Source organism: Pedobacter sp. HDW13 (assembly GCF_011303555.1).
Lineage (GTDB): Bacteria > Bacteroidota > Bacteroidia > Sphingobacteriales > Sphingobacteriaceae > Pedobacter.
On sequence record NZ_CP049868.1, the window covers coordinates 5,246,816 to 5,477,501 of the forward strand.

Here is a 230,686-nt window from a genome sequence, read left to right on the forward strand (position 1 = left end):
TCCCGATTCACCTTTTAGGGTTATATTTAAAGGAGCGTTTTCGCTTGCTTTTACCTGCACTTTACCCAAAGTAACCGTGGTGTACGAGATAAAACTGATTTGGATGGTATAAGTGCCCGTTGGAACGATTAATTTAAAGCTTCCATCCGGATTGCTTTGCGCAACTTTGTTTAACTCTTTTACGAGGATACTGGCGCCGGGAAGGGGATCTCCCTTCTCATCAACTACCTTTCCACTAATTGTTCCTTGTTCCTGGTTTTTTAAAGCAGCAGGAAGATTGGGTAGATTCGCCATGGCTATGGCAGGTGCGCCAGGTACTGCGGTAAGCAATGCAGTTGCCGAAGCAAACAGCACCGACCTCAGCATGGCTGTTAAGTTTTTTTTCATTAGCTTAATAATTAGTTTTGAAACTAAAGCGTTTTAGCTAGTTTCTATGGTTCCTTTAATGGCGCAAAGCTAGAGGGCTTATATAAACCCAATATTAATTTACTTTAACTATTGAGGAATGTTTTTGATGGGATTTGCCTTGTTTTTGCAAGGAAGGTGTGGTTTTGATGTAGAAGGCAATAGGTTTTATGTTCGCGGGCTGGAAAGCGCGAAAATAAAATAACTTGTAAGGTGTTTTTTAGGTATTGGATAGAATATAGGGCGTTATTATGATGAATCTGGCAGGAAAAAATAAGCTTATTTAATTTTGCAAACAAATACCAGATCGGTAATGATTACCCCATCCATATCCGGAGAATCGTAGCGTTTTAAACTTAGGGTATTAAAGCCACTTTGTCCAAGGGCTTTGGTTAAATAATCTTCACGATGATAGTGTACGTACACGTGGTCGCCGGTACTGGATATTTGGTATTTCGACTTGTTATTTTCATCTTCCTCCATGGTGCTTAAATAGAAAACACCATCTGGCTTTAATAAAGCAGATACATTTACAATTAAATCAATAGCTTCTTCGGGTGTTAAATAGGGCAGGCAAAAGCCACAGGTAATCGCGTCAAATTTTTGATTAAGAGTAGCGACTTCACGGCAGTCCATGAGCTGAAATTGCGCTGTTGGATTGTTGATTTGGGCAAGTTCGAGCATGTTTGGGGAAAGATCAATTCCCAAAATCCGGTATGCAGGTTTCAGATCAAGCAAATATTTGCTAATGTTTCCGGGACCGCAGGCAATATCCAATACACTAGCATCTTCGGGCGTAATGTTGTCGCAAAACACTTTAAATGGCTCAGCATACAAGCTAACATTCATGAACTTTTGGGCATATATTTTAGCCGATTTATCAAAAGCCTCTTCAGGTTTTACTGTTTTCATCATCATCTTTATTTAGTATACCATATTTGCACCCATTAATATAAAGTTATGAAAAATAGCAGGATAACTACCTTAGCTGGAACGTTAACCCCAAATGAATGATAGCAAGCTAATCTGCTGTGTTAACCTAAACTTAGCTCTTTACAAATCAATGGTCAGAAAAATAATTATGGAAAGTGATATTGAAATTCGTTTCCTGTCCGGGTGTTGAGGTAACTGCAATGCTCAGGTTTAAATAACTGGCAATGCTTTTTACAATGGCAAGCCCAAGGCCGTAGCCCGTATTTTCTGCATGACCTGTTTTTTTGAAACGGTCAAAAATATAGGGGATTTCTGCAGCTTGCATGCCTTGTCCGCTGTTGTTTACCTGTAAAATGTATTTACCTTTTTCAAAATGATCGTCAATGCGGATGTGCCCGTTTTCCTGGTTAAATTTAATTGCATTATTAATTAAATTGTAAAACAGTTGAAATAGCAGGTCGTGGTTCATTTGATTAAGCATTTTGTTGTGTTTGAGATCAATGTCCATGCGAATATTTTTTTCTTCTAAACGATGGCCTATTTCCTCCACAATTTCGTTAATCAGTTCGAGTGGTTCTATTTGTTCCTGCTTCGAAAACTGTTCATTCTCTATTCGCGAAATCAGCAGGAGCGAGCGCGAAATCTTTTTTAACCTTTCCAGCGTTCTCATCATGTCAACAATATGCTCCTGTATCGCTTCTGGTTCAACTTCCTCTGTCAGCAGGTTTTCCATCTTGTTTTGTAAGATACTGATAGGCGTCATAAACTCATGCGAAGCATTGGCGGTAAACTCACGTTCTTTTTCAAAAGCCTCGTTAATCTGGTTCATTAACGAAATGAGCGATTGATCGAGGTATTTGAAATCGTGTGTATTGGTTTTAATGACTTGTGGGTTTCGTTTAAAAGGGAAGCGGGTATTGGCTAGCCTCAGCTTAATAATTTGCCCCAATGGCTTAATCAGCCGGCGGGTAAATATCAGGTCGATGATGATACTGAGTGCAATCAGAATAATCAGTACATAAAGGGCAAAACGTTGCAATGCATCGTTGTAGAGGTTAATGCTGGCAGTGGTTTTGCCAATTTCAAGCAGATAATTCTTCTGGTTTTTGGTAAAGGTAAAGCTTAATACCCGGTAAGCCAGCGTATCCTGTTCTACAATACGTCTGGTATCCCTGATGGTGTCCAGTTTAAGGTTTGGTGCTGCAATTTCGAGTGCAATATACTCATCTTTAAGCATGGTATAACTGCCGTAGCTATCCTGGCCTTCGAGATAATAATCCAAACCTTTGTTGTTGATGTTCTGGATCACTTTCTTTCGCTGGTTTTTGAGCGAAAAATTGGTGTAATTGGAAGCAACCTGCCCAATCAAAAAGGGAAGCAATAGAATAAACAGTCCTACAATGGCGAGTTTAGAACCGGTAATAAATAAAGTAAGTTTTGTAGAAAGTTTCAATTACTTTTTAATTCTATAGCCAACACCTCTTACCGTTTCTAACCATTCGGTTGGGGCGTAAATGTTTAATTTTTTCCTGATGTTTTTAATGTGGGCATCGATATAATTGGAATCGTAATCCCCGTCTGTAAAGTTTCCCCAAATGTGTTCGCTCAATTGTATACGGGTGAGCACCCTGTTTTTATGAAGTAACAAATAACTTAATAAATCAAATTCTTTGCGCGAGAGTTCTATCTGTTCCTCTTCAAAGAAAACAAAGCGTTTCTGGAGATCGATATTGAAATTCCCCAGCGGGAGCAGCTCTTCTGAAACTTTAAATTTTCGGCGGGCAATGGCCTGCATGCGCGATTGGAGCTCCGGCAGGAAAAATGGTTTGGCCAGGTAATCATCTGCTCCCATATCCAGTCCGGCAACCCGGTCTTCGAGCTTGCCCCGGGCAGTAAGGATGATATAAGCCGCATCTGGATTGCTTTTCTTTGCCTTTTGCAGCAAATCGAAACCATCTCCGTCTGGCAGCCCCAAATCGATCAGCACATAATCATATTGGTTAGTCTCCAGCTTTTCTACCCCTTGATTAAAACTATGGGCAAGATCGCACAGAAAAAACGCCTTTTTGAGGAACTTCTCCATCTCAAAAGCAAGTGTTTTTTCATCTTCTACGATTAATACCTTCATATTTTAAAACTGATAATAAACTGCAAGGCCAAAGAACGATTGCTGATGTTTTACATCTTCTTCTTTGCTGTTCCCTAATATAGAAAACTGATAGCTGGCTTCGGCCAGGAAATTCCCGCGGCTGAAGTTTAGGGGGAATTTAAAGCTATAGGCCAATAATTTGAATTGATTGACCGAATTTTCGACAATCTCGGTAGTATTACCCTTGGTAATGCCTGGTGCCGAACCGCTTTTTCCATTGCCATTTGAATTTTGCCTTTTGCTTTTTTCTATAATGTAACTTTCGTAAAAGCGCGTGGTACCAGCAGTAATTTCTATGGCCGGGCTTATTGAAATTACATTTTTTTCGTTGAAAATGGTGCCAAGCTCAATTTCTTTTGAGTTTCCAAAGCTGAGAAATATATCACGCTGCTTCCCAAATGCAAAATCGAGACTAAGGTCGGTTTTAAACCATGGCCATGTATAGGCTCCATAAGCGTTGATATTATTGCTGTTGGAGGCTTGCAGCAAAGGCGAGCTGGCTGGAAAAAAGGAATGAGAGTAAGCTAAACTTGCGCTAAGCTTATCATTAAAATCGTGGTCGTAACCAATACCCAAATCTGTTTCCGATATGCCCGAACCATAATTTAAAAGTTTATAACCACCACCCGTAAAGTATAAACCACTAGGAAACCTCAATGTGGCATTAAATAGAGCATAAGGATATTTTTCGGCTGTTACCTGTCCGTAATAATTAATGTTGCTGTTGTACATGGAAGCAAGGGTAAGTGTAGCTTTTGTCGAATCTTGCTGGGCCTGAACTTTAGCGGTAACCAAAAACGAGCAGAAAATTAAGAGACGGATGTTCATATATTTATCCTTTAAGGTCTTTTAATTTTTGGTTTAATAATTTTAATTGGTTTAACTTTTACGTTAGGCTTAACGGCCATCGGTTTTAGTTGCCTTCTGGCTTTTGGTACTTCTTTAATTTTAGGCTGTTCTGGCTGCTGTTGTTTTTGGGATGGTTTGTTATTCTGCTTTATATTTTCCTGCTGTTGATCTTGTTTAGCATCGCTGATTGTTAGCAGGCTTGCCGATAGTGTTTCTTTTTGAAACGCAAACGAGTGCTTGCAAATAAGAAAAGCCAGGCAGAAAAAGAAGGTAAGTCGCTTCATTTTATAAATATAAAAAAGTTTACCCTACAAGAGGGTAAACTCTTACCAAAAACCATCATTACAATGGCACTTATTGCTTCAAATTTAAATGGCCAACATGAAAATAAGATGAAAAAAATAATTTAAAAATTTCATGTTGGTTTCATCTTCGGCTTTCAACTTTGATTAAAAATCTATACATTATGAAAACAAAATTTGTCAATAGCATTTGGATAGGCCTGGCAATAGCAGGCATGATTGCTTTTAATGGCTGTAAGAAAAATGGATCGGGAGAGGGAACTACTAAAGTTCAGATTAAAATGACCGATGCTCCGGGTAATTTCGATAAGATTAATTTAAGTGTGAAAGAAATTGTGCTGGTATCGGGAGATAAACCTTATGTTTTTGCAGCTAGTGCCGGAATATTCGATATCCTCGATTTTCGCATTGGTACAAGCAATCCGGATATTTTAGTAGCCTCGGGGGAAATGCCAAGTGGCGAAATAACAGAAATCAGACTGGTGCTGAATGAAACCGGAAATACTATTGTGGTAAATGGCATTCAGCAGGAGCTTAAAACACCAAGTGCCCAAACATCGGGTTGGAAGGTGAAACTAACTGCAAACCCTAATTTGGTTGAGGGTTCGAACTATACCTTGCTTTTAGACTTTGATGCCGCAAAATCAATTGTGAGTACGGGAAATGGTAAGTATTTATTAAAACCGGTAGTGCGAGGGTAGCTGCTGCAACTACAGGCTTAATTTCGGGAACGGTTTTACCTTTAGCCAGTCATCCTGAGGTATTGGTTATTGCCGGCACTGATACTGTAGGTACTGTTGCTGATCCTTTAAGCGGTAAATTTACAGTTGGCGGTTTAGCCGCCGGTACATACTCGGTTAAGTTTGCACCAGTTGCAGGTTATAAAGATAGTACGGTTACAGCTGTAAAGGTTGCCCTCGGACAAAATACTGCATTGGGTACAATTACCTTAAAACAGTAAAACTTAATAATTACCATCTAAACATAAGCACATGAAAAAGTTAATACTGCTGTTGTTACTTGTAACAGGTACCAGCATCTCTTTCCAAACAAAGGCACAGGTAAGTGTAAATATTAATATTGGGGCTCAGCCACAATGGGGACCAACCGGGTATGATTATGTTGATTACTATTACTTGCCTGATATAGAGAGCTATTACTATGTGCCGAAAAAACAGTTTATTTATTTAGGAAGCGACGGCTGGGTTTTCTCGCTGTCATTACCACCCAGGTATCGTGGCTATGATTTATATGGCGGGTACAAAGTGGTAATTAATTCGCGCGAACCTTATCGCTATTTTACTACACACAAGGTAAAGTACGCTAAGTTTAAAGGTAACCATGGTCAATCGTTCATTGCAAAAAGCAAAGGCAGGAAATATAGTGGTGGCTATTCAAATGGGAACCCGCAGTTTCGTGGGTATTCCTCCGGACAAAAAGATAAGCAGATAAAGATGAAGCATAATGGTAATGGCAAAGGAAATGGCCACGGTAATGGGAAAGGAAAACATTAGTTGTTTGTGTTATCTAAAAAGAAACCCTCCAATTTTGGAGGGTTTCTTTTTTTAATTCTTTTTTTGTTGCCCTGGAGCAAATGGCTTTGCCGATTTAGAACCCGTTCCTTTCTTTGCCTGACCGGGAGGAACTTTTCCACTGTTTCCGGCAGTTCTGGTAGTGTAACAGGCGCTGGTTAACAGCATGGCAGATAGTGCCAGTATAAAGTATATCTGTTTCATAGATTTATGGAAGCCATAATTATGCCATTTTCAGGGAGGATTATAAAAAAGGCTTTAGTGATTCCCAAGAAGTAAAACCTGGGCGCACAAAAAGATGTGCACCCGGTTTTTGATAAGCAATATCATTATAGTCTGTTAAAAGAATACCTGCGTTACATACCGTCTGAGCGCATGGCGTAAACTAGTTTTACGTGCCTGAAAGCGTTTGTTTCGCTCCATTCATTATCGTAGTTTAAACCGTATGGCCAAAAATGACCACCTCCTGTATGTATGGCGCCACTGGTACCGTCAAAAATTTTAACCAGTGCCACGGTATTGGTGCCCAGAAAATCGCCGGTTGAGGTATTGGTTGTCCATCCGCCACTAAGGCCTACGCCATAGGTATGCGCAATTTCGTGCATAGCAGTACGAACGTTTTGGTAGCTGGTATTTGCACCAAAGCGGATGTTGCCGTTTGTGCTGCCATCGGCAGTAGCTACACCAGTATTATATTGTACAGTAAGGGTGCGCGAAGGCCAGTTGCCACCTGCGTTGTACCTGGCGCAGGCATCGTTCATGGCATTGGTAATGCGAGTTACCACATCTGCTGGTACGCCTGTGCTGTTTAGCGTCCAGTTTAACTGACCACCAGCATTAACCGTTAATAACGACCATTGCTGGTTTTCGCCTCCCCAGTAAGTCCATTGGTCTACATTTGCGCCATTATCAATAGATTGGCCGGCTACATCAAGGTCTTTGCCACTGTTCCGATTAATAATGCGGTAGTAACCATTGCCAATGGAGGTAAATTGCCATTGCTGATTATTGGCGCCTGTATTGGTAGAAATGTTTACATTATCACCATCTGCAGTGCCAGCTAGGTCTACCTGAAGCGCTTTTGTGCTATGTACACCAATAATCGAATAATAGCCACCCGAAAGCGAGGTTAAAGTCCATTTTTGGTTGGTGCCGCCAGTACCTGCATATTGAGAAACATTAGAACCATCTGCGGTTTGAAATGCACCTACATCGAGTACCTTTCCGCTTTTGCGGTTTACAATATAGAAAGTACCATTAGCCACGGTAAGTTGTGGTTCGTTAGGTGGTATTGCTGCCAGTTTGCCCTTTAAAGAAAGGGATGATGTAGTTGCATCCGGAAGATTGTCTTTTCTACAGCTGCCCGAAAAGAGGACGATGCCAAGCATAAATACACTGAGTAAGCGTAGGATAGAAGGTTTAGTTTTCATAATGTTGAGTAGGGTTGAGTGAACATGCATATGGAATGTTCGTTTGGTTAATTTAAAGAAGGCATATGCCTCCGGTTAAACGGAGTCCTTCTATGCTTATCAATAAGACTATAATGACAGTTTAGGGGATTTTATAGTAGCCAAATGTTCAAGCTGAATAATTGAGGCTATTAATAACAGGTTTAAAGTTCAGTCGGTTGTTTGCAAGAGATTTTTGCGCATCATTTAGGTTTTTCATAGGTGCTTTTGAGTAGTTATTTAGCTAATGTTAAATGCGATACCATAGTTAAGCGCTGCAAGTGCTTAATGCCGGATTGCATTCTTTATTATACTTGGTTCGAACAAATTAACTACAAAAAAGATGCGGAGTAGAGGGGGAATATGATCAAAATGAGGGGGCAAACTCTTATTTTTTGCGGTTTATTATCCGGAAGGCAAGTAAAACGCTTGAGGTAGAATAGATTGTTATTCCCAGTTGATTGGAAATAACAATGAATAGGCTTTGAAGTTAGCCTGGTTGTGAACTTTGAGGTTTCTGCTGGCAGGAATGCTCCATTGTATAAGTGAAATTGTTTAAGGGAATGATATCAATCTGCAGTCTTGATTTGGAATACAAATGTTGATCCTTTTCCGATTTCGCTTTCTACCCTAATACAAGTGCCATGAAGTTCGAGTATGGCATATACGAGGTAAAGTCCGATTCCAAAACCACTGATGGTTCTGGTTTGTTCTGACTGGATTCTGTAGAATTTTCTGAAAAGGAATTTTTGCTCTTCTTTCGAGATGCCAATTCCGTTGTCTTTCACGCTCACGGTGAACGCTTTATCCTGTTTTTGGCAAGTTATGCTTATTTCCCCGCCTTCAGGCGAGTACTTTACAGCGTTGCTAATCAGGTTAATCAGCACCAGTGAAATCTTTTCAGCATCGCCAATGGCCATTGCATGCGCTTCGCCAATATAGTTGAAATGGTGCTTAGAGGTAGTAATTGTTACATCACTTAAACAATTGTTAATCAGTGCTGGTAAATCAAATGGGTTTAAGTTCAACCTGAGCTGACCATCTTCCATTTTAGAGATGTTTAGAAAATCTCTGATCATGGCTTCCATTTTTTTGGTTTGTATCTCAGCTTTGGAAAGCGCTTTATCGATAAATTCGTTTTTTTCATTCCTTGCCTTAAACAGTGCAACCTGCACATAAGAACGCAAAGAGGTTAGGGGCGTTTTTAACTCGTGACTTACCAGACCGATAAATTCTTCCTTTTTCTTGTCGGCTTGCTTTTTTTCGGTAATATCTCTCGCAATTTTTGAAAGACCAATCACCCGGCCAGTACTATCTTTAATGGGCGAAATGGTTAACGATACATCTATTAGCCTGCCGTCTTTGCGGCGCCTGATGGTTTCAAAATGATCAACCCTGATTCCCTGACTAAGCTGGGAGAGGATTTTGGGTTCTTCATCAAGCCGATCCTGAGGAATGATTTTGAGAATCGATTGCCCAATCATTTCTTCGGCATTGTAACCAAATATCCTTACTGCCGATTCGTTCCAGCTGGTTACTATACTATTGAGGTCTTTGCTAATAATGGCATCGTCTGATGATTCGATTATAGCGCTCAGTCGTTTGCTGTTTACTTCGGCAGAAAGGCGGTCGGTAATATCGCGCGCAATTTTCGATACGCCAATAATTACTCCTTTGTAATTTAGAATGGGCGATATGGTGAGTGATACAGCTACCAGACTGCCGTCTTTGCGCATTCTTCTGGTTTCAAAGTGATTTATTTTGATCCCCCGGTGTAGTTTGGAAATGATTTCGGTTTCTTCATACTGGAGATGGGCAGGAATAAGCCTGAGTATAGAAACGCCAATCATTTCTTCGGCAGTATAGCCAAAAATGCGTGATGCTGAACTATTCCAACTGGTAATAATCCCTTCCAGGTTTTTACTGATGATGGCATCATCGGAAGATTCGTTGATGGATTGGAGTATGGCGTTCTTTTCTTCCGCTGTTTTTAATACGGCATTTAAACGCAACAACTTTTCATTGTCGAGATTGAGATCTAATGCAAGTTTTTCCAGTTCATTTATTACTGCGGCAATATCATTAGATTCTATCATGTTGTGTTATGAGTAAACAATATAGGTAATATTTATATTGCCGGTTTATCTGTTGCCATAATGACCGTAAAAAACCGGGTGGTTTTACCCCTTTGTAACAAGAATACTATATGCGTTTTGCCCTGAACCGAAATTTTAGGTCAGACGGCTGATTTTTCGGATAAAAATGAATGCGGTTTTAATGCTTTCGCTTATCATTTGCAGATCAGTTTTTCTGGTTATCAGCTGCTACAGTTTGCTGAAGGAAGGGAGTATCAAGAATACTGATCCGTTTGCCCTGCGCCGAAATTTTACCGCCTTTACTAAATTCTGTAAAAATCTTGAAAAGCGTTTCGTATGTAGTGCCAGAGTAGGAAGCTACATCCTGACGGGAAATATCAATATCTATAGCGCCCGAAGTATCGGTGCCAAACTGAGATTGTAAGGATAAGATGGCGTTAGCAATTCTACCTTTTACTGACATGTGGGCCAGGTTGCGCATCCGCTCGTGCGATTCCTGAAGTTCGGCCGCAAAGAAATGCATAAGCTCGTAGGTAAAATCCGGATTAACCCGTAGGCTCGATCTAAAGAACTGGAGGTCGATAAAACAAACCATTGCCTCTTCTAACGCAGTAGCCGAAACCGGATAAACGGGGTTTTTGCCTAATCCAAGGTGGCCAATTACATCGCCCGATCTGGCGAAGCGTATAATCAGTTCCTTTTCGTTATCCCACTTCTTATGCACTTTAATTGTTCCTGAGTAAACAAAAAAGATACCGTTTACTGCATCTCCTTCTGAAAAAAGCTGTTCGCCTTTTTTGATCTGGAAGTTTTTCTTCTGCTGGGAAACCGCAGGCAGCCAGTCCGCTATTACACGACTGCACAGGTAACAGCGTTTTAGGTCACAGGCATTGTTGCATTCTTTCATCTTCAGGGTCTTGCTAAGGGCAAAAATACAATTATTAATTTACCAGTGTTTAATATTTTAAAATATATTTAATAATATATAAAATTGTATTAATTTATTTATTAATTCTTTATTAATATTGTTTAAAATATATTTTATGCTTTGTTCTTAGTTTTTTATTTCTACTTTTGTCTCATTCTCAAATAATGAAATGAATAAGATAAAAAATATCATACCAATATCGCCGGCGCTTGGCATTTTCGGTAAGTTTAAAATGGGTAAGCACAAAGAGAAAAGCTCAAAAAAGCGCCTTTTATTTATATCCATGCTCTCGGTTGGTGTAGCCATCGGAATCTCTTTCATCGCAAAAGTGCTGGTATCGCTAATTAACCTGGTAACCAATATTTCTTTTTACCAGCAGTTTGATTTCAGTTTTCATAGTCCTGCCGATAACCACCTTGGTTTACTGGTGATCATTGTTCCGGTTATAGGCGGGGTAATAGTAGGCTTTATGGCCTTCTACGGATCGAAAGCGATTAGGGGGCACGGTATTCCGGAAGCCATGGAGCAGGTACTTACTAATCAAAGTAAAATAAAACCTTCAATAGCCATATTAAAACCTGTATCTTCTGCAATTGCAATTGGTACTGGCGGGCCATTTGGGGCCGAAGGACCAATTATCGCTACCGGTGGCGCATTGGGCTCTACGCTGGGGCAGTTATTTACTGTAAGCCCTGTTGAACGTAAAATTATCCTGGCTGCAGGGGCAACTGCGGGCATGTCGGCCATTTTTGGTACACCGCTTGCCGCGGTATTTCTTGCCATCGAACTGTTATTGTTCGAATTTTCTCCGAGGGCAATTATACCAGTGGCACTTGCCTGTATTACAGGAGCGGCAGGACACCATCTGCTTTTCGAAGCAGGGCCTGTGTTTCCCATGCCTGTGCTTTCGGCACCGTCAAATGCAGCGTTGGGTATTTACAGTCTCATCGGGATTCTGGTAGGGCTCGCATCACTGGGGCTTACTAAGGTGGTTTATTTTGTCGAAGATGCCTTTGAGCATTTGCCCTTACACTGGACCTGGTGGCCGGCAATAGGTGGGCTTGCAGTTGGTGTTGTGGGCTATTTCGCACCGCGTACATTGGGTGTAGGTTACGATAATATCATTTCGCTCTTAAGCGGGCAACTCTCCATCTCGGTTATTCTTTCGTTATGCCTGTTTAAATTTATTTCGTGGGCTATTGCTTTGGGTAGCGGAACTTCGGGCGGAACACTTGCACCTTTAATGACTATTGGTGGTGCAACCGGCGCAGCTTTGGGTTACCTGCTGCATGCTGCTTTTCCAGCTTTAGCTATCAGTATTCCGATGTCGGCGTTGGTAGGCATGTCGGCCATGTTTGCCGGTGCTTCGAGGGCTTATTTAACCAGTATTCTTTTTGCACTCGAATCTACCCAGCAAATACAAGGGCTGTTACCATTGCTTGGTGCCTGCTCTGGTGCTTATCTCGTTTCTGTGTTTTTAATGAAGAATACCATCATGACCGAGAAAATTGCCCGCAGGGGAATTCATACACCAGATAGCTATGAGCCCGATCTGCTGTTAAAATTACGCGTTACAGAGGTGATGGATCGTAGTCCGGTTTTTATCAGTTCATATAATACCATTGCCGAGGTGCGGAAATATTTTGTGGCAAATCCGCCTAAAGAAAACCAATATGCGGTGCGGGATACAGCAGGAGCTTATATGGGCACGATTTCAGTGTTGGATATTTTTCAATGGGTAAAAGAGGATATGGCCAGTATCACAGCTATTATCAAATCAGAAGATGAGCAGATTAAAGGAAACGAACCCGTTAGGAAAGCTTTAGAATTAATGCACAGCACAGGGAATGATTTTGTGGCAGTGGTTAGTGGTAGAGACGGCACATCATTCGAGGGATTGTTAAGCTATAAAGATATTGTTAGGGCCTACAGCACAAATCAGGAGAAGGAGAGCAGGATTGGCAGAAACCTTTCGATGGATAGGCAAGCCAAAAAGATGATTGTGAAGGGCAAAAAAATGATGGCCGACCGGAGAGTTTAATGGTATAATGTTATTTAATTAAAGAATATGAAAAAGACAAGTTATTACCTGATGATTGGCGGCTCAGTGTTGCTGGTCGTTACCTTATTAACAGGAGGGCAGCTAAATGCAATCAATCCGGTCGATTCTCACCCCTGGACCATCAACATCAATGGAATCCGTTCGTTTCCCTGGCCAGAATTTACTGGAGGCCTGCTGATTGCACTGGGGCTTATTTTTAATATTGCTACCTGGCACCAGAAAAAATCGAGGATAGCCTAATCGTAATGGGGCTATTTGCAACTTTCAATTAACAGGTTTACAAAGTATTAATCAGCCCAAATGATATGATAGCGGACAATAATGCGCTTGAAGAAGCCATAGCGCAACTCAAAGCCAAAGGATATACTTTAACCTTTAGCCCCGATGATGCCCATACCGCCGCCTGGGGTGTGGCTGGTCCGTGGCCAACAGATATTGAATATCATATTGATGAAGAGATATCCTGCAGGGTTTATAACGATGGCGACGAAACCCATATCAGGGTATTGGCAGTAACCACTAAGCCCTTTGGTTTAAAAGGAATTCAGTTGGTAAACGCAGAACAGCAACGCTACTGGACAGTTGATGAGATTTTGGTTGGTTTTTCGAAAATGCTGAAAGCTACTAAAACGTTTCTTTTTCGTTCAAAGAGTAGCTAGTTTAAAGCATAGATTCACTTCGATCAATTATCCTACCGAACCAGAGTGTATACTGCTCAGGTATTTTTCGGTTTTAACCTGTATGTGCCTCCAATTTTGCAGCTATTTCAGTAATGATCGTCATGCTGAAGGTATGTCTGCCTGTAAGCCATCTTTTAATTTCATCAGGGTTAACATCCAATGCAATGGCCAGATCTTGTTCTGATAACTCATTATTGGCAATTGCGGCTGCAGTTTTTGCAGCAACAGCAAGGTTTAGCTGCGATAAGCGCTCGATAGCAGGGTTTCCGGTTTCTTCCAGCCAGATAGCAACAAAATCGTTTTCTTCCATTTTATAATGCGTAATAATTGGTATCCCAGCCAATAACAGGTTGGTTCTTTCAGGCGGCAAATTTAACAATCCTGAAACAATCATTACTATCCATTTTTATTTTTTGAGCGATAAGCCTTAAGATATCTAAATGATTTAACCAATTTTAGGTTTTTAACAATTTGCAGCCACAGGAGTGTAGCGGTTAACGATTGTTATAAGTCGAGCTATATCAAAAGGTTTACGCAAATAAGTATCAAAGCCCATTTTTCGGTAAGTAAGGTCTATATCTGTATTACAGCTAGAGGCAATGAGTGCGGTTTGAGGGCACAAAGTACGTATAACTCTGCATAACCGGGCAGGCCGCAGAAGGTCCTGAAAACAATCCATAATAATCAGATCGGGACCATAACTCACCACAGCGGTAGCTAGGTCACCATCCCAGTATGGAAGCGTTTTTACCTGGCAACCCTCATCGGCTAATATAAGGCTAATAATTTCGAAACTAGCCAGGTCGGGTTCGTGAAGAAATATCTTTTTCATGGCAGTCCTCCGAAAAAGATAGATCCCATATGTCCGTCGGGAATATTTTAAGGATATTACAATATAGTCAAAGAAAGCTTACAAAACGAATTTTTTGAGTAGTATAATTGTTGCACACTAATATAATATCCTTTTATTTACGCCCTTTATTGATCGAAGTTAGTTCTAGCCAGGCATCCGGAAGCCCTGGCGAACTTACCTGCAGTTTAATGTTTCCTGCTTTATCCGAGCTTTTCACAATCACCATTGCACGTCCGTTCCAGGGCTTTCTAGTATTAGAAGTATAAGGTGTAATGTCTTTAAGATCTGCGTTATCTGTTGCGGCGATAGTTGCTGCTCCCGATAATTTAAAAGTTAGGCTATGGTTTGCATCAGGCCTGATATTACCCTGCTTGTCTACTATTTCTACTGTAACAAAAGAAAGGTCCTGCCCATTTGCGTAAAGCCTTTTTCTATCAGCCTTTAACCTTATCTGTGCAGCTTGACCGCTGGTACTTAAAATAACAGCTTCTTTTTCCTGGCCATTTAGTATTCCAACAGCTTTTAATTGGCCTTGCTGATAGGCCAGGGGAAAGGTTGCTTTAAATTGTTGTTTTACGGTTGTTGTTTTTTCTCCAATCAGCTTGTTATTCAGATACAGCCGTACAGCAGGGTATTTACTGTAAACTTCTACCTGTATTTCCTTGCCCTCGCAGCCTGGCCAGGTCCAGCTTTCCCACGATGGCCAAACCGACCACATGGTTTCTTTAATTACACCATTAGCCGGATTCGGCTCTTTTACTGCCATATAAATTTTCTCGTTGTCATTGTATAACATACTTCGGTAGTGCGAAATTGGCTTCCTCCAGCCGGTTAGGTCAATGTCGCCGCAATAGGCACCATGCCATGGAAATAAATCACGTTCCCAATGTTGTCCTTCCAGTTCGCCGGGATAATAATAACGCCCAATTCCGGATTCGCCAAGGTAGTCCATTGCAGTCCAGACAAAGTCGCCGATGATATAATTGTTTTGCTGTACCAGCTCCCAGTTGGTAAAAGCATCTCTCGAATAGGATTCCGTTTGTACAATTATACGTGAGGGTATCCGCGTATGGTCTGCAGCTGCATGGTGCAACTGGTAGTTATATCCGGCCACATCGTGGGCTGCCATTAGCGGATCGAACATTTCCCAGTCTTTATCCCAGGTGGTCATCGCCGAAGTTACTGGCCTGGTCTGATCATGTTTCTTTATATAGGACGATAGTAGTTTAGCTGTTTCAACTGCTTTGGCTTCCTTTCGCTCAATAATCTCGTTGCCAATGCTCCACATAATGATGGCGGGGTGGTTGCGATCGCGTTTAACCATTGCCGCAATATCGCGTTCAGACCAATCGTTAAAATATAAAGCATAGTCATATTTGTTTTTTCCGGTGCGCCATCCGTCAAACGCTTCATCAATAACCAATAGACCAAGCTTATCGCAGGCATCTAAAAAAGCCGGCGAGGGTGGATTATGGGAAGTACGTACAGCGTTAAAACCTGCTGCTTTCAACAGCTCAGCCTTTCTTTCCTCAGCGCGGTCAAAGGCTGCCGCACCCAGACTTCCATTGTCGTGGTGCACACAGCCACCATTTAGCTTTATTGTTTTGCCGTTCAGCTCAAATCCTTTCGTTGGACTGAATTTTATAGATCGGATACCAAAATTTTGTATTTCTTTGTCTAATAGCTTTTTATTATCCTTAATCTCAACTATTGCGTAATACAGGTTTGGTGCTTTTATATCCCACAAAAGCGGATTATTCAGTGCTAAATTTTCGGTTATGCTGTTGGAACTGCGGGGCTGCAATTTAACCTGTATGGTTTTGGTTGCGGCTTTGCGGTGGCTTTTATCAAAAACTGAGATGGATACTGCCACGTTTTTAGGTTGGTCGGTATCGTTATTTAGCTTAGCCTCAACCCGAACAATAGCTTTACTGGCACTTACCGTTGGCGTAGTTACAAAAATACCCCATTGATCGAAATGTACAGGATCTTTGCTCATGAGCCATACGTGGCGGTAAATCCCCGATCCGCTATACCAGCGCGAATTTTTTTGTTGCGCGTTATCTACGCGAACCGCTATGGTATTTTTAGTGCCGTATTTCAAATATGGGCTCAGATCGTAGGTAAATGAAGAATATCCGTAAGGGTAAACACCAAGCGATTTGCCATTTATAAAAACCTCAGCATTCATGTAAACTCCTTCAAAATAAATAGATACCTTTTTATTTTTCCAGTTCGCTGGTATAGAGAAGGCTTTTCTGTACCAACCTATGCCTGCCGGAAAGTATCCACCATCATTACCCATTGGGTTTTTTGCATCTATTCTGCCCTCAATGCTCCAGTCGTGAGGCAAATCGCGCGCGCGCCAGTTTCGGTCATCAAATTCAGGTGTACTGAAGTTATCTGATTTATCTGCCAAATTAAATTTCCATCCATAATCAAACAGCTCCTTATTGCCATTAAATGCTTGTTGTGCACTTGATTTTAGTGCAATAAGCATCAACAAGACGGTTACAGCTGAATAATAAAAACCTGGATAAGCATATTTTTTCATTGTAGAATGGATTTAGACCTGGTTAAAGCATGAAGATATAAATAATAAACGTTATATGAACGTTTAAAATTTAAAATACAATTTTACTGTTTAAAGCAAGTGATCTGATGGTTAATGAATTATAGTTGATTTATCTGTAAAAGGGTAATAATACCTCGAAAAGGGTATTTGTATTGGATAGATTACAGCCTATAGCGTGTTGATGTTTTTAAGAGAGAGAGGAGAAGTTCTGAACCAGTGATGAGTAGATCGGTGTTTAAAATTTAGTGTTTTTTGAGCCGAATAAAAAAATCTATTCGGCCCTTTAAACTTAAAACCGCCTTTCTCGGCCTTTGTTACGAAGTAATTCGATCAAAATACCGAAACCAGAAAGTAGTGAGAATACGCCGATGATTAGGTTGGTTCTGTCATCCATGAAGTTTTTAGTTTAGGTTTTCAAGATATAAACTTCAAATGACATTAAGAAGACATTTGATGAAAAAAAGTAAAAAAATAATTTGAAATCAATTTTGACTTTAGCTATGTAGATTATTAGGCGCTAACCTGGGCTCGAATTATCAGATTTTAAAAACCATTATTTGATCGAAAAGGTTTCTTTGATAAGCCGTTTCGGTTTAATGGCAATTTAATATTTGGTTTAAGCAAAAGAGTATGAGTTTACAGGCGTACAATCAAAAACGGGATTTTAAAAAGACTACTGAACCTAAGGCGGGGATAAGTAAAGACAGTAAAAGGTTGATGTTTGTGGTGCAAAAGCACGATGCTTCCAGGCTCCATTACGATTTCCGTTTGGAGATGGGCGGTGTTTTGAAAAGCTGGGCAGTACCTAAAGGCCCCTCGCTGGATCCTAAGATTAAACACCTGGCCATGATGGTAGAAGATCATCCTTTCGATTACCGCAATTTTGAAGGGATTATACCGAAAGGAGAATATGGTGGCGGAACTGTGATTGTTTGGGATCAGGGCTGGTACGAAACCATAACCGATATTAAAGGGAAGAAAGCACAGGAGAATAATTTGCTTAAAGAGCTGGCTAAAGGTTCGGTTAAAGTGCGTTTGCACGGCCAGAAATTAAACGGGGAGTTTGCGCTGGTAAAAACCAAAGGCATGGGCGAGCATGCCTGGCTGCTGATTAAGCATGATGACGAATATGCTTCTAAAAAGGATATTACTAAGCTGGATGAATCTGTACTGTCGGGGAAAACCCTGGCAGTAATGGAAGAAACGAGTGAAAAAGTATGGAAATCGGGGAAGGAGCAAAAGCTGAGTACTGATAAATTAGCTAAAGTTGTTAAGAATAAAAAAGATAAGGATTTGGATGAAGGGCAGGATGTGGCACTTGATGTTGCCAAGCTGCTTCGAAATGCACCTAAATTGGCTATGCTGAAAAACGTAAAACCCATGCTGGCCACTTTGGTTGATAGCGCTTTTGATGATGAAGACTGGCAATACGAAGTGAAGTGGGATGGTTACCGGGCGCTTGCTTTTTTGAACAAACATGATGTAGAGCTGCTTTCGAGAAATAAAAAATCATTTAACGAAAAATTCTATCCCATATACGAGACGCTGAAATCGTTGAAGCTCAATGCAGTTTTAGATGGAGAGGTACTGGTATTGAATGATAAGGGCGTTTCGAACTTTGGCCAGCTTCAAAACTGGAGGAACGAAACCGATGGAACGCTGATTTATTGTGTTTTTGATATTTTGTGGTACAAAGGCAAAGACCTTACCGCACTTACTTTAGTAGAACGGCAGGCCATATTGAAGGAGATATTGCCTAAAACTAATGATCGTATCCGTCTTTCTAAAGTATTTGATACCAGTGGAATTGAGTTTTTTAAGGCTGCCGAAAAGATAGGGCTGGAGGGAATTATGGCCAAACGTAAATCTTCTGTTTACAGCCTAAACAACCGGTCTAAAGACTGGCTCAAAATAAAAATCAACAAAAGACAGGAGGTGATTATTGCAGGTTTTACCAAAAACAAAGATACTTCCAAATCTTTCAGCTCGCTTATACTGGCCGTGTACAAAAAAGGAAAACTAAGCTTTGCCGGCAAGGTAGGTACAGGATTTTCAGATCAGCAACAAAAACAGATGATGAAAATGTTCGAGCCCTACATTAGCAAAAAGAGTCCGTTCGAAGTTGTTCCGGATGTAAATAAGCGTTCGAGATTTCAACGCATGCAGCCTGATGCAGAAATTACCTGGATGAAAGCTGAACTGGTTGCTGAGGTTGAATTTATCGAAATCACCAGTGAAGGTGTGTTCAGGCATCCCTCATTCAAGGGCATGCGCGAAGATAAAAAGGCTAGAGAAGTAATAAGAGAAAAAGCAGGACCTACTGAAGAGATTATTGAGCTAGATGATAATAAAAAATTAGTGAATAAAGAGGTATCAAAAATGGATTCAAGCGAATTGTTGAATGCTAAAGGAGATAGACAGGAAATTAAAATAAAAGGGAAAACCCTCGAGTTTAATCACCTTTCTAAAGTTTACTGGCCTGGTGAGGGGATAACCAAGCGCGATTTGCTGAATTATTATGCCGATGTTGCCGAATACATGTTGCCATATTTAAAAGATAGGCCACAATCGTTAAACCGTTTTCCGGGCGGCATAAAAGGCAAGCCATTTTACCAGAAAGATGTTAAAGACAAGGCACCCGATTGGGCTAAAACTTTTCCTTACTCAACCGGCGATGGAGAAAAAAAGGAATATCTGCTAGGTAACGATCTGGCAACGCTTTTATGGATGGTATCGTTAGGTTGTATTGAAATCAATCCCTGGTTTTCGCGGGCTAAAAAGCCCGATTATCCTGATTATTGTGTGATTGATCTCGATCCCGATCAACAGGATTTTGATCAGGTAATTGTTGCAGCGTTGCAGGTAAAGGAAGTGCTTGATGCTATTGACGTTCCCAGTTTTCCTAAAACCTCCGGATCGACAGGCATTCACATCTATATTCCGATGGGAGCGAAGTACACCTATGAGCAAACCCAGCTTTTTGCCCGCATTGTTGTAGAGGCTGTTCATGCTGCTTTGCCCGAATTTACGACACTTGAGCGTAGTATTGCCGCCAGGAAAGGGAAAATGTATCTCGATTTTTTGCAAAACCGCCCAGGCGCGACTATTGCTGGCCCGTATTCGGTAAGGCCAAAGCCTGGTGCAACTGTTTCTACGCCATTAGCATGGGATGAGGTAAAGCCAGGCTTGAAGATGAAAGATTTTAGCATTTTTAATACCATGGCTAGATTAAAGGAAAAAGGCGATCTTTTTAAAGGTGTGCTCGGCAAAGGGATCGATCTGAAAAAAGCCATTCAAAAAGCTAAGCAGCAATTTCAGTAGTTTTTCCTATCGGTCTTCTGCACCTCCTAACGCTATCGGTTGGTGTCCACACCGACCGACACAGATGGCCCTGGTGCGTCATGCTGAACTTGTTTCAGCATCTCTTCATCCTTAAATAGAGCCATTAAAACGGGAGGTCCTGAAACAAGTTCAGGAGGACGATCGTTAATCTGTAGCTAATCCACAACTCAAAACAATCGGCTTCGCCTGTGCGTCATGCTGAATTTCTGCCGGGTCGGATGTTTTAGCAACCGAAACCGATGCAGATAATCTGTAGCTAATCCACAACTCAAAACAATCGGCTTTGCCTGACTGTTAGTATTGAAGCTTAAAATATAATTATGAGATCGATCTGGAAAGGTTCAATTGGATTTGGGCTGGTTAATATCCCCGTTAAGTTATTTTCTGGTGTGCAAAACAGTCATTTAGATTTAGATATGCTGGATGAGCGCGACCATGAAAAAATCAGGTTTTTACGCGTTAACGAAAAAACAAATAAAGAGGTGCCCTTTGATAAAATTGTGAAAGGTTACTTCTTGAAAGACCGCTACATTGTTTTAGATAAACATGATTTGGAAGAAGCAGCCCCGAGAAAACGAAGATTATTGAACTCGAGAATTTCGTCGATATCCAGGATATTAATCCTATATATTACGAAACTTCTTATTATACAGAACCTGAAAAGCAGGGTAAAAAAGCATACGCCTTACTTTTAAAAGCATTGGTGAAATCGAAAAAAGCAGGAGTAGCCCGTTTTGTATTGCGCAATACCGAAAATCTCTGCGTTATACACCCAATGGAAAATGTTATCGTGGTTACCAAAATCCGGTTTCAGCAAGAAATCAGAAGCTTATCTGAAATTAATAAGGTAGAGGACATCAATATCACTAAGAAAGAGATGGATGTTGGACTGGCCTTAATTAAACAGTACAGTTCGGCATTTGATTTAGGTGCATTTAAAGACGAGTATAGCGACGAACTGCTTAAAATTATTAAAGCCAAGGCCAAAGGTAAGCGGGCTACAGTAAAGAAAATGAAACCACAAAAGGCAGTTAGCGATGATCTTTACGAGCAGTTAATGGAAAGCTTAGGAGCAAAAAAAGGAGCTTAAGACTAAATGCATGGAGATGCAATTTGGTGAGACCAGCTCCCTGTAAACATTTGTAGCCTACCATAAAGGCAGGCTACAATATATTAAGATTGCTATCAGGTTTCAGGCTGGCTAATTAACCAAACTTGCGTACCCGGTAAATTAACGATAACATAAAATAGCGACCAAGGCGGTTTACCTGCCTGTCGACAATTACGTTATCAAATACATCTCTCGAAATGCCCGAATTCTGATCAAAAAGATCAAATCCTTCTACACGGATAGCTGCCATATCGTTTTTCATAAATTTGTACTCCATCGACAGACGTAACAGGGTAGGATTGCGAACGGCTCCGTTATCGAATCCATTATTAATCTGCTTGCTGAAATCGTAACCCAGGGTAAGATCTTTAAAGAAATAGTTACGGCCTTCAATGCCATACTCAAAGCGGTTCGATTGTCGGTTGCTCAAAGTTGTGTTGGTGTAGCTGGTTAGGTTTTGAGAATAAGAGGTTTCTATCTCGAAATTGGTAATGTCCTTCAGGTCTACCCTGAACTCCAGTTCTTGTCGCCACGAAATGTTTTTCGCTTCAATCCTGCTATTGTCGGTAAAAGAAATGTTGTTGTTCAATTGTCCCGAACCCGAATACCCGATGGTAAACTTCCGTTCAGCCGATAGCGGTTTACTGATGTTGTAATCACCTTGTATAGTGTAGTAGCCATCGGTATTGGTGTAGCTTGTTAACTGATTTACTGTACCGGGTACACGCGCTTTGGTGGTTACAATTTTGTCGTCAGTTCGTTCATATCTGAAATTAGCCAGAATCACTTTACCTGCACTCCAGTCGGCCAGTTTGTAGTGGGCGTTAACGCTGTGTACAAATTCCGGTTTCAAATCGGGGTTTCCGGTAATTTCATTCTGCAGGTTCGAGTTATCGGTAATTGGTTGTAACTGCAGAAAACCTGGTTGGTTATTTCTGCCCCAATAATTTACATCAAGCGACTGCTGATTTGAGAATTTATAAGAAAATCTACCCGATGGGATCAGGTTAAAAGTGCGGTTCTCGGTTTTAACATTATGGCTCAGGTTCTGTCCGGTTAAAACAGCCGGCTGGGCATTAATCCCAACGGTATAATTCAACTTTTCGCCAATGTAACGGTAGTTCATACCTACTTTGTTGGTTACAAACTGATAATCATAAATATTGCTTAGCTGTGGGTTGAAAACCTGACTACCAGCCATTACATCGTATGTTTCTTTTGCATTGTTGGTCGAAGTACGGTTCCAGCTGTAGTTAAGCTCGATAAAAGTTTTATGCCATAAAGGCTCCATGTACGATGCGCCAACATTTAAACCGAAGTTATTGTTATCCTGATTGTTTAATTGGTTTTGGATTAACGAATCGGTTTTACTGCCATGCATATTAATGTACTGGTTGTACCCATTTCTGTTATTGCCCCCGTTAGAGTAGTTAATGTTACTCCAGCTGCTCAGGTTACGCCCTTTTTTCGCAAACTTGTGGTTATAAAAAATATTTGCCTTGGCACTAAAACTATTCGAACTGTTTGCATTGGTCGATTCGCGGCGCGTAAATAATGTATCCTGTGTAACCAACGATCCACCCGTACTGTTACCTATGCCTGTATTATAGTTAAAGTTTGGCGAAATCTTCAGGTAGTTCATCGTATCGATTTTATACTCGAGGTTACCGCCCATCCAGTGACTATAGTTATCGCTCTTATTGTTGTTTTGTGCATCTTCGAGGCGATTGATGTTTTGCCCGGCATCTTGTAAAATGTTCTGCGTGTAAGTGGTGCTGATGGTATTATTGCGGTCGTTGTTAAAGTTATAACCGGCATCAAGCGAAAGTTTAGGGCTAAACTCATTTTTGAAGTTTAAGCCAACTGCGTTTCTGGTCGTTACTCCATCGCCACCCCCGCCACGCATATTGGCATTGGCCGAGGTCGCATCAAACGAAAGTTGTCTTTCGCCTTTCATACTGTTACCTCTAATGCTGGTGTTGTAGCGATCGGCATTACCCACACCTGCTGAAGCACGGGCAAAATAGCCCTTCTTTTTATCTTCCTGGATGGTTAGGTTCAGGATTTTCTCGGGTTCGCCGGTTTTAATGCCGGTTAATTTAGCCTGATCACCATAGTCATCAATAAATTGCAGGTTTTTAATAATATCAGCCGGCAGGTTTTTAATCGCAGTTGCCACATCCGTGCCGAAGAAATCCTTTCCATTAACCCGTATTTTGGTTATGGGCGCACCCTGACTCGTTACATTACCATCTTTATCTACTTTTACGCCGGGCAGCTTTTTAAGTACTTCGTCTACAGCATCACCTTCTCTCACCGGAAAGGCTTTGGCATTAAAACTCACCGTATCTTCTGTTACTTTTACTGGGGGAACACCCGATATCACTACGGCATCGAGCGTATTGGAAGATGGCTTTAGTTTAATGTTTTCGATAGTAAGGCTATTTCCCTTTTCAATCAGATACTGTTTGGTAAAAGTATCATAACCAATAAAGGCAGCCGATAAGGTAAACTGTTTGGATTTAATTTTGGCAATGATAAAGGTGCCATCCGGATTGGCTGAGATGCCAACACTATCGGTTTTCGATTTAATTCTAACTACAGCTCCGGGTAAAGGCTGGCCGGCGGTATCGAGCACGATGCCCTTAACAGAATAATTTTGGGCAAAGCTGTTTAAGCAAAATCCTGCAAGCAGGAGCAGCAGCCAGGCCGACTTAATAAAAAACTTCATAATACATTTGTGTGCTATAAAGGTACACTACAGGCTTTTAAAAGCTGTGGCGCGTAATCAACATGTTACCGATTGTTCTGTAAAGGATATGTGATAAAGTAAGATGTGATGCACAGGAGTAGAGGATCGTCATTGCGAGGTGCCTTTTTCAGCCGTTCCTCCTCGCAATGACGATTTTCTTTTTTTAGGCTTTTCGAATAAGCTACACGCCCTTTATTTATTGGTTATAACGGTCATTTTAACATTGGCGCTATTTTCGCTTCTGTCGCCGGTTGCAATAATGGTGTAAATCTTTCCGTTTTCGATTTTTACCTTTTCAAGGCTATTGATCACCTGGTTATTTCCGGTTTCGCGTAAGTCGAAGTCAACTTCGGCAGCTACCGCCATGTTTTCGAAATTGGTAGCGCTTTTATAAGCCAGATTACTAAATACAGGCTGTTTTCCACGCACGTTTAAATCAAGCCCCTTTGCGCCCTGACTTAAGTTAACAAAACGGATTTTTCCACTGTCTTTTATGGGCACGTTAAGGTTATCTTCGGTTAAAACCAGCGTGGGCGCGCTTGCTGTACCGCAAATAAATACCGAATAATTGCGACCTGCGGTAAGGGTAAAATCGGCACTGGCAAGCGTAGCCGACGAAACTGTGTTGCTTACCTTAACTGTTAATTTTCCTTCAGGTACTTCGCTGTAGTCGCTGTGGAGCAAGGCATCCAGGCTCGCTTTTTTAATCCCATTAACGTAGAAGTCGAATTTGCCAGTAAGATCGAGACCGTTGTTGAACGATAGGGTAGCGGTTGTAGCTACAGGTTGATCAGTTTTGCTGTCCTTTTTGCAGGCAACAAGACTAAGGGCTAGTAGGCTTATAGCCATGACGTACTTCAAATAATTTACTGTTTTTTTCATAATAGAGATAGGGATTTTGTTTCGCCATAGAAACGGGCCCTGGGATCTTTTTGCGACAAGGAATCAGATTGGATTGGTTTCTGGGTGCTTTAGTTGCTGATAATCTTTGGTTTAAATTTTATCTGCTAAAGGCTTAAATGGAGTTATTAGCAGAGTTGAGGGTTTATCATCTATTTTTCTTCAAACTTTTACCAAAGGGTTTATGCGAATGTGTACAGGCAGAGGCACTTCCATAAGGTAATAGATTTTAACTATTTGCACATAGAATTATGTGATTGTGATTATTGACAGGAATCCCTTAATTTTATATCAGTTCATAAATTTAAACTAACAAATCATAATATTAAAGATGGAAAAAGACCCGAACGATATCAGCAAATGCCCGTTCCATAACGGCAGCATGAAAAACAATGTAGGTGGTGGCGGTACCAGAAATAACGATTGGTGGCCAAAGCAGTTAAAACTTAATATTCTCCGTCAGAATTCAGCTTTATCAAATCCCTCTGATCCTGATTTTAATTACGCCGAGGCTTTTAAAAGCTTAGATCTGGAAGCTGTGAAAAGTGATCTGCATACTTTGATGACTGATTCGCAGGATTGGTGGCCTGCAGATTTCGGTCACTATGGTGGTTTATTTATCCGTATGGCCTGGCATAGCGCAGGTACTTACCGTGTGGGTGATGGTAGAGGTGGTGCAGGAGCCGGATTACAGCGTTTTGCACCTTTAAACAGCTGGCCTGATAATGTGAGCTTAGATAAGGCGCGTCGGTTACTTTGGCCAATTAAACAAAAGTATGGTAATAAAATTTCATGGGCCGATTTAATGATTCTCGCCGGCAATATTGCTTTAGAATCAATGGGCTTTAAAACCTTTGGCTTTGCCGGAGGTCGCGAAGATGCCTGGGAAGCTGACGAATCGGTTTACTGGGGTGCAGAAACAACCTGGTTAGGCGGCGATTTACGCTATGCACATGGCTCTGATGGTGCCGATAAAGCACATGGCGTAGTGGTAACCGACGATGATGCCGATGGTGATATCCATTCGCGTAATTTAGAAAAACCACTGGCTGCAGTACAAATGGGCTTGATTTATGTAAATCCCGAAGGACCAGATGGCAATCCTGATCCAATCGCAGCAGCCAAAGATATTCGCGATACTTTTGGTCGCATGGCCATGAACGACGAAGAAACTGTTGCTTTAATTGCAGGTGGACATACTTTTGGTAAAACCCATGGTGCAGCCTCTGCCGATCATGTGGGTAAAGAACCTGAAGCAGCTGATATTGCCAGTCAGGGTTTTGGCTGGAGCAGTAGTTTCGGATCGGGTAAAGGTGCAGATGCCATTACCAGCGGATTGGAAGTAACCTGGACAACCACGCCAACCAAATGGAGCAATAATTTCTTCGAAAACTTATTTAGATACGAGTGGGAATTAACCAAGAGCCCGGCAGGTGCACACCAGTGGGTAGCTAAAAATGCAGAAGCCATTATACCTGATGCTTATGATAGTGCAAAGAAACATTTGCCAACCATGTTAACCACCGATCTTTCTTTAAGGTTCGATCCGGCTTACGAAAAAATATCAAGAGGCTTCTTAGAAAATCCTGATGCTTTTGCTGATGCTTTTGCACGAGCATGGTATAAGCTTACACACCGCGATATGGGACCGCGCGAGCGCTATCTTGGTGCCGATGTGCCACAGGAAGAATTGCTTTGGCAAGATCCGATACCGGCAGTAAATCACACTTTGGTTAACGAAAGTGACGTTACCGCACTAAAATCTAAAATTTTGGCTTCAGGCCTTACTACCTCGGAATTGGTTGGTACTGCCTGGGCTTCAGCAGCCACTTTCAGGGGTTCCGATAAACGCGGTGGCGCTAATGGCGCTCGCATAAGATTGGCACCACAAAAAGATTGGAAGGTAAATAATCCGGTCCAGTTACAAAAAGTATTGGGCGTTTTGGAGAACATTCAGCAAGATTTTAATGCTGGTCAAACAGATAATAAAAAGGTTTCTCTGGCCGATTTAATTGTACTGGCTGGCAATGCAGGAGTAGAGCGTGCCACAAACGGCGTAATTGTTCCGTTCGTTGCAGGCCGTATGGATGCCTCACAAGAGCAAACAGACATAGAATCGTTTGGCTATTTAGAACCGGCTGCCGATGGTTTCCGTAACTACCGCAATCCAAGAGTACCTGTGGCTACAGAAGAGCTGTTGATTGATAAAGCGCATTTGTTAACTTTAACTTCGCCCGAATTAACCGTGCTAGTTGGTGGTTTGCGTGTGCTCGATATCAACTTTGATGGTTCTAAGCATGGTGTATTTACTCAAAATCCTGGTCAGCTAAGCAACGATTTCTTTGTGAACCTGTTGGATATGAATACGGCCTGGAAAGCCACTTCTGAGGATAGAGAACTATATATTGGTAGCAGCCGCAAAAGCGGACAACCCAAATGGACAGCTACCCGTGCCGACTTGGTATTTGGCTCAAATGCAGAACTAAGGGCAATTGCCGAAGTTTATGCCAGCACTGATGGGCAACAGAAATTAGTTAAAGACTTTGTAGCCGCCTGGACCAAAGTGATGAATTTAGATCGTTTTGATCTGGCTTAACAGTTTTTAATTAGTCGTAAATACCGAAGGATTGCTGCATGCGGCAATCCTTTTTTTATGTATACGATTAGGTACTACTTACTTCATTGTCATCCTGAGCCTGTCGAAGGACTTTTTAAGCAGTATTAGTTTATTTTTCTTCACCATATAAGGCAGGTAAGTTTCATATAAGCCTAAATGCCCTTAAATGTCTTAGGTGGTAAAAAGTATATTTTTATGTGCCATTGTCATCCGGAGTGTTAATTTATTGTATAAAAATCAATTTGAGTGACAGCCCCTCAGGGGTCGTCATTTCGAGAGTAGTGCAACGTAGCCGAGAAATCTGTCTCTATAGATTTCTCCATTCCGCTGCCAGTGAAAAACTGGCTTGCTCCAGTCGAAATGACGATTCTTCTATTCTGGCGTCAATGGTAGGTAAGTGGAATAACTTCGTTAAACAATGCTAGCTCACTTTTCTTAACCATAAAAGCAGATAGGCGTCCTGTAAATCTAAATGCTCTTAAATGCCTTACATGGTAAAAAACAACGTAATAATTAGCATTAAGATTCCCGCTTTCGCAAATGACGATCCCGAAAAAACTTAAGCCAACAAATACAGCACAGCAAGCAAGGCCGGTACCGAAATCAATACCCATAAAACCAGTCCTTGCAAAATGGGTTTAAAACCAACTGAAATAAATACCTCTTTTGATAGCCCCGAGCCAATCAGAAACAAAGTAAGCGTTAAACCAACTTTAGAAAGTTGTAAGATTTGGCTTCCAATAATTTTTACAAAAGGCAAATAGGTATTCAGCACTATAGCCAGTACAAACAAAGCAATAAAGTAAGGGATTTTGATTTTAGCCCCTTGTTCCTGAATAACAACGAACTAAGTATAGCAATCGGAATAATCCATAAGGCCCTGGTTAACTTAACCGTGGTGGCAATTTGCAATGCCTCTGCGCCGTATTTACTGGCTGCACCTACTACCGAGCTGGTATCCTGAATAGCAATGGCGCTCCAAATCCCAAACTGCTGTTGCGAGAGTTGCAGGCTTTGACCAATAAGCGGGAAAATAAATAAAGCAACGGCATTGAGGATAAAAATGGTGCCTAATGCAACACTAATTTGTTTTTCCTGCGCTTTAATTACCGGAGAAATGGCAGCAATGGCGCTGCCGCCACAAATGGCTGTACCAACTGTAATCAGAAATGACGATTTGCGGTCTACCTTTAAAAGCCTGCCCAATAGATAGCCCATAACCAGTGTGGTTAAGATAGATAAGATGGTAAAGGTAAAACCACTTTTGCCGGCCTGCAATGCCGAATCTACATTCATGCCAAAACCAAGTCCAACTACTGAAAATTGCAGCAGGATATGTGTAGCCTTGTGGTTAAGGTGTAAAAAAGGGTGGCCGATAGATTGCGCCACAACAATTCCCATTAAAAGTGCAACAGGAGGAGAGATAAATGGCATCAGACACAATAAAAGAAAAGCAAAAAAGATGATTTCCCTAACTGTGACCGATTTATTCAATATTTTATTATCCATGATTTTGTTGTTTTTACACGACAAAGATGGGTAAGCCAGTGAGAGTTTAGAAATGAATAATTGCTATCTGTTATAACTTAAGGTTATGAGAGGCGAGGTGTTTGATAAAGATTTCCTGCAAGTCGGGCGTATCGCCCTGCTGCGTAATGAAATAGAATACACGAGTAATATCGAGCCCTTTAACATCAACAACCTTTAGCTCGCCACTTTTAAGCTCTTTGAGTATGGCATGGATAGACAGGAAAGCGAAAGCATTCGTATTAAGGAGATAAGCCTTTATACTTTCGGCACTTTCCAGTTCCAGATCCCTGTTGAGTTGCGATAAACTTAAACCTACATTTTTCAGTGCAGCAGCCACTACTTCAAGCGAACCAGAACCCGGCTCGCGCAAAACCAGGGGTAGTTTCTGGAGATCACCTAGACTAATAGTGGTTTTTTTGACCATCGGATTAGTATTGCTGGTACAGAGTACAATTTCATCCTGAACAAATGGCGTATATTTAATGTGCGGGCGTTTAGATTGCCCTTCAACCAATCCAAGGTCAATTTTATTTTCAATTAACAGGTTTTCTATCGCTTCGGTGTTGTTCGATTTAAGCGATACGGTGATATCAGGGAATTGCTGTCGGAAAGAAGCCAGATATTTAGGTAAAAAATATTGGGCAATGGTTGTACTTGCTCCCATGCGAAGCGTTCCCTTGATATTTTTAGCGAGAGTAGAAAGCTCAAAATCAATATTACGGTGGATGTTTATTAGCGCTTCGGCGTGTTTCAAAAGGATATTGCCAGCCTGGGTAATTTTAATTTTCGTTCCATTACGGTCGAAAAGCCTGGTTTTATAAAAAGCCTCTATCTCCTGTATATGCTTGGTAACTGCGGGTTGTGTAATAAATAATTCTTCAGCAGCCCTGGTAAAATTAAGCCGCTTGGCCACGATATAAAAAACCTTCAGTCTAAAGTCAAACATCTAAAATACGGATTATGCTTTTGCAGTCTGCTAAATTAACGAAATATGTGATTTAGTCATGTAAATTAACCCAAAGGCTGGCTGATATGCTAAAGATATGTAAATACTTAGCCTGTTTATTGCAGTTTACGATTAAATCCGTGCTTATTTTTATTTTTGCAGCACAATAACACCTAAAAGGGATGATGAACATAACCGACCTGATTATAAGCGATAAAGAACAGATCCAGTTAAACGATTTGTTTTTAGACGAATATAATCGAACCATGCTTAACCAGCTGATCAGAGAGCATAGTTACATAGAACAGCTGCGCCAGTACGAATTGCCGGTTAATAATAAAGTGATGTTGCATGGTAGCTCGGGTTGTGGTAAAACTACTACAGCTAAAGCCATTGCGGCTGCACTGGGTAAGAACCTGCTTGTGCTTAATCTCAGTAATGTAATCAGCGCCCGCTTAGGCGAAACCGCCCAGCATGTTAAAATGGTTTTCGATAAGGCCAAAAGGGAGAAAGCGGTTCTTTTTCTGGATGAGTTTGATCAGATAGGTAAGGCAAGGAGCGAGGGCGACAAAGATGTTGGCGAAATGCACAGGCTGGTTAATACCATGATCCAGATGATTGACTATTTCCCTGAAAATGCGCTGTTAATCTGTGCCACCAATTACGAATCATTCATCGATCCGGCTTTGTTAAGGCGTTTTCAACTTAGGTTAAGCTTTACCATGCCTGGCAACGCAGTGCTGGATGCTTACTACGATAAACTGCTTTCGCGTTTTCCTGAGCATATCCGGATCATTGAGCGCAAATATGGTATATCCTTTGCCGAAGCCAAAGATCATGCTTATCGACTGGTTAAAGGTGTGCTAATCAGTGAATTTGAGCTGCAAACAACTTTAAGCGAAGTAGAAGAAACCCAAATACTGGCCAATTAGCATTCAAACACAGGTATGTTGCAAAACCGGGTAAATCCATTTGGTGAGATTATTAAAACCAGGCATAGAGGCAGCTGGCTGGGCAACCGTGGGGTAATCCACAACAATACTCAAGAAATCGTACGCCAGTTTAAGGTTAAAGCATGGATAACCTGTGTGCTCGAATTTAGGGCAGGCACCGCGAGGTAATGCAACCCAATCGCTGGACTGAGCTTTTCTTTTTAGACGAGGCCACTGCTTTTGCAGCCGGACACAGGCCTTGCTTTCAATGCCGCTATGCAGATCACCAGCGTTTTAAATTGTTTTGGCTAAAAGGCAATCCCGGGTATCAGTTCAACATAAAAACTGCGGTAACGGAAATTGATAATATCCTCCATCAGGAAAGAATCACAGCCGATAAAACTAAAGTTTATTACCACGAAAGTTTGGATGCGTTGCCTGACGGAACTTTTGTGTCCTATCAAAATAATCCTTACCTCGTTAAAGAAAAACAACTGCACCTGTGGACACCAGCAGGTTACGAGAAGGCTGTTACTTTTCCCGTTTTGGATAAAATAGCTGTATTAACGCCTAAATCCTTTGTAAATATGTTTGCTGTTGGCTATGCGCCGCAGATGATGGCTTAGCTTTTTTACTGAATGCGGAGATTAGCTAAAGAATCTCAATCTTTCTTGGTTTTGTCTCTATTTGGAACGTTGCCGTTAAATTCATTCGATAAAATATTATCATTGTGGTTCAACACAACACAATGAACTTAAGTACTACACCAAATGGCCTGTTAAAAACCAAACAGCATTTCGAAATTTTAGATGGTCTCAGAGGACTGGCTGCGGTAGCAGTCGTCGTTTTTCATTTTATGGAGTTTGCTACTCCCGATTACAAAGACAACTTTATTGCACATGCTTACCTGGCAGTCGATTTCTTTTTCTGCCTTTCTGGTTTCGTTATTGCCTATGCTTACGATCACAAAATAGCAGATCTGGGTATTATTCCTTTCTTAAAACTCAGGTTCATCCGCCTGCATCCGCTCGTAATTATCGGTTCCGTTATTGGGGTGTTTGCCTTCATTTTCGATCCATTTAGTAATCTTCAGGCGGTTTATGGTTTTGGGCAAACCTTTATTATGTTTCTTTCTTCATGCTTTATGGTGCCTTATCCGCTGGTGCAGGAGCGTTATTTTAATCTCTTTCACCTCAATCCGCCAACCTGGTCGTTATTTTGGGAGTATATTGCCAACATTGCTTATGCGGTGCTGCTCATTAAATTGCCCAATAAGGTACTGTGGTTCCTAACCGCAATTGCTGCGGTAATGCTAGGGTTTGAGGCGCAAAAGGCAGGTTACCTCGGCGTAGGGTGGGGTGGCGATAATTTTTTAGGCGGGGGCATCAGGGTTTTGTATGCTTTCCTTGCCGGAATTTTAGTGTACCGTTCTAAATGGATTATTCGTTCAAAACTGGGTTTCGTTTCAATGGGGATTTTACTTCTGGCGGTTTTTCTTGTCCCTTTTTCCAAAGCAAATTCCATTATCGATCCGCTTCTGATAATAATTTATTTTCCTTTTCTAGTGGCCCTGGGGCAGGCGCTACACTGCAACCAAAGCTGGCCAAAATCTGCAAATCCTCAGGCGATATTTCTTATCCGCTTTATGTAATCCATTACCCTTTTCTTTGGCTCTTTTTAAGTTATATCGAAGTGAATAAGCCCACTATGGCAACTATGCAATGGCTCATTCCTACAGGCACATTTGCACTGGTTTTGCTGGCTTATGGTATACTTGTTTTTGTCGATCTTCCTATACGGAAATACCTTAAAAGTATCATGTTTAAGAAAGCTTAAATCACCAAATATTCACCTTTTTTTAATCATCATATCGATTTCTGACTGGTAATTATTCTCTTGTTTGTATTCATCTGGTATTTTAATTAAACTTTATAATATTTTGATTATAAGAATTATAAATTGAATAGTTTTAAGCTTTTGTAATTTTAATAACGCGTTGATGCAATTAAGATAGTGACCAGTTAGATTCATTTTCTCAAACTAACGATATTAGTATTTTTAGTGGTTTAAAATTCATGAATTGGATTTGAAAGGTGGTCGTTTTCGGGAGAAAAGATTCTGATAGAAATACTATTATTTTTAGTATTTATTTTGTAGGTTTGTTTGTCCCTACAAAATAATTATGATCGAGTTAGATTATTTCTTTACGCAAAATGATGAAAAATCAGGCCATTATCAGCTTATTCAGTTTGCGCAGAACGAGCCATGGCGTTTGGTACAAGATGGAGAACTATTGGGGAGTTTAGAAAAGTGGAATGGTAAATGGCAGCAATTGAGTGGTAATCCATTATCTGATGCCTTGTTGCAGGGTATCAGTAAAATGATCGAATCGCAGCACTATCATCAGCTGCCTGCAAAGCTCTTGTCGCGCTGGGGAAATGTAATTGCCGAAGTGGTTACTAAATCAGATCATGAGTACCTGATCATTTGTAAAGAGGCGGTGAGTTTCAGAAGTTTTGTAACCATATTCTCAAAGTTTGTTTCTACTATGCTTAATGATGAATGGCCGGTAAGTTTTAAGCTTTTTAACGCTGATTTTAGCGAAGATTTCGAACTTACCGCCCATCCTGTTAAAGCTAGTTATAGCTTCGGCTGGAAAGATTGAAGCTACCAGCCAATGCCATAATCTTCGCCATGGTTACTCGAGCCACCCCATAAACTTCCGTGTTCACGGTCAAAATAAATGGCATTAATTGGTCCACTGGTGCGATCGCCAAAACTGAGTATATACCCCATATTTTTTAAGGCCGTGCGTACTTCCTCTTTCGTATTGCTGTTGAGTAAAATTTGTCCTGCTTTTGGTGCCCTGTCTGCGGTTTTGCTTCCACCAAGCGAAAGCCACAATTGGTTAGTGTTAAAGTTAGCGGCTTCGGTCGCCTTTTGCACCGTCATGCCAAACTCTGCCATATTTAAAAAGAACTGCAACAGGTTTTGGTCTTGCGTATCGCCACCCTGTACAGCTGCCGAAACATAGGGCTTGCCGTCTTTTAAAAATAATGATGGCGATAGGGTTACCCTTGGTCGTTTGCCCGGCGCTACTACATTAAAAGGGTTTAGGGTAGAGTCTAGGACAAAGCTTTGCATACGCTGACTCATGCCAATGCCCGTATTGCCGGCAATGCAGGCAGGTAACCAGCCACCACTTGGTGTAACCGAAACCACCCAACCTTCTTTATCAGCAGCCTCAATAGAAGTAGTTCCCCTCCATAAGCGGTCTTCATATACTTCCTTTGGCGTATAGTTCCCTAAATCATGTTTCGGGGCAAAGTTGCGTTTGGTTGTATCAATTTCAAAACCACGGCTTTTTAACAGATTAAGGTAGGGGTTCTTTTGTCCCTGAAAAGGATAGGGATCTCCAGGACCAATTTTATCGTCGTTCTTTTCAAATTGAATTAACGACGCGCGCTGTTTGGCATAATCTTTACTCAATAAGCCTTTCATGGGTTCTGTAGGTGCCTGATTGGGATCACCATAGTAAAAATCACGGTCGGCAAAGGCCATATTCATCGCCTGGTAAACCGTATGGATATATTTCGGACTGTTGTAACCCATTTCTTTCAGGTTAAAATTTTCGAGGATATTTAAGGCCTGCAAAAGCATGGGTCCTTGAGTCCATTGTTGTAATTTGTACACCTCAATACCTTTGTAATTGGTAGTTAAGGGCGCTTCTTCAACGGGTTTCCATTTGGCCAGGTCTTCCATGGTAATTAAGCCGCCTTGTTCTTTGCTGCCTCTTACAAACTCACGGGCAATATCGCCTTTGTAAAAACGATCATACGCGGCCATTAAAGCTTCTTTACGGCTTTTTCCTTTTTTTAGGGCTTCTTTTTCGGCTTCAACCATTTTGGTTAAGGTGCTAAGCAGGTCTTTTTGAACAAAAATTTCTCCTCCTGCGGGTGCTTCACGTTTTTCGTCAGGATGGGTTAGAAATACTTTTTTGCTGTATGGCCAGGTTTTAATGCGTTCTTTATCGCGCTCAATGCTGTTGACTGCCTGTGCTTCAATAGCATAACCTGCCGCCATCTGCATGGATGGAGCCAATACCTGCCCTAGGCTCATGGTACCATATTGGCTCAGCATGTAAATTAATCCACCAGGTGTACCAGGTGTTGTAGCTGCCAGCGGACCATATTCAGGCGGGAAATTGTAACCTTTACTTTTGAAAAAATCGACTGTTGCACCTGTTGGCGCAATCCCCATAGCGTTAATGGCAATTACTTTACCCGTTTTAGGATTGTAGATGAGTGCTTGTGTTTCGCCTCCCCAGCTTAGCGTATCCCACATGGTGCAGGTAGCGGCCAGCATGGCGCAGGCTGCATCTACAGCATTGCCCCCTTGCTGGAAAATCATCGATCCGGCAGTTGCCGCCATCGGTTTTCCGGTAATGGCCATCCAGTTACTGCCATACAACATGGGTTTTTGGGTTTGCTGGGCTATGGTGCGTGCAGTTACCATGCCGCATAAAAGAAACAGAACAAGCTTTTTCATAAAACTAAGGTAAAAAAAGACCGATTCAAGCCTGCAAGATAATGCAAACATGTTTGTTACAATATGTGGTCAGCAGGCTGTATATCACAGACCTAAGCCGTTTAGCCCAATCCCAACGCCAAAAGAGACTATAATTTTACAAATCTAGGTTTAAAAAACAGTGAGTTTAAATAACTTTGTCCTTTCAGTTGTATTAAAAAAACGATTTAACTAGATTTAAATTTTTAAAAATCAAATGCTTTTAATAATTCTCAACAGTATCTTTTGTTTATCTTTTATAGGTTTTGCCTATGTTAACCTCAACGATGAAGATCCTTACCTGTGGGTATCTATTTACTTAAGCGCTGCAATTTGTTGTGGCTTAGCTGTTTTTGGTCTGTACTATCCATTGGTTTACTTGTTCTTAATGGCTTTTTATCTTGTTTATGCAGCTATCCTGTTTTTTGCAAAAGATGGCGTGCGCGATTGGGTGATGAAATATAAAAGGCCTAGTTTGGTAGAGAGCATGCAGGCTACAAAACCTTATATCGAACAAACCAGAGAGTTTTTTGGCTTATTGATTATTACCGGGGCACTGCTGATTGATTATCTGGTAGCCACAGGCACCATCTAAAAAGCATTGATCCTAAATTTCGTGAAGATGAAAGCATGTGATGTGGTAACAGCCAATAAACTGTTACTTGATATTATTAAAACCAACCTAACAGGCGAAGGACTGAACTGGCTTGAAGCATGGGAAACAACGCCTGATCAGATAAACGGTATTGGAAAGGCCTTTGTAATGGCCCCGCGCAAAACCGGGAAAGCTATTGTTCAGCTTTCAGCATTGCAGTTAGTGGCACTGGAAGATGCAGGATTAGCTTACTTAGCCCAATGGAGTATCGACAGGGTTTGCAGGGTTTGGTTATTGGGAAATTTACCAGCTACCGATCGGGATAAGTTATATGCTGCGATCGATCAGTTATTCTTATCTGCAGAAATGAACGAAGCTGTAGCTTTGTATTCGGCGCTTCCGTTTTTACCTTTTCCTGCAATTTGGGCAAAGCGTTGTGCCGAAGGCATCCGGAGTAATATCGGTTCGGTATTGGAGGCTATTATGGAAAACAATCCTTATCCTGCGCAATATCTCGATGAAGCAGCCTGGAACCAGCTGGTATTAAAAGCATTCTTTACCGAGAAAAATATTAACCTCATTGTTGGCTTAGATGAGAGATCCAATCTCGAACTTGCTTTAACTTTAACCGATTATGCTAAAGAACGTTGGGCTGCCAGACGTAAAGTAAATCCGCAGTTGTGGCGCCTGGTAGGTAAGTTTACCAATGAGGAGATTTTTGAAGTATTAAAAACCGGTTTACAACATTACGATCAGGTAGAACAACGCGCTATTGCACTGGCAGTTGCTGCTTCTGATTATGAACCGGCAAAAGATTATATTGATACTTTTCCCGAGCTTAAAGCCGTTTTAGCAGAAGGCAGTTTAAACTGGGATAAATTTTAACATTAGAAAGAAAAATATAGATTACATATGTGTTGCAGTAATTCAATTGAAAGAGATAAAGCGATGATGGGAGAGCCGGAAGCGTTTGATATTAGTGTGGTAAGTGGCATGAAATTCTTCGATCCACATGTTCACATGACTTCCAGAACAACCGACGATTACCAGGCGATGGCCGATGCAGGAGTAGTTGCATTAATAGAACCCGCATTTTGGCTGGGGCAGCCGCGTACGGGTCTGGATAGTTTCAGGGATTATTACAGCAGTTTAATCGGTTGGGAAAGATTTCGTTCATCGCAGTTTGGTATTAAACATTATTGCACCATTGGTTTAAACTCGAGAGAGGCCAACAACGAAAGTCTGTCGGAGCAGGTAATGGAAATTTTGCCACTGTTTATTTATAAGGAAGGTGTGGTAGGTATTGGCGAAATAGGCTTTGATGACCAAACTGCTGCAGAAGAAAAATATTACCGATTACAGTTGGAACTGGCAAAAGAAGCCGGCCTTCCGGTGCAAATCCACACGCCTCACCGCGATAAGAAAAAAGGTACGCAACGCAGCATGGATATTGCTATTGAGCACGGATTAGATCCTTACAGCATCATTATCGATCATAATAATGAAGAAACCGTAAAAGAAGTATTAGACAGAGGTTTTTTTGCTGCTTTTACAATTTATCCTTTTACCAAAATGGGTAACGAACGCATGGTCGAGATTGTAAAACAATATGGTCCTGAACGCATTATGGTTAACTCAGCTGCCGATTGGGGCATTAGCGATCCGCTGGCTGTGCCTAAAACTGCAGCTTTAATGAAAATGCGTGGTTTAAGCAACGAAGCTATCGAAATGGTAACGTACCGCAATGCGATTACAGCCTTTGCCCAAAGCGGACAGATTGATGAAGCTGATTTTAATGCGCCACAAAGTATCGATCAATCTGTAAAATTTGAAGGCAATACCATTTTACGTGGCGGACAACAACCGCGTACAGATAAATCGTCAATAATCATTAGTTAGTATCTTGGAAAAAATAATCGTTTACCTGCGCATCATGCGCCCGGCAAATGTGGTTACTTCTGTAGCCGATATTTTAGCTGGTATTGCTATTTCTGGTATTTTAACTGCGGGTTTTGCCGTTCCATGGTTATCTGTTTTTTATTTATGCGCATCTACTGCCTGCCTTTACGCAGGAGGTATTGTTTTTAACGATGTTTTTGATGCCGAACTCGATAAAATAGAACGTCCGGAAAGGGCTATTCCAAGCGGAATCATTAGCCTGCAAAATGCCACGCTTTTAGGCAGCCTGTTATTATTGGCAGCTATTGGTCTGGCTTTTTTGAACAGTGTAGATTCAGGTACGTTAGCGATTTTAGTGGCTATATTTGCTTTGCTTTACAATAAATTTGGCAAGCATCATTCGTTTTTTGGCCCTTTAAACATGGGGCTATGCCGTGGTTTTAACCTCTTGTTAGGCTTAAGTATTGTACCCGAAATGCTTTACAGTCACTATTACCTGGCCATTATTCCGGTAATTTATATTTTCTCGATCACGATGACCAGTCGTGGAGAGGTGCATGGCGGTACGGCTAAGAATTTATACCTGGCTGCTTTGTTATATGGCATCGTAATCTGTGCCATTGCTTACTTTGCTTTTATTAACGACAGGTTATGGTGGTCGCTGCTGTTTTTATTGCCTTTTGCCTTTATGATTTTTAAACCATTGTTTAAAGCCATTAAGCAACCAATTGGTAAAAACATTGGTGCAGCGGTTAAAGCTGGGGTAATATCCTTAATTTTGATGGATGCCGCCTGGGCGGTAACTTTCGATGCATTGATCCTCGCTTTTGTAATTGCGGCATTGCTACCCGTTTCGATGTGGCTCTCTAAATTATTTGCCGTAACCTGATCCGATTTAACCTGATTATCCAATTATTATGGAACATTTACAACAATCCTTTACTGTACAATACAATTATAATATTTTCTTTACCTCAGCACTTTTTGCTGTCGAAAATAAGTTATTCAGTGATTTTCTAAGCCAGCTTAATCCGGCTGTAACCATAAAAAAGATCCTTTTTGTAATTGATGAAGGGGTAGCTGAAGCGCATACAGCTTTAACTGCTGAAATAAAGCAATACTTTAATAAGTACAATCAAACGCAACTTGTTCAGGATATTATCGTAATTCCCGGTGGCGAACTGGTTAAAAATGATACCCAATATCTCGAACGGATTTTAGAAGCCATCAATACCCATGGTATCGACAGGCATTCTTTTGTAGCAGCTATTGGTGGTGGTGCCGTGCTGGATATGGTGGGTTATGCGGCAACCATTGCGCACAGGGGTATTAAACATATCCGCATTCCGAGTACAGTACTTTCTCAGAACGATTCGGGAGTTGGAGTTAAGAATGGTATCAATTATTTCAATAAGAAAAACTTTCTGGGTACTTTCTCTCCGCCTGTTGCAGTGTTTAACGACGAATTGTTTTTGAATACACTGTCTGATCGCGATTGGCGTTCGGGCATTGCCGAGGCGATTAAAGTGGCCCTGATAAAAGATTTGGAATTTTTTGAGTGGTTGGAAGCCAATGCCACAGCGCTGGCGCATCGCGATAGGGAAGCCATGAATTATCAGATCTGGAAATGTGCCAAACTACACCTGGAACACATCCGTAGTGCCGATCCTTTCGAAAACGGATCAGCTCGTCCGCTTGATTTTGGTCATTGGAGTGCACATAAACTCGAGTATTTAACCAATTTCGAAATCAGGCATGGCGAAGCAGTGGCGATGGGTATTGCATTAGATGCGGTATATTCAAACTTATCGGGTAGAATAAGTGCTGCAGATTCCCAAAGAGTTATTGCGGTAATTCAGGCTTTAGGCTTTGAATTAACGCATCCATTACTTCAGGTAGAAGGCGATAATAGCCCTATTTTACAAGGTTTAGAAGAGTTTAGAGAACACCTGGGTGGACAACTTACCATCACCTTGCTTACTGCGCTAGGTAAAGGAGAAGAAGTTCACGAAATAGATGCTGTAATCTTAAAACAAGCGGCCGAATCGTTGCAAAATCAGGCTGCTGCACATTCAACTGCTACTGCGTTATGAAACTAAGTTCAGGTCATTTAACCTTTTGTACCAATATATATGCCGGCGAAAGCTGGTCAGCACATTTTGCAGTACTGAAAGATAGCTTTCCAAAGCTAAAGGCAGCTTTATCACCCGATGAACCCATGGGCATAGGCTTGCGTCTTTCTAATCTGGCCAGCATAGAATTACTTGAAGCAGCACAGCTAACAGCATTTAAACAATGGCTGGATGCTGAGGGTGCTTATGTTTTTACCATGAACGGCTTCCCTTATGGAGGCTTTCACTATACCCGCGTTAAAGATCAGGTACATGCACCCGACTGGACTACAACAGAACGATTGGATTATACCTTACGTTTAGCTGAAATACTGGCACAACTGGTTCCGGATAATATGGATGCGGGTATTTCTACCTCGCCATTGAGTTACAAACCCTGGTTTAAAGCGGATTCGGAAAGACAGGTAGCAACAGTTAAAGCAACAAGTCATGTTTTGGCTGTAGCCCAGGCGCTGAATAAAATATACCAAAATACCGGAAAACTAATTCACCTGGATATTGAACCAGAACCAGATGGTTTTCTTGAATCTGGTCCTGAATTTATCGACTGGTATGAAAACGAACTTTTACCAGCCGGAAAAACTGCATTTGCAGCACAGGCTGGTTTAACTGCCGAAAAGGCTGTAGAAATAATTAAAACGCACATTTGCCTGTGTTACGATGTTTGTCACTTTGCCATCGGCTACGAACCGCATGCTGCAATTGTACAGGAGCTACAGGAAAAAGGTATTCAAGTTGGTAAGATTCAGATCAGTGCCGCTTTAAAGGCAAAATTGCCTGAAGCTGGTGCCGACAGAACAGCAGTATTAAATGCACTTGCTGGTTTTGATGAACCGGTTTACCTGCATCAGGTAATTGCACAAAAGAATGATGGAAGTTTAATTCGCTATCCTGATTTGTCAAATGCATTGGCCGATGCTGGCAGGCAAGAGGTACAAGAGTGGCGCGCGCATTTCCATGTGCCAATCTTTGTGGAGGAGATGGGGTTAATTCAATCTACCCAGGCCGATATCAGTGCAGTGTTAACATTACAAAAGAACAATCCTTTTACCAATCATCTCGAGGTAGAAACTTATACCTGGGAGGTACTGCCTGCACAATTGAAGGCACCTTTAAACGAATCTATTATCCGCGAACTCGATTGGGTAAAAAATACATTAGCACAGTAAAAACATGCATAAAACAGTTGTAATCGATATTGTAGGCTTATCTAAGTCAGTTATTGGCGCAAATACACCTTTCTTACAGAAATATATTGCTGAAAAACATTTAACCACAATAGCGCCTTTGCTGCCTGCGGTTACTACTGCTGCACAATCGGCTTATTTGACAGGGAAATACCCTGCAGATAATGGTATTGTTGGCAATGGTTGGTACGACCATGCAGAAAGTGAAGTAAAGTTCTGGAAACAATCGAACAAACTTGTTCAGGGCGAAAAGATTTGGGATAAAGCCAAACAGGAAGATCCTAATTTTACCTGTGCCAATATGTTCTGGTGGTACAATATGTATTCGACTGTTGATTATTCGGTAACCCCGCGACCAAATTACCTGGCCGATGGACGTAAACTTCCCGATTGTTATTCGCAACCTGCTGAACTACGCGATCACTTGCAAACGAAATTAGGGCAATTCCCCTTATTCCAGTTTTGGGGGCCAGGGGCTAATATTAAATCGACCCGATGGATTGCCGATGCAGCTATGGAAACCGAAAACCTGCACACCCCAACACTAACGCTGATCTATTTGCCGCATCTGGATTACTGCTTACAGAAGTTTGGTCCGGATGAAGCTAAAATCGGTACTGAATTGAAGGAGATAGATCAGGTGGTTGCCGATTTGGTTGCTTTTTACGAAAATAAAGGTGCACGCGTAATTTTACTTTCCGAGTATGGTATTGCACCGGTAAATAACCCCATTCACCTTAACCGTTTGTTCAGGGAGAATGGTTTGATTCAAATCCGTGAAGAACGTGGTTTGGAATTGCTCGATGCTGGTGCTTCAAAAGCATTTGTAGTAGCCGATCATCAGATTGCGCACGTATACATTAATGATAAATCGGTTACCGAACAGGTAAAAGCTTTGCTTAAAAACGTTCCGGGTATAGAACTGGTTCTTGATAAAGCAGCACAACAAACGCACCACATTAACCACGAACGCTCCGGCGACCTGGTACTCATGGCCGATGAAAACAGCTGGTTTACCTATTATTTCTGGTTAGATGATGCCAAAGCTCCTGACTATGCCAGGGTGGTTGATATTCATAAAAAACCAGGTTACGATCCGGTTGAAATGTTTATGACCTCAAAATTACGTGCAGGTTATAAATTACTGAGAAAAAAGGCAGGCTTCAGGTACGTGATGGATGTGATTCCGCTGGATGCTACCTTAATTAAAGGATCGCACGGAAGGATAAACACCAAAGAAGAATTCAAGCCCGTATTGGTTACGCCTAACAAGATCGATAAAGCTTTAACGCCGGTAGATGTTTACCAGGTGATATGGGATAGTTTGACTTTATAGGGGAGTTATTAGTATCAGGTAGTAAGTATCAAGTATTGAAGATCGATTAGACTTGCTTGAAACTCAATACTTGATACTTTTTTCCTAATTAACCGTAATCCATTTGTTCAGGCTATTATTCGCGCCCTCTACAACAATTTTATAAAAGGTAGACGAATAATCTTTCAAATCGGCAAAATAGTGCTGTTGGTTGAGATCCACAGTCGCCAGTAAATGGTAATTGTCTTTCCCACCTGTTTTAAATTCGTTCGTGGTAGCCAGCCATATTTTTACCTTTCCATTCTTTTCGAGCGCCTTCCAGCTAATATCGAGGTGTTTCTGCATAGGATTGACTTTAAGGTTAGCCAAAGAAACAGGACCGATAAATGGTATTCCATCAATTTCCTGTAAAACACTTTCGGGTAGCTGTACATGGAGGTAACGGGCTATCGAAGGCATAATATCTACCACACCCAGATCAAAATACTGCGCATAGGTATTCAGGTTTTTGTAATTGCTAACCATCCAGGTAGATCTTTGCCTGTCTGATTGCCCACCATGACCACGCCCGGTTTTCTCATCGCGTCCATGGTCGGTAGTGATGATAATTAACCAGTCTTCTTTAAATTTCTGCTGGCGATAGTTAATTGCATCCCAAATTTTTCCTATCTGTGCATCAAGCAGTGTAATGGCATTAGAAAACTCCGGACTATCTCCATAGCGGTGCCCCATATCGTCGGTATATTCCAGATAAATCCATGAAAGATCCGGAGCATTTTGTTGTAGGGTATGGGCAGCCTGTTTGATAACTTCTTCATCAATCTGATGCATATAAGCCGATTTTTTGTCGTGCTTAAAGCGTACAGTATCCAGTTCAAAGCCATCAAAAGCATAATCGGGCTTAAAGTTGCCGGTAGCAGCCAGTCCATCGCCAAGCAATTTCGTTCTGTTATCGGTCCAGCTCGAAAATATAGCTGTTTTTTTATTGGGATACTGGTTTTTGAACACCCTGAAAATATGCTGATAGTTGTAATTAGGTGCCTTAATGTCGTTATCAGGCACATTGTGTTTATTTACCCAGGTACCGGTAAGTAAACTGTTATAGCCTACAGCAGAGATGGTTGGCGTTTCGTTATAGGTGCCTTTGTCGCCTCCCACATGCATGCGTGAGTAGGCACCTGCCGTGATGATCTTCTTAAAATTAGGCAGGTTTTCTCGTTCTATCACATCTGCAGGAATGCCATCAGCGATAATGTAAACCACTTTCTGCTGACGCTGTTGTGCATTTACAATGGTTGATAAACCCAAGCAGGTAGTAAAAATAACAATCTTCAAGCGCTTCATTTTTTTTAGCTTAAATGTTAAAAGGAGTGAGGATAATAGGTGTTTTCTACAGTGCCATCAGTATATAGTTTTAACATGGCATATCCTGGAGGCGTTTCTAGATAATAACCCGGGCCAGCTGATTCGGCATCGCCTTTACCCCACCAAAAGCCACTCATGGCACCATTACAACAATAAAGCACACCATTATATGCGGTATGATCAGAAAGGTGGTTGTGACCACTTAAACAGATTTTAACTTTATCGCGGTGTTTATAGAAAAGATCCTTTAGCTTTTTGGCATCCGAATGACCACCGCCTACCAATACCTGTGTGGTACCCAAAATAGGATAATGCGACATGATTACCGTAGGTGTAGCCGCTGGTAATTTTTCCAGCTCCTGCTGCAACCAGTTGTACTGTTCATCATCAAGTGATATTTTGCTGTTGTTACCATCCAGAATAATAAAATGCCAGTTCTTTTTCGAAAAGCTATAATAACGGTGTGGGATTTTTAAGCGTTTAACAACATAGTCTTTACCGTACATTTCATCAGTCTTTGCCGGTGCTTTCCACCAGGGATCGTGATTGCCAATACAGCTGTAAACCTCATGTTTTTCCATACCTTTAAGGCAGTCATCCCATATCGCCCATTGTTCGGTAACCTGATCGCGTACTACATTATCATATGAGGCATCGTTTATTGAATCGCCTCCGTTTAAGAAAAAATCTGGCTTATGCTTGCCAATAATCTGTTTTAGGCAGCTCTTAAAACGCTCAGGTGCATTATCACCCGGACGGATGTGTACATCGGTAATATGTGCCACGCTAAGTGCCAGTTTTTTATCCTTTCTGTTTTCGCTTTCATTAGCTGTAGCGAAGGCAGGAAGGCTGCCGGTTGCTAATGCACCGGCAGCCAAGCCTACTGTTTTTAATAGTGTTCTTCTTTTTATTTCCATGGTTTACCAGCCAAAAATCTGTTTAAGTTTAGGGTTAAGGGTAACTTGTTGTTGCGGAATAGGGCGGTAGTAGAATTTAGGCTCTTCAAAATTCCTAATCACACTTTCGGTTACAATGTTGCCTCCGCTGTTGCCAGCTTTCAGGTACACAGTAGCATCAGTTCCAATGGTTCCGGCACGGTAATATACCAGTTTTACACCTAACGAGTTTTTCTCTTTTTGTTCTTCTGCCGGAACGGTGGCCGTTCTGTCAATTAAGATAATGTCATCAACACCATCGCCGGTAAGGTCGTATTTACCTAAGCCTGCAAAGTACATACCTTCTGGACCTTTGGTCAGTAATTTGCCCGCTTTCCAACGCATCAGATCATCATATCTTAAGTTTTCGAAGGCAAATTCTACCCTGCGCTCGCGTCTGATTTCGAAGATTACACCCGCGTTTGCGACTACATTCGGATATTGCTGTTGCAACATCGCATCGGGATTGGCATTTGCAGAACCCAGATTAAGATCGGGCATGCCTGCTCTTTTCCTTAGTAAATTTACCGATTGGTCTAAGTCTGATTGTGTTAAAGTACCCAGTTCGGCAAGTGCCTCAGCATAGTTAAGCAAAATTTCTGCATAACGGTAAACCGGGAAATCGACACCATTTAAGATGTTATTATCGGTACTGTTTACATAACCTTTTAGCTGGTGGTAACCGGTAAAGTTTTTGTTTAAACGTTGGATGTAAGGCGTTGCATCAGGTACCCTGGTCCAACCCGGATATACCATGGTTTGCGACATGCGGGGATCGCGGTTTTTAAACTCATCAACAAAACTCTTTTGCGCATAACCCGCTATATCAGTAAAACGCGTACCATCTTTCATCAGGTAGGTAAGCAGCAGGTCTTTGGCCGGAGCCTGTTCGTAATCGCCAAATACTACACCGTTAACGTTTTGTCCTTTACTTTTGCTCAGGTCGAAAATGTTGGCTAAAATCACTTCACTGTTACCGGTTAAATCCTGGCTCGCGAATAAAGTTGCATAATCCTGGTCAGGGCGGTTAGTGTTGTAAATGGTGAATTTTTTGGCTGTTATAATTTCGCCTGCAACCCTTGCTGCAGTTTGTAAGAAAGTATTTGCAGAACCGCTTAGGTTTAATTCACTGTGGTATTTGCGATAAGTACCTTCGTATAAAGCCGCACGGGTGTATAAGGTAGCCACAGCCCATTTGCCTGGGGTACCAACGGGTACACTTTCCCTAACATTTTTATAGGCAAAATCTAAATCAGCCATAATGCTGTCGGCTATTAGCGCACGCGGATCACGAGGCTTGTAGAGTGCTTCATCCCCAGGCTCTAAAGTCCCCGAGTACCAGGGTACATCCGAAAAGCGCTTTATTTTATCGAGATAGAACTCTGCACGATAATAACGGGCAAGACCGGCATAATGATTTTTAATCGCACCAGTAACCTGTGCTTTCTTAAAATTCTCTAAAAAGTAATTTATGTTACGCAATCTGCCCCAGCTCCAGCCGGTTGTAATGTTTTGGGCATTCGCACTTCCTAACATGATGTTTTTAACCTCAACAGCGGCTGTAGTGGCTACGTTATCGGTACTCTGATCGTTCAGGTAACTGTTGCGATCGGGTTGCGATAACAGACCGTTTACATACAAGGCCAAATCCTCTTCTGTATTGAAGAAAAGATTGGGTGAAATAGAGGTTTGCGGATAGCGGTCTAAGTCACCTTTTTTACAGGCGGTAAATGTACCGGCAAGACCAATAAACAATATATATATGTACTTTTTCATTTAATTGTTTTTGAAATGTGATAAATCTTTGTTGGATTAGAAATCAAGGTTTAAACCTATTGCATACCTACGTTGGTAAGGGTAAGCCCAGGCTGATGGGCCCTGGTTAACTGCTTCAGGATCGATAAATTTCTTGATTGTAGAAAACTCATAAAGATTATCGGCGGTTACAAATAAGCGCAAACGGTTAATGCTCACTTTTTTAGTCCATTTAGCAGGGAAGGTGTAACCTAATGATACGTTTTTGATACGCAGGTAAGCACCGTTTAACAGGTATTTGGTTTGCGGGATATCCAATCCGGCACCGTAGTTGGCATCAGCAAGCCACGATTGTAATACAGGGTATTGCGAATCGGTATTGGCATCGGCCAGACCAGCTGCCAGATAAGCAGCCGAATGTTTTGCACGTTGCTCGGGAGAATCTGCTGCGCCGCGGTAAAAATCAAGATTCCATGGGTATACGTTTGCGTAAGGCTGTTGGTACGGACCCCAGAAAAGATAATGGTGCGGATAAAAATCTCTTTTCAATACCCCTTGTAAGAATACCGAAATATCAAAACCGTTCCAGTCCATATTCAGGTTTGCGCCAATGGTATAGCGGTCGGCACTATTACCAATTATTTTTAAATCTTTCGGATCGTTTGCACTTAAGCCGCGTTCTATTTTCTTATTGCCATCCTGATCAACATATTTTGGCCAGCCTTCTACAATAGATAATGCACCCCATGGAATAATGGCCGATTCATCTAAAGCAGCAATTTCTGCTTTACTGCGGAAAACACCATCGTTTTCCAATCCCCATATTTCGCCAAGAGTTTGTCCTTCACGGAAAGCACTTGAAAACAAGTTCTGGTCGTTCTTATATTTAGTAATTTTGGCCTTAGAATCGGCAAGGAATATTTTGGTTTCGAAATTGAAAGGTTTATCAGCTACTATAAACTTATCTCTGTACGATACCGAAAGTTCCCACCCTTTAGTACGCAGATCTGCAACATTTTGACGTGGTGGTGCGGTTCCCATTACACCCGGTAGCTCCTGTCCATTAGCTAACATTCCTTTTGTATCACGGATGTAGTAATCGAAAGTGAAGGAAAGTTTATCGTTTAGCAGCCCGATATCAGTACCCAGATTTAGAGTCGATACCCTCTCCCAGGTATAAGTTTTTGGATCTATTTTTAAACCCGGTGCACCGTTAATGATCTGGTTTTGGCCGGCACCACCAATCAGGTAACCCGATGTACTTGTTTCCAACGATTGGATATAGCTAAAGTCACCTACATTTTGGTTACCCAAATCGCCATAAGAGGCACGCAGTTTAAATGTATTGAAAGCTGGGGCCAATGGCTTAAAGAATTCTTCGTTACTGGCTATCCAGGCCACAGAAGCTGATGGGAAAAATCCCCACCGTCTCAGAACTGGAAAACGTGATGAACCATCGTACCGACCGGTAGCTTCTAATATATATCTGTTTTTATAAGTGTAGTTTAAACGGCTGAAGGCACTGTTGGTGGCATAAGCAGTATAGCCTGCAGTTGCTGTAGCCGCACCACTGGTAAGCGAAAGATAAGGTGTTGATGAAGAAATAAGCACCTGTCTCGACGCATTTACTGCAGAATAATTGTAGTCTTCACTGTTAAAACCTGCCATGGCGCTAAAAAAATGATCGCCAATTGTTTTTTTATAGGTGGCGTATAAGTTAAAGGCATTATTGTACAGGTAACCATTGTTCTCGCTTACTGAGCCGGTTCCGCCTTCTTCACGAATATCGTTAGGGCCATAACCGATTTTATATTTTTTGGCATCCGCATGGCTTTTCCAAAGCTCGCGCTTAAAAGAGGCATCACCATTTACCTGTAAGTCGCCATTTAAAAAGAGGGCAGTGGCGCTTGTAATGTTCTGAAAGCCAAACATGTTTTGTAAGCTTTTTCCGCCATCTACCAATCTTGCAGCCAATCTCCCGGCTGATGTATTGGCCCAGGTACCATCGGGGTTTGTAGCCACATCGGTTGGCATCAGGTAATAAAGGTCAGTAATGCTTGAGTTTGGCAGCGCCCGCTTGGTTTCATAAATGTTCAGGTTATTATCAACCTTAAGCCACGAAATTGGCGAGAAACCTACTTTTGATCTTAAGCCATAACGGTCCCAGTAATCGGCCGTTAATTTGTTTAAACCATTATCTTTAGCATAATCAGCCGATAGATAATAGGTTAGAGGCTTGTTATTTACAGTAGCACCGCCCGAAAAAGTAAGGGTATGGCTTTTAGATAAACTCTGATTGTTAAAAAAATAGTTGTACCAATCGTTACTACCCATATAAGCCCATTTTGTAGGGTCTTTCGGATCGAGGCGCGTATCAGCGATGGATGGGTTGTCTGATCTTTCTTTAGCCCACTTGTAGTATTCGTCAGAATAATTAACATAATCCCATGGGGTGTTATCTGTTGCTGTTTCCAGTACCCTCGAGAAAATGTAAGGGTCGGTTACAGGCTTAGGCAATAAAGTTGGTTTGGCCCATGACAGGTAAGTATTGTAGCTAATTACATTACGACCAGCAGCGCCTTGTTTGGTGGTGATTAAAATTACACCGAAAGCTGCCCTGGCACCATAAATAGCAGACGAAGCTGCATCGCGCAATACGGTAAACGACGTAATATCAGAAGGGGTTAAGCGTAACATATCGTCGTTGCTTGTAGCCGGAATACCATCAATTACAATTAATGGAGAACCACCGTTAATTGAAGTATATCCCCTGATATTGATATTGGGTAGCGAGCCTGGCGCACCACCGGCATAGGTAATGTTTAAACCCGGGCTAATTCCCTGCAAACCTTGCAGTACGTTAGTTACCGGCCTTGACTCGAGTTGCTTGCCCGAAATCTGATCGATTGCACCGGCAATGTTGATTTTTTTCTTTGTGCCAAAACCAACTACTACAACTTCATCCAGGTTAGCGTAATCGGGCATTAGGGCTACATCTATTTTTGTTTGTCCGTTTAATGCAATTTCTTGCTGTTTATAGCCAATGTAAGTGAAAACCAGAATAGCATTTGCCTTCAGGTCGTTAATTGTATAAGCACCATTGCCATTAGTAGCGAGGTGCTGATTTGTTCCTCTTACCGAAATGTTTACGGCAGGGAGGGTTTCTTTAGTCTTTGCATCAGAGACTACCCCTTTTACGGTAATACCCTGGGCAAAGGCGCTGGCCGATAAAATCAGCAGCGCAAAAATCCATAATAGTTTTTTTTTCATTTTGCTTGATAATTGTTTGGTTTAAATGTGATAGTTGTTTTTTGGCGGCCGCTAAATTGAACATATCATATTAAGGTTAAGTTAAAACTAAATTAATATATTGATTGAACATTCATTTAATTTATTTGAAAAAATAAATTTGTGGAATTCTACTACTTTGGTTAGTTTGCCCCATTAAATTAACAGCAGTATGGGAAGGAAAAGCCTAAAAGAGACAAGGCAACTGGAAATCATCAAAGTATTTTATCAAGTTGCCAAAAAGGAAGGCTACGAAAATAGCTCTATAGCCAAAATTGCCAAAGTAATGGATATTAACCCAAGTTTAATTATTCATTATTTTAAAACTAAAGAAGACCTCAGTTATGCGCTGATCGACTATATTTTGGAACGATATTTACTTATTTACACCATTAAAGATAAAGGCGAACCGAAACTGGAAGACCTCCAGAAAACGGTAGAAATGTTGTTTTCTAAAAAATGGAACCTGCTTTTTGATGATGGGTTGTTTTATACTTTTTACGCGCTGGCTTTTAGGGAGAAAAAGATCAAAGCGAAATATAAATTAATACTGGACTCGTTGCGCAAAGGATTGGCAGATATGATTGAGGTTTGTAATGCAAAAGGATTAACCTCAATTAAAAATCCGCAAACTACGGCAGATCTGATTTTCGTACTGGTAGATGGGGCATACTTTTACCTCTCGTTGGAAAGCGATAAGAAAGCCTATACCGAAAGGCTTGGCTATTATAAACATAAGGCTTATCAGATTTTGGGGATAGAACAGTTAAGCCTCGTTGGTGCGCTTTCTGCTGGTTAACTGTCGGCCAAGCGCATAAACGCCAATGGTCATCCACAACAGGTTGGCCGCTGCATTAGGCAGGTCGCTCGTATCAAGTGCAGTTAGTGCCAGGCACAGGCCGCCCACAACATTAAGTAACTGAAAGGTCCACGATTCTGCTTTTATTACTTTTAAACTTAATAAGAGGTAGCCTAAAGTACAAAATAGTACACCCAGCCAGCCTATACAGGTCATGATTAATTTTGTCATATCGCTAAAAATTGCGGCCAATATAACAAATTACCCTTAGCAGTGCAGGCTATTTAAATACATTATTGGAGAATAATGATTGTATGTTAAAATGCAGTATTCTTAAAAAACTCATCCAACTCTTTTTGCCCGATATGAAACAAAATGTTCGATATCGGGCATTTTTTGTTTTTGAATAATTTTCAAATAATTGTTTTTCAGTATTTTAACTTTGGTATTGTGCTTGTAATGGATGTGCTAAAAATATTTAGATGGACACACTCATTGCCGAAGAAGTTTTAGCGAAAAAGAAGCAGAAAAAATACCTGATTGCCGGTATCATCCTGCTGGTAATTATAGCTTGCATTTGGTGGGTTAGGTTTTATTTTAAACCTGCTTTAACCCTTGCCGATATTACTACAGCAAAGGTAGAAGTTGGTATCATCGAAAATACCATTAACGCTACCGGTGAGGTACTGCCCGAATTTGAAGAAGTTTTAACCAGTCCGATTAATGCATCGATTAAAAAAGTTTTAATGGATGCCGGTAATAAGGTTACCAAAGGCCAGTCGATTTTAACCCTCGATAAATCTGTGAGTCAGACAGATTATGATAAACTTCAGTTCCAGATGGAATCGAAACAAAACGAGATCCGCAAGCTGAAACTCGATCTCGAGAAAAGTTTTTACGATATCAAATCCAATAATAGCATCAAGCGATTGCGGATCAGCAATCTTACCGATGGAGTTTCTTCGGCCAAAAGATTGCTTAAAGCAGGAGGTGGTACAAAAGAAGATGTAGAACGTGCCGAACTGGAACTTAAAGTTGCCGAACTCGAAAAGTTACAGCTCGAAAATGAAATCAGGAGCAAACAGCAAACGATGAAAATTGAGATCAGGGAGGCAGAAATCGCTTTGGCTATTCAACGAAATGACCTCGATGCGTTGAAACGCAGGCTCGATCTGGCCGATTTAATTGCCACAAGACCGGGTGTAATTACCTGGGTAAATAAAAATATTGGATCAGCAGTGCACGAAGGCGATGCATTGGTTCGCATTGCCGATTTAAGTGGTTTTAAGGTTGCTGGTAGTATGTCTGATAATTTATTGGATAAAATCCACAACAACATGACGGCTATTATTCGCATAGGCGATACGCAGTTAAGGGGCTCAATTGTCAATATTTCACCTGCAGTAAACAATGCAATTGTTTCGTTCGATATCCAGCTGAACCAAAAAGATAGCAAGGTGTTAAGACCAAACCAAAAAGTAGATGTTTTTTTGGTTACAGCTACACGTAATGGTGTTTTGAGGATGGCCAATGGTCCGGCATTTAACGGCACCGACCTGCAGGAAATTTTTGTGCTCAAAAATGGTATTGCCGAACGCAGAACCGTTAAAACAGGACTGAGTAACTTCGATTATGTAGAAATTTTAAGTGGTTTAAAAGCTGGTGACGAAGTAATTACTTCAGATATGGGCGAGTACAAAAATGTTAAAACAGTAACCATTAGCAATTAAGTTATGACAAAGAAGTTTTTAATGATGCCTTTGTTGTGGTGGATCGGTTTCGGGGTTTTTGCCTTCCCTAAAAACGATACGCTAAGGTTAACCTTGCCCCAGGTGGTAGCGATGGCTAAAGCCAATTCCATTGCTGCCAAGCAGGCCATTACGGTTAAAGAAACCAAATATTGGGAGTGGCGCACATTTAAATCCAATTACCAGCCTCAGCTAGCCTTAGAAGGTGTATTGCCTGGCTATACCAAAACCTATACCCAGGTGCAGCAGCCCAACGGAAGCATTCTTTTTCAGCCTGTACACTACGATAATTCATCGCTTACTTTAAATTTTAGCCAAAGTATTGCAGCAACCGGTGGTACCATTTACGGCACTACACAATTGCAGCGTTTCGATGATTTCGACCGTAAAAACGTGCTTTACAATGGTATTCCGTACGGTTTGGGCTATACGCAACCCTTGTTGCAGTTTAATGCTTTAAGGTGGGACAAAAAAATTGAACCCCTGAAGTTTAACGAAAGCAAGCAGGCTTTTATAGAAACCCAGGAGAAAATATCGGTTACCGTAACCGAATACTTTTTCGATTTGCTTTTGGGGCAGGTTAACCTCGATATTGCCGAACTGAATTACGCCAATACCCAGAGAATTTTAACCATTGCAGATACCAAATTTGAACTGGGTAAAATTTCTAAAAATGAAATCTTACAGCTGCAATTAGAAGTTTTGAATGCCCAAAAGGCGGTAGGTACAGCCAAGCGCGATGTAGAAATTGCAACATTGAACCTAAGAAGTTACACCGGCATTGAGGGCGATGACCGGATCAAACTGAATATGCCGGCCGTGGTTGCGCAAATGAGTGTAGCTTCAGAAAAGGTACTGAGCGAGGCTTACGAAAACCGCTCGGATGCCATTGCATTTGTACGCAGGTTGGCCGAAGCCAGGAGGGATGTAGCTAGGGCCAAAGGCGAAAATGGCTTGAAAGCCACTTTGAGAGCTAATTTGGGTTATTCAAATGCGGCAACAAATGCCTTTGATGTGTATCGTTCGCCCAAAAACCAGCAATCTGTAGAGTTGCAGCTTTCTATTCCGGTAATGGATTGGGGCAGGTCTAAATCGCGCACCAAAACTGCACAGGCCAATGAGCAATTTACCATTTATGCCGTTGAGCAGGATAAGCAAACCTTTAAGCAGCAGATTGTTACACAGGTTACCCTTTTTAATATGATGAAAGAGCAAATACAACTGACGGATAAAGCCGAAAAAATTGCTGCAGAAAAATACAAAATAGCCGGTGAGCGCTACGTATTGGGAAATTTGAGTATTACCGATCTCAGCATTGCTTTCCAGGAAAACGACCGTGCCAAACGCGATTACGTTTCTTCTCTGCGCGATTTCTGGGCCGCATATTACCAACTGCGCTATTTATCCCTTTACGATTTTGAGCAAAATAAAAAAATCACCTATTAAATAAATATTTAAAACCTTACATTTTACATCATCCATTTTATATCAAACATTATGATACGCTTAAAGAACATCGAAAAAGTTTACCGCACTGATACGGTAGAAACGCTGGCCATAAATGGCATTAACCTCGACATTGCCAGGGGCGAGTTTCTATCCATTATGGGGCCTTCTGGTTGTGGTAAAAGTACTTTGCTCAATATTATGGGCTTGCTTGATGAACCTTCAAAAGGCAATATACAGATCGATAGTCAGGATATCAGCAGTTATTCAGATCAGAAACTGGCCCGGTTCCGTAACGAAAAACTGGGTTTCATTTTTCAAAGCTACCACCTCATTAACGATTTACAAGTGCTTGATAATGTAGAATTACCCTTGTTGTACCGCAACTCATCAGCTAAAGAGCGGAAAAAACTGGCTACTGCAGCTTTAGAAAAGGTAGGGTTGAGCAATCGTTTAAAACATTTTCCTACGCAGCTTTCCGGTGGTCAGCGGCAGCGTGTTGCCATTGCCAGAGCAATTGTAGGTAATCCGCAAATTATTTTGGCCGATGAGCCTACAGGTAACTTAGATAGTGCTATGGGGAATGAGATTATGGATATCCTGATTAACCTCAATCAGAACGAGGGTACTACCATTGTGATGGTTACGCATGATGAAAATATGGCACACAAAACACATCGTTTGGTTCGCCTTTTCGATGGTTCTCAGGTTCAATAAAATACCGCTATGTTAAAAAACTACTTTAAAATCGCCATAGCTGTACTCAAAAGGAGGAAATTTTTCACCTTCATCAGCTTATTCGGAATCAGTTTTACGCTAACTATTTTAATGGTTACTACTGCATTTATGGATAAAGTTTTAAGTCCCGATTATCCCGATTTGAAACGCGAACGCTCGCTCTATGTGGGTAGCATGGAATATAAAAATACCAAAGAAGGCTGGATGAACCGTAGCGACGTATCTTTTTACTTTTTCAAACATTATGTTTCAACCTTGAAAACAGTAGATAAAATGGCGATTTCATCTAATCCCAAAGCATCAAACGCTTACGTAAACAATAAAAAGATAGTTATTGCCTATAAATACACCAATGCCGATTACTGGAATGTACTCGAATATCGCTTTTTGGAAGGTAAACCCTTTTCACAAAAGGAAATCGATAATGCTGATAAGGTAGCCGTTATTTCGGAAGAAACCCGAAAGGACTATTTTGGCGATGTAACCCATGTGGTGGGACAGTATATATCGGCTGATAACATTAATTATCGAGTAATTGGCGTAGTGGCCAATGTATCTAAAACGGTGAACAGCTTAAGCGGCGATATGTATCTGCCATACACCGTATCGACTGAAAATTACAATAAACCCGATTTAATGGGACCATATAACGCGGTATTGCTCGCCAAAAGCAAAGCTGATGTGCCTAAAATGCAAAAGGAATTTCAACAAATGATGCGCAGGGTACCAGTACCCAAAGATTTTGATAAGGTGTACAGCAACGCAGATCCCTTTTTTGCTTCAATGACCCGGAGGATAGCAGGCGATGGTGCAAATAACGGTACGACCAGGGTGGTTTCCATCATGAGTATTTTTGTATTGCTCTTTTTGTTGTTGCCAACCATTAACCTGGTAAACATTAACGTTACCCGCATTATGGAACGTTCATCAGAAATTGGTGTGCGTAAGGCTTTTGGGGCTTCTTCTAAAACCCTTGTTTACCAGTTTATCGTCGAAAATATGATCCTGACTTTTTTAGGTGGCCTGATTGGTTTTGTACTTTCATTGCTGGCTATTTACCTCATCAACGGTGCAAATATCATTTCAAACATGCGCCTCAGCATGAATTTTACCGTATTGTTTTACAGTTTTATTGCCTGCATATTTTTTGGTTTAATTTCTGGCGTTTACCCTGCCTGGAGAATGTCGAAACTTAATGTAGTTAAAGCACTTAAAGCGCAATAATCCCAAATAGAAGCTATTATGATGTTCAGACATTTATTTAAATTAATATGGAACAAACGGAAACAGAATTTCCTGTTCCTCTCCGAAATACTCGTTTCCTTTATTGTGATATTCGCGGTATTTTCTTTCCTTACCTATTATTACCAGAATTACAGCAAACCACTGGGCTTTGCCTATAAAAAAGTATGGTCAATCAGTTACGATAACGGCTTGTTAACTAAAGACCGCGATTCGCTCAGCATCTTTTACGATAATTTGTATAACTCGCTAAAGGCTATGCCCCAGATTGAAGAGGTAAGCTATTCTGGTTCAAATTTTCCATACGCTAACAGTACCATGACTACTGGATTGCATTTAAACGGGAAGCGTTTCGGTTATGTAAACAATTATGTAATAGGAGCAGATTATAAAAAGGTATGGAACATTACCCTGATTGCAGGCAGATGGTTTTTACCAGAAGATGCCGTAACCAAAAACAAAAACCTCATCATTAACGAAACACTGAAGAAGCAGATGTTTGGCGAGGGGAATGCCATAGGTAAACTCATTGGCGATTACGAAGATAAAGAGAAAATGAAAGTGATTGGTGTGGTACAGGATATCAAAGCAAACGGCGATTTCTGGCCAGCTGGCAATGCTATGTTTAGCCGCTTAGATACCGGATACTTACGAAATAACCACAACATCCTCGTTAAAGTGCGCGATGGTGCCGATGCTACTTTCGAAAGCCAACTGTATAAAATCATGACCAACACCATGAAAAATTCGGTTGAAATACAGCACCTGAGCGAAATGCGCGATGCTAAAAATGAAGTTACCATTATTCCGATGGTCATTTTTATCATCATTGCTGGTTTTCTCATTATCAATGTGGCATTGGGCTTATTCGGTGTGCTATGGTACAATATCAATAAGCGAAAAAGCGAAATCGGCCTGAGACGTGCCATAGGGGCTAGTGGCAGTTCCGTATCGTATCAATTGGTGATGGAGGCCATGATTTTGGCTACCATGTCGTTGATAATAGGCTGCTTTTTTGCCATTCAGTTTCCTTTGCTCAGCGTTTTCAATATTCCGGCAAGTGTGTATATCGTGGCCATGCTGCTGTCCATTTTGTTTATTTATCTGCTGGTTTTTGCCTGCTCATTGTATCCCGGCAAACAAGCTGCAGGTATTCATCCTGCTATTGCATTGCATGAAGAATAATACTTATCTTAACTTCGTATATGATATTAATTGTTGATGATGATATTGCGGTAAGAACTTCGCTTTCGTTGCTGTTAAAAAGTGCAGGAAATGAAGTGCTTATCGCAGATGAAGTGGTTAAGGCTTTTGAAATTATTAGAACGCAAAGTCCCGAACTCATTATCCTTGACCTGAACTTTTCGATCGATACCTCTGGAAAAGAAGGGATGGAACTGCTTAAAAAAATCAGAAATTTTGATGCAGCGGTTCCAATCATCCTGATTACGGGCTGGGCAAGCATCGAACTGGCAGTACAGGGAATGAAGCTTGGCGCAAACGATTTTATCAATAAGCCCTGGGATAACGATTATGTGCTCCAGTCGGTAAAAACCCTGCTTCAGCTCAACCAGCAACAGCCACTATCGCGTACACGCAAGGAGCTGGATAAAAAATACAATTTTAAACAAATTATTGGCGAAGATACAGGCCTGCTGAATATTTTAGAAACCATTGGTCGTGTAGCCGGAACCAACGCTTCGGTTTTGATTACCGGCGAGAGCGGTACCGGAAAGGAATTGATTGCAGAGGCCATACACGAAAATAGTATGCGTGCTGCAAAGCCTTTTGTTAAGGTAAATCTGGGTGGTATTTCTGCCTCATTATTCGAAAGTGAAATGTTTGGTCATGTGCGAGGAGCTTTTACTGATGCCCGCTTTGATAGGGTAGGCCGCTTTGAAATGGCCAATAAAGGAACCATTTTCTTAGATGAAATCGGCGATCTGGAAACGGCAAGTCAGGTAAAGTTATTACGCGTACTGCAAGATAGAACTTACGAGGTTTTAGGTAGCAGCCGTACCAAAACCGTTGATGCCCGTGTAGTTTGCGCCACCAATAAAAACCTGAACGAAATGGTGAACGCAGGCTTTTTCAGGGAAGACCTTTTGTACCGTATTAATTTAATTACCATTCATTTGCCTGCGCTTAGGGAACGCGCTACAGATATCCCCTTGCTGGTAAATTTCTTTATCAATAACATGAAAGAAATTTATAACCGCCCCGATTTAACGGTTTCAGGGGCGGCCATGCGCTGGCTGCAGCGGTTGCCTTTGCCTGGCAATATCCGCCAGTTAAAAAACCTGGTCGAAAGAACGGTTTTAATTAGCAGAAACGAAGAATTGGGCCCAGAGGATTTCAAAGCCCAGTTAAATTTATCGCCATTAAAAAACGAACAGGTAAAACTTCCGGGGGTGGGCACCATGACTCTCGACCAAATGGAGGCAGAAATGGTTAAACAAGCCATGAATTTCCATAAAAACAGGATTACCAAAGCCGCTGCATCGCTGGGCATTACCCGAAATGCACTTTATCGTCGCCTGGAAAAATATCAAATTCCGTTTAATGAAACTGAAGACTAAATACATCCTGTTTCTGGTTATCCTGCACCTAATTTGCCTGGTCATGAGCTTTTTTATCTTTCAGGATAATAAGGTTGTTTTCATGCTTACAGAGGTTTTTATCATCATTTCGGTATTAATTTCGCTCAATCTCTACAAGCAGCTTATCCTGCCGCTTACTTATTTAAGACAGGGTATTTCAGCCATAAAAGACCAGGATTTTAACGTCAAATTTTTATTTACAGGCAAAAAAGAGGTAGATGAACTGGTGGATGTGTATAACCGCATGATAGATGAATTGCGGAAAGAACGCACTAGACAACAGGAACAGCATTTTTTTCTTGAAAAACTTATCCAGACTTCACCAACAGGCATTATTGTGCTTGATTTTGATGGACAGATTAAGCAGATTAACCCCAAAGCCACAGCGGTGTTGCAGGTTAATCCAGGCTTGTTATCGAATCATATTCAGGATATGGACACCGGAACTGCCAGAACGATCCGTATGGATGGTTTACATACCTTTAAGATTCAAAAATCGAGGTTTATGGACCGGGGTTTTGAGCGTATTTTTGTAATGATGGAGGAAGTTACCGCTGAAATTTTTGAGGCCGAAAAAAATGTTTACAGTAAGGTTATCCGCATGATGGCGCACGAAGTAAACAACACCGTTGGTCCGGTAAATTCCATCATGAACACTGCTTTGGCTCAACAGCATTTATGGCTAAACGAAGCCGACGACCAGTTGAAGAGCGCACTTAAAATTGCAGTCGACAGGAACCAGAACCTGAATATGTTTATGCGCAATTTTGCCGATCTGGTTAAAATACCCATGGCCAAAAAAGCACAGATTGATATCGTAGGCCTACTTAAATCGGTTTCCGAACTCATGTTTTTTCAGGCAAATGAAAAACAGGTCAGCTTTAAATTCAACCTCCCTGATCAACCATACCTGATCATGGCCGATGTAGAACAAATGGAGCAAGCGTTGATTAACATTATAAAAAATGCAATTGAAGCAATTGAAAACGGTGGATTTATTTTGTTTACTATCGATGTAAATAAGAAGACACTTGAAATTACGGATTCGGGCAAGGGCGTAGCCAAGGAAAATATCGGACAATTGTTTAGCCCGTTTTTTAGCACCAAAAAAGACGGACAGGGCATAGGTTTAACCCTCGTAAGGGAAATTCTGCTAAACCACGGCTTCGAATTCTCATTAAAAACCTTCGGCGAAAAAGATACCCGCTTTACCATCAGGTTGATGTAGTAGTGGTTTAAAAAAATAAGAAAATCAAAGTTTTTCCTCGCTATATTTGATTCAATTTCTAACCCTGAAAAATGAAGAATAAGAGCGCTGAAGTAACTACGATACCGGCATCAAGTATCGAATTTCTTACTCAATTAAAGGCAAATAATACCAGAGAATGGTTTAACGACCATAAAGAAGAGTTTATAGCACAACAAACTTATATTGAAGAATTTGCATCTGCACTTTTGGGTGTACTGAATTTAACTGATGTAATTGAAACCCAAAGCGGCAAAAAGAGCTTGTACCGGATTTACCGCGATACCCGTTTCTCTAAAGACAAAACCCCCTACAAATCGCATTGGAGTGGCAGTTTTAAACGTGCATCGAAACAGAGGAGAGGTGGCTATTATTTTCATATCGAGGCAGGCAACAGTTTTGTGGCAGGCGGATTCTGGGCACCCTCGCCGGCAGATATCAAGCTGATTAGAGAAGATATTGCCTTTGACGGGACGCCTTTGAGGAAAATTATAGGCAGCAAAGAATTTGTAGCTAATTTTGGTACACTAAAAGGCGAGCAATTGGCTACAGCGCCAAAAGGTTTTGCTAAAAATGATCCCGAAATTGATTTGTTACGCTACAAACAGTTTTTGCTGGTCCGGAAATTTGATGATGAGGAAGTGCTTGATCCAGGTTTTTTGCAGCATGCAGGACAAACCTTCGCAGCCATGCGACCGTTTTTTGATTACATGAGCGCAGTACTAACGGGCGATGCCAATGGCGAAACGGAATAAAAAGCATAAGTAATTTAAAAGTCTTTTTTTGAAATGCATTCTTTAAAATATACCAAATGGTTTAATTTTAAGCCTTGAATCTACGATCATGAATAAAGCAGAGCGCACCAGAAGATTTATTATAGAAAAATCAGCCACCATTATCAACAAGAAGGGAATGGCTGCAACTTCGCTAAGCGATATTATGGAGGCGACTAAATTAACTAAAGGTGGCATTTACGGAAACTTCGAAAACAAGGACGAGATTTGTAAAGAATCTTTCTTTTATTTAACCACCACGCTGGCCAATTCGCTGGATAGGGCCGTGGCGCAGGGAAGAACGGCAAAAGAGAAACTTTTTAACCTGATTGAAGCCTATAAAAGTATTAAAAGTGATGAGGGAGGATGTCCCTTGCTAAATTTTGGCACCGAAGCCGATGACACCAACGACAGCATTAAAGAATACGTAAAAAAAGGAATCCGTTCAGCGCAAAAAAGGATTTTCAATATTGTGAGCGATGGTGTAGAAGATGGAGAACTAAGTACAGATATGAACGCCAAAAACTTTAGTATCAAAACATTCGCCATGATTGAAGGTGCCATTTTATGTAGTAAAGTACTGGAAACCAATGAGCAAATGAACATCATTATGGATAGCATCAAAGCTGATTTTGAATCATACCTAGTTTAATTTTTTTTGATCTAAAATAAACCGATAGGTATATTTTGTGTAATAACCAATAACCAAAATACAAATAACCAACAGTTCATGGATAGGACAGTGTTAAGTGCTTGGCTATAGACTATTAACCAATGAACTATTGAACTAACAAATAAATAAAATGTCAAAAGTAATCTTAATCACAGGAGCTTCACGCGGGTTTGGAAAAATCTGGACTGAAGCATTTTTAAAACGTGGCGATAAAGTAGCCGCAACAGTAAGAAATTTAGAATCGCTTACGGAGTTGAAAGCGCAATATGGCGACCAGTTATTGCCCGTGCAGCTTGATGTAAACAACAGGGATGCAAGTTTTGGAGCAGTAAAGGCCGTTGCCGATCATTTTGGACGGATCGACGTGCTGATTAATAACGCAGGTTATGGCTTGTTTGGTGCAGTAGAAGAAACGAGCGAAGCAGAAGCCCGCAACCAAATGGAGACGAATTTCTTTGGCGTACTTTGGTTATCGCAGGCTGTATTGCCAGTAATGCGTGCGCAACAGAGCGGTCATATCATTCAGGTATCGAGCTTTTTAGGCTTGGTTACCTTGCCGGTATTGGGTATATACAACGCTTCGAAATTTGCAGTTGAAGGGTTGAGTGAAACACTCGCCTCTGAGGTAAAAGATTTCGGGATACACGTTACCCTGATTGAACCAAATGGTTATACTACTGATTGGGCAGGAGCTTCAGCAGTGCAAACTACAGCTATTGAAGCTTATCATCCGGTAAAACAAGGCTTTCAGGAAGCTGCCTCAGCTCCGGGTATTTTTGGCGATCCGCAGGCAACTGCTGCACCTATACTCGATTTGGTTGATGACAGCAATCCACCTTTGCGTGTACTGTTCGGTAAATTTGCCTATGCTGCTGTAACAGAAATTTATCGAGAGCGTTTAAACACTTTCGAAGCCTGGAAATCCGTATCTGAGGCTGCTCACGGAAACTAATCCCTTTTTTTTGCCCCACAAAAGACCGATCGGTCTTTTGTGGGGCATTTATTGTAATTAATGTTTTTACGCATTAATATCTGCCAGCTTAATTTTATAGGTATTTTCGATCCTGTTAACGCTTTGCTGGTTTTCTGCAGCGTACTGCTTTAAGTGGTTTAGTTGTGCTTTCAGATAGCCTGAGGCCAGGTAAACAGAAACCTTTTTCCGGATTTTATCGGCTAAAAATATTTCAATCAAAATTAAAACGATTAGAAAAATAAAGTGCCCTGTTATAAGCGAATGTGTAGACTGAGTACTTAACAATCCAAAATTCTTAGTCAGGTAATCGAACAACAAGGGAATGCCTAGAATAGGCAAGAGGGCAATTAAGTTTGCCTTAAGTTTTGTTTTTTGCTCTGCCGTACGCAGCTCTTCCAGTTTTTCGGTAATATTGGTTAAGCTTTCCGTTTTAGGCTGTAAACGTTGCTGGTTCAGTTTTTCCTGTTGCTTTCCATATTCGATATCGATCTCGCGCACATGACTGATTAATGCTGCTTCGGCTTGGTTTAGTTTTTCCTGGTCGGCTACAATGAGTTCCTGTTCGGCAATCATTTTTTCCATAATCAGCAGGTCGTCTGGTATACCCCGCGACATTTTTTGCTCTGCAGCGGTAATCCGGTTATCAAGTAATTTGAATTGCTTTTTTAATTCAACCAATTCGCCGTCCCAATGTGTTTTCTTTAACTCATAATCGCTTTTAATCCGCGTAGCCGAAGCCATATGCTCAAACTTATTCAGCGATTGCTCATTTAATTCAAAGCGCTGGTATAGCTGAATCAGTTTTGTGAAATTTTCGTGAACTGACTTTTCCTGGTCAGTAAGTTGATCTTCAAACTGCAACAAATCTGCTTCGGAAAGCGGGGTTAAAGACATCGGCATATTGCCGTTAAAATTATAAAAATTATGCCATTTGTAGACACCCAAATCACGATAGTGTAAGTTTTAGATACGAATACCTGAAAGTGTCTGTATGCTAGTGAGTTTGGTTTTAAGGATTATTGTTTCGCTGTAATTGTCTATAGAAATTATACCGATTTAACAGTCCAAAAATGTCAGTTAATTGCCGGCTGGTTGGCTAACTACCACATTTTTTCCAAGGGTTTTAAAACGTACCGTATTTTCCTGCACCACAGTAATGGTAATGTGACCAGTTTTGCTGGTATTAATATCACGTACCGTACCCGATTTCCCTTTATGTGTACCGGCAACTACCAGGCACTGGTCGCCATCTTTTAATAGCGCTGGGTTTTGATTGTCCATATTCTATATGTTGATTTCTAGTTTTCTGGGATAAGCTTAATTGGAATAAATCCCTCACTAAGATATATATAATAAAGATTAAGCAGCAAAAAAAATAGGATTATAAATAATATCTAAATATTTTATTTGATAAGTATAAATTTAAATTTAGATTTGTCTAAAATTATATTTAGACAAATAAAGATTGATGAAAGCTTTTATACTCCTTAGTACTTTTCTTTTTATTGGCCTCGTTTCCAGGGGGCAGCAAACCGTATTGCAAGGTCTGGTTACTTCTCAAAATAGTCCGACAGAAAATATTACCGTTAAAATTCTTAGTTTAAATAAAGCTACCAAATCAAATCAATCTGGTGCATATCACTTTAATGATATCCCTTCGGGTAGCTACGATGTTTTATTCTCTGGTGTTGGGCATCAGAACAAAAAAATTAAAATCACAGTAAATAACGATACTACTTTCCTTAATGTCGATCTGATTTCGATGGAAGCTAATTTAAAGGATGTGGTTATTACCGGCGTAAATCGGGCTACTGAGTTACGTAAAAGCCCTGTACCTATTGCTGTACTTGCTAAAAAAGCGATGGATCAGAACGTTAATACCAACCTGATTGAAGCTATTGTAAAAGGAGTACCAGGGGTTACAGCGGTAACTACAGGCCCGAATGTTTCAAAGCCGTTTATTCGGGGATTGGGCTATAACCGGGTTTTAACGCTTTACGATGGATTGAGGCAGGAAGGGCAGCAATGGGGCGATGAGCATGGTATTGAGGTAGATGAGTATGGAATTGCAAGAGCTGAAGTGGTAAAAGGACCAGCCAGTTTAACTTACGGCTCTGATGCATTGGCTGGTGTTATCAATATGATTCCCTATAGTCCGAATTTCGCAAATGGAAAGTTGAAAGGCGATTTTACAACCAATTACCAAACCAATAACGGTATGATCGGTTCCTCGCTGGGATTAGCCTTCATTAAAAACGATTGGAAATTTACCGTCAGGGGAACTGGAAAAACAGCACACAACTATGAAAATAAAATAGATGGTTTGGTTTATGGAACAGCTTTCAGAGAATATAATTTCTCGGCATCAGCCCGTGTAGATAAACACTGGGGTTTTTCGAAAACTGCTGTAACCTATTACGATAATTTAATGGAAATACCCGATGGGAGCAGGGATTCACTTTCGAGGAAATTTACGCGCCAGATACTGGATGATGGCGATGATATCAAAAAAAGGCCCATTGTGCCCGATAATGAACTGAATACCTATGGCATAAACCCTTTACATCAGCACATTCAGCATTATAGGTTTTACAATACCAGCCAGTTTAAATTTGGCAACAGCGACCTGAACATCCTTTTAGGCGGTCAACAAAGCGTGCGCCGTGAATATAATCACCCAACTGTACCTCAGCAAGCCGGACTTTATGTAGTATTAAATACTTTTAATTACGACCTTAAATACAACTTGCCTGATTTCTCGGGATTGAAAGTACAATTGGTGTGAATGGTATGTACCAGGCCAACAGGAGCAAGGCAGCTACCGATTTTCCTATCCCGGATTACGATCTCTTTGATATTGGTGCTTTCTATTTTGCCAAGAAAACCTTTGGTAAGGTTGATATTTCGGGCGGAATCAGACTGGACAGGAGAAACATTAACTGGGCCGATTTTTACGTAGGTACTGATGCACAAACCGGTTTCGGTAAGCAGGTAAATGCAGCTGTTTCAGGTGCAAACTTGCAATTCCCATCGTTTAGCAAAAACTATTACGGTGTATCAGGGAGTTTAGGCTTAACCTATAATATTTCTGAGCAGTTATTAATTAAAGCCAATATTGCCCGGGGCTACCGTGCACCAAATATTACCGAAATTGGCTCAAACGGTTTAGATCCGGGTGCGCACATTGTTTATTTGGGTAACAGGACTTTTAAACCGGAATTTAACCTGCAGGAAGATATTGGTTTAATTGCTTACTTAAAGGATGCTGATATCAGTCTGGAGCTTTTTAACAACAATATTCAGAATTACATTTATCAATCGCGCTTAACCGATGCAAATGGCAATCCGGTGGTTATTGTACCGGGTAATTTAACCTACCAGTATCAGCAATCAAAAGCGCGATTGTATGGTGCTGAAGTAGCTGCTAACCTTCATCCGGCAGCAATTAAATGGTTAACTTTTAACAATAGCATGGCTTATGTAGTTGGCTTAAACCAAAATAAAGAACTTTTGGCTAAGCAGGGCAATAAAGCAAAATACCTGCCGTTTATCCCGCCATTGCAAATCAGGTCAGAGCTTAAAGCAACGGCACAGCATGCCATTGGCTTTTTAAGCAAACCTTATGTTAAAATTGATGCGGCTATTTTTGCCGATCAAAATAAGTTTTATGGTTTAGATGATACCGAAACCTTTACCAAAGGCTATACTTTAATTAATGGTGGCATCGGATCAACGATTGTAAACCGGAAAGACAAAACTTTATTCGATGTTTTTATCCAGGTTGATAATATTTTTAACAAAGCTTATCAATCCAATTTAAATCGTTTAAAGTATTTCGAGTATTATACTGCTTCACCAAATGGCCGCTCCGGGATTTACAATATGGGCAGAAATATGAGCTTTAAAGTGATTATCCCGATTTAATAGTAGTAAAATTAGGTGGGCAATAGAGATTATGGTTAATTGCTGTGACAATTACTTCTGAACGGCTTACAGCTACGTGCTGAGGTTTAATGTTTCGTTTAGTAAGCGGGAGGTATCAAATATCTTCCGCTTGCTTTTTATCAAACCCTTCTGTTTTTCATCTCATTGCCTATTTTCATATATTTAAATCCGTATTACATTAAATTATACCTCATGGAAGAATCTTTAAGCGAAAAAAGACTAAATTTCTTAAGGCAATCAATAGGCAAAGTCATTACTTCGTCGCCTTCTAATTTTATGAATTGGCTCGCCCCGGTTTTGGTAAAGGCCGAGTTTGGTATTTTAGTTTGCCAGTATACGGTGCGCAAAGAAATGACCAATCCATACCAGATTTTACATGGAGGCGTAACGGCAGGTATTATCGACGATCTGATTGGTGCCACCGTTTATACCATGGGTTTGAATGACAGATATACCACGGTGAACAACTACATTGATTATTTTGCTACTGCAAGTGAAGGAGATGAAATTATAGCCGAAACAGCGATTGTAAAAAGAGGCAGGACCATTTTAAATTTGCAATGCGAGATATTTTTACCTTCGAAAAAGCGTTTAATAGCTAAAGGCTATTCCAACATGTTAAACATAGGTTAAGTCTTTTTTAACGATAACGAAAAAAATTATTAATTCCTTAAAATTAACAAAACATTCTCGTTAACAAAGTGTTATAAATTAACCAAAAATATAATGAGCCATGTTAGAAAATTATTCAACCTTGCAATTCATTGTTAGAGGCAAAATTTTTAAAGGATTTTGCATGCGTATTCAAGATGATTTTCATGAAACTTACGCTGTTGTTTTAGATGGTTACCATTCTTTTTGTATCTGGTTAGATAACAAGAGCGAAAAATGGTGTGCTTCTAAAAACGCAGCCATAGATCCTGATGCCATTGATGAAATTATCAGCAGAATTTGTTTGCCGGCTTCGGTTTCTTAAAAGATTTTTATAAAAATAAAGCTCATAAGGAAAAATCCTTGTTTGGTTTAATCAAACAAGGATTTTTTATGCTTTTATTTTAACGTTGGCCAGAACAGGTAGGCCATGGTAATGGCTGTAATTACACCTATTAAATCGGCCAGGAGCATTGAACCAATGGCGTAACGTGTATTTCTGATGCTCACTGAACCAAAATAAACAGCTACTACGTAAAAAGTAGTGTCAGAGGCACCTTGAAATACGCCTGATAATCGGCTTGCAAACGAATCCGGGCCATTGGTGATCATGGTACTCACCATCATACCGCGTGCAGCGCCACCGCTCAAAGGTCTGATTAAGGCAGTTGGCAGGGCATCAACAAAGCGGGTATCGGCGCCAAAAAATAGAAATATGTGTTTAATGCCGTTCATCACTACGTCGAAAGTTCCGCTGGTTCTAAGCATACAAACGGCAACCAGAATACCAACAAGGTACGGGATAATTTTTATAGCCGTTTCGAAGCCGCCTTTTGCACCGGCCACAAAAGAATCGAATATATCTATCTTTTTATAGAGTGCACCCAGTACAATAAGCAGGAAAATTAATAAGATCAATCCACCGCTAAGCAGGCCCGAAAAAGAGGTTACTCCTGCGGCGTTTAAGCTGCTTACATACCATACTATAGCCGCAATTACTATAGAAATACCTAAAACCCAGGTTAATATTACCGGCTGTAGTAGATTGATTTTCTGTTTGAAGGAAACAATCAGCATAGCTGCCATTGTACCAACAAAGGTAACAATCATGCAGGGAATAAATATATCGGTAGGATCGGAGGCATTTTGGGTAGAACGGATGGCGATTACACTCACCGGAATTAAACATAATCCTGCAGCATGCAAACACAAAAACATAATTTGTGGGTTGCTGGCTACGTCTTTATTGGGGTTTAACTCCTGAAGGCTTTCCATAGCCTTTATACCAAATGGGGTGGCAGCATTATCTAAACCCAATAAATTGGCAGAGAAATTCATAATCATGTGCCCCATAGATGGATGTCCTTTTGGTACTTCAGGGAAAAGTTTTGAGAAAAACGGACTAATAATTTTAGATAATAAACGGATACCGCCAGCTTTTTCGGCAATACTCATAAAACCCATAAATAAGGCCAGGGTACCAACCAGTTCAATACATAATTTTACGGCGATTGAACAGGTTTCAATTATACCATCAAGCTTTAAAGGGTTTAACGGATCGGATGATTTACCAATCACCATCCAGTTAAAAATATCGCTTTGCCCAAAGAAAATACATTTAATACCCGCTACAACGATAGCTACAATAATAAATGCCGACCAGATTCTGCTTAATGCCATTGAATGTGTTTAGTTTTTTGTTGCGTGAAAATAGCTTTTTTAACCCATAGTGCCAAGTTAGGGGTAAAGTTGGTTCGTGATGGTTAATGGCCGATAACTGATAGTTGTTTTGACGATAAGCCATTAACTATACACTATTAACCTAAAAAGCCCATAGCCAATAGTGCGTTACTATTGAATATGGGCTTTAGACTAAGGACTTAAGACCCCTGATTAGTTATGGCTTATCGTCGGTTAACTCAAAGCCCCATGTTTTTCCTTTCTCAGTTGCCGGAATTCCGGTAGTCATCCAAATTGGTGCTTTCGTTCCTTTTAAATAATAATCGAAAAATTGTTGCTCGCGGATTTGAATATCCTTACGGTTTTGACGTTGAACCAGGTTGTGCGCTTCACCGTTGTAGTTTAACATCCAAACTGGCTTACCTAAACGACGCAGACCCGTAAACATTTCAATCCCCTGATACCAGGGCACAGCTCCGTCAGCGTCGTTTGCCATAATTACTACAGGTGTATTTACTTTAGGGAACATAAATAAAGGTGAGTTTTCGATGTATAACTCAGGTTTTTCCCAAAGGGTAGCACCAATGCGGCTCTGTGTTTTTTCGTATTGGAACTGACGGTTCATACCGGTTTCCCAACGAATACCACCGTAAGCTGAAGTCATATTGGCTACTGGTGCACCAGCCCAGGCAGCTGCATACATATTGTTTTGCGTAATTAAATAAGCAACCTGATAACCGCCCCAGCTTTGACCTTGGATACCAATTTTGCTGCCATCAACCCAGCTGTTTTTTTTTAAGCTTTCTACACCTGAATTGATGTATTCAACAGCTGATTTACCCGGATGACCAGTTTCATAATTAATATCGGGAGCAAAAACCAGGTAACCGTTACTTACAAAATATGAAATGTTTAAACGCGATGGAGTAGGTGCAGGCGCCTGGTAACCATACAAACCATCTGTAAGTTTCTCGTAGAAATAAGCAATCATTGGGTATTTTTTGTTCGGATCGAAATTTTCGGGTTTGTACAAAATACCTTCTGCTTTGTAACCTTTAGGCGTAGTCCATTTTACAAGCTCAGCTGTTCCCCAGTTATAGTTTTGTTGTTGTGGATTGGTGTTGCTTAATTTAGTTTCCGTTTTAAAATCTGCGGTTAGGTAAACATTTGGCGATTCTACATAGCTGGCTTTATCATAAATATATAAATCGGCATCTTTGGCTTTAGTCAGGGTCGAATATTTTGCTTTAGCCATTATCATCAGTTCGGGGGCTTTAGCTGAACCTACATTGGTGCGATAGAAACCGTTTTCTTTGGTAGTATTGTTAAAAGCATCTAGCCAAACCAGTTCATTTGCTTTAACAAATTTATCGGCGTTTCTTTCTGATCTATCTTGCTGTACTTTTTGGTAACGGAAAGTCAGATTGTTTGCTCTTCCAAAACCTGCGGTGATATTTTTTGCAGCCGATTTACCATCCGGAGAGAATGACCAGATATCGTATTTGTCGTAAATTAAAATAGCTTTATCGCCCTCAGTCCAGGTGGCTAAACCATATGCCGAAGGAAGATCAGGCACATCATTCTCTTCATCTACAAACTTTACATTTAAGCCTGTGGTTAATGTAGTTACCTTTCCGGTAGCTACAGCATAGGTGTTCCAGCTGCCTGCTTTTCTATCAAAGTATAACACGTAATTTCCACCAGGAGAAGCTATGGCGTAACCATTTAAACCTTCTATAATCTTTTTGCGCTGACCATTTTTGGCATTTACCAGATAATAATCTTTGCTGGTTGAACCGCTCCATTGCGATTCAATTCTGCGGCCGTAATCAGTTGATGCTAAAACCAGATCAGCATCGCCATCAGCCATTATACTGGCGTCTGGCAGGGTTAAATCGGTTAAAGGAATTACCTTAGGATCGCTGCTGTAGACATCAATTACTGATAAATAGCTTTTCTTACTGTCTCTATCTACATTTTTTAGTTGCATAGGCTGCAGATAATCATCCTTATAATTCCAAACATCTACTTTGGCAACTTCAAAATCTACAATGGTGGTATCTTTTGCTTTTTTAATAGGAGAGATGCCGAAAAACAATTTCTTGCCATCTTTGCTAAAAGTAATTTTACCATCGCCATTAACTGTCCATTTTGCAGGTAGGCCTGGCATATCAAAGTCAACCAGTATTTGGGCCGTATCTAATGTTAAAGAGTTATAGTAAACATTATAATCTTTAATTTCTTTCTTTTCCGGACTTTGTTCTCCAACAAAGGCTACGTGTTCATTTTCCTCATCAAAAGTGAAGTTTTTGAAGCTTCCTTTGCCTTTTATAAGCGTTTTAAGCATGCCTTTTTCAGTATTTAGTAAAAATACACCCTGAGGGGCAGTCTTGTCCTTTTTAGATCCGCTACAGGTAAACACCAATTGCTTACCATCTTTGCTGAAATAATAATCAGTAACGAATTTATAGGTTTTATCTGTTCCGGTAATAAGGTTTTTTACCACTAAATCAGTTCCTTCATCAGTTTTACCTTTTCCGGCAGGTTCATCATCTGCAAAATCGGTTTCACCATCTTTTTTCTCAACAGGTTTAACTGTTTTTTTTGCAGTATCTGGTTTTTCGCTTAAATAAGCTAAAATACCTGCGCCCTCTTCAGGGAATTTGAACGATTTTACCCTTGCGACCTTTGTAATGGCATTGGTTGTTAAGTTGGCTATACCCAATGAATCTTTTGGCAGCTCATCTGCTTTCGTTTTTTTGATTTTAGCCTGGCGCAGATCTTTATTGAAAGGACGGATATTGAACACCGCAAATTTCGAATCGTTGCTAAACTGAGCATTAAGACCGCGGGCAATATTTAATTTAGAATTGGTTTTAAGGTTATTGAGGTAAAGTTGTGTATCGCCTTCTTGTTGCAAAATACTATACATAGCCCAATTACCATTGTTAGATAACTGCTTTGAACCTACCGATTCCCAGGTATCATAAACGCTATGGTTTAATGGCTTCTTTTGCGCGTAGGTTAAGCTGACAACGAAAGACAGAATAAGTGTTAGTCTCTTATGCATTTTAATAAGTTAATTAATTTGTTGGTTGAGATTTAATCTTCTAAAATTGGAAAATTTTAGCTTAATAGGAAACTTGTATGCCAAATATTACAATTGTAAGGGTTTTATTGTGATTGTCTGAAAAACATATAACCCTCTCAACATACCATCATTTCGAGCGGAGTGCAACCAAGTCAGAAATCTATTAAACGGATCTCTCCCCGCCTGTCCGGGCAGGCATTCCGCTGAGCTTTAGTCGAGATGACGATTTTCTATTTTAATGCTATGCTCTACGCACATTGCTCCATGCTCCTTTAAACTAAAAACCCTCAATTACTTAAAGCAATTGAGGGTTTTCGTATAGAGACGAGAAACTATTTTTTAGTTTGTTGTTGCTGTTGTTGTTGACGCATGTAATCGTCTAAACGCTGCTGGAATTTAGATTTTTTCTTTTTCTCATCAGCTGGTCTCGCTTTGTTCTGTTGAATTAAAGCGTGGATTTTATCATCATCAACCATTTTACGGATTAGGAACTGCTGACCGAAAGTCATTAAGTTGGCTAAGAAGTAGTAATAGTTTAATCCAGCAGGATAGCTATTTAATACCCCTAAGAAAATGATTGGCATAATGTAACCGATATATTTCATCTGACCGGTAGCACCCGAAACCTGGTTGTTGAAATAAGTCATAATCAATGTAGAGATGGTCATCAATACACACATTAAACTTAAGTGATCGCCAATGAAAGGTAGCTTAACACCGAAACGGATAAACTCATCATAAGTTGATAAATCTTTCATCCACAAGAAACTCTCGCCACGTAACTCGAACAAGTTAGGGAAGAAGAAGAAGAAAGCCATAACCAGTGGTAACTGTAGTACCATTGGTAAACAACCACCTAATGGATTTACACCAGCCTTTTTGTAAAGCTTTAAATATTCCTGCTGAACCAATGTTGGGTTATCTTCACCTACTTTAGCTTTAATCTCATCCATTTCTGGTTTCAATACACGCATTTTAGCCATTGATAGGTATGACTTGTAGGTAAGTGGCGATAAAGCTACTTTTAACAAAATGGTTAGTACCAGGATGATTAAACCGTAGTTCCAGCCAAAGCTGTTTAAGAAATTAAATACAGGTAATACAATGAAACGGTTAATATATTTCAATGGCCAGTAGCCCATATCAACTTGTTGTTCTAAATCGTATCCCTGTGCTTTTAAAGCAGAGAATTTGTTGGTACCAAAGTAGAACTCCATTTCGTAAGCCTGATTTGCAGTATGCGCATAAGGCAATTGCATGTTGGCATCGTAAAACTTAACCTGACCAGGTGCTGTTGGGATTTTAACTTCTAAACTTCCTTTTTCGAAAGCTTGTTTAGCAATTAAAGAAGCCGAGAAAAAGTGTTGTTTGAAAGAGAACCACTGGATTTTTCCTTTAGCAAGTTCTTCTTTTTCATCTTTTGAAACACTTAAATGGTTTACATCGCCATCTAAATATTTGTAGTAAGGTGCAGAATAACGGTGCTCGCTCTCAATTGATTTTTCTTGTTGCAATAGGGTTGTTTGCCAATTTAAACCAATATTGTTACCCGCAATTACCTGCTGTAAACCAACCAGATTAATATTGAACGCAACTTTGTTACTTGATGCTTTTAAGTCGTAAACATACTCTACATAAGCATTGGCGCCATAGTTTGCACGCATGGTAACCGTATTACCCGTTTTAGTTGGTGTAAAGTATAAATCGTTGGTGTTAATTACTTTACCAGCTGCATTTAAGCTTAAACCAAATTTATTCTGGTTGCCAGAAAATAAAACCAAAGGTTCACCTGCAAATGTTTTTTGTCCTTTAATTTCAACTGATGAAATTTTACCACCTTTATTGCTTAGGGTGATCAACAAATTCTCATTTTCTAAAACAGTGCTCGATTCAGTTCCGGTTATCGCAGTACCAAAAGGGCCTTTTAAAGCTAAAGAATCTACAGCTGGGTTAATAACTGCAGTTTTTGTTGTATCTTTTTGTATAGGCGAAACGCCAGCTTTTTTCAAAGAATCTAAACGTTCTGTTTCTTTGGCTTTTTTCATTTCAGCCTCATTCGGCTTCAAAAAGTAGAATGATCCTGCCAAAATGATCATAATCAGGAACAATCCTGTAAAGGTATTTCTATCCATTATTTGTGTCTGTACTGCTTTTAATTCGTTTTCTTTTTCGCAAACTCCATCGCAGCGGCGACAAATTTAACAAAAAGTGGGTGAGGATTAGCAACTGTTGATTTTAATTCGGGGTGAAACTGTCCGCCAACGAAAAATGGATGGTTTTTAAGCTCCACAATTTCAACCAAATTGGTTTGTGGGTTAATACCCGAAGCAATCATTCCTGCCTCTTCGTATTGCTTTAAATATTCATTGTTAAATTCGTAACGGTGACGGTGACGCTCGTTAATGTGTGCTTTGCCGTAAATGCCATAAGCCTTTGTACCTTTTTTAATGTCGCAAGGGTATGAGCCTAAACGCATAGTTCCACCTTTATTGGTTATTTTTTTCTGCTCTTCCATCATATTGATTACCGGATTTGCAGTGTTTTCTTCAATTTCAGTAGTATGCGCATCTTTTAAGCCCAAAACGTTACGTCCAAACTCAATTACTGCACATTGCATACCTAAACAAATACCAAAGAAAGGAACATTGTTCTCACGAACATATTTAATGGTATCAATTTTACCTTCAATACCACGGCTACCAAAACCAGGCGCTACTAAAACGCCTTGTAAGTGACCTAGTTTTTCTTTTACATTATCAGCAAAAATACCTTCAGAGTGAATATACTCTACTTTTACCTTGCATTCATTTTTCGAACCGGCGTGTACAAAAGATTCGATAATTGATTTATAGGCATCAGGTAATTCTACATATTTACCCACCAAACCAATTCTTACCTCGGCAGTTGGGTTTTTTAAACGGCCTAAGAAATCTTTCCAGCTTTCCATATCCGGATCGTTTTTGGTAGGCAGTTTTAATTTTGATAAAACAGTTTTATCCAATTGTTCTTTTAACATCAACAATGGCACATCATAAATAGTAGATGCATCCATCGATTCGACTACCGCATTGATGTTAACGTTACAGAATAAGGCGATTTTTTTTCTCAGATCTGAACTTAAGTGGTGCTCTGTTCTGCAAACCAGGATATCAGGTTGAATACCGTACTCCAATAATGCTTTAACAGAGTGTTGCGTAGGCTTGGTTTTTAACTCACCAGCAGCAGCTAAGTAAGGCACCAGCGTTAAGTGAATTACAATAGCGTTCGTATTGCCTTCTTCCCATTTAAACTGACGTACAGCTTCAATAAATGGTAAAGATTCGATATCGCCAACGGTACCACCTAACTCGGTAATTACAATGTCGTACTCACCGCTTTCGCCCAGGATGCGCATATTGCGTTTAATCTCATCGGTAATGTGGGGTACCACCTGCACAGTTTTACCTAAATATTCGCCTTTACGTTCTTTGTTAATTACATTCTGGTAAATACGGCCGGTAGTAATATTATTAGCCTGCGAGGTTGGAACATTAAGGAAACGCTCATAATGACCAAGGTCCAAATCAGTTTCAGCACCATCTTCGGTTACAAAACATTCACCATGCTCGTAAGGGTTTAAAGTTCCCGGATCGATATTGATGTATGGATCGAATTTCTGAATGGTTACACGGTAGCCACGTGCCTGTAAAAGTTTAGCTAAAGATGCGGAAATGATGCCCTTACCTAAAGAGGAAGTAACACCGCCCGTAACAAAAATATACTTAGTCATGTTTGATAATTTGTGAAATCAACCAGTTTTTAATCACTGGTTAATTGCTTTTGTACGGGATACAAAGGTACGAAAAATTATCGCCGGTTTTAAGTTGTAACCAGAATATTTTTTGAGGGTTTTATATGGTTGATATTGACTGATTTATCGGATGAATAAAATTACAATAGCAGATTATAGATCTCTTTTTTGATGTCTTCTGTTTTTCTGGGCTTCTTTTTATCGTCGTAACGGGTGTAAAGATCGATCAGTTTTTTAAAATCTTTTTCGTTGTCGGTCTTTTTCCCTTTGGTTGGCGCAGCAATGGCTAATATCTGTACATTTTTTGCCTCTATTTTGGTGGCAAACCAGGTAGTATTGTATCTTGGTATGGCAAGGCCTAAAATCATGCCCGGTAAACCGGTAAAACCTTCGGGACCGCCGTGTAGCAGTATTTCGTCTGTGTAAAAAGCAACCACCGAAACGGTATCATTTATAATGGCAATAGCTTTACGACATTCATAACCTGCAATTTTGCGCACATCGTGCATAATTTTCCATTTTAAATGGGGGATGGTATCTTTAAGTATGAAATCTTCGCCATTTATAGGTTTTCTCAGTACCCGGCTTTTCTTACTGAAATCAGTAAAGATCTCGCTGGTATTTTCACCCGAAAAGAAAAAGAATTGACTATCGTTTAACGTTTCTTTAGGTTTCGAACGGTAAATAGAGGTGCTGTCGTTAAAATGATATTCCCAGTTCGACGTGCGGTATTTGCTCATTTTATCCTTTGCATCATCCGATATCCAGTCGTTGTCTGCAAGTTGTTGTTTCTGGTTTATTTTCTTTTCAAAAGTTATTTTTGCGCTTTGTATAAAAACCGTCTGAGCTTTAACCAGCACAACAGTTAAAATCATTATAAGCGTTAAGAATGCGTTTTTCATGCCTGATTATTTTTTATCTTCTTTAATGAAATTACCAGTTAAGTTGTAGGTTACACCAATTAATACATATCGTGGAATAAAGCTGTAGGTATTTTCGCTGATGTTGTTACCGCCAACATTACGGCTATAACCTATTTTTTCGGCTAAAATATCCGATACAGATATTTTAAATTCCAGCTCTTCCGCCTTCATCATTTTTTTTGATAAGTAGGCATTCCAGATCGCAACATTTACCGGAGTACTAAACGAACTGTTTGCTGGTTGATATGACAGGTTGATGCTAGTACTAAATTCAGTACTGTAGGGTAAGTTTATGGTACCCTGTATATCGTGATTATGGCTATAGCTTTTACCATTGTTTATGGCGCCGATAGATGAACTGCTGTTTGAAAAAGTAATTGAAGGACCGTATTCAAGCTGTACAATCTGGCTATGATAACCAATACGCGGACGGATGCTGATGTTGTTACTCACATTTTTGTTAAGCTTGTTGTTAAGGATGGAAAGTGAGCTGTTACGACTATAACTCACATTTAAATTGGTGTTTAAATGCAATTTGCTAAAGCCCTTATGCAAACTGGCACTGCCATACAAGCTATTTACACCATTTAAGTTGGTATAGCTGGTAACTGTTTTGTTAAACTCATCGACTGTGCTGGTACTTACAATTGCATTTTTGGTAAAATTGTAACTTACATACGCATACATGTACATCTGCGATTTTTGCTGAAAACTGTTAATGTTAAAGCTTACCCCATTGTTAAACGATGGTTTTAAATTAGGATTACCCAGCACCTGGTAAAGCGGGTTGTTTACCTGCCTGATAGGCTGAAGTTGCTCCAGATCAGGTTGATCTGTGTTGCCATAATAACTTACTGAGAAATTGGCGTTTTTACCCAGCCTGTAATCGAAACTAGTATGAGGTGCCCAGTTAATATAGTTACGGTTGAATTGATTTTTTCTGTCGAGGTCGTTTAACTTAAATGTGGTTTCTGTTGCTTCCATGCCGCCAGAAATTGAAAACTTTTTAGCGCGGTATTGCAACAGGGCCTTACCAATATTAGAAAAGTTATTGAAATTGAAATTATTACTCAAAGAATCGATACGGGTATTGTTCAGGTCTTTATCTAAAACCATTTTATGACTGTTAGAAGCTATCGTTTTAAAACTATAGGCAGTTTGTAGCGATAATCTTTTACTTAATGGTTCGGTGTACGATATCCGGGTAGCAAAAGAATGCTGTTTGCCTGAATTATCGTTCAGATAATTTCGGTTGTCGGGTCTTACTACTCCGGCTTCATAATAGTTTGTGGTGCTCAGGTTTTCGCCTGTGTCGCTGTTTCTTTTGGTTTCCGGCTGTACATCAACAGAAAGGGTACGACCTTTCTTTGCAAATTTTTTAGCGTAGTTAATATTGCCGTTAAACTGGTTGTTATTGCCTTCGCTTGTGTTTTGCTGCTTGCTGTTGTTTACTAAATCACCTGCATCATTTCTGGTTTCGTTTGTATTAATATCTTCGCTGCTATTTCTCGACTTGCTACCTGAAAACGATATTTTGAGGGTAGCAGATGAGTCTAATTTAACCTCTACATTTCCTCTTAAGCTTTGGCCACTGCTTTTATTATCGCTATTTGAGGCGCTCTCGCTAAAGAAATTTGTTCCATTGGGCAATAGCGATTGGTTTTTAGAGGTGTTCCGGTCTAAAACATTGCGGTTATTACCTTTATAGTTTAATTTAAGACTCAGTTTGTTTTCATTCCATTTATCAGAAAAATGAGCACCATAGCTTGTTACGTCAGGTAGGCCATTTGTGGGCGAAAAATAATCATCGTCGTCACTACCGCCGTAACTAATCATCACTGAACTGCCATCATCACCAACTTCAATCACATCATAATCGTTACCTTTTATTTTGCTCATGGCCTGACTCGCCTTCGAATCCTGGTTCAGGTTTGTTGTCGAACCAAATACTGCCGTTTTTAACTTGCCTTTATAAATGCCGGCCATACCGCCCAGGTTTTTAAAATGACTGAGGTCGCTATTGGCATCGAGGGTACTGAGGTAACCATTTTTTGCATTTTCTTTCAGCTTAATATTCATCACTTTTTCTTTCGCATCGCCTTCTTTAATGCCGGTAAGTTCTTCGTCTTTTGTTTTTTTATCGTAAACCTGTACTTCGCTAACGGCGTTGGCTTTTAGGTATTTAGCGGCAAGTAGCGGATCATCGCCAAAAAATTCTTCCCCATCAACCAAAAGGGTATTTACATCTTTACCGCCAGCTTTTATGGCTCCGTTTCTATCTACCTCAATTCCGGGCAGGCGCCTCAACAGTTCCTGTACATTGGCATGGGGTTTAACTGCGAAACTATCGGCCTGGTAGGTAATGGTGTCGCCTTTCATACTAATGGCTTGTTTTTGCGCTTTAATTACTACCTCGTTTAAGAGCGTGGCTTTGCTGTCCATTGCAATTTTACCCAGGTTAAATTTCGCCGTATCGGATAGCTGGATATCGCGGATATAATCTGCCATTTTAGGGTAGGTGATAACCAAGGTGTAATTGCCTTTTTTTAAGTTGGTCAGTTCAAATTCGCCATTGGCTTTAGCCCTGACATCTTTAACCAGGATAGAATCTTTGCTGCTAATAAGCAGTATTGAGCTGTTTGAAAGATTTTTTTTCTCGACGGTATCAACCACAATACCTTTAATAGTGGCCTTTTGGGCGAACACAGGAAGAAACAATACCGAAAAAATAAAAACGGCGAGGAGATTTTTGAGCATGTACAGAGAAAACGTTGGTAAATAGTTGTTTGGCTATAAGGCGTGAAAATACAACTATTCGATTAGTTTAGCTAAAATACTTGCAATATTTTTTTGAATAGGAAAGAGGCTTATTTTGTGCTAATTTTTTTGCATCTGGTTAGCAACAATTATAATAAATCTTAACTTTCCGTTCTTTCTCACTCCAGGCTATATAAATGTTGTTTTCTTTACCTAAACGATATTTGAAACCATTTAAACCTGTTTTTTTCAATTCTTCGTACAGCGGTTTGTCCGGAACATAATTATCGGCTTTATCTTCGGGCATTACTGCTGGTTCAAGAAAGTTTTCATCGCTAAAAAAATCATCGGCAATGGTTTTGATGAAAACAATCTGATCTTTCTCTTTTGTTAAATCAATATTCGGGTCGGTACTACCCAATAACTCTGTCCCTTTTATTTTGGTGTTATAAATCTCTTTTCCATCGGCTCTTTTAATGGTAAAAGTCAATACCATATCCTCGGGTTTTCTGCCCGTAAGCTCAATTTTAAAAGTATCGAGTGTTTTTAAATCTGAGAAAGATTTGGCCATACTTTGGTTAACGTTTTTGAATTCAACAGATCCGGCTTTCTTCTCCTGTTTCGATTGGCAGGCAGAAAATACAATTAAACAGCTGATAATGAAGATTGATAGTTTTCTCATGTTCCGAAATTACAAATTTTAGGTTTATTAAGGTCCTGGCTATTAAAAATAATATCCGGCAGATAGCCACAATTGAAAATCGAGATATCCTTTTGGAGCAGGCTTGGAGATGTAATTTTTTACATTAAAATATTTACCATAACCGAGGGCAGTAGTTCCTTCGAGGATAAAACGTTTTTGGGGAATGAATAAAAAACCAATATTTATACCGCTCCGGAAAGAATTGGCTTCGAAATTTCTATTTCTACCTATAGAAACAAAACCAGTATTATCTACTGATGCACTAGAAAAAATCCGCTTTTCTAAATTTCCAACGTATAAACCATAAAAGGGAATTAAGGTATTAGCTTCGATCTTGTCAGCATAGATTTTTGCACGCAGCACGAAACCATTAAACTTATAATTTCTGCCCCAGTTTAATTCTCCGCTTGTATAAGAAAGCTCTAAACCATATTTATCATCGAAAGTTTTCTCAACCGATATTGCCGGACGTTTAGCTAAAACATTAAGTGCATTGGTTTTAATTAATAATCCGATCCGTTCCTGAGACTTGACAACGAGTGTGAAAGTGCCAAATATCATCATGAGGATAACTTTTTTCATAGTGTAATGAGTTGAGGTAGCGCATTAATTTTTTGAATATAGCAATATTTAGTTATATTTGCGTAACTGATTACGTAATTAATTATTTATGGATTTTTTCGAACAAACAGGAAAAGTGGCAATAGGCAGCAGGTTGCGCATGCTAACAGATAAGGTAACAGAAGATGCTGCTAATATTTATCAGCTTTATAATATAGATATGCAACCCAAGTGGTTCCCGGTTTTTTATTCCTTATCGCAGGGAGAGGAGAAAACCATAACCGAACTGGCTAAAGCAATTGGCCACTCGCATCCCTCGGTGAGTAAAATTATAGGCGAAATGCTAAAAAAGGGGTACGTAAAAGAGAGCAAGGATAAAGAGGATGGTAGAAGAAATGTAATCAGCTTGTCTGAAATCGGTATGCAGGTTGCTTATAAAATTAAAGACCAGCTGATTGATGTGGATGCGGCAATTGAAGAGCTTTCTGCACAAACACAAAATAAACTATGGGAAGCAATAGGCGAGTGGGAGTTTTTGTTGGAATCGAAAACATTATTAAGACGGGTGATGGAAAAGAAAAAGGAACGCGACAGTTCGAAAGTTGAAATTGTAGCCTATACACCGCAATATCAAGAAGTATTCAGGACTTTAAATGTGGAGTGGATTTCTACTTATTTTGAAATGGAAGAATCTGATTATAAGGCACTGGATAATCCGCAGAGTTATATTTTAGATCAGGGAGGTTATATTTTGGTTGCTTTATTTGATGGTGAACCGCTGGGTGTTTGCGCTTTAATTAAAATGAACGATGGCGAATATGATTTCGAACTGGCTAAAATGGCTGTTTCGCCAAAAGCTCAAGGTAAGAATATTGGGTTTTTACTGGCCTCGGCTATTGTAGAAAAAGCCCGGTCATTTGGTGCAGCTAAAATCTATTTAGAAAGCAATACCATATTAAAACCAGCCATTAACCTGTATCATAAACTTGGTTTTAAAAAAGTGGCCGGAAAACCAACTCCTTATACGAGGTGCAATATTCAGATGGAATTAGTTATAAAATAGTTTGGAGTCTGGAGTAGTAAGTTTGGAGCCGATTAACCGATTTAAACAGTTAACCGTTTAAACCAAATATTACTCCAGCTTCAGTGCCTTCAGCAACTTATTCAACTTCAATAAATCCTCTGGTGTATCAATGGCAACAGTTTCTAGATCAGTAACTTTTGTCTGAATGTAAAAGCCGTTTTCAATCCAGCGCAGCTGCTCTAAACTTTCGGCAATTTCTAATGAAGATGGAGCCAGTTTAGTAATGGCTTTTAGTGCTTCTGTTCTATAGCCATAAATGCCAATGTGTTTGTAAAACTGATGCTTTTCTGCCCAAACACCCGGCTCGCCATTTCTGATAAAAGGAATAGGGCTACGGCTAAAGTACATCGCCCTGCCATTTACATCAATTACCACTTTGGGGCTGTTTGGGTTGTAAATACTTTCCTGACTTTGTATTGGTTTAATTAAGGTTGCCAACTCTACTTTTTCTTCGGTAAAGCAGCTGGCCAGTAAATCAATTTGTGCAGGTTCTATAAAAGGTTCATCGCCCTGAATGTTGATTACAATATCAAACCCGGGTAATTGCTCACTTACTTCTGCGCATCTATCGGTTCCGCTTTGATGGTGCGCTGCTGTGAATACAAATTCACCACCAAATCTTTTTACTTCATCGGCAATCCGTTCATCATCGGTAGCAATAACCACTTTCGATAAACTTTCAGCTTTTGAAGCCTGTTCATACACCCGTTGTATCATCGTTTTTCCGGCAATATCAACCAAAGGTTTTCCCGGAAAGCGGGTAGAGGCGTAACGTGCAGGAATAATTCCGATAATTTTAGACATACTATTTATTTAAGGTTCTTAATAAGATAACTGCACCGAAAATAAGTAACAAAACTACATAAGAAACAGGATGGGCAAAGTTGAGTGTCCAGCCCAGTATTTTATGGCGCTTCGGAACAATTATGCGTGAATCTGATTTATTGAAATAAATGATTCCCCACTTCCAGTTAACTGGGTTTTCGTGTTGAAAATCTTTGCCCATCTTATGTGTTAATTATTTTTAAGCAAAATATTTATTCAGGCTAAAATAAACCGTTAATTTCGGCCTCGATAGATTGAATTACCGTTCCTAAATCTTCAGGGTTATTGGTGAAATCCAATTTGTCCTTATCTAAAATCAATAATTTACCCAGGTTATAACCTTTTATCCAGGCTTCGTATTTTTCGTTCAGTTTAGACAAGTAATCAATTCTGATTCCTGCTTCATATTCGCGACCACGGCGTTGGATATTGTTAACCAAAGTAGGCACCGACGCACGCAGGTAAACCAATAAATCAGGTGGTTTAATAAACGAGGTAATGTTATCAAAAATTGCACGGTAATTGTCGTGATCGCGAGTAGTCATTAGAGCCATATCGTGCAGGTTTTCTGCAAAAATATGGGCATCTTCGTAAATAGTCCGGTCTTGTATTACGTTGCGTTTGTTAACTTCAATATCTGTAATCTGCTGAAAACGGCTGTTCAGGAAATAAATCTGAAGGTTAAAACTCCAGCGCTTCATGTCGCTATAAAAATCTTCCAGATAAGGATTATTGTCTACAGCTTCATACAAAGCTTCCCATCCGTAATTTTTTGCCAAAAGGCCAGTTAAAGTAGTTTTACCAGCACCAATATTCCCTACAATTGCTATATGCATATGTTCTTGCGTTTTGCGTTCGGCGTTTTGCGGGAGGCGTTGTTTCGCCAAACGCTAAGCGCTTATCGCAATATTAATTAAAAACTTTTAAACCCAATTAAACTACGAACTTCCCTAATGGTTTTTTGTGCGCTTTCGCGAGCTTTTAATGCTCCGTGTTTGGCTACCTGACGTAAATAAGAATCGTCTTTGGCAATGTCCTGTATACGCTCACGCATCGGGGCAGTGGCAATAATCATATCTTCGGCCAGTTGTTTTTTAAAATCACCGTAGCGGATTTGCATTTTGTTGTATAACTCATCGAAATGCTGGTGCGTGTCTGCACTCGAAACCACTTTCATTAAATCGAACAGATTTTGAATAGGTTCTGGCTTTGGCTGGTTTTCTTCAGTCGGGCCGCCATCGCTAACCGCACGCATTACTTTTTTACGGATGGTTTCAGGATCGTCAGATAGGTAAACCGCATTGGCTTCACCTTCCGATTTGCCCATTTTACCCTTGCCATCTAAACCTGGTACTTTAACCAGTTTATCCGAATAGCTAAACGCATAAGGCTCAGGGAAATATTCGGTATTGTACAAGCGGTTAAAACGGTTACCAAATGTACGGGCCATTTCTAAATGTTGCTCCTGGTCTTTACCAACAGGTACTTTGGTGGCTTTATGGATCAAAATATCGGCTGCCATTAAAACCGGGTAGGTTAATAGGCCTGCATTTACGTTATCAGGGTTGGCACGCACTTTATCTTTAAATGAAGTACTGCGCTCCAGTTCGCCCATATAAGCATTCATATTCAGATATAAATAAAGCTCTGCAATTTCAGGTACATCGCTCTGTATATAAATGGTGCTGTTTTCCGGATCTATACCGCTGGCTAAATATTCAACCAGCACATGTTTAATGTTGCCATGCAAATCGGCCGGGGTAGGATGTGTTGTTAAAGAGTGTAAATCGGCAATAAAAAAGTAGCAATTGTAATCATTTTGCATTTGCACAAAGTTTTTTACTGCACCATAATAATTACCTAAATGTAATTTTCCTGTTGAGCGGATGCCACTCACCACTGTTTCTTTCATAATGCCACGAAATTAAAAATAAAATACAAGCATTGTATAACATGTGATCAATTTTATATCAATTTAGGTTCAACAATATAGTGTCTATGTTTTCCACTCCTTATAGTATTGAAAAAATACCGTAAACTAAACTTAAATATGTCAACCTATTTTATATTTTTGGTGCATCTATGATTAAATTTCTTCGTCAGCTGCACCGCGTATGGTTTCTGTTCTGCATCATATTCTTTTTTGCGCTTTTTTATCCTTTTTACTATTTAACTTCCCGCAACGAAAAGTATTATGGCGTATTAAACTTTTTCAGAAAAGCCAACAGTTTTCTATGCAGTTTCTTTGCAGGCGTATTTTTCTCTTATCATTATGAAGAGAAATTAGATAGGAATCAAACTTATATTTATTGTGCCAACCATAGCTCTAATCTCGATATCATGATTTTTTGCATCATGGGGCATGGCAGGTATCATTTTATGGGAAAAGATGAGCTCTTGAATAATCCGGTGCTGGGCATTTTTTTTAAAACAATTGATATAGCTGTAAAGCGCGATAGTAAAATTTCTGCTTTCAGGGCTTTTAAAAAGGCAGGCGAGAATTTAGAAAAAGGAATGAGTCTGATCATTTTTCCCGAAGGAAAGATCGATGATCATTATCCGCCAAAACTTGGTGAATTTAAAAACGGTCCTTTTCGTTTAGCCATCGATAAAAATATCCCACTGGTACCAGTAAGTTTAGCCAATATTTGGCAAATTAACTGGGATGATGGAGCAAAGTATGGAAGTAAGCCGGGAATTTGCGATATTTACGTCCACAAACCCATAAATACTGCTGCAATGAGTGCCGACGATTCGGACGCATTAAAAGAGCAGGTTTACCAATTGATTGATAGTAAATTAGTATAATATGAATTTAGACGCAAAAACCATCCATAAAATAGCCGACCTGGCCAGAATTCATATTGATGAAAAACAAGTGAATGTACTCATTCCGGAAATGAATAAAGTTTTATCATTCATGGAAAAATTAAACGAGTTAGATACCGCTAATGTAAAACCTTTGGTTTATATGAACGAATCTGTTAATGTTTGGCGCGAAGATGTGGTGAAACAGGAAATTACTACTGAAGAGGGTTTAAAAAACGCAGCTAAACATAGCGACGAATTTTTTATGGTACCTAAAATAATCGAGAAATAGCCGTTATTGATATAACCATAGGTATGAATTTAAGCAATGTTTATAATGAAATTTTTAAACTCTTGTAACATACCTGCCATTGCCCTTGTCTAAAAAAGAAAAAACATGGAGAAACCACTCATTACTATAAAGGAAATTGGCCGTAAATATGTTATTGGATCTGAAGTGATTCACGCTTTAAAATCAGTTTCTTTAGATATCAATAAAGGCGAATTTGTAGCACTGATGGGACCATCTGGTTCGGGTAAATCAACCTTGATGAATATTTTAGGCTGTTTAGATACTCCTACAAGCGGCACTTACGTACTAAACGGTACAAACGTGAGCCACATGAGTGATGATGCGCTTGCCGAAGTACGCAACAAGGAGATTGGTTTCGTGTTTCAAACCTTTAACTTATTGCCGCGTTCAACTTCACTTGATAATGTGGCTTTACCTTTAATTTATGCAGGAAGCAGTAAAAAAGATCGTCAGGCTAGGGCTGCCAAAGCTTTAGAAAATGTTGGTTTGGGTAACCGTATGGATCATAAACCTAACGAACTTTCGGGTGGTCAGCGCCAGCGTGTAGCTGTTGCAAGAGCACTCATTAACGATCCCTCTATCATTCTTGCCGATGAGCCAACCGGTAACTTAGATACCAAAACCTCAATCGAAATTATGGGTTTGTTAGAAGAGATTCACAGCAAAGGCAACACCATTATTCTGGTAACGCACGAAGAAGATATTGCCCAACATGCCCATCGGATTGTGCGTATGCGTGACGGATTGATCGAAAACGATTATTTAAACACCGAAGTGAAGAACGTTTCGCCGCGCTTACAGGCTTTAAAAGAGAGTGGCAGCGACTGGGAGAAAATTAACTAAGGTTGATGCTGTAAGGCATAGGGGATAAGGCTTTAAAACCTTAAATCTCCCGCCTTTAACCTTTTCATATGAAAATCTACACTAAAACCGGCGACAAGGGGCAAACATCACTTATTGGTGGTACCCGTGTGCCTAAATTTCATCACCGTATCGAAACCTACGGAACCGTTGATGAACTCAATTCTTACATCGGTTTAATTATGTGCCAGGATATTAATTCGCATTATAAACAGTTGTTAAAAGAGATTCAGGATCGTTTATTTACAGTAGGTGCATCATTAGCGGCCGACCCTGAGAAATCGAAAATGAAAATCCCTGATTTACATGATACAGATATTGTACTGCTCGAAAATGAGATGGATGAGATGAATGAAGCCTTGCCAGCTTTAAAACACTTTGTATTACCTGGAGGAAATACTGTCGTTTCTTACTGCCATCTGGCCAGATGTGTATGCAGAAGGGCAGAACGGCTTGCAGTGGAGCTTGCAGAAAATAGCTTTGTAGATGAGCACGTAACGATTTATCTGAACCGTTTAAGTGATTATTTGTTTGTTTTGGCACGAAAACTGACGATGGATTTCAAGGCGGAAGAAAATATTTGGATCCCGCGGGTTTAATAGTTGAAAAATAAGTTTGTTTTGCTCAAAAATTTTAATATACTTTGCGCATAATAAAGGAATACGAATTTAATTGAATTGATGATATGTATTGGACATTAGAATTAGCATCGCACCTGGAAGACGCACCATGGCCTGCAACTAAAGATGAATTAATTGATTACGGTATCCGCTCTGGTGCCCCGGTAGAAGTTATTGAAAACTTACAGGCATTAGAAGATGATGGCGAGCCTTATGAAACTATTGAGGAGATCTGGCCAGATTATCCAACTAAAGAAGATTTCTTCTTTAACGAGGACGAATACTAAGAATAAGATAAGGAACCTTCCGGTATAAACGGGAGGTTTTTTTATGCCCTTCTCATACTTAAGAACAGCTTCTTTCTTCTCCCTCTAATTTCATGGAATACGCTGATTAAACTGTTTATTGTATCTGCGTTTATCACCTTAAATCTGCGGGAGAATAATTAAGGTTTGTTTCCCACTGACTTCGCGATGTGTGCAGGTAAAAGCCATTAATTTAATTTGTCTTGATTCTATTAAATTTGCGGGTAAATATCTACCATACTAATAAATATTTACAATTTTTAAACAAAAGCGAAAAATCAGGTGTTAATACTGCAATAATTTACATTACTAAAAAATTAACACTATGGGAAATTTATTGTATTTAGTCGCAGTAGTATTGGTAATACTTTGGGTCATCGGATTTATATTTCACGGCTTCGGCGATGTTGGTGGTATAATCCACGTTTTATTGGTTATCGCAGTTATTGCAATCCTGCTTAAAATTATTGGTAGGGCCGCGTAAAATATATCAGTTGGATATACTCTGTTTTTAAGCCTGACCTAAAAATAGAAAGATAAGAGGAGTTTCATTTTTATGAAGCTCCTTTTTTATTGTTATGGTTTTAACAATAGTTCCGCTAGTTCGAGATCGATCGGGTAGGTGATTTTAATATTACTTCGTTCTCCTTCAATAATATTAATGTTGTGGCCAATGGATTCTACCACACTGGCATCATCGGTAAAATTACTATCGAATTCTTGATTATAAGCCTCTTTAAGTACTTTAAGGTTAAATGTTTGAGGTGTTTGTACCAGATAGATTTCATCGCGCTTTAGTGCCGATGTTTTTTCGTTTCTGAACAAACGTACACTATCACTCGATTGTACTGCAGCAATAATATTGCCTTGTTGTGCGGCTGCCCGGTAGCAATTGTCAATCAGTGTTTTCGAAACCAATGGACGTACGGCATCGTGTATGGCTACAACACTTTCTTCTTCTTGAATGGTGTATACTGCGTTTTTAACCGAATGGAAACGCTCTGTGCCACCATCAATAACCTGATGTGGAATGCGAAAATTAAATTCATCGCATAACCTGCGCCAGTAACCTTGCTGATCTTTATTTAAAACCAATAAAATTTTAGGTTGGGACTCGCTTTGGGCAAAAGCTTTTATGGTATGCATTAAAACCGGGAGGTCTTTGAGCAATAAAAATTGTTTTGGGGTTTCTGTCTGCATCCGATTGCCAGAACCGCCTGCTACAATTATAGCGTAATTTTTCATGGGAGGAGATATGAGATGATAGATTTGAGATATGAGATCTGATTTAACTCAAATCTCATATCTCATTACTCAAATCTATATGATCAGCATGGCATCGCCGTAGCTATAGAATTTGTATTTTTCTTTAACTGCAACCTCATATGCATTCATTACATTTTCGTAGCCACCAAAAGCACTTACCATCATCAATAAAGTAGATTCTGGTGTGTGGAAATTGGTAATCATCGAGTTTGCAATGCTGAAATCATACGGAGGGAAGATAAACTTACTGGTCCAATCGTTAGCAGCCTTTAAAGTTCTGTTAGCAGAAACAGCCGATTCGATAGCACGCATAGAAGTAGTACCTACAGCACAGATTTTTCTTTTGTTTTCTAAAGCCTTATTTACAATGTTAGCATCTTTTTGCTCGATAATAAACTGCTCAGAATCCATTTTGTGTTTGGTCAGATCTTCAACCTCAACCGTTCTGAAAGTTCCTAAACCAACATGTAAAGTTACTTCAGCAAAATCAACACCTTTAAGTTCAAGGCGTTTCATTAACTCGCGGCTAAAGTGTAAACCTGCGGTAGGAGCTGCAACAGCACCTTCGTGCTTAGCAAAAATAGTTTGGTAACGCTCTTTATCTTCAGCGGTAGCTTTACGTTTAATGTATTTAGGAAGTGGTGTTTCGCCTAAAATTTCAACGTTTTTTCTAAACTCTTCGTCGCTGCCTTCAAATAAAAAACGAATGGTACGGCCACGTGAAGTAGTGTTATCTACCACCTCAGCAACTAACAAATCGTCATCACCAAAGTATAATTTATTGCCTACACGGATTTTACGGGCCGGATCAACCAAAACATCCCATAAACGCAGTTCTTTATTTAATTCACGTAATAAGAAAACTTCGATAGTAGCACCGGTTTTCTCCTTGTTACCGTATAAACGGGCAGGAAAAACTTTGGTGTTATTTAATATCATTACGTCTTTGTCGTCGAAATAACCTAAAACGTCTTTGAAAATTTTATGTTCAATTTTACCGCTGTCTTTGTGTAAAACCATTAGGCGAGCTTCGTCGCGTTCTTCAGCCGGATTATTGGCTACCAATGATTCAGGTAAGTTAAATTTGAATTGTGATAATTTCATTCCTGATGAATTTTTTGAGGTGCAAAAATACGAATTTAATTTTTCTTTTCGGTATTTTATCAAACGCATTTGATTATATTATGTTTTACTTCATTTTAAGTTAAATTATACGGCTTGTAATTGCCTTGTAGCCATAAAAATTAATTAGTTTTGAAGATATGCTGTAACCTTTTAACAGGCTTTGCATCTAACCTCTAATTATGATAATTTTTAGGCTAATAGGCGAGAGTTTCCGTTTTGCATTTGATGCGTTGCGCCAGAATAAATTGCGTACCATGTTATCGCTTTTGGCTATAACCATTGGTATTTTTACCATTATAGCGGTGTTTTCTGCTGTGGATACCTTCAGAGGTAAACTCCAGTCGAGCGTTGATAAACTGGGCTCGAACACTATTTATGTGCAAAAATGGCCCTGGAGCTTTGGCGATAATTATCCCTGGTGGAAATACATGAACCGCCCACAGCCTTCTATGCGTGATTTTGAAGCGTTACGCGAAAGAATTGAAAATGCACAAGGCGTAACCTTCGAAATATCGACTAACGACCGGACCATTAAATACCGGAGCAGTTCTGTTGAAGGAATTTCTGTTTGGGCGGCCTCACATGATTTTAATAAAACGTGGAATTTTGAACTGCAGGATGGCCGTTACTTTACCGAAAATGAGAGTAAAAATGGTTCACCGGTTTGTATTTTAGGTTCTGATATTTCAGACGGCCTTTTTGATGGCGATAGAGCTGTAGGAAAACAGGTTCAGATTTTAGGTAGAAGGTTAACCGTTGTAGGTGTTTTTAAAAAAGAGGGCGAAGATATGCTTGGCACTTCACTTGATAAAAACGTAAATATTCCCATTAATTTTGCCAAGGGTGTACTGGATATTCAGAGCGAACGTTACGGACCGCAAATCACTGTACGTGGCAACGATAATGTAAGTTTAGAAGAAGTAGAAAGCGAGCTTAAAGGCTTAATGCGCTCTATTCACCGCATAAGGCCTGGACAGGAAGAAGATTTTGCGCTGAATAAAACCACCATTTTATCGAACCAGCTAGACTCGATGTTTAAAATGGTAAATATTGCCGGATGGGTTATTGGTGGCTTCTCTATTTTGGTAGGTGGTTTCAGTATTGCCAATATTATGTTCGTTTCGGTTAAGGAACGGACCAATATTATCGGGATTCAAAAATCGTTGGGCGCTAAAAATTATTTCATATTGCTACAGTTTATATTTGAATCTATTTCCCTTTGTATTTTGGGTGGGTTGCTCGGGCTGTTACTCGTGTATCTGTTTGCGCTTGGGATTGGGGCTGCAACAGATTTCCATATCATATTGGGCTTGAATAATATTGCTTTAGGAATCGGGATCTCGATTATTATCGGTACAATTTCCGGATTCTGGCCAGCATATTCGGCTTCGAGATTAGACCCGGTAGAAGCGATTAGAAGTTAGTTTAGTCGCCAGTTTGCAGGGTGGAGTGCTATGTAGCTGCCTCAGTTAATAAACCTTATTGAAGTGGATAGCCCGCAAAGCCGGTTTTTCACCGGGTGCGGACTAGTAACGGAAAGAAGGACCAATGTTACCATGAAATACTGGCTTTCATTTTCAAAATATAAAAGATACAGTTTGGTTGTCGGTGTGATACCAAGTACCGGATAAAAATATAAACCCCTCGTTAAACTGAATTAACGAGGGGTTTGTTGTTATATAGTTAACTGGAAATTGCTAACTGTTAATTGATTAGGATAGTTTGCCTAAAGCTTCTTTAATTCTTCTTAATGCTTCAACCAGGCTCTCATCTGATGCTGCATAAGATAAGCGGATATAGTTGTTGTTACCAAACGAATCGCCGCCTACAGTTGCTACGTGACCTACATTTAGTAAATATAAAGCTAAGTCAGCCGAATCTTTAATTACATTCCCGTCAGCGTCTTTTTTGCCGAAGAACGAGCTGATTTCAGGGAAGAAATAAAAAGCACCATCAGGAAGGTTTGTTTTTACACCAGGAATTTCGTTTAACAAGTTATAAACCAGTTCTCTTCTGCGTAAAAAGGCTTCTTTCATTACTAAAACGCTTTCTAAGCCTTGTTCGTAAGCCACAATACCTGCGCGTTGTGCAATAGAGCAAGTACCCGATGTGGTTTGTCCTTGTAATTTATCGTTTGCAGCAGCAATTTCTTTGTTTGCAGCAATGTACCCTAATCTCCAGCCAGTCATTGCAAATGCTTTAGAGAAACCGTTTACAATAATTACACGGTCTTTAATGCTATCGAACTGAGCAATTGATTCGTGTTTATCTACAAAATTGATGTGCTCGTAAATCTCATCAGAAAGGATGTAAATATTAGGGTGTTTTTCGAAAACCGCCACTAAAGCTGCCAATTCTTCTTTGCTGTAAACCGAACCAGTTGGGTTACATGGCGAAGAGAACATAAACAGTTTACTTTTTGGGGTAATTGCCGCTTCTAACTGTGCAGGTGTAATTTTGAAATTGCTTTCAATGTCCGTATCAATAAAAACTGATTTACCCTCGGCAAGCGTAACCATTTCTGAGTAAGAAACCCAATAAGGAGTAGGGATAATTACTTCATCATCAGGATCAATTAAGGTTAAAATTACGTTCGATAACGATTGTTTGGCACCTGTTGAAACCACGATCTGAGAAATATCGTAATCTAGATTATTTTCTGTTTTAAGTTTATTTACGATCGCCTGGCGCAACTCAGGATATCCCGGAACCGGCGAGTAGCGTGTATAATTTTCATCTAATGCTTTTTTTGCAGCATTTTTTACATGGTCTGGCGTGTTAAAATCGGGTTCGCCAACACTTAAACTGATTATATTAATGCCCTTTGACGCTAGTTCGCGGCCAAGTTTGGTCATTTTAAGGGTTGCAGATTCTGACAGGCTGTTGATTCTTTTCGATAAGGTGCTCATGGTTAATTACTTTGAGCGCAAATATATAAACCAAATATTATTCTGCACTAAAAAACAGATATTTTTCTCATTTAATTTATTCGATAAGCGTATTTTTGTACAAAAAAGCACTGTGTCGGTAAAGAAAAAAGCAATTATACTATCGTTGGTGGTGAGCATTTTATTGATGCTGGCCAAGTTTGCAGCTTATTTTATTACAGGTTCTAACTCGATTTTAACTGATGCAGCCGAGAGTATTGTAAACGTAATTGCCGGAAGCTTTGCTTTTTACAGTATTTATCTCAGTACACAGCCTCGCGATGAAAACCATCCCTATGGACATGGTAAAGTAGAGTTTTTCTCTGCATTTGTAGAGGGAATCCTGATCCTGATTGCCGGCGTTATCATTATCTTTAAATCGTCTTACAACCTTATTTACCCTCATTCAGTAGGACAGTTATTAGAAGGAACGCTGATTATCGGTATTACCGGCCTGGTTAATATGATTGTTGGTTTATACCTCATTAATGTGGGTAAAGATCAGCATTCTATTACACTACAGGCTGATGGTAGACATTTGTTAACCGATACTTACACCAGTGCGGCTATTGTAGTAGGATTGATTCTGATCCAGCTAACAAATATTATTTGGCTGGATAGTTTGCTTTCTGTTTTGGTAGGTTTTTATATTGTTTACTCGGGTTATAAACTTACGCGTGGTTCGGTTGGTGGTTTAATGGATGAAAGTGATTTTACCTTGGTAGAAGAAGTGGTAGAAGTATTGCAGAAAAATCGTCATAATCCCTGGATAGATGTGCACAACCTGCGTACGCAACAGTATGGCCCTGAATTTCATATCGATTGCCATGTAACTTTACCTTATTATTTCGATTTAAATAAAGTACACCGCGAAATTTCGCAGATTGATGAACTCATCAATTCAAACGGTGTACGCAAGGCCGAGCTTTTTATTCATGCCGACCCTTGTTTGCCCGAATGTTGCCACTACTGCCACATGAGCGAGTGCCCGGTACGATCGGAAGCATTTAGAAAAGAAATTGTTTGGACACCTGAAATTGTAATTAAAAATAAAAAGCATTTCGAAAATGAGCTACTTTAATGTCCGCGTATACGGGCTCTTAATTAACCACAATAACGAGGTTTTGGTAAGTGATGAAGAAGAATATGGCTTCCGTTTCAGTAAATTCCCGGGTGGTGGCTTAGAATTAGGCGAAGGTTTGATAGATGGATTGAAGCGTGAATTTGTAGAAGAATGCGAAGCTGAAATTGATGTGCTATCTCATTTTTACACTACTGATTTTTATGAAAAATCATCGTTTAACGATAGTCAGGTAATTAGTGTATATTATCTGGTTAAGGAAAAAGCTCCCTTAAAATTAGCTTTTAAAGCTGAAATTTACGATTTCGACGGGGAAGGTGAAATTCTTCAGGCTTTTAGGTGGGTTAAGATTGAGAATTTAGCCATCGATGAAATTACCTTTAAAACAGATAAAACCGTGGCACAGCTTTTAAAAGATCAATATTCTGTAAATCATTAATTATTATGTCAGATACTTCTCCAGATACTAACTTAAATTTAGCCGAACGCGATAAAAAAGTAATCTGGCATCCTTATACCCAAATGAAAAATGCTTTACCCCACATTCCGATTGTGAAGGGAGAGGGTGTTTATGTTTTCGACGAAAACGGTAAAAAGTATATCGATGCAGTTTCTTCGTGGTGGGTAAATATCCATGGCCATGCGCACCCTTACATTGCACAAAAGGTGGCTGAGCAACTCAATGTACTCGAACATGTAATTTTTGCGGGCTTTACCCACGAACCGGCTGTTTTGCTGGCTGAGAGGCTTTTGCCTATTTTGCCGGGTAAGCAAGATAAGGTCTTTTATACCGATAATGGTTCTACAGCAGTAGAAGTAGCGCTTAAAATGTGCCTGCAATACTGGGATAATAAAGGTAAACCTAAAACCAGGATTCTGGCCTTTAAAAATGCTTACCACGGCGATACCTTTGGTGCCATGTCTGTTAGTGGACGCAGCATTTTTACGGATGCTTTTAACAGTTTGTTGTTTGATGTCGATTTTATCGACTTACCCAACGAAGACAATATCTCAGATCTCACAGCTTACATTTCTAATCTTACAGATACCGCTTGTTTTATTTTTGAACCACTAATTTTAGGTTCGGGTGGTATGTTGATGTATGAAGCAAAATACCTTGATGAACTGGTTACAGCTTGTAGAAAGGCCGGTATTTTAATTATCGCCGACGAGGTAATGACTGGATTTGGCCGGACAGGCACGTATTTTGCCTGCGAAAAACTGAACCAGAAACCTGATATTATTTGTTTAAGTAAAGGTTTAACCGGAGGTACTATGCCTTTAGGAATCACTACCTGTACCGATGAAATATTTGATGCCTTTTTAAGCGAGGATAAATTAAAGACACTTTACCACGGACATTCATTTACAGCAAACCCAATAGCTTGCGTAGCTTCGCTGGCCAGTTTAGATATTTTACTGAAGGAAGAAACCCTGGCTAATATTAAGCGGGTAGAGGCTAAACATGCTGTGTTTTTACAGGAAATAAAAGCACATGCTAAGGTAAAAGCGGTAAGGCAAACAGGTACTATTATTGCCATAGAATGGGAAACAGGTGACGAAACTTCTTATTTAAGTAACCTGCGCAACTTACTGTACGCTTACTTTTTAGACAAAGGAATTATTTTAAGGCCTCTGGGCAATATCATTTACATTTTGCCGCCTTATGTGATCAGCGATGTTGACCTAGATTATATTTATGACGCTATAAAGCAAGCTTTAGCAGAAATTTAACGATTATACCGAGCGTATTAATTATGCCCGGTATAATTTGAGGATTAGCTAAGCCGCTGGCTCAAGGTAATTTTTAAGCGCGTCGTTAACAAAGTAGTTCCAGCCACCATTGAAGCTTGTTTTTGCGAAATCAGATCCTGCTGAAGCAAAACTTTCAATGCCAGTGTGGGTTAGTTTTAGCAAGGTTTTGTCGCCTTTTTCAAATAACTCCCAGCTTACCAGCGAGTTTCCCGGGTAGCCATCATAATGCCAGCTGTAAACAAGTTTTTTGCCTTCAATAATTTCGGTTATTTCGCACAGATGCAGGTATTGAGGTCCATCATCCGGTCCGCCTGTAAACTCGAATTTAAAACCAACTTCGGGTTTAAAATCTGCTAACTGGAAGTACCATTGTTTAATTTCATTGTTATCCGTTAAAGCTTTCCATACTTTGCTGATAGGGGCATTGTATACCCGTTCTACAATAACTGGTTCGTTTTTCATTTTTATAGGGTTTTAGTTTCTAATTTTTATTCCTGTTCAGGTTGTTGGTCTTTTGATAGGTGTACCGCTAATGCATCTAATTTATTGGTCCAGAAGGTGCGGTACTGCTCTAACCATTGTGCTACCTCTGCCAGTTTTTGAAACTGGATATAACAATATCTATCCCGGCCTTGCTGTTTCATTTCAATTAAACCACATTCCGTAAGCACTTTTATATGCTGCGAAATAGCAGGTCTGCTCATCTCGAAATTTTCGGCAATGGCATTCAGGTTTAGTGTTTTATGGGCAATGAGGTTAATAATTTCTCTTCGTGTTGGATCGGCAATGGCTTGAAATACATCTCTTCTCATATTTATGTAAGTAATTGCTTACGAATATAAGTGTAAGTAATCACTTACGCAAATTTTTATACTACTTTTTAGTATTAATCTGTTTCTGTATGTCGAAAATTAGTCTCTTTTGTACTTCACCGCTAGTTTTGGCGGTGCCACGTTGCAATAGGAAAGGGTAAGTGCATCAGTAACCATTTCATCAGGAAGATCAGTTATTTCGAAAATGGTCCAACCTTGCTTGCCCCAAGCTCCGGTTGCGGGCCTTATTTTATCGGGCTTGTAATCGCAGAAAATGGATTGGTCAATTGCTGACAGCTTAAATGTAGCCCGGTTATACTGAAGATCTAAGGTGGCAAATATTTTTTTGTTTACCCGGAAAGAAGTTTTCTCAAAATGGGGCATTTCAACAACTTCTTCGAATGAAAGGCAATGCACGCAAAAAGTTGAAGTGTTCATAAAGGTAGGTTTACATCAACTACAATTTATACATTTTTTGCGGGTATTGTGCTGCGTGTGTTAAAATCAGGTTCAAAATATAACTGTTGGATGGATAGATGGACAAGTCATTTTTAATTGGTGCTAATCCATCCGAGAGGTATTTGGTATCGGTAAAATAGCCCATGCCGTAAAACTGGCCTTTCTCTACTACCAGGCAGCTAAATTCGTTGACATCCCGGCCTTCATCAACCAGTGCAAAACTAGGCTGTTGTTTTTGTATATCTGCCAGTGCCGCGTTTAATTTTTTGTTGTAAACCGTAACGGTTTCTATGCCACTGCAGGCCCCAAAACATTGTCCGTTTTCGTGTGCATAACATTTGGTTGCTGTTTTTTGTAGGTAACAGAGCCTGGCGCAAAGCTGGTATTTATCAACCATCTGGTTTAAAAAGCTATAACCTTCCAGCAGATTATTAAAGCTCTGAAATGCACGGTTGTTTTTTTTATGTTTATCGATCGCCAGGCGCAGGTAACCGTTTTGATCTTCGAATACGTACAGGTCGTACTTATGTTCGTAGCGTTTCATGGCGCGGTTATTCTCGGGCCAAAGGCGTTTAATTTCATTAGCCTCTAAAATTAAGGCCATTAACTCGGTACCACATACCACAAAATCGACATGGTGTATGGTGCGCAGAAAATCCTGGCGCTGGCGATTTGCGTTATTGCCGGTAAAATGGCTGGTGACCCTTTTTTTAAGGTTTTTCGCCTTACCAACGTAAACAATTTTTCCCTTACTATCTTTAAAATAATAAACACCGGGTTGATTAGGTAACCTTAAAATCGAAGCTTTATCTAAATGGGGCGGTAGCGCCTGTTCTTTCGAGGTCTTTTTAAGCATTTCTGCAATAATTCCCTTGTCATCATTCGCCAACAGCAGATTAAAAAGAATACTGGTTGCATCGGCATCGCCGGCAGCCCTGTGCCTGTTGTATATGGGAATTTCAAGTGCTGTACAAAGCTTGCCTAAGCTGTAAGAGCCCTTGCCCGGAATTAATTTTCTACTGAGCCTAACTGTGCACAGTTTAGTACATTGTAAATCATAGCCCGCTGTCGCTAAATGGTGTTTTAAGAACGAATAGTCGAAATTGACATTGTGTGCTACGAAAATCTTATCGTGTAACAACTGGTAAATTTGTAAGGCCACATCTTCAAAAACAGGGGCATCTTTCAGCATGGCATCATCAATGCCTGTAAGCGCAGTAATGTGAGCCGGAATAGCTATGCCGGGGTTAATCAATGTGGTATAAGATTCTACCATTTCATTACCATCGTGAATGTTAATGGCAACTTCGGTAATGCCATTTGCTGAGGCATGACCACCAGTGGTTTCTATATCTACAACTGCGTACAACATGAAATGTATTTTGATTACAAATCTATACTAAAATAATTAGTATAAAAATAATTTTGATTATTTCTTTAGCATAAAAAAAGCGGTTACCTATTTAATGTAACCGCTGCTGTATTTTGTATGTGGGGGCAACTATAGTTTGTTAAGTAATTTGCTCAAATTAGGTTTAATACCCACAGTAATTGGGAGGGTGTTAAAAGTTCGGTTCTGTATTTTACCAAAACCGTACATATAGCTGGTTTCTACAAATAAATTGGCGCCGCCCAGATTGTACTCAATGCCGGCACCAGCTTCGGCAATGCCTAAACCATTTGATTTATTAGATTGTGTAACTTGCAGTGTGGTTGTGTTAACGCCAGCCTGAGGGGTAAGGATAATTCCTCCTCCGGCACCTGCAAAGCCATAAAACGCCCATTTATCTACGATTTTACGGTACCCCAATGCCACATTTAAAAGGTAAGTAGTAGATCTCCCTTTTTGCAAAGTGTAGGTATAGCCAGCATCTGGGGTAATCTGATTGAAAGTAAAAGCGTGCAAACTCACTTTAGGGTAGAGGAATAAACCACCATCGCCCAGGCCTAAATTTAGTCCTAACGAAGTAGAAAATTTAGGTTTAAAATAATCAGAAGTTTCACCCATTGGGAAAGCCATTCCGATGCCACTCATCGAATATAGTTTATCGGGTCTGTTTTGTGCTTTTACTTGCGTAGAGACTGTAGCGGATAGTAAAAAGCCTGCAATTAATAATCTTAAATTCATATGTGGTTTTTTAGTTTTCGGTCAGTGTGCCTACTTTTTGTAATAAACTACTTATTGTGAAAGGCTTGCGTAAATAATCGTCGGGATGGTAGCTTTGCGATACCACATAACTTTCATCGAACCTGGCTGAGGTAAGCATAACCGGTATGTTATTGCTTTCGGCGTTTAATCTTAACTCTTTGAATACGGCACGCCCATCCATTCCGTTCAACATAATGTCCAGAATAATCAGGTCAGGGTTGAAATCCCTAACGGCCTTAAATATAAACCGTGGAGATAAGAGCGGATAAACTTTATAATTTTCGGTTTCTAATACCTCTTGCACAACCTCTAATACATCTGGATCATCATCCACAACCAATACTTTTTTCAAAACAGATAATCAATAAATTATTAAATAGACTATCCTAATACAAAATTCGTAAGGTAATGTTTTAAAGAAAATAAAAAGTGGGAAAGAGAGGCGTACAGAAATTTAGATAATTATGGGGTGTCTTGCTTCGGAGTTTCTCCAGGGTGATTGCTTTTTACAAAGCCTGCAAACTGCTCTTTATAAGCATCAAAAATGGTATATGCAGTTTCGTTAGATAACAATACGCTATTACCTAATACGCTTTTAATGTGTTGTTTGGCAATAATAACTGTTGGGCTGATCTGAATAAATGCCGAATGCTTTTTGAGCATGTTAAGCATTTTGGTGAAGTTTGATCTTGAACTTAAAAAGGTATTAATTGTGGTTTTAAACTGAACATCGTGATCAAAATCTTCTACTGCAATCAATTCATTGAGGTCAATTCTAACAAGGTTGCCGTCATCACCCTGTAATGGGAGGTAAAAAAAATTCTCTTCAAAAATAGAGAAGGAGTTAACTGCTTTTTTGCCCGTTGGATATAAATTATTGATGGTTTTGGTGAAATGTAAAATAGAGTAAGGTTTTAGCAGGTAAGCATCTGCTTCTACTTTAAAGGCATCAATCGCATAACGGGCATGGGCTGTGGTAAAAACAAGGTGTTTCGTTTTTTGCCTAAGCAAACCAGCCAGTTCAATACCGGATAGGGAAGGCATTTCTACATCGAGGAAAATAATATCAACAGGGTTTGATGCAGAAATCTCTGCCAAAGCCTGGATGGGTTCTGTAAAAGTTTGGATAAGTTTCAAATCAGGAAGCTTATCCATATAAGCTATCAGATTCTCCAACGAATGGGGGTCATCATCGATAGCGATACAACTTATTGACATTTTTAATAGGTTTAGATGCTGCAAATTACAATTTCAGTCATTAAAATGGAAAAAATTAACAATCCTATCTTATTTTTATGTATTCAGCAAGGAAAATTAACTTTTCTTTTAAAATTGTACCGAAATCCACAATTTTCAAGTAAAAATACTAAAGCTGGTTATCTTTTCGGATTATGATCGATAATGTTACTCTAAAATAGTGATCAGCTCCTGTGGCATATTCAAAGGCTGCATCGTTACCGTAGGTGTAATTAAGGCGCTTTTTAATGTTTTCCAAACCTGAATGTAGGCCCGAGTTATCTTTAACTTCTTTAATGAGGTTGGCAGTTTCAATAATTAGCTTTCCCTGGCCTAATTTTATACTTATTTCAGCTGGCGATGCTTCCTTTAACAGGTCGCCATGTTTAAACATGTTTTCAGCCAGGGTAATCACTACCATGGGAATAATTTTAATCCCCTTATTTCATCATCGTACCAAAAACGTAAACCAATCCCATGGTTTTGGCGCAACTGGTGTAGGTTGATCAGGTTTTCTACCTGGTTAATTTCTTCGGTAAGCAGTACAAAATCCTTGTCCTTGTTGTTGTCAACCGAATAACGCATCATTTCGGAAAGCGACAGAATAGTTTCGGCAGCAACGGGCGATGATTCGCGGGCATTCTGATAAATAAAATCTAAAGTATTAAACAACAGATGCGGCTGTATTTGGGCCTTTAAAAAAGCATTTTCTGATTTTGCCAGCTGAATGAGATTATTTAGTCGCTGTTTTTCTAACTCCTCCGTCTTTTTGCGCTCTTTAATATAACGGATTAAAAAATAATAACCGGTAGAAAAGCACATGAAATAAACACATCGGTATAACGGTGCAGAGAAATATACCAGGTCGAGCGTAATTCTTCTCGATCCGGTGTAGTTGGTATAGTGGATAATAATATAATCAAGACAGATTGAAATACTGAAATAGGCAATAATTTCAGCTACCAGTAATAAAGGTAACTTCCAGGCAGTTTGCTTGGGCTTGCTAAGGCCCAGGGCTAATATCAGATGTGCATGTACATAAAACGTGGTAATATTGAGCGTATAGTATAAAACATAGGGAGCTAAACGGCCAAATTTTCCATTAATTAAGCCCACAATTATGGCTTCGTAAAAGATAAAGACAAGCCAGATAATAATATGGAGTTTTTTACTGATGATCCAGCTTAAAACAGGCCACTTTTTTTCGTTTTGTTTTGTTAGTCTCATTTGGTAAACGACTTGTAAATTGGGGAACGGCAAATATATCACCATCCAAAAAAAGCCCGAAGCTTATTGGTTAGTGATACGAAAATAACAAAAATTTAACGTTAAGAGCGGTTAGTTTTAATGGTTTTTTCCTTAATGTAGTCTTGGATACTGTCGCGGTAGTTGCTGCCAATGTTAATTGTCAGGTTATTAATCATCTTCAGCGTATGGCCTTCAACCTTTTCAATGTAGTTTTTTGCAATAATAAACGAACGGTGTGCCTGTGCAAAGTTGGCATAATTAAGGAGGATCACTTTAATTTCGGACAAGGCAATATATGCGACTATGGTTTCATTTAATGTAAAAATTCTGACATAATTCTGAAGACTTTCGACTGCAACTATATCCAGATATCTCACTTTTATGAGGTTATTGTTGTCATTTTTGTTTCTTACAAAGAAATAATCATCGTCTTGCTTAAGGCTTACGTGTGGGGCAGTTGGCCTTTTTGGAAAAAGCATATTGATGGTTTCGGCAAAGCGCGCAAAGGTATAAGGCTTTAAGAGGTAGGCACTGGCGTACATTTCAAAAGCCTCGTATGCGTATTTAGAATGCGACGTGGTGAAAATCAGTTTGTCGGTTTTGTGCCTGATCACCTTGGAAAGTTCCAGTCCCGAAATAAGTGGCATATCAACATCCATAAAGATAATGTCGACTGCTTCACCAGCTGTAATTTCATTTAAAGCCAGCAATGGGTCTGTGTACGATTTGATTAACTGGATATTAGCCAGTGCATCGATATACGAAATTATACCGTTAACGGCATAAATATCGTCATCGATTACGATACATGTTAGTTTCATTAAGTGCGTGTGTGTTAGTAGAGCTAAATTAAGCATGCTTTTTAATTATAGAAATTAATTTTGGGAGCGTAACCTTTTTTAACACTTTTTGTAATAAATATGATACACTTTGTTATGTGAATCAAAATTGCGGATTTATGCTGCGTAGTCTTCACGTTTTTGGTATTGTAAAACACACAGGAGTGTGATTTAATTCGTTGTAAAACAATATATTATATTTTGAATCGTAATAATTAATAGATATATTTAATTAGCGAATTTTCATCCCCGGAATTACCTAAATACAAAATCTCATGAAAAACAAAATCCGTACAACCAACAGGTTGAATGTATCAATTACCAAAAAGGTTATTGAATTGCAAGAAAGAGGTTACGATTGTGATTTCTTGTTATTGGCAAATAATAACCTGCTTTGCATGCAAACTAATTTTAAGTATCCTTTAAGTGCTGTATCTATTAAACAAATGGAACATGGATACGACTTGTTTAGCCATTCGTATAAACACGTACACACAATAGAAACTGGTAATGGCGAAAAAGGAGTTTTGCTTACCGAAGAAGCCTTTAAATAAGCGCCTGCTTAATATTTATTGTTTAGGTTTCAATTAACTTTCCGCTCTTTTTTCCTGGTTTAAATTTTAATGGATATTGATTTATCCTATAGCTTCAGCCTGTGCTAAAAAAATAAATAAGGATCTGACTTTTGTTTAAGTTTTAAGCGATATATTTGAACAAAATAATGACTTATTCTATTTCAGATCTGGAACAACTTTCGGGTATCTATGCGCACACCATAAGAATTTGGGAGCGGCGCTATGGTGCTTTAAGCCCTGCGCGTTCGCAGGGGAATACCCGGTTGTACGACGATAATGAGTTAAGGAGGCTGCTGAATATTGTAAGTTTAATTAAAAGTGGACTAAAGATTTCAAAAATCTGCTTGCTTTCTGATAGGGAAATGAACCGGCTGCTCGATCAGGAATTTAATCCGGTGTCTGATGATGCCCACAGCGAATATTGTATTTCTCAGTTGGTGAAACATGGTATTGCTTTCGATGAATATTCTTTTCATCGCCTGTTAGATGAAAGTATTGATTGCTTAGGATTATCAACCTGCTACCGTAAGGTTATTTATCCCTTGCTGGTACGTCTCGGTTTAATGTGGCGTAAAGACGATATTTGTCCCGCACATGAACATTTTTTAGCAAACATTATCCGTCAGAAAATATTTACCCATATTAATAATTTAGCTGTTCAGAAAATGACGGGCCAAAAGTGGCTGCTTTTTTTACCAGAGTATGAAGATCACGATATCGGTCTGCTTTTTGCTAGCTACATATTGCGGATTTACCAGCAACAAGTTATTTTCTTAGGCAGTAAAGTACCCTTAAATGCTATTGCTAAGGTTTACCATACTTTAAATGTTGATCATGTATTGCTTTTTATGGTGAAAACGCAGCCAACTGTAAAAGCCCAGCAATACATCAATCAGTTATCGGCTATATGTACTTCAGCCCAGATTCACCTGGCTGGAAATAATCAGGTAATTGATGAATTAAAAAATATTGACCACATCAACCGCTTTAGAACGCTTGATGAATTTGAACTATCTATCCAATCCCCAGTATTAAATGAAAGAAATTTTTGATCAGCTATCTGCCGATTGCAGCCGGCTAACTACCAAAAGATATAGTACGAGTTTTTCTTTCGGCATTTATATGCTTGGTAGGGATCTGCGTTTGCCTGTTTATGCCATTTACGGTTTTGTACGTTTGGCTGACGAAATAGTAGACAGTTTTCATCATTACGACAAAAAAAAACTGCTCGAGAAATTTAAACATGATACTTTTGAAGCAATTAACCTGGGAATTAGCTTAAATCCAATTTTAAATTCATTTCAAAAAATTGTTAATCAATATACCATAGATCACGAACTGATCGTTCTCTTTCTGAAGAGCATGGAGATGGATCTTTCGGAAACCAAATATACTGCGGCATTGTATAACGAATATATTTTAGGCTCTGCCGAAGTGGTGGGTTTAATGTGCCTCAAAGTATTTACCAATGGCCATAGTGCCGATTATGAAAGATTAAAGCCTTATGCAATGAAACTAGGTTCAGCATTTCAGAAAGTGAATTTTCTGCGTGATGTAAAGGCTGATCATCAGGGTTTAAAGCGTAATTATTTTCCGAATGTGAACCTGGCCGCATTTTGCGATACCCAGAAACAACAGATAGAAACTGAAATAGAAAAAGAATTTGACGCAGCACTTGCAGGTATTAAGCTTTTGCCTCCAAGTTCGCGGAATGGGGTGTATTTAACCTATATCTATTATAAAAAACTTTTTACAAAAATAAAGCGGCTAAGTGCCGAAAAAATCATGACCGAAAGGATTAGGATTTCAAACACGCGAAAAATTGGTTTGATGTTTGATTCAATCATCAGGAATAAGTTAAATGTAATATAAATGGAAGAACATGTTATACTGGTAGATAGTGAGGATGTGCCGAGGGGGCAGATGGAAAAGATGAAGGCGCATGAAGAGGGGGCATTACACCGTGCCTTTTCTGTGTTTATTTTCAATTTTAAACGCGAATTGCTACTACAGCAAAGGGCCAAAAGCAAATATCACTCAGGAGGTTTATGGACCAATACCTGTTGTAGTCACCCGAAAATTGGCGAAAGCAATGTGCATGCGGCCAAAAGAAGACTTAAAGAAGAAATGGGAATGGAATGTGAGATTAGTTATCTTTTTAAATTTACTTACAAGGCTGAATTTGACAACGGCTTAACGGAACACGAGGTAGATCATGTTTTTTTCGGAATGACAGATGAGCAGCCGGTTATCAATCGGGAAGAAGTAGAAGATTTTAAGTATATGGATTTAGTGTCGTTAAAAGAAGATATTAATCTCAATCCTCAGGCTTATAGTCCCTGGTTAAGGATTTGTTTAGATAAAGTTGTAAGGCATGCCTCAACCGCAAGAACAAAAAACGGGCATACAGCCTAAGCCATATACCCGTATCTAAATTAACGCTCTCGAGGACAAATATAGGAGTAGTTTAGAAAATTGCAATAGTTTTAACATTTCTTTTACTTTAAGATTATACTTGAATGCTCAATTGGAGCCTTTTCTTAAAAATAAGCGCTTAACGTTGAGGAGTTTATGTTTTAAGCTGACTAAACTATTTTTTTTAAGATAGTTTTACCTATATATTTAGTTTTTAGTGACTTAACCTAATCGCCGTTTTTTGTTATTCAGTACAGGTTGGTGATTTTTGAAAAAATAAATTATTTTTCCGGGTTGCATTTTGGTTGAGCAGGAAACATTTTTATTATATTTATGTTAATCAAAATGTATTTAATCGCTAACTGTTATGGAAAGATCAGAAATCATATCTCTACTAGAGGTAATCAATCAACAGGTGAGTTCCTCTATTCTGGGCGGCATGGAAGAAGATTATGAAGAACTGGAAAGCCTGGGCCTAATCAAAATTAACCGCGAATCGGTACAATGGTCGGCGGCGATGACCCCAACAGGGAATGAATACCTTGGTCACGATTAACCTTATCTGGCCTGAAGCACATCTTCTCTCAAAAATAGATCAATAAAATACTCGCCGGAAAGTTTTAAGCATTTCTGGCTGACTAAACTTTGACCAAATAATTGCTTTAATTCTGTTAAATTTGCCGCAAGTTTAGAATGCTACATTCCATAAATAAAATGTCGTTCTATCCGTATTTATGAACGATTTACAACTAAGAACAGTAAATGTAACCAGGTACGTTACGCCATTGCGCGAGGGAGGTTCTATGCCTGCCATTGCCGAGGCCGACGATAACTTTTTATATGTACTGAAATTCCGTGGGGCCGGACAAGGGCCAAGAGCGCTCATTGCTGAATTAATTGGCGGTGAAATTGCTAGGATTTTAGGGCTGCGCGTACCAGAACTTGTATTTGCCAATCTGGACGAAGCTTTTGGCCGTACAGAACCTGATGAAGAAATACAGGATTTGTTAAAAGCGAGCGTTGGGCTAAACCTGGCCTTGCATTACTTATCTGGTGCCATTACCTTCGATCCGACGGTAACCACTGTTGATGCAACCTTAGCCTCGCAAATTGTGTGGCTTGATTGCTTTTTAACCAACATGGATCGCACTTGTAGAAACACCAATATGTTGGTGTGGCATAAAGAACTCTGGTTAATCGATCACGGTGCCTCGCTATATTTTCACCATTCCTGGCAAAATTGGGAAGAACAGGCCATTAAGCCATTCTATTTGGTTAAAGATCATGTACTATTGCCATGGGCAACTGAATTAGAAACCGTAAATGAAACTTTTAAAGCCATACTAACGCCCGAAAAAATTGAAGCAGTGATTGCTTTAATCCCGGATACCTGGCTTGAAGGCGAAACTAATTTTAGCAATACCACCGATCACCGTAAAGCTTACGAGCATTTTTTAACCACCAGGTTATTACATGCCGATACCATTATAAAGGAAGCACAACATGCAAGAGAAGTTCTTATTTGAGTATGCTGTGATCCGCGTGATGCCAAGGGTAGAACGCGAAGAATTTATTAATGTGGGCATTATCCTGTTTTGCGCGAAGCAGAAATTTTTAAAGAGTATTTTTGCTGTAGATGAAGCCCGAATGCTTGCCTTTTCGCCTAAAATTGATTTAGACGAACTGAAAGCCAACCTTTGTGCTTTCGAAAGGATAAGCATTGCCGCAAAAGGATCGGGGCCGATTGGCCAGTACGATCAGGCTTCACGTTTCAGGTGGCTTACCGCTACACGGAGCACGGTTGTGCAATGTTCTAAAGTACACCCCGGACTTTGTACCGATGCGGAAGAAACACTATTGAGGTTACACCAGGAGCTGGTGCTGTAGGCGGAGCGTATAGCGCCTGGCGTTATGCGTATTGGGATCAGTTAACCAATTCAAACAATTAACCGATTAACCAAACATATAGCAATCCAACAATTAATCAATTCATACAATTAATTCAACCCCCTTTGCCAAAAGAATATTTTAAACAACTTCAGCATTTGCTTGATATAGAGCGCGAAGAAGATTTACAATCTTATTTAAAACTTACCGAAAATACTTCTGCGGCCGATAGGAGGGCATTGGGCTTAACCTGGTATCCAATAGCCCTCAGAAATACGGAGATAGGTAGGGGCGATTATCTTACGGTTGAACTTGAACGCACTACACATCAGGATTTTTCTCACCAGTTCAGGTTTGGATCATCTGTGGTGTTGTTTTCTAATCACGATGCTAAAGCGGATCGTATAGAGGGCGTAATTACACATCAGAGCGGTAGCAGGATGAAAATCAGTTTCAGGGAAGACGAACTGCCCGACTGGACGAGAGACGGAAAACTAGGTGTTGATTTGTTGTTTGATAACAACAGTTATGATGAAATGCAGGCTGCACTGAAACAGGCTACCCATTTAGCCGAAAATGAAGCTGAAAATAAACTAATCCGCATTTTAACGCAGGGAGATAAGCCTTCCTTTCGGGGCGAGGAGAAATTTATTATTCCTAACACTTTAAACGAATCGCAGCAGCTAGCGGTTAATAAAATTATTTCGGCCGATCATTTGGCAATAGTACATGGCCCACCGGGTACCGGAAAAACAACCACGCTGGTGCATGCCATCAAATCGCTGGCTAAGCACAGCGATCAAAAGATTTTAGTTGTAGCGCCCAGCAATACCGCAGTAGATTTGCTGACCGAAAAATTAGCTGCCGAAGGATTAAAAGTAATTCGGGTAGGCAATCCGGCAAGGGTATCAGAAAGGTTGCTTGCAGCCACTCTTGATCATCAAATGGCTGGTCACCCGGATATGAAAACCATTAAAGCGCTTAAAAAACAGGCCAGCGAGTACAAAAATATGGCCCATAAATATAAGCGCAGTTTTGGTAAAGCAGAACGCGACCAAAGGAAAGCCTTATTTGATGAAGCCCATAAAATCGGTCGGGAGGTAGAAAAAACAGAACAGTATATTATGGATAATCTGTTTACCAAAGCACAGATTATTACAGCAACTTTGGTGGGCGCAAACCATTATACCGTACGTAACTTAACGTATCAAACCATTGTAATTGACGAAGCCGGACAAGCGCTTGAGCCTGCCTGCTGGATCCCGATTTTAAAGGCACAGAAGGTAATTTTGGCCGGCGACCATTTTCAGCTTTCGCCTACTATAAAATCAAACGAGGCATCGAAGAACGGTTTAGGCAATACCTTGCTCGAAAAAACTGCTGGTCTTCATCCTGAATCGGTTGTGCTCTTAAGCGAGCAATACCGCATGCATAAGGATATTATGGGTTATTCATCGAAAGTGTTTTATAAAGATGCTTTAAAGGCACATCATTCGGTAGCCGACAGGTTGCTTTTTGCCCATGATGCCCCGATTAACTTTATTGATACGGCAGGCTGTAGTTTTGAAGAAAAATTAAACGGAACAAGCACCACGAACCCTGATGAGGCTGCCTTTTTGGTTAAACATTTAACGGATTTGGTTGGTAATTTACAGGCTGGTCATAATGCCGATTCTTTTCCTTCAATCGCTATTGTTTCGCCATATAAACAGCAGGTTCAGATTTTAAAAAACCTGATCGAAGATCACGATGTTTTGGCACCTTATCGTAATCACATTGCCGTAAATACCATAGATAGTTTTCAGGGACAGGAACGCGATGTGGTGTACATTAGTTTAACCAGAAGCAATGCGGATGGGACTATTGGCTTTTTGGCCGATACGCGGCGAATGAATGTGGCGATGACCAGGGCGCGGAAAAAACTGGTGGTAATTGGTGATAGCGCAACCTTATCAAAATCGACGTTTTATGCCGGTTTTATTGAATATGCTGAAAAACTGGATGCTTACCACAGCGCATGGGAATATATGGATCTGTAGGATGAAATAATGATTGAATGTATTTGGTAGTATGTGTATGTTTTCATTCAAAAGCACTTATTCCAGTACGCTGATTTTAAGTTTTACAATTGTTACAATGAAATAATTAAGAACTCAGACTGAAATTATTATTTTTACTAAAACCATCTTAATTCCCTATAAATATATGATCAGCATAACAGGGTTTGCAGTATTAAGCTAATTACTGCAGGGATGAGCTACATGTAAAATACATTTCCTGGAATGGTAGAAAATATAAAAATTCTAATTGCAGATGATAGTGAGCTGATGCGGCTCTTAATGAAACGAATTTTTTCTAAATGGCTAAACTCGCCAATCGTTATAGAAAGGGGTAATTTGCCCGATACACTCGAGCTGCTCAGACAGGAAGCCTTTAATTTTGTATTGTTGGATATCAATATGCCCAAAGGAGACAGTTCTCCAATACGGTAAGGGAAATTTTAGATATTCAACCTGATATTAAAGTGTGCATGTTTAGCGGCAATGACAAAACGGTTCTCCAACAAAGTTACATAGAAGCAGGAGCCATTGGTTTTATCCAAAAAGATGAAAACATGGGGTTTGCAGTAGAACAGGTAATTAAAAAGGTTTTTAATTAGGCTTTTTCCAGGTTTTTTTCTTCGTTAATTTTGCCCGATATAGATGCACCAGCAATCAGCAGTTCGTTGGTAATCATTTTGGTATATTCGGTAATTTCCGATTTAAAATCTTTTACTGATGAGCCCGAACGGATTTCCTCGAGCCTTTTTTCCCATTGCCCGGTAAGCTCGGCCTGTGCAATTTGCTTATCCTTCACCACCTCATATACTGCCAGACCCTTATTGGTTGGTACCAGATTTCGTTTTTCGCGGGTAATGTATTCGCGTGTAATTAAGGTTTCTATAATCGATGCACGCGTTGCAGGAGTGCCTAAGCCACTATCTTTCATGGCATAGCGCAGCTCTTCGTCTTCAATCTCTTTACCGCAGGTTTCGAGGGCTTTCAGCAGTGAAGCTTCATTGTACATCGATTTGGGTTTGGTTTGCTTTTCTAAAAGCGTTTTTTCGTTAATCGGTAAAAGTTCACCAACTGCTACTTTGGGCAGTGCTGCGTTATCTTCGTCCTTTTTATCATCTTCAGGGTCGTTAAATACTGCACGCCATCCAGCCGAACGGATTACTGTTCCGCTGGCAACGAAAGTAACACCCGATTGAATGGTGATTTTGGTTAAATCTTTCAGGCATTCCTGGTGAAAAGCCTCAATCATCCGGCCAACTACCATATCGTACACTGCCTGTTTATCGGGACTAAGTCCGTAAGCTTGCTCGCCTGTAGGTAAAACCGCATGGTGATCGGTTACTTTTTTGGCATTAACACTCCGTTTGTTCAACGCTACGGTTTGTAAAAACTGTGCCTGTTTTCCAAAATCAGGGTGATCGGTAAATTTAGCAATCAAATCTGGCACTCCCGCATATACATCGTCGCCAATATAGCGCGAGCCTGTACGTGGGTAAGAAACGAGCTTGCTCTCGTATAAATTCTGTAAAATGTTAAGGGTTTGATCGGCTGTATAGCCTTTTTTCTTATTGGCTTCCTGTTGCAAACTACTTAAATCATGCAATAGCGGTGGTGGTTCTTTTCGGGGTTTGGCCTCCACTGCAGTAATATTACCTCCGGTAGGGAAACCCGATGCCACATCTTCTACCAGTGCAAATAGTTTTTCAACTTCTTCTTTATCCTTGTAGTTAGTGGTAGATATGGCTTTAAAAACCTGTTCTTCTTTGCTTAACAGGATAGCGATTTGATAATAGGTTTGCGGTACAAAGTTCTTAATCTCCAGATAACGTGCACAAATCATGGCTAGGGTAGGCGTTTGTACCCGGCCCAGCGAAAGTACTGTGCGGTTGCCCGCCGAAATACTTAAGGCCTGCGTGGCATTCATACCAACCAGCCAATCCGATTCAGAGCGGCAGTGGGCTGAATTAAATAAAGTATCGTAGTCGGTTCCGGGTTTTAAATTCCTGAAACCATCTTTTATGGCCTCATCAGTTTGAGAAGAAATCCACAGGCGTTTAAAAGGCTTTTTACACTTTAAAAAATAATAAATGTACCTGAAGATGAGTTCACCTTCACGCCCGGCATCCGTTGCTACAATAATTTCTGTAGCCTCATCAAAAAGTTTTTTAATGGTATCGAGCTGCTTTTTTACGGCAGGATCATCAACAAAGCCATCTTTGGTTTTAATTTTACGGATAGCCAGTTTAAATTTTTGTGGTAGCATGGGCAAATGTTGCTTGCGCCAACCAATAAAACCATAATCTTGCGGAGGTGCTAATTGTAGCAAATGCCCGAACGCCCAGGTAAAAGAATAGCCTTTACCCTCAATATATCCGTCTTTTCTGGTGGTTGCTCCGAAAACTTTGGCAAGCTCACGGCCAACAGATGGCTTTTCTGCAATTACAATCTTCATTAAATAGTCTTATCTTTTCAAACCTCAAATATGCTTAAAATAATGGCAAAGGGCTCAATAAAATTACTCACAATACGCCGCAGGTTGCTGTTAATGTAATGGCCTGGTATGGATTTGGTTAAATGTCAAAGGTTTACAGCCGTTTTTTGGGTGTCAGTTATCTCTATCAAAAAAAAGCGCGTTACAGCTTATAGATTTAATTGAGCAATAATGCTGAAATGATCATTTTACTTTGATTTGTCGCTGCACACTGCAGGGAGGTTTCAAAGTAAAATGGACAATTTAAGCTTATTAAGGCTTTACGCATTGTAAGCAAACAAAAGAGGGGGTATTTGTCAATGTTGTAGATTTAATATGAATGGGATTAACAAATTGCCAGTATTTTACTCTAATTATAAAAACAGATTAAGCCTGAATGGATAAAACTTACGAACTTGAAGGAGAACTGATTAAAGTAGGCCTCGAACCGAAAATTATCAGGGTGTATAGTAATGCTGCTTTATGGCAATACTTAAGTGTTAGGCCAGATATTCGTTTTAACCAACTTGTAGATACTATTAAAGCTGATTATGAAACTGAGTTTGGGCAAATGCTTGCCATTAGTAACCGCTCGTTAATTGTAGAGATTTTGGTACACGTGTATTGCGATTACCTTGGTTTGTCTTTTAACCGTTTGGTAAAGGTAAAGTGGATTCAAAGCCTGGTTAAGAAGCTGTTGAAACGAGCCGAAGTGGTAGATTGCGGCGAGAAGGAGGCGGATAGTAACAGATGGGTATGGGATTTACTCGCTCCATGCACACCTGTTTTCATCAAACTCCTGCCCAAAAATATGAATGCAAAAAATATTAAGCACCATTAATCAACCTGTGCAGCTAAAACGCCTTCCTGGTTTAAGGCTACGCTAGCGGCCAATGTTTCGTTTAAAAAGGAAGAATGGTATAACTGATCGGAGTTATTGATGAACAATACCGTGCGATCGGAGATGTTGTTAATTACCTCATCGGCTAGTTTAGCTGAAACCGCAGGGCAACCCTGACTTCTACCTAAGCGACCAAGTTCATTTATGGTTCGCTGCGAAACATAGTCTGCACCATGTACCACAATTGATCTTTCTCGTGCTTTGTTGTTAAAACCCTGGTCCATGCCATCTAATTTAAGCGAACGACCGTGTTTGCCGTAATAGATTTCGCCGGTAACATAAAACCCCAAACTGCTCTGGTTGGAGCTTACGCTGTTAGAGAAATGTGCTGGCTTATCGCCACCACTGTTTTGTCCATGTGCCACCCAGGTATTCATAATCAGTTTTTTCTGCGCTAAATCGATAATATACAGTCGCTTTTTGGTGCTTTCCTGATCAAAATCGGCTATGGTTAAAATGGATTTGGCACTTAACAAACCCGAATATTTCATGTTATAGAAACCGGTTAGTGCCTTTTCGAAAACCTGTTCGTTTAATCCGGCAGAATCGAGATGAACGGTATGGTACAGATTGGTAATAAATTGATTGTAGAGGCTATCGGCAGCAATGTTTTTTACCGCCTGTTGTTGTGTTTGTGGAAGCTCCACGGCTTTCCAACTTGTTCCGACAATGCTCATCCCCACTAAAAAAATCGCAGCAATGCCAAGGATTTGTTTCTTCATTCAGTATTGTTTGATAATGAGTTATTTATACGGCTGTTTAGCTAGAATGTTGCCCGGATAGGAGATATGCGGTTTGAAATGGCGGTTGTTTTACACTCTTGTGACTTAAACTGACGTGATATAGCTTTGAGGAATAGGGGGTTGATTGGTTTTAATGTGGTGTTTATGCTTTATGGTTTCCACAGATTTCGCTGAAGGCGCTGATGTATTGGGTTCTATTATTCTGCACTAATCATCTTAAATCCGAGGGAAAATAATTGAATATATAGCGCTTTGTTATTCCAGCAGATTTCGCAGAAAAAGACGCAGATTATATTTATATCTATTCCGTAAGCAAAAGCAATAAACAAATCTTTAAATCTAATTCCCTATTTTTGCCGCATAATTATAACTCATGCCAAACCAAGAAAACGATTATTCTTTCTGGACCAAATACAAAAGATTTGCTTCTACCGAAATCTTAATGTACCTGATCATGATTATCGGTATTGCACTTGGGATTATTTTTTTAAGCTAAGTGCCAGTTTGAGGTAATCGGCTCCATTTACATCATTAATAAACTTCGAAAATTCTTCGTACTGCGCTGCCGGAAAAGTGCCATCGTTTAACACAAATTTACGGTAGTAAGTAAGTTTATTGCCGCTAATACTGGTTTTACTGGTGTATTGACCAAAAACACTCTTAAAGCTTTTATCATGCGCTGCTATTAAGCTTGTATTAATGCCATCGGGTAGTGTATAAATAATTGTGTCTTCATCAGTATAACCACGGTTAATATAAACAGGCAGGGTTCTGTTCCTGATTTCGGGTGCCGATTTTTTAATGTTAAAGGCATTGAGCTGCAAAAACATCTTATCCCCGTTTATTGGTGCATAATTTCTGATGTTAAGGCTCACTTCTTCTGTTAATTTTGGATCGGCATCTTTCTTTTGTGCCAAAACAACGGCATCAAAATCTATGTTATCGATATTGTAGGCTTCTTTTAGTAGTTTATGTTGCTCTGTTACCGATTTGCCAATCAGCGATTCCTGGTTATCATATTGCGCGCCTGAATAAATGGTATTCATTTTACCGGAAACACTTCCGTTGCTTTCTATAGTAAGGTTAGCTGTTCTGATTTGCTGGTTTTCGGCTGTGGTTAACTTTGGGGTATGCAATAATTTGCCACCATCTGCGGTACAGGCAAGCACCAACCTGTCATCAGTAAAATCGCTTAAAAAGCCAAATGGTATTTTCTGACTGGTGCATTCGAGCCAGGTGGTATCGCCTTTTAGGGGCATACATAAAATGATGTGATTGCCCTGAGCCATACTCGCATAATTCGGATTAAGGCTTTTCTTTTCCGATCCGGCTTCTACTACGCAATAATACGAATCAATGTTGGCGGCTTTTAACAAACTTTGCATATAATTAACCAGTGCTTTACAATCGCCATAACCCAAACGGTCTACTTCGCTGGCTGCAATAGGTTGAAAACCTCCAATACCAATCTGTACGCTAATATACCTTGTCTTTTCCTGCAGGTACTGGTAAATTTTACGGGCTTTATCTTTATCTGTTTTTTCAGCTCTTACCAGGTCTTTTATCATTTGTAGGGTAGCTGGCGGTAATGCTGTGCGGGTATTTAACAAATCATCATAAATCCACTTGCCAAGGTCTTGCCAGCTGGTATAATTGCCTTTGTGGCCATAATAGTAAAACTCTTGTGGTGCAATTTGAATGCTGGTGCGGTAAGTTTCGGGATCAGGACTATAAGGTTCGGTTCTTACTGCTAAAACATTGCTTATTTTCCAGGTGGTTTTCTTTTGCTTTTCATCTGTTATCACCTCAGGTGAGCCACTATAGTTTTGTGTTTTTATCCTTATTTGATCGGTAGGTTTGCTAATAAAAGTGTAGCTGCTTTTTTCTACCGAAACATCGTTGGCAGGCTTGGGTGTCCAGTCGGGGATAAGCAGGTTTTGTTTATTCCTGATTTCATAATTGTAAACCACAGTGTAAGGGTACTGACTTACTGATGGCAAATAATGTTTCACGCGGCTATCTACAAAAAGCGAAAAGCCATCAGCGGCACTGGCGTCTATAAAATCGTTCTGAGTAAACTTGTTGGTTAACTTACCTACAGCATTGTAAACTTCGCCTTTTATGCTTTTTATAGAGATGTTCTTATCATAAAAGACTACCAAACGTGCTTCATCTTCACCATTCTCATTAAAAACAGTTATGGCCTTTTTAACGCTCATGATCACATTATCTGGCGAGCGCATATCGATGGTGGTTTCATCGTTTCGGATGCAGGCATTGGCCCGGTTACGTAAATTGGCCGGAACAAGATCAGAATCATAGTTATCCTGGGAAAAACCAGTAAAAGAAGTTAGTAGTAAAAGCGAAAAGGTAAGTAAAGTTCTCATTTTAGGTTACTTCTTTAATAAAAATTCAGTCTTTTGGTTCTGGATAATTCTGCTGTAAAACTCTTTCAGGAAAAGATATTCATCTGGCTGGTAAATGGCATTGTTAAACTGAAAAATCTGGCTTAAGCTAATGTTGTCTTCTTCTAATTTGCTTTGCAATAAGTACCTGCCGCCATTATTTGGTAAGGCAATAGCCATGTCTTTTGGTTTTTCCAGTAACTGGTATTTGGCCGGTAAAGTAATATTCATGGTAATGCGCTCGTCCGATCCGGCACCCAAATCAACAGGATAAGTACGTTCATTTAAGTTGAAAGGATTTTTAGAAACCGGATTGATAAAAAATGGACTAAAGTAAAACTGGTTCTGATTAGAACCATCGTTTATGGTAAACTCAACCTCATATTTTTCTGTTAACATGTTTTCTACACTGTCCAGGTTCGAAATCTGGTGTTCCAGTATTTTAATCCGCGTTAAGCGTTCATCCAGTTTTTCTACATATTCATCCGGCGATGTGTAACGTAAAATATCGCGTCTTTTATTGAAGGCAGAGTAGCCCATTGAATGGGTAGTAAGCGTGCCTACAATTTTGCCATCGGTAGTCATTTTTCCCGAAAGGATATAATTGGTAACCGATTTCATGCTCGCTTTTAAATCGATCCAGTACGAAGGTTTTTTGAGGTTAATTACACGGCCCTGATCGTTAATGCACCTTAATGGTAATAGTCCGAATGGTAAAAGTGGCTCAGTAGCATCCAGCAGATAACTTTTATCGCCAATATTTACTTTGGCAACCAGATAGTTAAAATCGCTCATTACCGGGTAAAGTTTATTTACCGTTCCGTTATCGCGCGTAGAAAGAATAACGGCTTCGGCATCTAAATCAGCGGCAGAAAGCGCTGCAATTAAACTCAGGTTGATATCTGCTACGTTGCCCGAACGTGTTTCGAGTGCCTTTTTAATGTTATCGGCCGAGTATTTTCCGTAATAATTATCCCATTTAATTTGTTTTTTGATATAATTAAAAACAGCTTTTGCTTTTTCGAGCTCGTCTGTTGTGCCTTTGGTAATTACTGGAATGAGGTCTTTAAAAAGATCCTTCCTTTTCATTTGAGAACCCAACGATTTATCGGTTGATAGCTCGTGATCGATATCTTTCCAGGTTTTGGTATAAGAAGTTTTGCCTCCGTTTAAATTCTGTACATCGGAAAGCTCAAAATAAATAGCAGATTTAAAATTACTCGGAGCCGTCATGTTATCTTCCTCAATAAAAGCAGGAATGTTTTTCATGAGGTAGGTGATTTTTGAACAATCAATAGCGGCACCGGATAAGCGCAGGCATTCTTTGCTCAGCTCTACTTTTTGATCGGTAAGTTTTTGAAAACCGCGTAACGAAACGTTATAGTTATAAATTCCGGGAATATAAACCAGGTATTCGCTATTTACTTTAGGGATATCGCCCTGAAACTCCCAGGTTTTAAAATTGAAAAGGTTTGGCGATTTTAAAATGTAACTGTATTCTATTACCGAGCCTTCTTTCAAATTGGGAAGGGTAAATTTGGTTAAGCGGGTATATTTAGATCGGTTTTCGGTAAAAACAGCTTTTCTCTCCATTACGGTTTCAACGAAGTTGTTATCGATTAAGTTAAAGGTCGAGGCCTTTAAATCGCTGATGGTTTCTTCGCGGCTGTCATCCTTATACATTGGAATCACAATATTGGCTTCTTTAAAACCCTCTTTATTGTAGATTTTCATTTTTACATGGTGCTCAAAAACCAGTACAAGGCTATGCGTATTGTCGTCGAGCTGTATAGATGCGGTACCAAATTCTTTTAAAACGATTGCGTTGGCGTTACTGTCGAGTGTTTTTCTATCGAATTGATAATCATCGTGGGTAACAGCCCCGTAAGTAAAGTTTTGAGCGTAAGTACTTAACGATAAAAAAAACAGGAAAATCAGGGTGGATATATTCTTCATTAGAGCGTATATAAATTGGCGCAATTTAGGAGTAGCAATTAAGAATCTAAAATAATTTGAAAATTAAATTTATAAATTAATAAAGTGGTTTTATAGAACTAATGAAACCTTTTTAGCATTTTTGGAAAAAAGAATTTGACATGCCGATCCCAAATCTAATGTCGCTAATCTCACATCAAAAGAAATGAAATTAAATTTAAAGCGCCCCTTAGCATTTTTTGATTTAGAAGCTACTGGAATAAATGTTGGAGCTGATAGAATTGTAGAAATTGCAATTTTAAAAGCAATGCCAGATGGTTCTGAAACTGTTAAAACCTGGCGTGTAAACCCCGAAATGCCTATCCCTTTACAAACTTCCTTAATTCATGGCATTTACGATGAGGATATTGCAAATGAACCTACATTTAAAGCTTTGGCTGTAGAAATTGCCGGCTTTATTGGCGATAGCGATCTGGCTGGGTATAATTCCAATAAATTTGATATCCCTATGCTATTGGAAGAGTTTTTAAGAGCAGAGGTTGATTTTGATATGAACAACCGCAAATTTGTCGATGTACAAAATATATTCCACCAGATGGAACAACGTACATTAAAAGCGGCTTATAAATTTTACTGTCAGGAAGATTTAGTTAATGCACATGCTGCAGAGGCCGATGTAATTGCCACTTACAAAGTATTGTTAGGACAGTTAGAAATGTACAAGGAAACTGAGTTTGAAAACAAACAAGGCGTAAAGAGTATCCCGGTAGTAAATGATGTAGATGCTCTTCATGTTTTTACCAATATCAATAAACCGGTAGATTTTGCTGGTAGAATGGTTTACAACGACAATGATGAAGTATGCTTCAATTTTGGTAAACATAAAGGCAAAACAACTGCACAGGTGTTTGCTGTAGAGCCCAGCTACTATGCCTGGATGAAACAAGGCGATTTTCCGTTGTACACCAAAAAGAAGCTTGATGAAGAGTGGGCGAAGTTTAACGCTAAGAAGAACGAAGGTAAAGCTCCCAGACCTCAAAATAGTGCACCAGTCAATAAACCACAATTTCAAAAAAAGCCCCAGCCAAAACCAGAAAAGCCTGCCCAGCCCCTTAACAACGATATGTTGGAGCAGCTGAAAATGAAGTTTGGGAAATAGGTCTTTTAACCACAGATAAAAAGGATAAACACGGATATTTAATTTGGATAGACTTAATTCCATAACAGAAAAAATAATTGGAGCTGCATACGCAGTTTCGAATACTCTTGGTTCTGGCTTTTTGGAAAAAGTTTACGAAAATGCAATGTTCTTAGAGTTATCAAAATGTGGCTTCTCGGTTAAAACAAAAGTGATTACCAGTTTTTACGATAACCAAATTGTAGGTGAGTACTTCGCTGACCTGATTGTGGAAGAGGAAATTATTGTAGAAATTAAGGCTATAAAAGAATTAAACGAAATTCATCAGGCACAGCTGATGAACTAACTTTCAGCCTGTGATAGGAGGTGCGGGTTATTAATAAACGTTGGAAAACCCAGGGTAGAAATTAAAAGAATCTTAAATGGCTATTAGTTACTTTTTAATTTGACAAGCTGTTATAAATAAGCATCTGTGTTAATCTGTGTCTATCTGTGGTTAAATATAAAACAATGAAGTGTATCAAATTATTAGGCTTCTTACTGTGCTCAGCAATATGCGCCAATGCGCAAACGCAATTACCAATTGAGCCGGTATTTCAGCAAAGCTATCAGAAAGAAACCCGGAGTACCAGCGGTAAGCCTGGTAAACACTACTGGCAAAATTCATCAAAGTATGATATTCAGGTAGATTTTAATCCGGTAAGCCGCTTGTTAAAAGGTAAAATACAGGTTGTTTATACGAACAATAGCCGCGATACCTTAAAGGAAATCTGGTTTAAGCTTTACCCTAACCTTTACAAAAAAGGCACATCAAGGAAAGCTAAATTCTCAGAGTCTGATTTAGGCGAAGGTGTAACGATTGATAAGCTGGCTGCCAATGGAAAAACCATTACCGGCTTCAAAATCGATGGTACCAACATGACGGTCGACGTGCCAGCAGTGTTGCCAGGTAAGACCATAAGCTTTAGTGTTGACTATAATTATACTTTAAATAAGGGTTCGCATATGCGTACAGGTCAGGTAGATGAAGGATCGCATTTTGTGGCGTATTTCTTTCCGCGTATTGCGGTTTACGACGATGTAGACGGCTGGAACAAATTTCCTTATACCGGTGCCGAAGAGTTTTACAACGACTTCGACCAGTTTAATGCTGCCATTACTGTACCCGGTGGTTACGGGGTTTGGGCTACCGGCGATTTGAAAAATCCAAACGAGGTTTTTCAAAAAGATATCGTTGCCAGAATGTTGTCGGCTGAGAAGAATGATGCTGTAATTGATGTGATTACAGATAAAGATCTGGCTGATAAGAAAGTAACCCAGCCCAATACATTTAATACTTTTAAGTTTGAAGCCAAAAATGTAACCGATTTTGTGTTCGCTTTGAGCGATCATTATCTTTGGAAATCGAGCAGTTTGGTGGTAGACCCTAAAACTAAACGACGTACCCGTGTGGATGCTGTTTTTAATCCGAAGCACAAAGATTATTATGAAGTGATTGATTTTGCGCGTAAAACCGTCGAATCGATGAGTTATACTTTTCCGAAATGGCCTTTCCCATACAACCACGAAACCATTTTTGATGGTTTAGACCAGATGGAATACCCGATGATGGTAAACGATAACCCGGTTGATAACCGCACGGATGCCATTACACTAACCGACCACGAAATTTTCCATACCATGTTTCCGTTTTACATGGGTATTAACGAAACCAAGTATGGCTGGATGGACGAAGGTTGGGCAACCATAGGAGAGTGGCTTATTTCGCCAATGATTGATTCGACAATTGTAGATGAGTATGGCGTGCAGCCAACGGCATCTACTTCTGGCGGTAAAGACGATAGTCCGATTATGACCTTAACACCTGATTTAAAAGGATCGGGTACCTTTACCAATTCGTATCCTAAACCGGGTTTGGCTTATTTGTTTGTTAAAGATTACCTGGGCGATGAATTGTTTATTAAAGCTTTACATACCTATATCAGAAACTGGAACGGTAAACACCCTATGCCATATGATTTCTTCAACAGCATGAACGAAGGTAGCGGCAAAAACTTAAACTGGTTTTGGAAAGCCTGGTTTTTTGAAAGTGGTGTAACCGATATGGCCATAAAAGCGGTAAATAAAAACAGCAATGGTTATACAGTTACTATTGAAAACAAAAGCATTAAACCTTTACCTATCGATTTAACTTTAACTTATGCTGATGGTACTACCGAAAAGCACCACAATACCATTGGGGTTTGGGAAAAAGGTGATCAGCAGGTGAAAATTGAAATTAAAACAGCTAAAAAACTATCCAAAGTCGTAATGGGAAGCGCGCATGTACCCGATAAGGTTAAAAGCGATAATAGTTTCTCGGTAAACTAGTAAGATTTGAACATCGGATAATACGGCTTGTTAATCGGGCCTTCATCACTAAAAGCATCACAAATTTCAGCCTCTCTTAAAGCTTTTTTAAGGGAGGCTTTTTTATTGTTGATGTAAATTTTAATCTGAATTAACCTCAGCCCGTGACTATAATCGACCCAGGTATTGCTATGCTTATTATAAACCGGCTGTATGGCTTTGCCATCTGGTTTGTGCCAGCCATAAATTACTACTCTTGGTGTTGTTTCTCCGTAAATTTTATTCGAAATGATAATGTCTTTTTTATCTCCGGCAGTCAGGCTTCCCAGTTGGTTATCAGGAAACAAGCTTTTAAGCTGTTGTTGTATAGAATCGGTATGGGCTATAAAAACCGGTGAGGTGGTCATTGCCCTGGTTGGTGGTATAGGTTGCGGTTTTAGTTTTATCGTAGCCTTGATATAAATATGATCGACAATGGTTTTGGTGGGAAGTACGCATTTGGTAAGCTTTGCGACTTTTTGAGCCAATATGGATGTCATCGGAACATAGAAGTAATCGTCGTTACTGCCTATGGCAAAATAATCAGGGAGCACATAATAACGAATCTGATAAGTCTGATTACTTCCCTGATTAGTCCACTGTGTGTCAATAGGCACCAGTTTTCTTAAGAAATCAGGGATGTTACCTTTTTTAATTTCCCGGAATATGATTTTTTCACGATTCACTAAGCTGAGACTGCTATCGCTGATACTAAGTGCAAATGCTTTGCCTGTTAGTGCATTTGGTTTTCTTTTGGAGAGTTTGAGTTCCTGAGCGCTTACAAAGGAGATAGTTGTAATGAATAATAAAACAGTGAGCAAACCTTTCATTTATTCCGGCTTTAAAAAATCAATATTCCGTTTTAACCCGGCAAACTTAGTACGTTTAACTGCCGAGCCTTTGAAAACCTTTTTAAAAACTTCGTCAGTTATTTCGGTCAGGTCTTTGGCATTCAAATCCAGTAAGCCATTTTCGGGTTTAAAAGCCGTTTCATTATGTACTTTCGAAAAGCGGTTCCAGGGGCAAACGTCCTGACAAATGTCGCAGCCAAACATCCAGTTGCTCATCTTGTCTTTAAATTCGTCAGGGATCTCGTTTTTAAGCTCAATGGTTAGGTAAGAAATACATTTGGTACCATCAACAACCTGTGGAGCAATAATCGCATCGGTTGGGCAGGCATCTAAACAACGTGTGCAGCTACCACAGTAATCGGCCTGGTAAGGGTGATCATAATTTAATTCCAGATCGATAATTAACTCAGCCAGAAAGAAAAAGGAACCGTTGTTTTTACTAATCAGGTTCGAATTTTTACCAATCCAGCCAATGCCCGATTTTTTTGCCCAGGCGCGGTCTAAAACCGGTGCCGAATCTACAAAGGCCCTTCCCGAAACTTCGCCAATGTTTGTTTCTATAAAATGGGTAAGTTCTTTAAGTTTATCTTTTATTACGGTATGGTAATCTTGTCCGTAAGCGTATTTAGAGATTTTTGGTGCATTTGGGTCACTTTGTGTTTCGTTTGTATAATAGTTTAACGAAAGTGAAATCACCGATTTTGCACCGTCAACCAATAGCCTTGGGTCGAGTCGCTTATCGAAGTAGTTTTCCATATACTTCATTTCGCCATGGTGGTTCTGATTCAACCATTTCTCCAGGCGCGGCGCTTCTTCCTCCAGAAATTCTGCTTTGGCAATACCGCAAGACAGAAAGCCCAAACGAAGCGCTTCATCTTTTATCAGTTGACTATATTTTGCAGAATTGTTGTACACCAGTTTGCAAAGATAAGGCTTAGCATTAAAACATTTTTACTAATCGCTTGTTCTAAATACAGAAAGTAAAAAATAGCATGTAGTTTTTCAAGAACCCGAATTTGACCAACTAGGCACACATTTAACGTTTAATATCATGGAAAATATAGATCCAAAACATACGGAAACTGGAGGAGCACACAGACCTATAGAAAAAGATTACGAAAGCCATAAAGATAACCCAGGGCCAGCAAAGCCAGCAGTTACAGAGAAAGATGTAAATGGGGCAGGGCAAGCCTTGAAATGGGTTTTACCCATACTGATTATCATAGCTTTAATTGTATGGTTCGCCATGCGAAAATAATCGACTTTTATAGTTAGATTAAATGCCGGTTACCTCACAGCAACCGGCATTTTTTATGCTATTTTAACAGGTTAACCCGATAAAGGTCGGTTCTTCTATCTTTCAGCACCTTTACTGTGCCGTAATGGTGAAGCTCATCGAGCAAATGCAAGTCTACATCAACCACTAAAACCATTTCTGTATTGGGAGTGGCTTCGGCCTTAATGGCATTGGTAGGAAAGGCAAAGTCTGATGGCGTGAAAACAGCCGACTGTGCAAACTGAATATCCATGTTGTTTACCTTGGGTAAATTGCCCACACAACCAGCTATAGCGACATAACATTCATTTTCGATGGCACGTGCCTGCGCGCAATGGCGAACCCGTGTGTAACCATTCTGCGTATCGGTTAAAAAAGGAACAAATAATATCTGCATGCCCTGGTCAGCATAAATGCGGCTCAATTCCGGAAATTCGACATCATAACAGATCAGGATCCCCACTTTACCACAATCGGTATCAAAAACCTGCACTTTGTCGCCACCAATCATACCGTAATACTTCTGTTCGTTTGGCGTGATGTGAATTTTGCGGTATTCGTCGATTTTTCCGGTGCGATGGCAAAGGTAAGTGGCATTATAAAGCTTGCCATTATCAAGTAGCGGCATACTGCCGGTAATGATATTTACATTATAGCTCAATGCATACTCGTGCATTTTCTGTACAATTTCTTCTGTTTTTTCGGCCAGCTTGCGCATGGCTTCAATTTCGGGCAGGTGGTTGTAAGGTTGCAACAAAGGTGTGTTAAACAACTCCGGAAACATGATGAAATCTGATTTGTATCCGCTTACTGCATCAACAAAAAATTCTACCTGCTCGTAAAACGAATCCATGTCAGGAAACAGGCGCATTTGCCACTGTATCAACCCCAAACGGATAGTCATGGCCGAGCGGGCCGAAGCATCAACTCCCTGGTAGTAAATGTTGTTCCATTCAATTAGCGTAGCATATTCTTTCGATTCCTTATCGCCTGGCAGGTAATTCTTCAGCACTTTTCTAACGTGAAAATCATTAGAAATCTGAAATGTTAGTGTTGGATCGTAAATCTCCTTGGCTTTTACCTTGTCTATGTATTGTCTCGGCGTTAAAGTTTCAGCGTAGGTATGGTAACCGGGGATTCTACCACCAGCAATGATGCTTTTCAGATTTAAACTTTCGCAGAGTTCTTTCCTGGCTTCGTATAACCTCCGGCCTAGCCGTAAACCGCGGTATTCGGGGTGTACAAAAATTTCGATACCGTATAATGTGTCACCATTTGGATCGTGTGTAGAAAAAGAGTAATCGCCGGTAATTAACTTGTAAGTATGGCGATCGCCGTATTCATCATAATCTACAATAATGGAAAGTGAACAGGCTACCACCTTTTCATCAACGGCAATACAGAGTTGTCCTTCTGGGAAAAGATTTAAAAGTTTGGCGATGCTTGATTTGGGCCAAATGGATCCACCCATGCTATCGTAGGCCTGAAGCATAGATTCTTTAAGATCGGCGTAATCCTCGAGCGTTAGTTTACGTATTTCGATATTCATGACTTGTTTGATTTGTATCTAATGAACACCGAAAGGCTATAAATGTTCAGAAAGATGTTAAATTTCTGCAATGAAATGATATGAGAAATTATGATTGACACCGAAAGGAGTATTGAATTCTAAATGCATTGCATTAAGATTAGCTTCGCTGAGCATTTCGTGATTCCCGTTTGCACGGGAATGACGTTTACCGATGTCGGATTGAATAATAAATGGATAGCTAAATTTTTAGAAGAAATGATTAAGTTTAGTATGACTGAAAATGAAATATCTTATATCGTGCGTGGCAGCATTTTCAATGTTTATAATGCACTTGGTCCTGGTTTGCTCGAATCAGCTTATGAAGTGGCATTACAATATGAAATTGAAAAGGCTGGATTATTTGTACAAAGACAAGTTTCATTACCCATGTATTATGAAGAAATTACAGTGGATGTTGGATACAAACTTGATCTCGTAATAGAAAAAAAGGTGGTTGTTGAAATTAAATCTGTTGAATTTATTTTGAATGTACACCACAAACAGCTACTTACTTATTTAAAGTTATCAGGATATAAATTAGGCTTACTGGTCAACTTTAATACAGATAACATTGCTGATAATATTTTTCGGAAAGCGTATGGATTATATTGACAAAATGCGCTGCATTTTTATTTTCCCGCAAATTTAACAGATAAGGCACGCAGATTTAATTGATCAATGCCTGGTAATTTAATCTGTATGATTTGCGGTTTAATCGTTTTAAATCTGCGAGAAATATTAATTGCTTAAAACAACCTCCCGCTTTGCCCGGGATAATTCCTGTTCAAGTGTTTATAAGCTGCTTCGGTAGTCTCGCGGCCGCGCGAAGTACGCATGATGTAACCTTCCTGTATTAAAAACGGTTCGTAAACCTCCTCAATAGTACCTTCATCTTCACCAACAGCTGTGGCAATGGTTTTTAAGCCCACCGGGCCGCCTTTAAATTTATCGATAATGGTGGTCAGGATACGGTTATCCATTTCATCCAGACCGTGTTCATCAACGTTTAAAGCATCTAAAGCATAGCGTGCAATTTCTGGATCGATGGTGCCATTTCCTTTAATCTGGGCAAAATCGCGGGTTCTGCGTAAAAGTGCATTCGCAATACGGGGTGTACCACGGCTACGTCGGGCAATTTCATAAGCGCCTTCATCACTAATTGGTGTTTTCAAGATTTCGGATGAACGCAGTACAATAGTAGTTAATAATTTAGCATCATAATAAGCCAACCTCGCATTAATTCCAAAACGTGCACGTAAAGGTGCAGTTAACAAACCCGAGCGGGTAGTAGCGCCAACCAAAGTAAAGGGATTAAGCGAAATTTGCACTGAACGGGCGTTAGGACCAGTTTCGAGCATAATGTCGATCTTAAAATCTTCCATGGCAGAGTACAGATACTCTTCAACCAAAGGTGATAAGCGGTGAATCTCATCTATAAACAAAATATCACCTTCATCTAAACCAGTTAACAAGCCAGCTAAATCGCCTGGTTTATCCAATACTGGTCCGGAGGTCACTTTAATGCCGGTTGCCATTTCGTTGGCAATGATATGAGATAGTGTAGTTTTACCCAATCCCGGAGGACCGTGCAACAGCACATGATCCAAAGCTTCTCCACGAAGTTTTGCCGCCTGAACAAAAATTTTCAGGTTTTCCATCACTTTTTCCTGCCCGGTAAAATCTTCGAATGCCTGTGGTCTTAACACCCGCTCAATATCACGATCGGTAGGGGTTAAGTGATCTGCATTTGGATCTAGATGCTCATTCATTCCACAAATATAAAATTAAATGCTAAAAAAATTAGGATTTTTTAAATTTAGCTGCTACCACCAAATCTTTTGAACCTGCAGTATAGGTATAAAAGCCTTCGCCTGTTTTAACACCTTTTTTACCAGCAGCTACCATGTTTACCAATAAAGGACAAGGTGCATATTTAGGATTTCCGAAACCATCGAACAGCACTTTTAATATGGCCAAACAAACGTCCAAGCCAATAAAATCAGCAAGTTGCAAGGGACCCATTGGGTGTGCCATGCCCAGTTTCATTACGGTATCAATTTCGTAAACACCCGCTACACCTTCATAAAGCGTGTAAATGGCTTCATTAATCATCGGCATTAAAATGCGGTTTGCTACAAAGCCGGGATAATCGTTTACTTCAACCGGAACTTTAGCTAAATTTTCAGATAGCTCCATGATCGTTTCGGTTGTTTCATCACTGGTGGCATAACCGCGAATCACCTCTACCAACTTCATCACCGGAACGGGGTTCATAAAGTGCATACCAATTACTTTATCGCCCCGACTAGTTACCGCAGCAATTTGGGTAATGGAAATGGAGGAGGTATTAGAAGCCAGGATAGCTTGCGCAGGTGCGTATTGATCAAGTTCTTTAAAAATATTGAGTTTCAGGTCTACGTTTTCGGTAGCTGCTTCTACTACTAAATCTGCATGCTGAACACCATCCTTTAAACTGGTGAAAGTCTGAATATTTTGAAGCGTTCCGGCTTTCTGATCAGCTGTCAGCGTGCCTTTACTTACCTGCCTGTCGAGGTTTTTGCCAATGGTATCAAGCGCTTTATCTAAGGCTGTTTGGTTAATGTCAATGAGGTTTACCGGGTATCCGAATTGTGCAAAGGTATGGGCAATACCATTTCCCATTGTACCCGATCCTATTACTGCGATTTGTTTCATCATTTTAACAGATTAATGGACGAATTTACTTATTTGTATCTGACTTCTATCATGCCTGCCAGATATATTCACAGAGAAGAATTAGGACATAATTATGCAGTTTATTATTCTTAATTGTTTCGGGATTTGGACGATTTTAATGATTTACTTGAAAATTGACGAATGTTTGATGTGTTGCAGATTGGGTTTTGTTGCTTTGTTGAGATTTGCTGTTTTTAATACTGTTTTGGTGTTTAATTCTTATTGTATTAATAAAATAATTGAAAAATTATGTTAAAAAATGTCATTTAACAATGTTAAAACGACTTATCGATACATAAACATAATTTATCGTTTCTTAAAAGCTTAGTTATTTTCAAACTTCTTTATTAGTGGCTGAATTATTATTCGCTACAATTATTCGTGATGGACCGGATCTCCCTTCAATTTCCGGTAACAATGAAAAAGTAACTAATCATTTAACAGGTTTCAATTGATACAGAGCATACGGTTCTGTTGCGGTACTTGTTGTGGTTAATTCTTCAAAAACACATTATTAACTTATTAAACTAAAATGTAAATGAAAAGAAAACTACTAAAGTTTTTGTTGTTCTTTATTGTTTTGCTGGGGATGAAGGCCTCAGCTCAGGAAAGAACGGTAACAGGAATGGTATCGGCAAAAGAAGACGGATTGCCGCTGCCCGGGGTAAGTGTTAAGGTAAAAGGAGCAAACAACGGGGTAACTACCGGGGCCAATGGCACTTATACCATCAAGGTGCCTTCGGGTGTACACAGTCTGGTGTATACGTTTATTGGCTATAAAACAAGAGAACAAAATGTAAATGCCAGAAATATCGATGTCGTACTCGAATCGGATGTAAACAGTCTGGATGAAGTAGTAGTGGCTGCCGGAGGTATAAAACGGGCCGCACGCGAGCAGGGTTATGCATCTACACGTGTAGATGGCGAATCGCTTACCGCAGGTAAATCGCCTACTATTGCCGGTGGTTTGGCAGGGAAAGTAGCCGGATTGCAGATTAATGCTGTAGGCAGTGGCGTTAATCCGAGCTATCGTTTGGTATTGAGGGGAAACCGCTCTATTACGGGCAATAACCAGGCGCTGATTGTATTGGATGGTGCGGTAGTGCCCAATGCTTTGCTTGGCAATCTAAACCCGGATGATGTAGACGATATTACCGTTTTAAATGGTGCCAGCGGTGCTGCGCTATATGGTTCTGATGCTTCGAACGGAGCCCTTATTATTACCACCAAAAAAGGTAAACAGGGAACGCCAGTAATTAAGCTTTCAAATACAACGGTGCTTGAGCAGGTTAGTTTTTATCCGCTTTTGCAAAACAGCTTTGGTTCAGGTTCTACTTCTGGTGCTCAGGTTTACGATCCGATTGAGAACCAGCAATACGGGCCAGCATTTGATGGTACTTTAAAACCTATCGGGCGCGTGCTCGAAAACGGCACACAACAGTACGCTACCTATTCGGCCACAGATGATAAATATGATTTCTGGGATACTGGTGTTTCTAACCAGACCGACTTTTCCATTTCTGCAGCTGATGAGAAATCATCAACCTATTTGTCTGCACAATATCTTAACGGATCAGGTACTACACCGAAAGATGAATATACCCGTATTGCTTTGAGATACAACGGGTCAAGAAATTTCAGCAAAAATTTCACAGCCAATTACAATGCAAGCTACACCCAGAATAAATATGATATTACCAGTGCAACTTCTACGATTTATAACAATTTATTGAATACGCCTGGTCAGATTCCATTATTGAGCTACAAAGACTGGCAAAATACTTCGGGCTGGGGAAGTCCGGATTATTATTATAACGACTATTATGAAAATCCGTATTGGGCTATCGATAATTACAGACAGAAAACGCAGAATGAGTATTTAACTGGTTTGTTAGAATTAAAGTATAAGGCTACTGATTGGTTAGATTTTACCTACAGGGCAGCTATCAGCAACCGCTACTACAAGAATAAGAACAGCACAACTGGTTTTACTTACACCCAGTACACGCTCGATCATTCGGCAAAAACCAACGAAAGCAGTGGCGTGTCTGATCAGATGTTAAGTACCAGCAACTTCAGTACCGACTTTTTTGCCAATATCAAGAAAGATATCAAAGATTTCTCGATCAATGCATTGGTGGGTACCTCTTTAAAAAGCTACAACTACAAATACCTCAATGCTTCGGGTAGTGGTTTACAGGTTACCGATTTGTATAACTTGGGTAACATTACCGGAACGCCTTCGGCCGATGAATCGAATTACAATACCCGTCAGTACGGCGTGTGGGCCGATGCAACCATTGGTTATAAAAAATATCTGTTTTTACACTTAACGGGCAGAAACGACTGGGTTTCGGTACTGGCACCAGCTAACAGATCATTCTTTTACCCTGCAGCCGATGTGTCATTTATCCCAACTGATGCTTTTGCTTTCTTAAAAAACAGCAAGGTAATCGATTACATGAAAATCAGGGCGGGTATTTCAAAAGTAGGTAACGTTAACGTGGGCAATAGTACCAACGGTGGTGCTTATTCGCTCGAGTCTACATTCGATTCGCAAACCGGTTATGGTTATGGAACTGGTTATACACCTAACAACACCCTGGTTTCGAACAACCTTAAACCCGAAATTACCACAGGTTACGAAGGTGGTGTAGATTTCAGGTTGTTTAAAGGTTTGGTTGAAGGTTCGGTAACTTATTACAATACCAGTTCTACCGGACAAGCTATTGTGGCCGGCGTACCTATTACGACCGGTTACAGCTATTATTTGCTTAACACCGGCGAATTAACCAACGAAGGTTTGGAAACAGCATTACATTTTACGCCAATCAGAAAAGGCGACTGGAAGCTAACCCTTGGCGGCAATTATACCTACAATAACAATAAATTGGTGTCATTATCTAACGATTTAACCCGCATTGGCGTAAGCAACAGTTCAACCATTTTTGGTCAGGTGGGCCAGATTTATCCGGTAATTATCGGTTCCGATTATATCCGCGATCCGGAAGGCAGGGTAGTGGTTGACAAAAATACAGGTTATCCTGTTGGTAAAACTGAAGGTAACATTTTAGGAAACACCATTCCGAAGAATAGATTGGGACTTGATTTTCAGTTAAGCTATAAAGGATTGACATTCTCAGGTCTCTTCGAATACCGCTCAAACTACGTCCAGTATAGCTCAGCAGGTTCTACTTACGATTTTTCAGGCTCTTCTGCCCGTAGCGCTTATTACAATAGAGAGAAATTTGTATTCCCTAATTCTTCTTATTACGACAGTACAACAGGCACCTATGTAGCCAACAATAGCATTACTGTTTCTGATGGCGGTGCAGGTTTCTGGACTAGCAGCAGTTTGTATTCGAGCGTAACCAACAACTATGTGTATTCGGGAAATTACTGGAAACTGCGTGAACTGGCACTATCTTATAAACTGCCATCGTCGGTATTGCGGAATATAAAGTTTATCAAATCGGCTACAATTAGTGCACAAGGCAGAAATTTATTTATCTGGATGCCAAAATCGAACGAATACGCTGATCCTGATTACAGCAATAACGGTGCAGACAGCAATGCAGTAGGGATTACTTCACTTTCGCAAACCCCTCCAACCAGATATTATGGAGGTACTATATCATTAACTTTCTAATGACAAGAATTATGAAAAGACTTTTAAATTTATCGATCACCCTGATTACTGTTTTTGCGCTGCAAAGCTGTAAGAAAAGCTATCTGGATATCAACGAAAATACCAACGCTGCAACATCATCATCTCCAAACCTGGTTTTGCCGGCAGTATTGAACAACACAGCTTCAAATTTTATTACTTATTTCAATTACGGTGCATGGATGGCAGGCTATCAGGCCAACGCCGGTGGTTATTCGTTTACCGGATCAACCTTTTTTACCTATAACTGGAATTCGGGCACCAACAACGGCTTGTTTAACTCGGCATTTACCGATTTGAGGAGCTATCAGTACATCATCACCTCTACTACAGGCGTAAATAAATATGTGCTGTATAATGCAGTAGCACGGATTATGAAATCGTATTACTACCAGATTTTGGTAGATGAGTACGGCAATGTACCCTATACCGAAGGTTTGGCTGGTGTAGATAACCTGACCCCGCATTACGATGATGCAGCCACGGTTTATAAAGCGCTGGTTACCGAAATAGATGCAGCCATTAAAGACCTGCAAACTTACGGTTCAAGTTCGGTGGTGAGCGCATTAGGAAGTGCCGATATTGTGTTTAAAGGCGACGCCACTAAATGGATCAAGTTTGCCAACAATATTAAACTGCGCATTTTAACCCGTGCACAGGCTGGTACGCTGGCTGCTTATGCAACAAGTGCATTCGGTACTTTTTCTGCTGAAGGATTTTTAACTGAAGATGTGACCATTAACCCTGGTTATGTGAGTACAAGTGCGCGTCAAAATCCTTTGTGGAATACTTATCACTCTTCTTATACTGGTAGTAATGGTGCTTATGCCGCACAACAGATTCCTACCCGCTGGATTTTTTCTTTCTACAACGGTACCAAACTGTCTGACGCTACGCGTGGTGCGCTTATCTACAAAAACTATGTGGCAGGCACTACACCAATTAACCAGTTGGGTAACGAAACCAATGTGAGTTCATGGATTTCGGGTTATCCGGCCTGGTACATCGGCGTTGGAACTGCGCTAAATGCACCAGAAACCCAGGGAATTATTAAAAGCAGGGTAATGGGACAGTTAATTATGCCTGCTGCAGAAACTTATTTCCTATTGGCCGAAGCTGCCTTAAATGGTCACATGCTATCAGGCGATGCTGCTACCAATTTCGATAATGGCATTAAAGCATCTTACAATTACCTTCAAAAAACGGGTGCCAGCACTACTTCGGCTACTGCTGCTGTTTTAGATGCTTACTTAACGGCTTACAAAACCGCAAATGCAGGCAACTATCTCGTGAATTATAGCGCCGCAGCTACTGCCGCACAACGTTTGGAAGCCATTATTACACAAAAATACATTGCATTAAATTTTGTTGATGGTTACGAGGCCTGGCAAGAGTACAAAAGGACAGGCTATCCGGCAATCTCAGGTACAGGAGCGACCACAACTTTTGTATCGCTGCAATCGTCGGCAACATCGGCCGATAAACTTCCGGTTAGAAACCTTTACCCAACTACCGAGTATAACCTTAACCCCAATGTACCAACAGGGCTAAGCGCTTACACTTCAAAGATTTTTTGGGATGTTAACTAATTGATTTTTTAAACAGAAAGAAATGAAAAATTATAAAAAAATTAGCCTTGCATTGCTGGTATTCGCTGCAGGTCTTACATCTTGTACCAAACAAGATGGCATTTATACCGAAAACGGCTCCGTTGGGATTATTGAACTGGCCGATTTGCCTTCGAGAACGAGCTCTACGGCCTATGCTGTAGCCACCAAATCTTTTGATGCTGCAACTTCCATTGACTTTCCAGTAACGATAAACTATACAGGTGTAGATGGAGCACCTGAAGATGTAAACCTGGTTTTAGCTTTCGACGATGCGGCCGTGGCCACCATGAGTAGCAGCTATACCGTGTTACCTACTTCATTGTACACTGTACCCAGCTACAATGTAACAATCCCGAAAGGATCAAAAACGGCAACTTTTCACCTTACATTGAATACAGCTGCTTTCGATTTCACCAAAACCTACGCGTTAGGCATTAAAATCAAATCTGCTTCTTCCGGAACCATTAGCAGTAATTATGGAACAGGGGTGTTTTTAATTGTGGCCAAAAACAAGTATGATGGCGTATATACCGTAACCGCTTCGAGCGCGATGGTTGATAACACTTCGGCTACTTTGGTAGGCTATTATCCCATGACTCAGGAATTGAGGACTACCGGAGCTACATCTGTAGTAGAATATGATGGCTATCTGTATGCCAACAATTATTATCACCCGATTAAAAGCGGTACATCTACTTCTGCTTACGGAAACTTTGCTCCGATATTTACAATGGATGCCGATGGCAATGTAACTTCGGTAACCAATTATTACGGACAGGGAACCAACTCATCTGTGCGGGCGGCAAGGTTAAATCCGGCAGGGGTAAACAAGTTTACTGTTTCGGGTAATACCAAAGTTTTAGAAGTAAGTTACATCATGACACAGTCTGGTGCCGACAGGACATTCTTCTATGAAAAATGGACTTACACTAAAGCAAGATAACAGTTTGTGTAGTCATTAAAAAGGGGGAGATTCAAAGGGAAACTCCCCTTTTTATCTTAAATTTTAATCTATTTAATATTATTTAAAATACTGATTAACAAAAATATATAGTTAAAAAATGTTAAACGAAATATTGAATTTTTGAGGCCGTTTTTTTGTCGATACAAAGCAATTACTCATCGGTACTTGCTTTACAGAGCGTATCATTTTCAGGATATTTGAGTCATCAAGAAAAACAAAAAAGCTTTTTAATTGCTTATAAAAAGAAAAGAAAATTATCGTCCGATCTTAGAAAAGTAAAGGCGTTTCAATAAAGGTACTTCCTAGTAAATTTAGGTTAGTTAATGATTAGTTAAAATAGAGATCGTGCTGGATAGCCGATCTCTATTTGTTTAAAGTAACCTGCTTTCAGCTAAAGCTTTCTACCTAAGGAGCCAATCTGCTTTTCACCCAGCTGCCCTTAATCCACTCGAAATTGATCCTGTCGTGCAACCTGCTGCTGCGTCCTTGCCAAAACTCTATACGTGTAGGTTTTACCACATAGCCGCCCCAGTGTGCAGGTTTAACAATCGTTTTATCCTGGTTTTTAGCTTTAAAATCGACAACTTTTTGTTCTAAAAAAGCCCTGTCGGGTATCACCTGACTTTGCGGCGAAGCAATTGCACCAATCTGGCTTTCTTCAGGCCGGGTATTAAAATAAGCCTCTGAGGTTTCTTTATCCAGTTTTTCAACCGAACCTTCAATTCTTACCTGTCGCTCCAGTTCGGGCCAGTGAAATACCAGGCACGCATAAGGATTTCTCTTTAGCTCTTTTCCTTTGGCACTCAGGTAATTAGTGTAAAACCTGAAGCCCTGCTCATCAGCACCTTTTAGCAGCACGATACGTGCGTCAGGTCGGCCAGATTTATCGGCTGTAGCCAGCGTCATAACATTGGGCTCGTATATTTTAGCTTCAACAGCGTGTTCAAACCATTTTTTAAACTGTACAATCGGATCGTTGTCTACGTCTGATTCGTCTAGTGAAGCGCTTTTGTAATCTTGGCGCAGGTTTTGTAGAAATTCATTTGTAACTTGCATAAAACAAAAATAGGCATCTTTTATGGTGCTACAAATGATTATCGTCATGCTTAACAACATTAAACCGAAAACTGGCCGCTTGCTGATCTCAGAACCCTTTATGGCCGATCCGAATTTTAAAAGATCAGTTGTACTGTTAACCGAGCATGGCGAAGAGGGGACGGTTGGCTATATCCTTAATCAGGTAGGAAACTTAATTTTAAATGATGTAATACAGGATTTGTGGCAGGCCGATAACCACATTTATTTCGGCGGTCCGGTAGCTGCCGATACCTTGCATTTTATACACCGTTGTTACGATAAACTGCAAAGTGGCGAGCCTATTGGCGATGGCTTATACTGGGGCGGTAATTTCGAAACACTTAAAATCCTGATGAATACCAATACCATAAGTGCTGATGAAATTAAGTTTTTTATGGGTTACTCGGGTTGGGGTGTAGGGCAATTAGATCGCGAGATTGAGGAAAACGCTTGGATGGTAAGCAATATCCCTAATGTTGATCTGATTTTTGGTAACGATGATGAAAAGCTCTGGCGCGATGTAATTGTGCACTTAGGGCCAAAATTTGCGCATGTTAGTAATTTTCCAATTGACCCTAATTTAAATTAATTCGCACCTACGTGATGAGCAATGTATATTAATCCATATTTATAATGGAAAAATATAATGCATTTTCAAAATGATTTTCTTTTAATAGAGGTTCAATTTTTTTAAATGATTCTCTATGCTGCTGCGTATAGATTAGATATACCGGAAAAACTTTTTCACCGATTTCAATAATAAGGGGTACTTGTACCTGCATTTCTCCAACTAAGTCATAATACTGCATTAGTTCCTGCTTAATTTTGATGCTATTGGTGTCACAAGCTTGTTCAATATAGGCCATGATTAGTGGTAGATCTACGGCTAAATTTCCTGTTGTGGTGCTTTCAAAACGTTCAATTCCCAATTGTTCAATATTGGTATAGGCAAATTTAGTATTAAGATAGTTTTCAGTTTCGTACTTGAAATAAGCTCCGGTACTAATGTCCTGAGCTACTTTTTTGCCAGCGATAATTCCTTTCATAATCACAAAAGGTGCAATGGCAATAAAAGTTAAAAAACCGATAATCACTGCAATGATACTGCTATAAATCGCCCTTCTGCTGATGCAGGCTTTGTAAAAAAGACTCCAATAATCGTCTAATGATCCGGTTTCGAAACAATAATCAACGATTTTAGACAGATTGGTTAAATTGATAACTAGATTATAGAGGATAAAGAATCCACAAAAGAGAAAAATTAGGAGCGCCATAAAGATTATAGATTTTTAATTTTAGAGAGTATCTGCAGATTCTTCTACTTTTCGCCTTAGTTCATCTTTATAAGCCTGCATTTTTACAGTTAAAGATTCATCAGCAGTAGCTAAAATCTGAGCGGCCAGTAAACCTGCATTTTTAGCCGCATTTAAAGCAACTGTAGCCACCGGAATACCATTTGGCATTTGTAGGATTGATAAAATACTATCCCAACCATCAATAGAGTTCGATGATTTTACCGGTACACCAATAACGGGTAGCGTTGTGATCGAAGCCACCATGCCAGGTAAGTGTGCAGCACCGCCAGCACCGGCAATAATTACTTTTAAGCCTCTGCCTTGTGCTTCCTTGGCATAATTGAACATGCGTTCAGGCGTTCTGTGCGCCGAAACCACTGTAATTTCGTAACTGATTCCAAATTCTTTTAGTATATCAGCAGCATCCTGCATAACCGGTAAGTCCGATTTGCTACCCATTATTATGCCGACACTGAAGTTTGGTGAATTTGTATTGCTCATGATATATTTTTTAAATTTTATGGTAAAGGTTATGCAATTACGCGTAATGTTTTTTGTACAAACCGTGCTTTTTCAATGGCTTTGTCCCTGTCAATATCAACAATGGTTGCATGCCCCATTTTACGGAAAGGCTTGGTGTATTTCTTACCATACAAGTGCACATAAACACCATCAATGGCTAATATTTTTTCTAAATTTTCATATTTCGCTACACCTTCATAGCCTTTTTCGCCCAACAGGTTAATCATAATTGCATTAGTTATGCTGCTGGTATCGCCTAATGGAAGGTTGTAAATGGCACGTAAGTGTTGTTCAAATTGCGAAACATAATTGCCCTCAATAGTTTGGTGACCACTGTTGTGTGGGCGTGGAGCCACTTCGTTTACCAATAACTCGCCATCTTTGCAAACGAACATTTCTACTGCTAAAATGCCGGTAATGTTCATAGCTGAAGCAATATTTTTGGCAATGTTTTCGGCTTTTTGCTGTAAACTTTCACCAAAAGTTGAAGGAGAAATCAAAAATTCAACCAAGTTGGCTTCCGGATTAAATTCCATTTCTACCATCGGAAATGTTTTCATGTCGCCGTTGGCATTACGAGCCACAATTACAGCCACTTCTTTTTCAAAATCAACCAATTTTTCGATAATACAAGGCGCATCAAAGGCTTTATCCAAATCGGCGGCACTGTTTATTTTCATTACGCCTTTTCCGTCGTAACCGTCTTTTCTCAGCTTTAAGATATATGGAAACTGAAACTGGCTGTTTTCCATATCTTCTTTCGTATTCACAATCTGAAACGGTGAAGTAGGAATATCGTTCTCCTTAAAAAACTGTTTTTGTACGCCTTTATCTTGTATTAAACGGATTACGCGCGACTGCGGGAAAACCTTTTTACCTTCTTTTTCCAGTTGCTCCAGTGCATCTATATTTACCTTTTCAATTTCGATGGTAATGATGTCTGCTTTTTTGCCGAAATTATAAACCGTATCAAAATCGGTAATCGAGCCGTTTTCGAAGTAATTTGCGATGTGTTTACAGGGCGCATCTGGATCAGGATCTAAAACCAATGAAGTAACATTGTAATTGATGGCTTGCTGGATGAGCATCCGGCCCAATTGTCCACCACCTAAAATACCTAATTTTAATTCGCTTATCTGTTTTGCCATGAGGGGTTGAAAATTATGCTAATTTTGCACAAAAGTAACAATATTTAGATTTATTGATGGATGCAGATGCGATAATTATTGGGGCGGGTGCCTGTGGATTGATGTGTGCAGTGCAGGCGGGCTATCTTGGCAAGCGGGTAATTGTACTCGAAAAAAATGAAAAACCAGGAGCCAAAATCTTAATTTCTGGTGGCGGTCGTTGTAATTATACCAACCAATTCGCATCAGCTGAGCAGTTTATATCTGCCAATCCGCATTTCGTAAAATCGGCCTTTACCCAATGGACGGTTGAAGATACCATTAGTTTTTTTGAAACATACGGCATTGAAGGAAAGGAAAAAACTTTAGGTCAGCTATTCCCTGATGATAAAAATGCAAAAGATGTGGTGGAAGTTTTTACTTCAATATGTCAGGATTTTGGTCAGGAAATTAGGTGTAATGCTGCGGTAAACGATATTGAAATACTGGATGATTGTTTTAAAGTGAGTTACGAAAAGAACGGAAAAACAATAGTTATAACAGCCGAAAAACTGGTTATAGCAAGTGGAGGACTACCCATTCCTAAAATGGGGGCTACTGATTTTGCCCTGCGTTTTGCACGTAAAAACGGACTTAAAATAATAGAAACTGCGCCTGCTTTGGTACCGCTAACCATTACCGGTAAAGACGAAGAATGGTTTGCACAACTTTCTGGCAATTCAGTTTTCTGCGAAGTGAGTAATGAAGAAATCGCTTTTGAAGAAAATATTCTTTTTACGCACTGGGGCTTAAGTGGTCCGGCTATTTTGCAAATTTCTTCTTTCTGGAGACGGGGAGAAACAATCCGCATCAATTTGTTGCCCAACCATGATATCGTTGAGTTGTTAGATGATGAACGTAAAACAAATGGAAAAACCTTATTATCTACCTTTTTGCATCGTTTTTACACCAGGAAATTTACCGATGCATTGGGCAAGTTTTTACCTTTAAACAAACCTGTTGCAGCTTTAACCAAAGCAGAACTCGATTTAATTGAGCAAACCATCCATTATTTTAAGGTGAAACCTGCAGGCGATAAAGGCTACGATAAAGCCGAAGTAATGCGCGGTGGGATTGATACCAGTGAAATTTCTTCTAAAACCCTCGAATGTAAAAAAATCCCAAACCTGTTTTTCGGCGGCGAATGTATGGATGTTACCGGTTGGCTGGGTGGCTATAATTTTCAGTGGGCCTGGGCAAGTGGCTTTGTGATTGCGCAGAATTTGTAATTCAAACCTACAAATAAACATTCGGCATAATCTCCCATGCCCATGGCTTTTTAAAGGTTTTAAAAGTTCTCAGCTGATTAAAAAATAAAACTTCGCTGGTTTTGCGGTTGGCGATATCGCGCCGATGCAAATTGCCTACAGTGGTAAATAACTGGCGGCTGCTGAAATCGTAAATCCTTTCGGTCATATCCCCGGTATTCTGGTTAAAATAAAGGTTGATGGCACTGGTTAAAAACCAATCTTTGTTTTGGAACTTAAAGGTATAGCCCAGTTCCCAGCGCCATTCGCTACCGCCCTTAAACCTTAAAAACAGTTGCTGATCTTTAATCGCCATTTGTTGCAGCGGATCGCCCACTTTGCCACCTTCTTCCGATCGAAGAATGAAGTCGTTGTTTTGCGCAGACAAATGATACTCGTCATTGGCTTTGTCTCTAAAGTAGATAGCTAAAATGCGGGGTTTCTGGGTTTCTTTGATGATATCCGAATGGTTATCGCCGTAGGTTCGTGTTTCATCAATGATCTGGTTAGATTCGAAAATCAATGCAAGATCATCTGCAGCATCGTTATTTAAATCACCGCTTACACTTTCAATTAGTGTCCAGTTTTGTGGCGTAAGCTGTGCAACAGCATTTCCATGTGCTTTAACTTTCGGGAAAAGAAAGTTTTTTTGAGCAAATGTAGTTTGAACAAAGAGCAGCGAAAGGAGTAAGGACAAAAATCTCATTTAGCAAAAGGCGTTGATGTAGTTATGAAACGCTTGAATTGGGCTTTTAGTTTATTCACGGATTTAATTGCGTTTGAAATGCTACGTGATGGTTTTAATCTGCGATTATTATTTAAATCTGCGGGAGAATATTAACTATACGTTTTCCCACTGATTACGCAGAAAAGAAACGCAGATTCGGCAGATTTCAATTTACTTTTTGAAAATGTAATGGTTGATATGATTTAAATTTGCAGGAAATAATTAGGTTAATGCAGAAAAGAAATCACATGATAATTAGTCTTTAACTAAGCACAGCGTAACGATTGTAGGAATTAGCCTAATTAAACTGCTAAAAATCCCTTACTTTTGCATTTTAATCCTTTCTCTTTTGAAAACAGAACTTTTTGTTGTTACGCCACCTTTTACCCAACTGAATACTCCTTATCCAGCCACAGCGTATATCAAAGGATTTCTGAATACCAAAAACATTACTTCAACACAGGCTGATTTAGGTATCGAAGTTATTTTGAAGCTATTTTCGAAAAAAGGATTGCAGGATTTATTCAGTCATGCAGCGCAGGGTAGAAGTGTGGATGGTGGGAAGGCAATAAGTGATAACGCCAGGCGTATTCATGCCTTGCAGGATGAGTATTTAAAAACAATTGATGCGGTAATAGCTTTTTTGCAGGGGAAAAACCCAACCCTGGCATTACAAATCTGCAGCGACGATTTTCTCCCACAGGCTTCGCGTTTTTCGCAACTGGAAGAACTCGACTGGGCTTTTGGCGCCATGGGTACACAGGATAAAGCCAAGCACCTGGCTACGCTTTATCTTGAAGACATATCTGACTATATCGTAGAATGTATCGATGATAACTTTGGTTTTAGCCGTTACGCTGAGCGTTTGGGCAGGAGTGCCAATTCTTTCGACGAATTATATGAAGCTTTAGCCCAGACACCAACCTATATCGATCAGATCCTGATTTCGGTATTAAAAGAGAAGATTGAAGCTGTTGACCCAAAGCTATTCCTGATTTCGGTGCCTTTTCCCGGCAATTTGTACAGTGCTTTCCGCTGTGCCCAATGGGTTAAAGCCAATCATCCCGAAGTTAAGATTTCAATGGGTGGTGGTTTCCCCAATACTGAGCTGAGATCGTTGTCAGATGTACGCGTGTTCGAATTCTTCGATTTTATCACTTTAGATGATGGCGAACTGCCTATCGAACTGCTGTATCATAATATTACCCATCCCACCCCTGCAGCAGCTCACTTTTACAAAAGAACATTTCTGCTCGAAGATGGAAAGGTGGTTTACCGCAACGATGCTTTCAGAAATGACTACAAGCAGGCCGATGTAGGCACACCAGATTACAGTGATCTGCTACTTGACCGCTATATTTCAGTAATTGAAATCGTAAACCCGATGCACCGCATGTGGAGCGATGGCCGATGGAACAAACTAACCATGGCGCATGGCTGCTATTGGGGAAAATGTACTTTTTGCGATATTTCTTTAGATTATATTAAGGTTTACGAACCTGTTGCGGCTAAACTGATTGTAGACCGGATAGAGGATCTTTACAAGAAAACAGGTCAGAATGGTTTCCATTTTGTAGATGAGGCAGCTCCGCCAGCTTTAATGCGCGAGGTAGCCCTCGAAATTATCAGGAGAAAACTTGCGGTAACCTGGTGGACGAATATCCGTTTCGAAAAAAGCTTTACCCGCGATTTATGCCTGCTGTTGAAAGCTTCAGGCTGTATTGCAGTTTCGGGTGGACTCGAAGTAGCATCAGATCGTTTATTAAAACTCATTGACAAAGGTGTAACTGTAGAGCAGGTGGCAAGGGTAACCCGGAACTTTACCGAGGCAGGCATTATGGTACACGCTTATTTAATGTATGGTTATCCTACACAAACAGTACAGGAAACGGTTGATAGCCTGGAGATGGTGCGCCAGCTTTTTGAGGCAGGTGTGTTGCAATCGGGTTTCTGGCACCAGTTTGCGATGACAGCGCATAGCCCTGTAGGGATGTATCCTGAGAAATTTGGGGTAGTAAAGGAAACGGAAACAATCGGTACTTTTGCCAATAACGACATTAATTATATCGATAAAACAGGCATCGACCACAATAAATTCAGTTTCGGCTTAAAGAAATCGTTGTTCAACTTTATGCATGGTATCTGTTTCGATTACGAGCTGCAGGATTGGTTCGATTTTAAGATTCCGAGAACTAAAATACCAGCTGATTTTATTGAAAGGGCCTTAAACGATGATCAAAATTTTAACACCAAGCCTACGGCTAAAGTGGTGTGGATAGGCGGCAAGCCGGAGGTAGATTATTTTACCAAATCGAAAAAGGGGAATACCTGGGAGCTGGCCTCGCTAACTTTTCATGATAAAAAGGAAACCTTTACTGTACAGGCCAATAAAAATGAAGGCGAATGGCTGGCTAATATTTTAACCAAAATCGCTATCTCAAACGAGGGCGTAAGCACTTTTCAGGATATTAAAGCCGATTTTGAGCGTGAAAGGGAAAACTTCGAATTGTTCTGGTATTCGAAACCCATAAATACATTGCGGGAATACGGTTTATTGGTTTTGTAAGTCGTTTGTTTAGTACTTGCTCACGCTCGTTTTTAACGCCTGAGAAAGTAGCCGGGCGATTTAATCGACTAATCTAAAGTATTTGTCTATTGTTGGTGTCCTCACCGACCAATGCGCCATCTTCATTTAGGGCAGCATTTAATGAAATGAAGAATTTAATTAAATACTTTTTTAGTATTTGCTGATATAATTTATATCGTCCTACATATCAAGAAGATCTATTTAATAACCCGCACAATCCAAAAACGAGTGCAAGCACTACGTCTTCATTTTAAAATGCGTTAAGAAATAAATGATGCAGATAACAATGATAGAATTTAAAATCAACAACAGCCACGAAATAACCGATTTACGGTCTTTCATTAAAGCGATAAAAGAACTGGCATAAGCCATAACCATTAAGGCCAGAAACAGGTTTATTGTCGAAATTCCCAATAAACTATAGCCATTGTAGGTAAATACCAGGCATCCTAAAACCAGAAAGGTTGTTGAGGCAATATTGTAAACTTTATTGGGTTTCATAGGTGGGAGCTAATTTACCATGTAAGACTTATATGCGCAGATCTTCTGTCGGCCTAAATGCCTTACATGGTGTTTATATATTAATCGCAATGCGGAACGGTGAAAGTCCAGGTTTCTGAATCTCCGGTTGGGATGATAAAGCCGTTTCCTCTTGTGTTTTCGAACCACAGTTTACCTCTTAGTTTCTCTCTGGTACCTACTTCGTTCATGGTTGCACTATCATACAGGCGACCGTTAATCATCACATATTTAATTTTCTCCGAATTGCGGATATCATCAAGTGGGTTGGCATCCATAATAACCATATCGGCAAGTTTACCTACTTCTAATGATCCGATTTCCTTATCCATTCCTAAATAATGCGCGCCATTTAAGGTAGCGGCTTTAATGGCCTGTAAAGGTGTGAATCCGCCTTGTACCAGCATCCAAAGTTCCCAATGTGCACCAAGGCCCTGAATTTGACCATGTGCACCTAAATTAACTTTGGTACCACCATCTGCAATTTGCTTAGTCGCTTTTGCAATATCGATGTGGTTGTAATCACTGTATTCTGATGTAGTCCGGCGACGGGCTCTTGCATCAATAATCGAACGTGGTGTGTAGGTCATTAACTTTTCGTTTTCCCAAACATTGGTTCTGTCGTACCAGTAATTTTCACCCCACTGACCACCATAAGCCACAATTAAAGTAGGAGTGTAGCCTACTTCGGTATTGTTCCATAATGTAGTTACATCTTTATAAACCGGTAAAACTGGGATACTGTGTTCAATTCCGGTGTGACCATCGGCAACCATATTCATATTGGTAAAGAAAGTAGAACCACCCTCGGGTACAACCTCCATTTTTAATTGCCGGGCTGCTTCTAAAATCTGCTGGCGTTGCTCGCGACGAGGTTGATTGTACGATTTTACTGAGAAAGCACCTACAGCCTTTAACCTGCGTAAATTGGCCATAGCATCATCCAGGCTATTAATTACGACTTTAAAATCGCCGTCAGCACCATACAAAATAGAACCTGTTGAATATACTCTTGGCCCAACCATACGGCCAGCTTTAATCATTTCGCTCTGGCTAAAAACCATTTCTGTATTGCTCGAAGGATCGTGCGAAGTGGTAACACCAAATGCAAGGTTGGCCATGTAGCTCCAGTCGTTTTGCGGGGTAACCCCATCTGGGCTGGTACGTAAATGCGCATGCACATCAATAATACCCGGCATAATTGTTTTGCCGTTTACATCAATAACTTTAGCGTTGGCTGGGATGGTTACGGCATCAACTTTGCCAATGGCGGTTATTTTATTACCATCGGTCAGGATCGTTCCGTTTTCAATTACTTCTTCACCTTTCATCGAAATGATACGGGCGCCTTTTAAAGCTACAATTCCGGTTGGTATATCCGATTTAAGCACCAGATTAATATCGATTGATGTAGCCTGGGTTTTTGGTGTATTGCCATCAAAGTTGAAAGCGTTGTTTACATCAATGCTGTAATATTGAGGGCCTAATGTCCAGTGCAGGGTTTTACTATCGGCGCTCCACTGAATATAGGTACCACCATCGGTAGTAACTTTGGTTACCGGAATGGCTTTATTTCCTGCTGAAGCATCCTGAGCAGTACCAATATTAATCATCGGTGTGATGTACACGTTAAACAACTCGTTAAAAGCTACCCATTTGTTATCAGGGCTGATCACGAATTGGTTTGCATATTGCGAAGTGAAATGCGTACGTTCATTGGCACCGTTTAAATCAATACTTTTTAACGCTTTTTTACCATCGGCATAACTCTGGAAATAAATCCGGGTATCGGTGTTGTTAAACTGTGGACGGATGCCATTTTCTGATACTAAAGTTTTGGCACCTCCATTGGCAGCCATCATAAAAATACCGGTTCCGCGGCCATAATTATAGCCTAAAACATCGTTGCCGCTTCCTTTTCTGAAAACAATTTTATCGCCCTTGGTTGAATATTGAGGTGAATAATAAAAGCCTTTTTCATCACTTAAAGTAATGGTTTTGCCCGATTTATAGTCTGTTCTTTTAATGGCACCGCGCAATTCATCGCTCCAGGTGGTGTACACTACATATTTACCATCAGGACTAAAAGCAGGTTCGAATTCAAAATCCAAACCATTGGTTAATCGTTCAGGAGTTCCGGCCGGTAATTCCTGTTTGTACAAATACCCTGCAGCATTAAAAACAATAGTTTTTCCATCTGGCGAAGTAGTAAGCTGCCTCAACATTTTAGCTGAAAACTCATTGCTGAAAACCTGTTGTTCAAAGTGTAAAGCTTTTTGAACCGTTTGAATGGTATTGGCCTGAAAAGGAATGGTACTGTTAATCAATGTGCCGATTTCAGTTTTCCTGATTTTGCCTTTTGCATAATAGATCAGGCTTTTGCTATCTGGTGTCCACGCAAAGTTGGGATAAACCCCAAAAATAGCCCAGGTTTCCTGCTGATCGTGCGATAATTCTTCGCTTACCGGCCATTCTTCGCCGGTTTTAAGATTTTGTACATATAAAGTAGATTTTAACCTTACCCGTTTAACAAAAGCAATCAGGTTACCATCGGGCGATGCCTGTGGCCTGCATGCGCCACCTTGTTCGTTAATTAAGGTGTTTAGTTTACCTGTGGTTAAATCCAGCTGACGGATGGCATAAATCGTTCCGTTAGGATCTTTGCTGTATTCGAAATTTGGGCCAGGACTTACATCTTCACTAAAGTAAACATATTTCCCATCGGGCGAAACATTCGGCTCGCCTGCATCTTGTTGATCGTTTTTCCTTTTGGTTAACTGTACTCCATCGCCACCATTAATGCTGTACATCCACATTTCGCCTGCACCCAACGAACGGCCTGCTGTAAAGTGTTTACGGGCTACAATATATTCACTGTTTGGTGTCCAGGTGGCATTGTTCAATAACCTGAAGCTTTCTTTTGTGATCTGTTTCTTACCAGATCCATCACGGTTCATGATCCAGATATTATCGCCACCGCTTTTATCGCTGGTATACGAAATGTATTTTCCATTCGGACTAAAACGAGGCTGAACATCCCAGGCAATACCACCACTAATCAGTTTGGCTACACCACCTGTAACAGGCATTACGTAAATATCGCCCAATAAATCGAAAACAATTTCCTGTCCGTCTACACTTACGTCGAGATTCATCCAGGTGCCTTCGTCGGTATTTAAAGTAAAGTTCTTGGTTATTCCCTGGTATTTTTCAATGTCCCATTTTTTTTCCTGGGCATTCGAACTTAAAAACATTAGGGAGAGGGCAGAGAGAAAATAAAGGTGCTTCATCAAATTTTTGATTAATTGTGCCGCAATTTAGTCAATATCAATAGCTTTTTTATAGTTTTGGTATCGCCGATTTATGACAGCAATAGACATTTTACAAAAATATTGGGGATACCAGGCTTTCAGGCCGCTGCAGGAAGATATTATTGCTTCGGTTTTAGAAGGGAAAGATAGCCTGGCGCTTTTGCCAACAGGAGGCGGAAAATCGATCTGTTTTCAGGTACCGGCACTGGTAAAAGAAGGGATCTGTATAGTGGTTTCACCATTAATTGCCCTGATGAAAGATCAGGTAGAAAACCTGAAAGCCAAAGGAATCGAAGCCATTGCCATTTATGCAGGTATGGGCAAACGCGAAATCGATATTTTGCTGGATAACTGTATTTACGGTAAGATTAAGTTCCTCTATTTATCACCCGAAAGATTGCTTTCTGACTTGGTTCGTGTAAGGATTTCTTACATGAATGTGAACCTGATTGCTGTCGATGAGGCTCATTGTATTTCGCAATGGGGTTATGATTTCAGGCCACCTTACCAGCAACTGGCTAAACTCCGCGAAATCCACCCGAATGTTCCGGTACTGGCATTAACGGCTACAGCTACGGCTTTTGTTCGTGAAGATATTGTGGCTAAACTCGAGATGAAAGATCCGCAGGTTTTTATTAAAAGCTTTGCCCGCGAGAATTTAAGCTATGTGGTTTTTGGTAACGAAGATAAATACAAAAAACTGATTGATATTTGCAGCAATGTAAAAGGCACAGGCCTGGTTTACGTACGCAACCGCAGGGAAACTGCCGAAGTAGCTAATTTTTTAAACCGTAATCAAATCAAGGCCGATTATTACCATGCCGGTCTGGAAAGGGATATCCGCTTTCAGAAACAGGAAGACTGGAAACAAAACAAAACCCGTATCATGGTGGCTACCAACGCATTTGGTATGGGGATAGATAAAGCGGATGTGCGTACTGTGGTGCATTTAGACCTACCCGAAAGTTTAGAAGCCTATTACCAGGAAGCTGGCCGGGCTGGTCGTGATGAAAAAAGGAGTTATGCAGTGTTGCTGGCCAATCAATCTGACGTGATGAGTCTAGAATCACGGTATCTGGATAGCTTTCCAACTCCTGATGAAATTAGAAAAATATATCATTACATGGGCAATTACTTTCAGCTGGCTTTTGGAGCAGGAGAGGGACTTACCTTTTCTTTTGATTTAGTTGATTTTTGCAAACGTTTTAATATTAGTGTTTTAAAAACAATTTCGGGCTTAAAATTTCTGGAGCATGATGGTTACCTCACGCTTTCCGAAAGTGTGTTTTTGCCTTCTCGCATCATGTTTATTGCCAGTCATGAAGATATTTACCGTTTCCAGATCGAAAATAGAGCTTACGATGGCGTTATTAAGACCATATTGCGTTCGCATGGAGGGGCTTTTGATGGTTTTGTGAAAATAAATGAGGCAGATCTGGCCAAACGAACCGGCTTATCTTATCGCGATGTTATTGCTTTATTAAACAAACTGCAGGCGCTTGAACTGCTTAGCTATATACCACAAACAGATCAGCCACAATTGCAATATATCCGTGCTCGGGTAGATATGGATCATTTCGATCTGGATGTAAAATACCTGAGGCTAAGGAAAGAAATTTTGCACAAACAAATCAACGCCGTAGTTCAATATGCATCTTCTAACATTTGCAGGAGTATACAGCTGCTTGAATATTTTGATGAACAAAATGCTGCTAAATGTGGTGTATGTGATGTTTGCCTGGCCGAAAAAAAGGCAGAGAACCAAAGTCAACTGTTTGATGAAATAGAATTTGAAATCATTTCGCTGCTGCAACAAGAGCCCCTGGCGCTCGATGATTTGGTAATGAACATCAAAAATGGCGCTGAAAATGAACGCATCGAAATTATCCGTGAATTATTAGATGCGGGCAAGATAAAAACTGATGGGAAGAAGTATTATCTTTAGCGGGTTAAAAATGGTTAACTGTTTAAATTGTGGGAATTGGTTATTGTATAGCCTATCTCATTTAACAATTTGGCAAAATTACAATTAACCCGTTAACCGACTAAACAGTTAACCTCCTTAAAACTAAATGATAGAAAAAAACAATAAGAAAACCATCCGCTCATGGGCTTTCTTCGATTGGGCAAACTCTGCCTATAACTTGGTTATTACCTCAACTATTTTCCCGGCTTATTACACCATTATTACCACTACTAAAGAACATGGTGATAAGGTAACCTTCCTTGGCCGCGCTTATGTTAATACTTCGCTATCTAACTACGCACTGTCTTTCGCTTATCTGATTATGGCGCTGGCTTTACCTATTTTATCATCAATTGCCGATAGAAGGGGAAATAAGAAGTCATTTATGAAATTCTTTACCTATATGGGTGGTTTAGCTTGTATTGGCCTGTATTTCTTTAAACTCGATACTCTCGAAATGAGTATCATCCTGTTTGCTTTAGCAGCCATGGGTTATATTGGCGGGGTTTTATTCAGTAATTCTTACCTGCCCGAAATTGCTTCAGAGGAGCATCAGGACCGAGTAAGCGCGCAAGGCTTTTCTTATGGTTACATAGGTTCAGTTGTTTTGCAGTTAATCTGCTTTTTGTTTGTGCTAAAACCCGAATGGTTTGGCATTACCGATGCTTCTTTTCCGCCACGCTTATCATTTTTACTGGTTGGTGTATGGTGGATAGCCTTTTCGCAGATTCCTTTTTCAGTATTGCCCAACGGAACACCGCAAACCGATAAGGTTAAAACCAATATCATTAAGGATGGATTTAGTGAATTAACCAAAGTATGGGGACAGTTGAAACAGATTAAAAAATTGAAAGGATTTTTAATCTCATTCTTCTTCTATTCTATGGGTGTGCAAACCATCATGCTCGCTGCTGCAGGTTTTGCCGAAAAAACATTGAAACTTGGCACAGCTAAACTAATTGCCGTAATCCTGATTATTCAGCTGGTAGCTATTCCGGGCGCAATGTTGATGTCATACCTGGCCAAAAAAATCGGTAACGTAAATGTGTTGATAATGGTTGTATTGGTTTGGATTGGTTGCTGCGTGTACGGTTATTACATCACGAATCAGTACCAGTTTTATTCACTTTCGGCTATTGTGGGTTTAATTATGGGAGGAATTCAGTCATTATCGCGTTCTACCTATTCTAAATATTTACCTGTTGACACGCAGGATACGACCTCATTCTTTAGTTTTTATGATGTTACCGAGAAACTGGCTATTGTAATTGGCTTATTTAGTTTTGCTTACATAGAAGAAATCACTGGAAATATCCGTTATTCTATTATTGCTCTGGCGTCGTTTTTCATTATTGGTTTAGTCCTTTTATTTGTTTTGAAAAAAATCGAACGCAAAGAAGCACCAAAATTGTAAGTTTGTAGGCTAAAGAATATGATGAAAGTAGAATTATTTGTGCCCTGTTTTGTAGATCAGTTATATCCCGAAACCGCTTTTAATACCTTAAGATTGTTAGAGAAATCCGGTTACGAGGTTAGCTATAATTCAAAACAAACTTGTTGTGGACAACCGGCCTATAATGCAGGTTATTGGGATGAAGCTAAACAGGTAGGTACTAAATTCTTAAACGATTTTTCAGAAAATACTTATATCGTGGCGCCATCGGCATCATGTGTTGGAATGGTAAAAGGTGGTTTTAACGATCTGTTTACCAATACCATTGTGCATAACAAATGCCGGAGTTTACAATCGAATATCTGGGAGCTTTCCGATTTCCTGATTAAAATAGCTAAGAAAGATTATTTCGGTGCCGAACTGGAAGGAAAAGCCGTTTATCACGATTCGTGCAGTGCTTTACGCGAATGTAAAATTAAAGACGAACCCCGTCAGTTACTTTCAAAAGTACATGGTTTGGAAATGATCGAAATGGAAGATACCGATATGTGCTGTGGCTTTGGCGGTACCTTTGCGGTTAAATTCGATGCCATTTCTTCGGCAATGGCCGAGCAAAAGGTAAACCACGCCATGGCGCAAGGTGCCGATTATATCATTTCAACTGATTTATCCTGCCTGCTGCACCTGCAAGGCTATATCGATAAAAACAATCTGCCCATAAAAACCATGCACATTGCCGATGTACTTTGTAATGGCTGGCTGGAAAGTACCGAATACTAATTCCAAACCTATCAGGTTTTAAAAAAAAAACTGATAGGTTTTTTATGTAAAAGCATTTGTAAAAAATAAATTACAAGGGGATTTGTGGCCTTTAATTGACTCGTTTAGTTAATCTTACTGTTTTAATTAACAATTTTTAACAAGCTTTACGTTAAATCTAAAATACCTTTGTTAAACCTTTTAAAGGCTTTAAACTCTAACTAGCAAATTCAAAACAAAATGAAAAAAATATTCATCGCTTTATTGGGTGTTTTATCTATTGCATCGGTTGCAAACGCGCAAAAGAAAAAAACTTCAGGAGCTATACAATTCGAAAACACGATCGATCCTGCAGCCATGGCATCTGCCAATGGTATTCAGCTAACCGATCAGATGAAAGCCAGAATGCCTTCATCAAGCAAAAGCAATTTTGAGTTATTATTTACAGCAACCAATGCGAGCTATATGCCGGTTGAAGAAACCGAGGATAGCAATGGTGCAGGTGGCGGTGGCGGCGGCATGGGCCGGATGATGATGCGTTTTGGTGGTGGTGGCGGTAACCGCGAGTACTACTATACTTTCGCAGATAAAGGTTTAACCGAAGTTTTCGACCTGAACGATACGACTTATTATATGCCAAGCAAGTTAACCCTTGCTAGTTCCGGACCAATTTCATCGTTCAGAATGGGTGGTGGTAATCCAAACGATACTACCAAAGCAAAACCTGCCCCGGCTCCAAAAATTGAAGTGGTTAAAACCGATTCTACCAAACAGATTTTAGGTTTTACCTGCCATCAGGCTATTGTAAGATCGACCAGAGCCATTAAAATTTTAGATATGGATAAAAACGTGGTAGAAGAAACTAAAATCTGGTATACCAACGATTTAGGCTTTAATTTTTCTCCTAATCCAAACATGTGGACCGAAGGTGCGGTTTTAGCTATCGAAGGCAGAGGAAACAGCTCAATTGCTAAAAGCATTGAGTACAGAAACGTAAGTGCGAAAGACGTAACAGCACCTAAAAAAGCAAAACTGATTACTGCCGATGAGTATAAAACTAAAATGGAGAACATGATGAAACGTTTTAGACAAAACAGACCAGGTGGCGGTGCTGGCCAGGTTAGAGTATTTGGTGGAGGCGGTAATTAAGCGCATACAAACAACAAAACATAGCAGCCTGTTCCATTTATGGGGCAGGCTTTTTTTGTATCATTTTTGAAGAGATTAAATGTATTCTTGACATATTATATCATAATGGCTATTATTGGGATCAGATTATAACCTAACCATAGTGATTACAGCAGAAAATAAAGCTAACTTACTGGCTACTAAGCAGCATTTCGAAATTTTAGACGGATTAAGGGGCGTGGCCGCCATTGTGGTGGTTATTTACCACTTTATGGAAATTGCTATTACCGACTATAACAAGAATTTTCTCTCGCACGGCTTTTTGGCTGTCGATTTCTTTTTCTGTTTATCGGGTTTTGTAATTGCATATGCATACGATACCAGGGCAGAACATATCACTTTAATACAGTTCATTAAACTGCGGTTGATTCGTTTACATCCGCTGGTGGTAATTGGTTCTGTACTGGGACTGCTAACCTTCCTATTCGATCCTTATAGCGATTTTTATGCTATTTACGGATTTGGAAAAACACTTTTACTGTTTTTAGCTTCTGCATTTCTGATTCCTTATCCGGCAATGCCCGAGCGTTACACCAATTTATTTTGCCTGAATGCTCCTGCTTGGTCGTTATTTTGGGAATACATAGCCAATATATTTTATATCCTCATCCTCTTCAAGCTCAGCAAACAAATACTAACTGTATTGACTGTAATAGGAGCGGCCTGCATTTGTTATATAGCTGTGATCCATACCAATGTAAGTGGAGGCTGGGGAGGTCAGAACTTCTTTGATGGCGGTGCAAGGGTGCTTTTCTCTTTTATGGCCGGGATGATGGTTTATCGTTTCAACTGGATTATTAAAAATAAGCTGGGTTTTATAGGTGTTAGCATCCTGTTGTTGATTGCCTTCTTATTTCCTTACCGCGATCAGTACAACTGGATTACCGAGCCCATAATTGTAATCCTATATTTTCCATTACTGGTATCGCTTGGTGCAGGAGCTGTGCTAAACCCTGCTTTAAAAAATGTATGTAAACTATCGGGAGAAATATCTTATCCGCTTTACATGACGCATTATCCTTTTGTGTGGATTTACTTAACCTATGTAGCAGTAGTGAAACCAACAGGCATGATGCTTTTTGGTGTTATCCCGGTTTCGGTAATACTTTTAATTGTTCTGGCTTACCTCATTATGCGCTTTGTAGATGCACCTTTGCGTAAATATTTGAAGGATAAGTTTTTGCGTGCTACTTGAATGGTTAACCATATAAGGCATTTTAGTACATAAAGTGTGTAAAATATAGAAACGTTGCTCCGTGTATCCGTGGCGTTTTGCTTCAGAAACACATAGAATTCTCGTTATTGCGAGGAATGAAGCCTGCCTGTTGCAGGCAGGCTTCGTCGGCTGAAAAAGCGTTCTCGCAATGACGACCCCGAAAAATCCGTGTTAATCCGTGCCTCCGTGGCATGATACTTCACTTCAACTAAAACTTGCTTTTTGACCGAAAAATCCCTATATTTGCAGCAAATTAGTATCACATTGTAAGTGATCTTTTAAAACTTTTTTATTAAACTTTAAATCATAGTTGTAGATGATTAACATTACTTTACCTGATGGTTCTGTCCGTCAGTACGAAAAGGGCACTTCTGCCCACCAAATTGCATTGTCAATTTCTGAGGGTTTAGCCCGTAACGTTTTAGCCGCTGAGGTTAATGGTGAAGTTTGGGATTCAACAAGACCGATCGAGTCTGATTCGTCGGTTAAATTGTTAACCTGGAACGACGCAGCCGGTAAATCAACTTTTTGGCATTCATCAGCCCACTTAATGGCCGAAGCTTTAGAAGCCCTTTATCCGGGAACTAAATTTGGTATTGGTCCGGCAATTGAAACAGGCTTTTACTACGATGTAGATTTCGGCGATCAGGAATTTTCTTCTGATGATTTCAAGGCCATCGAAACTAAAATAATTGAACTGGCTAAACAAAAAGAAACTTTTGTACGCGAAAGTGTAAGTAAAGCCGATGCCATCAAATATTTCACCGAGAAAGGTGATGAGTACAAGCTCGATCTAATTGATGGTTTGGAAGATGGAAAAATTACTTTCTATACCCAGGGTCAATTTACCGACTTATGCCGTGGTCCACACATTCCGAATACTGGCTTTGTAAAGGCTGTAAAACTCATGAACGTAGCTGGTGCATATTGGAGAGGTGATGAAACTAAAAAACAGTTAACCCGTATATATGGCGTAACTTTCCCTAAGGCGAGCGAGCTTACCGAATATCTGGCAATGATTGAGGAAGCTAAAAAACGTGATCACCGTAAATTGGGTAAAGAGCTCGAATTATTTGCTTTCTCAGAAAAAGTAGGCATGGGTTTACCATTGTGGTTACCAAAAGGAACTGCTTTGCGCGAGCGTTTGGTTAATTTCTTAACCAAAGCACAGGCTAAAGCAGGTTACGAGCAGGTGGTTACTCCACACATCGGCCATAAAAACCTGTATGTAACTTCTGGTCACTGGGAAAAATATGGTAAAGATTCGTTCCAGCCAATTAAAACTCCGCAGGAAGGAGAGGAGTTCTTCTTAAAACCGATGAACTGCCCGCACCACTGCGAGATTTATAAAACAAAACCACGTTCGTACAAAGATCTTCCGGTTCGTTTTGCAGAGTTTGGTACTGTATACCGTTACGAACAAAGTGGCGAATTACATGGTTTAACCCGTGTTCGTGGCTTTACTCAGGATGACGCGCACTTGTTCTGTATGCCAGAGCAGGTAAAAGACGAGTTTAAAAAAGTAATCGATCTAGTACTTTATGTATTCAAATCGTTAGGTTTCGAAAACTACACCGCACAGGTTTCGTTAAGAGATCCTGAAAATAAAGCGAAGTACATTGGTTCTGATGAAAATTGGAGATTATCGGAAACTGCAATTATTGAAGCTGCTGCCGAAAAAGGCTTAAATACAGTTGTAGAATATGGTGAAGCGGCCTTTTATGGTCCTAAGCTCGATTTTATGGTTAAAGATGCTTTAGGTAGAAAATGGCAGTTGGGTACCATTCAGGTAGATTACAACTTGCCTGAGCGTTTCGAGCTGGAATATACAGGTAGCGATAACCAGAAACACAGACCGGTAATGATCCACCGTGCGCCGTTTGGTTCGTTGGAAAGATTTATTGCAGTTTTGATTGAGCATTGTGCCGGAAACTTCCCGTTATGGCTAAGTCCAGAGCAGTTTATCATTCTTCCTATTTCAGAAAAATATGAAGATTATGCAAAAAAAGTTTTAGATGAACTAAATAATTCCGATATTCGCGGGCTGATTGACTTTCGCGATGAGAAAATCGGTCGTAAAATACGCGACGCGGAGGTTAAAAAGATCCCATATATGCTCATTATCGGCGATAAAGAGATGGCAGAAGGAAAAGTTTCTGTTCGTAAACACGGTGAGGGAGATTTAGGCGAAATGACGTTGGAAGAGTTCAACAATTTATTAAGAAAAGAAATAACAGTTTAAATTAAAATAGTACAAATTTGGCATTAGGAAGACCAGGATTTAACAGGGGACCACGTCCACCTTTTAAGAAAAAAGAAGCAGAGCATAACATTAATCAGTATATAAAATCGCCTGAAGTGCGTTTAGCTGGCGATAATGTTGAACCGGGGATTTATCCTTTGGCGAAAGCTTTGGCACTTGCTGATGAACTGGAATTGGATTTGGTAGAGATTTCTCCAAATGCCGTACCACCGGTTTGTAGGATTATTGATTACAGTAAATTTGTTTACGAGCAAAAGAAAAAGCAGAAAGAAATTAAAGCTAATGCCAAACAAACTGTAATTAAAGAGATCCGTTTTGGTCCTAACACCAACGATCACGATTTCCAGTTTAAATTAAAACATGCAGTAAGCTTTTTAGAGAGCGGTGAGAAAGTTAGAGCTTATGTGCATTTTAAAGGTAGAGCAATTGTGTACAAAGAACAGGGAGAAATTTTATTGTTAAAGTTTGCCCAGGCTTTGGAGGATGTAGGAAAAGTAGAGTTATTACCAAAGTTAGAAGGTAAACGCATGTTCCTTACTGTTGCGCCTAAAGTAGCAAAAAAATAAAAACAATTTTATAAATTAAATAACAGGTTATGCCAAAAATGAAAACCAATTCCAGTGCTAAAAAGCGTTTTTCGCTTACTGGAACAGGTAAAATCAAAAGAAACAAAGCATACAAAAGTCACATCTTAACCAAGATGAGTACTAAACGTAAACGTGCGCTTGGAAATGCAGGAATTGTAACAGATGCAGATTCAGGTAACGTAAAACGTATGCTTTGCATCGGAAAGTAATTCATTAATTTCACCAGGTATCAGGCATTAAAGTTCCTTAGTTGGACGCCGCTTACCAAAAAACAACAACAACATGCCACGTTCGGTAAACGCAGTAGCTTCGAGAAGAAGAAGAAAAAAGATCCTTAATTTAGCCAAAGGTTATTGGGGAGCAAGAAGTAAGGTTTATACTGTTGCTAAAAACACAGTAGAAAAAGGTTTGCAATATGCATACCGTGACCGTAAAGTTAAGAAAAGAGAATTCCGCGGATTGTGGATCCAACGTATCAACGCTGGTGCACGTCAACACGGTATTTCTTACTCTCAATTAATCGGTAAATTAGCTTCAAAAGAAATCGGTTTAAACCGTAAAGTATTGGCTGATTTAGCAATGAATCACCCCGAAGCTTTCAAAGCTGTAATTGATGCAGTAAAATAGAAATTTTCGCTCAGGCGATAATCATATTTAAAAAAGGGAACCAAATTGGCTCCCTTTTTTAATGAACTTAACTCTGATCGTCTGTTTCGGCATCCGGTGCATTCTTCTGAACAGATTCGATACCGTTATCTCTGGCCGAAGTACTTTCGTACATTTCGCTCGAGCCTATAATTTGCCCGTTGGTTGCTTTTAAGCTAAAATAGTGCTTGCCATTGCTCGATGTTTTCTTCTCAAATTTCGAATCATCCTGAGCATTCTTTTTAACGGACTCGATTCCATTTTCACAGCTTGATTTTGCAACATAGCCTTCGCTGGCTAAAATAACCTGACCATTGCCGGCCTTCAGATTAAACTGATACTCGCCGTTAGTCCTTTTAGTAATCACAAATTTTCCCATAGTGCTGATTTTAATTATTTGGTTTAAAATGCTATTTACTTAAAGTTATAAAAGTTTGTAGGCAAAATCAATATCAGTGTAAGAATTAAAAGTATGTTAACGTAGGGGTTAAATGATAGAAAATCGAGATCGTCATTCCCTCGCAAGAGGGAATCTTAATGCATTATGCTTAAGATTCCCATCCAATAGCTGTAGGATGAGCACAACAGAATGAAATTTTTAAATAGATTTCTCGACTCCGCTGCACTTTGCTCGAAATGACGAGACTGGAGTGACTGTTGCTGATATTGATTTTTATCCAATAATTAAGCCTACCATTGACAGACCCGATAGAAGAATCTGAAGCGCAGCGAAATGGAGAGATCTTTAAATAGATTTCTCTGCTACGTTATACTTCGCTCGAAATGACGATACTTTTTATTAGTATAATCCCAGTTCTGCTAAGCTGGCAAATTGTAAGCCATCCTGTGCCGAATTGGCTATAATTTTAAAATACTGAAAGGTTTTGGCGCTTCCAAAATCAAAATACTGTGGCCCATTTGCATTTTGTGCCACATAATTGTTTACCGAAGTAAAGTTTACGCCATCTGTACTGGTTAACAGTTCGAAATTCTTAATTGCCCTTTGCAAACCGCTTCTTTGTGTTAAACTTAAACCCGTAGCAGTTTTCGAAGCACCCAAATTAATTACCAGATTATGCGGATAGGTAGTTGCAGAGCTCGACCAGCGTGAGTGCCAGTAAGTACTTGCGTTTCCATCAATTAATCTGATTGCCCTGCCATTTGTAGCACCTTCGCCACTGGTTTCTTCCGAGCTAAAAGAAGCAATACTCCAGCCTGTTTTACTTAACTCGTTTTTAGTTGAAAAGGTTAGCACCGGCAAACCTCCCGAAAAAGTATAGGAATAAATCTGTTCGGTTACCGTACCGTTATCATGTACCAGTTTCACTTTCAGTTCGTAAGGAATTCCATCTGCTTTTTCCTGTAAATCGGCAATTGGCATTACTACCCTGAAGCTGTCGGTACCAATCTTTTTCGACTCCCAGGTGATGGCATTGTAATCTTTGTTTACACCAGTACCTTCATTACCTACGTTTGGATCGTTGTAATACAGTATACTGGTTACATTACCTGTTGAAGTAAACTTACCCGATACCACGATTGATGCAAGACCGCTATCATAGCCGGCATAGATTTTAGGAATGTTGGTTGTAACCGAACCATAATAGGTGTTGGAGTTATTGTTGAAAACCTGGTTAGCGTTCAAAATAGCAGCATCAGCAGCAGTTAAGAAGGTAGGGCTTTTACCCAGTGTTCCGTTACCGGCCCACATTAACGCCATACCTAGTGTAGAGTTTTCAGAAACTTTTTGTCTGTTGTGTGGTAAATTTAAACCATGGCCTAGCTCGTGTACCATACCACCAAACCAAACACTGAAACGGTTACCTACTGCTGTGCTTAAACCAAGGTTGGCAATATCCATTTCTTCGTAATCAAGCGCATAGCACCATTTACCCGTACCGTAAAAAGGGCCACCACTTGGCGTACCATTTGAGCCAATAGAGTACCTTGGTATAATAATTAAGGTATGGTCGCTGGTTTTATCAGCAGGGTGAGCAGCAAAATAAGCGTTTATTTCGCTGGCTACAGCACCCGAACCACCTGAATAAGGATAACTGCTTTTTGGTAAGCTTCCTCTTATGGTTAAGATTTTTACACCACCTGAGCCATCATCGGCCAAACCAAAGGTTTTGTTGCCATAACCATTCCGGTTCATTTCCTGTTTGTACCAGTCCTGGGTCCACAATAAAAGATCACTTAACCTCTTACGGTAACCGGCTAAGGTATCCAGATCGTTAGGCACAAAGTACACTACATTTACATTACGCGTTTGCGTAATAATGTTCGCTGTAGCCATTTTATGACTTAGCGTAGGCGTTTTTTCCTCAGGTTGTAGGGTTTGTTCCTTTTTACAAGATAGGGTAAACAGACAGGCGGAGACAAGGCCTGCAAAAAGTAGACTGTTTTTTTTCATTAGATAATTTTTAGGTTAGGAATTTGATAATATGCAATTGGTTAATAATGCCTTCTTTAACGTGCCGACCTCAGCCACATGTTCTGATTTTCATAAAATATGAAGATCACATCATCAATATGTGCCAAACCTGGCCACTATTCCTCTACTTTTAGTTAAAAATGGAGCGTAATAAGTTAGTTTCCTTTTGTTTTGTAATCCTTAAGTTACACACAGTAAGTATACTTCGTTAAAATAAATCAGCGCAAACGTTTGTGTTATAATTGTCGGAAATACATTTAATAGTTAATCCTGAAAAACATAACCCCCGGTTTTTATAACTTTTATTTCGGATGACAAAAAATGTGCTGATTATAACACGCAAACGTTTGATTGCTCTGTCAGGTTAAGCCGTAAGAACTTGTGTTTTTGCCGTTATTTCCGGGATGTATTATTTATTAGGCTTTTAAGCTTTGTTTTTGTTGCAGAAGTGCTTAAGTAAAAATAGTTTCATATTTTATTGCAAAAAGCTGAAACCATAGCCACTTAAAATCTGGTCAAGAGGAGGGCAGGCAGGTAAAAATACCATCAAATAATTGACGGTAGTACTAAGCCATAACACAGGAAAGTATGGTGGTTTTAGCCCAAACTATTGGTAAATTTCATCCTGATTCCGCTTTGAAAGTTGAGGATTATTTTGAAGATTTCAACAAGGGTTACCTTTTCAATTTTGGTCAGTGTATCGATTTCAATAAAGTTATTTGGCGCCGACTGGTGGTTAATGATTAAATTGGCCTGGTGTTTCAGCCTTAAACCCATCAAATAATAATAGGATTGCGAAAGTTCGTTAAACTGCTCTTCTGTAAATATACCAAGTTCTTTTAAAGTTTTTAAACGTTCTCCGGTATTTTCTTTCTGAAAAATCCTGTTCTGCAAGGCATAAACCCTGGCCAGATCAACAATGGGTGTCATGGCGGTTTTTATATCGAAAACCTCTTTCTTATGTATTTTCTGCGTGCGGATGTTTCTGAAATAGGTGAGTGGTGGTTCGTACAGCAAAGCATTTTTAGCCAAATAGACATAAAATTTTTCTATCGGTTTCTGCAGTTCTTCATCCACAAAAGACCTTAAACTTTCCATGATACTTAAATCGCCATAAATTGCCCTGCAATCGAAAAAAGCTGCAAACTTTACCGCTGCTTCGGGTAAAGCTTCTTCGATCCAGTTTTTGTAATTGTATTTCCAGTGCGATAAAGAATGCGTCCAGTTCGGATTGGTAGCCATGTAATCGCCATCACAATACACAAAACCTACGTAGTTCAGGTTATCTGAAACCTGCGTAGCCAGATCGAGAAAATAGGAGCGTACGGCAGCACGTTTATCTTCAGGGGTATCCTCATAAATAATGGCATTGTCCTGATCGGTTTTAAGGCTCAGCTCTTTACGGCCTTCGCTGCCCAAAACCATAAAAACAAATTTTGCAGGCGGTGGCCCGAGTTTGGCAATTACATCTTCAATAATTTTGAACGAAATGGTATCGGCAATGGTAGTAACTACCTCGTTTACAATTTTAGCATGAACTCCTCTGTTTAATAATTGAGCAACAATATGCGGCACTTTTTGCCACTTCAGCTTCAGGTCGCTAGTGTTTACCGCCGATTTTACCGACTGAATAAAAACCAAAGGAGATTCTGCCTGCTCGCTCAACAGCCTGTTCCGGCTCAAAAAACCAACATAATTGCCGTTATCATTTACCAGCAAATAGCGCGATTTTTTACTGAACATCATCAAAATAGCCTCGTAAACATAAGCATCGGGCGTTATGGTTACAATATTCCTGTCCATAACCGTTTCAATAGCTAAGCCTGCATTTAACTGTTTGGCAATAACTTCATCTCTTAAAGTAATATCGGTTACAAAGCCCACATAACCTTGTGCTTCATCTTTAACAAATAGGCAGCTGGTTTTCTGTTCGGCCATTTTAATTGCCGCTTCAAAAATTGGAGTGGCAGGATCGCAACTCACTATTTTCTTGAAAGTGATATCTCCGATGCGGGCTGTATAAATGCGGTCGGCTAATTTATCTTCCATTAAAAATTCCTTTTAAAATTTTTTTGAATGAAAATGCTTTTGCTTTCTTCTTTTCGCGATTAAAGCTATGTTGCTGACTATAAACAGCTGATAAGCTGATTTTTTTACTTTCTATAAGGTGGAAGAATATTTTAGCGGCACTCAATGCATCAGACAACGCGTTATGCATATTCTCTGGTACCTCATTAAATAATATGGTATAAAATTTATCGAGTTTTAGGTGACTGATTACAGAATCGGTAATATATAAAGCACTCGTTTTCATGGTACAGAAAAAGGACAGGTCTTTAAAAACATCTTCTTTGCCTATTCTAAACAGCTCAACATTCACCATGTGGTAATCGAGTTCGATAAAATGGCCTACAACCAAAGGTTTATACTTTTTAATATCGGCATAAAACCTGAGCATAATTTTTTCTTTATCTTCTCCATGCACCCGTAAATATTCGGGGCTTATGTTGTGTATTTTTTGCGCTGCCTTATCTATAACAATATCTGTATTGCTCAGGTAATGGTTTTCGCGTTTCACTTCCTGATAATTAGCATCATAAACTATCCAGGCGATCTGCACAATATGCGGCCAGTTATTTTCTTTGGCATAAGGTGCCGACCAATTTTTAGGCAGCCCGGATGTTTCGGTATCCACTACGAGGAAGTACGCTTGCAAAATGCTTGGTTAGGTTTACAGTTAAAGACTGATGTTCACCAAAGATAATTAATAACGGTCATAAATGATAACAATTTTAGGATATAGCCACACTAAATAATATTTTTAAATTGTTAATATATTATTTGATAAAGTAAAAGATTTGAACTTATTTGCCTTAAAAATTACTTGAAATTATGCTCTCACGATTATTTTGCGTTATCGCATGTATTATGTGTTTGGGTTCTGCTTTTGCCCAAAAGAAGCTTGCTGAAAATATGCACTTCAAAAAGCTGCCTAATGGCCTGGAGGTATTGGTTGTTGTAGACCGTACTGTACCACTGGTTACCATCGAAATGGCTTGTAGAAATGGTTCGTTTACCGAAACCGACGAGTTTAACGGACTGAGCCATTTATATGAGCACCTGTTCTTTAAGGCGAACAAAGATTATCCTGATTTTGAAAGCCTTAATGGCAGGATGAACGATTTGGATATCAACTCAAACGCTACTACCAGAGAAGAAGTAGTGAATTACTTTTTTACGCTTCCGGCTGCGAATTTAAAGGCTGGCTTAAGCCTGATGAATTCTTCTATCCGTTATCCGAAGTTTATAAAGGAAGATATGGCACTCGAAAATGAAGTCGTAAATGCCGAGTTCACCCGTCACGAATCGAGTCCGATTTTTGCTTTAATGGAAGCCAACTCGCGCCACATGTGGGGTACAAATTATTCGCGGAAAAACGTAATCGGCAGTCATGAGGTAATTTTATCGGCCACTCCTTCAAAAATGGATTCGATTAAAAACAAATATTACTGGCCTAACAATTCGGTGCTGGTTATTGCCGGCGATGTAAAAGTTGATGATGCCTTTAGCTATGTTGATTATATTTTTAGTGGCTGGAAACCCTCGAAAGTAGATCCTTTTGTGAAATGGCCTATTCCCGAATTTCAACCGCTTACTAAAAACGATTATTATCTGGTAGAATCGAATAAAAGCCCTGTGCCATATATGTTGTTTAGCTGGCATGGCCCCGATACGCGTAACGATATCCCGGCAACTTATGCTGCAGATGTGTTTTCGTTTATTGTTAACCAGAACGGTTCGAAAATGAAACAGGCTTTAATTAACTCGGGACTGGCTCAGGAAGCGGATGTAAATTACTATACGCAGAAATATACCGGCCCTATCAGTTTAATGGTGAGCCCAAATCCGGCCAAGGTGAAAGAATGTTATGATGAAGTGTTAAAGCAGATTTCGCTTTGGGCCAATGAAGATTATTTGTCTGATTTGCAGATCGAGCGGGCTAAAAGATTATTATCAATCGAACAAGTTGAAAGGAGAGAAGTAACCTCTGATTACGCGCATTTACTTTCCTTCTGGTGGGCATCGGCTTCAATAGATTATTATACCCATTACGAAGAAGAGGTAAACAAGGTAACCAGAAAGGATTTACTGGATTATGTACATAAATACATTAAAGATAAGCCTTACTGTGCTGGTTTAATGATGGACAATGCGAGTGTGAAAACGGTAAAACCCGAAACATTTTTTAAATCGACAAATTAAGCTGATCTCATGAAAAGAATTATATTTTTTATTGCCTTTGTGGCATTATTCCAATATAGCCACGCCCAAACTAAAGCCATTTCATTTGATGTTAATGGCTTGAAAGTAATTTTAAAACCAACTGAAAAAGAAACGGTTAGCATTAGCATGTTTTTTAAGGGTGGTGTAATGAATTATACTGCCGAACAAGCAGGAATAGAAAACCTGGCTTTAGCATCAGCGGCTACTTGCGGCACCAAAAATTATAGTGTAGTCGATTATCAGGAGCTGGCAGATGAATACGGAATCGCTATTTCAGGTTCTTCTACAACAGATTATGGAACCATTAGTATGAACTGTATTTCCAAATATCTCGATCAGGGATGGAAGCTGTTTTCGGATGCTGTGGTGAATCCTGCTTTTGATAAAACTGAATTTCAGACTACTAAAGAACGGATGATCTCGGCTATTTACCACAGCCAGTCTGATCCCGAAACCAGAGTTGAACAAATGAGCATGGAGAGCATGTTTAAAGATTCGCCATATAGTATTAACCCATTGGGCAGCAGTAAAACAGTAGGTGGATTTACCGCCGAAATGGTAAGTAACTACTACCATAACGAGTTGTTAAACAAAAATAAAATGTTCCTCGTTGTTGCAGGTAAGATTACCAAAGAAGCTTTGGAACAAAAAATACAGGCATCTTTTAAGGAGCTTAAAGGGAAACCTTACACTCCTCCGGTTTACGATCGTAAAATGCTAACCGGAGAACGTTTGGTAGTTGAACAAAGGGATATTGCCACCAATTACATGAGTTGCATTATGAATGCACCCACCATGAACAGTCCCGACTATCATGCCTTTGTATTGATTATTAATGCATTAAGCGGAAGTATGAATTATGAGTTGAGGACACGTTTAGGTTTATCATACGCGCCGGGTGCTACCATTAAGACACAGCAGATTCCGTATAGTTCTATGTTTGTAAGCACTACACAACCGAAGAAAGCTTTTCAGGCTATGGTAACAGTATATAACAACATTAAAGAGGGAAAATACAGTCAGCGCTACCTCGATGCTTTGAAAAAAGACCATCGCGATGGTTATTACAGGCATCAGGAAAGTGCAAGCTCTATTGTAGAAGATTTGGGAGAGGCTGAAGTACTGGGAAGTTACACGCTGGTAGAAGATATGGTGCCCAACTTTAACAAAGTAACCTTAGCTGATATGAAAGATTCTTTTACAAAATACCTGAAAGGTGCAATTTGGGTTTATCTGGGCGATGAACAGGTAGGGAAGGCTGCATTTCAATAATGAGCTTATTTTGAAGAGGATCGTCTTTTAGTGTGTAGTGGAGAAATCTGATTAAAGATCTCTCCACTACGCTTTGCTTCGGTCGAGATGACGATTGGCTTACTTGTGCATGAGCAGATAAACCACTGCCGCTAAAGTTGAGCCAACTATAGGACCAACTATCGGCACCCAGGCGTAATCCCAACCGCTGCTGCCTTTACCTTTCATTGGAATCAATGCATGGATAATCCTTGGGCCTAAATCCCTGGCCGGGTTAATGGCATACCCTGTGGTACCACCTAAAGCCAAACCGATTACCCAAACCAAAAATGCAACGGGTATAGCACCAAGCGAACCTAAGCCAATTGGCGTAGTGTTTTCTTTAGTGCCCATACTGGCATCTGTGAAGTAGAAAATCACAAATATTAGCACAAACGTGCCGATAATTTCTGAAACCAGATTGGAAGCATTATTTCTGATAGCCGGAGCAGTGGCAAAAGGAGCAGCTTTTAACCCTTGATCTTCGGTAGCATCGAAATGGTCTTTGTACATTACCCATACCAGAAATGAACCTGTCATTGCGCCAGCCAGTTGTGATAGGATATAAAAAGGTACTAAAGACCAGCTAAAACCTTTGCCAATGGCTAAGCCCAAAGTAACGATCGGGTTTAAGTGTGCGCCACTGTATGGTCCGGCTACTACTACGCCAACAAATACGGCGAGCGCCCAGGCGGTGGTAATGGAAATCCAGCCACCATTGTTTCCTTTTGTACCTTTAAGTACAACATTGGCTACCACGCCATTACCCAAAAGGATCATGAGTGCGGTGCCAATAAATTCTGCGAGATATATGTTCATACGTTAAATTCTTAAGCGAATATCTTATTTTTAATCTTCTGCGTTTACCCTGGCTGCTTTTACAGCCCTGTTCCAGCCTTTTATTCTGGCAGTATTGTCTACACCTTCCTCAGCTACAAAAGTGGTATCTATTTTCCACTGCGATCTGATTTGGTCGATATTTTCCCAGAAACCGGTAGCTAAACCGGCCAGATAAGCTGCGCCAATGGCTGTAACCTCGGTTACTTTTGGTCTGATCACTTTACAATTCAACAAGTCGGCCTGGAACTGCATTAAAAGGTTATTGGCCGTAGCGCCACCATCTACACGGAGTTCGGCAATGTTTACACCAGCATCGGCTTCCATTGCTTTTAAAACATCCATGGTTTGGTAGGCAATGCTTTCAAGTGCAGCGCGCGCAATATGCGATTTATTGGTGCCGCGGGTTAAGCCAGTAATGGTTCCGCGTGCATGTTGATCCCAGTGTGGTGCCCCTAAGCCAGCAAAGGCCGGCACTACGTACACACCATCGGTATCTTTTACTTTTTTAGCTAAAGTTTCTACATCAGCCGATTTGGAAATTAAACCCATTTCGTCGCGAAGCCATTGTACTACTGCGCCGCCGATAAAAATACTGCCCTCTAAAGCGTATTGCACCTCGCCGTTAATCTGCCAGGCAATGGTAGTTAGTAAATTATTTTCCGAAATTTTAGGTGTTGTTCCAATATTCATCAACATAAAACAGCCGGTGCCGTACGTGTTTTTTACCATCCCCACTTCGGTACACATCTGGCCAAATAAAGCCGATTGCTGATCGCCGGCAATACCTGCAATAGGTATTTTAGCCGCCAAAATCTTTCCTGCTGTTTCGCCATATACCTCGCTCGATGATTTAACGGTTGGCAACATCTGTTTAGGAATACCAAATAGTTCTAGCAATTCATCATCCCAGCTTAAGGTGTGAATGTTGTAAATCATGGTACGCGAGGCGTTCGTTACATCGGTAACGTGTTTTTCGCCTGCGGTTAATTTCCAGATCAGCCAGCTGTCAATGGTTCCGAAAGCAAGCTTGCCTGCTTCGGCTTTTTCTCTGGCGCCTGCTACATTTTCGAGGATCCACCTTACTTTGGTGGCCGAAAAATAAGCATCTATAATCAGTCCGGTTTTTCCCTGTATCCTCCCCGAAAGGCCCTGAGCCTTGATTTCATCACAATAAGCAGAAGTGCGCCGGTCTTGCCATACAATAGCATTATGTACAGGCATACCGGTCTCTTTATCCCAAACCACTGTTGTCTCACGCTGATTTGTAATCCCAATCGAGTCGATATCACTCACGGTTAAACCGGCTTTAACAATAACCTCGGTTACAACAGCTAGTTGTGTAGACCATATTTCCATCGGATCGTGCTCTACCCAGCCTGCCTTGGGATAAATTTGGGTAAATTCGCGCTGTGCAATGGCTATAATGTCGCCATTGTGATCAAAAATAATTGCTCTCGAACTTGTGGTTCCCTGATCGAGAGACAGGATGTACTTGCTCATAATTAAGAATTTGGTTAGTGGGCTAAAGCCGTTCCGGTATTTATTTGTATTGGATGATAAATATAGCCGTTTGCTAAGGTATTAAAAGTTTCAATCTGATTTGTTCCCCAATCCTGATCAGCTGATAATTCTTGTGCGAGGAGCGAGGCCACTTTAGGAGCCATATCTTTCGCTGCCTGCGCATCAATAAACAAAATGCGTAATCTCCTGCTTAAAATATCTTCTACAGTTTCGGCCATTTCGTTCCTTGCCGACCATACTACTTCGGCACAGGTGTAAGGAAAATCTTTGTGCAGTTTCTCAGCCAGATTAGGGTTTTCCTGTATCAATGCCTCTATTCTATCACGATCTGAACCAAAAATATCCAGATGATGATCTCCTTTTATATTGGTAGTACCATGGATTTTTAAATTCTCCGTTATACATGCTTTCGCTTCGAGGCCAGCATGTGAAATGGCGAGATCTACGGTTTCTTCGGCCATACGGCGGTAAGTAGTCCATTTTCCACCGGTAATGGTAATTAAGCCTTTTGCTGAAACCATTAATTTGTGGTCGCGGCTAATTTCTTTAGTGTTGTTGCCGCTGTTGTTCGTAGGTGCTGCAAGCGGTCTTAAACCAGAAAAAACGCTGAGGATATCTGTTTCCAGTGGCTTACGCTTAAAGTAACTGGTTGCGGTAGCCATAATAAAATCTACTTCTTCTTTTAAAGCTCTTGGTTCGAGGCTATGTTCATCTAAAGGAGTATCGGTTGTGCCCACAAGCAAATGTTCATGCCACGGAACGGCAAACAATACCCTTCCATCTGATGTTTTCGGGATCATCAATGCAGATTCGCTGTTTAAAAAGCTTTTATCCAGAACAATGTGAACCCCCTGACTCGGACGCACCAGTTTTTTTGCATTGGGGTTATTCATTTGTAAAATATCATCAACAAAAACACCTGTGGCATTAATTACAACTTTACCATGGTGTTTGGCTTTTTCTCCAGTGAGTACATCTTCGGTTTCAATACCGGTAACTACGTTGCCATCACTTTTTATTAAGGCAGTAACTTTGGTGTAGTTTAGTAAAACAGCTCCATTTTCTATAGCGGTTTGAGCAATATTGATGGCTAAACGGGCATCATCAAATTTTCCGTCGTAATATCTGATGCTTCCTTTTAAGCTCTTTTCTTTGATGCCTGGCATTATGCTCAAAGTCTCTTTTCTGCTGAAATATTTCGATTTTCCGAAACTGTATTTACCCGAAAGCCAATCGTACAATGTTAAACCGGCCAGGTATTTAATTACTGAAAACCAATTGTAGCAGGGGATGAGGAAGGCTTCTTTATCTACCAGATGTTTGGCATTTTGCTGCAAAAGGCCACGTTCTTTCAAAGCGTGCCTTACCAGGGCAATATCGCCCTGTGCTAAATAGCGTACGCCACCATGAACCAGTTTAGTACTTCGGCTGGATGTTCCTTTTGCAAAATCTGATTGTTCTACCAGTAAGGTCTTAAGTCCGCGGCTGGCAGCATCTAAGGCCGTGCCTAAACCGGTAGCCCCTCCACCAATAATAATCAGATCCCAATTGATGTTTTCGGCAAGTATATGTTGGTGTAATCTCTTCATTGGTCTCATCCGTTAATTACGAACCTCATGTTTAATTTGCTTTCGTTGTGTTTGTGAAAATAATAAAACGAAACAATACGCAATTATAAGGAATCGTAATCGAAATAATATAATAAGCGTATTAAAAATTTATTAAATATTTCTACAAAATATGCTAAAACCTGTTTTTATTGCTATTTTGCAGCTTCCTAATTAAATATGTTATGATGAATTTGGCTGAGAGACATCAGTTTATTTTAAGTCGCCTGCAACGTGACCAATACATTAATGTGGTTGATTTGTGTAAGGAACTGAAAGTCTCGTCTGTAACAATAAGAAAGGACTTAAAACTACTGGAAGATAAAAGCCTGCTTTTCAGAACACATGGTGGGGCAACTGTAAATAATCCATACACGGTTGACCGGCCGGTTAATGAGAAAGAGAAACTGCAATCAACCGAAAAGAATAAAATAGGTATCGCCGCCGCCGGCATGTTAAACGATAACGATTCGATTGTAATCGCCTCGGGTACAACAGTACTTTATTTTGCTAAAAATATTGCGCCTGCTACAAATTTAACAGTGGTTACTTCGGCATTGAATGTAGCACTTGAGCTAATGCGCGAACCTAGTATAGAAGTGATACAGTTAGGCGGTTTGCTCAGAAAAAGCTCATCGTCGGTAATGGGAGCCTATGCTGAACAGGTTTTGCAGGACTTCTATTTTAATAAACTGTTTTTAGGGGTTGATGGGATAGACCTTGATTTTGGTTTAACCACTACAAACGCTATGGAAGCCCATTTAAACCGAAAAATGATTGGTGCTTCGCAAAGGACTATTGTATTGGCCGATTCGACCAAATTTGGTAAAAGAGGCTTTGGGAAAATATGCGGTTTAGAAGAAATTGATCACATTATAACTGATAAAGGAATTTCTGATCAAATTGTAAAACATTTGGAGAGTTTAGGTGTTACTGTTACGATCGTATAGCGAAAACCATGCTAACGGTTAAACCAAAACATTATAATTTGAACATGGGAAAAAAAAGAATACACATTTTAGAGGATGATCAGGAGATCAGAAACGTTATCGAAATTCTGTTAAGCGATGAAGGATTTGAATTACAGCTTTCATCATCATTTGCCGAGTTAAAAAAGAATATCCAGGATGCAATGCCCGATCTTTTCCTGCTTGATGTGATGCTGCCTGATGGTAACGGTGCTGAAATATGCGAAGATTTAAAAACAGATATTTTCACCAAACATATCCCGATTATTGTAATGTCGGCACAAAACAACAGTGAACAGAAAGCCATTGATGCTTTTGCCGATGATTATATCAGTAAACCTTTTGATATTGATGATGTGCTGAAACGAATTAATGCACAACTACAAAAAAGTGCCGATAATAGCGTAAAAATATAACATCAACTGGCTACGGCTGCTTATAGCATTTAAAAGAAAAAGGTCAGGTTTGTAAACCTGACCTTTTTCTTTTTTAATTATGCTGGTTTTGCATCCGGCGTTTTGGTAAACATTACAAAACGCTTAGAATCGCCAATGCGCTGGGTTGCGGAGGCATTTGTGATAATGGCATAATCTTCGGTGTTTTTGTTAATGAAAACGCCTGCGCCAATGATATTGTGTGTACCAATAATAACATCTTCTTTCACGGCAGAATTTATCCCCAGGAATGAGTTATGGCCCACAGTTACATTGCCTGCCAGAATATTGCCCGAAAGCAATACATTGTTTTCGAGGGTGCAATGGTGGCCTATTCTCGATCCAATAAGCATACAGTTATTTCCAATCGCTACAAATGGTTGTATATCGCAGCATTGATCAATAAAAATATTGTGCCCCATTACTAAATCGGGCCATATATTGGCTTTAGATGAAATGTAATTGGCAAAATGATAACCAGCTTCGTTTACCTTATTATAAATGCTTTCTCTGGCGCTGTTTCTACCTATGGCAATATGCATTTTATTTGCATCCGGAGGGAAATCTTTTGTTACCTGAGCAAAGCTCAGAATAGGTAAGCCCAATAATGTACTTCCAGCCGGCGGTACATAAGCATCATCGACACAAAATGCCACAACATTATACGGGCTATCGTTCATAAACGAATAACCTATAAATTCGGCCATTTTCCCTGTTCCATAGATAATAACTTTCATAATTTAGTTTTTGGTGAATCACTAATTTATACATTAAATAGCCTTAATTGTTTGTTTAAACCCACACTGTACACTTATTGCATACCGCTGTTTACAGTTTTCACATTTGCGCAATCTGGTTGTTTTTGTACCCATATTTTGCAGGCTGGAGGCGCCTGCAGCCGATTGTTAATCGTTTTACAAGCTTTCAAAAGGGAACCAGCTAAATTAAACCAGGTTTATAACAATAAAAGTATTTTTCAGGGCCTGGATAAATAGCTGTATAGTAGGTTATACATCAATGCGAAAATGCCACAAAATCAGAATGGTAAGGGTTGAAATTGTACCCGCCACTGGTCTGAATTTTATAATATGGAAACAGTCAGCAGTAAATTTTAAGTGGCACCACTAAAAAAGCAAAAATTCGGGGAGTTTATTGTAGTATTAAACAGCTTTTTTAAATGTTAAATCATTTTCTGACGTTTTTTAGTTTTTTGCCTTCAAATTTTTCTTTAAAATAGCCCGTTTTTAACGAAAACAAACGTTTGTTTTTTTACATCTTTTGCGCCAAAAAATTCACAAATCATGTATAATTTATGGGTGCAGTTACTGGAATACTGTGTACGCTGTTTATTAATTATACAATTTAAATACAACCCCGTTTAGCCTATAAAACATTGGGGCATTATTGCATAGCTTAGTTCTCAATAAATCGAACCACAAACTCAAACATTACTTAAGCTATGAAGAAAGTAATATTATTTATCGCCATATATACTTGCCTTGCTACAGGCTGCGCTCCAAGAAGAGACTTAGTATATTTTAGTAACCTGGCTAAACAAACAAGCGAGGAAAAATTACCAGCTCAGGAAGTAAAAATACAACAGAACGATTTGTTAAGTGTAAGCATTAATAGCTTAAACCAGGAATCGAATGTATTGTTTGCTGTAAATACAAAAGTACCGAGCGCTGAGAACAATTATAAAGTAGAGGGTTACAGGGTTAGCAAAGACGGGATGATTAACCTACCTGTAGTTGGAAATGTAAGATTAGAAGGGTTGACCATTGAACAGGCACAGACAACCATCTCCAGAGAACTGGATAAATATGTTAAAAAGCCGGTGGTTGATATACAGCTGGTTAACTTTAAGGTAACTGTAATTGGAGAAGTAAACCGCCCGTCGAATTTTACGGTACAAGGTGATAACATTAACCTTTTACAAGCTTTGGGCTTAGCAGGTGATATGACCGTGTACGGCAAGCGCGATAATGTGCTGGTAATTAGAGAGCAAAACGGACAACGCGTAATGAAAAGACTTAACCTGAACAATCAGGATGTAATGAATTCTCCCTTCTTTTTCCTTAAACAGAATGATATCGTATATGTAGAGCCCGATAAATCGAAAGCCAGCGAGTACAGTACAAATACCCGCGTGATGCCACTCGTAATCGCTTCTATATCGGCAGTGGCAGTATTAATAACAGCTGTTTTAAAACAATAACGTCTCTTAAAATAACAAGAACATGTCTAAACAAATCATAAATGGTGGCGCAAAAGATTTTGCAGAAACTATGATAAGTTTTGCCAGAAACTGGCCCTATTTTCTACTGAGTATTGCCATTTGTATGGGTGCTGTATATGGTTTCTTATACATTACACCACCAAAATACAAGGTAACCAGCACATTGCTAATCTCTGATGACAAAAACGGTGCAGCCATGTCGAACAGTACTGCATTCAGCGACCTTAATATGTTTCAAACTGTTAAAACGGTTGATAACGAAATCGAGATCCTGAGATCGAGAGACCTGATTTTTAAAGTGTTGAAAAAACTGAACCTGGAAACTGCTTATTTTAAAAAAGAAGGTTTTAGGGAAAAAGAACTTTATGGTAAAACATCTCCGCTGGTGGTTACAGCTATTAGCTTAAAAAATGGTGCTTATGCCCGTAAAATCAACATTTCATATCTTGATGATATTTCATACATCATTCAGGATAGCCTGAATACCAACATTGTAAAGTATGGAGATACCCTGCACAATAAAAATTATGTTGTTAAAGTAGAGAAAGGTCCGGCATTTCAAAGAGAATTTGGCAAAATCAAAATCCAGTTTAAAAACCTTTACAAAATGACAGAAGCCTACAGTTTGGTTTCGTTAAAAATAGTACCGGTTGTGAAAGATGCAAACACCATTACCATTAGCTTAAACGATGTGGTACCACAAAGGGGAATTGATATTTTAAATGATTTGATTGAGACTTACAACATCAATAACGTTAACAATAAAAATACCATTGCCCGTAATACCATCCGTTTTATCGATAACAGACTCAAATACCTGGTTAGCGATTTATCAGGCACTGAAGAAGATGTAGAAAACTACAAGCAACAAAACCGTGTTACCGATATTAATATGGATGCGCAGATGAATGCTGCCCGTACCGGAGAATATAACCAGTTACTGGAAAACTCATCAGTGCAACTAAGAATACTATCTTCAATTGAAAGTTATTTCAGAGGTAAACAAAGCCAGTATGATCTCGCACCAAGCGCCATGGGCCTTAAAGACCCAATTTTAAATTCACTGATCTCTAAATTTAACGATTTACAGTTAGAGCGTAACAGGATGTTACGCACTGCAAACGCTGAAAATCCATTGGTTTTAAACCTCAATGAGCAGTTGGCTACATTAAAAACCAATATACTAGAAAATTTAAGCAGCATTAAACAAGGATTTGTAATTGAACGCAATAATTTAAGGGCCAATTACTCGCAGTATGATAGTAAAATCAAATCTGTGCCTACTATAGAACGCGGTTTACTGGAAAGAAGCCGTGAGCAAAGTGTAAAATCGGGACTATATAAATATCTGTTACAAAAAAGGGAGGAAACGGCTTTATCGCTCTCAGCCACCGTCCCTACCTCGCAGGTAGTAGATAAGCCGGCTTATAATACAACACCAGAAAGTCCGAAACAACCACTTTTATATTTGTGTAGCTTTATCCTTGGCTTCCTTGTACCAGCAGGTGCCATTTACATCAAAGGATTCTTCAATAACAAAGTACAGGATGCAAGTACAATTGAATTAACCGGAGCAAGAATGCTTGGTGAGCTTTCGCATAACCTCGATAAAAGCACCATTGTTTTTCAAAAAGACAACCGTTCTACCATATCCGAGTTGTTCAGGTATATCAGAATGAATTTAGGTTTGATGGCTGGCAATGGCGATAACAAAGTGATGCTGGTAACATCGAGTATGAAAGGAGAAGGTAAAACTTTCTTCAGCGTAAACCTGGCCACAACTTTAGGTATGTTAGATAAAAAAGTAGTGGTGCTCGAATTTGATTTAAGAAAACCTGACTTGTTGAATAAAGTAGGCTTAAAGCAAACCGTTGGTTTAACCGATTACCTGATTGATGATGCCGTATTTTTAGAAGACATTATCAAACCTACCAAGATATCGGAGCATATTTCGGTAATTGGTTGTGGCAAATCGCCCGAAAATCCAGCCGAAGTAATGATGAGCCCTAAAATGGATGCGCTCTTTGACGAGCTAAAAGATAGGTTTGATTATATCATCATCGATACATCGCCTGTTGGACAGGTTGCCGACGCCTTTAGCCTGGCCGAGTACGCAGATGTAAGCATTTACTTAGTAAGATACAACTATACCAATAAATACCAGCTGGCCATATTGAAAGATATTTGCGAGAATAACAAGCTTAAAAATCCGATGGTTGTTTTTAACGACGCCAAACGTGAGAAAAACCAGAAATACAGTTACGGGGGTTATGGTTATGCCATGGCAAACTAAAACAGCCTTATTTTACCCTGAATATCAAGAATACCTAGTACCCAATACCAAATAAACGTCCCCAAACGATTTAATTCTGTTTACCAGCTTATTGAACCACGTGCCCTAACTAAGCCCGGTTAAAAGTTCAGGCAGCTGTAAACTACTCACATTAGATTGCCCATTTGCCTTTTAAAGCATTACGGTTTTGAATAACAAAAAATAGTCATGTAAGTGATATAGCGAAGCTGTATCCGGCCTGCTAAAACAGTTCAACCTTAAAAAAAGCATTATTACTTACACCATGTAAGTGATATAGCGAAGCTGTACCAAAGGGGCTAAAAATTAAATCATAATCTCTATCAAATCATATGGAATCTAAAATTAACTACCGAGCCTCATTTGCAAAAAAATGGTTCGTAATCTACACCCGACCACGTTGGGAAAAAAAAGTGGATAAGCTCCTTCAGGAACAAGGATTTGAATCGTTCTGCCCAGTTAGAAATGTAGAAAACCAATGGGCCGACAGAAAGAAAATTGTTAGCCTGCCTCTTTTTACCGGATACGTTTTTGTGAAAATAGATGAAAGAGATGGATTTAAAGTTAGATACATACAAGGTGTACTCAACTTCATCAATTACATGGGCAAACCTGCAATCGTAAGAGATAGCGAAATAGAGCGCCTGAAACACATTATGGATGCCTATAATGATGTAGATGTAGTGAGTTTGAGCGGCGTATCAAAAGGCGATCGCGTAAGAATCAGCAACGGTCTTTTCCACAACCAGGAAGGAGAGGTGATCCAGATTCAGGGCAAACATGTACTCATGTCTTTTGATCATTTAGATTGTGCCGTAGTAACCCGAGTACCAATAAGCAACCTTACCTTAACTGTTAACCCACAACAACATTATGTATAATTCTGAAGATCAATTAAAAATGTCGGTAATCGGCTTAGGATACGTTGGTTTACCACTGGCAGTAGAATTTGCAAAAAAATACAAAGTATTCGGTTTCGATATTAATCAAAGCCGGATTGCAGAACTGAAAGCCGGCTACGACAATACGCTGGAAGTAAGCGAAGAAGCGCTAAATGAAGTGCTCACTTTCGAATGTACCACCTTACAAGGTTTGTATTGCACCAATGAGCTCGAAAAATTGCGTAGTTCTTCGGTTTATATCGTTACTGTACCCACACCGGTTGATAAAAATAACAGGCCCGATTTAAGCCCCTTGCTTAAAGCCAGCGCAGTAGTTGCAAAAGTTTTAAAGAAAGGCGATATCGTGGTGTACGAATCGACTGTTTACCCTGGTGTTACAGAAGATGAATGCGTACCGATTTTAGAAAAAGGATCGGGTTTGGTGTTTAACAAAGACTTTTTTGCAGGTTACTCACCAGAGCGCATTAACCCCGGCGATAAACAACATACAGTAGCCAATATTTTAAAAATTACCTCAGGTTCTACACCAGAGGCGGCCGAAAAAATTGATGCTTTATATCGTTCGGTAATTAATGCCGGTACTTACAAGGCTTCTTCTATTAAGGTAGCCGAAGCTGCGAAAGTAATCGAAAATGCCCAGCGCGATATCAATATTGCTTTTGTAAACGAGCTGGCCATGATATTTAACCAGATCGGTATCGATACGTCGGAAGTATTGGCAGCCGCAGGTACCAAATGGAACTTTTTAAACTTTAAGCCTGGCCTTGTAGGTGGACATTGTATCGGCGTAGATCCTTACTATTTAGCTCAAAAAGCGCAGGAAGCCGGCTATCATCCCGAAATTATTTTGGCTGGCCGACGGGTAAACGATGGCATGGGCAAATATGTAGCCGATCAGATTATTAAAAAAATGATCGCCAAAAACATCCACATTGTGGGGGCTGAGGTGCTTGTACTGGGCTTTACCTTTAAAGAAAACTGCCCGGATGTACGCAATACCAAGGTAATTGATATTGTTAGGCGTTTAGAAGAATACAAAGTAAATGTAACCATTCACGATCCCTGGGCAAATGCCGATCAGGCGAACCATAATTACGGAGTTATTTGCGAAAACGGTTCTTCAAAAATCAGGCGTTACGATGGGATAGTGCTGGCCGTAGCGCACCAGGAATTCGATAAATTGAATATTGCCGAATTGCGTAAACCAACCTGTGTAGTGTACGATATCAAATCAGTTTTACCACAATCAATGGAAACGGTTCGTTTGTAAAAGCCATGAGTTTAACATATAAAGCACGATCGGGCATTATATGGTCGATTGGGCAGCAGTTTAGTGTTAAATTCATAAACCTGTTCATTACCATTATTCTGGCCCGCTTATTAAGTCCGGCCGAATTTGGCTTAATCGCCATGCTCTCCATATTTATTGCCGTTGGCAACTCGTTAATGGATAGTGGCTTAACTTCGTCACTCATCCGTACACGAACAGCTGGCCAAAAAGATTACTCGACTATATTTTTTTTTAACCTGTTGGGGAGCCTTGTAGTTTATGGGGTGTTCTTCATTGCGGCTCCATTTATATCAGATTTTTACAGGCAGCCACAGCTCACCAATATTGTGAGGATTTATGGTTTAACCTTTTTAATTAATGCTTTCTTCAGCATCCAAAGTACGCTCTTAACCAAGGAAATGAAGTTTAAGCTCCAAACAATTATCCAGATTCCTTCCGTAATCCTGGGTGGCTGTTTGGGCATTTTCTTGGCTAAAAATGGTTATGGTACCTGGAGTTTAGTATGGATGAGCTTATTAAGCGCAACGGTATCAACCATTTTGCACTGGTTTTATTCAGATTGGAGGCCACGCTTGCTGTTCAGTAAAAAGAGTTTCAGGAAGCACTTTCATTTTGGTTATAAAATGACGCTTTCGGGGCTGCTCGATACCATCTATCAGAATTTATATACGGTAATTATTGGCCGTTTTTATGCCGCAACCCAACTAGGTTTTTATGCACGGGCAGATAGTTTGAGCCAGTTACCCATCGGCATTATTTCTACCGCAATTAATAAAGTTACCTATCCCATGTTTTCCAACATCAGCAACGATGATGTAAAGCTTAAAATGGTATACAAAAGGTTAATGCAGCAGGTTTTGTTCTGGAATGCGCCGATATTAATTTTTCTGGCATTGATTGCACAACCATTAATTTCGCTGCTTTTAACCGATAAATGGTTGCCATCTGTACCTTATTTCCAGATTTTATGCATTGCGGGGGTTTTGTATCCTTTACATGCCTACAACTTAAATATATTAAAGGTTAAGGGCCAAAGCGGACAGTTTTTAAAACTTGAAGTCGCAAAAAAAACACTGAGTGTTATTGGGATTATCTGTGTAATTCCATTCGGCATTATGGGGCTGTTATATTTTCAGTTGTTTTTTACAGTTTTTGCCTACTACATTAATTCTATTTACAGTGGCCGTTTAATCAATTATCCACTTAAAGAGCAACTTCACGATATAGCACCTATTTTAATGTTATCAAGTCTTTTAGGTTTAGCCTGTTACGGCTTAGATAACTGGTGTATGTCTCATTATCACATTAATAATTTTCTCCGGATTCTAGGCCTGAGCATTATTTACGCAGGCTTTTACCTGGGCATCAGTAATACCATCCGGTTGGCTGCCTTAACTGATTTTAAACAACTAATCCTTAAACAATGATACCTGTAACCAAACCCTTTTTGCCTAAGCAGGCAGATTTTAAAAGCTATGTAAGTAGCATTTGGGCCAGACAGTGGCTCACCAATAACGGACCATTGGTAAACGAACTGGAAATAAAGTTACAACAGTATTTGGCGCTCCCGCATTTACTTTACGTTACCAACGGTACAATAGCCCTGCAGCTGGCCATACAGGCCCTCGAAATTAAAGGCGAGGTAATTACCACACCTTTTTCTTTCGTAGCTACCACCAGTAGTATTGTTTGGCAGGGATGTACACCGGTATTTGTAGATATAGATGAGGAAACGCTTAACATCGATCCAAATAAAATTGAAGCCGCAATAACACCCAATACAACAGCGATTTTAGCTACACATGTATTTGGTAATCCCTGCGATATTGACGCCATAGACCGCATAGCAAAAAAACACAACTTAAAGGTTGTTTACGATGCAGCACATTGTTTTGGCACAAAATACAAAGGCAAATCGATTTTTGCCTATGGCGATGTAAGCACCACCAGTTTTCATGCTACCAAGCTCTTCCACACCATTGAAGGCGGTGCTGTATTTACACAAAACCCCGATATTTTAAAAAGGATGGCGCTGATGCGCAACTTTGGTTACAGCGGGGTAGATACTTTCTCCGAATTGGGGACCAATGCCAAAAACTCTGAATTTCATGCCGCAATGGGCTTATGCAACCTCAATTACATCGACCAGATATTGAGTAAACGCAAAGAGTTGTCTGAGCACTATACCATGCGTTTGAATAAAATTGATGCCCAGTTTCAGGTAGTACAACCAGATACAGATTTTAACTATGCATACTTTCCGGTAATTTTCAGGTCGGAAGAAATTATGCTCGATTGCATGAAACAGCTGGAACTGGTTCAGGTGTATTGCAGGAGGTACTTTTATCCATCACTATCGGCCTTACCATATATCGATAAGGTAAACATGCCTATCTGTGATTCAATTGCCCGTCGCATCATGTGCCTGCCACTATACCACACTTTAACCAGCGCCGACCAGGATCTGGTAGTTAGAATTATTTTAAGAACTCAAAATTACCGCAAAAAACAAGTTGTTAAACTGGCAGACTACGGTCACCTTGTAAATGGAAGCCAGGCGATTGCGGTAAATGGACGTTAATGTCATCATTTATTATGGAACCGAACCACAACGAAATCATGGTGAGCATTTTTTGCATCACCTATAACCACAGTAAATTTATAGCCAAAGCACTTGATGGTTTCCTGATGCAGCAATGCAATTTCAAAACTGAAATTATAATAGGCGACGATTGCTCTACAGATGGCACTGCTGAAATCATTGATGATTACGTGGCCAGGTATCCGGGCAGAATTAATCGCTTAAAAGCACCTAAAAACATCGGAGCCACACAAAACGTGATCCGTGTAGCGCTCGAAACCAAAGGAAAATACGTAGCCACCTGTGATGGCGACGATTATTGGACCGACCCGTACAAACTACAGAAACAGGTTGATTTTTTAGAAAACAATCCTGAATACGTAATGTGCTGTCACTACACCCGCGAAATAAATTTTGATGATACTGAGGTGTTTTACATGAACTTTAACCCGGTTCCTTTAAAGTATAGCTTTAGCGATTTGATCATTAATAAACAAGTAGAAACCTGTACGGCCACTATTGTTTACCGTAACATCGAACCGATTAAAGACCTGTATAGGAACGAATGGTTTTTAAAATGCCATGCATGCGATAAGTTTTTAAAACTTTACTGTACCTGGGTAACCGGTAAAAAACTTTATGTACTTCCAGAAGTAATGAGCTGTTACAGACGCCATCCAGGAGGTATATGGAGTCCGGTGTCTTATGTTCCGTTAAAGAAAATGCAATTAAGCGATTTTAATATTCTCATTAAAATTTTTACCTACACAGGTTTGCAGAAAATTAAGCTTTTGCATTTCTACTTAAAAAAATACTTCCTCTTCGAAGTGAAACATAAAACATTTGGAAACGCTTTCCAGACCATTAAAACGATAGTAAATTAATTCGAAATGGCTACTAAATTATGCTTCGTAATAAACAGCTTAGAAGGGGTGGAGCTGAAAGGGTAATTAGCAATCTGGCCAATCACTTTAGCAGCAAAGATTGCAGTGTTACAATCATTTGCCTCAATAAAGCTCAGGTTAAATACCACATCAATGAACAAGTTAAAATTGTGAGCCTGCTCGAAAGAGAAGACAGCCACAATAGCTTAAACAGAATTCGGTATGGCTTCTTAACTTTTTACAGACTACTTGTTTTATTAAAAAAGGAAAAGCCAAACTGTACCATCTGTTTTATGACATCGGCTAACATCTGGGCAGGTTTATGCTGCATGATTTTAGGTTTACCATATCTGGTTTCTGAAAGAACAACACCAGATGCCACTTTAAATCAGTACAATAAATTATTACAATGGTTTATATTTCATATTTATAGAAAATCAAAAGCGATTGTACTGCCGGCCTTTGGCATGTTTAATGGATTTAAGCGGATTAAGCAATTTGAAAAGCTGCATAATTTTAAAACGATATACAATCCAATCCATCAATTTGTAAAACCAAACCCTGGATCGGTTAACAATAAACCTTTTATCTTATCAGTAGGGAGGTTAAGCCACGAAAAAGGTTTTGATTTGTTGATTGATGCCTATAGTCGTTTACAATCATTGGATGTCGATCTCCTCATATCAGGCGAAGGACCTGAACGCTCAGCTTTAGAAGTCCAGATAGCAAATTTAAACCTCACCGGTAAAGTAAAGTTGATTGGTTTTAAATCTAATCCGCAGGATTACTACGCACAAGCTAGCGTTTTTGTACTCTCATCCCGAAATGAAGGTTACCCCAATGCGTTGGTAGAGGCTATGGGCATGGGTTGTGCCTGTGTAGCAGTGAATTGTGAATTTGGTCCCTCAGAAATTATTAACGATGGCGTAAATGGTTTTCTGGTAGAACAACTTGATGTATCAGCACTTTCAATGGCAATAGATAAACTATTAAATAACAGGGATCTAAAAAAACAATTTTCTGATAAAGCGAGGCTCATTAACGAAACCAATTCTATTGAAAGAATCTCGGCCAATTGGGAAGAATTAATACTGTCATGACCAAAAAAATAATGTTTCTCTTTTTGTTGTTTGGCTATGTTTATGCAACAACATTCAACATCTTTATGACAGGGATTTTCAGGATCCCTGCACCTGTGGTTTTTCTGGCTCCGCTTATTTATTTCTACCGGACAGAAATCACCCGCTTCTCATACGGTAAAGAACTGCTGGTATTTTTTATAGCCGCGATGTTTTTTTATCTGATTGGGCAGGCCGATATTACAAGCTTTTTTGCCCTGTTGATAGTAGCTGGTTGCTTTGCTTTACTGTTTAACTACGTTATAGGTACCAATATACAGCGCATGAATATTGCCGTTGGCTTTTTCTTCGGTGTTTTATTGCTCTCAGGGCTGATCATGTTTATAGATCACGAATACAATATGGCGCCAATCAGATCACTTTTGGTACAGGAAGATGTACTACAGGCGCCAGCAGGTATATCGACCACCATTTTTACCTTTGGCTACCAGATGGCTGCATTAACACCTTTTATGGTGGTAAACGCGGTACTCTTTAAAAGAAGCTGGCTGCTTAACCTGCTGTTATTCGGCTTGTCTATGTGCCTCATTTTCTTTGGTATGCAACGATCGGTTATGGTTGCCTTTGCAGTAGTGGTAGGTTTGTTTTTCTTAAGCTATTACAAATTCAAGTCGGTTTTACTATTCGGTTTGCTGGCAGGCATGTTCTTTATTGCGCAAAGCTCGCTCGAACAGTTTTCGGGCGATAAAAAACAACAGAACATATTAAACAAGAGTGCCGAAAACGCGAGGGGAAAGAAGAACGGGGCGATTTGATGGGCGAAAATATACAGATCATTGCCGACTATCCTTTTGGTTTGCTTTTTTACGGTAAAACCTGGAACGATGTAGTACAGCATAACTTTGTGTATAAAAAAGGCCCTGTTGTAATTACCTCACACAATGCCTATTTGATGTTTATCACTTACCTGGGCCCATTGCTCGGCTTTATTTTACTCATTTTATTGTACCATAAAGTCGGGAAGGTAATTTTTTATGCTTTTCTGCATGTCAAGGATAAGAAAAACGCACTGCTCGTTTGTTTATGCTGCTCCTTTGTAGCCATATCCATTAACTCATTTTTCCATAACGAGTGGCTTCTGGCTACGAGTGGGCCCACCTTGTTTCTATACTTTGCCATTTTACAGCTCTCCAAAATCAAAATGGAAGACCCCATTTTGGTTCAATACAATTAACGGTTTAGGCATCCTGCATCCCGGCGGACCTTTTTAGCACACAATTAAATTTATGATTATGAATATTCCATTTTCTCCACCGTTTATCGATCAATCAGTGGTTGATCAGGTATTAGACACCCTTAACAACAAATGGATTACCACAGGGCCAAAGGTTAAAGCCCTTGAGCAGGAAGTAAAGGTAATTACAGGTACAGATGAGGTGATTTGTGTAAATTCCTGGACATCGGGAGCCATTTTGATGTTAAAATGGTTTGGCGTTAAAGCAGGCGACGAAGTGATTGTGCCGGCTTACACTTACAGCGCTACTGCACTGGCAGTTTTACATTGCGGCGCAACACCGGTTATGGTCGATGTACTGGAAGATTTTAATATCGATCCGGAAAAAGTAAGGGCAGCAATAACTTCCAGAACCAAAGCCATTATTGCGGTTGATATTGCAGGCTGGCCTTGCGATTACGCAGCACTGAAAGCAGTAATTAGCGATCCCCGCATTCAGAAAAAATTCAGGTGCGCTTCTGATAAACAATCACTGTTAAACAGGATATTGTTGATTTCTGATGCGGCACATTCAATTGGCAGCACCTACCTAAACAAACCAGCAGCTCAAAACTGCGATGTAACCATATTCTCGTTCCATGCAGTAAAAAATATTACTACGGCCGAAGGTGGTGCCATTTGCCTTAACCTTCCAACTCAGTTCGATCATGAAGCAGAATATGCTTATTTAAAAATGTATACACTTAACGGGCAAAACAAAGATGCATTATCGAAATCAAGAGGTGCCGGCTGGCGTTACGATATCCTTTTTCAGGGACTCAAAATAAACATGCCTGATATCTGTGCAGCCATTGGCCTGGCGCAGCTCAGAAAATATGATAATGATTTGTTACCGCAACGTAAAGCCATTGCCAAAAAATATTTTGAAGGCTTTCAGGATCAGGATTGGTTTATCAGCCCACCGCTGGTAAGCACACAAAGAGAATCTTGCTACCATCTTTTTCCCTTAAGGGTTAAAGGTTTAAGCGAAGAACAAAGAGATCAGATTATCGACGATCTGGCGGCGCTTGGAATAGCTACAAACGTTCATTTTATACCCATGCCCATGCTTACACTCTTTAAAAATATGGGTTATAAAATTGAAGACTATCCAATGGCTTACCAAAATTATGCCTGCGAAATTTCACTCCCCATTTATCCCCAGTTAACACAGTCTGAAATTGATTTTATTATCCCTTCGGTAATTAGTTGCGTTCAGATTCAGTTAAACAGAAATATCAAAGTAATCGAAACTAACGTGGTTGAACTTAAACAAATGGCCGTAGCATCATGAAAACAGATAAAAAAAGAGTATTCGATGTTGTATTTGCAACCTTGTGCCTAATTCTATTTAGCCCGCTTTTAATATTGATCGCTATCGTGATCAAACTCGATTCGAAAGGGCCTGTTATTTTTAAACAAATCAGGGTGGGGCGAAACATGAAAGATTTTCACCTGATCAAATTTAGAACCATGAAGGTGGTACAGAGCAACAACAGCTTGCTCACCATCGGTAACCACGATAACCGTATAACCAAAATCGGCTATTGGCTAAGAAAATACAAGCTTGATGAATTACCTCAGCTGTTAAATGTTTTAAAAGGGCAGATGAGCTTTGTTGGACCACGACCTGAAGTAAGAAAATATGTAAATATGTACAGTGAAGAACAACGGTACGTATTATCTATCAAACCAGGTATTACCGATTGGGCCTCAGTTGAGTTTTGTAATGAAAACGAGCTTTTACAACATGCCGAAGATCCTGAGAATTATTATATCGAACGGATCATCCCAGCTAAAATAAAGCAGAATATGCGCTACATCAGGCAGCATGATATTTTCACCGATTTTAAGATTATCTGGTTAACGTTAAACAGAATTGTAATTAACTAAAAAGATATGTCGGCGCTCCAACAAACCATTAATGAAGAAGTTAAAGTCAGGAAAAAAGTTTTTTTTGTACTGAGCTCCTTAACTTCCGGAGGATCTGAAAGGGTTTTCTGGAACCTTGCCCAGGGCTTTAACAAAGATAAATTCGAGATCACCATTGTTATACTTGATTCTACAGTAAACTGCTTTTCGATGGATCTGGATGGTGTGAGGTTTATTGATCTTAAAACCAAAAAAGCCTCACGATCTTTCTTTGCCTTATATGCAGTATTAAAACGCGAAGAACCCTATGCCGTTTTCTCTACCACCGATCACATCAACATCCTGGTTTCGCTGGTAGGCAGGTTCTTAAATATTCCGATGCTGATTGCGCGGGCTTCAAACATCCCGCACGAACAACGTTTATTTGAAGGTTTTAAATCTAAATTTTACGAACTTTTTGCAAGTGCAAGCTACAAAGGCTATAAACAAATTGTTTGCCAGTCTGACGAGATGAAACAATCGCTGATCGACACCTACAATGTCGATCAGAATTTAATCAAAGTAATTGCCAACCCAGTACTGCAATCCAACAAACTTAAAGGAGCCAAAACACCGGTAAAAATTTACAAATTATTGGTTGTAGCCCGTTTCGCTTTAGAAAAAGGTTTAGACCGGCTGGTGGAGATTATGGCTGGTTTGCCCGATAATTACCACCTCGATTTTGTAGGCACAGGCGTACTTAGAGATAAAATTGCCCAACAGATTAGCGATATGCAGCTTGACCACAGGCTTAAAATACTCGGCGAAATTAAAAATATCCACGAAGTAATGGTTCAGCACGATTTAATGGTGCTTAGCTCACATACCGAGGGTTTTCCGAATGTGGTACTAGAAGCGCTTACTGTAGGCTTACCTGTGGTTACCTTCAAAGTAAGTGGCATACCTGGTTTAATTATCGATGGTTTTAACGGTTATGTAATTGCACAAGGTGACTTAGAAGACTTCCGTCAGAAAATTATCCGGGCCTGTACAACCGATAACTGGAACCCGAAGCCATCAGGCAAAATGTATATCAAAAATGTGCGCTCGATAAAATTAGCGCCGAGTACGAAGAATTAATCAGTTAACAACTCAAAAAATTAAAGTTATGTGTGGAATATATGGTGCTACTATACCTTACTCAGACGGTGTTATCCGTGAGAAAATGGCAAGGATTAACTTTCGCGGACCAGATTATACTGGTATTCAACGTTATAACCAGGTTGTTTTTGCGCATAACCGCTTAGCCATTATCGATCTGGATGCACGGTCTAATCAACCTTTTTCCTATCTGCACCTGCATATCGTTTTTAACGGAGAAATATACAATTACAAAGATATCAGAAAAGAGCTGGAGGCTAAGCATTATCAGTTTAGAACCAGTTCCGATACCGAAGTGATCTGCGCAGCCTACCTCGAATACGGGGCCGAATGCCTTAAACGCTTTAACGGAATGTATGCCTTTGTAATTTACGATACACTTAAAAACGAACTTTTTGGTGCCCGCGATCGTTTTGGTAAAAAACCTTTTTACTACGCACACGAACATGGTACTTTCGAATTTGCCAGTCAGCCTTCGCAAATCAGTATCGATCGAGATTTAAGTGTTGATGAGGATGCCATTAGCCAGTACCTGATTTGGGGCTATGTACCCGAACCACAATCCATCTGGCAAAATGTAAAACAGTTACCGGCTGCTCATTACTTTACTTACGATATCAAAAGTGATAAACTTAAAATTACCGAATACTGGACATTAGATTATGGCTGGAAAAACAAATTTACCGGCAGTTACGAAGAGGCCAAAGAAGCTTTAGAGCTGATTATTGCCGATGCCGTTAAAATCAGAATGAATGCTGATGTGCCGCTCGGGGTATTTCTTTCGGGTGGTATAGATTCTTCGCTGGTTGCCGCTTTGGCCACCAAAGAAATCGATCATGTAAAAACCTTTTCTATTAAATTTAACGAAAAGGGATTTGACGAGAGTGCCTATGCCAACCAGGTAGCCAAACATTTAGGTACCGATCATCATACCATAGAGTGCAATTACGACGATGGTATTCAGCTGATTGAAAACTTTAACCGCTACTACGACGAACCTTTTGCCGATTCGAGCGCTATACCTACCATGCTGTTAAGCAAAAGTACCCGCGCGCATGTTACCGTTGCTTTAAGTGGCGATGCCGGCGATGAAGCTTTTTTAGGATATCACCGTTATAAATGGATTAAACAGGTAAGTAGTTTATTTTATGCCCCGCATGCAGTTAGAAAAGCATTTGCAGGCTTAATTAACCAGTCGCCAAGTTACAGGCACAAACTTATTGCTATGGGTATTTCTATGGAAGACGTAGAAAAGCTTTACGTAAAAATGTTCGGCAATATGGAAAACTCCTGGGTAAAACAACCCGATCTGGCCAAGTACAATCCGCTGATGCATATTTTAACCAATCCATCTAAACCTTTATTAGAACGGGTTTCTGATTTCGATATTAAAACTTACCTCAACGGCGATATCAATACCAAGGTAGATCGCGCATCGATGGCCTTTTCATTAGAATCGCGCTCACCTTTAATGGATTACCGTGTGATAGAGTTTTCTCGCACATTGCCAACGCAATTTAAGTACAGTAGCGGCAACCAAAAACGGATCTTAAAAGATCTTTTGTTTCAGCATGTACCTGCGCACATTTTCGACAGGCCTAAAGCAGGTTTTACCATGCCATTCCAAAACTGGTTCAGAAATGAACTTAAAGATTATGTAATGGATAACCTATCGGCCGATAACTTAAAAAACATACCTGGTATTCATATTAAAAGAACGCAGGAAATTATTAACGAGCATATGACAGGGAAGTGGAACCGTTATCCTCAAATCTGGAAATTGCTGGTACTATCGCAATGGCTCATTAAGAATAAAACAAACGCTAAAAAAATCTCACTAGTCGCATAACAACATGGTAACGGCAACAGTTAATCTCTTTAATAAAATTTTCGCGGCCGATAAATGGAACATTGGTTTTGTGCATCAAACGCCCGAAAATCTGATCGAGACCCGGAAATTAAGCTCAACCATTAACTGGTTACCCGAAGATGATATCGATTATGCAGCCGATCCTTTTGTAGTGAATGTAGACAATACACCCGCATTTATTACGAAGAACTTGATTTTTGGAAAGGTAAAGGAGAGATTATGATGATTGACGGGCTTGATTTCAAAAACAAGAAGAAAATCAGTGGTATACAACCGGATGCCATCCACTTATCTTACCCGTACCTGATTGAAGAAGCAGGCGCATTGTATTGCATCCCTGAAACATCCGAAGCCAAAGAGGTAGCACTTTACCAGGTTGATCAAGATAGCCCAGAGAAATTGATTAAAATAAAAACGCTTGTAAGCGGAAAAGCATTTGTAGATAGTTCTGTTATCTATTACAACAATAAATACTGGCTGTTTACCAGCGTTTCAGGAGATCACGATAACCTTTACATTTACCATTCAAATGCTTTAGATGGACAATACACCGGGCATTATCAAAATCCAATCCCTGTTGAACAGGCTTTTTGCAGAGCAGCAGGGCACTTGTTTGTAGTAGGGCAGTCATTGTACCGGCCAACACAGAACCCCGTTAACCGTTATGGTGGTTCCATCATGATTAACCAAATAGAAATACTGAGCGAAAAAGAATTTAAAAGCAGCAGCCAGTTCGAAATATTACCCGATAAAGCATACAATAAAGGACTTCACAACATCAGTTTTGCCGATAACATCATTGTAATAGATGGCAAACGAAAGGTGTTAAGCCCTATTATGCCGATCAAAAAGTTTGTCAGGAATTATAAAAACAGGTAAACAACAGCGAAATGAAATCATTAAAACAAAAAATCACTTTCATTTCGCTAACAGATGCCCCAACGGTGCAGAAAATGTGCTGCACATGATGGCCAATGCGGTTGAAGGCGAAATGATCTTCCTTAAAAAACAACCATTTTCTGGTTTAAAAGTATCCGAAAACATTGGCAAAACATACCTGTCTAAGCAAAGTTTGTTTACCGGCTTCGCAAAGCTGGTCCCCTTGCTCAGGCAATATACCAGAGACGATGTTTTGATGAGTACACATCCGTACTTAAATGCCTTTTTAGGTTTTTTAAAACGGATTGGTTATTTACGGCCGAAACTGATTGTAAGGGAATGTACTTCGGTATTTACCCGCTTTACCGGAGTAAAAAAATCCATTTACAAAATCATCTACAAAATGGGGTATCCGGCTGTAGATCTGGTAGTTTGCCAAACCGCTTTAATGAAAGAACAATTACTGATTCACAATCCCTTTCTTGCTAAAGTTAAAGTACTTGTTCAGCCTAATCCGATCGATTTTAATAAAATAGTAGCCAAATCAAACCAGCCATTAATTAATGGCGATGCCAAACTCGATTTTATCTGCTCAGCAGGCAGGTTAATTCCGGAAAAAGGTTTTCCGGTTTTGATTGAGGCCTTTAAACTAATTAAAGCAGCACACCCGCAACTCAAATTGCTTTTGCTGGGCGAGGGCAAAGAAAGAGCATTGCTAACCCAAATAATTGCCGAAAATAATTTAACAGCTTCCGTTTTCCTGAAAGGCCAGATCGATAATCCGGCGCCCTATTTTAAACAGGCCAAACTTTGTGTGGTATCTTCCATTAAAGAAGGTTTCCCAAATGTGTTATTAGAAATGATGTCGGTAAACAACGCAGTAGTATCAACACTTTGTGCCGGCGGAATAAGTGAAATACCAGCCATAGCGAAAGTTGAGGTAAACAACGCAAAGGCACTGGCCAGTGCCATGCACGAAACGCTGCAGAAACAAGCCGCCGGAACCTCGAACATTGCCACACAATACCTGTACGGCCGGCGACCAGAAGTATTTGCCCAATCTATTTTAAGCGCTTTAAGCCTGCGAAATTAGCTCAAAACCAATCTTTTAAACCATAACACTGCAAGAGCAGCCTGTACTGCTATGCTTAAAAATAAAATCCACGCCTTGCAAAAGGCTTTTCTTAACCGTTTCTCAAACAGAAAATTATGAAAATTTTAATTACCGGTACAGCCGGATTTATTGGTTTCCACCTGGCAAAACGCTTATTGGAAAGAGGCGATACTGTTGTAGGTATCGACAACATTAACGATTATTATGATGTAAACCTAAAACATGCCCGCCTGGCCGAAACCGGTATTACACATACCAAATTGGTTGATGGTGTTCCACAGCAAAGTGAGAAATATGAAAACTACACTTTCATTAAACTCGATCTTTGCGATAAAGCAGGCCTTGAAAATTGTTTCGAAACTTACCAGTTCGATGCTGTTTGTAATTTAGCTGCGCAGGCCGGTGTACGTTATAGTTTAACCAATCCCGATGCTTACATTGAAGCCAATATTAAAGGTTTTCTTAATATTTTAGAATGTAGTCGTCACTTTAAAGTTGGCCATTTACTATATGCCAGTTCATCAAGTGTTTACGGACTTAATAAGAAAATGCCTTTTTCGGCGCACGATAACGTAGATCATCCGGTATCTTTGTACGCTGCTTCTAAAAAAAGTAACGAATTAATGGCTCATGCCTACAGTCATCTATTTAACCTGCCTACTACTGCGTTGCGCTTCTTTACCGTTTACGGACCATGGGGCAGACCTGATATGGCTTTGTTCTTATTCACTAAAGCCATTTTAGAAGGAAAACCAATTGAAGTATTCAATAACGGTAAAATGAGACGTGATTTCACCTATGTAGATGATATTGTAGAAGGCATAGTGAGGATTTTCGATCAACCTGCTAAATCAAATCCAGACTGGAATAGTGAGAGTCCTGATCCTGCTACCTCTTCAGCACCATTTGCGGTATTTAATATTGGCAGGGGTGAACCAGTTAACTTATTGGATTTTGTAGAAGAAATAGAAAAGGAAACAGGATTAGTAGCTAAAAAAGTATTTATGCCTATGCAGGATGGTGATGTGGCAGAAACATCGGCAAACGTAGATGATTTAAAGCACTTATTAAACTATGAACCAAGTGTTTCTGTACACGAAGGTGTGAAGAATTTTGTGAAATGGTTTACAGAATTTTACCACCCTGATTTACATATTGCACAGAAAACACTTCGTATCGCCGTTTAGATTGTCATCCAATTGTAAACTAGATGTATTATTAATTTACATGTATTGAATAATTAAATCTAAATTTTGCATTCTGTAAACAATTGGTTTACAGTATAGCTAATCTATAACTAAAACTCTATTAATTAATTATCAGCACTTTAACTGCATTTTTTCGAATATACTCATTTATCGCATATAGCGTTAAGTTGTAAATTTAAAAAAAATCAAAAATGCAGAGAAAGACAAATTTGTTTAAAAAAGTGAGTTTAATTGGTTTAATGTTAACGACGATTATTTTTTTTAGTAATTGTAAAAAAAATGCACAGGCAGACGATGTACTAGCAAATAGTACAGAGATGTTTTCGGGCGATTCGTCGGCAGTATTAGCCGCAACAGTTGGAAGTACAGGAAAATTAAGCCTTTCTGGTTTAAAATCAGAAGGTGGTTACGCGTACAAAATTTCGCAAACCATTTCTGGTGGCGACAATTCGACCGCGAAAGAGCAATCAGTTTTAAGGTTATTTGAAAACGGTGTAGAAATAGGACCGGCACATTCCTTACATGATGATATTAGAAATTTAGGTAAAGGTAGGTTTAGCCATTGGGGAAGTACAGTTATCTTCTCGGCTTCTGATAATACAGATCCAAGAACCAATGGCCGTACCTATACTTATGCTGTAGGCGGAACAAGCACAATTGCTCCTCCGGCTGATAATACAACTACCGCGCCAACTACACCAACGCAATCAGTTGCTGGTTTAATGGGTTACGCTATGGTAAACGGTACTACTACCGGTGGCCAGGGTGGTGCAGAAGTTACGGTAACCACTGTAGCGCAATTAAAAGCTGCTGTTGCTGATAATACTCCACGTATCATCTACATCAGCGGTACAATTAAAGGCGCAGGTATGGATCCTGTTTATGTAAAATCAAACAAATCGATTATTGGTAAATCAGGTGCAGTGTTAGAAGGTCTTAACTTATATATCTATACCGTAAGCAACATTATTGTGCAGAACATCACCTTTAAAAACTATGTTGAACAGGCAGCTGTACAAATTAAAGATTCGGCTCACCACGTTTGGGTAGACCACTGTGATTTTTCTACAGACCGTACACACGGATGGGAATACTGGGGTAAAGATATTTGCATTACCCGCGAATCTGATTACGTAACCGTTTCATGGAGCAAATTCCACGATACAAACCTATCAGTATTAATTAGTGGTGGTATTGCTGGTCACGAAGCAGATAAAGGTAAATTACACGTAACCATGCACCACAACATGTGGTACAACATTACTGAGAGAGAGCCATCAATGAACTGGGGTAGTGTACACATGTTTAACAACTATCACTTAAACAATTCAGGTTATTCAATCGGTACAAGAGCTGGTGGTATTGTAAGAACAGATAACGAGTATTTCTCTAACTGTGTTAAACCTTTAACTACAAAAGTAGCAACCGATCCTGAAGGATACTTTAGCGGTATTACAACCAACATTTACGATAAATGTGGCGCAAACAATATAACGACGGCAGTTTCTAGTTGGGTTCCAGAGTATGATTACAAATCATACCTTAACGATGCGGCATCAGTGCCAGCACTTGTTATGGCTAACGCTGGTCCAACTAAGTAAACCAAAATCTTCATATTTTTTCTGCGAAGCCACCTGGATAGGTGGCTTTGCAGTTTAAATAAAAAAAAACTTTGACATGATGAACATTACTAAGAAAAAGATCTTTATTGTCTGCGATTCTTCCAGATCATTGCTCGATTTTAGGGGAAGGCTGATTGAAAAGATGCAGCAACACAACCAGGTGTATGTATTTACACCCAAAATAGAACAGGAAACGGTACGTAAGCGGCTCGACGAAATGAAGGTAATTACCTACGAGAGCAACCTTAACGGTAGTAATGTATCCATCCTGTCAGATCTGCGGTTTATATATTCACTGTATAAACTAATGAAAGAAATAAAACCGGATATATTTTTCCCATATACCTTTAAGCCGGTTATTTATGGCTCTTTTGTAGCCAAACTTTGCAAGGTTAAACTTATTGCCCCAATGCTTACTGGCCTGGGCTATAACTTTACCGATAACAACTCCAGTAATAAACTTATCGTTAAAATTACCCGCTTGTTGCTTAAGTTAAGTTTAAGGCCTGATCCCAGTTTAAATATCATCTTTCAGAACAAAGACGATTCTGAGCGCCTGGTTCAGTTAAATATTCTCAACAAGAAACACCAGGTGTATGTAGTAAACGGATCGGGAGTTGATTTAAGCCACTACAATTATTCAAAACCAAGTACTTCACCGGTTACCTTTTTAATGGTTTCGCGCTTAATTAACGCTAAAGGCATTAAAGAATATTACGATGCAGCCAGGATAATCCACGAAAAATTTCCGAAAGCTGTTTTTAAACTTATCGGATCTTATGATCCCAATATCGATTCTATTAATGAAGACCTGTACCATCAGATAGCCAATGGCAATACGATCCAGTACATGGGGCAGGTTGACGATGTTAGGCCTGATATAGAAAAATCGTCGGTAATGGTATTGCCATCCTATTATGGCGAGGGTGTTCCACGCTGTGTACTTGAGGGAATGGCCATGGGAAGGCCGGTAATTACCAGCGATTCTGTTGGTTGCCGTGAAACAGTAAACCAGGATCCTGAACAAGCCAATGGCTTTCTCATTCCGGTAAGGGATGCCAGTGCCCTGGCCAGTAAAATGGAATACTTTATCAATAACATTAGTGAAATTATTCGCTTCGGAAGCAAGGGCACGAATTTGCCAAATCCAGGTTCGATGTAAACCTTGTTAATACCGAACTCTTCAAAATTATGCAGCTTCAGGCTTAACCTACCTGAAGTAACACAGTAAACTAACCAAATTATTCAACTAAACTTTAAGCTGTGAACAATTCATTTATTTACAAACGAGCCACTTTAGCCGACTTTAGGGAAGCTATTGATGAATATGGATGGGTCGTATATGAAAAGGCGATCAATCAGAAATTAATATCCGAAATAATTGCAGGTTTCGAAACCTCATATCATTTGCGCCGCGAAATCCAGATTTTAAATGGAATTGAGGCCAATATGGAGGGCACCTTACATCATTTACTCGAAAAGGATAATTTCGCGATCGAGTTGTTGAGTAAGCTATATTGTCACCGCGAAATACGAGATTTTTTAGGTGGAAATTATATACTGAACGGGATAAATGGTGTAATTAATACCAAAAAAAGCACATCCTATATTCAAAACATCCACCGCGATATCAGAACTTTTTCTCCGGATTCAAAACTAATGATCCAGATGATTATTGTACTGGATGATTTTACCATATTTAATGGCGCCACGCATTTTTTATCGGGATCGCACAAACTCGATATCAGGCCTGAAGAAAAGCATTTCAAAGCCTTCTCTAAACAGGCAGTAGCCAAAAAGGGGAGTATCATTCTGTTCGATTCGAACCTTTGGCATGCAGGAGGCATTAACTTTACCCGCAAACCACGCCGTGCCTTAACGCTGGGATTTACCAAGCCATATATTAAACAGCAATTCGATTACCCACGTTTTTTGGGCTACGAGTTTGGCGAAAAGATAGATAGCGACCTTAGGCAAATTATAGGCTACAATGCCCGGGTACCGGCAAGCCTGCAAGAGTATTACCGTCCTGTAGAAAGCCGTATGTACAAATCAGATCAGGGATAAATTGTAAAACAATGGAAATCCAAACGCACTCCGTCAAAACCATTGGTGGCTATATAGGATTACAGCTATCAAAAGGTTCAGTTTATCATCCCGGTTTAATTGCACTTAATACGGGTAGAAATGCTTTCGAATATATCCTTAAGGTAAGAAATTATACCATGGTATACCTTCCTTATTACACCTGCGAAGTATTACTCGAACCCTTACACAAACTCAACATTGCCTACAAGTTTTATCACCTCGATGAAAATCTTGATCCGATAATAGATTTTGATATACCCACATACAGCTGTTTATTATATACCAATTATTATGGTTTAAAAACAGAAACAGTTAGGCGCTTAACAAAAGAGATCAGCAACCTGATTATTGATAATGCACAGGCTTTTTTCTGCAAACCGATAGCCAATGCCGATACTTTTTATTCGTGCCGCAAATTTTTTGGCGTACCAGATGGTGCTTACCTTAATATTGCAACGCAGATTAATCTAAACTTAAACCAGGACCAATCTATTGATCGTTTTTCACATCTGATCAAGAGTATCGATATCAATATAGAAGAAGGTTATGGCGATTATATAGAGAATAATAAAGGGCTGTGTAACAACGACATTAAAACAATGTCGGCATTAACCACAAATATGCTTTCGGGTATTGATTATGAAGCTTGTGCTGCTATAAGAAGAGAAAACTTTGCTTTTTTAGCCGAACATCTGGCTGATAAAAACCTGTTGTCTTTAAAATTATCTGCCAGTGATGTTCCCATGGTATATCCGTTTTTAAACGATAATACAACAATTAAACAAACACTCATAAAACAAAAAATATTTGTAGCCACCTACTGGCCAAATGTTTACGATTGGGCCAGTGCCGATAGTTTTGAATATTTTCTGGCGCAGAACCTGATTGCACTACCCATTGATCACCGTTACGGGCTAGACGATATGCGTATTCTGGTAAATGCTTTAAAACCGCTAATATGAACACTCCAATTTACATAAGGCCATTAGAATTAAAAGATGCCGATGTATCTTATAAATGGCGTAACGACCCTGAAGTATGGTCGTACACAAAATTTGTTTTAAGAGATCCGGTTACGGTAGAGGTGGAAACAGCCTGGCTTGCCAATAAAATGAAGGCCGTTAACGAAAAACGCTTCGCCATTTGCATTAAAGATACAAACGAATATATCGGCAACATTCAATTGCTTGATATTAAAAATGATACTGCAGAATTTCACATTTTTATTGGTGAAAAAAAATACTGGGGAAAAGGCATAGGTTACAGTGCATCTGTAATGCTCTTAAAATATGCCTTTTATAACCTTAACCTTAAACATGTTTTTTTAGAAGTACATGCCGATAACCTGGCTGCTTATGCCATTTACAGAAAAGTAGGTTTCGAGCGTGTTTCACAAGAACATGATTTTATAAAAATGGTCATAAACTCATCGGTTTTACTGACCGTTAATTAATCTACCAACCTAATAAGCTCCAAATGAGAAAGATTATTACCATTAATGAAAAGCAAGAGTGGACAGATTATGTGAAGCGTGCGCTGCATTACGATTTTTATCACACCTGGTATTACCATTCGTTAGATAAAAGCGGTTTGCCCATACTCTTTGTTTACGAGGAAAACGAAAATTATATCGCTTTTCCACTTTTAAAACGAAACATACCCGGATCTGACTTTTTTGATTTTACATCCGTTTACGGATATACAGGGCCCGTTTCTAACATGGATTTTAAATCACTCGACGATGATTTTATGGAACGGTTTAAAGCTTCTTTTATAGCTTATCTGCAAACCGGTCAAAATGTTACAGTATTCTCGCGTCTGCATCCTTTCTTCGATCAGGAAAGATTGATGGAAAAGTTTTCAGGCGTGCATGCAAACGGAAAAACTGTAGCCATTGATTTAACCACAACTATAGAAAGTCAGCGAGCGGGTTACCGAAAGAGTGTTAAAGAGAAGATAAGGCGCTTAAGAAAACGTGATTATGAGGTAAAAATCTCTACCGATATTAATGATGCCGTTATTTTCTCTGAAATATATACCGAAAACATGCAGCGGATTGGCGCTAAGGATAGTTACCTTTTTAACCACGCTTATTTTGTTGCTTTGCTTACTTCTGATGAGTTTGACAGTAAGCTGTTTATGGTATATAAAGATGGTATTGCCATTTCGGGAGCCATTGTGGTTTGTACAAAAGAAATTATGCAGGTACACCTGCTGGCCACCCGTACCACTTATTTATTCGAATCGCCTGCTAAACTGTTAACTGATGAAATTACCGTTATAGGCAGGCAACTAGGTTATAAATATTTTAACCTTGGCGGTGGTGTTAATTTTAAGGAAGACACCTTGTTTGGCTGGAAAATGGGTTTTTCTAACTTATGTTTCGAATTTAACAGCTGGAGATACATTGCCAATAACGAATTATACAATACTCTTTTAAACGAACGATCCCTTGATCCTTACTCTAACATTGATTTTTTTCCACTCTACCGTAGTCCCGTAATTGCTTCATAATTAATTATTTAATTTTTTATTATATGGTTATGCTGATCGAAAATAATGCTACAGGCACAACTTTGCAATTAACTTTACAGCAAAAAGTTGATTGGATAAAGTATGTGGAGCTTGCCGCCGATTACGATTTCTATCACAGTTGGCAGTATCACTCTATGGCCGAAAATGGAACTCCCATTTTATTTGTTTATGAGGAAGCAGGTAATTTTATTGCACTGCCACTGCTCGACCGCCCAATTGCCGATACCATTTACAGGGATTTGCATTGCGTTTACGGTTATTCGGGGCCAATTTCTAACCTTAAGTTTGAACAACAACCTGAAGGCTTGAAAGATAATTTTTTAAAGGCGTTTTTAGCGTTCCTGCACCAGGGTAAATATGTTTCTGTGTTTTCAAAGCTACACCCGTTCTTTAAACAGAACGAGCTGCTGCAAAGAATCGAGGGATTGTATGAAAATGGAAAAACCATTGCCATTAACCTGCAGCAAACTGCCGAAGAACGGCGTAAACAATACAGAGGGACTACTTTGGATGGTATTAAGAAATGCCGCCGCATAGGCTATACCTTACGCGAAAGCAGAGGGCAGGAAGATATTGCAGCATTTACCCAATTATACAAAGCCAATATGGGCCGCATTAGTGCCGCCGATTTTTATCTGTTTGATGAAGCTTATTTTACACAAATGATCAATTCAACAGAATTTGATTGTAAACTGGTATTGGTTTGTTTAGACGATGAAATAGCCTGTGGAAGCATTATTACCTGTACAAATGGCATTATTCAGGGGCATTTAATTGCAACCAATGCTAACCACCTCAAATATTCGCCAGCAAAGTTTCTCGTTGATGAAGTAAGTGAGCTTGGCAGAAAATGGAACATGAAATATTACCATTTAGGTGGAGGCCTGGGCTTTAAAGAAAACTCGCTTTTTGAATGGAAACTAGGCTTTTCGAACCTGGTTCTAGATTACTACAGCTGGCGTTACATTGCAAACGAACCTGTTTATAACCAGCTGGTCGAAAAATCAGGCATCGACATCCAGGATACTACCGACTTTTTTCCCCTATACCGAATGACCCCTCAATAATCTACAATTGCTTTATTTAATGATTCTCAGTTATGAAAAAGTTCTTCTTCCCCGACAAGGCGCACTCTAGATGGTTAATTTTACTCATCGACCAGATGATTGTTATCTGGACCTTGTTTATATCTATTTTATTAACGCACACCCTAAATTACCAGGAAATTTTTAACGCCAGTAATTTCATGTATGTAGCGCTTTACTGCGCCATTGCAGCAGGCGTTTTTATTACACTACGCATCCATACCGGTATTATCCGGTACTCTAATACCGAAGATATTTTACGGGTATTTTTGGCAGTTTTTGTTACCAGTTTGCTTTTCATCAGCGTAAATAAAATCCTTTCGCAAAGATTTCAGTTGCTTTGGAGCCAAATGGATAAAGCATTGATCCTGAATTTCTTTATTTCCTCATCGCTGCTCATTCTAATGCGTACACTGGTTAAAGGAGTATTTTACTTTTTTAAAGAACTTAAATCAGAAACAAAAGAGAATATCCTCATCTACGGAGCCGAGAAAAAAGCCATTCTAATCAAAAATGCCATCGAACAAAATGAAGATTCGAACCTGAATATTGTTGGCTTTATTGATGATAACCGCGACCGTGTAGATAAATACCTCGAACAGAAAAAAGTTTACCATTCCTGCTCGGTTGAGCTTTTAAAAGAAAAACATGGTATTAAAAAAATATTGTTTGCCGAAGATGCTTTAAATACCTTAAACAAAAAGAAAATTATCGATATCTGCGTTAACCAGGGCATTAAAGTAATCATGGTACCGCCATCTGATAAATGGCTCTACGGTAAGCTCGATTCGCACCAATTGAGGGATTTAAAAATTGAAGACCTTTTAGAACGCGAACCAATTAAGCTAAACAAAAAGAATATTCTCAAAGATTTATCGGGTAAATGCATTTTGGTTACCGGCGCTGCGGGATCAATTGGATCAGAAATTGTTAGGCAGGCTTTACATTATAACCCTAAAATGGTTATCCTTTGTGATCAGGCTGAAACACCCTTGCACGACCTGAAATTAGAGCTTGAAGATAATTTCCAAGCAGCCCATATAAAAATATTTATGGCCAATGTGCAGAATATAAACCGCATCCGTACGCTGTTTGAGTTGTATAAGCCTGAAATCGTTTTCCATGCTGCGGCTTATAAGCATGTACCTATGATGGAGGATAATCCGGCAGAAGCTGTTTTAACCAACGTTTTAGGCACCAAAAACATGGCTGATGTGGCATTGGAGTTTGGAGTAGAAAAATTTGTGATGATATCGACCGATAAAGCGGTTAAACCCACAAATGTTATGGGCGCTTCAAAACGTCTGGCCGAAATTTATATCCAATCGTTAAACAGTCCCGAAACTTTGCCAAGTGGCGAAATTACTACACATGCCGCTCGCACACGCTTTGTAACTACCCGTTTTGGTAATGTATTGGGTTCTAACGGTTCGGTTATCCCGAGGTTTAAAAGCCAGATTGAGCGCCGTGGACCAATAACGGTTACCGATCCGGAAATAACCCGTTATTTTATGACTATACCCGAAGCCGTGCAACTGGTAATGGAAGCCGGGGCCATGGGCAAAGGTGGCGAGATCTTCTTATTTGATATGGGTAAACCGATTAAAATAGTCGATTTGGCAATCAATATGATTAAGCTGGCCGGTTTAACCCCGTATAGCGATATCGATATCGTTTTTACTGGTTTAAGGCCGGGAGAGAAGCTATACGAAGAACTGCTGTTAATGGAAGAGGAAATTATGGCTACACACCATCCTAAAATTAAAATTTCGCAAAAAGTAGCCTATAATTACCTGTACGTAAATCAGATTATTAAAGATCTGATTGTATTAAATAATGATGGAAACGACCTGAATATGGTAAAGAAAATGAAGGAAATTATACCTGATTATATCAGCAACAATTCGCGCTACGAAGAGCTTGATTTACTGGTTGCCAACTAATTACCGCAACGTTAAAACAGTAAGTATATTTTGCTTTTGTTAACAAAAATTTTATTAAATTGCAGTAACATAGTCGTCCCCGATGTTGATGGAATTTAAATATTGTTTTAAATTAAATTAACCGCTATGAGTTTAAATGTAGGCCAGGTTCTGGAGCGCGTTGTGCGCCGGGACCGTATGGGAATAAGTGAATTATCCCGTAAATTAAATGTAAGCAGGAGAACAATTTACAATTGGTTCGATCAGAAAAGCCTTAACCCCGAAATCATCTGGAAAGTAGGAAGTGTAATCGGTCATGATTTTTCGGTAGAACTGCCTGAAACTTTTGCGAAGACAAGCAGCAACATTCGTGAAGCTTTTGATGCGCATACCGAAGATTTTGCCAAAGGCGATGCCAATTCGGTCTATTTCTGGATGAATAAATACATTAAGCTGCTCGAAAAGTACAACGAAATATTAAGCCATACCAATTTGGAGAAAACGGTTTCTGAAACAGTGGCACACCACACCATGCCGCGCAACAGTAACCGTTCCGTATCATAGGCTTAACTCCCAAATTTTCTTATTATTTACTTACTAAACCAATAACTCCTTAGGCTATACGATTCTGTAAAGGCCTCCAATATTATTTCTTAACTCTCTAAAGCTTTACCATATAACGCTATTTATGGTAATGGATTTCTATTCACTAAATTTTTGAAATCATGAAAACAATTAACGCATTAACTCTGCTATTATCTTTATTTATTTTTCAGGGTGTATATGCACAATCGCAAGTTTATGGTGGCACAGGTATTCGCTATTCGGTAGGTATCGAAACTGGGTTGGCCACTGGTTATTTAGCTAAAAAATATGAAGCACCCCTGGGCGTTTCTGCACAAGCCGAATTTCCCATCACCGAAGGTATATTGTATGCGTCGGTAAATACCGGCTTCAACAATATCTTTGTTTCAGGTACTTATTCCCGTTTAGTAGATGATCTTCATCTGGTGCCTATTAAAACTGGTTTGAAGTATTTTTACAGAAGTAATCTTTACATACAATCAGAAATTGGCGTTTCGTTCCTCTTGAATAAAACCAATTGTGTTGAAGGTAAAAAAGCGGCATTTCTATATGCGCCGCAATTTGGAATGATATTTTACCTCCATAACAACAATTATATCGATGCCGGCCTGCGTTGGGAGAGTAACGGCAAATACTACAAGTGCGATCACACCAATAATTTCGTAGGCTTCCGCGTTGCCTGGGGCTTCAGTCTATAACAGCTGGGATATTTAAGTAATCATCTTTAATAAGCTCTGTACATGAAAGCAAGTATACAGTATAATACAATGAATGGGCTATGGATTCTCTTTATTGATTGTAAGTATGAGGATTCTCCTAAATACATCAGGATGATTACCAAAATTATAATCAAAATGCTTTCAGGCACCATTATTCCAGGCAATAAACGTCGGGTAAGGTCGGGGAGGCATTACCTCATTCATGAGCATGTGGTAGAGTTGCATACCGATGAGTGGTTTCCGCTGGTACTGGCCAGCGAAAGGAAAGAACTTTTAGAAGGTATTAAATCTATTTTTATGGATATGAATGGAAAAAAATAATGGCTGTCTCAGCTAAGTAGAAACAGCCATTATTTTAAAAAATAGCTTAAAGAAACGGGAAGGTTGCTCCGCAAGGAGTGGCCTTTTCTTGTTTCTGGCCATTGCCTAATAATTAAGCGATAAACCTACACCGAATCCCATATCGCTATCGTAGTGCGTACGAATGCCCATATTTTTATTAATTACATACCTCAGGTCGGCCATATATTCCAAATCTGTATTGACCATAAAACCTGCCCTGAGCCTTTTAGATACCGGAATATCCTCGCGCATTAACGCCAAACGTACAATACCATCATGGTAAACCTCTGCCTGAAAATCAATTAACAGGGGCAAGGTGTACATTACCCCCAGGCTTATGGCGCTTCTGTTATCTTTTTTGTTAACCTGACCAAAGATGTTTTTTTCGTGTTCATCCATTCCCATTTTGCGGTAACGCCAGTCGAAACCAATAAAGGGCATTAGCCATTGCATTTTTCCAATGTAACGGCCTACATGTGTTTCTACCTCATAACCATGCATGTTGTTATATCCAAGTCGCCACTCGGTACCTACTGACCATCTTGCATTTTGCAGCATGGCCGAACCATCGTTGCCGTTTGTGGCAAAATCGTTCTGAGCCATAAAATGCGGCATATTACTTTCTTTCTGTAACTCGCGGTAAGCCTGCGCCTTATCGGGCAACAGTGGGTTTTTATAATCTCCTACAGCAAACACCCGGTTCATACCTGCCATCATGTGGTATAAAATATGGCAATGAAAAAACCAGTCGCCTTCTTCGTTTGCTAGAAATTCAATGGTGTCCGTTTCCATGGGCATAATATCGAGCACATTTTTAAGCGGAGCATTTTCTCCCTGTCCGTTAAGCACCCTAAAATCGAAGCCATGTAAGTGGATAGGGTGGCGCATCATCGAATTGTTATACAGCGTAATGCGTAATATCTCTCCCTTTTTTACAGGAATTTTATCACTTTCGCTCAGCACTTTATTATCCATGCTCCAAACGTAACGGTTCATGTTGCCTGTAAGCGTAAATTTAAGCTCTTTTACAGGTGTGTTTTTAGGTAGCGTGGTAGGAGCTGGTGCTTTCAGCATGGCGTAATTTAACGTAACAATATCACCCAGTGCATTTGCATTGTAGCGATTTGGATCGGGCTCCATATTCATCCCTTTCATATTGTGGGCTTCGCTTTTTGAAGCTTCTCCGGTAATTTCCGGATACATAACCACGTTCATATCCATCTGGTTAAGGCTCATTTTCATGTCCATATCATCGAGGTCGCCGTTCATCTTCATCATATCATTCATCATCTTCATTCCATCAAAATACTTGAGGCGCGGCAGTGGCGAAATCAATTGTTTAATGCCATTACCAATAAAGTAACTGGTAGATTGGGTTCGGTCTTCCGTGGTAGCCATAAATTCGTAGGCAATCCCGTTTTCGGGTATAGTAAGCACCACATCATAAGTTTCTGATACGGCAATAATTAAGCGATCAACCTCAACAGGCGTTACATCGTTACCATCGCTGGCCACAACAGTCATTTTACCACCCGCATAACGCAGCCAGAAATAAGAAGACGCCCCCCCGTTCGAAATACGGAGCCGTACACGATCGCCAGCTTTTAAGGTTTTGCCATCCACACTTTTTAAACTGGTAGCAACCTGGCCGTTCATTAATACCTTATCGTAATACACATCACTTACATCCATAGCGGTCATCCTTTTCCATTCGTTTTTCACTTTGGTTTTAAGCTGACCTTGCCTAATGGCTTCGGCATAAGATTGTGTAGCTCCTTTTTTAATAGCTGCCCAATCGTTGGCATTATGTAGCATCCGGTGTACGTTGTCCGGATTCAGATTTGTCCATTCGCTTAGCACTACAGGCAGCGTTGGCAAATCGTCTATTCCCTTTCTAAAGGTGTTATCCGTGCTTCGCTTTTTCATTACAAAATTGCCATACATACCAATCTGCTCTTGCAGGCCCGAGTGCGAATGGTACCAGTGTGTGCCATTCTGGATAATTGGAAAGCGATAGGTATGTGTAGTATTGGGCTTAATGGGCTGTTGGGTAAGGTAGGGCACGCCATCTTCTTTATTGGGCAAAAATACACCGTGCCAATGCAATGATGTGTTTTCTTTAAGCTGGTTATGTACTACAATTTCGGCCGTATCGCCCTCTGTAAAAGTAAGGGTAGGCATTGGAATTTGTCCGTTAACCGCAATTGCCCGCTTTTCTTTGTTTGCGTAATTTACAACCGTATCTTTTACGTAAAGGTGGTAGCGTACTACTTTTTGCGCCTGTAAAGGGCTGGTGCAAATGAGCAGTAAAAGCACCGGCAATATTATTTTAGCGATGTTTTTATATATATTCATCTGATATTTTTTAGTTTAAACTAATCTGGTTTTCAAACCAATTAATTAATGTTTTTACTTGTAACTTATTTAACCTGGCATTGCGATGTAGCAATGTGTATGAGTTGAGTGGCATTTTTTCACTTTCGATCTGCTTTTTAATAGATTGTAACAATCTCTTTTGCTTTCTGTTAGGGTAGTTATTCCATTCGTTGAAATTAAGCACTTCCTTTCCTGAATTGATATGACCTTGAGTAAATACCTGTACTGGCTGAATGTATTGATACCACTTATAATTGGTGTTATTGCTGTGGCAATCGTAACACGAATTGGCCAATATATTCCCTACTGCAAGCGGCGGTCTGTAAAACTGTACAAAACCTGCCGAACCGGCCTGCCCTTGTTTTATATTCAGGGCAGGCCGGTATAATTGAACAAGTAAAAAGAGCAATAACAGGAGGAAAGCCCCTGTTTTTAACATCTTTTTCATCTTAATATTCTTGTTTTACAGCACCACAGGTAAGCATTTGTTTGCCGTAATATGGGTTTTTGATTGCTTTGGTTTCACTAATCCAAATGGCACCTTTACCTTCATTATACATGGGACAACGGTCTACATATAATTTTTGCGGCGCTCCCAACAGGTTTATCATGTCGTTAACATCATTGCTCAACGATTCGAAATGTTCACGCTGATGCGCTATCTGATCGGCATTGGTAGCAATATGTGTGGCATTTTCTTTTATATCATCAACTATATCCTTATAGTCGTTTAATTTACCGCCAGGAATCGCAGAATGATCTATTTTGCCCAGTGCTTTCAATAATTGGTTGCCTGCTTCAGATACTGCAGTGGCATCATCGGCAATCAGTGCATTTTTTAAGCCTAAGTAAGCTGTTAGCAATGGGCCGGCAGGCTTAGTTTTAGCATCAGTCTTAACTGCTTTCGGGTCGTTTTTTGCCCTACTATCAGCTGTTTTTGATTGCTGGCCACAAGAAATTAGTATTACTGCTATGATAACTAAACAAGTTATCGAAAAAAAGAAATTTTTCATGCGTTCGCTCTTATATTTAGTTACCATTACTTCAATATTTCTACCGTACTGCCGCAAGTGAGCATTTTACTGCCGTAAAAAGGGTTTTTAACCGTACTTTCTTTGCTAAGCCAATTAGTACCCCTACCATTATTATACATAGGGCAATGCTGGTAATAAACCGGCATATCTTGTTTTGCAACTTTTGCAAGTGGATACATGGTTACAGAAAGGGATGAAAATGTTTGCCTTTGATCAGTTATATCTTTTGATTTTGAAAGATTGGTTACATCGGTTGTTAAAGTTTTTACAGCAGCCATCCAGGCAGAATGCTCTGCTGAGTTAAGCTTCTCCATTTCTACAGCTTTAATGGCATTAAGCAATGCTGTTGCTTTAAGACCAGCTGCATTGGCATCTGATTTTACAAGAGCATCTTTAAGTGCAAAATACTGTTCGAATACAGTTTTTAATTGTGCTGTATTTGCAGCAGCAGACACACCCTGGTGATTGTGATCTGCTTTTACCGTAGCAGCCTCTTTCATTTTACTTACCGGCTTTAAAGTCCGGTTGTAGCGGCAACACTCAGGTAGCTTTGCATAAACCTCATCAGGAGCCAGGTAAGCCGTATTATCGTATCCTGCTAAAGCAATTCGCTTTAATATTTCATCGGTATTTGTTTTTTGGTTGTTGTAGGTAATGCTGGCCATTTTAGAGGTTTCATTCCAGTTTACTGCCGCAATACTTTTAATATTCGCAGCGCTTTCGATGGTTTTCTTACACATTTCGCAGTTTCCTGATACCTGGATGCTAACTGTTTGTGCATTTTTGATTTGGGCAAAAGCGTTTGTAGCCGATAATAACAGCGTTATTACCATCCATATTTTTGATGTCAATTTCATTGTGATGATTTTAAAATGCTATAAATTAAATAATAAACTGCGCCCCTTACTTTGATAAAGACGCATTTGTGGCTATGCAGCCATTAATTTAAGCTATTTTAGGCGGTTGCCAGATAGAAATAAACCCGAAAGCGTAATTGGATTGTTTATAACCGATTTGCTGTTTTTCAACTGCAGGTGGTTGATTGATAACTTTCAAATCGCATACTAAAGCCGCGCTTACAGTAGGGCAGGAAGCACAGCAACGGCACGAGTTGTGTTTACACTTGTTGTTACAATCTTTGTGTTTTGATTTTTTGTTGGCTTTGGTAGGGCAGCAATCTTTCATTGCTGCTTTTTTGTCCAGGCTTTTTGAGCAGGAAGTGTGCATTTTTTTAGCAGACATTGAAGCATGCGCATAACTTAGGTTTGGGAATAAAAAAGACCCCAAACACAATAGCAATACTGCAACAATATCTATTCTTAAATTTTTCAATGCAAAGCAAAGGTAGGTAATAGATTAATTAAAATACAATGATTTATTTTTTTTAAGATCGTCTGGTTGTCATGAGTAATTGCCCCGCCAATAGAAGCAATGCACTGGAACCTACCTCCTGATTCACAAATTGGGCTATTGAAGGGCACCAGCTTAATGTTTATTTACTTAAGAAAGGAAGGATAAGACCAGATAGTATTTCTGTTTTACCCATCAGGCCCACATGGCTGGCACCTGCAATAATTGCCAATTGCGACTTTGGCATTGCAGCCATATCTCCGGGTATGCCACCACCCAATAACTGATAGGTGCGGGCAGTATACTGTAAATCGACTCCGTCGTTATCACCCATGATCAGCAATACAGGTGAGGAAAGATGTTTGATGTTATCCTCTCCCAAATCAAAATCCTCTGCTGCAAATTTGACCATTTTGGTAATGAATTTCGCCCAGTGTGAAGGATTTGGAGCTAGTGAATCATAAACTTGTTTTATTGGCGAACTGGCAAAAACTTCGGGTGTTATTCCACTGATAGCCTGTTGAACCTGTGGCAGCCAGCCAGCCCTTTTGTACACGCCTGAAATGATAACGAGTTTTCCTACCAACTGCGGATGTGCAATTGCCATTTGGTAAGATATAGGTGCGCCAAAACTGTAACCTATCACATCAGTCTTTTTAATATTCAGGTATTTCAATAATCCGGCAACATCGTCTGCCAATGCTGTGTAAGAATAAGGTCTGTCGATGTCTGCGGTACGGCCATGTCCCTGCATTTCGACCGCTATTACCTTGTGCGTTTTAGCAAGCTCGGGTATCAGCTGGCTCCAGTTGGTGCCAATAGTCATAAAGGCGCCGTGAAGTAATACCAGCGGAGCGCCCTCGCCGTAGGTTTCATAGTAAATCTTTAATCCATTAACAGGCGCATATCCGGACGATGCTGGTTTCTGTTGCGCCACAGATGCTGTCATTATAAAAATGATCAGTGATAAGGATAGTATGATATTTTTCATTGTTTGTATTTTGCTTATTCAAACTTACATCATGTACCCTGAATTGGGGATAGGTAAACGCGACAATTGTGCGGTGTTTTTAAGACGGGAAGAAAACTAAAATAACTTATTTGCTATTTCATCATGCTTATGGGCAAAAATGAGATCAATAACATTCCCTTTCATTAAAGTTAACGCTTAGCGAAAGGGTAACTAAATTTCTCTATTAATCACTCCAGAATTGTCTGTTTAAATAATAAGAGCTTAGTTTAATTATTAGAAGGATTTACTAGTGAAACACTTACGCTTCTTTTATTAAATTCAATATCCAGTTGAACCGTTATCCTTATCGCGACCTTCTTTTTATCTTGTTCTGCCGGAACCCATCGGGTGCGTTTAACATAGCATCAATAATAGCCTTATCTACTTCAAAGTTTATATCCTCATCAACAATATTTCTTGTTATTACGCTTGGTTCAATAATTCTTCCCGCTGTATCTATGGTAATGTTATAAAACGACTTTTTTGTGCCAGATTGGCTGATACCTTTTTTCGAAAGCTGGGCGTTTAAATAACGAATAAAGTCATATTTGGAGCGGGGATTAGTTACGTGGCTATATTTATTCTTAATAAAGTCGATTTTTTTAATCACTTTGTTTTTTTTGTAAATTTCAGTTAGCATGGTATCACCTTTTCCTGATAATATATGCCATTCGCCTTCTCTCATATCATCAACATAATTTCCCCTTACCGATACTATTCCATGATTATAACTTTCGTATAAACCATTCATCTTGCCATGTTCTAATGTTTCAACAAATAGTTTTTCTTTTGAAGCGTTAAAAGTAGTCCAGATACCTGTTTTTTCACCATTAACATAGTATCCAACTTTACTCAGGAAATTTTTTGCCGGTACAATTACAGAATCTGTTTTATGGGTAACATAATCATAGGTAATTTGTATATGTGGTGGACTATAATTATAGTATTTGAATCTTCCGGATGCTATAGTTAATTTTTCATCCAGAAAGGTTCCTATAGTCATTATACTATCCTGTGCATCATATTCATGAACCATCCAGGCAGAACTGGAAGCCAACTTTTCAATTACAAAATGAGTGTTCTTACGTATAGAATCGAGCGTGCTGCCAAAGGGCGGCAATGGTTCAATACGTGACTGCGCACTTAAAAACACAGGAAACAACCAAAATAATAGGAGAAAGCGATTTGTCATACTTAAATATATGGAAATTAGTAAAGAAAAGAGCTTCGCGTGAAAAAACGAGACCATGTGCATAATTCCAATTAAAGGGTGTAAGCATGTATTGATCCTTCTTAGGCTTTCCATTTTAATACAGAATATAAAAAAATCAGGAAAACAAAAAACCCGACTATTGTCGGGTTTCGTTTTTGTGGGCGGAAAGCGAGGGATTCGAACCCCCGGACCTGTTACAGTCAACAGTTTTCAAGACTGCCGCATTCGACCACTCTGCCAGCTTTCCGGAGGCAAAAGTACAAACTCCGGCTAAATCTGCAAACTATGATTGTGTTTTTTTTATATAAAATTGATAATTACTTAACACAGAGCGAGAAAAAATTATTTCTTCTGAATGTTTTCTTCTATTGGCTCCGATTTTTTGAAGAGATTGAAGGTAGGGCGGATAATTTTTACACTTCTTTTGCTTACATCAACACTTGCATTCAGCTCAAAACCGATGAGTAAAATCAAAGAATTGAGGTAAAGCCAGATCATCACTACGATTAAAGTACCAATTGAGCCATACACTTTATTGTATGAGCCAAAATGGTTAATGTAGTAAGAAAAGCCCCAGATAGTTATAAAAGCCAGAATAGTGGCCAGCCAGGAGCCTGCGCTAAAAAGTTTCCACTTTTTGGTATGAGATGGGCCATAGCGGTATAAAATAGAAATGGTAATAAAATACAGCGCGGCCAATAATGCCCAACGGGTAAAGTTTACTGTATAAACCAGGAAGCTGTCTTTTAAGTGTAATTCGTCATTAATTTTAGTCAGTAAAACATCGCCTAAAGCCATGGCACTGATGCATATGATGATCGAAAAACAGATAATAACGGTTAATATCAATGCAATTAAACGCTGTTTTAACCAACCCCTGGTTTCGATAATCAACGATGATTTGTTAAAAGCTTTCATCAGGTTCTTAACTCCATTGGTTGCAAAGAATAGTGCAGAGAAAAAACCAAAGGATAACAATCCTCTGTTTTGGTTTTTTATGATATCCTTTAGCGTTGTTTCAAAAGCATCAAATGCGTTATGTGGCAATACCAGTTGGATCAGGTTTAAGAGCTGATCCTGGAAACCTTTTATCGGAATAAAGGGGATAAGTGTAAAAAGAAAGATAATACCCGGGAAAATGGCCAGCATAAAACTGTAGGCCAATGAAGAAGCCTTATTAACCAGGGTATCTTTACCAATTTCCCTGAAAAAGAAAGTGGCCACCGTATATAATGGGAGTGGACTAAAACCAGGCAAAACACATCCTTTGGTCCATTCGATAAACCTCGAATAGAGCTTAAGTTGTAATAATTGCCTATGTAACCATTCCATTGTAAATACTAATTAAAAAATACCGATAATTTCTCCATAAAATTTTCGGGTGGATTTGTAGGTTTATTTTTTTTCATATCTACAAAAACAAGCGTGGTGGCCCCCAGGTTAATCAGTTCTTCCCTTTCGTTATACAACTCGTATTCAAAAAAGATCCTGATACCGGGTAACGTTTTTATAATCGTTTTTACTGTAATTTCCTGATCGTAAAGTGCAGGTTTAATGTATTTGCATTTTAGTTCTAAAACAGGCATCATAATACCATCTGCTTCCATAGAGCTGTAGCTCATGCCTAAACTGCGCAACATTTCTACCCGGCCTACTTCGTAATATTGGGCATAGTTACCATAATACATATAACCCATTTGATCGGTTTCGCCGTAGCGCACCCGTATTTTTGTACTGTGGCTATACATTATTTAAATATGTTCCTTTTGTTTAAAGCCTCGCGGTATTTTTTGGCATTTACTTCATGCTCAGCCTTGGTTTCGGCAAAGTTATGGTAACCCGAAAAATCTTCTTTAGCACACATGTAAATGTAATTGTTCTTATCGCGGTTTAATACGGCATCTATTGCATTTATGCTCGGCATCATAATTGGGCCTGGAGGCAAGCCTGCATATTTATAGGTGTTGTAAGGCGATTGTACCTGCAACAGCTTTCCGGTTACCCTTTTAACCGTAAAATCGTTATTGGCAAATATTACTGTCGGATCGGCTTGTAACAATATGCCTTTGTTTAAACGGTTTAAGTACAGGCCAGCAATAATTGGCATTTCTTTATCGTAAAGCGCCTCACCATCCACAATAGAAGCAAGGGTATAAACCTGAGCCGGGCTAAGGTTTAAGCTTGCTGCCTTTTGTTTGCGTTCTGCATTCCAGAATTTATCATATTCCTTGTGCATCCGTTCAAAGAAATCAACCGGCGAAATGTTCCAATACATTTCGTACGTGTTTGGGATGAACATGGTGTAAACATTATCCTGGTTAAAGCCATATTTGGCAATCAGGGCAGTAGAATCTAATGCATTAATGAAACTTAAAGAATCGGCTTCTAGGTTGCTGGCTAAATAGGCAGCAAAGTTTTCCTTTTTGCGGATGTTATGGAATTTTAGCTTAACCGGATCCTGGTTACCGGCTTTAATTAGGTTAATCAAGGTACGGTTGGTCATTCCCTTTAACAAACGGTAACGGCCTGGTTTAACACTATTGGGTAAGTTCATTTTACCGGCTGCTGCAGTAAATGAAGAAATACTTTTTACCAGGTCTTTCTTTTTTATTTCGGCTACCAGATCATCATAGCTGCTTCCGGTTTTAATGTATAAATATTTTTGATTTTCGGTAACGTTAGGGGCAAAGTATAGCCTGTAAAGGTTTAAAACAAAATAACCGCCTATTAAAATCACAACAAGTGCAATTACTAGTGCTACTTTTTTGCCGGTACTCATATTCTTTTTTTCTACTTCAGTCATCGGTATTTTATGCGAAATTATTGTTGTTTGTTAGATAAGGTAATATTTATTTTGGTGCCAATAGCCACTTTGGTCACCGAATCGGCCACCATAGGGTCTTGCTTGATAATTATTGCTGCAGCGCTATCTGTAACAGGACCATCGTAAATAATGGTACCTAAACTCAGGTTCGAGCCTTTTAAGCTAAATTTAGCCTCGTCCATGGTTAAGCCCATTAACTGTGGGATTTCTACTTCCTCATTTCCGCGTCCGTCGCCCAGTACAAGGTTAATGCGTGAGCCTACCGGAACAATCTGACCAGCCGTAATGGGTTGACCGCCAAATGAAGCTTCCAATACCACATCGCGGCTCACATCAGGCCTGTAAGTGGTATCGCCAAGTTTCAAGCGCGAACTCTCAATAAGGGCTTGCGCCTCTCTAAGGGTTTTAAACGCAATATCAGGAAATTTTGTATTGGGTGTTTTACCTGCATTAATCGTTAAGTAAATGGTGCGGTTATCTTTTACAAAAGTATTAGGGTCTGGATCCTGGTCGATAACAATACCCGCCGGTTGGTCAAGAATAAAAACCGAATCTACTTCGTATTTTAAGCCTGCATCTTCGAGTTTTTTTACAGCTTGTTCAAACGGCAGCCCTTTAACCAATGGAACATTTAAACCCTGACCATGTTTGGTGTAATATCTTAAGCTAAAAAAAGCGATCAGCAGCAAAACAATAACGGTAATTACGGCTGCTAAAATGTTGTTTCTAAAGGATTTCGTTTTTAAGTAATCTATAAATTTAGACATGAATCTTAAATTTTGGGTTATGCATGTAAGCTCAAATGTAGCTATTTTTAATTATTGAATGTAGAATAGATTAGGGGCATAAGCAATTATCCGTCCAAATTATATTGATTTTATTTATTGTATATTCTATGGTTCAAAATTAACTAAAGAACAAAGATATTTATATTTTTGAGGATATATTTATATTCAATTTCTATTTATAACAGGATTTCAGACATGAAAAAAACGATAGCATTGTTAACAGGCGGTACCACAGGCGAATGGGTAGTTTCGGTAAAAAGTGCGGCAACTATTGCGCAACATATCGACCCCGAATTATACGATGTTTATAAAATTATGCTGAACGAAAAGGGCTGGTTCTACGAGCCTGCCGATTCGGTAAAAATTGAAATTGATAAGAACGATTTTTCGTTAACCTTAGAGGGAAGAAAAATAAAGTTCGACGGTGTATTTATTGCCATACACGGTTCTCCGGGTGAAGATGGTAAGTTGCAGGGCTATTTCGATATGATTGGCATTCCTTACACTACCTGCGATGCTTTGACTTCATCTATTACCATGAATAAAGGCTATACCAAAGCAATTGTTGAAGGGATAGATCATTTATATACCGCTAAATCGGTGCAGATCTTTAAAGGAGGCAATTACAATGTAAATCAGATTAAGCAGGATTTAAGGCTTCCGTATTTTGTTAAACCCAACAGTGGTGGTAGCAGCATTGGTATGACCAAGGTTAAACATGCTGATGACCTGGAAGAGGCAATTGAAAAAGCGTTTAAAGAAGATAGCCAAATCCTGATAGAAGAATTTGTTAGTGGCCGTGAGTTTTCGATCGGTATTTTTGGTGCCGAAGGAAAGATTATTGTTTTGCCTACTACCGAAGTTATTCCTCAGAATGAGTTTTTCGATTTTGAGGCTAAATACACACCTGGTGCCACCGAAGAGATTACGCCAGGCAACATGAATGAAGAAGAACTGGTTAGGGTACAACAGGTTGTAACTGATGTATATAAAAAGTTAAACTGCAGGGGCGTGGTACGGGTAGATTATTTCCTGGAGCACGAAACCGGCAAGTTTTATTTTATTGAAATTAATACCATTCCCGGTCAAACCGCTACCAGCTTTATTCCACAACAGGTAGCAGCAATGGGCATTACACTGAAAGAGTTTTACACCCGGTTAATGAAAGAAACCTTAGGCTAGTTTAAAATTAACTGAAAAATGAATATCCAGAAGCTTATTGACAGCGGTTTAAAGGTAAAAGCTTACGCTAAAGATTTGGTGATTTACGAGCCCGGCATGCAGCCCAGGTATGTGTATTTCATTAAATCAGGAGAGGTGCGCATGGTAACTGTGAGCGATGAGGGCAAGGAGTTTATTCAGGGCGTTTTTAAAGCTGGTCAACATTTTGGAGAGCCAGCATTGCTTATTAACAAACCTTATCTGGCCTATACCGTTACCAATAAAGATTCGCAGCTTATAGCCGTAAATAAGGATGACTTTTTCTGTCTGATTAAGCATGAGCCTGATTTTAGCATGAACCTGATCCAGACGCTAAGTCACCGCTTATTTTATAAATCGATGATGCTCGAAGAACTGGCCAATGAAAAAGCCGATCACCGTTTACTCACCATCATCAATTATTTACTACAGGATATTGCTGAAGGCGAACATTTAAAGGTAACCCGCCAGGAACTGGCCGATATGACTGGTTTACGGGTAGAAACGGTAATCCGTGGTGTAAAAATGCTAGCTGAAAAAGGTTTCATTAAAACTGTTAAAGGAAAAATAGTAAAAAGGGTAAAATAAGCTCCAAAGCGGAGTAAAGAATGTTGGCCTTAAAGTTCTTGCTGTTTTGGTTGTGCTATTTACTAAGCAATAAACTAATGACCAATGAACGATCAATATGACACAGATCATAATTTAGTGGAATATTAAAGCCTAACTTTGTAGTATCAAATCAGAATATTATGGCTGAGTTATCAAAATTTCAATCCTTTTTACAATGTAAATGTCCACGTTGCCGCAAAGGCGATATTTTTACAGGAAATGCTTATTCGTTCAGACTTCAGAAAACAAATATTAACTGTCCGCATTGCAATTTAAAATTCGAGCGCGAACCTGGCTTCTTTTATGTGGCCATGTTTGTGAGTTACGCCATGAATGTTGCTGAGATCATTACCATAGGAGTGGCCTCCTACATTTTGGGTTTACCATTGGTTTATGAAAACCTTTGGTATTATGTTGCCTTGATATTAAGCGGTGTGCTACTTTTGTCTCCCATCAATTACCGCTATTCGAGGGTAATTTTGTTGCACTATTTAACACCAGGCCTGCATTACGTACCTGGAAGCGGCGATTAATCGGCGGCAAGATATAGGAAGGGAAGTCAGATGGAAACATCTGACTTCTTAAATTATAGCAAATTAAAGTTTGCCATACTGAGCCTCTTGAAGGGCTTAACTATAAAGAGATTTCTCGACTCCGCTCGAAATGACGGATAATCTATTAAAATCGTCACCTTGAGCATCTCGAAACGCAATGTCTCATCATCAAGGTTTGCCCTTCATTGGGTGCTGTACATATTCAGACCAGCCCACCACTTTACCGTCTTTCATTTTAAAATCGTTGAAGCAATTTACGGTATCTGTTTTACCATCTTTCATGGTCGAAATCTGTTTGTACCACAAGCTCACCCATTCTTCTGATTTATCTTTGCTGATTACCGATTCCATATCTTCCATATCGATCTGGATATGCTTAAACCGGTCTATTTCGTGTTGTGCTTCACCTAAAAACTGACTTCTGGTGCCTTTAAAGCTGTAGTTATCGACCATAAGCCAGATGCTATCGCCAAGAAAAGGTTTAACAGCTGCTGTATCCAACGATGCAAAACCTTTTAATGCGCTCATGGCAGCAACCATGTTGCCTGGTTCAGGGTTCATTTCCCAATTATGCACTTTTTTAGGCGTGTAAGGGTACTTTGTGGTATCGGTAGCTACCGTGTTAGTTGTTTTTGCTTCCTTACTCTGGCATGCCGCCAAAAGTAAAGCCACCGCAAAGAGGGGGACTAGTTTTTTGATCATAATTAGTATAGTTAATGGTTACTTAAATATACTAATTAACTGAATACTATTTATTTAAATTCTTTCTGATAATTTCTGTCAGTCCTTTAACTTTCTCTTCGGAGGTTAACTCGTAACGGTATTCATCTTCGATACTGCCCATTTTGGCTTCAGTATTTCTATACTCCATTTTACTGGCCACAAACCCCTTTGCTGAAGCATGAAATTCTTTAGCACCTGTTTTGGTAATCAGTTCCTGTATGTTGCCCTCATTTATGCCCGCGCCTGGCATAATTGCAATGCGGCCATTAGCTTGTTTAACGAGCTGCGCCAGTTTTTCGATACCTAGTGGGGCGTTTGGTGCACCACCTGAGGTTAAAACCCGTTGAACTTTGAGCTCAACGAGGTCTTCTAAGGCCTGAACCATGTTATTACTCATATCAAAAGCCCGGTGAAAAGCCACGCCCATAGGCTGTGCAAGTGCAATCAGTTCGGCACATCTGGCTTTATCAATGCTACCATCAGCATGAAGTATACCAATAACTACCCCTTCACATTTTAAAGATTTACAGGCAATTATATCTTCCTTCATCAACTCAAACTCTATATCTGAGTATAAGAAATCGCCACCCCTTGGACGGATGATCGGCCAAATGGCAATAGTGAGATTTTTTTTAGCAAGCGCTATTTGTCCGTAGCTTGGGGTAGTACCGCCTTCGGCCAGATTATCGCAAAATTCAACCCTGATGGCACCACCTTTTTGTGCTGCCAGGGCAGAGGTATAAGAATTGGCACATACTTCTAATCCACCAACTATTTCTTTATTATGCATGTTGTGCTTTGTTTAATGTTATGCTTTGGGTCCTTTTGGGCCAAGTACTACCCAACCTTTAGGCGATTTATAGGTATTTAATAGTTGAACGGATTTACCACCGTCGGGATGCCAGCACACTTCGGTAATTACCCAGTGCGTTTCATCGATCTTTTTACGTTCGGGGAAAGCATTCTGGATAGCTGAAAAATCAGGAAAACCGTTTTCTTCTATATTTTTGATGAAAGACAGTTTTAATAATTCGGCAGTTTCTGCGATTAATGCTTTGTTGATATCCATATCCATGCCTGAAAGCATTGTGGTGGCTTCTTCAAGAAAATCTTTACAATCCATTGCTGCATTGATATCCTTGTAGTTATAAGCTTTTTCTAAGGATAGAATTGCACCTTCGGGTGTTTCCAGGTTTGTTTTGAAATGATCAACCCCCTCATCGATATATAAATTAATTTGCTGATCGAATGCCATTTTATCTTTATCCGGAATGTTATCGCGGATAGCCCTGATGGTGTAACCGCCAATTAAACGACCGTCTTCGATAATCATCCAATCAGATATCAGCTCGCGTTTAATTCCGATTTTTTGGTTCAGTTTTATGTTATGAACATTAACAGGAGCATTTCCGACAGTACCAAATAAATTCCCTTCATCATCAAAATGAGGATCGGTTAACCAGATATGTTCTCCGTTATCTCCATCAATAATCATCACTTTCACTGAAAAGTAATTCTGATGTGGCAATGGGTTTTTCAGGCTGGCTTCAAAATACCAAAGGGTGAGCACTGCTTTTTCAATGGCCCAATCCATTTTTTCATTATCCTCGGGAATAATAACCATATCTGGCTCGCCTTTACGTTCGGCAACGTTCTTTTTACCGAAAATCTTTGCTAATAGTCCCATTGGAGTTTTATTTAGATGTGAGCTATGAATATGGCAATTAGTAGTAGCTTTTGCCTTTAATTAAAAGATCTTGCTTTTCGGCATTACAAACCGCATAGCTGAAACCCTGCTGAATGGCATAAGCACCATATTCGCCTTTTTTGTTAATGGCTAAGAAACCAACCTGGATATTTTTAGCAGTCTCAGGTTTCTTTTTAATGATACGCATTACGGCTTCTTTACAAGCTGCTTCGGGGCTATAACCTTGTCGCATGAGTTCTACCACCAAAAACGAGCCTACATTTCTCACTACTTCTTCGCCAACGCCGGTAGAGGTTGCGCCACCGATTTCATTATCTACATATAAACCAGCACCAATAATAGGGCTATCGCCAATGCGGCCATGAAGTTTATAAGCCATGCCACTGGTAGTACAGGCGCCAGAAATATTGCCTTTGGCATCGATAGCCAGCATACCAATGGTATCGTGGTTATATTGGTTTCCGGGTAATTTTTGAGGGGCAGCTTTTTGGTAAAGCTTATTTTCAATATTCATTACCGGCGCATACTTGGCTGTTTTTAACCATTCCTTCCATGCTTTTTCGCTTGCAGGGGTAAGCAGGTTTTCTTTTTTAAAGCCTTGTTCTAATGCAAACTGAAGTGCTCCATCGCCCGCCAACATTACGTGAGGCGTTTTTTCCATTACTTTACGGGCTACCGAAATGGGATGTTTAATGTACTCGAGTGCTAAAACTGCACCGCAATTGCCTTGCTCATCCATAATACAGGCATCGAGCGTTACACGACCATCACGATCGGGTAAACCACCATAACCCACCGACTGATTTTTTTCGTCAGCCTCAGGCACCCAAACACCTTGCTCAACAGCATCAAGCGCCCGGCCGCCTGTAGAAAGTACTTTCCAGGCATCGGCATTGGCCGCAATCCCAAAATCCCAGGTCGAAATTACAATAGGGAAATTAGCTGCTTTTTGGCTTCTCTCTGGAACTACAGCTGCTATGCTGCTTTTGTCAATAGCCAGTAACCCGGCAGAAAGGGCAGAGGCTTTTATAAATTTACGGCGGTTAAACATGTATGTTGGATGGTTTGTTGTTTTATTTGGTTAAGTGTATAAATCGGTTAACTGGTTAATCGGTAGTTACACTTTGTAAATTGTAATTTGATTATTGGTTATTCTCTAACTTTTGGTTAATTGTATAAATCGTTTAACTGGTTAACTGGAGGTTGTAGTTTGAAAATTGCAATTTGATCATTGGTTATTCGCTTGGCCTTTGGTTAATTGTAAACCTATCTGCATCTTTAAGAAAAGGAAACTGTCGCCTTATTTTAACCAATTCTTCGTAATTGATACTAAAGGTATAGAGATCTTCGTCTTCTGGTTTGTAATAAACGGTATTGCCATAAGGATCTAAACACATTGATAAGCCACTGTGGTAAATCTGGTTACCATCATGCCCCACGCGGTTTACAGCAATAACATAACTTTGGTTTTCTATAGCACGTGCCGGAATTAAGGCTTTCCAGTGCGCCGAACGTTTATCAGGCCAGTTAGCTACCAGCAGTAAAATATCGTATTCCTGATCTACATTACGCAACCATACCGGGAAACGGAGGTCGTAGCAAATGGCTAATCTGATTTTCCAGCCTTTCAGTTCAACCACCAGTTTTTGCTTACCGGGGCTAAAATGTTCGTCTTCATCGCCCATGCCAAACAAATGGCGCTTATCGTAATGCTGGTGCTTTCCATCTGGTTCCATCCAGATTAAGCGGTTGTAATATTGGTTATTTTCTTTTATAATGATGCTGCCGGTAACCACACAATTATATAAATCGGCCATTTTGTGCATCCACTGCATGGTTTTACCACCCATTTCTTCGGCTAAGGCTTCGGAGTTCATGCTAAAACCGGTGTTAAACATTTCGGGCAGGATAATTAAATCTGTTTTTTCCCGTACACCCATCGAGAGGCGAAGAGCAAGGTTTAAGAGGTTCTTATCGATGTTTTCCCAAAAAAGATAAGCCTGAAAAACAGTTACTTTCAGGTTTTCTATTTGAGTGTAAACAGGTGCTTCCATTTCTATATGAGTTTGGTGCCGTTAAATATTCTTTAATTTCTCTGCAGCTAAAGCCAGTGTTTCGTGCTCTTTGGCAAAACAGAACCTGATAATCTTGTGGTCGGTACCTTTCTGGTAAAATGCAGAAACAGGTATTGTGGCCACACCAAATTCTTTAATCAGCCGCATACTAAAATCGGTATCTTTTTCATCGCTGATGTTCCGGTAGCTAACGCACTGAAAATACGATCCGTTACAGGGTAGTAGTTCTAACCTGCTTTCGGCCAGCAGACTTCTGAAATAATCACGTTTCTCCTGAAAAAAGGCAGCGATTCCGGTGTAATTGGTAGGTGTTTGCAAATAAGTGGCAATGGCTTGTTGCATGGGACTATTAACGCTGAAAACATTAAATTGGTGTACCTTCCTGAATTCTTTGGTTAGTTTTTCGGGTGCTAGGCAATAGCCGAGCTTCCAGCCTGTAGCATGTAAAAGCTTGCCGAAAGAGGCCACAATGAAGCTCCGCTGCTTTAATTCGGGATATAACATTACACTTTGGTGCTTTTGCTCATCGTAAATTAAATGCTCGTACACTTCATCACTCAAAATCAAAATATCTGTACCAGTAACCAGTTTAATCAGGGCTTTCATGTCATCAGCTGATAAAATGCTGCCTGTTGGGTTTTGTGGCGAATTTAAGATGATCATCCGGGTTCTTGACGTAAAAAGCTTCTTCACCATATCCCAGTCTATGGCATAATCGGGAGGGGCAAGTTCGTAGGTCTTAACCAGTCCGCCAAGCAGTTTAATGGTTGGTGCGTAACTATCGTAGGCTGGTTCAAATATAATTACCTCATCTCCAGCACTGATGATAGCGGCCAGCGCAGTAAAAATAGCCTGAGTACCTCCGGCCGTTACTGTAATTTCGGTATCAGGATTATATTTTACTTTATAAAGGTTTTCTACTTTAGCAGCAATGGTTTCTTTTAAAACGGGCAAACCAGGCATGGGTGCATATTGGTTAAAACCATCCTGCATAGCCTTAGTCACCAGTTCAACCAGATTTGGATCGCATGCATAATCCGGAAAACCCTGCGATAGATTAATGGCATTGTGTTCTGCCGCAAGCTTGCTCATCACCGTAAAAATGGTGGTACTTACGCCAGGAAGTTTAGATTGTATATTCAGCATCTTATAAGCGAAAATAGGAAAAAAAGCTTAAAGCCTATAGCAAAGCCCTTAAAAACGATAGGTCAGGGGCATCAATTAAAGTTTATATCAGATTAAACCCTGAGTTTAATATCGTGTCAATGCAAATGGTGTTGGCTTTGGTGATGATTCAAAAAGCAGTGGGTCAAAACGTATCATTTCCAATATAATTTAAGCTTATTTATAATTATTCCAAATTAAACCATTTCCTTTGTAAGGCAATCTCAAATTAACTTGAATATGAAATTTAAACACCTGGCCACAGCCTTTCTGTTGGTGGTTACAGCTTCTTCTTTTATTACGCCGGTTAAACCCTTGCGTACTTTTGTATCCAATTATGAAAATGTACTGGGAACATCGTTAGAGCTAAAATTTAAAGCGGCCACTCAAGCTGATGCCAACCTAGCAGAAGCACGTGCCCTGAATGAAATTGATCGTTTAGATCATATTTTAAGTGCTTATAAAGCTGATAGTGAATTTAGCAAATGGATGAATAATAGACAGCAAACCGTTAAAATTTCGCCCGAATTATTTGAGGTATTACAGCAGTTCGAACATTATAAAACGGTAACCAATGGCGCCATCGATGCTTCGGCAGAAGTGATTAGCAGGGTATGGAAAAAGGCTGCTGAAGCCAATCGTTTACCCACTGAAGCGGTATTACAGGATGCAGTGAGCCTGGTTAAACAAAAGCACTACAGTCTTGATGCACAAAATAAAACCGTTACGCGCCTGAATCATGCACCACTTGCTTTAAACTCGTTTGCCAAAAGCTATATCATCAATAAGGCTGCAGAAGCCGCTATGCAGGCGCCAGGGATTGAAAATGTGGTGGTTAATATTGGTGGCGATATGGTGATTAAAGGTAGCCAAACCGAAAACATTGAAATTACAAACCCTAAGGCATCTGCCGAAAACGAAGCCGCTTTAACTACGGTAAAAGTAGCCAATATGGCTGTAGCAACCAGTGGTAACTACCACAGGGGTTTTAGCATAGGTGGCAAATGGTATTCGCATATCGTTGATCCACGTAGCGGAAAGCCTGTATCAGAGATTATCAGTGCTACAGTTATCGCAACCAATGCAAGTGAGGCCGGTGCGCTGGCAACAGCCTTTAACGTACTTACCCTAAATGAAATTGCGCAACTAACTTCGGGCAACAATGATATCGCCTATTTATTGGTTACTAAAGACGGCAATGAGGTTAAGAGTAAAAACTGGAATAAATACGAGCTTGTAGAAGAGAAAAAGACTGTTACCAGCCCAAAGGCTAACCGTGCCGATAAACTTTGGAATACCAAATTTGAATTGCTGGTTAATCTCGAAATTGCCAGTATCGAATCGGCTGATGGTCGTAGGGTACGCCGTCCTTTTGTAGCGGTTTGGGTAGAAGATGCAGCAAAAAATCCTGTTCGCAACCTGGCCATCTGGTACAATAAACCCCGCTGGTTACCAGACTTAAAATCGTGGACGAGATCAAACGGCGATGAATTTAAAAAAGGTGCCGAAGGCAAATTGAGTTCAACCAGTTCTGCAACTCGCGGCCCGGGTAAGTATAGCTTAGTTTGGGACGGTAAAAATGATAGCGGACAATTGGTAAAAGAAGGCAAATACACCGTTTATATCGAAGTGGCTCGTGAGCACGGTACCTATCAGCTTATTTCGAAAGAAATGAAATTTGCCGGCTCAGCACAAAAATTAGAATTAACCCCCAATCCGGAATTAGCATCAGCATCACTTGAATACAGAAAAATCGGAACCGCAAAAAAGTAGTTTAATTGCCGTACCGGCAGGTTTAGGTAAAATGGCAGTAAAAAAAGAGAGTGGCAAAGGTAAGGGTAAAAAGCGTTTAGCCGGATTATCACGATGGCTGCACATTTACCTTTCGATGGTGAGTTTTACCATCCTTTTATTCTTTGCCGTTTCGGGTTTAACTTTAAACCATGCCGATTGGTTTACCCCAGGCAAGGAAGTGGTTACCAAAGATTCGGGAACAGTTAACCTCAAATGGATTAAGGTAGCCGATACATCAAAAATTAATAAATTGCAATTGGTAGAATTCCTGCGGAATAAACATGAGGTAAAAGGTGCTTTGGGCGATTTTAGGATTGAAGAACAGGAGTTAAGCTTAACTTTTAATGGGCCTGGTTATGTAGCAGATGCTTTTATCGATCGTGAAACAGGTAAATACGAACTTGCTGTTACGCGGATGGGTGTTGTTGCGGTAATAAACGATTTGCATAAAGGCAGGGATTCTGGCAAAGCCTGGTCGTGGATTATTGATATCTCGGCTGTATTGATGACACTGGTTTCTATTTCAGGGATTATTCTGATTTGTTTTATTAAAAAGAAACGTTTGAGTGGTTTTATTATCGCTGCAGCAGGAACGATTGCTTGTTATTTGATTTATAAGTTTTTAGTGCCATAATTGTTTACCACAAAGACAGAAGAAACACAAAGCGGTGTTTATTTATAAAAAATGCTGAAAGAAAATCGTGGTGTCATCAGTCTTAACCGTCATTTCGAACGAAGTCGAGAAATCTAACTAGTTTAGCCCCTTATTGTTAGAAAAAATAAGATCTAATACTAAACGCCTATGTTTTTCCCGCAGATATAAATGATTTTACCGCAGATCATATTGATTTAATTACTAATCTGAGTGCCTTTTCTGCGAAATCAGCGGGAAATAAAGTGCTTAAAAACTTAATGCGCCACTACAGCCGCATCAGCGCTTGCTTCTACTTCACTAACAATAAACCTGCGGCCAATTAACAAACAAAATAGCGCGATAAACGCTGCTGCTGTCATTACCAAAGGCATAGGCACAACCGAATGTTCGCTTAACAAACTTACCATTACCGAAGCCAGCGCACCCAAACCCATTTGTAATGCTCCCATTAAAGCCGATGCACTACCGGCATTTTTAGAAAACGGGGCCAGCGATAATGCTGCTGCGTTGGGGTTAATAAGTCCTAAGCAGGCCAGAAACAAAGCGATAAAACCAATAGTACTGTATAAACTGAGCCAGTTATTTAAGGCAAAAATTAAGAATACAAGACTAAATATACACTGGGCAACTAACGCCCAGGTTACAATCTTTTTACTGCTGAACCATTTTAATATTAAACTATTCACCTGACTCGAACCAATAAATGAAACCGATAGCAGCGCGAATATCCAGCCGTAAGCTGTTTTACTTACTTCGTAAATTTTCATAAACACGGTTGGCGATGACGATACATAGGCAAACAAGCCAGAAAAGGTAATAGCGCTGATTAAGGCATAAGTATAGAACTGAGGTTCTCGTAATACGGTGTAAAAGCTGGTTAATATAGGCTTCGGCTTTAACGAATAATTTGGATCGGGCTTATAGCTTTCAGGCAGCTTGAAAATAGAGGCCAAAAGCATTAAAACTGCCATGAAACCTAAAAATACGAAAACATATTTCCAGCCCAGTGCCGAAATTAAATAACCACCGGCAGTAGGAGCCAGCATAGGCGAAACGGCAATCACCAACATTAACGAAGCAAATACCTTAGGGCTTTCTTCTACTGAAAACAAATCGCGCACCATAGCAACTGAAGCTACAGCAGTGGCACAGCTTCCGATGGCTTGTACAAAGCGTAAAACAATGAGTTGGTTTACATCAGTTACGGCTAAACATAAAAATGAAGAGAGTATATAAAGTCCCAGACCAAAATACAATGGCTTTTTTCGGCCATATTTATCCAACAGCGGTCCATATAAAAGCTGACCAGCCGAAATTCCGATAAAAAAGCTGGATAAGGATAGTGAAACTACAGATTCGGTGCTTTTTAAATCTTTGGCAATATCTACAAAACCAGGCAGATACATATCAATAGAAAAAGGACCAAGGGCAGCAAGTGAACCTAAAATAAGTATTAAATAGAAGTGTTGTTTCTTAGCCATGATCTGTTAGTTTTTCGGAGGCGCAAAGATTGGGAGATTTAATTTGCTAACCTAAATTTGCGGGTCGAGCGATTGTAAAAATTACAGTTGGCGGTTAAAATGAATAAATTAGCCCGGAACTGAACGTAAGGTTCCTGTTAAAAAGCATAATCTGCGCTGTAATTTGATAGATTATATTTAGATTTATTGCCTATGACTTTTAAAACGAAAGAAAGCCGTTTACTACTTGTTCTGGGTAGTTTTTTTGTGGCCAATGCTATATTATCAGAGTTTATTGGTGTTAAATTATTCAGTGTAGAAGAAACCATTGGCATGAAGAAGTTCGACATCAACCTATTAGGTGTGCCACATCTTTCGTTCGTAATGTCGGCAGGGGTACTAACCTGGCCCATTATCTTCATCATGACAGATATTATAAACGAGTATTTCGGGGTAAAACAGGTAAGGTTTTTATCTATTCTCACTTCTATTTTAATAGCCTTTGCTTTTATCGTGGTTTGGGGATCTATGCATTTAAGCGCAGCCGATTTTTGGGTGCATCAAAATATTAATGGGGAAGACCTGAACATGAACAATGCCTTCGCGGGTATTTTTGGGCAAGGCATGTGGATTATTGTCGGCTCAATAACCGCCTTTATTATAGGCCAGATGGTTGATGTGCTCATTTTTCACCGCATTAAGAAAATTACGGGAGAGCGGGCCTTGTGGTTAAGGGCTACGGGTTCAACACTCATTTCTCAGTTTGTAGATAGCTTTGTGGTAATTTTTATTGCATTTTACCTTAATCCACAATACCACTACACCTGGAAAATGGTTTTTGCCATAGGCTTAGTGGGCTATACCTACAAATTTATTGTAGCCATTTTAATGACCCCGATTCTGTATCTGGTACACCGGATTATTGACGGCTATTTAGGCAAAGATTTGGCGCATAAGTTAATGAAGATGGCAGGCAGAGGATAACAATAAAAACTAACCAAATATAAATACTTATGAAATTAAATTATTTAATGGGCCTTGCTGTGCTCTCACTTGCGGCTTGCAATAGTTCGGCAGAAAAACAAAAAGATCAGTCGCTGAATATTGAAGGCACCTGGCAGTTGGTTTCGGCTACTACCTCGCAGCATGGCAAAAGTGAGGTAACGGATTATACCGGTAAACTGAAAATGATCAAAATGTTTAACAATACCCATTTTGCATTTTTAAAACACAGTGTTAACCCTAAAGATACTGCTGATTTTGATGCCGGAGGCGGAACTTTTGTACTGGATAAAGATAATTATACCGAACACCTCGAATATTATAAAAACAAAAACTGGGAAGGAAAGACTTTTAATTTCAAACTCAGCATCAATAAAGATACTTTAACCCAACAAGGCGTAGAAAAGGTAGAAGGAGAAGGGGTGGACCGGGTGATTATTGAAAAGTATGTTAAAGTAAAATAAAACACAAAAGGCCGGACTCGCTCCGGCCTTTATGCTTAACAACAAAACAAATAAAAAAATTAACCTTAAAAATTAAGAAGCTGTTTAAAAATGAATAAATAATTCACAGGTCTATCAGGTGGGTGAGGACACCCACCTCTAGCGAATCCTAATGGGCGGTGGAGACAACGCCCATTAGATATTTCACAGAAATTTAAACAGTTTCTAAGTTTAAAGGGCTGCCAGTTCTTCGGCAAAAACATTTTCACTCAGCAGCTCCTGCTTGTAAATCTGCCGGCCGGTATAGGCCACAAAAACAGATTGATCTAAAAGCAATTCGCGGTTCTTGATCAGGCTTTCCAGCTTAACTGTTCCAACCACATATTTATAACTATCGGCAGCATAACGTTCGCTAATGTTATCAAATTCCAGTAAGGTAATCAGATCTTCATCTGCGTAGCGTAAATACACTTCCAGTAAAATTTCTTCAGTATGTTTTACACCGTTTTCTGAGTGGTACTTTTTATACTCATAACGGTAATCGTAGCGTAATGCGGCAATATCCGACAATACAGCTGCACCGGTTGGATGGCCACCTGCACCTTTACCATAGAAAAACTGTTTATCGGCAAAAGCAGCCTGTACTGCTACAGCATTATACTCGTTTTCTACATTATACAAGAAATCATCCTTAGCTACTAGTTTAGGCAAAACATAAGTTACCACATCTTTGGTATTTACCTTACGGGCTGTTGGTACCAGTTTGATTTTAAAATTTTTCTCGCGTGCATATTTAATATCGTACTGCGAAAGGTTTTGGATACCAATGTTCAGGATGATATCGGGGTTTACAAATAAACCATAAGCATGGGCCGTAGCAATAGCCAGTTTATATTTCGGATCGTAACCTCCCACATCCAAAATAGGATCGGTTTCGGCAAAACCTAAGTCCTGAGCTTCTTTCAATGCCGAATCGTAGCTCTGGTTTTCGTTAAATATTTTCGACAGAATGTAATTGGACGATCCGTTAAAAATGCCACTTAATGCATGGAACAATTCGTTATCGTAATATTCTTCCAAGTTACGGATAATTGGAATACTACCACACACTGCACCTTCATACAATAGGGAAGTACCGTGTTCTGCCTGTAAATCTACCAGCTCTTTTAAGTGGGTAGCAATCATTTTTTTATTGGCCGAAACTACATTTTTGCCATTTTTTAAGGCGGTAGTTACAATTTCGTATGCAGCATCTGCATCGTTAATCAATTCTACAATTGTATTGATTTCGGTATTATTCAGTATTTCGTTACGATCGGTAGTAAACAAATCTTTATTGAGCGTACGTTTCTTCTTTGGATCTTTTATCGCGATTTTAATGATTTCCAGATTCAGGTTCTGGCTCTGGATAATGTCCAGCAAACCTTGTCCTACAACTCCGAAACCAAATAAACCGATTTTTAAATTCTTACTCATTTTTATTTTGTGATTATACAGATAACCGGATTTTAACCGATCCTATTGTTCTTATATTTGTTTTTGTCTTTATTATTTAGCTTTACGCTTAAGTCTTTCTGCTTTTACTCTTTCTATGCAGTATGCTGTAATTTGATTATTTTCTTATCGCGGCTCTCTTTAATAAAAGTTCCGATAATATTGGTTAAAGTATTGGTTTCGATTAAGAACCCGTCATGACCATATTCAGAATGGATGGTGGCAAATTCAGCACCTGTAATGTGATCGGCCAGGTATTTCTGTTCTGAAATCGGGAATAAAAAGTCGTTTTCGATTCCAATTACCAGTGTGTTTGCTTTAACCAGCTTTAAGGCATCAGCTATGCTTTTGCGGTTGCGGCCAACATTGTGGCTATCCATTGCTTTGGTTAAATAATAATAACTGTATGCGTTAAAGCGATTGGTTAATTTCTCTCCCTGATAATTCTGATAAGACGAAGCCCTGAAATTATCAGTTTTATCGTTTACACTTTCTACCTGTGTGCTGCCATAGGCATTGTAAGTACGATAGCTTAAAAGTGCAATGCTTCTGGCTGCTTTCAAACCTTTAATGCCTCCATCAGGCTTATTGGCATAAAAAGTACGGTCGGTAGTAATGGCTAGTCGCTGACTTTCGTTAAAGGCAATTCCCCAGGGCGAATGCACGGCATTAGTAGCCACTAAAATCAGGTTCTCAATTTTATTCGGCTCAATAATGCTCCATTCAACAGCTTGTTGTCCACCTAACGAGCCACCAATTAATAGTTTAATGGTATCGATTTGTAAATGCGCCGCTAAAAGCTGGTGCGCTGATACAAAATCGCGGATGGTAAACTGCGGAAACGACAAGTAATAAGGCAGGCTGTTAACCGGATTGGTACTTAAAGGATTGGTTGTACCATAATTAGAGCCTAAAACATTAGCACAAATAATATAATGATCGTTTGGATTGAATAAAGCGTTTTGCCCAAACAAACCTTCCCACCATTCAAAAACATCGGCATTGGCAGTAAGCGCATGGCAAACCCATATTACGTTATCTTTCTTTGTGTTTAATTTGCCATATGTTTGATAAGCGATTTGCAGGTTACGGATTTTTTTTCCGCTTTCGAGCTTAAATTGTTTGTTATATTGATATGTTGATGCTGTGCTCATGCTAAAATAATGCTGATGGTAATAAAAAAAGGATTAGGCTTGTAAACTGGCTGTACTTACTGATAAGCCAATTGCTGCAAAAGCCTGCTCAAAATCGGCCTTAATGTCGTCGATATGCTCGATACCAACTGATACGCGAAGCGAGTTCGGTTTAACACCTGCAGCCAGTTGTTCGCTATCGCTTAATTGCTGGTGTGTGGTAGCCGATGGCTGGATAATCAGCGTTTTGGCATCGCCCACGTTTGCGAGGTGCGAAATCAGTTTTAAATTATCGATTAATTGGGTTGCTCTTTCTTTGCTGCCGTTTAACTCGAAAGATAAAACTGCTCCAAAGCCATTGCTTAAATATTTCTTTGCCAAATTATTGTATTTACTGCTGGCCAAACCAGGATAAGCCACTTCTTTAACTGCCGGGTGATTTTCTAACCAGGTAGCCAATTCTAAAGCATTATCTACATGGCGTTGTACACGAAGCGATAAAGTTTCGAGACCTTGCAATAACAGGAAAGAGTTGAACGGCGCAATAGCCGGACCTAAATCCCTTAAACCTTCTACACGGGCACGAATAATAAACTGAATATTGCCAAAAGGACCGTCGACACCGAAAACATCGCTAAAAACCAAACCATGGTAGCCTTCTGATGGTTGACTAAATTGTGGAAACTTACCATTTCCCCAGTTATAATTTCCGCCATCAACAATTACACCACCAATGCTGGTTCCATGTCCGCCAATCCATTTGGTAGCCGATTGTACCACTACGTTAGCGCCATGTTCTAATGGTTTAAACAGGTAACCTGCAGCACCGAAAGTATTATCAACAACTAAAGGAAGATCATATTTTTTGGCAATAGCCGCAATTTTTTCAAAATCGGGCACACTAAATGCCGGGTTACCGATAGTCTCTAAATAAATAGCTTTTGTTTTATCGGTAATTTTAGCTTCAAATTCTTCTGGCACATCCGGGTTAGCAAAATCAACATGAATACCCAAACGCTTAAACGCTACTTTAAACTGATTATAAGTACCGCCGTAAACATGAGATGAAGAAACAATGCTGTCGCCAGCCTCCAGGATATTATTTAAGGCAATAAATTGTGCTGCCTGACCAGATGCTACTGCTAATGCTGCTACGCCACCTTCTAAAGCTGCAATGCGTTTTTCGAAAACATCGCTGGTTGGGTTCATGATCCTGGTATAGATATTACCGAACTCTTTTAAAGCAAATAAATTGGCTCCATGCTCAGCATTTTTAAAACCGTATGAAGTGGTTTGATAAATAGGAACAGCCCTTGAGCCTGTAGTTGGATCGATTTCCTGACCTGCGTGTATTTGTAAAGTTTCGAATTTATATGAAGTTGACATAATCTTTAATGCTTAAATTTTTAAATGTTGAATAATCTGTAGGGATCAGATTAACCTAAAGGTTAAAGCTGTGTGGGCGTATCCCGTTTTAGCGGGACCTTCCAGTTTGAAAAACACAAAAAGGGAAGATTTTTAAATTACTGTATGCAACAGCACATACAAGTAATCGCCTGCATATTGCAACACATAAAAGACATAGAAAGATCTTCTACTTTTTTAAGGTTTGAACCAGGTTCGCTTAGCGATTGAAGATTTAATGTTTTCATCAGTTAAAATTTATATCACCAGATAACACCGTGTTAGCCAGTCAGGAATTGGCACCTTCTCTTTCTGAGGGTTGCCAGTGGGTCATGGAGCCAGTCTCTCGCCACTTCTTTATAAATCAACCTCTGAAGATTGACTTTTACTTAGCTTATTGCCAAATAATATTCCAAATGTCTGAATTTAATTTTAATCCACAAAATAAAATTTTGAATTTAAAGCAAGCTACTGTGAATGAGGGTGCTAATTTTAAATAATTAAGGCTCCTTAAATATTTTAATATAAAGTTAATGGTTAAAACTTTAAGTTTGTGTTACCTATCTAAATCTAATCATCATGAAAAATGTAAAATTCTATGGTTTGGCAATACTATTTACTGTTGCCTGCTTAAATAACGTTAATGCCCAGTTTGGTGGCTTAAAAGATAAACTACTAAAAGTGGGTACAGCACAGGGTGCTAAAGCCTTAGGGGTTGATAAATTCCTGAAACAGCCTGCTGCCATTACCACCAGTTTTGAAGATGTGAATCGCGAAGGCGAGATGATGCCCGATTTTAAATCGAAGGAGAAATTTCAGCCTTTATATTTATTACCTAAAAATCCGGAGGGCGGTTATGTGCTTTGCGAAGGTTTTTACGAAATGACCAATAAAAGCTATTGCCTTAAAGCCGGAACCTTTGCCCCTTCAAAAGGCGATGGCTACATGTTTGCTCCGGTTTTAGGACCCAAAGAAGAAATTGTAGTATCGATATTAAAGAGTGCCGAAAAGCACCCCGAAGTAGAACAGCACGATATTCAGGTTTTATTGTGGACCATTATTGCCCGCACAAAATTTGCCGATTACAGCGGCCAGGTTAAACTTACTGCCATTAAGTTACTTACACCTAAGCAACTTACCCAGTTAGAAGGTGGTGCTTTGGGTATTTTACCTTTTGATGTAATGGAGAAAGCTAAAGATCAGTTGCCATCAGGCTTAAAAGCTGTGTTTGAAGCCGAAAACAATATCAGGCAGTTGGTGGCATCAGGCAATTACACCTATGCTGATATGGAGAAATATGCAATTGTAGCAGGTATGGCACCTCCAAGAAGCGATGTGCCCAGCGGCATCTGGACCAAACATCCTGATGGTTATTATGTTCGCTATTTTCCTTCGGGCTATTCAATTACTAAAGTGCAGATTTATGTACCTAAAGAGTTATTGGCCAACGGCAACAAATTGGTTTACGATGCCGCAGGCGATATTGCTTGTCCGGCCAATACGGGTTCACAACGTTTAGCGCAAACCAATGAGCCTTTAGAAGCCAATTATTCGCTTAAATTAACTACGGTTTGTAACCCGAAATAGTTTTTAAGTCCTATAGATAACCCTATAAGGTTTTAGAAACCTTATAGGGTTAAATGCTAGTTTAAAGCCTGCTCCAAATCAGCAATAATATCATCTGCA

211 protein-coding genes, 1 tRNA gene, 3 pseudogenes and 1 riboswitch (2 of these 216 cut by a window edge) are annotated in these 230,686 nt (G+C 39.7%); of the genes and pseudogenes, 120 read left to right on the forward strand and 95 right to left on the reverse strand.

Annotated elements, in window-relative coordinates:
- The 5 genes from G7074_RS21790 to G7074_RS21810 all read right to left on the reverse strand — a co-directional run.
- A protein-coding gene (locus tag G7074_RS21790; protein ID WP_205944101.1) for a TonB-dependent receptor crosses the window boundary here: on the reverse strand, nucleotides 1-387 show its beginning. The gene continues 2,919 nt to the left of window position 1, outside the view; only the first 387 of its 3,306 coding nucleotides appear in the window; the start codon lies at nucleotides 385-387; its stop codon lies beyond the left edge, outside the window.
- Nucleotides 388-684: 297 nt separating this feature from the next.
- Complete coding sequence (locus G7074_RS21795; RefSeq protein WP_166211342.1) at nucleotides 685-1,317, reverse strand: class I SAM-dependent methyltransferase; 633 nt, start codon at nucleotides 1,315-1,317, stop codon at nucleotides 685-687.
- Nucleotides 1,318-1,465: 148 nt separating this feature from the next.
- Nucleotides 1,466-2,791 (reverse strand): HAMP domain-containing sensor histidine kinase, encoded by a 1,326-nt coding sequence (locus tag G7074_RS21800; RefSeq protein ID WP_166211345.1) that lies wholly within the window; start codon nucleotides 2,789-2,791, stop codon nucleotides 1,466-1,468.
- Nucleotides 2,792-3,466 carry a response regulator transcription factor gene (locus G7074_RS21805; protein ID WP_166211348.1) on the reverse strand — a complete coding sequence of 225 codons (675 nt, stop codon included), beginning with the start codon at nucleotides 3,464-3,466 and terminating at the stop codon, nucleotides 2,792-2,794.
- A 3-nt stretch (nucleotides 3,467-3,469) separates the two neighbouring features.
- Nucleotides 3,470-4,315: a hypothetical protein gene (locus G7074_RS21810; RefSeq protein ID WP_166211351.1), complete on the reverse strand. Its 846-nt coding sequence runs from the start codon at nucleotides 4,313-4,315 to the stop codon at nucleotides 3,470-3,472.
- A 239-nt stretch (nucleotides 4,316-4,554) separates the two neighbouring features.
- Between G7074_RS21810 and G7074_RS21815 the strand changes: the two genes are divergently transcribed.
- The 4 genes from G7074_RS21815 to G7074_RS21825 all read left to right on the forward strand — a co-directional run bounded on the left by G7074_RS21815 (nucleotide 4,555) and on the right by G7074_RS21825 (nucleotide 6,152).
- Nucleotides 4,555-4,746, forward strand: a complete 192-nt coding sequence (locus tag G7074_RS21815) for a hypothetical protein (RefSeq protein WP_166211354.1) — start codon at nucleotides 4,555-4,557, stop codon at nucleotides 4,744-4,746.
- Between the two features lie 56 nt (nucleotides 4,747-4,802).
- On the forward strand, nucleotides 4,803-5,339 hold the full coding sequence (locus tag G7074_RS21820; RefSeq protein ID WP_240916380.1) for a DUF4382 domain-containing protein: 537 nt from the start codon (nucleotides 4,803-4,805) through the stop codon (nucleotides 5,337-5,339).
- A gap of 62 nt (nucleotides 5,340-5,401) precedes the next feature.
- Entirely contained in the window at nucleotides 5,402-5,599 is a 198-nt protein-coding gene (locus tag G7074_RS27370; RefSeq protein WP_240916381.1) for an MSCRAMM family adhesin SdrC, read from the forward strand.
- Nucleotides 5,600-5,630: 31 nt separating this feature from the next.
- Nucleotides 5,631-6,152: a hypothetical protein gene (locus G7074_RS21825; protein ID WP_166211357.1), complete on the forward strand. Its 522-nt coding sequence runs from the start codon at nucleotides 5,631-5,633 to the stop codon at nucleotides 6,150-6,152.
- Nucleotides 6,153-6,203: 51 nt separating this feature from the next.
- Here G7074_RS21825 and G7074_RS21830 read toward each other — a convergent pair whose 3' ends face one another.
- The 4 genes from G7074_RS21830 to G7074_RS21845 all read right to left on the reverse strand — a co-directional run bounded on the left by G7074_RS21830 (nucleotide 6,204) and on the right by G7074_RS21845 (nucleotide 10,621).
- Entirely contained in the window at nucleotides 6,204-6,374 is a 171-nt protein-coding gene (locus G7074_RS21830; protein ID WP_166211360.1) for a hypothetical protein, read from the reverse strand.
- A gap of 152 nt (nucleotides 6,375-6,526) precedes the next feature.
- Complete coding sequence (locus G7074_RS21835; RefSeq protein WP_158674053.1) at nucleotides 6,527-7,600, reverse strand: RICIN domain-containing protein; 1,074 nt, start codon at nucleotides 7,598-7,600, stop codon at nucleotides 6,527-6,529.
- A 587-nt stretch (nucleotides 7,601-8,187) separates the two neighbouring features.
- Nucleotides 8,188-9,714: a PAS domain S-box protein gene (locus G7074_RS21840; protein WP_166211363.1), complete on the reverse strand. Its 1,527-nt coding sequence runs from the start codon at nucleotides 9,712-9,714 to the stop codon at nucleotides 8,188-8,190.
- A gap of 205 nt (nucleotides 9,715-9,919) precedes the next feature.
- Nucleotides 9,920-10,621 (reverse strand): Crp/Fnr family transcriptional regulator, encoded by a 702-nt coding sequence (locus tag G7074_RS21845; protein ID WP_124560415.1) that lies wholly within the window; start codon nucleotides 10,619-10,621, stop codon nucleotides 9,920-9,922.
- Nucleotides 10,622-10,811: 190 nt separating this feature from the next.
- Here G7074_RS21845 and G7074_RS21850 point away from each other — a divergent pair, with 190 nt between their 5' ends.
- The 3 genes from G7074_RS21850 (at nucleotide 10,812) to G7074_RS21860 (ending at nucleotide 13,363) form a co-directional block, all read left to right on the forward strand.
- On the forward strand, nucleotides 10,812-12,683 hold the full coding sequence (locus G7074_RS21850) for a chloride channel protein (RefSeq protein WP_166211366.1): 1,872 nt from the start codon (nucleotides 10,812-10,814) through the stop codon (nucleotides 12,681-12,683).
- Between the two features lie 27 nt (nucleotides 12,684-12,710).
- On the forward strand, nucleotides 12,711-12,944 hold the full coding sequence (locus tag G7074_RS21855) for a hypothetical protein (protein WP_124560414.1): 234 nt from the start codon (nucleotides 12,711-12,713) through the stop codon (nucleotides 12,942-12,944).
- 65 nt (nucleotides 12,945-13,009) lie between these two features.
- A complete protein-coding gene (locus G7074_RS21860; RefSeq protein WP_124560413.1) occupies nucleotides 13,010-13,363 on the forward strand; it encodes a hypothetical protein in 354 nt (117 codons plus the stop codon).
- Between the two features lie 73 nt (nucleotides 13,364-13,436).
- Here G7074_RS21860 and G7074_RS21865 read toward each other — a convergent pair whose 3' ends face one another.
- From G7074_RS21865 to G7074_RS21875, 3 genes are all read right to left on the reverse strand, one after another.
- The gene (locus G7074_RS21865; protein ID WP_166211369.1) at nucleotides 13,437-13,778 is read right to left on the reverse strand and encodes a hypothetical protein; all 342 of its coding nucleotides are present in this window, start codon (nucleotides 13,776-13,778) and stop codon (nucleotides 13,437-13,439) included.
- Between the two features lie 69 nt (nucleotides 13,779-13,847).
- Entirely contained in the window at nucleotides 13,848-14,216 is a 369-nt protein-coding gene (locus G7074_RS21870) for a response regulator transcription factor (RefSeq protein WP_166211372.1), read from the reverse strand.
- 133 nt (nucleotides 14,217-14,349) lie between these two features.
- The gene (locus tag G7074_RS21875; protein ID WP_166211375.1) at nucleotides 14,350-16,791 is read right to left on the reverse strand and encodes a glycoside hydrolase family 2 TIM barrel-domain containing protein; all 2,442 of its coding nucleotides are present in this window, start codon (nucleotides 16,789-16,791) and stop codon (nucleotides 14,350-14,352) included.
- A gap of 651 nt (nucleotides 16,792-17,442) precedes the next feature.
- Here G7074_RS21875 and ligD point away from each other — a divergent pair.
- Nucleotides 17,443-20,133 carry a DNA ligase D gene (ligD, locus tag G7074_RS21880; RefSeq protein ID WP_166211377.1) on the forward strand — a complete coding sequence of 897 codons (2,691 nt, stop codon included), beginning with the start codon at nucleotides 17,443-17,445 and terminating at the stop codon, nucleotides 20,131-20,133.
- Nucleotides 20,134-20,474: 341 nt separating this feature from the next.
- Nucleotides 20,475-21,244 (forward strand): annotated as a pseudogene (locus G7074_RS21885) (Ku protein).
- Between the two features lie 115 nt (nucleotides 21,245-21,359).
- On the opposite strand, the gene G7074_RS21890 reads toward G7074_RS21885, so the two are convergent.
- Together G7074_RS21890 and G7074_RS21895 are read right to left on the reverse strand one after the other, a co-directional pair.
- Nucleotides 21,360-23,996 carry a TonB-dependent receptor gene (locus tag G7074_RS21890; protein WP_166211380.1) on the reverse strand — a complete coding sequence of 879 codons (2,637 nt, stop codon included), beginning with the start codon at nucleotides 23,994-23,996 and terminating at the stop codon, nucleotides 21,360-21,362.
- A 213-nt stretch (nucleotides 23,997-24,209) separates the two neighbouring features.
- On the reverse strand, nucleotides 24,210-24,899 hold the full coding sequence (locus G7074_RS21895; RefSeq protein WP_166211383.1) for a DUF4397 domain-containing protein: 690 nt from the start codon (nucleotides 24,897-24,899) through the stop codon (nucleotides 24,210-24,212).
- Nucleotides 24,900-25,248: 349 nt separating this feature from the next.
- On the opposite strand from G7074_RS21895, the gene katG reads away from it, so the two are divergent.
- Nucleotides 25,249-27,513 (forward strand): catalase/peroxidase HPI, encoded by a 2,265-nt coding sequence (gene katG, locus G7074_RS21900; RefSeq protein WP_166211386.1) that lies wholly within the window; start codon nucleotides 25,249-25,251, stop codon nucleotides 27,511-27,513.
- Between the two features lie 580 nt (nucleotides 27,514-28,093).
- Here katG and G7074_RS21905 read toward each other — a convergent pair.
- Nucleotides 28,094-29,043 (reverse strand): annotated as a pseudogene (locus tag G7074_RS21905) (YeiH family protein).
- 70 nt (nucleotides 29,044-29,113) lie between these two features.
- On the reverse strand, nucleotides 29,114-30,010 hold the full coding sequence (locus G7074_RS21910) for a LysR family transcriptional regulator (protein WP_166211389.1): 897 nt from the start codon (nucleotides 30,008-30,010) through the stop codon (nucleotides 29,114-29,116).
- Between the two features lie 182 nt (nucleotides 30,011-30,192).
- On the opposite strand from G7074_RS21910, the gene G7074_RS21915 reads away from it, so the two are divergent.
- The 5 genes from G7074_RS21915 to G7074_RS21930 all read left to right on the forward strand — a co-directional run bounded on the left by G7074_RS21915 (nucleotide 30,193) and on the right by G7074_RS21930 (nucleotide 33,607).
- Nucleotides 30,193-30,942, forward strand: a complete 750-nt coding sequence (locus G7074_RS21915) for an AAA family ATPase (protein WP_240916382.1) — start codon at nucleotides 30,193-30,195, stop codon at nucleotides 30,940-30,942.
- 15 nt (nucleotides 30,943-30,957) lie between these two features.
- A complete protein-coding gene (locus G7074_RS26770) occupies nucleotides 30,958-31,131 on the forward strand; it encodes a hypothetical protein (protein WP_205944102.1) in 174 nt (57 codons plus the stop codon).
- Entirely contained in the window at nucleotides 31,131-31,568 is a 438-nt protein-coding gene (locus G7074_RS21920; RefSeq protein ID WP_205944103.1) for a hypothetical protein, read from the forward strand. Before G7074_RS26770 ends, G7074_RS21920 begins: the two co-directional genes overlap by 1 nt.
- Before the next feature lie 122 nt (nucleotides 31,569-31,690).
- Nucleotides 31,691-32,593 (forward strand): acyltransferase family protein, encoded by a 903-nt coding sequence (locus G7074_RS21925; RefSeq protein ID WP_370526554.1) that lies wholly within the window; start codon nucleotides 31,691-31,693, stop codon nucleotides 32,591-32,593.
- Between the two features lie 531 nt (nucleotides 32,594-33,124).
- A complete protein-coding gene (locus G7074_RS21930) occupies nucleotides 33,125-33,607 on the forward strand; it encodes a hypothetical protein (RefSeq protein ID WP_124560400.1) in 483 nt (160 codons plus the stop codon).
- Between the two features lie 2 nt (nucleotides 33,608-33,609).
- Here G7074_RS21930 and G7074_RS21935 read toward each other — a convergent pair whose 3' ends face one another.
- The gene (locus G7074_RS21935) at nucleotides 33,610-35,490 is read right to left on the reverse strand and encodes a gamma-glutamyltransferase family protein (protein WP_124560399.1); all 1,881 of its coding nucleotides are present in this window, start codon (nucleotides 35,488-35,490) and stop codon (nucleotides 33,610-33,612) included.
- Between the two features lie 235 nt (nucleotides 35,491-35,725).
- Here G7074_RS21935 and G7074_RS21940 point away from each other — a divergent pair, with 235 nt between their 5' ends.
- The 7 genes from G7074_RS21940 to G7074_RS21970 are packed head-to-tail and all read left to right on the forward strand — an operon-like array spanning nucleotide 35,726 to nucleotide 42,657.
- Nucleotides 35,726-36,103, forward strand: a complete 378-nt coding sequence (locus G7074_RS21940) for a transmembrane 220 family protein (RefSeq protein WP_124560398.1) — start codon at nucleotides 35,726-35,728, stop codon at nucleotides 36,101-36,103.
- Between the two features lie 27 nt (nucleotides 36,104-36,130).
- A complete protein-coding gene (locus G7074_RS21945) occupies nucleotides 36,131-36,988 on the forward strand; it encodes an EboA domain-containing protein (protein WP_205944104.1) in 858 nt (285 codons plus the stop codon).
- 27 nt (nucleotides 36,989-37,015) lie between these two features.
- A complete protein-coding gene (locus tag G7074_RS21950; RefSeq protein WP_124560397.1) occupies nucleotides 37,016-38,002 on the forward strand; it encodes a TatD family hydrolase in 987 nt (328 codons plus the stop codon).
- Between the two features lie 4 nt (nucleotides 38,003-38,006).
- Entirely contained in the window at nucleotides 38,007-38,891 is an 885-nt protein-coding gene (eboC, locus tag G7074_RS21955; RefSeq protein ID WP_233603893.1) for a UbiA-like protein EboC, read from the forward strand.
- Nucleotides 38,892-38,919: 28 nt separating this feature from the next.
- On the forward strand, nucleotides 38,920-40,095 hold the full coding sequence (locus G7074_RS21960; protein WP_124560396.1) for a 3-dehydroquinate synthase: 1,176 nt from the start codon (nucleotides 38,920-38,922) through the stop codon (nucleotides 40,093-40,095).
- Nucleotides 40,092-41,303, forward strand: a complete 1,212-nt coding sequence (eboE, locus tag G7074_RS21965) for a metabolite traffic protein EboE (protein ID WP_166211392.1) — start codon at nucleotides 40,092-40,094, stop codon at nucleotides 41,301-41,303. The genes G7074_RS21960 and eboE overlap by 4 nt, the downstream gene beginning before the upstream one ends.
- A gap of 4 nt (nucleotides 41,304-41,307) precedes the next feature.
- Complete coding sequence (locus tag G7074_RS21970; RefSeq protein ID WP_166211395.1) at nucleotides 41,308-42,657, forward strand: alkaline phosphatase family protein; 1,350 nt, start codon at nucleotides 41,308-41,310, stop codon at nucleotides 42,655-42,657.
- Nucleotides 42,658-42,741: 84 nt separating this feature from the next.
- On the opposite strand, the gene G7074_RS21975 is transcribed toward G7074_RS21970, so the two are convergent.
- The 4 genes from G7074_RS21975 to G7074_RS21990 are packed head-to-tail and all read right to left on the reverse strand — an operon-like array spanning nucleotide 42,742 to nucleotide 49,961.
- Nucleotides 42,742-43,980 (reverse strand): alkaline phosphatase family protein, encoded by a 1,239-nt coding sequence (locus tag G7074_RS21975; RefSeq protein ID WP_166211398.1) that lies wholly within the window; start codon nucleotides 43,978-43,980, stop codon nucleotides 42,742-42,744.
- Between the two features lie 17 nt (nucleotides 43,981-43,997).
- Nucleotides 43,998-44,918, reverse strand: coding sequence for a metallophosphoesterase (locus tag G7074_RS21980; protein WP_205944105.1), 921 nt, complete (start codon nucleotides 44,916-44,918; stop codon nucleotides 43,998-44,000).
- A gap of 3 nt (nucleotides 44,919-44,921) precedes the next feature.
- Nucleotides 44,922-46,712 (reverse strand): RagB/SusD family nutrient uptake outer membrane protein, encoded by a 1,791-nt coding sequence (locus tag G7074_RS21985; RefSeq protein ID WP_166211401.1) that lies wholly within the window; start codon nucleotides 46,710-46,712, stop codon nucleotides 44,922-44,924.
- 36 nt (nucleotides 46,713-46,748) lie between these two features.
- Nucleotides 46,749-49,961, reverse strand: a complete 3,213-nt coding sequence (locus G7074_RS21990) for a TonB-dependent receptor (RefSeq protein ID WP_166211404.1) — start codon at nucleotides 49,959-49,961, stop codon at nucleotides 46,749-46,751.
- Between the two features lie 190 nt (nucleotides 49,962-50,151).
- On the opposite strand from G7074_RS21990, the gene G7074_RS21995 reads away from it, so the two are divergent.
- Nucleotides 50,152-50,778 carry a TetR family transcriptional regulator gene (locus tag G7074_RS21995; RefSeq protein ID WP_124560389.1) on the forward strand — a complete coding sequence of 209 codons (627 nt, stop codon included), beginning with the start codon at nucleotides 50,152-50,154 and terminating at the stop codon, nucleotides 50,776-50,778.
- Here the strand turns inward: G7074_RS21995 and G7074_RS22000 are convergent.
- Nucleotides 50,746-51,009, reverse strand: a complete 264-nt coding sequence (locus tag G7074_RS22000; RefSeq protein ID WP_124560388.1) for a hypothetical protein — start codon at nucleotides 51,007-51,009, stop codon at nucleotides 50,746-50,748. The genes G7074_RS21995 and G7074_RS22000 overlap by 33 nt on opposite strands.
- Nucleotides 51,010-51,260: 251 nt before the next feature.
- Here G7074_RS22000 and G7074_RS22005 point away from each other — a divergent pair, with 251 nt between their 5' ends.
- The 10 genes from G7074_RS22005 to G7074_RS22050 all read left to right on the forward strand — a co-directional run bounded on the left by G7074_RS22005 (nucleotide 51,261) and on the right by G7074_RS22050 (nucleotide 62,196).
- Nucleotides 51,261-52,508 (forward strand): efflux RND transporter periplasmic adaptor subunit, encoded by a 1,248-nt coding sequence (locus G7074_RS22005; protein WP_166211407.1) that lies wholly within the window; start codon nucleotides 51,261-51,263, stop codon nucleotides 52,506-52,508.
- A gap of 3 nt (nucleotides 52,509-52,511) precedes the next feature.
- Nucleotides 52,512-53,972: a TolC family protein gene (locus G7074_RS22010; protein ID WP_166211410.1), complete on the forward strand. Its 1,461-nt coding sequence runs from the start codon at nucleotides 52,512-52,514 to the stop codon at nucleotides 53,970-53,972.
- 51 nt (nucleotides 53,973-54,023) lie between these two features.
- Entirely contained in the window at nucleotides 54,024-54,689 is a 666-nt protein-coding gene (locus tag G7074_RS22015) for an ABC transporter ATP-binding protein (RefSeq protein WP_124560385.1), read from the forward strand.
- Nucleotides 54,690-54,698: 9 nt separating this feature from the next.
- Nucleotides 54,699-55,934 (forward strand): ABC transporter permease, encoded by a 1,236-nt coding sequence (locus tag G7074_RS22020; RefSeq protein ID WP_124560384.1) that lies wholly within the window; start codon nucleotides 54,699-54,701, stop codon nucleotides 55,932-55,934.
- Nucleotides 55,935-55,952: 18 nt separating this feature from the next.
- Nucleotides 55,953-57,137, forward strand: coding sequence for an ABC transporter permease (locus tag G7074_RS22025; RefSeq protein ID WP_233603892.1), 1,185 nt, complete (start codon nucleotides 55,953-55,955; stop codon nucleotides 57,135-57,137).
- A 20-nt stretch (nucleotides 57,138-57,157) separates the two neighbouring features.
- Entirely contained in the window at nucleotides 57,158-58,531 is a 1,374-nt protein-coding gene (locus G7074_RS22030) for a sigma-54 dependent transcriptional regulator (protein ID WP_166211413.1), read from the forward strand.
- A complete protein-coding gene (locus G7074_RS22035; protein WP_166211416.1) occupies nucleotides 58,515-59,780 on the forward strand; it encodes a PAS domain-containing sensor histidine kinase in 1,266 nt (421 codons plus the stop codon). The genes G7074_RS22030 and G7074_RS22035 overlap by 17 nt, the downstream gene beginning before the upstream one ends.
- Nucleotides 59,781-59,851: 71 nt before the next feature.
- Nucleotides 59,852-60,553 (forward strand): DUF2461 domain-containing protein, encoded by a 702-nt coding sequence (locus G7074_RS22040; protein ID WP_166211419.1) that lies wholly within the window; start codon nucleotides 59,852-59,854, stop codon nucleotides 60,551-60,553.
- A gap of 88 nt (nucleotides 60,554-60,641) precedes the next feature.
- Complete coding sequence (locus tag G7074_RS22045) at nucleotides 60,642-61,223, forward strand: TetR/AcrR family transcriptional regulator (RefSeq protein ID WP_124560380.1); 582 nt, start codon at nucleotides 60,642-60,644, stop codon at nucleotides 61,221-61,223.
- 151 nt (nucleotides 61,224-61,374) lie between these two features.
- Nucleotides 61,375-62,196 carry an SDR family NAD(P)-dependent oxidoreductase gene (locus G7074_RS22050; protein ID WP_166211422.1) on the forward strand — a complete coding sequence of 274 codons (822 nt, stop codon included), beginning with the start codon at nucleotides 61,375-61,377 and terminating at the stop codon, nucleotides 62,194-62,196.
- Between the two features lie 66 nt (nucleotides 62,197-62,262).
- Here G7074_RS22050 and G7074_RS22055 read toward each other — a convergent pair whose 3' ends face one another.
- On the reverse strand, nucleotides 62,263-63,111 hold the full coding sequence (locus G7074_RS22055) for a hypothetical protein (RefSeq protein ID WP_124560378.1): 849 nt from the start codon (nucleotides 63,109-63,111) through the stop codon (nucleotides 62,263-62,265).
- 183 nt (nucleotides 63,112-63,294) lie between these two features.
- Nucleotides 63,295-63,498: a KOW motif-containing protein gene (locus G7074_RS22060; protein WP_124560377.1), complete on the reverse strand. Its 204-nt coding sequence runs from the start codon at nucleotides 63,496-63,498 to the stop codon at nucleotides 63,295-63,297.
- A gap of 187 nt (nucleotides 63,499-63,685) precedes the next feature.
- On the opposite strand from G7074_RS22060, the gene G7074_RS26775 reads away from it, so the two are divergent.
- The 4 genes from G7074_RS26775 (at nucleotide 63,686) to G7074_RS22075 (ending at nucleotide 67,138) form a co-directional block, all read left to right on the forward strand.
- The gene (locus tag G7074_RS26775; protein ID WP_205944106.1) at nucleotides 63,686-65,002 is read left to right on the forward strand and encodes a TonB-dependent receptor plug domain-containing protein; all 1,317 of its coding nucleotides are present in this window, start codon (nucleotides 63,686-63,688) and stop codon (nucleotides 65,000-65,002) included.
- Nucleotides 65,003-65,007: 5 nt separating this feature from the next.
- Nucleotides 65,008-66,141 carry a TonB-dependent receptor gene (locus G7074_RS26780; protein ID WP_240916574.1) on the forward strand — a complete coding sequence of 378 codons (1,134 nt, stop codon included), beginning with the start codon at nucleotides 65,008-65,010 and terminating at the stop codon, nucleotides 66,139-66,141.
- A 213-nt stretch (nucleotides 66,142-66,354) separates the two neighbouring features.
- Nucleotides 66,355-66,795, forward strand: a complete 441-nt coding sequence (locus G7074_RS22070; protein WP_124560375.1) for a PaaI family thioesterase — start codon at nucleotides 66,355-66,357, stop codon at nucleotides 66,793-66,795.
- Between the two features lie 100 nt (nucleotides 66,796-66,895).
- The gene (locus tag G7074_RS22075) at nucleotides 66,896-67,138 is read left to right on the forward strand and encodes a hypothetical protein (protein ID WP_124560374.1); all 243 of its coding nucleotides are present in this window, start codon (nucleotides 66,896-66,898) and stop codon (nucleotides 67,136-67,138) included.
- A 74-nt stretch (nucleotides 67,139-67,212) separates the two neighbouring features.
- On the opposite strand, the gene G7074_RS22080 is transcribed toward G7074_RS22075, so the two are convergent.
- The 8 genes from G7074_RS22080 to G7074_RS22115 all read right to left on the reverse strand — a co-directional run bounded on the left by G7074_RS22080 (nucleotide 67,213) and on the right by G7074_RS22115 (nucleotide 80,339).
- Nucleotides 67,213-68,493 (reverse strand): nucleoside recognition domain-containing protein, encoded by a 1,281-nt coding sequence (locus G7074_RS22080; protein ID WP_166211425.1) that lies wholly within the window; start codon nucleotides 68,491-68,493, stop codon nucleotides 67,213-67,215.
- Between the two features lie 217 nt (nucleotides 68,494-68,710).
- A complete protein-coding gene (locus G7074_RS22085) occupies nucleotides 68,711-71,563 on the reverse strand; it encodes a prolyl oligopeptidase family serine peptidase (protein WP_166211428.1) in 2,853 nt (950 codons plus the stop codon).
- A gap of 353 nt (nucleotides 71,564-71,916) precedes the next feature.
- Nucleotides 71,917-73,716 (reverse strand): membrane protein insertase YidC, encoded by a 1,800-nt coding sequence (yidC, locus tag G7074_RS22090; protein ID WP_124560371.1) that lies wholly within the window; start codon nucleotides 73,714-73,716, stop codon nucleotides 71,917-71,919.
- 20 nt (nucleotides 73,717-73,736) lie between these two features.
- On the reverse strand, nucleotides 73,737-75,353 hold the full coding sequence (locus G7074_RS22095) for a CTP synthase (protein ID WP_124560370.1): 1,617 nt from the start codon (nucleotides 75,351-75,353) through the stop codon (nucleotides 73,737-73,739).
- 161 nt (nucleotides 75,354-75,514) lie between these two features.
- The gene (locus G7074_RS22100; RefSeq protein WP_124560369.1) at nucleotides 75,515-76,276 is read right to left on the reverse strand and encodes a GLPGLI family protein; all 762 of its coding nucleotides are present in this window, start codon (nucleotides 76,274-76,276) and stop codon (nucleotides 75,515-75,517) included.
- Between the two features lie 6 nt (nucleotides 76,277-76,282).
- Nucleotides 76,283-79,054, reverse strand: a complete 2,772-nt coding sequence (locus G7074_RS22105) for an outer membrane beta-barrel protein (RefSeq protein WP_166211431.1) — start codon at nucleotides 79,052-79,054, stop codon at nucleotides 76,283-76,285.
- A 139-nt stretch (nucleotides 79,055-79,193) separates the two neighbouring features.
- Nucleotides 79,194-79,736: a hypothetical protein gene (locus tag G7074_RS22110; RefSeq protein WP_124560367.1), complete on the reverse strand. Its 543-nt coding sequence runs from the start codon at nucleotides 79,734-79,736 to the stop codon at nucleotides 79,194-79,196.
- Nucleotides 79,737-79,778: 42 nt separating this feature from the next.
- Nucleotides 79,779-80,339 (reverse strand): DUF3575 domain-containing protein, encoded by a 561-nt coding sequence (locus G7074_RS22115; protein WP_124560366.1) that lies wholly within the window; start codon nucleotides 80,337-80,339, stop codon nucleotides 79,779-79,781.
- A gap of 88 nt (nucleotides 80,340-80,427) precedes the next feature.
- Between G7074_RS22115 and G7074_RS22120 the strand changes: the two genes are divergently transcribed.
- On the forward strand, nucleotides 80,428-81,381 hold the full coding sequence (locus G7074_RS22120; RefSeq protein ID WP_124560365.1) for a bifunctional helix-turn-helix transcriptional regulator/GNAT family N-acetyltransferase: 954 nt from the start codon (nucleotides 80,428-80,430) through the stop codon (nucleotides 81,379-81,381).
- Between the two features lie 69 nt (nucleotides 81,382-81,450).
- Here the strand turns inward: G7074_RS22120 and kdsB are convergent, their stop codons facing one another.
- The 4 genes from kdsB to trpS form a co-directional block, all read right to left on the reverse strand.
- Nucleotides 81,451-82,206 (reverse strand): 3-deoxy-manno-octulosonate cytidylyltransferase, encoded by a 756-nt coding sequence (gene kdsB, locus G7074_RS22125; RefSeq protein WP_166211434.1) that lies wholly within the window; start codon nucleotides 82,204-82,206, stop codon nucleotides 81,451-81,453.
- 1 nt (nucleotide 82,207) lies between these two features.
- Complete coding sequence (locus G7074_RS22130; protein ID WP_124560363.1) at nucleotides 82,208-82,408, reverse strand: DUF5808 domain-containing protein; 201 nt, start codon at nucleotides 82,406-82,408, stop codon at nucleotides 82,208-82,210.
- A gap of 40 nt (nucleotides 82,409-82,448) precedes the next feature.
- Nucleotides 82,449-83,063 (reverse strand): deoxynucleoside kinase, encoded by a 615-nt coding sequence (locus tag G7074_RS22135; RefSeq protein WP_025144984.1) that lies wholly within the window; start codon nucleotides 83,061-83,063, stop codon nucleotides 82,449-82,451.
- A gap of 77 nt (nucleotides 83,064-83,140) precedes the next feature.
- On the reverse strand, nucleotides 83,141-84,139 hold the full coding sequence (trpS, locus tag G7074_RS22140) for a tryptophan--tRNA ligase (protein ID WP_124560362.1): 999 nt from the start codon (nucleotides 84,137-84,139) through the stop codon (nucleotides 83,141-83,143).
- 170 nt (nucleotides 84,140-84,309) lie between these two features.
- Here trpS and G7074_RS22145 point away from each other — a divergent pair, with 170 nt between their 5' ends.
- From G7074_RS22145 to G7074_RS22170, 6 genes are all read left to right on the forward strand, one after another.
- Nucleotides 84,310-85,035: a 1-acyl-sn-glycerol-3-phosphate acyltransferase gene (locus G7074_RS22145; RefSeq protein WP_124560361.1), complete on the forward strand. Its 726-nt coding sequence runs from the start codon at nucleotides 84,310-84,312 to the stop codon at nucleotides 85,033-85,035.
- Between the two features lies 1 nt (nucleotide 85,036).
- Nucleotides 85,037-85,327 (forward strand): Asp-tRNA(Asn)/Glu-tRNA(Gln) amidotransferase subunit GatC, encoded by a 291-nt coding sequence (gene gatC / locus G7074_RS22150; protein ID WP_166211437.1) that lies wholly within the window; start codon nucleotides 85,037-85,039, stop codon nucleotides 85,325-85,327.
- 105 nt (nucleotides 85,328-85,432) lie between these two features.
- Entirely contained in the window at nucleotides 85,433-86,191 is a 759-nt protein-coding gene (locus G7074_RS22155; RefSeq protein ID WP_124560359.1) for an ABC transporter ATP-binding protein, read from the forward strand.
- Between the two features lie 68 nt (nucleotides 86,192-86,259).
- Nucleotides 86,260-86,808: a cob(I)yrinic acid a,c-diamide adenosyltransferase gene (locus G7074_RS22160; protein WP_166211440.1), complete on the forward strand. Its 549-nt coding sequence runs from the start codon at nucleotides 86,260-86,262 to the stop codon at nucleotides 86,806-86,808.
- Between the two features lie 86 nt (nucleotides 86,809-86,894).
- On the forward strand, nucleotides 86,895-87,116 hold the full coding sequence (locus G7074_RS22165) for a DUF2795 domain-containing protein (RefSeq protein WP_010603503.1): 222 nt from the start codon (nucleotides 86,895-86,897) through the stop codon (nucleotides 87,114-87,116).
- Nucleotides 87,117-87,459: 343 nt separating this feature from the next.
- Nucleotides 87,460-87,618 (forward strand): lmo0937 family membrane protein, encoded by a 159-nt coding sequence (locus G7074_RS22170; protein ID WP_143009563.1) that lies wholly within the window; start codon nucleotides 87,460-87,462, stop codon nucleotides 87,616-87,618.
- Nucleotides 87,619-87,710: 92 nt separating this feature from the next.
- Here G7074_RS22170 and G7074_RS22175 read toward each other — a convergent pair whose 3' ends face one another.
- Entirely contained in the window at nucleotides 87,711-88,379 is a 669-nt protein-coding gene (locus G7074_RS22175) for a 2-C-methyl-D-erythritol 4-phosphate cytidylyltransferase (RefSeq protein WP_124560356.1), read from the reverse strand.
- Nucleotides 88,380-88,454: 75 nt separating this feature from the next.
- Nucleotides 88,455-89,504 carry a tRNA preQ1(34) S-adenosylmethionine ribosyltransferase-isomerase QueA gene (gene queA, locus G7074_RS22180; RefSeq protein ID WP_124560355.1) on the reverse strand — a complete coding sequence of 350 codons (1,050 nt, stop codon included), beginning with the start codon at nucleotides 89,502-89,504 and terminating at the stop codon, nucleotides 88,455-88,457.
- Nucleotides 89,505-89,704: 200 nt separating this feature from the next.
- Between queA and G7074_RS22185 the strand changes: the two genes are divergently transcribed.
- Nucleotides 89,705-90,949: an ABC transporter permease gene (locus tag G7074_RS22185; protein ID WP_124560354.1), complete on the forward strand. Its 1,245-nt coding sequence runs from the start codon at nucleotides 89,705-89,707 to the stop codon at nucleotides 90,947-90,949.
- Between the two features lie 288 nt (nucleotides 90,950-91,237).
- On the opposite strand, the gene G7074_RS22190 is transcribed toward G7074_RS22185, so the two are convergent.
- Nucleotides 91,238-92,434, reverse strand: a complete 1,197-nt coding sequence (locus tag G7074_RS22190; protein WP_199748344.1) for a pyridoxal phosphate-dependent aminotransferase — start codon at nucleotides 92,432-92,434, stop codon at nucleotides 91,238-91,240.
- A gap of 112 nt (nucleotides 92,435-92,546) precedes the next feature.
- Between G7074_RS22190 and G7074_RS22195 the strand changes: the two genes are divergently transcribed.
- From G7074_RS22195 to bioA, 3 genes are read left to right on the forward strand one after another with little or no spacing between them, the layout of a single operon-like run.
- Nucleotides 92,547-93,533 (forward strand): cation diffusion facilitator family transporter, encoded by a 987-nt coding sequence (locus G7074_RS22195; RefSeq protein WP_124560353.1) that lies wholly within the window; start codon nucleotides 92,547-92,549, stop codon nucleotides 93,531-93,533.
- Entirely contained in the window at nucleotides 93,520-93,972 is a 453-nt protein-coding gene (locus G7074_RS22200) for an NUDIX domain-containing protein (RefSeq protein WP_124560352.1), read from the forward strand. The genes G7074_RS22195 and G7074_RS22200 overlap by 14 nt, the downstream gene beginning before the upstream one ends.
- Before the next feature lie 5 nt (nucleotides 93,973-93,977).
- Nucleotides 93,978-95,267, forward strand: coding sequence for an adenosylmethionine--8-amino-7-oxononanoate transaminase (gene bioA, locus G7074_RS22205; protein ID WP_124560351.1), 1,290 nt, complete (start codon nucleotides 93,978-93,980; stop codon nucleotides 95,265-95,267).
- A gap of 48 nt (nucleotides 95,268-95,315) precedes the next feature.
- On the opposite strand, the gene G7074_RS22210 is transcribed toward bioA, so the two are convergent.
- The 10 genes from G7074_RS22210 to G7074_RS22255 all read right to left on the reverse strand — a co-directional run bounded on the left by G7074_RS22210 (nucleotide 95,316) and on the right by G7074_RS22255 (nucleotide 102,013).
- Nucleotides 95,316-95,750 (reverse strand): SRPBCC domain-containing protein, encoded by a 435-nt coding sequence (locus G7074_RS22210; protein ID WP_166211443.1) that lies wholly within the window; start codon nucleotides 95,748-95,750, stop codon nucleotides 95,316-95,318.
- A gap of 26 nt (nucleotides 95,751-95,776) precedes the next feature.
- Nucleotides 95,777-96,100 carry a helix-turn-helix transcriptional regulator gene (locus G7074_RS22215; protein ID WP_124560349.1) on the reverse strand — a complete coding sequence of 108 codons (324 nt, stop codon included), beginning with the start codon at nucleotides 96,098-96,100 and terminating at the stop codon, nucleotides 95,777-95,779.
- A gap of 99 nt (nucleotides 96,101-96,199) precedes the next feature.
- Nucleotides 96,200-96,538: an MmcQ/YjbR family DNA-binding protein gene (locus G7074_RS22220; RefSeq protein ID WP_166211446.1), complete on the reverse strand. Its 339-nt coding sequence runs from the start codon at nucleotides 96,536-96,538 to the stop codon at nucleotides 96,200-96,202.
- Between the two features lie 19 nt (nucleotides 96,539-96,557).
- On the reverse strand, nucleotides 96,558-97,931 hold the full coding sequence (locus tag G7074_RS22225) for an exonuclease domain-containing protein (RefSeq protein ID WP_124560347.1): 1,374 nt from the start codon (nucleotides 97,929-97,931) through the stop codon (nucleotides 96,558-96,560).
- 129 nt (nucleotides 97,932-98,060) lie between these two features.
- Nucleotides 98,061-98,687: a hypothetical protein gene (locus G7074_RS22230; protein ID WP_124560346.1), complete on the reverse strand. Its 627-nt coding sequence runs from the start codon at nucleotides 98,685-98,687 to the stop codon at nucleotides 98,061-98,063.
- Nucleotides 98,688-98,697: 10 nt separating this feature from the next.
- Nucleotides 98,698-99,060 carry a response regulator transcription factor gene (locus G7074_RS22235; protein WP_124560345.1) on the reverse strand — a complete coding sequence of 121 codons (363 nt, stop codon included), beginning with the start codon at nucleotides 99,058-99,060 and terminating at the stop codon, nucleotides 98,698-98,700.
- 110 nt (nucleotides 99,061-99,170) lie between these two features.
- Nucleotides 99,171-99,926, reverse strand: coding sequence for a LytTR family DNA-binding domain-containing protein (locus G7074_RS22240; protein ID WP_124560344.1), 756 nt, complete (start codon nucleotides 99,924-99,926; stop codon nucleotides 99,171-99,173).
- Nucleotides 99,927-100,074: 148 nt separating this feature from the next.
- On the reverse strand, nucleotides 100,075-100,365 hold the full coding sequence (locus G7074_RS22245) for a hypothetical protein (protein ID WP_166211449.1): 291 nt from the start codon (nucleotides 100,363-100,365) through the stop codon (nucleotides 100,075-100,077).
- A complete protein-coding gene (locus G7074_RS22250) occupies nucleotides 100,359-101,171 on the reverse strand; it encodes a histidine kinase (protein WP_166211452.1) in 813 nt (270 codons plus the stop codon). The genes G7074_RS22245 and G7074_RS22250 overlap by 7 nt, the downstream gene beginning before the upstream one ends.
- A 101-nt stretch (nucleotides 101,172-101,272) precedes the next feature.
- Nucleotides 101,273-102,013, reverse strand: a complete 741-nt coding sequence (locus G7074_RS22255) for a LytTR family DNA-binding domain-containing protein (protein WP_124560342.1) — start codon at nucleotides 102,011-102,013, stop codon at nucleotides 101,273-101,275.
- A gap of 293 nt (nucleotides 102,014-102,306) precedes the next feature.
- On the opposite strand from G7074_RS22255, the gene G7074_RS22260 reads away from it, so the two are divergent.
- From G7074_RS22260 to G7074_RS22300, 9 genes are all read left to right on the forward strand, one after another.
- Nucleotides 102,307-102,585, forward strand: a complete 279-nt coding sequence (locus tag G7074_RS22260; protein WP_039472406.1) for a hypothetical protein — start codon at nucleotides 102,307-102,309, stop codon at nucleotides 102,583-102,585.
- Between the two features lie 155 nt (nucleotides 102,586-102,740).
- The gene (locus G7074_RS22265) at nucleotides 102,741-103,658 is read left to right on the forward strand and encodes a MerR family transcriptional regulator (RefSeq protein ID WP_233603891.1); all 918 of its coding nucleotides are present in this window, start codon (nucleotides 102,741-102,743) and stop codon (nucleotides 103,656-103,658) included.
- Nucleotides 103,642-104,478, forward strand: a complete 837-nt coding sequence (locus G7074_RS22270) for a phytoene/squalene synthase family protein (RefSeq protein ID WP_124560340.1) — start codon at nucleotides 103,642-103,644, stop codon at nucleotides 104,476-104,478. The genes G7074_RS22265 and G7074_RS22270 overlap by 17 nt, the downstream gene beginning before the upstream one ends.
- Entirely contained in the window at nucleotides 104,479-105,021 is a 543-nt protein-coding gene (gene idi / locus G7074_RS22275; RefSeq protein WP_124560339.1) for an isopentenyl-diphosphate Delta-isomerase, read from the forward strand.
- A gap of 367 nt (nucleotides 105,022-105,388) precedes the next feature.
- Nucleotides 105,389-105,577, forward strand: a complete 189-nt coding sequence (locus G7074_RS22280) for a hypothetical protein (protein ID WP_124560338.1) — start codon at nucleotides 105,389-105,391, stop codon at nucleotides 105,575-105,577.
- 178 nt (nucleotides 105,578-105,755) lie between these two features.
- The gene (locus tag G7074_RS22285) at nucleotides 105,756-106,547 is read left to right on the forward strand and encodes a HipA family kinase (RefSeq protein WP_124560337.1); all 792 of its coding nucleotides are present in this window, start codon (nucleotides 105,756-105,758) and stop codon (nucleotides 106,545-106,547) included.
- A complete protein-coding gene (locus tag G7074_RS22290) occupies nucleotides 106,525-106,908 on the forward strand; it encodes a DUF3037 domain-containing protein (RefSeq protein WP_124560336.1) in 384 nt (127 codons plus the stop codon). The genes G7074_RS22285 and G7074_RS22290 overlap by 23 nt, the downstream gene beginning before the upstream one ends.
- Nucleotides 106,909-107,033: 125 nt before the next feature.
- Nucleotides 107,034-108,947 carry an AAA domain-containing protein gene (locus G7074_RS22295; RefSeq protein WP_124560335.1) on the forward strand — a complete coding sequence of 638 codons (1,914 nt, stop codon included), beginning with the start codon at nucleotides 107,034-107,036 and terminating at the stop codon, nucleotides 108,945-108,947.
- 243 nt (nucleotides 108,948-109,190) lie between these two features.
- A complete protein-coding gene (locus G7074_RS22300) occupies nucleotides 109,191-109,400 on the forward strand; it encodes a response regulator transcription factor (protein ID WP_124560334.1) in 210 nt (69 codons plus the stop codon).
- A gap of 163 nt (nucleotides 109,401-109,563) precedes the next feature.
- Here the strand turns inward: G7074_RS22300 and topB are convergent, their stop codons facing one another.
- Nucleotides 109,564-111,417: a DNA topoisomerase III gene (gene topB / locus G7074_RS22305; protein WP_124560333.1), complete on the reverse strand. Its 1,854-nt coding sequence runs from the start codon at nucleotides 111,415-111,417 to the stop codon at nucleotides 109,564-109,566.
- 415 nt (nucleotides 111,418-111,832) lie between these two features.
- Here topB and G7074_RS22310 point away from each other — a divergent pair, with 415 nt between their 5' ends.
- Nucleotides 111,833-112,276 carry a hypothetical protein gene (locus G7074_RS22310; RefSeq protein ID WP_124560332.1) on the forward strand — a complete coding sequence of 148 codons (444 nt, stop codon included), beginning with the start codon at nucleotides 111,833-111,835 and terminating at the stop codon, nucleotides 112,274-112,276.
- Here G7074_RS22310 and G7074_RS22315 read toward each other — a convergent pair.
- On the reverse strand, nucleotides 112,273-113,058 hold the full coding sequence (locus G7074_RS22315) for a murein L,D-transpeptidase catalytic domain family protein (protein WP_124560331.1): 786 nt from the start codon (nucleotides 113,056-113,058) through the stop codon (nucleotides 112,273-112,275). The two genes, G7074_RS22310 and G7074_RS22315, sit on opposite strands and share 4 nt — an antisense overlap.
- Nucleotides 113,059-113,452: 394 nt before the next feature.
- Between G7074_RS22315 and G7074_RS27710 the strand changes: the two genes are divergently transcribed.
- Nucleotides 113,453-113,575, forward strand: a complete 123-nt coding sequence (locus tag G7074_RS27710; protein WP_255420107.1) for a hypothetical protein — start codon at nucleotides 113,453-113,455, stop codon at nucleotides 113,573-113,575.
- Here the strand turns inward: G7074_RS27710 and G7074_RS22320 are convergent.
- On the reverse strand, nucleotides 113,559-115,466 hold the full coding sequence (locus tag G7074_RS22320; RefSeq protein WP_124560330.1) for a DUF3857 domain-containing transglutaminase family protein: 1,908 nt from the start codon (nucleotides 115,464-115,466) through the stop codon (nucleotides 113,559-113,561). The two genes, G7074_RS27710 and G7074_RS22320, sit on opposite strands and share 17 nt — an antisense overlap.
- 6 nt (nucleotides 115,467-115,472) lie before the next feature.
- Nucleotides 115,473-117,440 carry a DUF3857 domain-containing protein gene (locus tag G7074_RS22325; RefSeq protein ID WP_166211455.1) on the reverse strand — a complete coding sequence of 656 codons (1,968 nt, stop codon included), beginning with the start codon at nucleotides 117,438-117,440 and terminating at the stop codon, nucleotides 115,473-115,475.
- A 184-nt stretch (nucleotides 117,441-117,624) separates the two neighbouring features.
- Between G7074_RS22325 and G7074_RS22330 the strand changes: the two genes are divergently transcribed.
- The 3 genes from G7074_RS22330 to G7074_RS22340 all read left to right on the forward strand — a co-directional run bounded on the left by G7074_RS22330 (nucleotide 117,625) and on the right by G7074_RS22340 (nucleotide 120,927).
- Nucleotides 117,625-118,578 (forward strand): 3'-5' exonuclease, encoded by a 954-nt coding sequence (locus G7074_RS22330; protein ID WP_124560328.1) that lies wholly within the window; start codon nucleotides 117,625-117,627, stop codon nucleotides 118,576-118,578.
- 43 nt (nucleotides 118,579-118,621) lie between these two features.
- The gene (locus tag G7074_RS22335) at nucleotides 118,622-118,903 is read left to right on the forward strand and encodes a GxxExxY protein (protein ID WP_199748343.1); all 282 of its coding nucleotides are present in this window, start codon (nucleotides 118,622-118,624) and stop codon (nucleotides 118,901-118,903) included.
- A gap of 164 nt (nucleotides 118,904-119,067) precedes the next feature.
- The gene (locus tag G7074_RS22340; RefSeq protein ID WP_124560327.1) at nucleotides 119,068-120,927 is read left to right on the forward strand and encodes a M1 family metallopeptidase; all 1,860 of its coding nucleotides are present in this window, start codon (nucleotides 119,068-119,070) and stop codon (nucleotides 120,925-120,927) included.
- Here G7074_RS22340 and G7074_RS22345 read toward each other — a convergent pair.
- Both G7074_RS22345 and queG read right to left on the reverse strand, forming a co-directional pair.
- Nucleotides 120,924-121,775: a hypothetical protein gene (locus G7074_RS22345; protein WP_124560326.1), complete on the reverse strand. Its 852-nt coding sequence runs from the start codon at nucleotides 121,773-121,775 to the stop codon at nucleotides 120,924-120,926. The genes G7074_RS22340 and G7074_RS22345 overlap by 4 nt on opposite strands.
- Nucleotides 121,776-122,711 (reverse strand): tRNA epoxyqueuosine(34) reductase QueG, encoded by a 936-nt coding sequence (gene queG, locus G7074_RS22350; RefSeq protein WP_124560325.1) that lies wholly within the window; start codon nucleotides 122,709-122,711, stop codon nucleotides 121,776-121,778.
- 136 nt (nucleotides 122,712-122,847) lie between these two features.
- Here queG and G7074_RS22355 point away from each other — a divergent pair, with 136 nt between their 5' ends.
- Nucleotides 122,848-123,054, forward strand: a complete 207-nt coding sequence (locus G7074_RS22355) for a hypothetical protein (protein WP_124560324.1) — start codon at nucleotides 122,848-122,850, stop codon at nucleotides 123,052-123,054.
- Nucleotides 123,055-123,112: 58 nt separating this feature from the next.
- On the opposite strand, the gene G7074_RS22360 is transcribed toward G7074_RS22355, so the two are convergent.
- The gene (locus G7074_RS22360) at nucleotides 123,113-124,621 is read right to left on the reverse strand and encodes a bifunctional GNAT family N-acetyltransferase/carbon-nitrogen hydrolase family protein (RefSeq protein ID WP_124560323.1); all 1,509 of its coding nucleotides are present in this window, start codon (nucleotides 124,619-124,621) and stop codon (nucleotides 123,113-123,115) included.
- 201 nt (nucleotides 124,622-124,822) lie between these two features.
- On the opposite strand from G7074_RS22360, the gene G7074_RS22365 reads away from it, so the two are divergent.
- Complete coding sequence (locus G7074_RS22365) at nucleotides 124,823-125,254, forward strand: GxxExxY protein (protein ID WP_240916383.1); 432 nt, start codon at nucleotides 124,823-124,825, stop codon at nucleotides 125,252-125,254.
- Between the two features lie 134 nt (nucleotides 125,255-125,388).
- Here G7074_RS22365 and ruvB read toward each other — a convergent pair whose 3' ends face one another.
- Together ruvB and G7074_RS22375 are read right to left on the reverse strand one after the other, a co-directional pair.
- Nucleotides 125,389-126,411: a Holliday junction branch migration DNA helicase RuvB gene (gene ruvB / locus G7074_RS22370; RefSeq protein ID WP_124560322.1), complete on the reverse strand. Its 1,023-nt coding sequence runs from the start codon at nucleotides 126,409-126,411 to the stop codon at nucleotides 125,389-125,391.
- Nucleotides 126,412-126,442: 31 nt separating this feature from the next.
- Complete coding sequence (locus G7074_RS22375) at nucleotides 126,443-127,336, reverse strand: 3-hydroxyacyl-CoA dehydrogenase family protein (RefSeq protein ID WP_166212626.1); 894 nt, start codon at nucleotides 127,334-127,336, stop codon at nucleotides 126,443-126,445.
- 559 nt (nucleotides 127,337-127,895) lie between these two features.
- On the opposite strand from G7074_RS22375, the gene G7074_RS22380 reads away from it, so the two are divergent.
- Genes G7074_RS22380 through G7074_RS22390 form a run of 3 tightly spaced genes read left to right on the forward strand, consistent with a single transcriptional unit; the run spans nucleotide 127,896 to nucleotide 133,577 of the window.
- Nucleotides 127,896-131,006: a SusC/RagA family TonB-linked outer membrane protein gene (locus tag G7074_RS22380; protein ID WP_124560321.1), complete on the forward strand. Its 3,111-nt coding sequence runs from the start codon at nucleotides 127,896-127,898 to the stop codon at nucleotides 131,004-131,006.
- 11 nt (nucleotides 131,007-131,017) lie between these two features.
- The gene (locus G7074_RS22385; RefSeq protein ID WP_233603889.1) at nucleotides 131,018-132,613 is read left to right on the forward strand and encodes a SusD/RagB family nutrient-binding outer membrane lipoprotein; all 1,596 of its coding nucleotides are present in this window, start codon (nucleotides 131,018-131,020) and stop codon (nucleotides 132,611-132,613) included.
- Between the two features lie 22 nt (nucleotides 132,614-132,635).
- Nucleotides 132,636-133,577: a DUF1735 domain-containing protein gene (locus G7074_RS22390; protein WP_124560319.1), complete on the forward strand. Its 942-nt coding sequence runs from the start codon at nucleotides 132,636-132,638 to the stop codon at nucleotides 133,575-133,577.
- A 426-nt stretch (nucleotides 133,578-134,003) separates the two neighbouring features.
- Here G7074_RS22390 and pdxH read toward each other — a convergent pair whose 3' ends face one another.
- The gene (gene pdxH, locus G7074_RS22395) at nucleotides 134,004-134,654 is read right to left on the reverse strand and encodes a pyridoxamine 5'-phosphate oxidase (RefSeq protein WP_124560318.1); all 651 of its coding nucleotides are present in this window, start codon (nucleotides 134,652-134,654) and stop codon (nucleotides 134,004-134,006) included.
- Nucleotides 134,655-134,700: 46 nt separating this feature from the next.
- Between pdxH and G7074_RS22400 the strand changes: the two genes are divergently transcribed.
- Entirely contained in the window at nucleotides 134,701-135,264 is a 564-nt protein-coding gene (locus G7074_RS22400) for a YqgE/AlgH family protein (RefSeq protein WP_124560317.1), read from the forward strand.
- A gap of 28 nt (nucleotides 135,265-135,292) precedes the next feature.
- Here G7074_RS22400 and G7074_RS22405 read toward each other — a convergent pair whose 3' ends face one another.
- The 3 genes from G7074_RS22405 to G7074_RS22415 all read right to left on the reverse strand — a co-directional run bounded on the left by G7074_RS22405 (nucleotide 135,293) and on the right by G7074_RS22415 (nucleotide 137,640).
- A complete protein-coding gene (locus tag G7074_RS22405; RefSeq protein WP_166211458.1) occupies nucleotides 135,293-135,769 on the reverse strand; it encodes a hypothetical protein in 477 nt (158 codons plus the stop codon).
- A gap of 201 nt (nucleotides 135,770-135,970) precedes the next feature.
- Nucleotides 135,971-136,471 carry a 5-(carboxyamino)imidazole ribonucleotide mutase gene (purE, locus tag G7074_RS22410; RefSeq protein ID WP_124560315.1) on the reverse strand — a complete coding sequence of 167 codons (501 nt, stop codon included), beginning with the start codon at nucleotides 136,469-136,471 and terminating at the stop codon, nucleotides 135,971-135,973.
- Nucleotides 136,472-136,500: 29 nt separating this feature from the next.
- Entirely contained in the window at nucleotides 136,501-137,640 is a 1,140-nt protein-coding gene (locus tag G7074_RS22415; RefSeq protein ID WP_124560314.1) for a 5-(carboxyamino)imidazole ribonucleotide synthase, read from the reverse strand.
- 56 nt (nucleotides 137,641-137,696) lie between these two features.
- Between G7074_RS22415 and G7074_RS22420 the strand changes: the two genes are divergently transcribed.
- Nucleotides 137,697-138,887, forward strand: coding sequence for an NAD(P)/FAD-dependent oxidoreductase (locus G7074_RS22420; RefSeq protein ID WP_124560313.1), 1,191 nt, complete (start codon nucleotides 137,697-137,699; stop codon nucleotides 138,885-138,887).
- A gap of 7 nt (nucleotides 138,888-138,894) precedes the next feature.
- Here the strand turns inward: G7074_RS22420 and G7074_RS22425 are convergent, their stop codons facing one another.
- Nucleotides 138,895-139,611, reverse strand: coding sequence for a hypothetical protein (locus G7074_RS22425; RefSeq protein ID WP_158674050.1), 717 nt, complete (start codon nucleotides 139,609-139,611; stop codon nucleotides 138,895-138,897).
- Nucleotides 139,612-139,981: 370 nt separating this feature from the next.
- Between G7074_RS22425 and G7074_RS22430 the strand changes: the two genes are divergently transcribed.
- Nucleotides 139,982-142,198 carry a radical SAM protein gene (locus G7074_RS22430; protein ID WP_166211461.1) on the forward strand — a complete coding sequence of 739 codons (2,217 nt, stop codon included), beginning with the start codon at nucleotides 139,982-139,984 and terminating at the stop codon, nucleotides 142,196-142,198.
- Between the two features lie 258 nt (nucleotides 142,199-142,456).
- On the opposite strand, the gene G7074_RS22435 is transcribed toward G7074_RS22430, so the two are convergent.
- Together G7074_RS22435 and G7074_RS22440 are read right to left on the reverse strand one after the other, a co-directional pair.
- The gene (locus G7074_RS22435; RefSeq protein ID WP_124560310.1) at nucleotides 142,457-142,720 is read right to left on the reverse strand and encodes a hypothetical protein; all 264 of its coding nucleotides are present in this window, start codon (nucleotides 142,718-142,720) and stop codon (nucleotides 142,457-142,459) included.
- An 80-nt stretch (nucleotides 142,721-142,800) separates the two neighbouring features.
- Entirely contained in the window at nucleotides 142,801-146,028 is a 3,228-nt protein-coding gene (locus G7074_RS22440) for an amidohydrolase family protein (protein WP_166211465.1), read from the reverse strand.
- 73 nt (nucleotides 146,029-146,101) lie between these two features.
- Between G7074_RS22440 and G7074_RS22445 the strand changes: the two genes are divergently transcribed.
- From G7074_RS22445 to rplT, 9 genes are all read left to right on the forward strand, one after another.
- Nucleotides 146,102-147,994 (forward strand): ATP-dependent DNA helicase RecQ, encoded by a 1,893-nt coding sequence (locus G7074_RS22445; RefSeq protein ID WP_166211468.1) that lies wholly within the window; start codon nucleotides 146,102-146,104, stop codon nucleotides 147,992-147,994.
- A 127-nt stretch (nucleotides 147,995-148,121) separates the two neighbouring features.
- Nucleotides 148,122-149,429 carry an MFS transporter gene (locus G7074_RS22450; RefSeq protein ID WP_124560308.1) on the forward strand — a complete coding sequence of 436 codons (1,308 nt, stop codon included), beginning with the start codon at nucleotides 148,122-148,124 and terminating at the stop codon, nucleotides 149,427-149,429.
- Nucleotides 149,430-149,450: 21 nt separating this feature from the next.
- The gene (locus G7074_RS22455) at nucleotides 149,451-150,188 is read left to right on the forward strand and encodes a (Fe-S)-binding protein (RefSeq protein ID WP_124560440.1); all 738 of its coding nucleotides are present in this window, start codon (nucleotides 149,451-149,453) and stop codon (nucleotides 150,186-150,188) included.
- 219 nt (nucleotides 150,189-150,407) lie between these two features.
- Nucleotides 150,408-151,316, forward strand: coding sequence for a hypothetical protein (locus tag G7074_RS22460; RefSeq protein ID WP_124560307.1), 909 nt, complete (start codon nucleotides 150,408-150,410; stop codon nucleotides 151,314-151,316).
- Between the two features lie 142 nt (nucleotides 151,317-151,458).
- Nucleotides 151,459-152,550: an acyltransferase gene (locus G7074_RS22465; RefSeq protein WP_124560306.1), complete on the forward strand. Its 1,092-nt coding sequence runs from the start codon at nucleotides 151,459-151,461 to the stop codon at nucleotides 152,548-152,550.
- Nucleotides 152,551-152,887: 337 nt separating this feature from the next.
- Nucleotides 152,888-154,813, forward strand: a complete 1,926-nt coding sequence (thrS, locus tag G7074_RS22470; RefSeq protein ID WP_124560305.1) for a threonine--tRNA ligase — start codon at nucleotides 152,888-152,890, stop codon at nucleotides 154,811-154,813.
- Nucleotides 154,814-154,830: 17 nt separating this feature from the next.
- Entirely contained in the window at nucleotides 154,831-155,400 is a 570-nt protein-coding gene (gene infC / locus G7074_RS22475; protein WP_124560304.1) for a translation initiation factor IF-3, read from the forward strand.
- A 29-nt stretch (nucleotides 155,401-155,429) separates the two neighbouring features.
- Nucleotides 155,430-155,630: a 50S ribosomal protein L35 gene (rpmI, locus tag G7074_RS22480; protein ID WP_010600880.1), complete on the forward strand. Its 201-nt coding sequence runs from the start codon at nucleotides 155,430-155,432 to the stop codon at nucleotides 155,628-155,630.
- 73 nt (nucleotides 155,631-155,703) lie between these two features.
- On the forward strand, nucleotides 155,704-156,048 hold the full coding sequence (gene rplT, locus G7074_RS22485) for a 50S ribosomal protein L20 (RefSeq protein ID WP_025144714.1): 345 nt from the start codon (nucleotides 155,704-155,706) through the stop codon (nucleotides 156,046-156,048).
- A 67-nt stretch (nucleotides 156,049-156,115) separates the two neighbouring features.
- Here the strand turns inward: rplT and G7074_RS22490 are convergent, their stop codons facing one another.
- The 4 genes from G7074_RS22490 to G7074_RS22505 all read right to left on the reverse strand — a co-directional run bounded on the left by G7074_RS22490 (nucleotide 156,116) and on the right by G7074_RS22505 (nucleotide 161,216).
- Nucleotides 156,116-156,445, reverse strand: a complete 330-nt coding sequence (locus tag G7074_RS22490) for a YegP family protein (protein ID WP_124560303.1) — start codon at nucleotides 156,443-156,445, stop codon at nucleotides 156,116-156,118.
- A 420-nt stretch (nucleotides 156,446-156,865) separates the two neighbouring features.
- Nucleotides 156,866-158,479 carry a discoidin domain-containing protein gene (locus tag G7074_RS22495; protein WP_166211471.1) on the reverse strand — a complete coding sequence of 538 codons (1,614 nt, stop codon included), beginning with the start codon at nucleotides 158,477-158,479 and terminating at the stop codon, nucleotides 156,866-156,868.
- 618 nt (nucleotides 158,480-159,097) lie between these two features.
- A complete protein-coding gene (locus G7074_RS22500) occupies nucleotides 159,098-160,549 on the reverse strand; it encodes a DUF294 nucleotidyltransferase-like domain-containing protein (protein WP_124560301.1) in 1,452 nt (483 codons plus the stop codon).
- Nucleotides 160,539-161,216 carry a 3'-5' exonuclease gene (locus tag G7074_RS22505; protein WP_158674049.1) on the reverse strand — a complete coding sequence of 226 codons (678 nt, stop codon included), beginning with the start codon at nucleotides 161,214-161,216 and terminating at the stop codon, nucleotides 160,539-160,541. The genes G7074_RS22500 and G7074_RS22505 overlap by 11 nt, the downstream gene beginning before the upstream one ends.
- 176 nt (nucleotides 161,217-161,392) lie before the next feature.
- Here G7074_RS22505 and G7074_RS22510 point away from each other — a divergent pair, with 176 nt between their 5' ends.
- On the forward strand, nucleotides 161,393-162,763 hold the full coding sequence (locus tag G7074_RS22510; protein WP_240916384.1) for a pitrilysin family protein: 1,371 nt from the start codon (nucleotides 161,393-161,395) through the stop codon (nucleotides 162,761-162,763).
- 9 nt (nucleotides 162,764-162,772) lie between these two features.
- The gene (locus G7074_RS22515; RefSeq protein WP_124560298.1) at nucleotides 162,773-164,056 is read left to right on the forward strand and encodes a pitrilysin family protein; all 1,284 of its coding nucleotides are present in this window, start codon (nucleotides 162,773-162,775) and stop codon (nucleotides 164,054-164,056) included.
- A gap of 99 nt (nucleotides 164,057-164,155) precedes the next feature.
- Here G7074_RS22515 and G7074_RS22520 read toward each other — a convergent pair whose 3' ends face one another.
- Genes G7074_RS22520 through G7074_RS22530 form a run of 3 tightly spaced genes read right to left on the reverse strand, consistent with a single transcriptional unit; the run spans nucleotide 164,156 to nucleotide 168,033 of the window.
- A complete protein-coding gene (locus tag G7074_RS22520) occupies nucleotides 164,156-164,893 on the reverse strand; it encodes an MIP/aquaporin family protein (protein WP_124560297.1) in 738 nt (245 codons plus the stop codon).
- A 30-nt stretch (nucleotides 164,894-164,923) separates the two neighbouring features.
- Nucleotides 164,924-166,414 carry a glycerol kinase GlpK gene (glpK, locus tag G7074_RS22525; RefSeq protein WP_124560296.1) on the reverse strand — a complete coding sequence of 497 codons (1,491 nt, stop codon included), beginning with the start codon at nucleotides 166,412-166,414 and terminating at the stop codon, nucleotides 164,924-164,926.
- Nucleotides 166,415-166,428: 14 nt separating this feature from the next.
- Entirely contained in the window at nucleotides 166,429-168,033 is a 1,605-nt protein-coding gene (locus G7074_RS22530; protein ID WP_370526560.1) for a glycerol-3-phosphate dehydrogenase/oxidase, read from the reverse strand.
- Nucleotides 168,034-168,227: 194 nt separating this feature from the next.
- Between G7074_RS22530 and G7074_RS22535 the strand changes: the two genes are divergently transcribed.
- Complete coding sequence (locus G7074_RS22535) at nucleotides 168,228-168,992, forward strand: DeoR/GlpR family DNA-binding transcription regulator (RefSeq protein ID WP_124560294.1); 765 nt, start codon at nucleotides 168,228-168,230, stop codon at nucleotides 168,990-168,992.
- 44 nt (nucleotides 168,993-169,036) lie between these two features.
- Nucleotides 169,037-169,426 carry a response regulator transcription factor gene (locus G7074_RS22540; RefSeq protein WP_124560293.1) on the forward strand — a complete coding sequence of 130 codons (390 nt, stop codon included), beginning with the start codon at nucleotides 169,037-169,039 and terminating at the stop codon, nucleotides 169,424-169,426.
- 77 nt (nucleotides 169,427-169,503) lie between these two features.
- Here the strand turns inward: G7074_RS22540 and G7074_RS22545 are convergent, their stop codons facing one another.
- Nucleotides 169,504-170,181: an acetyltransferase gene (locus G7074_RS22545; RefSeq protein WP_124560292.1), complete on the reverse strand. Its 678-nt coding sequence runs from the start codon at nucleotides 170,179-170,181 to the stop codon at nucleotides 169,504-169,506.
- A 722-nt stretch (nucleotides 170,182-170,903) separates the two neighbouring features.
- Here G7074_RS22545 and G7074_RS22550 point away from each other — a divergent pair.
- From G7074_RS22550 to G7074_RS22690, 29 genes are all read left to right on the forward strand, one after another.
- Complete coding sequence (locus G7074_RS22550; RefSeq protein WP_166211477.1) at nucleotides 170,904-171,662, forward strand: polysaccharide biosynthesis/export family protein; 759 nt, start codon at nucleotides 170,904-170,906, stop codon at nucleotides 171,660-171,662.
- Nucleotides 171,663-171,684: 22 nt separating this feature from the next.
- The gene (locus G7074_RS22555) at nucleotides 171,685-173,976 is read left to right on the forward strand and encodes a polysaccharide biosynthesis tyrosine autokinase (protein ID WP_124560290.1); all 2,292 of its coding nucleotides are present in this window, start codon (nucleotides 171,685-171,687) and stop codon (nucleotides 173,974-173,976) included.
- Nucleotides 173,977-174,326: 350 nt separating this feature from the next.
- Nucleotides 174,327-174,875, forward strand: coding sequence for a UpxY family transcription antiterminator (locus G7074_RS22560; protein WP_124560289.1), 549 nt, complete (start codon nucleotides 174,327-174,329; stop codon nucleotides 174,873-174,875).
- The gene (locus tag G7074_RS22565; protein WP_166211480.1) at nucleotides 174,868-176,166 is read left to right on the forward strand and encodes a nucleotide sugar dehydrogenase; all 1,299 of its coding nucleotides are present in this window, start codon (nucleotides 174,868-174,870) and stop codon (nucleotides 176,164-176,166) included. The genes G7074_RS22560 and G7074_RS22565 overlap by 8 nt, the downstream gene beginning before the upstream one ends.
- Nucleotides 176,167-176,171: 5 nt before the next feature.
- Complete coding sequence (locus G7074_RS22570; RefSeq protein ID WP_124560287.1) at nucleotides 176,172-177,614, forward strand: lipopolysaccharide biosynthesis protein; 1,443 nt, start codon at nucleotides 176,172-176,174, stop codon at nucleotides 177,612-177,614.
- Nucleotides 177,611-178,768, forward strand: a complete 1,158-nt coding sequence (locus G7074_RS22575) for a DegT/DnrJ/EryC1/StrS aminotransferase family protein (RefSeq protein WP_166211483.1) — start codon at nucleotides 177,611-177,613, stop codon at nucleotides 178,766-178,768. The genes G7074_RS22570 and G7074_RS22575 overlap by 4 nt, the downstream gene beginning before the upstream one ends.
- A complete protein-coding gene (locus G7074_RS22580; RefSeq protein WP_124560285.1) occupies nucleotides 178,768-179,652 on the forward strand; it encodes a glycosyltransferase in 885 nt (294 codons plus the stop codon). The genes G7074_RS22575 and G7074_RS22580 overlap by 1 nt, the downstream gene beginning before the upstream one ends.
- Before the next feature lie 20 nt (nucleotides 179,653-179,672).
- Nucleotides 179,673-180,752 (forward strand): glycosyltransferase family 4 protein, encoded by a 1,080-nt coding sequence (locus G7074_RS22585; RefSeq protein WP_166211485.1) that lies wholly within the window; start codon nucleotides 179,673-179,675, stop codon nucleotides 180,750-180,752.
- Nucleotides 180,749-181,546 carry a hypothetical protein gene (locus G7074_RS22590; RefSeq protein ID WP_166211488.1) on the forward strand — a complete coding sequence of 266 codons (798 nt, stop codon included), beginning with the start codon at nucleotides 180,749-180,751 and terminating at the stop codon, nucleotides 181,544-181,546. Before G7074_RS22585 ends, G7074_RS22590 begins: the two co-directional genes overlap by 4 nt.
- Complete coding sequence (locus G7074_RS22595) at nucleotides 181,546-181,965, forward strand: hypothetical protein (RefSeq protein WP_166211490.1); 420 nt, start codon at nucleotides 181,546-181,548, stop codon at nucleotides 181,963-181,965. The genes G7074_RS22590 and G7074_RS22595 overlap by 1 nt, the downstream gene beginning before the upstream one ends.
- 58 nt (nucleotides 181,966-182,023) lie before the next feature.
- Nucleotides 182,024-183,298 carry a DegT/DnrJ/EryC1/StrS aminotransferase family protein gene (locus G7074_RS22600; protein ID WP_124560282.1) on the forward strand — a complete coding sequence of 425 codons (1,275 nt, stop codon included), beginning with the start codon at nucleotides 182,024-182,026 and terminating at the stop codon, nucleotides 183,296-183,298.
- Nucleotides 183,295-183,897 carry a sugar transferase gene (locus G7074_RS22605; RefSeq protein ID WP_124560281.1) on the forward strand — a complete coding sequence of 201 codons (603 nt, stop codon included), beginning with the start codon at nucleotides 183,295-183,297 and terminating at the stop codon, nucleotides 183,895-183,897. The genes G7074_RS22600 and G7074_RS22605 overlap by 4 nt, the downstream gene beginning before the upstream one ends.
- Nucleotides 183,898-183,903: 6 nt before the next feature.
- Nucleotides 183,904-184,995 (forward strand): glycosyltransferase, encoded by a 1,092-nt coding sequence (locus tag G7074_RS22610; RefSeq protein WP_166211493.1) that lies wholly within the window; start codon nucleotides 183,904-183,906, stop codon nucleotides 184,993-184,995.
- Nucleotides 184,996-185,023: 28 nt separating this feature from the next.
- A complete protein-coding gene (asnB, locus tag G7074_RS22615; RefSeq protein WP_124560279.1) occupies nucleotides 185,024-186,865 on the forward strand; it encodes an asparagine synthase (glutamine-hydrolyzing) in 1,842 nt (613 codons plus the stop codon).
- 4 nt (nucleotides 186,866-186,869) lie between these two features.
- Nucleotides 186,870-187,109 (forward strand): hypothetical protein, encoded by a 240-nt coding sequence (locus G7074_RS22620; protein ID WP_166211496.1) that lies wholly within the window; start codon nucleotides 186,870-186,872, stop codon nucleotides 187,107-187,109.
- Nucleotides 187,106-187,765, forward strand: coding sequence for a hypothetical protein (locus G7074_RS22625; protein ID WP_166211499.1), 660 nt, complete (start codon nucleotides 187,106-187,108; stop codon nucleotides 187,763-187,765). The genes G7074_RS22620 and G7074_RS22625 overlap by 4 nt, the downstream gene beginning before the upstream one ends.
- On the forward strand, nucleotides 187,740-188,858 hold the full coding sequence (locus tag G7074_RS22630) for a glycosyltransferase (protein ID WP_166211502.1): 1,119 nt from the start codon (nucleotides 187,740-187,742) through the stop codon (nucleotides 188,856-188,858). The genes G7074_RS22625 and G7074_RS22630 overlap by 26 nt, the downstream gene beginning before the upstream one ends.
- A 116-nt stretch (nucleotides 188,859-188,974) precedes the next feature.
- Entirely contained in the window at nucleotides 188,975-190,066 is a 1,092-nt protein-coding gene (locus tag G7074_RS22635; protein ID WP_124560276.1) for an NAD-dependent epimerase, read from the forward strand.
- A gap of 212 nt (nucleotides 190,067-190,278) precedes the next feature.
- Nucleotides 190,279-191,688 carry a pectate lyase gene (locus tag G7074_RS22640; RefSeq protein WP_233603887.1) on the forward strand — a complete coding sequence of 470 codons (1,410 nt, stop codon included), beginning with the start codon at nucleotides 190,279-190,281 and terminating at the stop codon, nucleotides 191,686-191,688.
- Between the two features lie 76 nt (nucleotides 191,689-191,764).
- Nucleotides 191,765-192,871: a glycosyltransferase family 4 protein gene (locus tag G7074_RS22645; protein WP_240916385.1), complete on the forward strand. Its 1,107-nt coding sequence runs from the start codon at nucleotides 191,765-191,767 to the stop codon at nucleotides 192,869-192,871.
- Between the two features lie 101 nt (nucleotides 192,872-192,972).
- Complete coding sequence (locus tag G7074_RS22650; RefSeq protein WP_124560275.1) at nucleotides 192,973-193,776, forward strand: phytanoyl-CoA dioxygenase family protein; 804 nt, start codon at nucleotides 192,973-192,975, stop codon at nucleotides 193,774-193,776.
- Between the two features lie 11 nt (nucleotides 193,777-193,787).
- Complete coding sequence (locus tag G7074_RS22655; protein WP_124560274.1) at nucleotides 193,788-194,759, forward strand: hypothetical protein; 972 nt, start codon at nucleotides 193,788-193,790, stop codon at nucleotides 194,757-194,759.
- The gene (locus G7074_RS22660; protein WP_124560273.1) at nucleotides 194,756-195,250 is read left to right on the forward strand and encodes a GNAT family N-acetyltransferase; all 495 of its coding nucleotides are present in this window, start codon (nucleotides 194,756-194,758) and stop codon (nucleotides 195,248-195,250) included. The genes G7074_RS22655 and G7074_RS22660 overlap by 4 nt, the downstream gene beginning before the upstream one ends.
- Before the next feature lie 23 nt (nucleotides 195,251-195,273).
- Nucleotides 195,274-196,311: a GNAT family N-acetyltransferase gene (locus tag G7074_RS22665; protein WP_124560272.1), complete on the forward strand. Its 1,038-nt coding sequence runs from the start codon at nucleotides 195,274-195,276 to the stop codon at nucleotides 196,309-196,311.
- Between the two features lie 29 nt (nucleotides 196,312-196,340).
- Nucleotides 196,341-197,399, forward strand: coding sequence for a GNAT family N-acetyltransferase (locus G7074_RS22670; protein WP_240916386.1), 1,059 nt, complete (start codon nucleotides 196,341-196,343; stop codon nucleotides 197,397-197,399).
- A 32-nt stretch (nucleotides 197,400-197,431) separates the two neighbouring features.
- Nucleotides 197,432-199,360, forward strand: coding sequence for a nucleoside-diphosphate sugar epimerase/dehydratase (locus tag G7074_RS22675; RefSeq protein ID WP_124560270.1), 1,929 nt, complete (start codon nucleotides 197,432-197,434; stop codon nucleotides 199,358-199,360).
- A gap of 126 nt (nucleotides 199,361-199,486) precedes the next feature.
- Nucleotides 199,487-199,903 (forward strand): helix-turn-helix domain-containing protein, encoded by a 417-nt coding sequence (locus tag G7074_RS22680; protein ID WP_124560269.1) that lies wholly within the window; start codon nucleotides 199,487-199,489, stop codon nucleotides 199,901-199,903.
- A gap of 161 nt (nucleotides 199,904-200,064) precedes the next feature.
- The gene (locus G7074_RS22685) at nucleotides 200,065-200,622 is read left to right on the forward strand and encodes a hypothetical protein (RefSeq protein WP_124560268.1); all 558 of its coding nucleotides are present in this window, start codon (nucleotides 200,065-200,067) and stop codon (nucleotides 200,620-200,622) included.
- A 42-nt stretch (nucleotides 200,623-200,664) separates the two neighbouring features.
- On the forward strand, nucleotides 200,665-200,964 hold the full coding sequence (locus G7074_RS22690) for a hypothetical protein (protein ID WP_039472556.1): 300 nt from the start codon (nucleotides 200,665-200,667) through the stop codon (nucleotides 200,962-200,964).
- 105 nt (nucleotides 200,965-201,069) lie between these two features.
- Here G7074_RS22690 and G7074_RS22695 read toward each other — a convergent pair whose 3' ends face one another.
- From G7074_RS22695 to G7074_RS22745, 11 genes are all read right to left on the reverse strand, one after another.
- Entirely contained in the window at nucleotides 201,070-203,340 is a 2,271-nt protein-coding gene (locus tag G7074_RS22695; RefSeq protein ID WP_124560267.1) for a multicopper oxidase family protein, read from the reverse strand.
- A 10-nt stretch (nucleotides 203,341-203,350) separates the two neighbouring features.
- Nucleotides 203,351-203,809, reverse strand: coding sequence for a heme-binding domain-containing protein (locus G7074_RS22700; protein ID WP_166211508.1), 459 nt, complete (start codon nucleotides 203,807-203,809; stop codon nucleotides 203,351-203,353).
- A 1-nt stretch (nucleotide 203,810) separates the two neighbouring features.
- A complete protein-coding gene (locus G7074_RS22705; RefSeq protein ID WP_166211511.1) occupies nucleotides 203,811-204,374 on the reverse strand; it encodes a DUF3347 domain-containing protein in 564 nt (187 codons plus the stop codon).
- Between the two features lie 26 nt (nucleotides 204,375-204,400).
- Nucleotides 204,401-205,252 carry a DUF3347 domain-containing protein gene (locus G7074_RS22710; RefSeq protein WP_166211514.1) on the reverse strand — a complete coding sequence of 284 codons (852 nt, stop codon included), beginning with the start codon at nucleotides 205,250-205,252 and terminating at the stop codon, nucleotides 204,401-204,403.
- A gap of 635 nt (nucleotides 205,253-205,887) precedes the next feature.
- Complete coding sequence (locus G7074_RS22715; RefSeq protein ID WP_124560263.1) at nucleotides 205,888-206,736, reverse strand: alpha/beta fold hydrolase; 849 nt, start codon at nucleotides 206,734-206,736, stop codon at nucleotides 205,888-205,890.
- 325 nt (nucleotides 206,737-207,061) lie between these two features.
- Entirely contained in the window at nucleotides 207,062-207,949 is an 888-nt protein-coding gene (locus G7074_RS22720) for a toxin-antitoxin system YwqK family antitoxin (protein ID WP_166211517.1), read from the reverse strand.
- A 183-nt stretch (nucleotides 207,950-208,132) separates the two neighbouring features.
- A tRNA-Ser gene (locus G7074_RS22725) sits at nucleotides 208,133-208,217 on the reverse strand.
- A gap of 95 nt (nucleotides 208,218-208,312) precedes the next feature.
- The gene (locus G7074_RS22730) at nucleotides 208,313-209,302 is read right to left on the reverse strand and encodes a YihY/virulence factor BrkB family protein (RefSeq protein WP_124560261.1); all 990 of its coding nucleotides are present in this window, start codon (nucleotides 209,300-209,302) and stop codon (nucleotides 208,313-208,315) included.
- Between the two features lie 8 nt (nucleotides 209,303-209,310).
- Nucleotides 209,311-209,718, reverse strand: a complete 408-nt coding sequence (locus G7074_RS22735; RefSeq protein WP_166211520.1) for a thioesterase family protein — start codon at nucleotides 209,716-209,718, stop codon at nucleotides 209,311-209,313.
- The gene (gene mltG, locus G7074_RS22740; protein ID WP_166211523.1) at nucleotides 209,718-210,773 is read right to left on the reverse strand and encodes an endolytic transglycosylase MltG; all 1,056 of its coding nucleotides are present in this window, start codon (nucleotides 210,771-210,773) and stop codon (nucleotides 209,718-209,720) included. Before mltG ends, G7074_RS22735 begins: the two co-directional genes overlap by 1 nt.
- A 17-nt stretch (nucleotides 210,774-210,790) precedes the next feature.
- Entirely contained in the window at nucleotides 210,791-211,561 is a 771-nt protein-coding gene (locus tag G7074_RS22745; RefSeq protein WP_124560259.1) for a PASTA domain-containing protein, read from the reverse strand.
- A gap of 216 nt (nucleotides 211,562-211,777) precedes the next feature.
- Between G7074_RS22745 and G7074_RS22750 the strand changes: the two genes are divergently transcribed.
- The 3 genes from G7074_RS22750 (at nucleotide 211,778) to G7074_RS22760 (ending at nucleotide 213,924) form a co-directional block, all read left to right on the forward strand.
- Entirely contained in the window at nucleotides 211,778-212,764 is a 987-nt protein-coding gene (locus G7074_RS22750; RefSeq protein WP_124560258.1) for a D-alanine--D-alanine ligase, read from the forward strand.
- An 18-nt stretch (nucleotides 212,765-212,782) separates the two neighbouring features.
- Nucleotides 212,783-213,370 (forward strand): Crp/Fnr family transcriptional regulator, encoded by a 588-nt coding sequence (locus G7074_RS22755; protein WP_124560257.1) that lies wholly within the window; start codon nucleotides 212,783-212,785, stop codon nucleotides 213,368-213,370.
- A 161-nt stretch (nucleotides 213,371-213,531) separates the two neighbouring features.
- Nucleotides 213,532-213,924: a DUF983 domain-containing protein gene (locus G7074_RS22760; protein ID WP_124560256.1), complete on the forward strand. Its 393-nt coding sequence runs from the start codon at nucleotides 213,532-213,534 to the stop codon at nucleotides 213,922-213,924.
- Nucleotides 213,925-214,113: 189 nt separating this feature from the next.
- On the opposite strand, the gene G7074_RS22765 is transcribed toward G7074_RS22760, so the two are convergent.
- From G7074_RS22765 to G7074_RS22790, 6 genes are all read right to left on the reverse strand, one after another.
- Nucleotides 214,114-214,647 carry a hypothetical protein gene (locus G7074_RS22765; protein WP_124560255.1) on the reverse strand — a complete coding sequence of 178 codons (534 nt, stop codon included), beginning with the start codon at nucleotides 214,645-214,647 and terminating at the stop codon, nucleotides 214,114-214,116.
- A 46-nt stretch (nucleotides 214,648-214,693) separates the two neighbouring features.
- Nucleotides 214,694-215,458 (reverse strand): copper homeostasis protein CutC, encoded by a 765-nt coding sequence (locus G7074_RS22770; protein ID WP_124560254.1) that lies wholly within the window; start codon nucleotides 215,456-215,458, stop codon nucleotides 214,694-214,696.
- Between the two features lie 18 nt (nucleotides 215,459-215,476).
- On the reverse strand, nucleotides 215,477-216,355 hold the full coding sequence (locus G7074_RS22775) for a YegJ family protein (protein ID WP_124560253.1): 879 nt from the start codon (nucleotides 216,353-216,355) through the stop codon (nucleotides 215,477-215,479).
- Nucleotides 216,356-216,392: 37 nt separating this feature from the next.
- Entirely contained in the window at nucleotides 216,393-217,427 is a 1,035-nt protein-coding gene (locus G7074_RS22780) for a N(4)-(beta-N-acetylglucosaminyl)-L-asparaginase (protein ID WP_124560252.1), read from the reverse strand.
- A 184-nt stretch (nucleotides 217,428-217,611) separates the two neighbouring features.
- Nucleotides 217,612-218,430 carry a nitrilase family protein gene (locus tag G7074_RS22785; protein WP_199748341.1) on the reverse strand — a complete coding sequence of 273 codons (819 nt, stop codon included), beginning with the start codon at nucleotides 218,428-218,430 and terminating at the stop codon, nucleotides 217,612-217,614.
- 21 nt (nucleotides 218,431-218,451) lie between these two features.
- Entirely contained in the window at nucleotides 218,452-219,597 is a 1,146-nt protein-coding gene (locus G7074_RS22790) for a methionine aminotransferase (RefSeq protein WP_124560251.1), read from the reverse strand.
- Nucleotides 219,598-219,855: 258 nt separating this feature from the next.
- On the opposite strand from G7074_RS22790, the gene G7074_RS22795 reads away from it, so the two are divergent.
- Entirely contained in the window at nucleotides 219,856-221,388 is a 1,533-nt protein-coding gene (locus G7074_RS22795; RefSeq protein WP_124560250.1) for a DUF2271 domain-containing protein, read from the forward strand.
- Complete coding sequence (locus G7074_RS22800; protein ID WP_199748340.1) at nucleotides 221,354-222,043, forward strand: PepSY-associated TM helix domain-containing protein; 690 nt, start codon at nucleotides 221,354-221,356, stop codon at nucleotides 222,041-222,043. The genes G7074_RS22795 and G7074_RS22800 overlap by 35 nt, the downstream gene beginning before the upstream one ends.
- A 275-nt stretch (nucleotides 222,044-222,318) precedes the next feature.
- Here the strand turns inward: G7074_RS22800 and G7074_RS22805 are convergent, their stop codons facing one another.
- Complete coding sequence (locus tag G7074_RS22805) at nucleotides 222,319-223,545, reverse strand: multidrug effflux MFS transporter (protein ID WP_166211527.1); 1,227 nt, start codon at nucleotides 223,543-223,545, stop codon at nucleotides 222,319-222,321.
- A gap of 192 nt (nucleotides 223,546-223,737) precedes the next feature.
- On the opposite strand from G7074_RS22805, the gene G7074_RS22810 reads away from it, so the two are divergent.
- Nucleotides 223,738-224,508, forward strand: a complete 771-nt coding sequence (locus G7074_RS22810) for a queuosine precursor transporter (RefSeq protein WP_124560248.1) — start codon at nucleotides 223,738-223,740, stop codon at nucleotides 224,506-224,508.
- 29 nt (nucleotides 224,509-224,537) lie between these two features.
- Nucleotides 224,538-224,990, forward strand: a complete 453-nt coding sequence (locus G7074_RS22815; protein WP_124560247.1) for a hypothetical protein — start codon at nucleotides 224,538-224,540, stop codon at nucleotides 224,988-224,990.
- A gap of 210 nt (nucleotides 224,991-225,200) precedes the next feature.
- Here G7074_RS22815 and G7074_RS22820 read toward each other — a convergent pair whose 3' ends face one another.
- From G7074_RS22820 to G7074_RS22830, 3 genes are all read right to left on the reverse strand, one after another.
- The gene (locus G7074_RS22820) at nucleotides 225,201-226,445 is read right to left on the reverse strand and encodes a homoserine dehydrogenase (RefSeq protein ID WP_124560246.1); all 1,245 of its coding nucleotides are present in this window, start codon (nucleotides 226,443-226,445) and stop codon (nucleotides 225,201-225,203) included.
- Between the two features lie 113 nt (nucleotides 226,446-226,558).
- The gene (metX, locus tag G7074_RS22825) at nucleotides 226,559-227,617 is read right to left on the reverse strand and encodes a homoserine O-acetyltransferase (protein ID WP_166211530.1); all 1,059 of its coding nucleotides are present in this window, start codon (nucleotides 227,615-227,617) and stop codon (nucleotides 226,559-226,561) included.
- Between the two features lie 33 nt (nucleotides 227,618-227,650).
- Entirely contained in the window at nucleotides 227,651-228,982 is a 1,332-nt protein-coding gene (locus tag G7074_RS22830) for an O-acetylhomoserine aminocarboxypropyltransferase/cysteine synthase family protein (protein ID WP_166211533.1), read from the reverse strand.
- A gap of 273 nt (nucleotides 228,983-229,255) precedes the next feature.
- A riboswitch (SAM riboswitch) is annotated at nucleotides 229,256-229,366 on the reverse strand.
- 213 nt (nucleotides 229,367-229,579) lie between these two features.
- Between G7074_RS22830 and G7074_RS22835 the strand changes: the two genes are divergently transcribed.
- Nucleotides 229,580-230,587 carry a hypothetical protein gene (locus tag G7074_RS22835; protein WP_124560243.1) on the forward strand — a complete coding sequence of 336 codons (1,008 nt, stop codon included), beginning with the start codon at nucleotides 229,580-229,582 and terminating at the stop codon, nucleotides 230,585-230,587.
- Nucleotides 230,588-230,643: 56 nt separating this feature from the next.
- Here G7074_RS22835 and G7074_RS22840 read toward each other — a convergent pair.
- Nucleotides 230,644-230,686, reverse strand: a pseudogene (locus tag G7074_RS22840) (PLP-dependent aspartate aminotransferase family protein) (it continues 1,072 nt past the right edge of the window).

What these genes read in the sequence shown, in the direction of transcription:
- G7074_RS21795 (WP_166211342.1), bottom strand. Translation starts at nt 1,317, where the DNA reads ATGAAAACAGTAAAACCTGAAGAGGCTTTTGATAAATCGGCTAAAATA.
- G7074_RS21805 (WP_166211348.1), bottom strand. Translation starts at nt 3,466, where the DNA reads ATGAAGGTATTAATCGTAGAAGATGAAAAAACACTTGCTTTTGAGATG.
- G7074_RS21810 (WP_166211351.1), bottom strand. Translation starts at nt 4,315, where the DNA reads ATGAACATCCGTCTCTTAATTTTCTGCTCGTTTTTGGTTACCGCTAAA.
- G7074_RS21820 (WP_240916380.1), top strand. Translation starts at nt 4,803, where the DNA reads ATGAAAACAAAATTTGTCAATAGCATTTGGATAGGCCTGGCAATAGCA.
- G7074_RS21825 (WP_166211357.1), top strand. Translation starts at nt 5,631, where the DNA reads ATGAAAAAGTTAATACTGCTGTTGTTACTTGTAACAGGTACCAGCATC.
- G7074_RS21830 (WP_166211360.1), bottom strand. Translation starts at nt 6,374, where the DNA reads ATGAAACAGATATACTTTATACTGGCACTATCTGCCATGCTGTTAACC.
- G7074_RS21835 (WP_158674053.1), bottom strand. Translation starts at nt 7,600, where the DNA reads ATGAAAACTAAACCTTCTATCCTACGCTTACTCAGTGTATTTATGCTT.
- G7074_RS21840 (WP_166211363.1), bottom strand. Translation starts at nt 9,714, where the DNA reads ATGATAGAATCTAATGATATTGCCGCAGTAATAAATGAACTGGAAAAA.
- G7074_RS21845 (WP_124560415.1), bottom strand. Translation starts at nt 10,621, where the DNA reads ATGAAAGAATGCAACAATGCCTGTGACCTAAAACGCTGTTACCTGTGC.
- G7074_RS21850 (WP_166211366.1), top strand. Translation starts at nt 10,812, where the DNA reads ATGAATAAGATAAAAAATATCATACCAATATCGCCGGCGCTTGGCATT.
- G7074_RS21855 (WP_124560414.1), top strand. Translation starts at nt 12,711, where the DNA reads ATGAAAAAGACAAGTTATTACCTGATGATTGGCGGCTCAGTGTTGCTG.
- G7074_RS21860 (WP_124560413.1), top strand. Translation starts at nt 13,010, where the DNA reads ATGATAGCGGACAATAATGCGCTTGAAGAAGCCATAGCGCAACTCAAA.
- G7074_RS21865 (WP_166211369.1), bottom strand. Translation starts at nt 13,778, where the DNA reads ATGATTGTTTCAGGATTGTTAAATTTGCCGCCTGAAAGAACCAACCTG.
- G7074_RS21870 (WP_166211372.1), bottom strand. Translation starts at nt 14,216, where the DNA reads ATGAAAAAGATATTTCTTCACGAACCCGACCTGGCTAGTTTCGAAATT.
- G7074_RS21875 (WP_166211375.1), bottom strand. Translation starts at nt 16,791, where the DNA reads ATGAAAAAATATGCTTATCCAGGTTTTTATTATTCAGCTGTAACCGTC.
- ligD (WP_166211377.1), top strand. Translation starts at nt 17,443, where the DNA reads ATGAGTTTACAGGCGTACAATCAAAAACGGGATTTTAAAAAGACTACT.
- G7074_RS21890 (WP_166211380.1), bottom strand. Translation starts at nt 23,996, where the DNA reads ATGAAGTTTTTTATTAAGTCGGCCTGGCTGCTGCTCCTGCTTGCAGGA.
- G7074_RS21895 (WP_166211383.1), bottom strand. Translation starts at nt 24,899, where the DNA reads ATGAAAAAAACAGTAAATTATTTGAAGTACGTCATGGCTATAAGCCTA.
- katG (WP_166211386.1), top strand. Translation starts at nt 25,249, where the DNA reads ATGGAAAAAGACCCGAACGATATCAGCAAATGCCCGTTCCATAACGGC.
- G7074_RS21910 (WP_166211389.1), bottom strand. Translation starts at nt 30,010, where the DNA reads ATGTTTGACTTTAGACTGAAGGTTTTTTATATCGTGGCCAAGCGGCTT.
- G7074_RS21915 (WP_240916382.1), top strand. Translation starts at nt 30,193, where the DNA reads ATGATGAACATAACCGACCTGATTATAAGCGATAAAGAACAGATCCAG.
- G7074_RS26770 (WP_205944102.1), top strand. Translation starts at nt 30,958, where the DNA reads ATGTTGCAAAACCGGGTAAATCCATTTGGTGAGATTATTAAAACCAGG.
- G7074_RS21920 (WP_205944103.1), top strand. Translation starts at nt 31,131, where the DNA reads ATGCAACCCAATCGCTGGACTGAGCTTTTCTTTTTAGACGAGGCCACT.
- G7074_RS21925 (WP_370526554.1), top strand. Translation starts at nt 31,691, where the DNA reads ATGAACTTAAGTACTACACCAAATGGCCTGTTAAAAACCAAACAGCAT.
- G7074_RS21930 (WP_124560400.1), top strand. Translation starts at nt 33,125, where the DNA reads ATGATCGAGTTAGATTATTTCTTTACGCAAAATGATGAAAAATCAGGC.
- G7074_RS21935 (WP_124560399.1), bottom strand. Translation starts at nt 35,490, where the DNA reads ATGAAAAAGCTTGTTCTGTTTCTTTTATGCGGCATGGTAACTGCACGC.
- G7074_RS21940 (WP_124560398.1), top strand. Translation starts at nt 35,726, where the DNA reads ATGCTTTTAATAATTCTCAACAGTATCTTTTGTTTATCTTTTATAGGT.
- G7074_RS21945 (WP_205944104.1), top strand. Translation starts at nt 36,131, where the DNA reads ATGAAAGCATGTGATGTGGTAACAGCCAATAAACTGTTACTTGATATT.
- G7074_RS21950 (WP_124560397.1), top strand. Translation starts at nt 37,016, where the DNA reads ATGTGTTGCAGTAATTCAATTGAAAGAGATAAAGCGATGATGGGAGAG.
- G7074_RS21960 (WP_124560396.1), top strand. Translation starts at nt 38,920, where the DNA reads ATGGAACATTTACAACAATCCTTTACTGTACAATACAATTATAATATT.
- eboE (WP_166211392.1), top strand. Translation starts at nt 40,092, where the DNA reads ATGAAACTAAGTTCAGGTCATTTAACCTTTTGTACCAATATATATGCC.
- G7074_RS21970 (WP_166211395.1), top strand. Translation starts at nt 41,308, where the DNA reads ATGCATAAAACAGTTGTAATCGATATTGTAGGCTTATCTAAGTCAGTT.
- G7074_RS21975 (WP_166211398.1), bottom strand. Translation starts at nt 43,980, where the DNA reads ATGAAGCGCTTGAAGATTGTTATTTTTACTACCTGCTTGGGTTTATCA.
- G7074_RS21980 (WP_205944105.1), bottom strand. Translation starts at nt 44,918, where the DNA reads ATGGAAATAAAAAGAAGAACACTATTAAAAACAGTAGGCTTGGCTGCC.
- G7074_RS21985 (WP_166211401.1), bottom strand. Translation starts at nt 46,712, where the DNA reads ATGAAAAAGTACATATATATATTGTTTATTGGTCTTGCCGGTACATTT.
- G7074_RS21990 (WP_166211404.1), bottom strand. Translation starts at nt 49,961, where the DNA reads ATGAAAAAAAAACTATTATGGATTTTTGCGCTGCTGATTTTATCGGCC.
- G7074_RS21995 (WP_124560389.1), top strand. Translation starts at nt 50,152, where the DNA reads ATGGGAAGGAAAAGCCTAAAAGAGACAAGGCAACTGGAAATCATCAAA.
- G7074_RS22000 (WP_124560388.1), bottom strand. Translation starts at nt 51,009, where the DNA reads ATGACAAAATTAATCATGACCTGTATAGGCTGGCTGGGTGTACTATTT.
- G7074_RS22005 (WP_166211407.1), top strand. Translation starts at nt 51,261, where the DNA reads ATGGACACACTCATTGCCGAAGAAGTTTTAGCGAAAAAGAAGCAGAAA.
- G7074_RS22010 (WP_166211410.1), top strand. Translation starts at nt 52,512, where the DNA reads ATGACAAAGAAGTTTTTAATGATGCCTTTGTTGTGGTGGATCGGTTTC.
- G7074_RS22015 (WP_124560385.1), top strand. Translation starts at nt 54,024, where the DNA reads ATGATACGCTTAAAGAACATCGAAAAAGTTTACCGCACTGATACGGTA.
- G7074_RS22020 (WP_124560384.1), top strand. Translation starts at nt 54,699, where the DNA reads ATGTTAAAAAACTACTTTAAAATCGCCATAGCTGTACTCAAAAGGAGG.
- G7074_RS22025 (WP_233603892.1), top strand. Translation starts at nt 55,953, where the DNA reads ATGATGTTCAGACATTTATTTAAATTAATATGGAACAAACGGAAACAG.
- G7074_RS22030 (WP_166211413.1), top strand. Translation starts at nt 57,158, where the DNA reads ATGATATTAATTGTTGATGATGATATTGCGGTAAGAACTTCGCTTTCG.
- G7074_RS22035 (WP_166211416.1), top strand. Translation starts at nt 58,515, where the DNA reads ATGAAACTGAAGACTAAATACATCCTGTTTCTGGTTATCCTGCACCTA.
- G7074_RS22040 (WP_166211419.1), top strand. Translation starts at nt 59,852, where the DNA reads ATGAAGAATAAGAGCGCTGAAGTAACTACGATACCGGCATCAAGTATC.
- G7074_RS22045 (WP_124560380.1), top strand. Translation starts at nt 60,642, where the DNA reads ATGAATAAAGCAGAGCGCACCAGAAGATTTATTATAGAAAAATCAGCC.
- G7074_RS22050 (WP_166211422.1), top strand. Translation starts at nt 61,375, where the DNA reads ATGTCAAAAGTAATCTTAATCACAGGAGCTTCACGCGGGTTTGGAAAA.
- G7074_RS22055 (WP_124560378.1), bottom strand. Translation starts at nt 63,111, where the DNA reads ATGTCTTTAACCCCGCTTTCCGAAGCAGATTTGTTGCAGTTTGAAGAT.
- G7074_RS22060 (WP_124560377.1), bottom strand. Translation starts at nt 63,498, where the DNA reads ATGGACAATCAAAACCCAGCGCTATTAAAAGATGGCGACCAGTGCCTG.
- G7074_RS26775 (WP_205944106.1), top strand. Translation starts at nt 63,686, where the DNA reads ATGAAAGCTTTTATACTCCTTAGTACTTTTCTTTTTATTGGCCTCGTT.
- G7074_RS26780 (WP_240916574.1), top strand. Translation starts at nt 65,008, where the DNA reads ATGTACCAGGCCAACAGGAGCAAGGCAGCTACCGATTTTCCTATCCCG.
- G7074_RS22070 (WP_124560375.1), top strand. Translation starts at nt 66,355, where the DNA reads ATGGAAGAATCTTTAAGCGAAAAAAGACTAAATTTCTTAAGGCAATCA.
- G7074_RS22075 (WP_124560374.1), top strand. Translation starts at nt 66,896, where the DNA reads ATGTTAGAAAATTATTCAACCTTGCAATTCATTGTTAGAGGCAAAATT.
- G7074_RS22080 (WP_166211425.1), bottom strand. Translation starts at nt 68,493, where the DNA reads ATGGCATTAAGCAGAATCTGGTCGGCATTTATTATTGTAGCTATCGTT.
- G7074_RS22085 (WP_166211428.1), bottom strand. Translation starts at nt 71,563, where the DNA reads ATGCATAAGAGACTAACACTTATTCTGTCTTTCGTTGTCAGCTTAACC.
- yidC (WP_124560371.1), bottom strand. Translation starts at nt 73,716, where the DNA reads ATGGATAGAAATACCTTTACAGGATTGTTCCTGATTATGATCATTTTG.
- G7074_RS22095 (WP_124560370.1), bottom strand. Translation starts at nt 75,353, where the DNA reads ATGACTAAGTATATTTTTGTTACGGGCGGTGTTACTTCCTCTTTAGGT.
- G7074_RS22100 (WP_124560369.1), bottom strand. Translation starts at nt 76,276, where the DNA reads ATGAAAAACGCATTCTTAACGCTTATAATGATTTTAACTGTTGTGCTG.
- G7074_RS22105 (WP_166211431.1), bottom strand. Translation starts at nt 79,054, where the DNA reads ATGCTCAAAAATCTCCTCGCCGTTTTTATTTTTTCGGTATTGTTTCTT.
- G7074_RS22110 (WP_124560367.1), bottom strand. Translation starts at nt 79,736, where the DNA reads ATGAGAAAACTATCAATCTTCATTATCAGCTGTTTAATTGTATTTTCT.
- G7074_RS22115 (WP_124560366.1), bottom strand. Translation starts at nt 80,339, where the DNA reads ATGAAAAAAGTTATCCTCATGATGATATTTGGCACTTTCACACTCGTT.
- G7074_RS22120 (WP_124560365.1), top strand. Translation starts at nt 80,428, where the DNA reads ATGGATTTTTTCGAACAAACAGGAAAAGTGGCAATAGGCAGCAGGTTG.
- kdsB (WP_166211434.1), bottom strand. Translation starts at nt 82,206, where the DNA reads ATGTCTAAAATTATCGGAATTATTCCTGCACGTTACGCCTCTACCCGC.
- G7074_RS22130 (WP_124560363.1), bottom strand. Translation starts at nt 82,408, where the DNA reads ATGGGCAAAGATTTTCAACACGAAAACCCAGTTAACTGGAAGTGGGGA.
- G7074_RS22135 (WP_025144984.1), bottom strand. Translation starts at nt 83,063, where the DNA reads ATGCATATAGCAATTGTAGGGAATATTGGTGCTGGTAAAACTACTTTA.
- trpS (WP_124560362.1), bottom strand. Translation starts at nt 84,139, where the DNA reads ATGAAAGAAACAGTGGTGAGTGGCATCCGCTCAACAGGAAAATTACAT.
- G7074_RS22145 (WP_124560361.1), top strand. Translation starts at nt 84,310, where the DNA reads ATGATTAAATTTCTTCGTCAGCTGCACCGCGTATGGTTTCTGTTCTGC.
- gatC (WP_166211437.1), top strand. Translation starts at nt 85,037, where the DNA reads ATGAATTTAGACGCAAAAACCATCCATAAAATAGCCGACCTGGCCAGA.
- G7074_RS22155 (WP_124560359.1), top strand. Translation starts at nt 85,433, where the DNA reads ATGGAGAAACCACTCATTACTATAAAGGAAATTGGCCGTAAATATGTT.
- G7074_RS22160 (WP_166211440.1), top strand. Translation starts at nt 86,260, where the DNA reads ATGAAAATCTACACTAAAACCGGCGACAAGGGGCAAACATCACTTATT.
- G7074_RS22165 (WP_010603503.1), top strand. Translation starts at nt 86,895, where the DNA reads ATGTATTGGACATTAGAATTAGCATCGCACCTGGAAGACGCACCATGG.
- G7074_RS22170 (WP_143009563.1), top strand. Translation starts at nt 87,460, where the DNA reads ATGGGAAATTTATTGTATTTAGTCGCAGTAGTATTGGTAATACTTTGG.
- G7074_RS22175 (WP_124560356.1), bottom strand. Translation starts at nt 88,379, where the DNA reads ATGAAAAATTACGCTATAATTGTAGCAGGCGGTTCTGGCAATCGGATG.
- queA (WP_124560355.1), bottom strand. Translation starts at nt 89,504, where the DNA reads ATGAAATTATCACAATTCAAATTTAACTTACCTGAATCATTGGTAGCC.
- G7074_RS22185 (WP_124560354.1), top strand. Translation starts at nt 89,705, where the DNA reads ATGATAATTTTTAGGCTAATAGGCGAGAGTTTCCGTTTTGCATTTGAT.
- G7074_RS22190 (WP_199748344.1), bottom strand. Translation starts at nt 92,434, where the DNA reads ATGAGCACCTTATCGAAAAGAATCAACAGCCTGTCAGAATCTGCAACC.
- G7074_RS22200 (WP_124560352.1), top strand. Translation starts at nt 93,520, where the DNA reads ATGAGCTACTTTAATGTCCGCGTATACGGGCTCTTAATTAACCACAAT.
- bioA (WP_124560351.1), top strand. Translation starts at nt 93,978, where the DNA reads ATGTCAGATACTTCTCCAGATACTAACTTAAATTTAGCCGAACGCGAT.
- G7074_RS22210 (WP_166211443.1), bottom strand. Translation starts at nt 95,750, where the DNA reads ATGAAAAACGAACCAGTTATTGTAGAACGGGTATACAATGCCCCTATC.
- G7074_RS22215 (WP_124560349.1), bottom strand. Translation starts at nt 96,100, where the DNA reads ATGAGAAGAGATGTATTTCAAGCCATTGCCGATCCAACACGAAGAGAA.
- G7074_RS22220 (WP_166211446.1), bottom strand. Translation starts at nt 96,538, where the DNA reads ATGAACACTTCAACTTTTTGCGTGCATTGCCTTTCATTCGAAGAAGTT.
- G7074_RS22225 (WP_124560347.1), bottom strand. Translation starts at nt 97,931, where the DNA reads ATGTTGTACGCAGTTGTAGATATAGAAACCACTGGTGGTCATGCCTCA.
- G7074_RS22230 (WP_124560346.1), bottom strand. Translation starts at nt 98,687, where the DNA reads ATGAATTTAAGATTATTAATTGCAGGCTTTTTACTATCCGCTACAGTC.
- G7074_RS22240 (WP_124560344.1), bottom strand. Translation starts at nt 99,926, where the DNA reads ATGTCAATAAGTTGTATCGCTATCGATGATGACCCCCATTCGTTGGAG.
- G7074_RS22245 (WP_166211449.1), bottom strand. Translation starts at nt 100,365, where the DNA reads ATGGTAGTGATTACCCTGGCTGAAAACATGTTTAAACATGGCGACCTG.
- G7074_RS22250 (WP_166211452.1), bottom strand. Translation starts at nt 101,171, where the DNA reads ATGAGACTAACAAAACAAAACGAAAAAAAGTGGCCTGTTTTAAGCTGG.
- G7074_RS22255 (WP_124560342.1), bottom strand. Translation starts at nt 102,013, where the DNA reads ATGAAACTAACATGTATCGTAATCGATGACGATATTTATGCCGTTAAC.
- G7074_RS22260 (WP_039472406.1), top strand. Translation starts at nt 102,307, where the DNA reads ATGAAAAACAAAATCCGTACAACCAACAGGTTGAATGTATCAATTACC.
- G7074_RS22270 (WP_124560340.1), top strand. Translation starts at nt 103,642, where the DNA reads ATGAAAGAAATTTTTGATCAGCTATCTGCCGATTGCAGCCGGCTAACT.
- idi (WP_124560339.1), top strand. Translation starts at nt 104,479, where the DNA reads ATGGAAGAACATGTTATACTGGTAGATAGTGAGGATGTGCCGAGGGGG.
- G7074_RS22280 (WP_124560338.1), top strand. Translation starts at nt 105,389, where the DNA reads ATGGAAAGATCAGAAATCATATCTCTACTAGAGGTAATCAATCAACAG.
- G7074_RS22285 (WP_124560337.1), top strand. Translation starts at nt 105,756, where the DNA reads ATGAACGATTTACAACTAAGAACAGTAAATGTAACCAGGTACGTTACG.
- G7074_RS22290 (WP_124560336.1), top strand. Translation starts at nt 106,525, where the DNA reads ATGCAAGAGAAGTTCTTATTTGAGTATGCTGTGATCCGCGTGATGCCA.
- G7074_RS22300 (WP_124560334.1), top strand. Translation starts at nt 109,191, where the DNA reads ATGGTAGAAAATATAAAAATTCTAATTGCAGATGATAGTGAGCTGATG.
- topB (WP_124560333.1), bottom strand. Translation starts at nt 111,417, where the DNA reads ATGAAGATTGTAATTGCAGAAAAGCCATCTGTTGGCCGTGAGCTTGCC.
- G7074_RS22310 (WP_124560332.1), top strand. Translation starts at nt 111,833, where the DNA reads ATGGATAAAACTTACGAACTTGAAGGAGAACTGATTAAAGTAGGCCTC.
- G7074_RS22315 (WP_124560331.1), bottom strand. Translation starts at nt 113,058, where the DNA reads ATGAAGAAACAAATCCTTGGCATTGCTGCGATTTTTTTAGTGGGGATG.
- G7074_RS27710 (WP_255420107.1), top strand. Translation starts at nt 113,453, where the DNA reads ATGCCAAACCAAGAAAACGATTATTCTTTCTGGACCAAATACAAAAGA.
- G7074_RS22320 (WP_124560330.1), bottom strand. Translation starts at nt 115,466, where the DNA reads ATGAGAACTTTACTTACCTTTTCGCTTTTACTACTAACTTCTTTTACT.
- G7074_RS22325 (WP_166211455.1), bottom strand. Translation starts at nt 117,440, where the DNA reads ATGAAGAATATATCCACCCTGATTTTCCTGTTTTTTTTATCGTTAAGT.
- G7074_RS22330 (WP_124560328.1), top strand. Translation starts at nt 117,625, where the DNA reads ATGAAATTAAATTTAAAGCGCCCCTTAGCATTTTTTGATTTAGAAGCT.
- G7074_RS22340 (WP_124560327.1), top strand. Translation starts at nt 119,068, where the DNA reads ATGAAGTGTATCAAATTATTAGGCTTCTTACTGTGCTCAGCAATATGC.
- G7074_RS22345 (WP_124560326.1), bottom strand. Translation starts at nt 121,775, where the DNA reads ATGAAAGGTTTGCTCACTGTTTTATTATTCATTACAACTATCTCCTTT.
- G7074_RS22355 (WP_124560324.1), top strand. Translation starts at nt 122,848, where the DNA reads ATGGAAAATATAGATCCAAAACATACGGAAACTGGAGGAGCACACAGA.
- G7074_RS22360 (WP_124560323.1), bottom strand. Translation starts at nt 124,621, where the DNA reads ATGAATATCGAAATACGTAAACTAACGCTCGAGGATTACGCCGATCTT.
- ruvB (WP_124560322.1), bottom strand. Translation starts at nt 126,411, where the DNA reads ATGAATGAGCATCTAGATCCAAATGCAGATCACTTAACCCCTACCGAT.
- G7074_RS22375 (WP_166212626.1), bottom strand. Translation starts at nt 127,336, where the DNA reads ATGAAACAAATCGCAGTAATAGGATCGGGTACAATGGGAAATGGTATT.
- G7074_RS22380 (WP_124560321.1), top strand. Translation starts at nt 127,896, where the DNA reads ATGAAAAGAAAACTACTAAAGTTTTTGTTGTTCTTTATTGTTTTGCTG.
- G7074_RS22385 (WP_233603889.1), top strand. Translation starts at nt 131,018, where the DNA reads ATGAAAAGACTTTTAAATTTATCGATCACCCTGATTACTGTTTTTGCG.
- G7074_RS22390 (WP_124560319.1), top strand. Translation starts at nt 132,636, where the DNA reads ATGAAAAATTATAAAAAAATTAGCCTTGCATTGCTGGTATTCGCTGCA.
- pdxH (WP_124560318.1), bottom strand. Translation starts at nt 134,654, where the DNA reads ATGCAAGTTACAAATGAATTTCTACAAAACCTGCGCCAAGATTACAAA.
- G7074_RS22400 (WP_124560317.1), top strand. Translation starts at nt 134,701, where the DNA reads ATGCTTAACAACATTAAACCGAAAACTGGCCGCTTGCTGATCTCAGAA.
- purE (WP_124560315.1), bottom strand. Translation starts at nt 136,471, where the DNA reads ATGAGCAATACAAATTCACCAAACTTCAGTGTCGGCATAATAATGGGT.
- G7074_RS22415 (WP_124560314.1), bottom strand. Translation starts at nt 137,640, where the DNA reads ATGGCAAAACAGATAAGCGAATTAAAATTAGGTATTTTAGGTGGTGGA.
- G7074_RS22420 (WP_124560313.1), top strand. Translation starts at nt 137,697, where the DNA reads ATGGATGCAGATGCGATAATTATTGGGGCGGGTGCCTGTGGATTGATG.
- G7074_RS22425 (WP_158674050.1), bottom strand. Translation starts at nt 139,611, where the DNA reads ATGAGATTTTTGTCCTTACTCCTTTCGCTGCTCTTTGTTCAAACTACA.
- G7074_RS22435 (WP_124560310.1), bottom strand. Translation starts at nt 142,720, where the DNA reads ATGAAACCCAATAAAGTTTACAATATTGCCTCAACAACCTTTCTGGTT.
- G7074_RS22440 (WP_166211465.1), bottom strand. Translation starts at nt 146,028, where the DNA reads ATGAAGCACCTTTATTTTCTCTCTGCCCTCTCCCTAATGTTTTTAAGT.
- G7074_RS22445 (WP_166211468.1), top strand. Translation starts at nt 146,102, where the DNA reads ATGACAGCAATAGACATTTTACAAAAATATTGGGGATACCAGGCTTTC.
- G7074_RS22450 (WP_124560308.1), top strand. Translation starts at nt 148,122, where the DNA reads ATGATAGAAAAAAACAATAAGAAAACCATCCGCTCATGGGCTTTCTTC.
- G7074_RS22455 (WP_124560440.1), top strand. Translation starts at nt 149,451, where the DNA reads ATGAAAGTAGAATTATTTGTGCCCTGTTTTGTAGATCAGTTATATCCC.
- G7074_RS22460 (WP_124560307.1), top strand. Translation starts at nt 150,408, where the DNA reads ATGAAAAAAATATTCATCGCTTTATTGGGTGTTTTATCTATTGCATCG.
- thrS (WP_124560305.1), top strand. Translation starts at nt 152,888, where the DNA reads ATGATTAACATTACTTTACCTGATGGTTCTGTCCGTCAGTACGAAAAG.
- rpmI (WP_010600880.1), top strand. Translation starts at nt 155,430, where the DNA reads ATGCCAAAAATGAAAACCAATTCCAGTGCTAAAAAGCGTTTTTCGCTT.
- rplT (WP_025144714.1), top strand. Translation starts at nt 155,704, where the DNA reads ATGCCACGTTCGGTAAACGCAGTAGCTTCGAGAAGAAGAAGAAAAAAG.
- G7074_RS22490 (WP_124560303.1), bottom strand. Translation starts at nt 156,445, where the DNA reads ATGGGAAAATTTGTGATTACTAAAAGGACTAACGGCGAGTATCAGTTT.
- G7074_RS22495 (WP_166211471.1), bottom strand. Translation starts at nt 158,479, where the DNA reads ATGAAAAAAAACAGTCTACTTTTTGCAGGCCTTGTCTCCGCCTGTCTG.
- G7074_RS22500 (WP_124560301.1), bottom strand. Translation starts at nt 160,549, where the DNA reads ATGGAAGATAAATTAGCCGACCGCATTTATACAGCCCGCATCGGAGAT.
- G7074_RS22510 (WP_240916384.1), top strand. Translation starts at nt 161,393, where the DNA reads ATGCTCTCACGATTATTTTGCGTTATCGCATGTATTATGTGTTTGGGT.
- G7074_RS22515 (WP_124560298.1), top strand. Translation starts at nt 162,773, where the DNA reads ATGAAAAGAATTATATTTTTTATTGCCTTTGTGGCATTATTCCAATAT.
- G7074_RS22520 (WP_124560297.1), bottom strand. Translation starts at nt 164,893, where the DNA reads ATGAACATATATCTCGCAGAATTTATTGGCACCGCACTCATGATCCTT.
- glpK (WP_124560296.1), bottom strand. Translation starts at nt 166,414, where the DNA reads ATGAGCAAGTACATCCTGTCTCTCGATCAGGGAACCACAAGTTCGAGA.
- G7074_RS22530 (WP_370526560.1), bottom strand. Translation starts at nt 168,033, where the DNA reads ATGAGACCAATGAAGAGATTACACCAACATATACTTGCCGAAAACATC.
- G7074_RS22535 (WP_124560294.1), top strand. Translation starts at nt 168,228, where the DNA reads ATGATGAATTTGGCTGAGAGACATCAGTTTATTTTAAGTCGCCTGCAA.
- G7074_RS22540 (WP_124560293.1), top strand. Translation starts at nt 169,037, where the DNA reads ATGGGAAAAAAAAGAATACACATTTTAGAGGATGATCAGGAGATCAGA.
- G7074_RS22545 (WP_124560292.1), bottom strand. Translation starts at nt 170,181, where the DNA reads ATGAAAGTTATTATCTATGGAACAGGGAAAATGGCCGAATTTATAGGT.
- G7074_RS22550 (WP_166211477.1), top strand. Translation starts at nt 170,904, where the DNA reads ATGAAGAAAGTAATATTATTTATCGCCATATATACTTGCCTTGCTACA.
- G7074_RS22555 (WP_124560290.1), top strand. Translation starts at nt 171,685, where the DNA reads ATGTCTAAACAAATCATAAATGGTGGCGCAAAAGATTTTGCAGAAACT.
- G7074_RS22560 (WP_124560289.1), top strand. Translation starts at nt 174,327, where the DNA reads ATGGAATCTAAAATTAACTACCGAGCCTCATTTGCAAAAAAATGGTTC.
- G7074_RS22565 (WP_166211480.1), top strand. Translation starts at nt 174,868, where the DNA reads ATGTATAATTCTGAAGATCAATTAAAAATGTCGGTAATCGGCTTAGGA.
- G7074_RS22570 (WP_124560287.1), top strand. Translation starts at nt 176,172, where the DNA reads ATGAGTTTAACATATAAAGCACGATCGGGCATTATATGGTCGATTGGG.
- G7074_RS22575 (WP_166211483.1), top strand. Translation starts at nt 177,611, where the DNA reads ATGATACCTGTAACCAAACCCTTTTTGCCTAAGCAGGCAGATTTTAAA.
- G7074_RS22580 (WP_124560285.1), top strand. Translation starts at nt 178,768, where the DNA reads ATGTCATCATTTATTATGGAACCGAACCACAACGAAATCATGGTGAGC.
- G7074_RS22585 (WP_166211485.1), top strand. Translation starts at nt 179,673, where the DNA reads ATGCTTCGTAATAAACAGCTTAGAAGGGGTGGAGCTGAAAGGGTAATT.
- G7074_RS22590 (WP_166211488.1), top strand. Translation starts at nt 180,749, where the DNA reads ATGACCAAAAAAATAATGTTTCTCTTTTTGTTGTTTGGCTATGTTTAT.
- G7074_RS22595 (WP_166211490.1), top strand. Translation starts at nt 181,546, where the DNA reads ATGGGCGAAAATATACAGATCATTGCCGACTATCCTTTTGGTTTGCTT.
- G7074_RS22600 (WP_124560282.1), top strand. Translation starts at nt 182,024, where the DNA reads ATGAATATTCCATTTTCTCCACCGTTTATCGATCAATCAGTGGTTGAT.
- G7074_RS22605 (WP_124560281.1), top strand. Translation starts at nt 183,295, where the DNA reads ATGAAAACAGATAAAAAAAGAGTATTCGATGTTGTATTTGCAACCTTG.
- G7074_RS22610 (WP_166211493.1), top strand. Translation starts at nt 183,904, where the DNA reads ATGTCGGCGCTCCAACAAACCATTAATGAAGAAGTTAAAGTCAGGAAA.
- asnB (WP_124560279.1), top strand. Translation starts at nt 185,024, where the DNA reads ATGTGTGGAATATATGGTGCTACTATACCTTACTCAGACGGTGTTATC.
- G7074_RS22620 (WP_166211496.1), top strand. Translation starts at nt 186,870, where the DNA reads ATGGTAACGGCAACAGTTAATCTCTTTAATAAAATTTTCGCGGCCGAT.
- G7074_RS22625 (WP_166211499.1), top strand. Translation starts at nt 187,106, where the DNA reads ATGATGATTGACGGGCTTGATTTCAAAAACAAGAAGAAAATCAGTGGT.
- G7074_RS22635 (WP_124560276.1), top strand. Translation starts at nt 188,975, where the DNA reads ATGAAAATTTTAATTACCGGTACAGCCGGATTTATTGGTTTCCACCTG.
- G7074_RS22640 (WP_233603887.1), top strand. Translation starts at nt 190,279, where the DNA reads ATGCAGAGAAAGACAAATTTGTTTAAAAAAGTGAGTTTAATTGGTTTA.
- G7074_RS22645 (WP_240916385.1), top strand. Translation starts at nt 191,765, where the DNA reads ATGATGAACATTACTAAGAAAAAGATCTTTATTGTCTGCGATTCTTCC.
- G7074_RS22655 (WP_124560274.1), top strand. Translation starts at nt 193,788, where the DNA reads ATGGAAATCCAAACGCACTCCGTCAAAACCATTGGTGGCTATATAGGA.
- G7074_RS22660 (WP_124560273.1), top strand. Translation starts at nt 194,756, where the DNA reads ATGAACACTCCAATTTACATAAGGCCATTAGAATTAAAAGATGCCGAT.
- G7074_RS22665 (WP_124560272.1), top strand. Translation starts at nt 195,274, where the DNA reads ATGAGAAAGATTATTACCATTAATGAAAAGCAAGAGTGGACAGATTAT.
- G7074_RS22670 (WP_240916386.1), top strand. Translation starts at nt 196,341, where the DNA reads ATGCTGATCGAAAATAATGCTACAGGCACAACTTTGCAATTAACTTTA.
- G7074_RS22675 (WP_124560270.1), top strand. Translation starts at nt 197,432, where the DNA reads ATGAAAAAGTTCTTCTTCCCCGACAAGGCGCACTCTAGATGGTTAATT.
- G7074_RS22680 (WP_124560269.1), top strand. Translation starts at nt 199,487, where the DNA reads ATGAGTTTAAATGTAGGCCAGGTTCTGGAGCGCGTTGTGCGCCGGGAC.
- G7074_RS22685 (WP_124560268.1), top strand. Translation starts at nt 200,065, where the DNA reads ATGAAAACAATTAACGCATTAACTCTGCTATTATCTTTATTTATTTTT.
- G7074_RS22690 (WP_039472556.1), top strand. Translation starts at nt 200,665, where the DNA reads ATGAAAGCAAGTATACAGTATAATACAATGAATGGGCTATGGATTCTC.
- G7074_RS22695 (WP_124560267.1), bottom strand. Translation starts at nt 203,340, where the DNA reads ATGAATATATATAAAAACATCGCTAAAATAATATTGCCGGTGCTTTTA.
- G7074_RS22700 (WP_166211508.1), bottom strand. Translation starts at nt 203,809, where the DNA reads ATGAAAAAGATGTTAAAAACAGGGGCTTTCCTCCTGTTATTGCTCTTT.
- G7074_RS22705 (WP_166211511.1), bottom strand. Translation starts at nt 204,374, where the DNA reads ATGAAAAATTTCTTTTTTTCGATAACTTGTTTAGTTATCATAGCAGTA.
- G7074_RS22710 (WP_166211514.1), bottom strand. Translation starts at nt 205,252, where the DNA reads ATGAAATTGACATCAAAAATATGGATGGTAATAACGCTGTTATTATCG.
- G7074_RS22715 (WP_124560263.1), bottom strand. Translation starts at nt 206,736, where the DNA reads ATGAAAAATATCATACTATCCTTATCACTGATCATTTTTATAATGACA.
- G7074_RS22720 (WP_166211517.1), bottom strand. Translation starts at nt 207,949, where the DNA reads ATGACAAATCGCTTTCTCCTATTATTTTGGTTGTTTCCTGTGTTTTTA.
- G7074_RS22730 (WP_124560261.1), bottom strand. Translation starts at nt 209,302, where the DNA reads ATGGAATGGTTACATAGGCAATTATTACAACTTAAGCTCTATTCGAGG.
- G7074_RS22735 (WP_166211520.1), bottom strand. Translation starts at nt 209,718, where the DNA reads ATGTATAGCCACAGTACAAAAATACGGGTGCGCTACGGCGAAACCGAT.
- mltG (WP_166211523.1), bottom strand. Translation starts at nt 210,773, where the DNA reads ATGACTGAAGTAGAAAAAAAGAATATGAGTACCGGCAAAAAAGTAGCA.
- G7074_RS22745 (WP_124560259.1), bottom strand. Translation starts at nt 211,561, where the DNA reads ATGTCTAAATTTATAGATTACTTAAAAACGAAATCCTTTAGAAACAAC.
- G7074_RS22750 (WP_124560258.1), top strand. Translation starts at nt 211,778, where the DNA reads ATGAAAAAAACGATAGCATTGTTAACAGGCGGTACCACAGGCGAATGG.
- G7074_RS22755 (WP_124560257.1), top strand. Translation starts at nt 212,783, where the DNA reads ATGAATATCCAGAAGCTTATTGACAGCGGTTTAAAGGTAAAAGCTTAC.
- G7074_RS22760 (WP_124560256.1), top strand. Translation starts at nt 213,532, where the DNA reads ATGGCTGAGTTATCAAAATTTCAATCCTTTTTACAATGTAAATGTCCA.
- G7074_RS22765 (WP_124560255.1), bottom strand. Translation starts at nt 214,647, where the DNA reads ATGATCAAAAAACTAGTCCCCCTCTTTGCGGTGGCTTTACTTTTGGCG.
- G7074_RS22770 (WP_124560254.1), bottom strand. Translation starts at nt 215,458, where the DNA reads ATGCATAATAAAGAAATAGTTGGTGGATTAGAAGTATGTGCCAATTCT.
- G7074_RS22775 (WP_124560253.1), bottom strand. Translation starts at nt 216,355, where the DNA reads ATGGGACTATTAGCAAAGATTTTCGGTAAAAAGAACGTTGCCGAACGT.
- G7074_RS22780 (WP_124560252.1), bottom strand. Translation starts at nt 217,427, where the DNA reads ATGTTTAACCGCCGTAAATTTATAAAAGCCTCTGCCCTTTCTGCCGGG.
- G7074_RS22785 (WP_199748341.1), bottom strand. Translation starts at nt 218,430, where the DNA reads ATGGAAGCACCTGTTTACACTCAAATAGAAAACCTGAAAGTAACTGTT.
- G7074_RS22790 (WP_124560251.1), bottom strand. Translation starts at nt 219,597, where the DNA reads ATGCTGAATATACAATCTAAACTTCCTGGCGTAAGTACCACCATTTTT.
- G7074_RS22795 (WP_124560250.1), top strand. Translation starts at nt 219,856, where the DNA reads ATGAAATTTAAACACCTGGCCACAGCCTTTCTGTTGGTGGTTACAGCT.
- G7074_RS22805 (WP_166211527.1), bottom strand. Translation starts at nt 223,545, where the DNA reads ATGGCTAAGAAACAACACTTCTATTTAATACTTATTTTAGGTTCACTT.
- G7074_RS22810 (WP_124560248.1), top strand. Translation starts at nt 223,738, where the DNA reads ATGACTTTTAAAACGAAAGAAAGCCGTTTACTACTTGTTCTGGGTAGT.
- G7074_RS22815 (WP_124560247.1), top strand. Translation starts at nt 224,538, where the DNA reads ATGAAATTAAATTATTTAATGGGCCTTGCTGTGCTCTCACTTGCGGCT.
- G7074_RS22820 (WP_124560246.1), bottom strand. Translation starts at nt 226,445, where the DNA reads ATGAGTAAGAATTTAAAAATCGGTTTATTTGGTTTCGGAGTTGTAGGA.
- metX (WP_166211530.1), bottom strand. Translation starts at nt 227,617, where the DNA reads ATGAGCACAGCATCAACATATCAATATAACAAACAATTTAAGCTCGAA.
- G7074_RS22830 (WP_166211533.1), bottom strand. Translation starts at nt 228,982, where the DNA reads ATGTCAACTTCATATAAATTCGAAACTTTACAAATACACGCAGGTCAG.
- G7074_RS22835 (WP_124560243.1), top strand. Translation starts at nt 229,580, where the DNA reads ATGAAAAATGTAAAATTCTATGGTTTGGCAATACTATTTACTGTTGCC.